Below are 230,686 nucleotides of genomic sequence, written 5' to 3'. Positions count from 1 at the left end.
ATCGGCGGGCCGGGCACCATTACTGTCGATGGTCAGTGCTACGAGATCGGCCACCGCGACGCGCTGTACGTCGGTAAAGGCGCAAAAGAAGTGGTCTTTGCCAGCGTCGACGCCAGCAAACCGGCGAAGTTCTACTACAACTGCGCCCCGGCACACACCCACTACCCAACCAAAAAAGTGACGCCTGCGGACGTTTCCCCGGTGACCCTTGGCGATAACCTCACCAGCAACCGTCGCACCATCAACAAATACTTCGTTCCGGACGTGCTGGAAACCTGCCAGTTGAGCATGGGGCTGACCGAGCTTGCGCCGGGCAACCTCTGGAACACCATGCCGTGCCATACCCATGAGCGCCGCATGGAAGTCTACTTCTATTTCAACATGGATGAAGATGCCTGCGTGTTCCACATGATGGGACAGCCGCAGGAGACGCGCCATATCGTTATGCATAACGAGCAGGCGGTCATTTCGCCGAGCTGGTCTATCCACTCTGGCGTGGGGACGAAAGCTTATACCTTCATCTGGGGTATGGTCGGTGAAAACCAGGTCTTCGATGATATGGACCACGTCGCTGTTAAGGATCTGCGCTAGCCGCAGGCAGTTAAGCATAAATCTGCCTGTTGGTGACAGGCGCTGAACGATTAAGGAACAAACATGATTCTGGATGCATTTTCTCTGCAAGGTAAAGTGGCTGTCGTTTCCGGTTGTGATACCGGGCTGGGGCAGGGTATGGCGTTAGGCCTGGCGGAAGCGGGCTGTGATATCGTTGGGATTAACATCGTTGAGCCAACGGAAACCATCGAGCGCGTCACCGCGCTGGGCCGTCGTTTCCTGAGCCTGACCGCTGACCTGCGCAAAATCGACGGGATCCCTGAGCTGCTGGATCGCGCGGTGGCGGAGTTTGGTCATATCGATATTCTGGTTAACAACGCGGGCCTGATCCGTCGTGAAGACGCGATTAACTTCAGCGAAACGGACTGGGACGACGTCATGAACCTGAACATCAAGAGCGTGTTCTTTATGTCCCAGGCGGCGGCGAAGCACTTCATCGCGCAGGGTAAAGGCGGCAAAATCATCAATATCGCGTCGATGCTCTCCTTCCAGGGCGGCATCCGCGTGCCGTCTTACACCGCATCGAAGAGCGCGGTGATGGGCGTGACCCGTCTGCTGGCAAACGAGTGGGCGCAGCACAACATCAACGTCAACGCGATTGCGCCGGGCTACATGGCCACCAACAATACCCAGCAGCTGCGTGCGGATGAAGAGCGCAGCGCGGCAATCCTGGAGCGTATTCCAGCGGGTCGCTGGGGTCTGCCGAGCGATCTGATGGGGCCGGTTGTATTCCTTGCGTCCCCGGCATCGGATTACATTAACGGCTACACCGTTGCCGTCGACGGCGGCTGGCTGGCACGTTAATTCATCCTGAATAAAGAACCTCTGCCCTCGGGCAGAGGTTTTTTTTGCGCCAAAATTGCCTTTATCCATATCCTTAAAGATGAAAAATCCATACTGAAAAGGAATGGATGACGGGTATCACACATTTATTGCTTAGATATTAACTAATTAATAAAAAATAAGGATAAATCGCCCTGATTTGAAATTGTAATGTCCATCACAGATCGGTATGTCGTAGCGAAAAAATCCATATCTTCACCAGTTCCGACCTGACACTTTCTTCCGGTATCTCGTAATTTCACTTAACGAATTTCGCTGTTGAGGCAGGAAACTATGACATCTATAAATGACTCTACCCTTATGCCCGCTGCGTTGCGCGATACCCGACGCATGAACCAGTTTGTTTCTGTTGCGGCTGCCGTAGCCGGTTTATTGTTTGGCCTGGATATTGGCGTTATCGCCGGCGCGCTGCCCTTTATTACCGATCACTTTACGTTGAGCAATCGCCTGCAAGAGTGGGTGGTGAGCAGCATGATGCTGGGCGCGGCCATCGGCGCGCTCTTTAACGGCTGGCTGTCATTCCGCCTCGGGCGCAAATACAGCCTGATGGTTGGGGCGATCCTGTTCGTTGCCGGCTCCATTGGCTCGGCGTTCGCCACCAACGTTGAAGTGCTGCTGCTGTCCCGCGTGCTGCTGGGCGTCGCGGTGGGTATTGCCTCCTACACCGCGCCGCTTTATCTCTCGGAAATGGCGAGCGAAAACGTGCGCGGGAAGATGATCAGCATGTATCAGCTGATGGTGACGCTCGGTATCGTGCTGGCGTTTCTGTCGGATACGTACTTCAGCTACAGCGGTAACTGGCGGGCAATGCTTGGCGTGCTGGCGCTGCCCGCGTTGCTGCTGATTGTGTTAGTCATTTTCCTGCCGAACAGCCCGCGCTGGCTGGCGCAAAAAGGACGCCACGTGGAGGCGGAAGAGGTGCTGCGCATGCTGCGCGACACGTCTGAAAAAGCCCGTGAAGAGCTAAACGAAATCCGCGAAAGCCTGAAGCTGAAGCAGGGCGGCTGGTCCCTGTTTAAGGCTAACCGCAACGTGCGCCGCGCGGTGTTCCTCGGCATGCTGTTACAGGCGATGCAGCAGTTTACGGGGATGAACATCATCATGTATTACGCCCCGCGCATCTTCAAAATGGCCGGTTTTACCACGACCGAACAGCAGATGATCGCCACGCTGGTAGTAGGGCTGACCTTTATGTTCGCGACCTTTATCGCGGTGTTCACCGTTGATAAAGCCGGACGCAAACCGGCGCTGAAAATTGGCTTTAGCGTGATGGCGCTCGGCACCCTGATCCTCGGCTACTGCCTGATGCAGTTTGATAACGGCACGGCATCAAGCGGCCTCTCCTGGCTCTCCGTGGGCATGACCATGATGTGCATCGCGGGTTACGCAATGAGCGCCGCGCCGGTGGTGTGGATCCTGTGCTCGGAAATTCAGCCGCTGAAATGCCGCGACTTTGGGATCACCTGTTCCACTACCACTAACTGGGTGTCGAACATGATCATTGGCGCGACCTTCCTGACGCTGCTGGATGCAATTGGCGTGGCAGGTACCTTCTGGCTTTATACGGTACTGAACGTGGCGTTTATCGGTGTGACCTTCTGGCTGATCCCGGAAACCAAAGGCGTGACCCTGGAACATATTGAACGCAAGCTGATGAAAGGGGAGAAATTACGTAATATCGGCGTGTAATGTAAATTGCCGGGTGGCGCTTCGCTTACCCGGCTTTATGTTTACCGCATCGCACGTCTCAAAATACGCTCCGCCTGACGCTGGAAGTCGGCGGCCGTCTCTTCCACGGTTTTCTGGCCGTAGTCGATATACTGCAAAGAGGTACCGAACTGCGCCACAATCTGCGGATCGTCAAAGTATGGCGAGACGGTCAGTTTCGCCGGCAGCGACTGCGCCAGACGCAGGCCCGCCACGGAAGGATCGTCCTCTTTTATGGTGCCGTCTTCGGTCAGATACTGTACCGCTACTTTGCTCAGCGGCACGCCGCGCTCCAGGCCCAGCGTATCGACCCCCTCCTTGCTGTTGAGCAGGAAGTTAATCAGCTTCGCCGCTGCTTCCGGGTTTTTGGTCGATTTACCGATCGACAGCATCTGGGCTGGCTTGAAGAACAGGCCCGCGTCGGTGGCGCCCGGCAGCATCGGATAGCTGCCCAGCTCCAGTTTTGCAGGCGGCTTCAGGTTGTCGGAATATTTGTTAATAGTGGAGTTCCACATGTAGGTGCCGCCCCATTCACCCTGGATCCACGGCTTCATCTCATACATGTTGCTCTTACCGAACGAGGCATAGTATTTGGTGTCCGGCATGACGTGGCTGTCGATCAGCTTTTTGTAGGTCTGGAAGAACTCCACCCACTGTTCTTTCGTGTAGCTGAACTTTTTGGTTTTCTCATCCACCGCAGGAACGTTGTACTTCTGGATCATGTACGAGTTCAGCAGCGCCAGCGTATCCTGGTGCTCCAGGATGACCGGATAATATTGCTTGCCGAGCTTGCTCTCGAAGGTTTTACCGGCCGCCATCAGCTCGTCCCAGGTTTTCGGGTAAGCAATACCCGCTTTTTTCCAGGTCTCGTCATTGAAGTAGAACACGCGCGCCGTCACCGAAATTGGAATGCCGTTCAGCTTGCCGTCCACGGTGGTGGTTTGCAGCTCTTTAGGATCGAACTGGGTTAAGTCGATCACGTCCTTCATCTTGTTCAGATCGTAGAAGCCGTCACCGGTTTTGGAGAAGATCGGCAGCCAGTTCCAGTTCGTCTGCATTACATCCGGCTCGGTGCCGCCCGCAATCTGGGTGGTCAGTCGGGAGAGGTGACCGTCCCAGCCGGTGTATTCCGCCTTCACGTTGATGTCCGGGTTCTGTTTATGGAACTCTTCCAGCGCTTTCAGGGTAACCTGGTGACGGCCATTGCCGCCCCACCAGGACATCCGTAAATCCACATTCTGCGCCATCGATGGCAAAGCGGTCAGGCCCAGGGTCGCGGAGATTGCTGCGCTTAAAAGCACTTTTTTCATTTTTATCACTCCATCAGAGAGAGAGGTTCTGTTCGGTTTTTGCGTCAAAAATATGACATTTGTTCATATCAAACGTGAAATACACCTTACGATGAAGCCCCTTATCAATCATTGGCTTGGCTTCATCGGACGGGATCCTGGCGGTCAGTTCGTAGTCCGCGACTTTCAGGTACACAAAGAATTCGTGGCCCATATTCTCAACGCGCACCATCTCCCCGCTACAGCCGCCGTTCGGGAATGGCGCATCTGAAAGCGAGACAAACTCCGGGCGCACGCCGTAAAAAATCTCCTGACCTGCATAAGTGGCGACTTTCTCCTGCTTCTCCGCGTTCAGCGGCATGGTTTCATTGCCGATGGCGATGTGCAGCTGGCCCGCTTTTTCGATCAGCACGCTCCTGCGAATATTCATCTCCGGCGCGCCGATAAAGCTCGCCACGAACATGTTCTTCGGCTTGTGGTAGAGGTTGTCCGGCGTATCCACCTGCATGATGTGACCGAGCTTCATCACGCAGATGCGGTCGCCCATGGTCATCGCTTCGGTCTGGTCGTGGGTCACGTAAACGGTGGTGGCCGGTTTTCCGGACTTCTTCAGCTGCTTGTGCAGGTCGGAAATACGAATGCGCATTGAGGCGCGCAGCTTGGCGTCGAGGTTTGAAAGCGGCTCATCGAACAGGAACACGTCCGGCTTTTTCACAATCGCACGGCCTACCGCTACGCGCTGCGCCTGGCCGCCGGAAAGCTGGCGCGGCAGACGGTCGAGCAGCTCTTCCAGCTCAAGAATTTTGGCGGCTTCATTCACCTGAGACTCAATCTGATCTTTCGGCAGCTTGCTCAGCTTGAGGCCAAAGGCCAGATTCTCGCGCACCGTCATGTGCGGATAGAGGGCGTAGTTCTGGAACACCATTGCAATACCGCGCTCCTTCGGCGCGAGGTTGTTCACGATCCGGTCGCCGATGCGCACCTCGCCGCCGCTGATGGTTTCCAGCCCCGCCAGCATGCGCAGAGTAGTGGATTTGGCGCAGCCGGATGGCCCGACGATCACCATGAATTCCCCTTCGGCGATTTTCAGATCGATAGCGTGTACCGCTTTAAAACCGTTGGAGTAGACCTTTTCTAGCTTGTTAAAAATGACTTCAGCCATGGTATTTCCCTCTTAACCTTTAATTCCGCTGCTGGTGACGCCCTGTACGAAGTAGCGCTGTGCCAGGAAGAAGACAATGATGGATGGCAGAATGGAGATGCTCGCCATTGCCAGAATTTCGTTCCACGGGGCGCCTTCGGTGACGTCGATGGACATTTTCAGCGCCAGTGCGATGGGGTATTTATCCACGCTGTAGACGTAAATCAGCGGCCCGATAAAGTCGTTCATGGACCACATAAACTGGAACAGGGCGACGGAGATAATGGCCGGCTTCAGGATCGGCACCACCACGTACCACAGCACCTGAATGGAGTTACAGCCGTCGATTTGCGCCGCCTCTTCCATGTCACGCGGGACGCCGCGCAGGAACTGGATCAGCATGAAAACAAAGAACCCCTGCGTGGCGAAGGCCAGCGGCAGGTACAGCGGCATGTAGCTGTTCAGCATGCCCATCTCACGGAACATCAGGTACTGCGGGATCAGCAGCACGGTGCTGGGCAGCAGCATGGTGGTGATGAGCGTGGCGAACCAGAACTTCTTCCACGGGATTTCGAAGCGGGCAAAGCCGTACGCCACGATGGTGGAGGAGATAATGGTCAGGATCACCTTCGGAATGACGTACTTAAAGGTGTTCAGCATGTAATGGCCGAAAGTGTACTCGGTGCCGGTTTTCCAGCCGTTGACGAAGCCATCCCAGGTGGCGTGGGCGGGCCACAGGCTCAGGGTGGTGAAGATCTCGTGGTTCGGTTTGAACGACGCCGAAAACATCCATACCAGCGGGTAAAGCATCAGCAGGCCGACAAACAGCAGGATCGCGTAGCGAACGGTAGCGTTGATTTTCTCTCTGCGCAGCGTGCGGGCCACTTCGCGCTCCGCAACGCTTCTTGCCGTGGAAAGTTGTTGAATATCAGCCATTTTTGCCCCCTTTATCGGCGGAGTAGAACACCCAGTATTTCGACGACTTAAAGGCGATGCCGGCGAAGACGGCCACCACCAGGAATAGCACCCACGCCAGCGCCGCCCCGTAGCCCATATCGAAGTACTTGAACGCGGTGTCGTAGATGTAGAGCGAGAACAGGTAGGTGGAGTAGGTCGGCCCGCCGCCGGTGATCACGTACGGCCCGGTAAATTCCTGGAACGCCTGCGTGGTCTGCATGATGAAGTTGAAGAAGATCACCGGCGTAATCAGCGGCACGGTCACTTTCATGAACATTTGCCATTTAGACGCGCCGTCGATCATCGCCGCTTCGTACTGGGACTGCGGTACGTTTTGCAGCGCGGCCAGGAAGATGACCATCGCGGAACCGAACTGCCAGACGCGCAGCAGGGTAACGGACATCAGCGCCAGCGACGGTTCTCCCAGCCAGTTCACCGGGTCAAAACCCAGTATGCCGATAAAGCTGTTCAGCAGGCCATCGATCGCAAATAAGGCGCGCCACAAGACGGCAATGGCGACGGAACTGCCGAGGATCGACGGAATATAGTAGGCTGTCCGGAAAAATCCGATGCCGCGTAATTTAAAGTTCAGGACAAAGGCAATCCCTAATGCAAAGGCGAGCTTCAACGGGATGGTCAGAAATACGTAGGCAAAGGTCACGCCCATGGATTTCCAGAAGAGCGTGTCTTCGGTAAACATATAGCGATAGTTTTCGATGCCGTTAAACACCGGCGGGCTCATCAAATCGTAATCCGTAAAGCTGAGGAAAAACGACGAGACGAAGGGGAATGCCGTAAAGAGTATCAACCCGATGATGTAGGGTGATATCCATGCGAGCCCCAGCAGCTTGTTTTCATTCATACATACCTACCTGGCAATCAATGGTTTAATACGGAATCAGCTTTGTTACATTTTCCCAGGCCCGCACTGCGCGGCATGAGAGAGGAAATTCAGGGTGCAATGTCTGGTGGTGGCAAAACAGTAGATTGTTTTTTAAAGTTTTTTCTTTTTCGTTATTGCCGGGAACGCTTTGGGTTTTAAAAGAGCTGAACCGGCGTTCTTGGATACTAAAACATCGTTTTATTTTATATTATTGCGATTTATTTCTGCGTCATGCGCTTAATGGTGGAAATGTGATCGGCGTCGAAACGCTGTTTCAATATAGTGAGGGAGGTGGCATTTTTGACTTTTCACGGACGATCGCCGCGGGCACTGACGAGGGGATAAGACGCAAAATCGGGAGCGGGAATAACAATAGTCACGCAGCGTGGCTAACTACCAGATCTGATAGCAGGTCTACAGATGTATCAATTCGGCATTCAGATAATTCTTACATTCTTGTATGATTTGTTACACCGGAACCAGTCAGGCAGAATTTCACTGCATCCCTAAAAGAAGAACAGTTATGTCAGCGATGGATTTCAAACAACATACGGATCTCAACTTTCCTCAATATGCTCCCCCGGCGGTCAGCGCTAAAGAAATAGATCTTCTGGGTCTGCTGGACGTCCTGCTGGCAGCAAAAAAACGCATCGTCACCATTGTGTTCGCATTTGCACTGGTCGGCCTGGCAATCGCCTTCCTGATACCGCAAAAGTGGACCAGTAAAGCGGTCATTACGCCAGCGGAACAGACGCAGTGGATCTCGCTGCGCCAGATGATGGTGGCGCTACAGGTACTTGATGTGGATGTGAAAGTCACCCGTGCGGATGTGTTTAATCTGTTTATCAAAAAGTTTCAGTCCCAGTCCCTGCTTGAAGAGTACATGAAGAGCTCGCCTTACGTGATGGCTCAGCTCGATGGCGCCGAGGTTGACCCGCTGGAGCTGCACCGCGCGGTGGTCAATATTGCCGAAAAGATGAAGGCCATTGATAACACCCAGGAAAAGAATGCCGATAAAGCACCGTACCTCTCCTGGACGTTAAGCTTCACGGCCCCAACGGCAGAGGACGCGCAGAAGGTGCTGAACGGGTATATTCAGTACATCTCCCGCATCGTCGAGCAGGAGACGATGCAAAACATCCGCGATCAGCTGATCCTGAGAACCAAAACGGTTCAACAGCAGCTGGAGCTGGATCGGGTCCGTCTGACCAATATCCACAATACCAACCTGCAACGCCTCAACTACTCGCTGGAAGTGGCGAACGCGGCAGGGATCAAAAAGCCGGTCTACAGCAATGGACAGGCAGTGAAAGACGATCCGGATTACTCCGTTGCGCTCGGCGCGGACGGGATTGCGCAGAAGTTGCAGATTGAAAAAAATCTGAAGGACGTTTCTGAGCTGAACGCCGATTTCCAGAACCGCGAATACTATCTGGCACAGCTGCAAAAACTCTCGTTCGAAGATGTGAGCCTGGAGCCATTCAAATACCAGCTTTCTCCTTCTATGCCGGTGAAAAAAGATGGTCCGGGCAAAGCCCTGATCGTGCTGCTGGCGTGTATTCTGGGCGGACTGTTTGCCTGTGGCAGCGTGCTGCTGCGCGAGGCGATGAACTCCCGCAACCCGCTGCCGGAACAGCTTCCTGAGCCGGTGACGGAGTAACATCAAAAAAGGCGCTCAAATGAGCGCCTTTTTTTATTTCAGGAAATCTTCGCGTACCGGCGTAAACGTATCCAGTAACGTACCGGGTTTCAGGCAGACGCAGCCGTGCATCACGTGCGGCGCTTTATAGAGAGTGTCGCCCGCCGTCACCACATGCTTCTCTTCCCCAATCGTAAATTCAAATTCGCCCGAGAGAACGTAGGTGAGCTGTTCATGCGGGTGGTTATGCATCGGGCCAATCGCCCCTTGCTCAAAATTCACTTCCACCGCCATCATCCTGCCGTCGTGCGCAAGAATACGGCGCGTCACGCCATTACCCAGATCGTCAAGCGTGGTCTCTTTATGGAAAATAAACATATTTTCGCCCTGTCATGTAATGAAACAATGTTTCATTTAACTTATCTCACCCACGCATAAAAGGAAACGATTAGCCAAATAACTGGAAAGGCGATCACAAGTTTGCTTCACTGGGTGAAACGCACAGGAGGAAAGATGAAAACGATCGGTCTGTTAGGGGGCATGAGCTGGGAATCAACGATCCCGTACTACCGCCTGATTAATGAAGGCGTCAAACAGCGTCTGGGCGGTCTGCATTCGGCCAGCCTGCTGCTGCACAGCGTGGATTTTCATGAAATCGAAGCCTGCCAGTCGAGCGGGGAGTGGGATAAAGCCGGGAAGATGCTGGCGGACGCCGCGCTTGGGCTGGAGCGTGCGGGAGCGCAGGGTATTCTGCTGTGTACCAATACCATGCATAAGGTGGCGTCGCATATTGAAGACCGCTGCTCGCTGCCGTTTTTACATATCGCGGATGCCACCGGGCGAGCCATACGTGCTGCCGGCATGACGCGCGTGGCGCTGCTGGGGACGCGATACACCATGGAGCAGGACTTTTACCGCGGGCGGCTGAGCAGTCAGTTCGGGATTGAAAGCCTGATCCCGGAGGAGGCTGACCGGGCACGCATTAATCAGATTATTTTTGATGAGCTCTGCCTCGGTACCTTCAGCGAATCTTCTCGCGCCTGGTACGTCAGCGTGATTGAGAAACTGGCCCAGCAGGGGGCGGAAGGGGTAATTTTCGGCTGTACCGAAATTGGCCTGCTGGTGCCGGCGGACCAAAGCCCGATACCGGTATTTGATACCGCCGCGCTTCACGCCGCCGATGCGGTGGAGTTTATGCTGTCATAAGGGTTTTTGCAGGTCAGGTAAGCGAAGCGCCACCTGACGCGCGTGCGCAATCAGGTGTTCACTGAAGGCATCCACCAGCGCTGAGGCGGGGCGGTGCAGGGGGCGGATCAGGCTCACGGTAAAGGGAACGGAAACGCTAAACCGGCGCAGGACCACTCCGCTGCTGGCGTAATCCATCGCCGTGAGCGGGTTCACCACCGAAATACCCACGCCCGCGCGCACCATCGCACAAATCGATGCCGCGCTGTGCGTTTCCACCACCAGCCGCCGCTTCACCTGATGTTCGGCAAACAGGCCGTCCAGAAGCTGCCGGTAGCTGTCGGTCTGCGACAGGCTGATATAGTTTTCGCCGTGGAAATCCGCTGGCGTCAGCACCGCTTTGTGGCTAAGCGGATGGCCGACGGGCAACACGCAGACCTCATCCAGCGAGAGCAGCTCCGTGCGCTCCGTGCCCGCGGGCGTCACGAGGGTTTCGGTCAGACCCAAATCGTGGCGCTGGGCCGAAAGCCACTCCTCCAGCAGCGGCGACTCCTGCGGCACGATGGTCAGGCTGACCTCCGGATAGCGGGCCAGAAACGGCTGTAACAGCACCGGCAGAAATGACTGGGAAAAGACCGGCAGGCAGACGATAGACAGCTCGCCCTGGCGAAACTCCCTCAGGCTCTCCGCCGCGCTCACGATCCTGTCCAGGCCGTACCAGGAGCGCTGAACCTCCTCAAACAGACGTAACCCCTGCACCGTCGGATGCAGCCTGCCGCGCGCGCGTTCAAACAGCTTCAGCCCCAGCACCTTCTCAAAGCGCGCCAGCTCGCGGCTGACCGTGGGCTGCGAGGTGTGCAGCATCTGCGCGGCTTCAGTGAGATTGCCGGTGGTCATCACCGCATGAAAAATCTCGATATGGCGTAGGTTAACGGCGGGCATAGGGCACCTGGTGTCTGAGCGTTATCCATATCATTTTTGCATAGACTCACCATAAAACGATATTTTTTATTCTCTTCAGGCTATGGCGTAATAATAAAAAACAGATTTCCGGAGACGACCATGCCACGCCCGCTCAACCAGACCGAAACCGATTTGAACGCCGATAACCTGCTGCGCCTGCCTGCCGAATTCGGCTGTCCGGTGTGGGTCTACGATGCGCAGATTGTCCGCGAGAAGATCGCCGCGCTGCATCAGTTTGACGTGGTGCGTTTCGCGCAGAAGGCCTGCTCCAATATTCACATCCTGCGCCTGATGCGCGAGCAGGGCGTAAAGGTTGACTCCGTATCGCTGGGTGAAATCGAACGTGCGCTGGCGGCGGGGTTTGATCCCAAAGCCGACAGCGACGCGATCGTCTTTACCGCCGACCTGATTGACGACGCCACGCTGGCGCGCGTGCACGAGCTGCAAATCCCGGTCAATGCCGGTTCGGTGGATATGCTGGAGCAGCTTGGGCAGGTCTCTCCTGGCCATCGCGTCTGGCTGCGCATCAACCCGGGCTTTGGTCACGGTCACAGCCAGAAAACCAACACCGGGGGCGAAAACAGCAAGCACGGGATCTGGTATGCCGATATGCCTGCGGCGCTGGAGGTGTTACAACGCTACGATCTTAAGCTGGTGGGTATTCACATGCACATCGGGTCCGGCGTGGATTACGGCCACCTTGAGCAGGTCTGTGGCGCCATGGTGCGTCAGGTGATCGATTTTGGTCAGGATCTGGAGGCGATCTCCGCCGGCGGCGGGTTGTCCATTCCCTATCGTGAAGGGGAAGAGGCGATCGACACGGATCACTACTACGGGCTGTGGAGCGCCGCGCGCGACAGCATCGCCGCCCATCTGGGCCACGCGGTGAAGCTGGAGATTGAGCCGGGTCGTTTCCTGGTCGCCGAAGCCGGCGTGCTGGTGGCGCAGGTGCGTAGCGTGAAGGAGATGGGAAGCCGTCATTTTGTGCTGATTGATGCTGGCTTTAACGACCTGATGCGTCCGTCCATGTACGGTAGCTATCACCACATCACGGCGCTGGCTGCCGATGGCCGCGATCTGGTCAACGCGCCGCGCATCGACACCGTGGTTGCCGGCCCGCTGTGCGAATCCGGCGACGTCTTTACTCAGCAGGAAGGCGGGAAAGTCGAAACCCGTTCGCTGCCAGAGGTAAAACCGGGAGATTATCTGGTGCTGCATGATACCGGTGCGTACGGGGCGTCGATGTCTTCAAACTACAACAGCCGCCCGCTGCTGCCGGAAGTACTGTTCGATAACGGCGTGGCGCGGCTGATTCGCCGTCGCCAGACCATTCAGGAGCTGCTGGCGTTAGAGCTGGTCTGATTAAACCAGGGTCCCGTTGTCACCGAATCGCGTAAAACCAGCGTGCCGGTGAACGGCGGGATCGCCTCAACCGGCTGGTTTTTTGCCAGCCGGATCGCCTGGTCGATCGCCGTGACGATCATGTTATCGATCGGCAGATACACCGACGACAGGGCAGGTTCCAGCCACTTTGCGCTGGGGGCATCATCAAAACCAAACAGCGAAATATCCTGCGGGATCTTCAGCCCAGCCTGGTGTAATGCTTTGGAGGCGCCCAGGGCCATATCATCGTTACAGGCAAACAGGGCGCTGAACGGCGTCTTTTCCGCAATCAGCTCTTTGCACAGCTCGTAACCCCGCGTCATACCCGCATCGCCATATTTAATCCGCCGCTCGTCGAGACGAATACCGTGCTTCTCCAGCGCCTTACGGTAGCCCATCAGCCGCGCTTTACCCGTTGGCGTGTGGATCGGGACGGTGATACAGGCGATCTCCCGATGGCCCTGGCTTATCAGGTAATCCACCGCTTTGAAGGCCGCGTCCTGCTGTTCAAAGAAAACGCAGCGATCCGCCGCCTGGCTCACTTCACGGTTAATGATCACCAGCGGCGTCTGCACGCTGTTGATCAGCTTCAGGATCGTCTTTTCGCTCATGTAACGCGTGTACAGCACGATGGCGTCGCACTTGCGGTCGGCGAGCATCTGCACCGCCTGTTCTTCCTGTTCGGGGGCATCGTGGCCGTCGGTGACAATCAATTGTTTACCGTGCGTTTCGGTCTGCCGCGACGCCTGCTGTAGCAAACGCCCGAAGTAAAAACCGTCGAAGGTCGAGACGACCAGACCAATGCTGTTGCTGGTCTGGTTAGCCAGCGAACGCGCGAGAAAGTTCGGACGATAGCCCAGCTCCTCCATCGCGCGAAATACCTGCTGACGCGTGCTCTCTTTAACCTGACCTGTGCCGTTCAGCACGCGCGAAACGGTGGCCTTCGACACGCCCGCACGCAGTGAGACATCCAGCATTGTTGCCATTCGAAATTCCTGTTTCCACGTAATGGTTTGCAGTTTAACACAGACCATCCGGCGCATAAGCGACGTGGGGAGGGCAAAACCCCATAACGATCACGCTTTTCGGTAACGATCTTCACCCGCGGAATAAATACCTGTCATTGGTATACCAAAATGGTGATAAATCGCTATCTGGAATACCTCTGGCGTCGTTGAGAGCTTAATCACAGAACAAAACGGCTGCTGACGCTATTTTTGGCATACCAATAGTATCCGGCTGTACACCTTATTCAATAAAAGCCCTTTTACTGAGGTATTACCCTATGGCATTTCAGGAAAAACTGATCGACGCTCTGGGCAGTTTTGCCACCACCTTCAACAGCTATCGCTATATCCAGGCGATCAAGTCTGCGTTTATTACCTTAATGCCGGTCATCATTGTGGGGGCGTTCTCGGTACTGATCTCCAATATGGTGCTGGATCCGAAAAACGGCCTGGCAAGCTTTCAGTCGCTGGCGTTTCTCGCGGCGTTAAAGCCGATCACCAGCGCGCTTAACTATGCCACGCTGAACTTCCTTAACATCGGCGCGGTGTTTTTAATCGGCATTGAGCTGGGGCGTATTAACGGCATTAAATCCCTGTTCCCCGGCCTGCTGGCGGTGATCTGCTTTATTTGCGTGACGCCGACGACGGTGGAAATGCTGGTGGACGGCGAGATGCACGTGGTGAAAGACGTGCTGCTGCGCCAGTTCTCCGATACCCGCAGCCTGTTCCTCGGCATGTTTATCGCCATCCTGTCGGTGGAGATCTACTGCTGGCTGGAAAACCGAAAGGGACTGAAAATCAGGATGCCGGACACGGTGCCGCCAAACGTCGCCGCGTCGTTCTCCGCGCTGATCCCGGCCATTATCACCACCACCGCCATTGCGACCTTTGGCTTCGTGTTCCATCAGGTTACCGGTATGTATCTCTACGACGCGGTTTACCAGGTGGTGCAACAGCCGCTGGAGCGGGTGGTGCAAAGCCTGCCGGGGATCCTGCTGCTGATGTTTGTCGCCCAGCTGTTCTGGGTGATTGGGATCCACGGCAACCAGATGATCAAGCCGATCCGCGAGCCGCTGCTGCTGGGGGCGATTACCGTCAACATGAGCGCGTTCGAGCAGGGCAAAGAGGTACCAAACATCATCACCATGCCGTTCTGGGATGTCTATATGAGCATCGGCGGTTCCGGCCTGACCATCGGCCTGCTGATCGCGGTGATGATTGCCACCAAACGTAAAGAGATGAAGGAGATCGCCAAGCTGTCCATCGGGCCTGGCATTTTTAACATCAACGAGCCGGTGATCTTCGGTATGCCAATCATGCTCAACCCGATCCTTGCCATCCCGTTCATCATCACGCCGCTGGTGACGGGCTCCATTGGCTACTTTGCCACCGTGACCGGGTTTGCCGGTAAAGCCGTGGTGATGGTGCCCTGGACCACGCCGCCGCTGATCAACGCCTGGCTGTCCACCGCAGGCTCCATGGGGGCGGTGATCACCCAGTTTATCTGCATCGTGACCGCGGTGATTATCTATCTGCCGTTTGTGAAAATTGCCTCGCGCCGCGCGGAGCAGGCCGCGCTGCAACACGCCACCGATAACGCATGAGGATATGATGAGCACAAAACAGATAGCCATACCGCAGGACTTTATTCTGGGCGCGGCGGCATCGGCCTGGCAGACCGAGGGCTGGAACGGCAAAAAGCCGGGGCAGGATTCGTGGATCGATCTCTGGTACAAGAACGATCGTCACGTCTGGCACAACGGCTATGGCCCGGCGGTGGCCACCGATTTTATCAATCGCTTCCGCGAAGACGTGGCGCTGATGAAGCAGGCGGGCCTGACGCACTATCGTACCTCCATCAACTGGTCACGCTTTTTAACCGACTATGAAAATGCGACGGTAGACGAGGAGTACGCCGCGTACTACGACGCGCTGTTCGATGAAATGCACCGTCAGGGCATTGAGCCGATGATTTGCCTGGAACACTACGAGCTGCCGGGCGTGCTGCTGGAGACCTACGGCGGCTGGGCGTCGAAGCACGTCGTCGAGCTGTTTGTGCGCTACGCGGAAAAGGTGTTTGACCGCTTTCACGGCAACGTTACCCGCTGGTTTACCTTCAACGAGCCGATTGTGGTCCAGACACGCGTCTACCTCGACGCGTTGCGCTGGCCCTATGAGCAGAACACCAGTACCTGGATGCAGTGGAACCACCATAAGATTCTGGCGACGGCAAAAGTGGTGAAGCTGTTCCGTGAGAAGGGTTATGACGGCACGGTGGGCTGTATTCTCAACCCGGAGGTGACCTACCCGCGCTCGCGCGCGCCGCATGACGTGCGGGCGGCGGAGATGTACGATCTGTTCTATAACCGCGTTTTTCTCGATCCGCTGGTGCACGGGCGCTATCCGCAGGCGCTCTTTACCCTGCTGTCGCAGCACCAGGTGCAGTGGGACTACACGGCTGACGAGCTGGCGCTGATTGCCGACAACACCGTTGACGAGCTGGGGATCAACCTCTATTACCCGCACCGGGTAAAAGCCCCGTCCCGCGCCTGGCACCCGGAGACGCCGTTCCACCCGGCGTACTACTACGAGCCGTTCGAACTGCCCGGGCGCAGAATGAACCCCTCCCGCGGCTGGGAAATTTATCCGCGCATCATCTACGACATGGCGATGCGGATCAAACAGGACTACCGCAATATCGACTGGTTCGTGGCGGAGAGCGGGATGGGCGTGGAGAACGAAGCGCAGTTCCGCAACCGCGACGGCATTATTGATGACGCGTACCGCATCGCGTTTATCAGCGAACATCTCTACTACACGCTGCTGGCGCGCGAGGAAGGCGCGAACTGCCACGGCTATATGCTGTGGGCCTTCACCGACAACGTCTCGCCGATGAACGCGTTTAAAAACCGCTACGGGCTCATTGAAATCGACCTTGAGAACCATCGCGCCCGGCGGGCAAAGGCATCGGCCTCCTGGTTCCGCCAGCTGCGCGAGACGCGCATGCTCACGCTGAGCGTTGACGATGAATGGAAGTAAGCCTTCTGGTAAAATAGTGCACAAACTGGCCGGAAGGACGTCCGGCCCGCGCATTAACTGAAAAACACAGGTGAAAACGTGGATAAGGCTGTCATCCTGCCGGAAAAAAAACAGTACCAGGAAATTGGCGAGGATTTACGCGCGCAAATTATCCAGGGGCATTATCCCGTGGGATCGCGTCTGCCGCCGGAGCGCAATATCGCCGAGACGTATGGCGTGAGCCGCACCATCGTGCGCGAGGCGCTGCTGATGCTTGAGCTTCAGGGAACGGTGGATATTCGCCAGGGGTCTGGCGTTTACGTGATGCGCATTCCGGAGGAGCATGAAAACGAGGAAGAGCGCTTTCTGAACAGTGACGTTGGCCCGTTTGAAATACTCCAGGCGCGTCAGCTGCTTGAAAGCAACATTGCTGCCTTTGCCGCAAAAATGGCAACCCGCGCGGACATCGACAACCTGCGCCGCATCATCGAGCAGGAGCAGCGGGCGATTGCCATCGACGATCGCAGCCAGGACAACAATAAAATGTTCCACCTGGTGCTGGCGGGAGCCACCCAAAACCAGATGCTGCTGGCGACGGTTGAGAGCGTCTGGCATCACATGGACAGCAGCCCGCTGTGGCAGCAGTTTAACGGCCACATCGCCAGCCGCGCCTGGCGCCTGAAGTGGCTCGGCGACAGGCAAACCATTCTCGCTGCGCTCCGCCGCCGCGACGTGATGGGGGCCTGGCAGGCCATGTTCCAGCATCTTGAGAACGTTAAAAAGAGCCTGCTTGAGCTGTCAGACGAAGACGCGCCAGATTTTGACGGCTATCTCTTCGAATCGGTTCCCCTTTTCCAGGGGAAGCTGGTGTGAAGATCCTGCCGCTTTACGCTGCGCCGCAGTTTACAGAGCAGGTAATCGACTGGATCTGGGCAGCGTTTGGTGAAGGAGTGCCGCGCGCCTTTTTCCAGAGCATCGTCGAGCACAGCCTGACGCCGGGCGCGTTACCGCTCACCTTTATTGCCGTTGAGAACGATCGGCTGCTGGGCACCGTTGGGTTGTGGCGCTGCGATTTGATTTCCCGGCAGGATCTTCATCCATGGCTGGCTGCGCTGTATGTCGATGAAGCGGCCCGGGGAAAAGGGCTGGCGGGAAAACTTCAGGAGCATGTGAAGGGCTATGCGCGACGCGCCGGGTATCACGAGCTGCATCTCTGGTCTGCCTGCCGCGACTTCTACGAACGTTACGGCTGGCACTACATCGGCGATGCGCTGGAATACCCGGATAAAACCGTCCATCTCTATCGCTGTTCGCTCGCGGCTTCAGCGGGCGATACCACCGAGTGACGGCGCACTAAGGTTGGGCTGAACAGGTGAGTAATTTCCGGCGGCGGGCGATGCTCGGCCAGCGCTAACGCCAGTTCTGCCGCCTGCGTGGCCATGGTTACAATCGGGTAACGCACGGTGGTCAGGCGAGGGCGCACGTAGCGCGACACCAGCACATCATCAAAGCCAATCAGCGAAATTTCTGCCGGCACGTCAATCCCGTTATCGTTTAACACGCCCATTGCGCCTGCGGCCATGGAATCGTTGTAGCTGGCCACGGCGGTGAAATTTCGCCCGCGTCCCAGCAGCTCGGTCATCGCCTGCTCGCCGCCGCTCTCATCCGGTTCACCGTACGCCACAAGGCGATCGTTGCAGGGCAGACCGGCTTCGCGCAGCGCGTCGTAATAGCCCTGAAGGCGATCTTCCGCATCGGAAATCGGGTGGTTGGAGCACAGATAACCGATACGGGTATGGCCCTGCTGGATCAGATGACGGGTTGCCAGCCATGCGCCGTAACGGTCGTCAAGCGCCACGCAGCGGGTTTCAAAACCGGGAATAATACGGTTGATCATCACCATCCCCGGCATTTGTTTCATCAGGTGAATCAGCTCGGCATCGGGGATCATTTTGGCGTGTACTACCAGCGCCGCACAGCGATGGCGAATCAGTTGCTCAATAGCCTGGCGCTCTTTTTGTTCATTGTGGTAGCCATTACCAATCAGCAGAAAATTACCGGTGTGATAAGAGACCTGTTCTACGGCTTTGACCATCGCGCCGAAAAACGGATCGGACACATCCCCGACCACCAGCCCGATGGTTTCTGTTGACTGCTGGGCAAGGGCACGCGCGTTGGCGTTAGGGTGATAATTCAGGTTTTCCATGGCGTCCTGCACGGCCTGGCGCGATGCATCACTGGCTTTAGGGGAGTTGTTGATCACGCGGGAGACGGTCGCGACGGAAACACCCGCCAGACGAGCCACATCCTTAATTGTCGCCATTCAATACCTTCTTATAGGGGTAAGCGTTTACACACTAACTAGTGTTGCGGAAAAGCGGCGCGCATTCAAGGGGACCAGGTGGGCGTCCTCTGCAAACGTGATGCAGAACATCCCTCGCGGTGTAATCGTTACACGGCCAGTCGTGTCTGAATAATGTCAATCTGAACCTTTAGTTACACTTTGCCTCAGGCTGTTGCGATTGTCCGTTAGCAACGATGCGCCGTGAATTGCTAGAGTCGAGATCCCAGAGGTATTGATAGGTGGAATCAGCTTCGGTTGATTAACACGATTTACACCAACCTGCGTTTTACGCAGGTTTTTTTTTGCCTGTAAGTTCAACCTGTAACAGCAACAGAGAATATTCACACCTGGTTGCACTTCGGCTCATTCCCTTGCGTTTTCCCACTGGCGAAGCGTACCGCCAGAGACCACAATCAAGATCCCAGAGGTATTGATTGGTGAGAATTCTTAGTACGTTTTCGTACTCTTCTCTTGCACCAACCTGCGCGGATGCGCAGGTTTTTTTTCGCCTCTGTATTTGCTATCGCTCCCTCACTACTTCTCGTGTAATCTGCCACCATTTATACCTTTCACACTGGCTGGCAAAGGGAGTTGAAATGCTTTTTGGGTTCTTCCGCACACTGTTCCGCGTCCTGTTTCGCATCCGCGTAACGGGCGATACGCAGGCGCTCTATGGCGAGCGTGTTCTCATCACTCCGAATCACGTCTCCTTTCTTGATGGCGTATTGCTGGCGCTGTTTTTGCCCGTCCGTCCCGTCTTCGCGGTGTACAGCTCCATCAGTGAAAAATGGTACATGCGCTGGCTCAGGCCGCTGATTGATTTTGTGCCGCTCGACCCAACCAAACCGATGATGATTAAACATCTGGTGCGTCTGGTTGAGCAGGGACGCCCGGTCGTCATCTTCCCGGAGGGGCGTATTTCCGTGACGGGCTCCCTGATGAAAATTTATGACGGGGCCGGTTTTGTCGCGGCGAAGTCACGCGCCACCGTCGTGCCGTTGCGCATTGAGGGGGCTGAACTGACCTTTTTCAGCCGCCTGAAAGGGCTGGTGAAGCAGCGCCTGTTCCCGAAAATCACGCTGCACATTTTACCGCCAACGTCTCTGCCGATGCCCGAGGCGCCGCGGGCGCGTGACCGCCGTAAAATCGCCGGGGAGATGCTGCACCAGATTATGATGGAAGCGCGCATGGCCGTTCGCCCGCGCGAAACGCTGTATGAATCGTTGCTGTCGGCGCAGTATCGTTACGGCGCGAAGAAAAACTGCATTGAAGACATCAACTTTACGCCGGATACCTACCGTAAGCTGTTGACCAAAACGCTGTTTGTCGGGCGCATCCTCGAGAAGTACAGCAAACGGGGCGAAAAGATCGGCCTGATGCTGCCGAATGCGGGTATCAGCGCGGCGGTGATCTTTGGTGCCGTCTCCCGGGGCCGCATTCCGGCAATGATGAACTACACGGCGGGCGTGAAGGGGCTCTCCAGCGCGATTACCGCGGCACAAATCAACACCGTCTTTACCTCCCGCCAGTTCCTGGATAAAGGCAAGCTATGGCACCTGCCGGAACAGCTGACCCAGGTGCGCTGGGTATTCCTGGAAGATCTGAAAGCAGACGTCACGACGGCCGATAAGCTGTGGATTTTTGCCCATCTGCTGATGCCGCACCTGGCGCAGGTCAAGCAGCAGCCGGAAGACGATGCCATCATCCTCTTTACCTCCGGCTCTGAAGGCAACCCGAAAGGCGTGGTTCACAGCCACAAAAGCATTCTGGCAAACGTCGAACAGATCAAAACTATCGCCGACTTTACCGCCAACGATCGCTTTATGTCGGCGCTGCCGCTGTTCCACTCCTTTGGCCTGACCGTGGGGCTCTTCACGCCGCTGCTGACCGGGGCCGAAGTGTTCCTCTACCCAAGCCCGCTGCACTACCGCATTGTGCCGGAACTGGTTTATGACCGTAACTGCACCGTGCTGTTCGGCACGTCCACTTTTCTCGGTAACTACGCGCGTTTCGCCAACCCGTATGATTTCTTCCGCGTGCGCTACGTGGTGGCGGGGGCGGAAAAACTCCAGGACAGCACGCGCCAGATTTGGCAGGACAAATTTGGCCTGCGCATTCTGGAAGGCTATGGCGTGACGGAGTGTGCGCCGGTGGTATCCATCAACGTACCGATGGCGGCAAAACCGGGAACGGTTGGCCGCATTCTGCCGGGGCTGGATGCGCGGCTGCTGGCGGTGCCGGGCATTGAAGACGGCGGACGCCTTCAGCTTAAAGGGCCGAACGTCATGAACGGCTATCTGCGCGTGGAAAATCCGGGCGTGCTCGAAGCGCCGACGGCTGAGAACGTCAATGGCGAGGTTGAAACGGGCTGGTACGACACGGGCGATATCGTGCGCTTCGACGATCAGGGCTTCGTGCAGATCCAGGGACGGGCAAAACGCTTCGCCAAAATCGCCGGTGAAATGGTCTCTCTTGAAATGGTGGAGACGCTGGCGACCGCGGTCTCTGCGGAGAAAATGCATGCGACCGTGGTGAAAAGTGATGCCAGTAAAGGCGAGGCGCTGGTGCTCTTTACCACTGACGCTGAACTGAAGCGTGACGCGCTGCTCAGGTATGCGCGCGAACACGGTATTCCCGAGCTGGCAGTGCCCCGCGATATTCGTTATCTCAAACAGTTACCGGTGCTGGGCAGCGGTAAACCCGATTTCGTGACCCTGAAGGGCATGGTTGAAGAGGCGGAACAGCAAAATGCGTGAGTCAGTACACACTAACACTTCAATCTGGTCGAAAGGCATGATGGCGGTTATCGCCGCTCAGTTTCTTTCCGCGTTCGGCGATAACGCGTTGCTGTTTGCCACGCTGGCATTGCTGAAAGCTGAGTTTTATCCCGACTGGAGCCAGCCGATCCTACAGATGGTGTTTGTGGGTGCTTACATTGTATTTGCGCCGTTTGTCGGCCAGGTGGCGGACAGCTTCCCGAAAGGTCGGGTCATGATGTTTGCCAACAGCCTTAAGCTTCTGGGCGCGGCAAGCATCTGCTTTGGTATCAACCCGTTTGTCGGCTACACGCTGGTGGGCATTGGCGCGGCCGCTTACTCTCCGGCGAAATACGGCATTCTGGGGGAGCTTACCACCGGTGATAAGCTGGTAAAGGCCAACGGCCTGATGGAGTCCTCCACCATTGCGGCGATTCTGCTGGGTTCGGTGGCGGGCGGCGTGCTGGCAGACTGGCACGTGCTCGCCGCGCTTGGCATCTGTGCCCTGATGTACGGCGGCGCGGTGATCGCCAACCTGTTTATCCCTAAACTGGCAGTGGCGCGTCCGGGACAATCCTGGCGCTTTGGGCCAATGACCGGCAGCTTCTTTAATGCCTGCCGCGTGCTGTGGCGCAACGGTGAAACGCGCTTCTCGCTGATGGGGACCAGCCTGTTCTGGGGGGCCGGCGTCACGCTGCGTTTCCTGCTGGTGCTGTGGGTACCGGTGGCGCTGGGGATAACAGATAACGCCACGCCGACCTACCTGAATGCCATGGTTGCCGTCGGGATTGTTGTCGGGGCCGGGGCGGCGGCCAAACTGGTAACGCTTGAAACCGTTGCGCGCTGCATGCCTGCGGGGATCCTGATCGGCGTCGGCGTTCTGTTCTTCTCCCTGCAACATGCCATATTGCCTGCCTATGCCCTGCTGTTACTTATCGGCGTATTAGGCGGTTTCTTTGTGGTGCCGCTCAACGCGCTTTTGCAGGAGCGCGGCAAGCAGACCGTCGGGGCTGGCAACGCCATTGCGGTGCAAAACCTTGGCGAAAACATGGCGATGTTGCTGATGCTGGGGATCTACTCGCTGGCGGTAAAAGCGGGCGCGCCGGTCGTGGCAATCGGAGTGGGGTTTGGCGCACTGTTTGCGCTGGCGATTACCGGGCTGTGGGTCTGGCAGCGTCGGCGGTGATATCTTTGCCGGGTGGCGGCGTTGCCTTACCGGGCCTACAAAATCTGCCAATATCACGAAACGTAGGCCGGGTCAGGCGGAGCCGCCACCCGGCAAAACGTCAACTTAAGGTGCCGGGTAAGTATAAACCTGATGCACCGCTTCAATCTCCGCTAACACCTCTTCGCTGAGGGTCAGGTGGAAACTCTCAATATTGGTTTTCAGCTGCGCCATTGTCGTCGCGCCCAGCAGGGTACTGGCGACGAACGGCTGACGACGCACGAAGGCCAGCGCCATCTGTGCCGGATCGAGCCCGTGACGCTTCGCGATATCCACATACGCCGCAACGGCTTTTTGCGTCTGCTCACCGCTATAGCGGGTGAAGCGGCTGAAAAGCGTGTTACGCGCGCCAGCCGGTTTCGCGCCGTTCAGGTATTTGCCCGTCAGGGTACCGAAGCCCAGGCAAGAGTAGGCGAGCAGCTCCACCTCTTCGTACTGCGTCACTTCCGCCAGACCCACTTCATAACTGCGGTTCAGCAAGCTGTACGGATTCTGGATGGTCACGATGCGCGGCAGGTCGTGTTTATCGGCCAGATGCAGATAGCGCATCACGCCAAACGCCGTCTCGTTGGAAACGCCGATGTAGCGGATCTTGCCCGCGCGCTGACATTCCGTAAGTGCTTCCAGCGTTTCCAGCAGGGTAACGGCCGGAGCACTCTCGTTCCAGGTGTAGCCGAGCTTGCCGAAGCAGTTTGTCGGACGCTGCGGCCAGTGCACCTGATAAAGATCGAGATAGTCGGTTTGCAGGCGCTTGAGGCTGGCATCCAGCGCGGCACGGATATTCTTGCGATCGAGGATCTGGTTAGGGCGGATCCCGGCATCGTTATTACGGGAAGGGCCGCTAACCTTAGAGGCGAGAACCAGCTTTTCGCGATTGCCACGTTTCGCCAGCCAGTTGCCGACGTACGTTTCGGTAAGGCCTTGTGTTTCCGGGCGTGGAGGAACAGGGTACATCTCCGCCACGTCAATCAGGTTAATGCCCTGGCTGACGGCGTAATCGAGTTGTGCATGGGCATCGGCTTCGCTGTTTTGTTCACCAAATGTCATGGTGCCCAACCCCAGTTGGCTGATCTCCAGAGCGCTGTGGGGGATACGGTGATAATGCATAGCCGGTTTCCTTTTTAGACATACAGACTGCGTCAGGAACCTCCCGACAAAGGAATATAAACATGGCAGAGGGAAGGCAAAAGGGGAAGGAAAAAATCAAAAAGGCCAGCAAGCTACTGACCTTTATCTGTTTAACGCTCGATGATCTGGGATACTTCGTCGCGATTAATTTGCATTTGGTTGCCTTCGCGATCGCGGTAACTCACCAGACCGGTATCGTCGTCGACTTCGGGTTTGCCATCGGTCAGGATCATGCGACCGTCTTTCGTTGACATGACATAGTCGCTGCTACAACCCGATACCGCAAACGCTAAACCGACTGCTGAGATAATTACTGCCCATTTTTTCATCGTTCTCATCCTCACCTGGCTCGTATCAAATCATAGTGTAGTAATAACCTGATATTACGACAGGTGAAAGGGGGGAAATCTTAAAAAGGAGGAGATTATGTTAGCCGGAGCGCAAAATTGGTAAAAAACTATGTTTTCAACAGGAAGTGGCGTGCCAGCAGCGCCCCGGTGAAATTCTTTTTAAGATAGAAACCGCGCGGCAGCGTCAGGATCGGTTCGCCCCGTGCGCCTACCGCTTCAGTGAGCGCTTTGCTGTTGGCGGCTTTTGGACGGAGTTGCAGCACTTCGCCATGCCGGGCGGTGATCCGCTCAACCTGTCCCAGCACAATCATATCCATCAGCTCTTCCCAGTCTTCGGAAAGCTGCCTCTCCTCTTCTTCATCCGGACTCCAGAGCAGCGGGGCGCCAACGCGACGTTCTGCCAGCGGGATCTGCCTGTCGCCCTCAACGGGTACCCACAACACCCGCTTCAGCTTATGCCTGACGTGGCTGGTTTCCCAGGTCACTCCGCTGTTCCCCGTCAGCGGCGCCACGCAGACAAAGGTCGTTTCCAGCGGCCGCCCCTGGCTATCGACAGGGATCGTTTTCAGCTCAACGCCCAGCGCCGCAAAATCTTGCTCCGGTTTACTGCCCGCGCTTGCGCCCAGCCAGCGTTCAAGCAACACGCCGATCCAGCCTTTATCGCGCTTCAAATCGTTAGGTATCGTTAATCCCGCCATCACGGCCAGCTCACCCAGCGAATAGCCTGCCAGACGCTGTGCCTGCTGGAGCAGCTGAGCTTCACTGACGGGAGGGGAGAGCAGTGGGGCGAGAGAATGCATGCTAACAACCTTTTGGTTAAAAAATGAGCTGATATTTTATCCCTTGTGGATAGAGTTTACCTTTTTCTGAGTACATATTCCATGTTGTTGGTTTTTATCAGGTTTTTTAGGATAAAAAGCAGCGTGGCATGGCTAAAAAACAGGTTGTGCAATTCTGGTCACTGACAATAAACAGGATCTTACACCATGTTATCCACAGAAAAATGGGATAACTGGGTATAACCACCACTACTGTTTCAATTTACAGCCTTGACGTGCGATGAAAATCGAATTTTCACACAAATTGTGCCTAACTTATTGGCACAATCTGTGGATAAAACCGACGCTGTTCGATCTTTCATCAGCAGGAGGATCTTTGATGTGACGATCGTCACGTTAATCGCCTTTAATGCCCTGCTTTTAACTATAACGATCTGAATTTAAATGCTTTATTGTGAAGGGCGTAAACGGGCGTTTCGTCGGTCTACAAGGTTGTTCATCGGTAATTCCGTACTTCTTCACAACTATATCCACAGAAAAGGTGAATAAAAATGGTCTCAGTCACCCTCATCTGTTTATAACTCCTCACAAATTTGTGAGTTATTCAAATGTTATTAGGTTGCAGGCCTGTAAGAGAGTGGTTTACCGCCTCCCTGTAGTGTGAAACAATCATTCATATATCAGATTTAGTTTGGGGTAGTCCGGTGATTGATGACGATGGCTACCGCCCAAACGTAGGAATAGTAATTTGTAATCGTCAGGGTCAGGTGATGTGGGCCCGGCGATATGGTCAGCACTCCTGGCAGTTCCCGCAAGGCGGGATCAATCCTGGAGAGTCCCCAGAACAAGCGATGTACCGGGAGCTGTTTGAAGAGGTTGGTTTAAGCCGCAAAGATGTTCGCATCCTGGCTTCGACCCGCAACTGGTTGCGTTACAAGTTACCGAAACGTTTGGTGCGTTGGGACACAAAGCCGGTTTGTATCGGCCAGAAACAGAAGTGGTTTCTTTTGCAGTTGGTGGGCAACGATTCAGATATCAATATGCAAACCAGCAGCACGCCGGAGTTTGATGGCTGGCGCTGGGTAAGCTACTGGTATCCGGTTCGTCAGGTCGTGTCTTTTAAGCGCGATGTTTACCGTAGGGTGATGAAAGAGTTCGCAAGTGCCGTTATGCAGCTTCAGGAGACGCCTCCGAAGCCACAGAGCGCACCTGCCTGGCGACGTAAAAGAGGTTAAGCTACGCAAATCATGCTCACCCGCTTGCGAGAAATAGTTGAAAAGGTTGCCAGTGCGCCTCGCCTCAACGAGGCGCTGAATATTCTGGTGACGGACATCTGTCTTGCGATGGAAACCGAAGTCTGTTCGGTCTATCTGGCCGACCATGACCGACGTTGTTACTACCTGATGGCAACCCGCGGTTTAAAAAAACCACGGGGACGCACCGTCACGCTCGCGTTTGATGAAGGTATTGTTGGCCTGGTCGGGCGACTGGCGGAGCCAATCAACCTTGCCGATGCGCAAAAACACCCCAGCTTTAAATATATCCCTTCCGTAAAAGAGGAGCGTTTCCGCGCTTTTCTTGGCGTGCCGATTATTCAGCGCCGTCAGCTGCTTGGCGTGCTTGTTGTTCAGCAGCGAGAGTTGCGCCAGTACGACGAAAGCGAGGAGTCCTTCCTCGTCACGCTGGCAACGCAGATGGCGGCGATCCTCTCCCAGTCCCAGCTGGCCGCCCTTTTTGGCCAGTATCGTCATACGCGTATCCGCGCGCTTCCGGCCTCGCCGGGTGTCGCTATCGCCGAAGGCTGGATGGATGCCACGCTACCGTTGATGGAGCAGGTCTACGAAGCCTCTACGCTGGATGAAGCGCTTGAGCGCGAGCGGCTTACCGCCGCGCTGGAAGAGGCAGCGAATGAGTTTCGACGCTACAGCAAACGCTTTGCCGCTGGTGCGCAAAAAGAGACGGCGGCCATTTTCGATCTTTACTCACACCTGCTTTCCGATGCGCGCTTGCGCCGTGAGCTGTTTGCCGAGGTCGATAAAGGTTCGGTGGCAGAGTGGGCGGTTAAAAAGGTCATCGAAAAATTTGCCGAACAGTTTGCGGTGCTGACTGACGGTTATCTGAAAGAGCGAGCCGGTGATTTACGCGCGCTTGGGCAACGTCTGCTTTTCCACCTCGATGATACCATTCAGGGGGCGAATGCCTGGCCAAGCCGGTTTGTGCTGGTGGCCGATGAACTCTCGGCGACGACGCTGGCGGAGTTACCGCAGGACAGGCTGGCGGGCGTGGTGGTGCGCGATGGCGCAGCTAACTCCCATGCCGCCATCATGGTGCGTGCGCTCGGTATCCCGACCGTTATGGGCGCGGATATTCAGCCCTCCGTGCTGCATCGCCGCACGCTGGTGGTGGACGGGTATCGCGGTGAGCTGCTGGTTGATCCTGAGCCGGTTCTCCTCCAGGAGTACCAGCGCCTTATCAGCGAAGAGAATGAATTAAGCAAGCTGGCGGAAGATGACGTCAACCTGCCCGCACAGCTCAAAAGCGGTGAGCGGGTAAAGGTGATGCTCAACGCTGGCTTAAGCCCCGAGCACGAAGAAAAGCTCGGCAGCCGTATCGACGGCATTGGCCTTTACCGCACCGAAATCCCGTTCATGCTGCAAAGCGGCTTCCCTTCAGAAGAGGAGCAGGTTGCGCAGTATCAGGGCATGTTGCAGATGTTTAACGACAAACCCGTAACGTTGCGCACCCTGGACGTCGGCGCGGATAAACAGCTGCCCTACATGCCCATCAGCGAGGAGAACCCCTGCCTCGGCTGGCGCGGGATCCGCATTACTCTCGATCAGCCGGAAATCTTCCTTATTCAGGTTCGTGCGATGCTGCGTGCCAACGCGGCTACGGGGAATCTCAGCATTTTGCTGCCGATGGTCACCAGTATTGACGAGATCGACGAAGCGCGGCGGTTGATAGAACGCGCCGGGCGCGAAGTGGAAGAGATGATCGGCTATGCGATCCCGAAACCGCGTATCGGCGTGATGCTCGAAGTGCCCTCAATGGTCTTTATGCTGCCGCAGCTGGCGACCCGCGTCGATTTTATCTCCGTCGGCACCAACGACTTAACGCAATACATTCTGGCGGTCGATCGCAACAACACCCGCGTTGCCAGCATCTACGACAGCCTGCATCCGGCGATGCTTCGTGCCCTGGCGATGATCGCCCGTGAGGCTGAACAGTACGGTATTGATCTACGCCTGTGCGGTGAAATGGCCGGAGACTCTATGTGCGTCGCGATCCTGATTGGTCTGGGGTATCGCCATCTGTCGATGAACGGCCGCGCGGTAGCGCGCGTGAAGTATTTGTTGCGTCATATTGACGTCAATGATGCCCGCGAGCTGGCTGAGCGCAGCCTTGACGCGCAGCTGGCAACTGAGGTTCGTCACCAGGTGGCGGCATTTATGGAACGACGCGGTATGGGTGGCCTGATCCGCGGTGGTCGCTAACGCCTTTCCCCTCTTCCTCAGGGCGGAGGGAACCCCACAAATGAATGCGAGCAGCTAACAATCCCCTCGCCCGTTTGGGGAAAGGGCCAGGGTGAAGGGACCTGCGCGCATCAAACCCTATACACATCTTTTACATCTCAGGCGCATCCTCCGCGCCTGCCTTATGCTATGATTCGCAACTTTGGAGCACCTGCCAACGGCGGGAATGCAATTCAGCCGCTGTCCACTTTCAGCGGAATAACAACATCTTGTGGTGACAGATGAACAGTGGTTATCTGCATTTTCCGGAATTTGATCCGGTAATTTTCTCAATAGGACCCGTAGCGCTTCACTGGTACGGTTTGATGTACCTGGTGGGCTTCGTATTTGCCATGTGGCTTGCTGGCCGTCGCGCCAGTCGTCCCGGCAGCGGCTGGACGAAGAACGAAGTGGAAAACCTGCTTTATGCTGGCTTCCTCGGCGTGTTCCTGGGCGGCCGTATCGGCTATGTCCTGTTCTACAACTTCCCGGTATTCCTGAACGATCCGCTCTATCTGTTCCGCGTCTGGGACGGCGGCATGTCCTTCCACGGCGGGCTGATTGGTGTGATCCTGGTCATGGTGATCTTCGCCAAACGCACCAAACGTAATTTCTTCCAGGTGGCTGATTTTATTGCGCCGCTAATCCCGTTTGGGCTGGGCGCAGGGCGTCTGGGCAACTTCATCAACGGTGAGCTGTGGGGGCGTGTCGATCCGAGCGTGCCGTTTACCATGCTCTTCCCGGGCTCGCGCGCAGAGGATATCGCGCTGCTGCCTTCGCACCCTGAGTGGCAGTCTGTTTTCGATACCTACGGCGTTCTGCCGCGCCATATGTCTCAGCTTTACGAGCTGGCGCTGGAAGGCGTGGTGCTGTTTATCATCCTGAATCTGTACATCCGCAAACCGCGCCCAATGGGGGCTGTCTCTGGTCTGTTCCTGATTGGCTATGGCGCATTCCGTATCATCGTCGAGTTCTTCCGCCAGCCGGATGCGCAGTTTACCGGCGAATGGGTACAGTACATCAGCATGGGGCAGATCCTCTCCATCCCAATGATTGTCGCGGGTGCCATTATGATGATTTGGGCGTATCGTCGTCGTCCACAGCAACAACTTTCCTGAGGAACCATGAAACAGTATCTTGAATTGATGAAAAAAGTGCTCGACGAGGGCACGCCGAAAAACGACCGCACCGGCACCGGTACGCTCTCCATTTTTGGCCACCAGATGCGCTTCAATCTGCAAGAAGGCTTTCCTCTGGTGACGACGAAGCGCTGTCATCTGCGCTCGATCATTCATGAACTGCTCTGGTTCCTGCAAGGCGATACCAACGTTGCTTATCTGCATGAAAACAATGTCTCCATCTGGGACGAGTGGGCAGACGAAAACGGCGACCTGGGGCCGGTCTACGGCAAGCAATGGCGCGCGTGGCCAACCCCGGACGGTCGCCATATCGACCAGATCACGACCGTCATGAACCAGCTGAAGAATGACCCGGACTCGCGTCGTATCATCGTTTCTGCCTGGAACGTGGGTGAGCTGGACAAAATGGCGCTGGCACCGTGCCATGCCTTCTTCCAGTTCTACGTGGCGGACGGCAAGCTCTCCTGCCAGCTCTATCAGCGCTCCTGCGACGTGTTCCTCGGCCTGCCGTTTAACATCGCCAGCTACGCGCTGTTAGTGCACATGATGGCGCAGCAGTGCGATCTTGAAGTGGGCGATTTTGTCTGGACGGGCGGTGATACCCATCTCTACAGCAATCATATGGAACAGACGCATCTCCAGCTGACGCGTGAACCGCGCGCGCTGCCGAAACTGGTGATCAAACGTAAGCCGGATTCGATTTTCGATTACCGTTTTGATGACTTCGAGATTGAAGGCTACGACCCACATCCCGGCATTAAAGCGCCTGTCGCCATCTGATACGGCGGATCCTGACACAACCGGTGCTCTTGAGCGCCGGTTTTTTTTCGCGCTCGTTTTGTTTTTCGAGCCTGTTTCCAGAGAGGATGTAATGCGTTGCAACACACGACATTCTCCTGAAAGCGGCTCGTAATGTTCTGGTTTGACGCTCGCGCCTTTTCTGCCTTTCCGCGACACTCCCGCCATGAAAAACGAACATGGCTTTACGCTTATCGAAACCCTTGTCGCCATCTCGCTGGTCGTGATCCTCAGCGCGACGGGACTTTATGGCTGGGACAGCTGGCAACAGCGGCAGCGGCTCTGGCAGACAGTCTGTCAGGTGCGGGATTACCTGGTGTTTTTGCGAAACGACGCAAATCGTCACAACAGCGTGCACAGGATCGCACTTCACGCTGACGGGAATCAGGCCTGCCTTGTCAGCGCTGTAGTCCCTGGCTGCAACAGCGGCGGCCCGTTCGTGATGAAACCGTTATGGCCGGAGGTCACGCTGAGCGACGTCACGCCTGCGCTGGGATTTTACGGCTTAAGGGATACCGCATGGGCCGGACATGTTCGCGTGCAGAGCCGCGCCGGTGCGTGGTGGGTTGTTGTCTCAAATGGTGGGCGTATCAGGCTGTGTAATGCCGCAGGAGAAAGTCTATGCCAGTAAAACAAAAAGGGTTCTCCCTTCTGGAGGTCCTGATTGCGATGACAATAAGCAGCATTCTGTTACTCAGCACGTCACGCTTTTTACCGGGGCTACAGCGGGGTGTTTTACTGCAATCCGGGCAACGAGAGCTGGAAGATGAGGTGTGGCAACGTCTGCTTGCGATGGGTAAACAGCTCCAGCGAGCAGGATATTGTGCAGGGCATTGTCAGGGGCAAGGGTTAATCATCGGCAGGCAAGGGCGATGTGCCATTGTGCAGTGGGATGCAAACAGCAACGGTCAGTGGGATACCTCCGCGTCAGAAAATGACAGCACGGGATTTCGGCTTGAAGCCGGTGCACTTGAAACGCTGCGGGGCGCGACGTCCTGTGAAGGTAAGGGGTGGGATAAACTCACCGACCCCGATCGGATCCTGATCGAGCAGTTCATGATCACCAAAACCGACCATGCTGGTTTTGCACCGGTAATCAATGTCGAGCTGCGCGCCCGGCGCAAAGGTGAACTGACCACACCCTTTTCAGCCCACCACACCGTAACGGGGTTTAATCTGTGAATCGTCAGCGGGGCATGTCATCGCTGGCGCTGGTCCTGCTGTTGCTGGTGCTCGGCACGCTGATCCTCACCGGATTAAACCAGCAGCTGAAAACTTTTAATGCTGTGGTGAGTAATGAGAGTCTGTCCGTTCGCCAGCAGGCTGCCGTGCAGTCTGCGCTGGAGTGGGGACGCGTTCAGCGCTGGGCTTTACGGCCAGAGGTTCAGTGCAAGCAGACGCAGCGTTGGCGGGTCTGTTTAAGGCTGCTCAGGGAGCGGGCTTTGCTTATTGCCGGAATTGACGATCTATTGCTTTGGCAGGGCGGGGAAATCACGGAAGGACAAATACGCTTTTCTGCCCACGGCTGGAGCGATTTCTGCCCCCTTAAGGAAAAAGCGCTATGTCAGTTACCCTGAGCAGACAAAAAGGATTTAGCATGGTTGAGGTTTTGCTGGCAATGATGTTGCTGGTTGTGGTTGTGACGGCGTTATCCGGATATCATCGCGCGCTGGCGGCCCGGTATGCGGCGCTTAGCCAGTATCGTCAGCTATGGCATCATGCGTGGAATCAGACGCAGATCTCAACGTCGACGCTCCCGCCGGGCTGGCAGGTCAGTCGGGGGCAGACAACACAGACCGGATGTGTCAGCATCACGGTCACACTTATTTCTCCTATGGGGCGGCAGGGCGCGTTGAGGCGTCTGCATTGCCCGGTTAGCCGGTAGTCGGGAGCGTTTATGCTAAGGGTTTACCACTCAAATCGTCTGGATGTGCTGGAAGCACTGATGGAGTATATCGTTGAGCAAGAGCGTCTCGACGATCCGTTTGAGCCAGAAATGGTGCTGGTGCAGAGCACCGGTATGGCGCAGTGGCTGCAAATGTCCCTTTCGCAGAAGTTTGGCATTGCGGCGAACATCGATTTTCCGCTGCCCGCGAGCTTTATCTGGGAGATGTTTGTTCGCGTCCTGCCGGATATTCCCGAGCAGAGCGCTTTCAACAAACAAAGCATGGCCTGGAAACTGATGACGCTGCTGCCGGACATGCTGGAGCATGAAGAGTTCGCCATGCTGCGTCACTACCTGAATGATGACACCGACAAGCGCAAACTGTTTCAACTGGCCTCACGCACCGCCGACCTCTACGACCAGTATCTGGTTTACCGTGCAGAATGGCTGATTCGCTGGGAAGCGGGAGAATTAGTCGATGGGTTGCCGGAAGCGCAAATCTGGCAGGCACCTCTCTGGAAAGCGCTGGTCGAACATACCGAGCAGCTCGGTCAGCCTAAATGGCACCGTGCTAACCTGTACGATCGCTTTATCTCAACACTCGAGAACACCACAGAACGGCCAGCCCGTTTGCCGTCACGCGTGTTCATTTGCGGTATCTCCGCGCTGCCGCCGGTCTACCTGAACGCGCTCAAAGCGCTCGGTAAGCACACTGATATCCATATCCTTTTTACCAACCCGTGTCGGCACTACTGGGGAGATATTCAGGATCCGCGCTGGCTTTCACGGCTGGTCACCCGCCAGCGAAAACGCCTCTTTGAGGAACGTGCCGTGCCGCTGTTTAAGGACACTGAAAACGCGGCGCAGCTTTTCGATGAAGAGGGGATTCAGAACCTGCCGAACCCGCTGCTTGCCTCGTGGGGCAAGCTGGGGCGCGACTATATTTATCTGCTTTCAGATATCACCTCCTCGGGAGAGGGGGACGTGGATGCGTTTGCGGATATTACGCCCGACAGCCTGCTGCACAATATTCAGCTCGATATTCTGGATTTAGAGAACCGTGCCGTTGCCGGGATCACCGCCGAGGAGTTTGCGCGAAGCGATAAGAAGCGAAAACTGGATCCTGACGATCGTAGTATCGCGATCCACGTTTGCCATAGTCCACAGCGTGAAGTTGAAGTTCTACATGACCGCCTGCTGGCCATGTTGCAGGACGATTCAACCCTGACACCGCGCGATATCGTGGTGATGGTGGCGGATATCGACAGCTATAGCCCGTTTATTCAGGCGGTATTTGGCAGCGCAACGGGTGACCGCTATCTGCCCTACGCGATCTCAGACCGCCGCGCTCGTCAGTCACACCCGGCGCTTCAGGCTTTTATCAGCCTGCTTTCGCTGCCCGATAGCCGGTTCATCTCTGAGGATGTGCTGGCATTGCTGGATGTGCCTGTTCTGGCCGCACGTTTCGACATTAACGAAGAGGGATTGCGCTACCTGCGTCAGTGGGTGAACGAATCCGGCGTCCGCTGGGGAATTGACGATGACAACGTTCAGGAGTTCGAGCTTCCACCAACCGGCCAGCACACCTGGCAGTTTGGCCTTACCCGCATGCTGCTGGGGTATGCGATGGAGAGCATCCATGGCGAATGGAATGACGTGCTGCCGTACGATGAGTCCAGCGGGTTAATCGCGGAACTGGTAGGTCACCTGGCCTCGCTGCTGATGCAGCTCAACCGCTGGCGCCGCGCGCTGATGCAGCCCCGCCCGCTTGAAGAGTGGCTGCCGGTTTGCCGCGACATGCTGAATGATTTCTTCCTGCCGGACAGCGAAACAGAGGCTGCCATGGCGCTTATCGAGAAGCAGTGGCAGGCCATCGTGGATGAGGGGGTAAATTCGCACTATCACGAGGCGGTTCCCCTTTCGCTTCTGCGCGATGAGCTGACGCAACGCCTTGACCAGGAGCGCATCAGCCAGCGCTTCCTTGCAGGGCCGGTGAATATCTGCACCCTGATGCCGATGCGTTCAATCCCGTTCAAAGTGGTTTGTCTGCTTGGCATGAACGACGGTATTTATCCACGCGCGCTGCCCCCTCTGGGCTTTGATCTCATGAGCGCACAGCCGAAGCGGGGCGACCGCAGCCGCCGCGATGATGACCGTTATCTTTTCCTTGAGGCGCTGATGTCCGCGCAAAGCAGGCTCTATATCAGCTATATCGGGCGTTCAATTCAGGATAACAGCGAGCGTTTCCCGTCGGTGCTGGTGCAGGAGCTGGTGGACTACATCGGACAGAGTCACTATCTGCCGGACGATGAAGCCTGTAACTGCGACGAAAGCGAACGTCGGGTGAAAGCGCATATCACCTGTCACCATAGCCGAATGCCGTTTGATCCTGTCAATTACGTTCCTGATGAGCTGCAAAGCTACGCCCGCGAGTGGCTTCCTGCCGCGAAGAACGAGGGAACACCGCAAACCGATTTTATTCAGGCGCTCGAACCGCTCGCCATAAACACCCTCACGTTTGAGCAGCTACAGCGCTTTTGGGCGCATCCGGTTCGGGCTTTTTTCCAGCAACGCTTGCAGGTGAACTTCCGCTCGGAAGAGAGCGAAATCCCCGATGCGGAACCGTTTATTCTTGATGGGCTGGAGCGGTTTAAGCTCAATTCCCAGCTTCTGAATGCGCTGGTTGACGAAGAAGATGCCAGCAAACTGTTCAGACGTTTCAGGGCGTCGGGATTACTTCCGTATGGCGCGTTCGGCGAAATCGTCTGGGATGCCCAGTGCGAAGAGATGCAAGCCCTTGCTGACCGGGTTATCGCGTGTCGGCAGCCGGCGAGCAGCATTGAAATCGATCTCGATTGTAACGGTATCCACCTCAGCGGCTGGCTCACGCACGTGCAGTCTGACGGGCTGCTGCGCTGGCGCCCCTCCATGCTCAGCGTTTCACATGGCCTGCAACTCTGGCTCGAACATCTTGTCTACTGTGCGAATGGTCACGAAGGCGAAAGCCGGTTGTTTGTACGTAAGGACGGCGAGTGGCGCTTCCCGCCCATGAAGCCTGATCAGGCGTTGACGTATCTGTCGCTTTATATTGAAGGCTACCGTCAGGGCATGAACAAACCACTGCTTTTACTGCCTGAAAGTGGGGGGGCGTGGATAAAAGCCTGTTACGACGCGCAGAATAATGCCATGTTAACGGATGAGGCTTCGCTCCAGAAAGCGCGCAGCAAGTTTTTGCAGGCCTACGAAGGGAACATGATGGTACGTGGCGAGGGCGACGATGTCTGGTATCAACGTTTATGGCGAACGCTGGAGCCAGAATACTTCGACATTATCACGGAAGAGGCGCAACGCTACCTGTTACCGTTGTACAAATTTAATCAGTCCTGAGCGCTGTATAAAAATTGCGCAGCATGAGGTGTTCATTTATGATGCACCTCTTATCACGGACTGATGTACCCAGAGAAAGAGATGCTGGCGTGTCCAGCACGCACGTTGTTAATGATGTAGCCGTGATAAAGAGGTCGTAATGCCAGGCAGCACCTTGTTAAAAGCGTTTGTTTTGTTTATCGCCCTTTGGGCTCCCGTCACTCAGGCCGATTCCGGTTGGCAACCCGTCCAGGAAACAATCCGTAAGAGCGAAAAGGACACCCGTCAGTATCAGGCTATTCGTCTTGATAACGGGATGACCGTGCTGCTGGTTTCCGACCCTCAGGCGGTGAAATCGCTCTCCGCGCTGGTTGTGCCGGTGGGTTCGCTGGAAGATCCTGAAGCCCATCCGGGACTGGCGCACTACCTTGAGCACATGACGCTGATGGGCTCTAAAAAATACCCGCAGCCGGACAGCCTGTCTGAATTTCTGAAAATGCATGGCGGCAGCCACAACGCCAGTACCGCGCCATATCGCACCGCGTTTTACCTGGAAGTGGAAAATGATGCGCTTGATGGCGCAGTCGACCGTCTGGCGGATGCCATCGCCGCACCGCTGCTGGATAAAAAATATGCCGACCGGGAACGCAACGCCGTGAACGCCGAACTGACCATGGCGCGCACGCGAGACGGTATGCGCATGGCGCAGGTCAGCGCAGAAACCATCAACCCGGCGCACCCGGGTTCGCGCTTCTCAGGCGGCAATCTTGAAACCCTGAGCGACAAACCGGGTAGCCCGGTACTCGATGCGCTGCATGCGTTTCGCGACAAATACTACTCCGCTAACCTGATGAAAGCGGTGATCTACAGTAATAAACCGTTGCCGGCGCTGGCAAATATGGCGGCGCAAACCTATGGCAGGGTGCCAAATAAAAATATCGAGCGGCCGCAGATTAACGTGCCGGTTGTCACGGACGCGCAAAAAGGCATCGTTATTCACTATGTCCCGGCCTTGCCCCGCAAGGTCTTACGCGTTGAATTCCGTATTGATAACAACACGGCGCAGTTCCGCAGCAAAACCGACGAGCTGGTGACTTATCTTATCGGCAACCGCAGCCCGGGCACGCTCTCTGACTGGCTGCAAAAGCAGGGGCTGGTGGAAGGTATTCGCGCTGACTCCGATCCCGTCGTAAACGGTAACAGCGGCGTGCTGGCAATCTCCGCGACGCTGACCGATAAAGGGCTGGCTCACCGTGACGATGTCCTTGCGGCCATTTTTAGCTATCTCTCTCTGCTGCGCGAGAAAGGCGTCGATAAACGCTACTTTGACGAGCTGGCGCACGTGCTGGATCTTGATTTCCGTTATCCCTCTATCACGCGTGACATGGACTACGTTGAGTGGCTGGCAGATACCATGATCCGCGTGCCCGTGGAATATACGCTGGATGCGGTAAATATTGCCGACCAGTATGACGCCGGGGCGCTCAAAGCGCGTCTGGCGATGATGACCCCACAGAATGCCCGTGTCTGGTATATCAGCCCGAACGAACCGCACAACAAAATGGCCTACTTCGTGGATGCTCCGTATCAGGTTGAAAAAATCAGCGAACAGACCTTCGCGGGCTGGCAGAAAAAGGCGGGTGAGATTGCGCTGAAGTTGCCGAAGCTTAACCCCTACATCCCGGATGATTTCACGCTGATCAAACCCGCTAAGGCGTATCCGCACCCGGAGCTGATTGTTGATGAGCCGACGCTGCGGGTGGTCTACACCCCAAGCCGCTATTTCGCCGACGAGCCAAAAGCGGATGTCAGCGTGGTGCTGCGTAACCCGAAAGCAATGGATAGCGCCCGAAACCAGGTGCTGTTTGCGCTGAACGATTATCTGGCCGGTATTGCCCTCGATCAGCTCAGCAACCAGGCAGCCGTTGGCGGCATCAGCTTCTCGACCAACGCCAATAACGGCCTGATGGTGAATGCCAACGGCTATACCCAGCGTTTGCCGCAGCTGTTCCAGGCGCTGCTGGAGGGCTATTTCAGCTACACGCCGACGGAAGAACAGCTTGAGCAGGCTAAGTCCTGGTATGCGCAGATGATGGATTCTGCGGAGAAGGGGAAAGCCTACGATCAGGCGATTATGCCGGCGCAGATGCTGTCGCAAATTCCTTATTTCCAGCGCGAAGATCGCCGCGCGTTACTGCCCTCTGTGACCTTAAAAGAGGTTCTGGCTTACCGTGATGCGCTGAAAACCAATACCCGTCCGGAGTTCCTGGTTGTGGGCAATATGAGCGAAGAGCAGGCTAAAACGCTGGCGCAAAACGTCCGTACGCAGCTGGGTTCAAAAGGCGATGAGTGGTGCCGTAACCAGGACGTGCTGGTAGAGAAAAAGCAAAACGCGATCTTCGAAAAAGCGGGGAGCAGCACCGATTCCGCGCTGGCCGCGGTGTTTGTACCTACCGGTTATGATGAATTTACCAGCTCTGCCCAGAGCGCCGTGCTTGGACAAATTATTCAGCCATGGTTCTACAACCAGTTGCGCACCGAGGAGCAACTGGGCTACGCGGTGTTCGCTTTCTCCATGAACGTGGGCCGCCAGTGGGGGCTGGGCTTCCTTCTGCAAAGTAGCGACAAGCAGCCCGCTTACCTGTGGCAGCGCTATCAGGCGTTCTTCCCGCAGGCGGAAGCAAAACTGCGGGCTATGAAGCCGGAGGAGTTTGCCCAGATCCAGCAGGCCGTTATCGCGCAGGTGATGCAGCCGCCGCAGACGCTGGGCGAAGAAGCCTCGCAGCTGAGCAAAGATTTCGATCGCGGTAATATGAAATTTGATTCGCGTGATAAAATAGTGGCCGAAATAAAACAGCTGACGCCACAAAAGGTTGCCGATTTCTTCCACCAGGCGGTGGTAAAACCGCAGGGTATGGCCATCCTGTCTCAGGTCTCTGGCAGCCAGAACGGGAAAACGGACTACGTAAAATCGAAAGAGTGGACCGTCTGGAAGAGCGTCAGCGCACTACAGCAGTCTATGCCCTGGAGTAAAAAAGAATGACCCATACCGCTGAGCCGCTTGATCCCCTAAGTTTACCTCTACAGGGCGAGCGATTGATTGAAGCCTCAGCGGGAACGGGAAAAACCTATACCATCGCCGCGCTCTATCTGCGTCTGCTGTTAGGGCTCGGCGGCAGCGCCGCTTTTTCACGCCCGTTAAGCGTGGAGGAGCTGCTGGTGGTCACCTTCACCGAAGCGGCCACTGCCGAGCTGCGTGGCCGTATTCGCAGTAACATTCATGAACTGCGTATCGCCTGTCTGCGCCAGACCACGGATAACCCCCTCTACGCGAGCCTGCTGGACGAGATCGCCGATAAGCAACAGGCTGCGCAATGGCTGCTGCTGGCCGAACGGCAAATGGACGAGGCGTCCGTCTTCACCATTCACGGTTTTTGTCAGCGCATGCTGAGCCTGAATGCGTTTGAATCCGGCATGCTCTTTGAGCAACAGCTTATTGAAGATGAATCCGAGCTTCGCTATCAGGCCTGCGCGGATTTCTGGCGTCGTCACTGCTATCCGTTGCAGCGCGACATTGCCGAAGCGGTTCACGCCCTGTGGAAAGGTCCGGAAGATCTTCTTCGCGCCATCGACCGTTACCTGCAAGGCGAAGCGCCGGTTATCAAATCCCCGCCGCCTGCCGATGAAACGCTGGCCTCGCGCCATGAAAAGATTGTCGCCAAAATTACCGCGCTTAAGCAGAAGTGGAATGAGTCGGTCGGTGAAATTGATGCGATCATCGAAAACTCAGGCATCGACAGACGCAAGTTCAACCGTGGGAACCAGGGGAAGTGGATCGAAAAGATCAGCGCCTGGGCCCAGGAGGAGACGCGGGGCTACCAGCTTCCGGACGCACTGGAAAAATTTTCGCAGCGCTTTTTGACCGAGCGGACTAAAGCCGACGGCATTGTGCCCGAGCATCCCCTGTTTGTGGCGATTGAAGCGCTGCTTGCTGAGCCATTAACGCTCAACGATCTGATGATCACCCGCGCCATGACGGAGATCCGCCAGGCCGTCGCGCGGGAAAAACGTCGCCGGGGCGAGCTGGGGTTCGATGACATGCTGAGCCGCCTGGACGAGGCGCTGTCCAGCGAGAATGGTGAAGCGCTCGCCAGCGCGATCCGTACCCGGTTCCCGGTGGCGATGATTGACGAATTTCAGGACACCGACCCCCAACAGTACCGCATTTTTCGCCGCATCTGGCGACAGCAGCCCGACACTGCCCTGCTGTTGATAGGCGATCCTAAACAGGCAATTTATGCCTTCCGCGGGGCCGATATCTTCACCTATATGAAAGCCCGCAGCGAGGTCGTCGCGCACTACACGTTAGACACGAACTGGCGCTCCGCGCCGGGGATGGTTGAGAGCGTCAATGCGCTGTTCAGCCGCATGGAGTCGGCGTTCATGTTCAATGAAATTCCTTTCCTGCCGGTGAAATCTGCCCCAAATAACGCGACCTTACGCTTTGACGTCAGCGGTGCGGTGCAACCCGCCATGACCTTCTGGCTGCTTGAGGGGGAAGGCTATGGTGTTGCCAACTATCAGGCGGCGATGGCCCAGCACTGCGCCGCGCAAATCCGTGACTGGCTGAGCGCAGGCGCGCGCGGCGAGGCGCTGCTGTGGAAAGGGGAACAGGCAAATCCTGTTAAAGCCTCTGATATCACCGTGCTGGTGCGCAGCCGTCAGGAAGCGGCGTTGATCCGCGATGCGCTTACGCTGCTTGATATTCCCTCCGTGTATCTTTCTAACCGCGACAGCGTGTTCGACACGCTGGAAGCCCAGGAAATGCTCTGGCTGCTTCAGGCGGTGCTGGCGCCGGAGCGCGAAAATACGCTTCGAAGCGCGCTGGCCAGTTCAATGCTGGGGTTGAACGCGCGGGATATCGACGTACTTAACCATGACGAAAACGCATGGGATACGGTAGTGGAAGAGTTTGTCCATTACCGTGAGCGCTGGCAAAAACGCGGCGTCATGGCGATGCTTCGCGAGCTGATGACGCGGCGTCAGATTGCCGAAAATATGCTGGCGACATCCGGCGGTGAAAGGCGTCTGACCGATATTTTACACATCAGCGAACTGTTGCAGGAAGCGGGTACCCAGCTTGAAAGTGAACATGCCCTTGTGCGCTGGCTGGCGCAGCAAATTGCGGATCCCAACAGTAACGCCTCAAGCCAGCAGATGCGTCTTGAGAGCGATAAGCATCTGGTGCAAATCGTCACCATTCACAAATCGAAAGGTCTTGAGTATCCGCTGGTCTGGCTGCCCTTCATCGCGAACTACCGCGTTCAGGATCAGGCCTTTTACCATGACCGCGAGACTTTCGATGCGGTGCTCGATCTCAGCAAAGCAGAAACCAGCGTTGAGCTGGCGGAAGCGGAGCGTCTGGCGGAGGATTTGCGCCTGCTATACGTGGCGCTGACCCGTTCTGTCTGGCATTGCAGCCTGGGCGTCGCGCCCGTATTTCGCCGTCGCGGAGAAAAAACGGGGGAGAGCGATTTCCATTTAAGCGCGTTAGGGCGGCTTATTCAGCGTGGCGAGCCGAAAGATGCGGCGGGGCTACGCCACTGCATTGCGTCGCTTTGCGGTGACGATATCGCGCTACATATCCCCACTCTGCCAGACAATAGCCGCTGGCAAATGGCGCAAGAGACCGCCACCGATCTTAACGCGCGCCAGATCACGCGGGTGCTTGCCGACGACTGGCGAGTCACCAGCTATTCTGGCCTGCAACAGCACGGGCAAAGTATTGCGCAGGATCTCATGCCGAAGCTGGACGTGGATGCCGCAGGGGTGGGAGAGGTGCCGGTTGAGCCAACGTTAACCCCGCATCAGTTCCCGCGCGGCGCGTCGCCGGGCACCTTTTTACACAGCCTCTTTGAGGAGCTGGATTTTACCCAGCCTGTCAGTGAGGAGTGGGTGCTGAGGATGCTACAGAGCGGAGGCTATGACGCGCACTGGCAGCCCGTTCTCACAGACTGGATCAACGCCGTTTTGCAGGCGCCGCTGACGGAGCAGGGCTTCTCGCTTCGCCAGTTAACGGCCAAAAATAAGCAGGTTGAGATGGAGTTTTATCTGCCTGTCGAAGGTCCGCTTAAGGCCGACGCGCTCGATGCGCTCATCCGTCAGTACGATCCGCTATCAGCCGGCTGCCCGCCGCTGAACTTCCGTCAGGTACAGGGCATGCTGAAAGGGTTTATCGACCTGGTCTTCCGTCACGAAGGGCGTTACTACCTGCTGGACTACAAATCCAACTGGCTGGGCGAGAGCAGCGAAGCCTATACCCAACAGGCGATGGCGGCAGCCATGCAAATGCATCGCTACGATCTGCAATATCAGCTCTATAGCCTGGCGCTGCACCGCTATTTGCGCCACCGTATTGCGGATTATCGCTACGACGACCATTTTGGTGGCGTCATCTACCTGTTCTTACGCGGGGTCGACGCTGCCGATCCGCATTCCGGGATCTTCAGTACTCGTCCGAACGCCGAACTGATTGATAAAATGGATAACCTGTTTGCAGCAAACGCGGAGGAGATGGCATGACGATGCAGGACTTATTGCTGGATGCGGTAGAGCAACGCGTTCTGCGTCAGCTGGACGTGCAGTTTGCCATGATGATTGCCGCTGACCAGCCCGCCGTGATGCTTGCCGCTGCCCTTTTGAGTAAAGACGCCGGAGAGGGGCATGTGTGTCTGCCGCTCTCGCGTCTGGTGATTGATGAAAAAATGCCGCCTGTCCTCCAGTCTTGCTTTGCGCTGTTGGGTGAGACGGTGGACTGGCCGAAAATTTTGTGCGAATCATCGGCCGTCGGGCCGGGAGAAAACCAGGCACCGCTGATCCTCTCGGGTGAGCGCTTGTACCTGAACCGCCTGTGGCGAAACGAGCTGACGGTAGCGCGTTTCTTTAGTGAGACCAACGCGCCGCTTCCCTGCGATGAAGCGCAGCTTCGCCAGACGCTGGACAGTCTGTTTGACTCTGGTGAAGCCACGGACTGGCAGAAAGTGGCGGCGGCTGTCGCCCTGACGCGACGGATTTCGGTGATTTCCGGCGGCCCGGGGACCGGGAAAACAACGACCGTAGCAAAACTGCTGGCCGCCCTGATCCAGCTTTCAGGCGAGCAGCGATGCCGTATTCGTCTGGCGGCGCCCACCGGAAAGGCCGCGGCGCGTCTGACCGAATCTCTGGGCGGCGCGATGCAACAGCTGCCGCTGACGCAGGAGCAGCTTGCGCTTTTCCCGGGTGAAGCAAGTACGCTGCACCGTCTGCTCGGCGCTCAGCCGGGTAGCCAGCGTCTGCGCTACCATGCGGGCAATCCGCTGCATCTTGACGTGCTGGTGGTGGATGAAGCCTCTATGATCGACCTGACCATGATGTCGCGCCTGATCGATGCTCTGCCGCCGCATGCGCGCGTGGTTTTCCTGGGCGATCGCGACCAGCTCGCCTCCGTTGAAGCCGGGGCGGTACTGGGAGATATCTGTACCTACGCCAGCTATGGTTATACCGCCGCGCGGGCGCAGGAGCTTGCCCGCCTGACCGGCTGCTCGCTTGAGCCCGATCGCTCACCCGTCGCGGGCGCGCTGCGCGACAGCCTGTGCCTGCTGCAAAAAAGCTACCGCTTTGGCAGCGACTCCGGCATCGGCCAGCTGGCGGCGGCGGTAAACCGTGGGGATCGGCATGCCACGCGTACGGTGTTTGACGGTTCCTTCACTGACATAGAAAAGAAATCGCTGCAAAGCGGGGAAGAGTATCAGGCAATGCTTGAGGAGGCTCTCCAGGGATATCAGCGTTTTCTGAGCTGCGTGCAGCAGCGCAGTCAGCCCGAGCAGGCCATCGCCGCATTTGGCGAATACCAGCTTCTGTGCGCACTGCGCGAAGGGCCGTTTGGCGTCGCGGGTCTGAACGACAGGCTGGAGCAGCTGCTTGTGCAGAAACGCAGAATTAACCGCCAGCTGCATTCGCGATGGTATGAGGGCAGGCCTGTGATGATCTCCCGCAACGACAGTGCGCTGGGGCTGTTCAACGGGGATATCGGCATTGCGCTCGATCGCGGCAACGGTCTGCGCGTGTGGTTCCAGCTGCCGGACGGCAGCGTGAAGTCCGTTCAGCCCAGCCGCCTGCCGGAGCATGAAACGGCATGGGCGATGACGGTACACAAATCTCAGGGATCCGAGTTCAACCATGCGGCGCTGATCCTGCCGACACAGCTTTCACCGGTCGTAACCCGTGAGCTGGTCTACACCGCCATTACCCGTGCGCGTCAGCGTCTGTCGCTGTATGCGGATGAACGCGTGCTGGGTCAGGCGATTGCCACCCGCACCGAGCGCAGAAGCGGATTAAGCGCGATATTTGAATCTGCCTGAATGAACGCCCTTTCCAACAGGAGAGGGCTACCAGTTAACCCAGGTCCGCCATTAATACCTTCGAGCGGCGCTGATAGTTGTACATCTCTTTCTTGCTTTCCGGCAGTGAATCAATATCCACCGGCGTGAAGCCGCGTTCCTGGAACCAGTGAATGCTGCGGGTGGTGAGCACGAACAGTTTGCTCAGACCCATCTGGCGCGCCTGTGCCGCCACGCGTTCAAGCAGCAGTTCGCCCCGGGAAGAGCTACGGTAATCCGGGTGCACCGCAACGCACGCCATTTCTCCAATCTGCTCTTCCGGGAACGGATAAAGCGCCGCACAGGCAATGGTCAGGTTATCGCGCTGGATGATGGTGAACTTGTCGATTTCCATCTCCAGCTGCTCGCGGGAGCGGCGAACCAGAATGCCCTGCTGCTCCAGCGGCCGGATCAGCTCCAGAATGCCGCCGATGTCGTTGATGGTGGCGCGGCGGATCTGCTCGGCGCTCTCCATCACAATCTGCGTACCAATACCGTCCCGGGAGAACAGCTCCTGCAACAGCGCGCCGTCTTCCTGATAGCTGATCAGGTGGCTGCGGCGCACGCCGCTGCGGCACGCTTTGACGGCACCGCGCAGAAAACGCACCGTACCGGAATAGTAATCGCCTTGTGCTTCCAGCGCTTCGACGCGTGCCTGAGCTTCATTCGGAAAAAGTTCTGGTACAATTACGCCCTCATCATTCACGACGCCCTGTGAAGAGCAAAACCCAATCATTTTCTCGGCTTTCAGCTTGATGGCCAGCTGGGTGGCAATCTCTTCCGAGGTCAGATTAAAACTTTCACCCGTTACGGAGACGGCAACAGGGCCCATCAGAACGATCGCGCCATTGTCTAACTGACGGTGAATGGCTTCTTCATCAATACGGCGGATGCGGCCGCTGTGGCAGTAGTCTACGCCATCGTCCACGCCGAGCGGCTGAGCAATGATAAAATTGCCGCTCACCACGTTGATATGCGCGCCCTGCAACGGCGTATTATTCAGGCTCATCGACAGGCGGGCGGTAATATCGAGCTGCAACAGGCCCGCCGCCTGTTTGACCAGTTCGAGGGTTTTCGCATCCGTCACGCGGGTATGTTTGTGATAAATCGGCTCATGGTGATGCGCGGCGAGGTTGGCTTCGATTTGCGGACGTGCGCCATACACCACCACCAGACGGATGCCGAGGCTGTGCAGCAGGCCAATATCATTGACGATGCTGGAAAAGTTTTCATGCTCAATGGCTTCGCCGCCAAGCATGATGACAAACGTTTTTCCCCGATGGGTGTTGATATAGGGAACAGAATGGCGGAATCCCTGGACCAGTTCGGTTCTGCGTTCCTTAACCATGACACAACCCTCAATGAATGTTTATTCGTAATTTCTGTATTTTTATTCGATTGTGGCCGTCCGTGCAAGCCTAAATTTTCTGCGACCCACAGAAAATGATAAGTAATCCGTGCGTTAGCGTATGATTGTTTACCCTTTTATAGATGACAGTTTATGCGTCATTCGTTAAAGTTTTCGGTCAATTCAGACGTTTTATTCATTAATCAGTTTTATTGCTCGGGAGAAGCATGTCGGGATCCAATTCAGCAATAAGCCGCCGCCGCCTGTTAAAAGGGGCCGGGGCGATGTGGTTGCTTAGCGTCAGCCAGGTGGGTCTTGCCGCCACAAGCCAGGTAGTCGCGGTGCGCGTCTGGCCGTCGTCGACCTATACGCGCGTGACGGTTGAGTCCAACCGCGTGCTGAAATATAAGCAATTCGCCCTCAGCAATCCTGAACGTGTGGTGGTTGATCTCGAAGGTGTGAACCTCAACTCCGTGCTGAAAGGCATGGCGGCTCAGATCCGCGGCGACGATCCGTTTATCAAATCGGCGCGCGTCGGACAGTTCGATCCGCAAACCGTGCGCATGGTGTTTGAGCTGAAGCAGAACGTGAAGCCGCAGCTCTTTGCCCTTGCGCCTGTTGCCGCCTTTAAGGAGCGTCTGGTAATGGATCTCTATCCGGCGAATGCCACGGATATTCAGGATCCGCTCCTGGCACTCCTTGAAGATTACAACAAAGGCGATCTCGACCGGCAGGTTCCACCAGCGCAAAGCGGGCCGAAGCCGGGCAGGGCGGGGCGCGACCGACCGATTGTGATCATGCTCGATCCTGGCCACGGCGGGGAAGATTCCGGCGCCGTCGGGAAATATCGCACCCGCGAAAAAGATGTGGTGCTGCAAATTGCCCGTCGTCTGAAGGCGTTAATCGACAAAGAGGGCAATATGCGCGCCTACATGACGCGCAACGAAGATGTCTTTATCCCGCTGAAGGTCCGCGTGGCGAAAGCGCAGAAGCAGCGCGCGGATCTGTTTGTCTCTATTCACGCGGATGCCTTCACCAGCCGCCAGCCGAGCGGCTCGTCGGTATTTGCCCTGTCAACAAAAGGGGCGACCAGTACCGCCGCGAGATACCTGGCGGATACGCAGAACGCTTCAGATTTAATCGGGGGGGTGAGCAAAAGCGGCGATCGTTACGTCGACCATACGATGTTCGATATGGTGCAGTCGCTGACCATTACCGACAGCCTGAAGTTTGGTAAAGCGGTGCTGGGCAAGCTGGGCCGGGTCAACAAGCTGCACAAAAACAGCGTCGAGCAGGCCGGATTTGCGGTCCTGAAAGCGCCGGATATTCCGTCCATTCTGGTCGAAACCGCGTTTATCAGTAACGTAGAAGAGGAACGCAAGCTCAAGACGGCTAAATTCCAGCAGGAAGTGGCGGAGTCGATTCTGGCGGGTATCCGGGCCTATTTCTCAGACGGAGAAACGCTGGCGCGGCGAGGGTAGGGCATCAGGCCGGGTATCTTGCCCGGCATTTTCACAAACGGCAGATACAAAAAAACACCCTTAAGGGTGTTTATTTTTTTAGAAGTGTTGGTTGCGGGGGCCGGATTTGAACCGACGACCTTCGGGTTATGAGCCCGACGAGCTACCAGGCTGCTCCACCCCGCGTCCGTGGAAGCGCACTATACTCGGATAGGTTTGTGATGCAACCCCTTTTTCGCATAATTCATTATTTTGTATGCAAAATGAACGGGAATAGCCACTTTGGACTATTTTTTGTCCAGAATTTGCCAAAGGGAAGGCGATTGCATTTCATTCATACGGTGGGTTTGTTATCTTCATCACGCGGAAATGGGCAACTAAAAGACGAGATATAATGAAAGGACGTTGGGCGAAGTATCTGATGACAGGCGCAATGGTAGCGATTCTTGCGGCCTGCTCTTCCAAACCGACCGATCGCGGTCAACAGTATAAAGACGGGAAGTTATCCCAGCCTTTCTCTTTAGTTAACCAGCCCGATGCCGTGGGTGCTCCAATCAATGCCGGGGATTTCTCCGAGCAGGTGTACCAGATCCGCAAAGCGTCGCCGCGCCTGTATGGCGCACAGAACAACGTTTATAGTGCCGTACAGGACTGGCTGAAGGCGGGCGGTGATACGCGCAATATGCGCCAGTTTGGTATTGATGCCTGGCAGATGGAAGGGGCCGATAACTACGGTAACGTCCAGTTTACCGGCTACTACACGCCGGTTGTCCAGGCGCGACACACGCGTCAGGGTGAATTCCAGTATCCGATTTACCGTATGCCGCCAAAACGCGGTCGTCTGCCGTCTCGCGCCGAGATCTACGCCGGCGCGCTTAGCGAAAATTACGTGCTGGCCTACAGCAACTCGCTGATGGATAACTTCATCATGGACGTGCAGGGCAGCGGTTATATTGATTTTGGCGACGGTTCGCCGCTGAACTTCTTTAGCTACGCCGGGAAAAACGGCCATGCCTACCGCAGCATCGGTAAGGTGCTTATCGACCGTGGTGAAGTAAAACGAGAAGACATGTCGATGCAGGCGATCCGCGAGTGGGGCGAAAAGCACAGCGAAGCGGAAGTGCGTGAACTGCTTGAGCAGAACCCATCGTTTGTTTTCTTCAAGCCGCAAAACTTTGCGCCGGTGAAAGGGGCGAGCGCCGTACCGCTGATTGGCCGCGCCTCGGTGGCCTCGGATCGTTCGATTATCCCGGCGGGCACCACGCTGCTGGCGGAAGTGCCTCTCCTCGACAACAACGGCAAGTTCAACGGCAAGTATGAGCTGCGCCTGATGGTGGCGCTGGACGTGGGCGGGGCGATCAAAGGCCAGCACTTCGATATTTACCAGGGCATCGGCCCGGATGCCGGGCACCGTGCAGGCTGGTATAACCACTACGGACGCGTATGGGTGCTGAAGACTGCGCCGGGTACCGGAAACGTATTCAGCGGCTGATTGTGGTATTCTGAGCGCAAGACGGATTACGGTTCAGGGTGAGGAATACCTCACCCTTTTTACATCTGAGGTTTTATGTCTGTGGTAATCAGCGATGCCTGGCGCCAGCGTTTCGGCGGCACGGCACGGTTATATGGTGAAAAAGCCCTGCAACTGTTCGCGGATGCGCATGTCTGCGTGGTGGGCATTGGTGGTGTGGGTTCGTGGGCGGCAGAAGCGCTGGCGAGAACCGGCATTGGCGCAATTACGTTGATTGATATGGATGACGTCTGCGTCACCAACACTAACCGTCAGATCCACGCCCTGCGTGATAATGTCGGTCTGGCGAAGTCTGAGGTGATGGCGGAGCGTATTCGTCTGATCAACCCGGAGTGCCGCGTAACGGTGATTGACGACTTTGTGACGGCAGATAACGTCGCGGAGTACATGAGCAAAGGCTACAGCTACGTCATTGACGCCATCGACAGCGTGCGCCCGAAAGCGGCGCTGATCGCTTACTGCCGTCGCTATAAGGTGCCGCTGGTGACCACCGGCGGGGCAGGCGGACAAATCGATCCGACTCAGATCCAGGTGGCGGATCTGGCGAAAACCATTCAGGATCCGCTGGCCGCTAAGCTGCGCGAGCGCCTAAAAAGCGACTTCAACGTGGTGAAGAACAGCAAAGGCAAGCTGGGCGTGGACTGCGTGTTCTCCACCGAAGCGCTGGTTTATCCGCAGGCGGATGGTTCGGTCTGTGCGATGAAAAGCACGGCGGAAGGGCCAAAGCGGATGGACTGCGCCTCTGGGTTCGGTGCGGCCACCATGGTGACCGCCTCCTTCGGCTTTGTGGCGGTCTCTCACGCCCTGAAGAAGATGATGGCGAAGGCGGAACGTCAGGCCTGAGCCTGACGTGCGGCATCCAGCACCGCGTCGTTGAGCGCGATCAACCCCTGACCGCGCGAGGCGCTAAGCTGCGCGCGAAGTCCCAGCTCATCAAACAGCGCCAGCGGAGAATGCGCCAGCAGATCTGCGGCGCGTTTCCCTTCGACGGCGGTCAGCAGCACCGCCAGCAGGCCGCGAACAATGCGTCCCTCGCTGTCGCCGAAGAAATGCAGCTTCTCACCGGATACGCTAAACCCAAGCCAGACGCGGTTCTCGCAGCCAGCGATCTCCTTCGCCTGTGACTTCAGATCGTCTGACAGGGTGGGCAGCTGTTTACCCAGCAGGATCAGCTGACGGTATTTATCCTCCCACTGCGTGAGCGGGGCGAAGGTCTGTTTCAACGTCTCTTCAGTGATAACGGTGCCGAACGGGTGCCCGGCTAAGGCTGAATGTGTCATTAATCCACCAGTAATTCCAGGGCGCGGTCGACGGCGGAAACCAGCGCGTCGACGTCGCTTTTTGTGTTGTACGGTGCAAACGAGGCGCGCAGGGTGCCGCTCACGCCCATGGCTGCCAGCAGCGGCTGGGCGCAGTGCTGTCCGGCACGCAGGGCAATACCGTACCCTGCAAGCAGCGTGACCATGTCGCTATGGTGTACGCCCGCGAAGTCAAAGGCGAGCAGGCTGGAGTCCTGTACGCGGAACGAGCGAAACCCCGGGCGTTTTTTAAGCTCTTCTTCCGCCAGCGTCGCCAGGCCCCGGCTCCAGCTTTCAGCCTGAACCACGTCCGTTTCTGTGAGCCATTCGAGCGCCGCGCTCAGGCCGATAACCCCGGCCACGTTCGGCGTACCGGCTTCCAGGCGGTAAGGTACATCCTGAGTTTTAAAGCCGTCGAAGGTCACTTCGGTAATCATCTTGCCGCCGCCGAGCCACGGCGTCATCCGGGCCAGCAGTTCAGGTTTACCGTACAGCGCGCCGATACCGGTTGGCCCGTACAGCTTGTGCCCGGAGAACGCATAGAAATCGATATCCAGCGCCTGTACATCAGCCGGGAAATGCACCACTCCCTGCGCGCCGTCGACCATCACCACCACGCCGCTGGCATGGGCAATTTTAATGGCGCGCGCCAGATCAGGGCAGCCGCCGGTGACGTTGGACATCTGCCCCAGCGCCAGAATACGGCTGCGCGGCGTCATCAGCTCCGGCAGACGCGCCACGTCCGGCAGAAGGTCTGCACCCAGCGGGAGCTTTACAACGCGTGCACCGGTTTGTTCAGCCACCATCAGCCACGGCACCAGGTTGGCGTGGTGCTCTGCCTCGCTGACAATGATTTCATCTCCGGCCTGCAACAACGGACGCGCGTAGCATTGCGCCACCATGTTAATGGCCTCGGTGGTGCCGCGCGTCCAGACGATGCTCTTACCACTGTCGGCATTGATCAGGCGCGCGACCTGATCCCGTGCGGCTTCGTATTGCGCCGTCAGGCGCTGCGCTTCGGCATACTGGCTGCGGTGCACGTTCCCGGCGCTCAGGCTGTAAAACTGGCGGGTTGCCTCAATCACCGCCTGCGGCTTAAGGGCCGTGGCGGCGCTATCAAGATAAATACCGGCATCGGCCAGCGCGGGAAACTGTGCGCGAAACTGCGCAGGACTGAAAGCGTTCATGGAATTCCTCATATCGATTCTTCGATCGTCGCGCAAATTTATCGACAGGGCAAGGAAGTTGATATCTATCAGATTTGTCTGCTTATCCTGGCGAGTCTGAAAAAGCAGGTTATGCTAAATAGTGTTAGGCGGATGTTTTAGCCTGTTATAAATCGAGGTTTGAATAGCATTAATTGCTAAAGGAGATAATCATGAAAAAGACAGCTGCAATCATTTCTGCCTGTGCGTTGACCTTTGCCCTGAGCGCCTGTTCTGGTAATAACTATGTCATGCATACCAACGATGGTCGATCTATCGTCTCTGAAGGGAAACCGACAACCGATAATGATACCGGGATGATTTCATACAAAGATGCTAACGGGAACAAACAGCAGATCAACCGCAGTGACGTGAAAGAGATGAAAGAAATCGAGCATTAATAGCGAGATAAGCGAAAAAAAAGCACCGCAAGTTGGCGGTGCTACATTAATCACTATGGACAGACAGGGTAAATGTACAGGAAGTGAAAAATTGGTAGCGTTGCTACCGTGGTCTGAATCGCAGACCAATTGCAAACACAACAACACAACATCACAACCGTAAGCCAAAAGCCCTTCAGAACACGCATTCCAAAAAAACTTTTCGTTCCGGCTCAGGAAGTGCCGCCACTATAGGTATTTGCTGGTAGTTCCTCAACGGACAAATTATAATGGCTCAGATAAAAAAAACTAATAGGTTAAACGTTGTTTCCTATATGTTAAATCTCGTTAACATCTAAGCCAGATAACCATGTCCAAGCGATTGCCACCCCTTAATGCATTACGTGTTTTTGATGCAGCAGCACGCCACCTCAGCTTCACCCGCGCAGCCGATGAGCTTTTTGTGACACAGGCCGCAGTAAGTCATCAAATCAAGTCTCTGGAGGATTTTCTGGGGCTTAAGCTGTTCCGTCGCCGCAACCGTTCCTTGCTGTTGACCGAAGAGGGGCAGAGCTATTTTCAGGATATTAAAGAGATTTTTTCCCAGCTGACGGAAGCCACCCGCAAGCTTCAGGCCCGGAGCGCAAAAGGTGCCCTGACGGTCAGTTTATTGCCCAGTTTTGCCATTCAATGGCTGGTGCCGCGACTATCAAGCTTTAACTCAACTTATCCGGGAATCGATGTCCGAATCCAGGCCGTTGACCGTCAGGAAGACAAGCTGGCAGATGATGTGGACGTGGCGATTTTTTACGGTCGCGGCAACTGGCCGGGCTTGCGTGTAGAGAAATTATACGCAGAATATCTGCTGCCGGTCTGTTCGCCGCTGCTGCTGACGGGGGACAAGGCGCTCAAAACGCCCGCCGATCTGGCGAAACATACGCTTTTGCACGATGCGTCGCGTCGCGACTGGCAAACTTATACCCGTCAGTTAGGTCTTAATCATATAAACGTGCAGCAGGGGCCTATTTTTAGCCACAGCGCGATGGTGCTACAGGCTGCCATTCACGGGCAGGGCGTGGCGTTGGCAAACAACGTGATGGCGCAGTCCGAAATTGAGGCAGGCCGTCTGGTTTGCCCGTTTAACGATGTTCTGGTCAGCAAGAATGCATTTTATCTGGTTTGTCATGACAGTCAGGCAGAACTGGGTAAAATAGCCGCTTTCCGGCAGTGGATACTGGCGAAAGCGGCAAGCGAGCAAGAAAAATTCCGCTTCAGGTATGAACAATAACGTTTGTGTGCCGGGCACGCATTAATTCAGGACTTAAACATGACCAGCCGATTCATGCTGATTTTCGCCGCAGTAAGTGGCTTTATTTTTGTAGCTCTGGGCGCGTTTGGCGCGCATGTGTTAAGCAAATCTCTGGGCGTTGTGGAGATGGGCTGGATCCAGACCGGCCTTGAATATCAGGCGTTCCACACGCTGGCAATATTTGGGCTGGCGGTGGCGATGCAACGCCGCATCAGCATCTGGTTCTACTGGAGCAGCGTCTTTCTGGCGCTGGGTACCGTACTGTTCAGCGGCAGCCTCTACTGCCTGGCGCTGTCGCATTTACGCCTGTGGGCGTTTGTTACACCTGTCGGCGGCGTCAGCTTCCTGGCGGGTTGGGTATTAATGTTTATCGGAGCTATCCGTCTGAAACGCAAGGGCGTTGTTCATGAATAAGGTTGTTTTATATTGTCGCCCGGGGTTTGAGAAAGAGTGCGCCGCGGAAATCACCGATAAAGCGGGGAAGCGTGAAGTCTTCGGATTTGCTCGCGTCAAAGAGAACGCGGGCTATGTGGTATTTGAATGCTATCAGCCTGATGACGCCGACAAGCTGGCGCGCGAGCTGCCGTTCAGCTCGCTGATTTTCGCCCGCCAGATGTTTGTCGCGGGCGAACTGCTGAAAGATCTCCCGCCGGACGATCGCATCACGCCGATTGTGGGCATGTTACAAGGCGTGGTGGAGAAGGGCGGCGATTTACGCGTGGAAGTGGCCGACACCAACGAAAGCAAAGAGCTGATGAAGTTCTGCCGCAAGTTCACCGTGCCGCTGCGCGCGGCGCTGCGCGATGCGGGCGTGCTGACAAACTACGAAACGCCAAAGCGTCCGGTCGTGCATATCTTCTTTATTGCGCCAGGGTGTTGCTACGCAGGCTACTCGTATACCACCAACAACTCGCCGTTCTTTATGGGGATCCCACGTCTGCGCTTCCCGGCGGACGCGCCGAGCCGTTCAACCCTGAAGCTGGAAGAGGCGTTCCACGTCTTTATCCCGGCCGACGAGTGGGACGAACGCTTGGCAAACGGCATGTATGCGGTCGATCTCGGGGCGTGCCCTGGCGGCTGGACCTATCAGCTGGTGAAACGCAACATGTGGGTTTCATCTGTGGATAACGGCCCAATGGCGCAAAGCCTGATGGATACCGGGCAGGTCACCTGGCTGCGCGAGGACGGTTTCCGCTATCGCCCGAACCGCAACAACATCTCCTGGATGGTGTGCGACATGGTAGAAAAACCGGCGAAAGTCGCGGCGCTGATGGCCTCCTGGCTGGTAAACGGCTGGTGTCGTGAGACGATTTTCAACCTCAAGCTGCCGATGAAAAAGCGCTACGAAGAGGTGTCGCAGAACCTGGCCTATATTCAGCAGCAGCTGGACGAACATGGCATTAACGCGGAAATCCAGGCACGACAGCTGTATCACGATCGTGAAGAAGTGACGGTGCACATTCGTCGCTGGTGGGCGGCCGTAGGCGGGCGTCGCGACGAGCGATAACGTCTGTAATGCCCGGTGGCGCTACGCTTACCGGGCCTACAATACCTTGAATCGTTTTAACGCTCTAACCGTAACTGCTGCAAATTTCCGTCCAGCTGTAAATCCGTCTGTAGCGTTGCCACCTCGCGGCAGATAAACGCCATCTCTTTGTGTGCCCCCAGCTTCTTGCGCCACTTTTCCGGTACCTCATCCAGCCGGGCGTAAATGCCTTCCAGGTTTTGAAACTCCGTCAGCAGCTGTGCGGCACTTTTTGGTCCAATGCCGGCGACGCCCGGTACTTTGGAGCTGCTAATCCCTGCCAGTCCCCAGTAGTCAGGCAGCTGTTCCGGCGAGACGCCAAACTCTCCGGCAATAAAGGGCGCGTCCAGCCAGCGTTTCTGGAAATAGTCGCGGATGCGGATCGTGGGAGAGAGCAGCTGGCAGTAGCCTTTGTCGGTTGAAACGATGGTCGCCTGATGCCCGGCGCTCGTGACTTTCACCGCCAGCGTTGCGGCCAGATCGTCAGCCTCGTTGCCGTGCGCGCCCCAGCAGGGAACGCCGCGCTGTTCAAAGGCGGCGCGAATAACGGGCATTTCGGCGTGCAGATCGTCCGGCATCGGCGCGCGTCCGGCCTTGTAGTCAGGGAGGCGCTGATGTCGCCAGCCGCTGTTGCGCGCTTCGTCGTCAAACACGGCCACGACGTGCGTCGGCTCGCTGTGGCGAATAAGCTGCTCCAGCGCGTGCAGGCAGGTGTCCTTGCAGGGCGTGCCCTGTACCGCATGGATTCGGCGAATCAGGTTGAGCGCGTCGACGATAAGTAAATGAACAGCCACAGATATTCTCCCTTAAAGCTAATGGATAAAGGGTATCACTGTCGGCAGGGGGAAACGAATAGCTTGAGGGAAAACAGGAAGAAGCCTCGCAAAACGAGGCTTCCTGACCGGCTTAATCGCAGGTGACGATCTTCATCGCCAGGCCACCGCGGGAGGTTTCGCGGTATTTGGCGTTCATGTCTTTACCGGTTTCGTACATTGTTTCGATAACCTTATCGAGACAGACGCGCGGTTCGCTGGTGCGGCGCAGCGCCATACGTGCCGCGTTCACCGCCTTCACGGAGGCAATGGCGTTACGCTCGATGCACGGTACCTGTACCTGTCCGCCGACCGGGTCGCAGGTCAGCCCCAGGTTGTGCTCCATGCCGATTTCCGCAGCAATACAGACCTGTGCAGGGCTTGCGCCCAGCAGTTCAGCCAGACCCGCCGCCGCCATAGAACAGGCTACGCCCACTTCACCCTGACAGCCCACTTCCGCACCGGAAATGGAGGCGTTCATCTTGTACAGAGAGCCAATCGCACTGGCAACCAGCATATAGCGCGCCAGTGAGTTTGCGTTCACTTCGCGGATAAACTTGTCGTAATACGCCAGTACCGCCGGAACAATCCCGCACGCGCCGTTGGTTGGCGCGGTCACAACGCGGCCACCCGCAGCGTTCTCTTCGTTCACCGCCAGCGCGAACATGTTGATCCAGTCGACGACGGCCATCGGGTCGGTGGTGGTTTTGTCGGTGCTGACCAGCATGCGCCGCAGCGCAGCCGCACGACGCGGAACGCGCAGTTTACCCGGCAGCACGCCTTCGGTGGTGATCCCGCGCTCAATACCGCTGCGCATCACCTCCCAGACGTTAGCGAAGTGCTGTTCCAGCTCCTCTTTGCTGTGCAGGGCCAGCTCGTTTTTCATCATCAGGCCGGAGAGAGAGAGCCCCGTCTCCTGGCAGTGACGCTGTAAATCGGCCGCGTTTTTGTACGGGTACGGCACCTCAACGGCGGAACCGTTGGTTTGACCAAAATGGTCTTCATCGACGATAAACCCGCCGCCGATGGAGTAATACGTCTGGCTGTAAACCGCTTTATCGCCGACCAGCGCGGTAATGCGCATGCCGTTTTCGTGCAGCGACAGGTTATCCGCATGGAAATTCATGCAGTGGTCAACCGGGAATTCAACCTCATGCTCGCCGTTGGCCAGCAGCAAACGACCGTGGGTGTTCACGTCCTGGATAAAGCCAGGAATGGAGTCAATATCAACGGTATCCGGCAGGTTACCCGCCAGGCCCATGATAATGGCAATATCGGTATGGTGGCCTTTACCGGTCAGGGAAAGGGAACCGTATACATCGACAACCACGCGGGTGATGTCGTGCAAAATGCCGCGTGCAATCAAGTCATCCGTGAATTGTTTACCGGCTTTCATTGGTCCGACGGTGTGAGAGCTGGAAGGACCAATACCGATTTTGAAGATATCGAATACGCTAATCATGATGCGTCCATTGCTTCAGTCAGAGGGGAGGAGTGCGCCGCCCGCAGACGGCGCAGGAGGTATTAGCTGAACAGCGAGTAGAAAATAGCGGAGATGGCAATCAGACCCATCACAACAACGAAGACGTTGCTGATATGGCCGCTGTATTTGCGCATCGCAGGCACTTTCTGAATCGCGTACATCGGCATCAGGAACAGGATCATCGCGATAATCGGGCCGCCCAGGGTTTCAATCATGCCCAGAATGCTTGGGTTCAGGGTGGCTACCGCCCAGGTGGTCACCAGCATGAACAGCGCGGTGATTTTGTTCAGACGGTTGATTTCAATGCTCTTGCCCTTACCGCGCAGAGATTTAATCACCATACCGTTGAAGCCTTCACGTGCGCCCAGGTAGTGGCCCAGGAAGGATTTGGTGATGGCGATAATCGCGATAATCGGTGCCATCCACGCAATCAGCGGTGCGTTAAAGTGGTTTGCCAGGTAAGACAGAATAGAGATGTTCTGCTCTTTCGCCGCCGCCAGATCCGCCGGGGAGAGGCTCAGCACGCAGCTGAACACGAAGAACATTACGGTCAGTACCATCATGATGTGCGCGCGAGCCAGGATGCTGGAGCACTTCTTCTCTGCGCCGTCGCCGTACTCTTCACGCTTCGCTACCGCGAAGGAGGAGATGATGGGTGAGTGGTTGAAGGAGAACACCATTACCGGGATTGCCAGCCACAGGGTCAGCAGCAGGCCGTTACCGGTCGCGGATGCGCTGCTCAGAGACAGGGTTTCCAGGGCAGCACCGTTCCACTGTGGGATCAGGTACAGAGCCAGCACCATCAGGGCCGCAACAAACGGGAATACCAGCACGCTCATCGCTTTCACAATCATCTGCTCGCCGAAGCGCACGATGGTCATCATACCGACGATCAGGATCAGGGAGAGGATCGCGCGCGGCGGCGGGGTCATCTGAAGCTGATGCATCATGAAGCTTTCAACGGTGTTGGTGATAGCGACGCTATAAACCAGCAGAATCGGGTAAATCGCAAAGAAGTAGAGCAGGGTAATCAGCTTACCTGCGCCGACGCCGAAGTGTTCTTCAACAACTTCAGTGATGTCTTCGCCCGGGTTTTTACCGGACAGCACGAAGCGGGTCAGGCCGCGGTGTGCAAAGAAGGTCATCGGGAAAGCGATGATTGCCATGATGATCAGCGGGATCAGACCGCCGACGCCCGCGTTGATAGGAAGGAACAGTACACCAGCGCCGATTGCCGTGCCGTAAAGGCCAAGCATCCACATGGTATCCGTTTTGCGCCAACCGCTTCGGGAATCAATCGAAGCAACGGTGCTGGTTTGAGTGGTTTCCATCTGTATCTCCTGGAGGAAGCAAATTGTCAGGTTTTTAGTCAAATCCGATGAAAAAGTGCCTGACGGTAATATGAAATTCGTTCAGTGACGGTTTTTTAATAATTTTTGCCCGTAACTATTGGCGGGCGGAAAGATACATTCTAGTTATGAATCTATCAGTGATCGCGATCCCAAATGCAATAATCCACTTATGATGTGGGCATCTTTAGACCAATTATCTGTTAAAAAAACATCAAAGAGAATTTACGGGCGCGAAGGCTACCATTAACAACATGTTTTAGAAAAGGCTGGCCCGCGAGATAGGTGTCTTTCGCTGTAAAGAAATGGGATTTTAGTATTTTCTGGCGGGTAATTTTGATTAAGGCTGATTATTTACGGTTTCAGAAACCAGGTAATCGTTTGCGTTGGCGTCAGATTTGCTAATAACATTTAAGAGCGCTATGAATTGCATCACTAATAAAAAAGCCGGATGACGATCCGGCTTGAGTGGAAGGAAATGACGCTTTACTTGATGATTTCGTAACACGGAATATAGGCGGAGCCTGGAAGCTTCATGCGGTGCTGGGCGACAAAGCCCTGCAACATGTCATCCATACGGCGCATCATCTCCGGGTCACCGTGGATCTTATACGGCCCGAACTCTTCAATCGCGCGGATCCCCACCTCTTTCACGTTCCCCGCCACAATGCCGGAGAAGGCGCGACGCAGGTCGGCAGCCAGCACTTCCACCGGCTGATCCGGATAGAGTTTCAGGTTCGCCATGTTCTCATGCGACGGCTCGAAGGGGATCTGGAGATCCGGTGCGATACGAATGGACCAGTTAAAGCTGTAGGCATCCCCGGTATCACGACGGTTCTCTTTCACCAGCGGCATCGCTTTTTTCATCTGACGGGCCACTTCTGCGGCATCGTCAATGATAATGCGGTAGTGACGGCGCGCGTCCTCACCCAGCGTATGCACGATAAACTCGTCCAGCACGCGGAAGTAGTCGGCGCTCTCTTTCGGGCCGGTCAGGATCAGCGGCAGAACCTGGTCTTTATTGGCCGGGTTCATCAGGATCCCCAGCAGATAAAGCAGCTCTTCCGCCGTGCCTACGCCGCCCGGGAAGATGATGATGCCGTGCGCGATACGGACAAACGCCTCAAGACGCTTTTCGATATCCGGCATAATAATCAGTTCGTTAACCAGCGGGTTAGGCGGCTCAGCGGCAATGATCGACGGCTCGGTCATGCCGATAAAGCGACCATCTTTATAGCGTTGCTGCGCGTGTCCTACTGCCGCGCCTTTCATCGGCGCTTCCATCGCGCCAGGACCGCAGCCGGTACAGATGTTCAACTCGCGCAGGCCGAGCTGAGTCCCCACGCGGCGGGCGTACAGATATTCGGTTTCGTTAATGGAGTGACCGCCCCAGCAGACGACCATGTTCGGCGCCTCGCCCACGTGCAGGGCACGGGCGTTACGCAGAATGGAAAAGACCAGGTTGGTGATATGAACGGAGCTTTCCAGATCAAGATGCTGGAAACGACCGGCGTTGCTGATCTGTCCGTTAACAAACAGAATATCGCGCAGCACGGCAAACAGGTTGGCCTGAAGTGAGCGAATAATACGCCCGTCGACAAAAGCGTCCTCCGGCGGGTTGATCACTTCCAGCTTCACGCCGCGCTCGCGGCGCAGCACGTTGATATCAAAACTTTCGAAGCGGGACAGCAGCTCTTTACTGTTGTCGGTCAGGCTTCCGGAGTTCAGTACGGCAAGTGAACAGTTACGAAACAGTTGATAAAGGTCGCTACTGGCGGTGCGTTTAAGCATGTCCACTTCCAGCTGCGACAACATATCCATAGAGCCAAGCGGGCTAATATGTGTAATCAAGTGAGCTCCTTATGGGACGATTATCGTCTTTCCCTGTTGATTACAATAGCCCTGGCTTATGACGTTTCACAACACTTCGGGCGGAATACCGCCCGCATATTGTGAAAATATTTATCTTACTGGCGCACCAGCCGTCCGGTGGCAGGCACAAAATCGGTATTGGTGCGCCACGGGTTGATATCCAGACCCCCACGACGGGTATAGCGGGCATAAACGCTCAGCTTTTCAGGCTGGCAGAAACGCTGGATGTCATTGAAGATGCGTTCCACACACTGCTCGTGGAATTCGTTGTGGTGGCGGAACGACACCAGGTAACGCAGCAGCTTTTCCCGGTCAATTTTCGGGCCGCGATACTGAATCTGAACGGAGCCCCAGTCCGGCTGGTGGGTAATGAGGCAGTTGGATTTGAGAAGGTGGCTGACCAGCGTCTCGTCCACACGCTTTCCGCTCGCCGCGTTTTCGAGGTAGTCGGCGCTAAATTCGTAGCTCTCTATCTCAATATCCTGGTCGTCGATGCAGGTGCCGTGGAAATGGGCAATGGGCTGTCCTTCCAGCTCGTGCAGACGGTATAACGAGACGGATACGTTCCCCTGCGCGCAGGCGGCTAAATCCCGCTCCAGCGTTTGCTGAACCTCGTCCCAGCTGTTGAATCGGGTCTGGTTGAAGCTGTTGAGATAGAGCTTAAAGCTTTTGGACTCGACCAGGTTCACGCTGGCGTAGTCCAGCTCAACGTGGCCCACGGCCACCTGCGGCAGCCCGCGCGCGTTCAGCCAGGAGAGTTCATACAGCGTCCAGATATCGCCGCCAACAAACGGCAGCACATCGGCGTGAAGGCCAAGCGGATCGCGGTTCAGGCTGCGCGGCACGCCCTGAAGCAGGCTTGCGTCGTAGGTGTCGCGGTAATCGGTCGATTTACCCAGCGTTAAGCCCGTTAACGCCTGATGATTTTCGTAAGACATGTTTCATAGCCACTTTACAGGTACACTTAGGGGCTGAGTTTATCCTGTCTTACAAGAAGAGAGAAATCGGTGGATATCGAAACTGCAAATGCCCTGACGAGCTTCACGACCCGCTATTGCGATGCCTGGCATGAAAAGCGGGGGACGTGGCCGCAAAGCACTGAATTATATGGCGTGCCGTCACCGTGCATTATCGCTTCGCAGGATGATTACGTACTCTGGCAACCGAAACCGTTCGCGGGCGAGCAGAACGTAAATGCGGTTGAACGCGCCATGGACATTGTGGTACAACCTGCGCTTCATGCGTTTTATACCACGCAGTTTGCCGGGGATATGACGGCATGCTTTGCACGACAGCCGCTGACGCTGCTGCAAACCTGGAGCGAAGACGATCTTCAGCGCGTTCAGGAAAACCTCATTGGTCACCTGGTCACGCAAAAACGCCTTAAGCTCTCTCCGACTCTCTTTATTGCGACGCTCGACAGTGAACTGGACGTCATTTCTGTCTGCAACCTCTCTGGCGAGGTGATTAAAGAGACGCTCGGCACCCGCAATCGCGACGTTCTCGCGCCTTCACTTGCGGATTTCCTCACCCGCCTTGAGCCGCTTCTGTAATCCATGATGCTACTGGACGTGTGAGAGATCTCTTACACGCTCTGTGAGACATCGCCGAAACAATTAGCATTGTCTTATGAATTTAAGATTAATATTAACTTTTCTTTCAACAGGTTAGCGATTTTCTTAATCGATAACGTCCGTTTCGCCTGGCTTACACTGCACACAAGGTGGGTTGTAAGACGACGCAGAATAGCGGATTCTATCTCTGTCGACAGGATGCCGACGCAAGAAACGAACATCAGGATGATGGCGTTTCTTATCAGGGACACGTCAGGACGACGCCGCAGGAAGGCTTCAGGATGAAGCAAAGTGGATCACGCAGGATGCGTAAGGGACACCTCCAGGAAGGAGAACGAGAGCCGGTCAGGATGGTCGGTGGGTCAGGATGGCCAGGACGTTTCAGGATGAAACCTACACATCAGGACGATGTGAGCAGGAAGCAAAAGGTAAAGGGATGACCAGGCCTTCGGGCATCAGGAAAAGTTGTCACGGATGAGCAGGGAGCACGTATTGTAGCTGGAATGCTGCGAAACGAACCGGGAGCACTGTTTTTACAGTGCTCCCTTTTTTTATTTCTGCCTTCCGCAATGCTATGCTTCGCGCCATTCCGTTTTTCAGTTGAGGTTACTATGACGCATCACGATAGCGTTCGTGCGCAATTGCACGCCATCGAAGCCCTTATGCGCCAGCATCAGCTGTGGCAGGAAAATGCGCCGCAGCCAGAAGCGTTCGCCAGCACCCAACCGTTTTGTCTGGATACGCTGTCCCCGTTCGAATGGCTCCAGTGGGTATTAATTCCGCGCATGCACGCGCTGCTGGAAGGGGGACACGCGTTGCCCCAGGCGTTTGCCGTCTCTCCCTATTACGAAATGGCGCTGGAGGCGACCCACCCGGCGCGCGACGTTATGCTGGTTGAGCTGGAAAAGCTGGATACGCTTTTCGCCGGTGACGATGCATGACGCTTGAGATCCTGTATCAGGATGAGTGGCTGGTGGCGGTGAATAAACCGTCCGGCTGGCTGGTACACAGAAGCTGGCTCGATCGCGATGAGAAAGTGGTGGTGATGCAAACCGTGCGCGATCAAATTGGTCAGCACGTCTTTACTGCCCATCGTCTGGATCGGCCAACCTCTGGCGTTCTGCTGATGGGACTTTCCAGCGAGGCCGGGCGCCTGCTGTCGCAGCAGTTTGAACAGCACCAGATCCAGAAGCGCTACCACGCCATTGTGCGCGGCTGGCTGACGGATTCCGCCACGCTGGATTATCCGCTGGTGGAGGAACTGGATAAAATCGCCGATAAATTTGCCCGCGAGGATAAAGGCCCGCAGCCTGCGGTGACGGAGTATCGCGGTATGGCGACCACAGAACTGCCGGTGGCGACCAGCAAATTTTCTACCACGCGCTACGGTCTGGTTGAGCTTTTGCCCAAAACCGGGCGCAAGCACCAGCTTCGCCGCCACCTTGCGCACCTGCGCCATCCGATTATCGGCGACAGCAAGCACGGCGATCTGCGCCAGAACCGCAGTGCGGCAGAGCATTTTGGCTGCAACCGGCTGATGCTGCACGCCAGCGAGCTGCGCCTGACGCATCCGTTTACCGGCGAACCGCTGACTATTCGTGCGGGGCTGGATGAGGTCTGGATGCAGGCGCTGTCACAGTTTGGCTGGCTGGGACAACTCCCCGAAAATGAAAGGGTTGAGTTTGCCGCAGGCAACGTTCAGGATGAACAGCAAGCGCAATAATGACGGGAGCAAAGCATGGCTGAAGTAGGTATTTTTGTCGGCACGATGTACGGCAACTCGCTGCTGGTGGCGGAGGAAGCGGAAGCAATCCTCGTCAATCAGGGTCATAAAGCCACGGTCTATGAAGATCCGGAGCTGGCAGACTGGGAAAAGTACGCCGATAAATACATTCTTATCGTGACCTCGACCACGGGGCAGGGCGATTTGCCGGACAGCATCATGCCGCTTTTCCAGGGGATTAAAGATCGGCTTGGCTACCAGCCGGACGTGCATTACGGCATCATCGCGCTGGGTGACAGCTCGTATGCAAACTTCTGCGGCGGCGGCAAGCAGTTCGATGCGCTGTTGCAGGAACAGAGCGCTCAGCGCGTCGGCGAGATGCTGCTGATCGACGCCGGCGAGCACCCTGAACCGGAAAGCGTGTCGAACCCGTGGGTTGAACACTGGGCAACGCTTCTTAAATAGTTTCGTAGGCCGGGTAAGGCGTAGCCGCCACCCGGCAACAAAGCCGCACCAAATCCTCAATTCCGTGAAGTATCTTCCATCACTTTGGGCTTATGCCCCAAACCACGTTCCCCACACTCTTCAATGTTGTGTTCCTGCACGGTGAGAGAACGCATCACTCCTTCATATACTTTTCTCGTCACTATAAAACGGCTTGATGCCGTACCAAAACCAAACACCAATCTCTCATTCTGATTACCCTACAGGTGCTGTACAGAATGAACCAGGCGAAAGCTATGTTTCAGGAGTGCAACAATGAGTACATTAAGCCACGCGGCGAGCAGCGCTGAGAAGCGCACCAACGCTCGCTACTGGATAGTGGTGATGCTGTTTATCGTCACATCTTTCAACTACGGCGACCGCGCCACGTTGTCCATTGCCGGCTCTGAGATGGCAAAAGACATCGGGCTCGATCCGGTTGGTATGGGTTATGTTTTCTCCGCATTTTCATGGGCCTACGTTATCGGTCAAATCCCTGGCGGCTGGCTGCTTGACCGCTTCGGCTCAAAACGGGTCTACTTCTGGTCCATCTTTATCTGGTCGATGTTCACCCTGTTGCAGGGCTTCGTGGATATCTTCAGCGGCTTCGGCATCATCATTGCGCTCTTTACCCTCCGCTTCCTGGTGGGCTTAGCGGAAGCGCCGTCTTTCCCCGGTAACAGCCGCATCGTGGCCGCCTGGTTCCCGGCGCAGGAGAGGGGAACGGCGGTAGCCATTTTTAACTCGGCGCAATACTTTGCAACGGTCATTTTCGCGCCCATCATGGGCTGGCTGACGCATGAAGTGGGCTGGTCACACGTCTTCTTCTTCATGGGCGGGCTGGGAATCGTCATCAGCTTCATCTGGCTGAAGGTGATCCACGAACCAAACCAGCACCCGGGCGTGAACAAGAAAGAGCTGGACTATATTGCGGAAGGCGGGGCGCTGATCAACATGGATCAGAAAACCCAAAAGGCTAAGGTCCCGTTCAGCCAGAAATGGGCGCAGATCAAGCAGCTCGTCGGCTCACGTATGATGATCGGCATCTATCTCGGCCAGTACTGCATTAACGCGTTAACCTACTTCTTCATCACCTGGTTCCCGGTTTACCTGGTGCAGGCGCGCGGCATGTCGATTCTGAAGGCGGGGTTTGTCGCCTCCGTACCGGCCATCTGTGGCTTTGTGGGCGGGGTCCTCGGCGGGGTTATTTCCGACTGGCTGATGCGTCGTACCGGTTCGCTGAACATTGCGCGTAAAACGCCCATCGTGCTCGGGATGCTGCTCTCCATGACCATGGTGTTCTGTAACTACGTCAGCGCGGAGTGGATGATCATCGGCTTTATGGCGATGGCCTTCTTCGGTAAGGGCATTGGCGCGCTGGGCTGGGCTGTGATGGCAGACACCGCGCCGAAAGAGATCAGCGGCCTGAGCGGCGGTCTGTTCAACATGTTTGGCAACATTTCCGGCATTGTCACTCCAATCGCTATCGGGTACATCGTCGGCACCACCGGCTCGTTCAACGGCGCGCTGATTTATGTTGGCGTCCATGCGCTGGTGGCGGTACTCAGTTACCTGGTGCTGGTGGGTGATATCAAACGTATCGAACTGAAACCTGTTGGGGAGCGCGGATGATGACAACGCAATCAAGCCCTATCGTAACGGAGATGAAGGTCATCCCGGTGGCGGGGCAGGACAGCATGCTGCTCAACATTGGCGGCGCGCATAACGCCTGGTTTACCCGCAACATCGTGGTGCTGACCGACAGTGCAGGAAATACCGGCGTCGGGGAAGCGCCCGGCGGAGAGGTGATTTACCAGACGCTGGTCGACGCCATCCCGCAGGTGGTTGGGCAGGAGGTCGCCCGCCTGAACAAGGTGGTCCAGCACGTGCATAAGGGCAACCAGTCGGCGGATTTTGATACCTTCGGTAAAGGCGCCTGGACCTTTGAACTGCGGGTTAACGCGGTGGCGGCGCTGGAGGCGGCTCTCCTTGATTTACTGGGCAAGGCGCTGAACGTGCCCGTCTGCGAGCTGCTGGGGCCTGGCAAACAGCGTGATGCGGTAACGGTGCTGGGCTATCTGTTCTACATTGGCGACCGGACTAAAACCGATCTGCCGTATCTGGATCGCTCCCCAGGCAGCCACGAGTGGTATCACCTGCGTCATCAGGAAGCGCTCAACGCCGAGGCGGTGGTACGCCTGGCAGAGGCGGCGCAGGATCGCTACGGCTTTAAAGACTTCAAGCTGAAAGGCGGCGTCCTGCCGGGCGAGCAGGAGATTGACAGCGTACGGGCGTTGAAAAAACGCTTCCCGGAGGCGCGCATCACCGTCGATCCGAACGGCGCATGGCTGCTCGATGAAGCTATCGCGCTGTGCAAAGGGCTGGGCGACGTGCTGACCTACGCGGAAGATCCGTGCGGCGCGGAGCAGGGCTTCTCTGGCCGCGAGGTGATGGCGGAGTTCCGCCGCGCCACCGGACTGCCGGTCGCAACCAACATGATCGCCACCAACTGGCGCGAAATGGGGCACGCGGTGATGCTGAATGCGGTGGACATTCCGCTGGCAGACCCGCACTTCTGGACCCTTTCCGGCGCGGTGCGCGTGGCGCAGCTGTGCGATGACTGGGGGCTTACCTGGGGCTGCCACTCCAATAACCATTTCGACATTTCGCTGGCGATGTTTACCCACGTTGGCGCGGCGGCGCCGGGCAACCCGACCGCCATCGACACCCACTGGATCTGGCAGGAGGGCGAAGCGCGCCTGACCAAAAATCCACTTGAAATCAAAAACGGCACCATTGCCGTACCGGATGCGCCGGGGCTGGGCGTGGAGCTTGACTGGGATCAGATCCACAAGGCGCATGAAGCGTATAAAAAATTGCCGGGCGGCGCGCGCAATGACGCGGGCCCGATGCAGTACCTTATCCCCGGCTGGACATTTGACCGTAAGCGCCCTGTTTTTGGACGTCACTGAAAAAAGGATCGAACGATGAGCACATTTTCTACCCCTGTAGTCACCTCCATGCAGATTATCCCCGTCGCGGGACATGACAGCATGCTGATGAACCTGAGCGGCGCTCACGCGCCGTTCTTCACCCGCAATATCGTGGTGATCAAGGACAACTCAGGACACACCGGTGTGGGTGAAATCCCGGGCGGGGAGAAGATCCGTAAAACGCTGGAGGACGCCATTCCGCTGGTGGTGGGTAAAGCGCTGGGCGAGTACAAAAATGTGCTGACCAGCGTGCGTAACACCTTTGCCGATCGCGATGCGGGTGGCCGTGGTCTGCAAACGTTTGATCTTCGCACCACTATCCATGTGGTCACAGGCATTGAAGCCGCGATGCTGGATCTGTTAGGCCAGCATCTGGGCGTCAACGTTGCCTCCCTGCTGGGGGACGGCCAGCAGCGCAGCGAAGTGGAAATGCTCGGTTACCTGTTCTTTATCGGCAACCGCAACCTCACCCCGCTGCCGTACCAGAGCCAGCCGGACGAAAAATGCGACTGGTATCGCGTGCGCCACGATGAAGCGATGACGCCGGACGCGGTGGTGCGCCTGGCGGAAGCGGCGTATGAAAAATATGGCTTCAACGACTTCAAGCTGAAGGGCGGCGTGCTGGCCGGTGAACAAGAGGCGGAGGCGATTACCGCGCTGGCGAAGCGTTTCCCGCAGGCGCGCGTCACGCTGGATCCGAACGGTGCCTGGTCGCTTGATGAAGCGATCGGCATTGGCAAGCAGCTCAAGGGCGTGCTGGCCTACGCGGAAGATCCGTGCGGCGCAGAGCAGGGTTTCTCCGGACGTGAAGTGATGGCGGAGTTCCGTCGCGCCACCGGACTGCCAACCGCCACGAACATGATCGCAACCGACTGGCGCCAGATGGGGCACACGCTCTCGCTGCAATCGGTGGATATTCCGCTGGCAGATCCGCACTTCTGGACGATGCAGGGCTCGGTTCGCGTGGCGCAGATGTGCCACGAGTTTGGCCTGACCTGGGGCTCGCACTCCAACAACCATTTCGACATTTCGCTGGCGATGTTCACCCACGTGGCGGCCGCTGCGCCGGGCAACATTACCGCCATCGACACCCACTGGATCTGGCAGGAGGGCAACCAGCGCCTGACCAAACGGCCGTTTGAGATCAAGGGAGGTATGGTGCAGGTTCCCGCCACGCCGGGTCTGGGCGTTGAGCTGGATATGGATCAGGTCATGAAAGCGCACGAGCTGTACCAGAAACACGGCCTGGGCGCACGTGATGATGCGCTGGCGATGCAGTACCTGATCCCTGAATGGTCATTCGACAATAAACGTCCGTGCATGGTACGATAAGCGCATTGGGACCGCTCCCATGAGTGGTCCCTTACGTGGTGTATGCTTAACGTAACTAACATGCGTAAGGATGGCTTATGAAAATTGTTATCGCTCCGGACTCGTATAAGGAAAGCTTGAGCGCGCTTGAGGTGGCGACAGCGATAGAGGTCGGTTTTCGCGAAATCTTCCCCTCAGCGGAATACGTCAAATTACCGGTTGCCGATGGTGGCGAAGGGACGGTGGAGGCCATGGTGGCCGCCACGCAGGGGCGCCTTGTCCATGTTCCCGTTACCGGGCCTTTGGGTGAACGCGTGGAAGGGTTTTTCGGCTTATCCGGAGACGGGCAAAGCGCGTTTATCGAAATGGCGGCCGCGAGCGGCCTGGAGCTTGTTGCTCCGGCAAAGCGTAACCCGTTAATCACCACCTCGTGGGGAACCGGGGAACTCATCCGTCATGCCCTGGACGCGGGCGTTAAGCATATCATTATCGGCATTGGGGGCAGCGCGACCAATGACGGTGGCGCAGGCATGGTGCAGGCACTGGGGGTAAAACTGCTGGATGCTAAAGCGCAGCACGTTGGGCCGGGCGGCGGTGAACTGGCTAGCCTTGCCCATATCGATCTCAGCGGGCTGGACAAGCGGCTGGCATCCTGCCGAATCGAAGTGGCCTGCGATGTGACCAACCCTCTGATCGGCGAGGCTGGCGCGTCTGCGGTATTCGGTCCTCAGAAAGGGGCGACGCCGGAAATGGTCAGGACGCTGGACGACGCGCTTGCGCATTTCGCAAAAATTATCGCCCGGGATCTGGATATTGACGTTTTAAACCTGGCGGGCGGCGGTGCGGCTGGTGGGATGGGGGCGGCGCTGTACGCTTTTTGCGGCGCGCAGCTTCGTCAGGGCATTGAGATTGTCACCGATGCGCTGCATCTTGATGAACAGGTCGCGAACGCCGATCTGGTGATCACGGGCGAAGGGCGTATCGACAGCCAGACGATCCACGGCAAAGTGCCCGTTGGCGTAGCGAGAGTCGCGAAACGCTACAACAAACCGGTTATCGGCATTGCCGGCAGCCTGACGGCGGACGTTGGCGTGGTGCACGAGCATGGGCTGGATGCCGTATTCAGCGTTATTTTCACCATCTGTTCCCTGGAGGACGCGCTGGAAAATGCGCAACAGAACGTGCAGATGGCCGCAAGGAATATTGCGGCGGTCATAAAGGTGGGGCAGGGGATTTCGCGTTAACGATCGTGCTCCTGTAGGCCCGGTAAGCGAAGCGCCACCGGGCTATTGTCTTAGTTCCCCAACACCTTCATCGCTTCCCGCGTCACGTTGTCCATCTCGTCCAGCAGCTCCAGAAATTCCGGTTCAAGATCTGTTTCCGGCGTACCCGCGCGGAGCTGCTGTTCAAGCAGCTGGCAGAGATTTTTCAGCCGCGGCACGCCGCTGTAGCCGCAGCTGCCGTGTAGCTTATGGATAGCCTCCAGCAGCCCTTCAGGATTTTCACCCACCAGCTGTTCTTCTACCTTATTTCGAATCTCAGGCAGGAAGTCCACCAGCATTTGCAGCATATCGCGCGCCAGATCGGCTTTGCCCGCCGCCTGCCGCAGCGCCAGTTGCCAGTCAAACGTGGCATTCTGGTTGACGCTGATTTCCGGCGATTCAGCTGAAATGGTGTATGTCCCGCCAATGTGACCCGGCTTGTAGCGCAGCAGCAGGCTGTGCAGCTTCTCTTCGTCGATCGGTTTCGCCAGATAATCGTTCATGCCCGCACCCAGCAGCTTCTCTTTTTGTCCCGCCATCGCGTGCGCCGTCACGGCAATCACCGGCGTCTGCTGCTGGTGCGGAAGCTGGCGAATCAGCTCGCAGGCGCGGATGCCATCCATGCCCGGCATCTGAATGTCCATCAGGATCAGGTCAAACTGCATCTGTTTGGCCTGCTCTACGGCTTCGGCGCCGCTGGTACACAGCTCAACGTGCTGAACCTGATCCTCAAGCAGCACGCCAATCAGCTTCAGGTTGGCCGGGTTATCGTCCACAGCCATCACCGTCATCGGGAGCTTACGTTCATCGTTCGCCAGCAGCAGGGGCTGATTCGTCAGACGGCAATATTCGGTCAACGCGGGTAACAGCCGTGTGGCGGTGAGGGGTTTCAGCAGACACGCCGCCGCCCCGTCGTTTTTCAGCTCTTCGGCATTAAGCTGGGCGTGACACGGCAGAGCCAGCAGCAGGTAGTCCGTCATTGAGGCCGCCTTCGCCAGGCGTTCCTGCTGCATGGTGAGCTCTCCGGTAAACGTCACCGGAATACCCATCAAAAGGATATCGTAATGATCGTTCGCCAGCGCGGAGAAGGTCGGGCTGTAAACCACCTCCAGCGGCGTAGTGCTTAACACATCCAGCGTACACTGCGCCGCGGCGGCGTTCGGTTCCACGTAGGCCAGACGCATCCCTTTCAGGCAGTCGGTGACCGGACCGTCGGTCTGCACGTTCGGATTAAGGTCGAGATTGATATGGAACCAGAAGGTCGAGCCCCGGTTAGGCTGGCTGTGGAAGGAGATATCGCCTCCCATCTCTTTCACCAGCTTTTGGGTGATCACCAGCCCCAGGCCCGTTCCGCCGTGACGACGGGAAATGCTCGCATCGGCCTGGCGGAACGCCTGGAACAGACGCGACTGATCGCGCTCCGGAATGCCGATGCCGGTATCCCGGATCTGCACCTCAATCTGGACCTTGTTATTACTGAGCGCCCGTTTTTCGACCAGAATGTCAATGTTGCCGCTCTCGGTGAATTTGATCGCGTTGCCCACCAGATTGGTGATGACCTGTTGCAGGCGGAGCGGGTCGCCAATGACGTTATCCGGCACGTCGTTTTTAATATTGAGCGTCAGCTCCAGCCCCTTATCATGCGAGGAGTGGGCAAGCAGAGTGACCACGTCATCCAGGGTGCTGCGCAGCGGGAACGGAATACTCTCCAGAATCAGCTTGCCCGCTTCCAGCTTCGAGAAGTCCAGCACGTCGTTAATGATGGTCAGCAGGTTGTTGGCCGATCGTTCTATGGTATGCAGGTGATCGCGCTGGGTTGGATTCAGCTCGCTTTTGAGCGTCAGGCGGGTGAAGCCGATCACCCCGTTCAGCGGCGTTCGCAGCTCGTGCGACATGTTCGCCAGGAATTCAGACTTAATACGAGCCGCCTCCTGCGCGCGTTTTTTCGCCAGATCCAGCTCCACGTTCTGGATCTCCATCTGCTCCAGCGTTTCGCGCAGGTCGGAGGTTGCCTGGTCAACGTTGTGCTGCATCTCTTCGTGATAGGCCGCCAGCGACATCGCCATCGAGTTGATGCCGTTTTTTAGCATATCCAGCTCGCCGAGCATAAAGCCTTCCACGCGGCTGTCGAGCTGACCCCGACGGATCCGGTCAACGGTATTCACCATGTTGCGAATAGGCCCCGTGACGTCGCGCATCAGTCGCCAGCCGAAGATTAGCGCAATGCCGATACAGAACAGCATCATCACGCCGGAAATGAATATTTCTTTGTACTGCTGGAGCCGCACCGACTTGAGATCCAGCTCCAGCGCCACGTATCCCAGCATATTATTGCTGGACTTCGCATCCGACTGGGCTGATTCATCGGGTGAATAGCTTTCCGAGATAATCGGCGTGCGCAGGATCATGATATCGCCGCGCCGCAGGACCGTGAGATGACGCGGGAAGGGCGTACCTTCCGGGATTTTCAGCGACGTGGGATCCAGATGAAAATTCGAGGTAACGAACAGGCGGTTATGTTCGTCGTAAACGGAAATGGCGCGCACGATCTCTGAATGTCGGCGGTGCAGCACGCTGATTAACTGACCAATGGATTCGCGGTTTTGCAGGTTCATGCCGTACTCGCTGGAGACGGCCAGCGGTTCGATAATGCTGGCCCCGGCATCTTCAAGCTGCCTCTGCAAATCGTTATAGCGATGCACCACAAAGAAAATGCTCAGCAGCAAACCGATGAGAACGGTAGGAGCGAGGATCAAAATCATCATGCGTGCGCGCAGGCTGTAGTTGGTCATGGAGTTCCGTTATGGGACAATCAGGCTAATTATGTTTATTTGAGAACAATCTCGGCGATGGCGCAATTCTACTCTGCAAAACGACGCGTGACGACGCGTCAGATCATAACTGTTGAAGCCACGGACCTCGATCCTTTCGGTCAGGGGGTGGCGCGTCATAACGGCAAGACGCTGTTTATCACCGGTTTGCTGCCGGGAGAGCGCGCAGACATTACGCTGACGGAAGACAAACGCCAGTATGCGCGCGGCCAGGTTAAGCGCCGTCTTAACGATAGCCCGGAACGCGTCACGCCTCGCTGCCCCCATTTTGGCGTCTGCGGTGGCTGTCAGCAACAGCATGCCAGCACAGAATTACAGCAAAAAAGTAAAAGCAGCGCACTGGCCCGCCTGCTAAAACATGACGTCAGTGACATTGTGGCTGACCAGCCGTGGGGCTACCGTCGCCGCGCTCGCCTGAGCCTCAGCTATCAGCCAAAAACCGAACGGCTGGAGATGGGTTTTCGCAAGGCTGGCTCCAGCGATATCGTCTCCATCATACAGTGCCCTGTTTTGGCGCCCCAACTTGAGGCGCTGCTCCCGGCTGTGCACCACTGTCTTGCATCGCTGGACGGGGTGCGTTCGCTGGGGCATGTCGAACTGGTGCTGGCTAACAGCGGCCCGCTGATGGTGCTGCGCCACACCGCGCCGCTCTCACCGGAAGATCGCGAAAAACTGGAACGCTTTTCGCATTCTCATGAGCTTGCGCTTTTCCTTGCGCCGCAAAGCGAGATACTTGAGCAGGTCAGCGGAGAAGCGCCCTGGTATGCGTCAGACGGACTACGCTTAACGTTCAGCCCACGGGATTTTATCCAGGTCAACGACGGCGTAAACCAGCAGATGGTGGCGAATGCGCTGGCATGGCTTGACGTCCAGCCCACCGATCGGGTGCTCGATCTGTTCTGCGGTATGGGGAACTTTACCCTGCCGCTGGCCCGCAAAGCAGCAAGCGTGGTTGGCGTGGAGGGCGTTGAGGCGCTGGTGGCGAAAGGCCAGGAGAACGCCAGGCAGAACGGCTTGCAAAATGTGACATTCTTTCATCAAAATCTTGAGGATGATGTCACGCGGCAACCGTGGGCTAAGCAGGGCTTTGATAAGATCCTGCTCGATCCGGCGCGCGCGGGTGCGCCGGGCGTGATGCAACATATAATTAAACTCGCGCCTGAACGCGTGGTCTATGTTTCCTGTAATCCGGCGACGCTCGCCCGTGACAGTGAAGCATTATTGAGCGGGGGTTACCAGATTCGGCGTCTGGCAATGCTGGACATGTTCCCGCACACTGGACATCTGGAATCGATGGTGTTGTTCGAGCACATCTAATGAGTTTGGCTTGTCGACTTCGACAGGCCCTTGTCCCTAAAGGAGAGGACGATGGTTGCGGTAAGAAGTGCACATTTAAATAAAGCTGGTGAGTTTGACCCTCAAAAATGGATCGCAAGTCTGGGGATTTCCAGCCAGCAGTCGTGTGAACGCTTAACCGAAACCTGGGCCTATTGTTTACGCACAACGCAGGGGCATCCGGACGCTGAACTGCTGTTGTGGCGCGGCGTGGAGATGGTCGAAATTCTGTCCATGCTGAACATGGATATCGAAACGCTACAGGCCGCACTGCTGTTCCCCCTGGCGGATGCGAACGTGGTGACGGAAGACGTGCTGCGTGAAAGCGTCGGCCAGTCCGTCGTGGCGCTCATCCACGGCGTGCGCGATATGGCCGCCATCCGTCAACTGAAGGCCGCGCAAACGGATTCTGTCTCTTCCGAGCAGGTGGATAACGTCCGCCGGATGCTGCTGGCGATGGTGGATGATTTCCGCTGCGTGGTGATCAAGCTGGCGGAACGGGTAGCCCATCTGCGCGAAGTGAAGGATGCGCCGGAAGACGAGCGCGTCCTCGCCGCCAAAGAGTGTACGAATATCTATGCGCCGCTGGCGAACCGTCTGGGGATCGGGCAACTGAAGTGGGAGCTGGAAGATTACTGCTTCCGCTACCTGCATCCGGCGGAATACAAACGCATTGCAAAACTGCTGCACGAACGCCGCATCGACCGCGAGCACTATATCGATGAATTTGTCAGCGGGCTGCGCCAGTCGATGAAAGAGGAGAATGTGCGCGCCGAGGTCTACGGGCGTCCGAAGCACATCTACAGCATCTGGCGCAAAATGCAGAAGAAACACCTCGCCTTTGACGAGCTGTTCGACGTGCGCGCCGTACGTATCGTGGCGGAACGTTTGCAGGACTGCTACGCCGCGCTGGGGATCGTGCACACCCATTTCCGTCATCTGCCGGACGAGTTCGACGACTATGTCGCGAACCCGAAACCGAATGGCTATCAGTCCATCCACACCGTGGTGCTCGGCCCTGGCGGCAAAACCGTGGAAATTCAGATCCGTACCAAACAGATGCACGAAGACGCCGAGCTGGGCGTGGCGGCGCACTGGAAATACAAAGAGGGCACCTCCGGCGGCGGTCGCTCCGGTCACGAGGATCGTATCGCCTGGCTACGTAAGCTGATTGCGTGGCAGGAAGAGATGGCCGACTCTGGCGAAATGCTCGATGAAGTGCGCAGCCAGGTCTTCGACGATCGCGTCTACGTCTTTACCCCGAAAGGGGATGTGGTGGATTTACCGGCAGGCTCCACGCCGCTCGATTTCGCCTACCACATTCACAGCGACGTGGGTCACCGTTGCATCGGGGCGAAGATCGGCGGGCGCATCGTACCGTTTACCTATCAGCTACAGATGGGTGATCAGATTGAAATCATCACCCAGAAGCAGCCAAACCCAAGCCGCGACTGGCTTAATCCGAACCTCGGTTACGTTACCACCAGCCGCGGGCGCTCTAAAATTCACGCCTGGTTCCGCAAGCAGGATCGGGACAAGAATATCCTTGCTGGTCGCCAGATCCTTGACGACGAGCTGGAGCATATCGGGATAAGCCTGAAAGAGGCGGAGAAATTCCTGCTGCCGCGCTACAACTTCAACGAGCTGGACGAGCTGCTGGCGGCCATTGGCGGAGGTGATATTCGCCTGAACCAGATGGTGAACTTCCTGCAAGCGCAGTTCAACAAGCCAAGCGCGGCAGAGCAGGATGCCGCAGCGCTGAAGCAGCTCCAGCAGAAAACCTACGCTCCGCAGCAGCGCAGCAAGGACAATGGCCGCGTGGTGGTCGAAGGGGTGGGTAACCTGATGCACCATATTGCCCGCTGCTGCCAGCCGATCCCGGGGGACGATATTGTCGGCTTCATCACGCAGGGGCGCGGGATCTCGATTCACCGCTCCGACTGTGACCAGCTTGCAGAGCTGCAATCGCATGCGCCGGAACGTATCGTGGAAGCCGTCTGGGGAGAAAGCTACTCGGCCGGCTACTCGCTGGTCGTGCGCGTTACCGCCAACGACCGCAGCGGCCTGCTGCGCGACATCACCACTATTCTCGCTAACGAGAAGGTCAACGTGCTGGGTGTTGCCAGCCGCAGCGATACCCGCGAGCAGCTTGCCACTATCGATATGACCATCGAAATCTACAACCTTCAGGTGCTGGGCCGCGTGCTCGGCAAACTGAACCAGGTGCCGGATGTGATTGACGCGCGTCGTCTGCACGGCGGCTAAACATCCTCTTTTGTAGGCCGGGCAAGGCTTCGCCGCCACCCGGCTTGTTTTTTAATGGATAAGATTATGACTCAAATCGACCGCCTGCTCGGCATCATGAAGCGTCTTCGCGACCCGGAAAACGGCTGCCCGTGGGACAAAGAGCAGACTTTCGCCACCATCGCGCCTTACACGCTGGAAGAGACTTACGAAGTGCTGGACGCGATTTCGCGCGAAGATTTCGACGACCTGCGCGGCGAGCTGGGCGACCTGCTGTTCCAGGTGGTGTTCTACGCCCAGATGGCGCAGGAAGAGGGGCGCTTTAACTTTGACGATATCTGCGCCGCTATCAGCGACAAGCTGGAGCGTCGCCATCCGCATATCTTTGGCGACGCCACCGCAGGCAACAGTGCGGAAGTGCTGGCGCGCTGGGAGCAGATTAAAAGCGCCGAACGCGCTGAAAAATCTCAGCACTCGGCGCTGGACGACATTCCCCTGAGCTTGCCTGCGCTGATGCGCGCCCACAAAATTCAAAAGCGCTGCTCGGCGGTAGGATTTGACTGGCACTCTCTTGGCCCGGTGCTGGAAAAAGTGCACGAAGAGATCGACGAAGTGATGCACGAAGCGCAGCAGGCCGTTGTGGATGAAGCAAAGCTGGAAGAGGAGATGGGCGATCTGCTGTTTGCGACCGTCAACCTTTCGCGCCACCTCGGCGTAAAAGCGGAAACGGCGCTGCAAAAAGCGAACATTAAATTCGAACGACGCTTTCGCGAAGTGGAGAGGATTGTGGCCTCGCGCGGCCTGGAAATGAGCGGCATTGACCTCGAGGCGATGGAAGAAGTCTGGCAGGAAGTAAAACGCCAGGAACATGATCTCTAACGAAATTTTGCGATCAAGCGCAATTTGTGTGATTTTTTAAATGACAAGCGCTTGATTTGCGTCAAAAACATTTACCCAAAAGGGGCTATTTTCTCACTCCTTATGTTTGTCATGGCCTGGGAAGGAGACGGAGAATGAAAGTTTGTGGCGCTCGTCGTGTTCGGGTATACTACTTTCCCGTCCTGGTTATTCCATCGTTTCACCCTAACTTCTCAGGTTCAGCATGACAACGAACTATATTTTTGTGACCGGCGGGGTCGTATCCTCTCTGGGTAAAGGCATTGCCGCAGCCTCCCTCGCAGCCATTCTTGAAGCCCGTGGCCTCAATGTGACCATGATGAAACTGGATCCGTACATCAACGTCGATCCTGGCACCATGAGCCCAACCCAACACGGGGAAGTGTTCGTTACTGAAGACGGCGCTGAAACCGATCTGGATCTTGGCCACTACGAGCGTTTCATCCGTACCAAAATGACCCGTCGTAACAACTTTACGACTGGCCGCATCTACTCCGACGTGCTGCGTAAAGAGCGCCGTGGCGACTACCTGGGCGCAACCGTGCAGGTTATCCCACACATCACTAACGCTATCAAAGAACGCGTCCTTGCCGGTGGCGAAGGGCATGACGTTGTGCTGGTTGAAATCGGCGGTACCGTAGGGGATATCGAATCCCTGCCGTTCCTCGAAGCGATTCGTCAGCTGGCGGTAGATATTGGACGCGAACACGCGCTGTTCATGCACCTGACGCTGGTGCCATACATGGCAGCCGCGGGTGAAGTGAAAACCAAACCGACTCAGCACTCCGTTAAAGAGCTGCTCTCTATCGGTATTCAGCCAGACATCCTGGTTTGCCGCTCCGATCGCGCGATTCCGGCGAACGAACGTGCGAAAATTGCATTGTTCTGTAACGTGCCTGAAAAAGCCGTTATTTCAATGAAAGACGTCGATTCCATTTATAAAATCCCGGGCCTGTTGAAATCTCAGGGTCTGGACGATTATATTTGTAAACGATTCAGCTTGAACTGTCCGGAAGCTAACCTGTCTGAATGGGAGCAGGTGATTTACGAAGAAGCCAATCCGGGCGGCGAAGTGACTATCGGTATGGTCGGTAAGTACATTGAACTGCCGGACGCCTATAAGTCAGTTATCGAAGCGCTGAAGCACGGTGGTCTGAAGAATCGCGTCTCCGTTAACATCAAGCTGATTGATTCGCAGGATGTTGAAACGCGCGGCGTCGAAATTCTGAAAGATCTGGACGCTATTCTCATCCCTGGCGGCTTCGGCTACCGCGGTGTTGAAGGCAAGATCGCCACTGCACGCTATGCGCGTGAAAACAATATTCCATACCTCGGCATCTGCCTGGGTATGCAGGTTGCGCTGATCGAATTTGCGCGCAACGTAGCGGGAATGGAAAACGCGAACTCTACGGAATTTGTGCCAGACTGTAAGTACCCTGTCGTGGCGCTGATTACGGAATGGCGCGACGAAGACGGTAACGTCGAAGTCCGTACCGAGAAGAGCGATCTGGGTGGCACCATGCGTCTTGGCGCACAGGCCTGCCAGCTGTCCGACGATAGCGTAGTTCGCCAGCTTTACGGCGAGCCGGTCATCACCGAGCGCCATCGTCACCGCTATGAAGTCAACAACATGTTGTTGAAACAAATTGAAGCTGCGGGCCTGCGTGTTGCGGGCCGCTCCGGGGACGATCAGTTAGTCGAGATCATCGAAGTGCCTAACCATCCGTGGTTCGTTGCTTGCCAGTTCCACCCGGAATTTACTTCAACGCCGCGTGACGGACATCCGCTGTTTGCCGGCTTCGTGAAAGCCGCCAGCGAGTACCAGAAGCGTCAGGCGAAGTAAAAAAAGTTAGAACGGCAACGCGTACCCCTGGTACGCGTTGTTTGTCTGGAGTTTTAGTTTAACTTGTACTGAGGAAAATCTAATGTCCAAAATCGTTAAAGTCATCGGTCGTGAAATCATCGACTCCCGTGGTAACCCGACCGTTGAAGCCGAAGTTCATCTGGAAGGTGGTTTCGTCGGTATGGCAGCAGCTCCATCAGGTGCTTCTACAGGTTCCCGCGAAGCGCTGGAACTGCGTGATGGCGACAAATCCCGTTTCATGGGCAAAGGCGTACTGAAAGCGGTTGGCGCTGTTAACGGTCCTATTGCTCAGGCTATCATTGGCAAAGATGCCAAAGATCAGGCTGGCATCGACAAGATCATGATCGATCTGGACGGTACTGAAAACAAATCTAACTTCGGTGCGAACGCAATCCTGGCGGTTTCCCTGGCGAACGCCAAAGCAGCCGCGGCTGCTAAAGGTATGCCACTGTTCGAGCACATCGCTGAACTGAACGGCACCCCAGGCAAATACTCCATGCCTGTACCAATGATGAACATCATCAACGGTGGTGAGCACGCAGACAACAACGTTGATATTCAGGAATTCATGATTCAGCCAGTTGGCGCGAAAACCCTGAAAGAAGCGGTTCGTATGGGTTCTGAAGTGTTCCACAACCTGGCTAAAGTTCTGAAAGCTAAAGGTATGAACACTGCTGTTGGTGACGAAGGTGGCTACGCGCCAAACCTGGGTTCTAACGCAGAAGCGCTGGCTGTTATCGCTGAAGCGGTTAAAGCAGCAGGCTACGAGCTGGGCAAAGACATCACCCTGGCGATGGACTGTGCAGCATCTGAATTCTACAAAGACGGTAAATACGTTCTGGCTGGCGAAGGCAACAAAGCGTTCACCTCCGAAGAGTTCACTCACTTCCTGGAAGACCTGACCAAACAGTACCCAATCGTGTCTATCGAAGACGGTCTGGACGAGTCTGACTGGGATGGTTTCGCATACCAGACCAAAGTACTGGGCGACAAAATCCAGCTGGTTGGTGACGATCTGTTCGTAACCAACACCAAGATCCTGAAAGAAGGCATCGAGAAAGGCATCGTTAACTCCATCCTGATCAAATTCAACCAGATCGGTTCTCTGACCGAAACGCTGGCTGCGATCAAAATGGCGAAAGACGCTGGCTACACCGCTGTTATCTCTCACCGTTCTGGCGAAACTGAAGACGCGACCATTGCCGACCTGGCTGTGGGTACCGCTGCTGGCCAGATCAAAACCGGTTCTATGAGCCGTTCTGACCGTGTTGCTAAATACAACCAGCTGATTCGTATCGAAGAAGCGCTGGGCGAAAAAGCACCATACAACGGCCGTAAAGAGATCAAAGGTCAGGCATAAGCCTGAGCTTTCATTTCAATAAAAAAACCCGCTTCGGCGGGTTTTTTGTTTTCTATAACAGAAGCGGTAGCGTTGCGCTGGCCGTTTGCTGACTCACCTCGCCGTAACGGCCATCAATGGCGATAAGGGTAGTGGTAAGCAGCTCGATAAGCAGCATGACGCCAACTTTGGCATTCAGCGCACCCGCGCTCAGCGGCCCCTCGGGCTTTGCCGCAACCAGCTGCATATCGCTGAGGGACGCCAGCGGGCTGCGTGGCGTATTGCTGAGCGCCAGCACCTGCACGCCGCGCTTGCGGGCTAGCTTCACGACGTGGAGTAAATCGCGGGTCGATCCCGAACTTGAGATAGCGACCACCAGCGTCTCGTCAGACAGCGTTGCCGCATTCATGGCCGCGCGATGCATATCGCTAAACAGCTGCACGGGTTTGCCCAGCCGCAGGAGCTTGTAATGCAGATATTCCCCGAGGATCGCGCTGGCGGCCACCCCGTAAATCTGCACCGACCGCGCCTGATGCAGCGCCTGCGCGGCCTTTTCCAGCAGCGCTCTGTCGAGGAGCCTGGCGGTATCCTGTAGGGCCTGCACGGATTCATCCACGACGTTATCGATTTCATCCCCGGCCTGACGTGCGGGCTGGCCCTGCTGAATATCCAGCGCCAGCGCCATTTTAAATTCGTTATATCCCTTACAGCCCAGCGTCCGGCACAGGCGCGTCACGCTGGCCTCGCTGGTGTGACTTTCGCGCGCCAGCTCGGTGATCGTCAGGTACAGCACCCGCGCAGGATCGTTGAGAACAAATTCCCCCAGCTTTTGTTGCGTCGGGCTGTACCCGGAAGCCTCCTGGCGTAACTTCAGCAGCAGGTTTTCATGGTCTGACATGCTAGATCCTTAATGCGTTTCTCTGTCGACTAGTGTGGCGGAAAGCGGGGGAGAGATGCCAGCGATTTCGAAAAAGTATGATCCGCCTCCTGGATTTGTGATGATAATTTTCACTTTTAATTTTTATTGTGATAAAAATTTTCATCATTACACCAGGGGATGAAAAAAATGATGCACATGTTCAGCGGCGCTTCTTCCGGCGGATGGTTTGAAAAAGCGCAGCGCTTCGGCAAATCGTTTATGCTGCCCATCGCCGTTTTGCCGGCGGCGGGGCTATTACTGGGGATCGGCGGTGCGCTGTCGAACCCCAATACCCTCACGGCCTACCCATTTTTAAACGTGGGCTGGCTACAGGCCATCTTCACCATCATGAGCAGTGCGGGTTCGATTGTGTTTGCGAACCTGTCCGTACTGTTCGCCGTTGGGGTTGCCGTTGGGTTAGCGAAAAACGATAAAGGCACGGCGGGGCTGGCGGCCCTGCTCGCGTTTCTGGTGATGAACGCCACCATCAACGCCCTGCTGATCCTGACCGGAAAGCTGGCCCTTGAAAATCCGGGTGCCGCAGGGCAGGGTATGACGCTGGGCATTCAGACGCTGGAAACCGGCGTTTTTGGCGGCGTGGTTATTGGTCTGGTAACTTGCGCGCTGCACCATCGGTTTAACAAAATCGCGCTTCCGCAGTTCCTGGGCTTCTTTGGCGGCTCGCGCTTTGTTCCGATTATCAGCTCGCTGGCGGCGATACTCGTCGGGGCGCTCATGACCGTTGTCTGGCCGCACTTCCAGAAGCTGATCTTTGGCCTCGGCGGTCTGGTGGACGCCACCGGCTATCTGGGCACCCTGCTGTACGGTTTTATCCTGCGCATGCTTGGCCCGTTTGGTCTGCACCACATCTTTTATCTGCCGTTCTGGACCACCGCGCTCGGCGGAAGTGAAATCGTTAACGGACACCTGGTTGAGGGTACGCAGCGGATTTTCTTCGCTCAGCTCGCCGACCCGAACACCCAGCATTTCTATGAGGGCACGTCGCGCTTCATGTCCGGGCGCTTTATCACGATGATGTTTGGCCTGCTCGGCGCCTGTCTGGCGATGTACCACACGGCTAAACCCGAGAACAAAAAGCGCGTAGCCGGGCTGCTGCTGTCAGCGGCGTTAACCTCTTTCCTGACGGGCATTACCGAGCCCATCGAGTTCTCATTCCTGTTTATTGCGCCGGTGCTGTACGTCATTCATGCGCTGTTTGACGGGCTGGCGTTTATGCTCGCGCACATGCTGCATATCACCATCGGGCAAACCTTCTCCGGCGGCTTTATTGACTTTGTGCTGTTTGGCATTTTGCAGGGGGAGGCGAAAACCAACTGGATGTTCGTCCCGCTGGTGGGTGTGCCGTGGTTCTTCCTCTACTACGTTACCTTCCGCTATCTGATTAACCGCTTTGATTTCGCCACGCCGGGCCGTGAAAGGGAAGCGGTGGCCGACGCCGAAGCCTTACCGCAAAGCGAGCGCGCCGCAGCGGTGATCGCCGGGCTGGGCGGGAAAGACAATCTTGAAGACGTTGACTGTTGCGCCACGCGCCTTCGCGTCACGGTAAAAGAGGGCAGCAGGGTGAATGAAGCGGCCCTGAAAGCGACCGGCGCGCGCGGCGTCATCGTACGAGGTAACGGCGTTCAGGTCATCTATGGCCCGCACGTCACCATCATCAGGAACGAAGTGGAAGAGATGTTATCGTAATGAAAACTGTACTGAATACCCTGAAGGGGAAGCTGGTTGTCTCCTGTCAGGCGCTGGAAAACGAACCCTTACACAGCCCGTTTATTATGTCGCGAATGGCGCTGGCGGCGGCGCAGGGCGGGGCCGCTGCGATCCGCGCCAACAGCGTGGTGGACATTGAGGCGATCAAAGGGCTGGTTTCGCTGCCGGTTATCGGCATCATCAAGCGGGACTATCCCGATAGCGAGGTGTTTATCACCGCGACGATGAAAGAGGTGGATGAGCTGATGGCGGTCGCGCCGGACATCATCGCGCTGGACGCGACCGCCCGTAAGCGTCCCGGCGGGGAGACTCTGGAGACGCTGATCGGGCAGATCCGCGCCCGTTATCCCTCGCTGCTGCTGATGGCTGATATTTCCACCGTGCAGGAGGCCGTGACCGCGCAGGCGCTTGGTTTTGATTGCATCGGAACCACGCTTTACGGCTACACGGCGGAAACGGCGGGCCATTCGCTTCCTGAGAATGACTGCGCGTTTCTGAAAGCGGTGCTGGCGGCCGTTACGGTTCCGGTGGTTGCGGAAGGCAACGTGGACACCCCCGAGCGTGCGGCAAAATGCCTGGCGCTGGGGGCGCATACGGTGGTTGTCGGGGGCGCAATCACCCGGCCACAGCAAATCACCGGGCGTTTTATGGCAGCGATAGGCGCGCAAAGCACCGATGGAGCATGATCATCCGGCGGGGATCTGCGATACTTATCGTTTATCCCCTTAACTGAGAAGATTATGCAGTACCCGATTAACGAGATGTTCCAGACCCTGCAAGGCGAGGGTTACTTTACCGGCGTTCCCGCTATTTTTATTCGTTTACAGGGATGCCCGGTTGGCTGCGCCTGGTGTGATACCAAACATACGTGGGATAAGCTCGCAGATCGGGAAGTGTCGCTGTTCAGCATTCTGGCGAAAACCAAAGAGAGCGATAAATGGGGGGCGGGCAGTGCGGAAGATCTGCTGGCCATTATTGGTCGTCAGGGCTGGACGGCGCGCCACGTGGTGATCACCGGCGGGGAACCCTGCATTCACGATCTGATGCCGCTCACCGAGCTGCTCGAAAAGAACGGCTATAGCTGCCAGATCGAAACCAGCGGCACCCATGAAGTGCGCTGCTCCCACTCAACGTGGGTAACGGTTTCACCGAAGGTGAATATGCGCGGCGGTTACGACGTGCTGTCGCAGGCGCTTGAGCGCGCGGATGAAATTAAGCACCCGGTAGGGCGCGTGCGCGACATTGAGGCGCTGGATGAACTGCTGGCAACGCTGACGGACGAAAAGCAGCGCGTGATTGCGCTTCAGCCCATCAGCCAGAAAGACGATGCGACCCGTCTGTGCATTGAAACCTGTATCGCCCGCAACTGGCGGCTGTCGATGCAGACGCACAAATATCTGAACATTGCCTGATACTTCCGTGGCCCCGCTTAACGCGGGGCTTTTGACGTTGGCAGTAATGCCCAGGTCACGACGGCCGACCCAAGGCAAATCGCACTGTTGAAAAGTAAGGCATACTGCGCGGCGCTGGCCGCTCCCATCGGCAGCCACAGGGCGTACAGCGAAGCGGTGACCGCAATACCCATAGCTCCGCCCAGAGAGCTGCCCATCTTATGGATCCCTGAAGCCACGCCCACCTTATTTTCAGGCGCATTCATCACCGCCGTGTCCGTTGAGGGCGTGGCGTAACATCCTAGCCCCAGCCCGAATAAAATGTTGCTCAGAAAAACGGTGACGATGTAGACCTCTTTGCTTAAAAAGGTGCATGAAATTAACGTAATACCCGTTGCGGTCAGCAGCGGGCCGGTCATCATCGGCAGCCTCGCGCCGTAGCGCTGAAGCAGTTTTTCACCCACCCGGATCATCGCCAGTACGGTAACCAGATACCCCAGCGTCATCATGCCGGTCTGTAGCGGTGACAGATGATGCCCTTGCTGTAACCAGATGCTGGCGATCATCATGGTGCCAATGCAGCCGTTGAGCAGGAAGTTTGAGCATACCGAGGCGCTGTAGGCCCGGTTTTTAAACAGGGCAAAGTCAATCAGCGCCGCATCGCCTTTCCGTCGCCCGGTAATGACAAAGCACATCAGTGCAATCACTGCGCCAGACAGCACCAGAAGCGATACACCGCTGCTCCAGCCCCAGCCGTGTCCTTTGCTGATAAACAGATTAAAGAGCACCAGCATAAGGACAAAACTCACCAGGCCGCTGATATCCAGCTTGTGTCGACACGCATCAGGGCTGCGGCTTTCCGGGGTGGCGCGGATAAGCAATAGCGCGGCCAGAGCCACCACCATGGAGAAAATAAAAATCCAGCGCCAGCCCAGCGTGGTGGCGATGGCACCCCCCACAAACGAGCTCAGGCCACTGCCGCCCCAGGAGCCGATAACCCAAAAGCTGATGGCGCGCTGGCGTGCTTTACCGTCATACCAGGTCTTAATCAGCGCCAGCGTGGCGGGCATGATGCAGGCCGCTGACAGCCCCTGTATCGCTCTTCCCAACAGAAACAGGACGGGCTCCCATGAAATGAACAGCAGACCGCTCCCGATAATGCTCAGGAACAGGCCCATCATGGTCAGGCGCACGCGCCCAAACTTATCGGCAAACCCACCGCAGGCAACGACGAAGCAGCCGCTGAACAACGCGCTCAGGCTGACGGCGAGCGTGAGGGTTTCGAGGGCAATATCGAGGCTATTCTGCATGGCCGGAACAACGTTGATAACCGACTGGGCAAAGAGCCAGAATGTCAGAACGCTCATGACGATACCGGCCAGCAGCCGATCGTTACCGGCGTAGGCGGAGGTGCCTGTCAGGGAAACGGTACTCATAATTTGCCCTCCCGGGAAGGTGCGAATCAGCGCAGATAGTGTTCGGTCAGTGCGGCCCACAGCGCCGCGCCGGTGAGGAGAATGTTGTCGTTAAAGTCGTAGCCCGGGTTATGCACCATGCAGCGATCAGGCTCATCCCCGGCGCCAAGCGTGAAATAGCACCCATTGGGATTTTTCTCGAGCATGAATGCAAAGTCCTCGCTGCCCATAAACGCATTCACCTCCGCGACGGAATCCTGACCGAACAGATCGGTGGCGACGCTACGCACCATCTCGTTGGCTTGCGGATTGTTTTTCAGCACCGGGCTGCCGTTAATGTGACGGATGGTGGCCGTAGCATTGAAGCTTTCTGCCTGCGCAACGGCAATATCGTGGATGCGCTGTAGCACGGTTTGCCGCACGCGTTCATCCAGCGTGCGCACGGTCAGTTTCATCAATACCTTGTCGTTGATAATGTTGGGCGCGTGCCCGGCCTGAATGCTGCCTACGGTAACGACGGCAGGCTTGAAGGGGGTGATGTTGCGCGAAACAATCGACTGCAAAGCGACAGTGATATGGCAGGCAACCAGAGTGGCATCAACGGTATGTTCTGGCACCGCGCCGTGACCACCCACGCCGTTAACCTCAATATGTAGGGTGTCGGAAGAGGCCATCATGGCGCCATCGCGCAGACCAATTTTTCCGACGGGCTGTGACGGCATATTGTGCAGGCCAAAAATATGGTCGCAGGGGAACAGGTCAAACAAGCCATCCTCCAGCATGACGCGTCCGCCATACAGAAGCTCTTCCGCCGGCTGAAAAATAAGGTGCAGCGTGCCGTTAAAATTGCGGGTGCGCGCCAGGTACTCCGCTGCATACAGGAGCGTAGTGGTGTGGCCGTCATGACCGCAGCCGTGGAACTTACCTTCAACGGTGCTGCTCCACGCCTTGCCGCTGTTTTCCTGCATTGGCAGTGCGTCCATATCGGCGCGCAGGCCCAGGCGTTTATGCCCGTTACCCACCTTCAGCGTGCCGACCACGCCGGTTTTGGCCAGACCGCGATGAACCTCATAACCCCATTCCTGGAGCAGCGCCGCCACGCGATCGCTGGTGTTGTGCTCTTCAAAACCAATTTCAGGATGCTGATGAAAATAGCGGCGTAGTTCAGTGAACTGAGCTTCATTGCCGCGTAGGGCTTCGATGATTGGATGTGTCATTTTTGTTATCCCTTTTATGCCAAACGGTGATAATTTCGAGTCTATGACGATCGTACCGCCTGAAAATGCCCTTTTTTGTTGTAAATCGACGGTTTTGTTTTGATTGTTTTTCATACAATTCAGTTATGACAAAAAAGAGCAGGTCATTATTTGTCTTTGGTGAGGAAAAGGATGGAGCAGCGGGGAGATGAATTCCGGGTAGAGATTCAGGACATTCGCCAGTGTGTGGAGGATGAAGGCGATACGCTGACGTTGCTTTGGGTGCTGGAAGGGCGGGCAGAGCTGAGCACCGATGTGGGGCGTGAGATCCTGGAGGCCAATAGCCTTGCCATCATCAACCGTCATCGGCGCTGGCAGTTCGCGAGTGAAACGGCCAACGTCACCCTGCGCGTAACCCTTTCCGGGCGCTGGGTCGTCCAGCTCTGCAAGGATTTTTTTGCCCATGATTATGCCGTACCGGCAGAAGCCGGAGGCGTCTGGCCGCAGTGCGATGCGCTTCGCGATCTGTTGCGCCAGCTCTTGGTGGTCACACTCATCAACGATCCGCACCGCTACCGGCTGGAGGCGTACCGCTGGCTGAGCGAGATATTGCTGTTGCTGACCAGCCGCTTTCAGCAGCCCGCCCGTATGCTGCACCGTGAACTTTCCTCTGCGCACAGTAAACGCATCGCTCGGGTGATAGAGCGAATCAATGCCAGTTATACCCGCCGCATTACGCTCGCGGAAATCGCCGCGAGTGAATATGTCTCTGAAGCCTGGCTTTCTCGTCTCTTTCGAAAGGAGGTGGGGAGCAGTTTCATGCAGTACATCACCGCCCTGCGGCTGGAAAAGGCGGCTGATGCTCTGCGCCTGACCAATCGGCCGCTGCACCAGATTGCGCTTGAGCAGGGGTTCGCCAGCACGCGCATGATGAGCGATCGGTTTCGGCATGCTTACAATATGTCCCCGGGTGAGTTTCGTAAGGCCCGACGCCAGCACCCGGAGGCCGCACGCGTTCGTACGGACAGGCGTGAGCAGCACTATCCGGTCCCCGTGGACAAGCTGTTCAGCCTGCTCAATGAACCGGAGGCGCGCGGCTGGGGATCCTCGCCGCTCATCGTTCACCCGCAGCAGGAGCAGAGTCTGGATCTGGAGCTGCTTAACCCTCTCTCCGCCTCGCCGCGCCGTATGCGGGTGGTTATTACCCTGCGCGAGCTCGACGATTTGCTGCGTGAGGACGTTCGTCATAATCTGGAGGCCATCGGTGAAACCCTGACCATTGAGGGCATTGATATCGCCGAGCCTTTTCTGAGCAGCCGTCTGTTTGCCGCCGGGTGGGATGACGCGCAGCGGGCGGGCTACGCCTGCTGGTATAATCTGCATCAGATCTTCACCTGGCTGGCAAAAAAACAGTGGACGGTACTGCTCCACACCGGCGTAACGACCCGTCGCGATCTTCTTACCCGCTTTTTACACCGGTCAGTTAATCATTTTTCGCCAGAGGTCACCGCGGGCTGGCACTTTGTGATGCACTGGTCAGCCCAGGCGAGTGAGGAGGCCCGGGAACAGGTCTGGCTGGCGCAGCAAAAGGTAATACGAACCTGGCTGCCACAGGCAAAGTTTGGTTTATGGCACCGATTTTCACCCGTCAACGCGGGCGTGGGCGACGATACCCTGTTCAGCTCAGCCATTCTGATGCAGGCCGATTTTCTTGCCTGTTCGGCCGATGCCAATGAACTTCTCGATCCGGCGCAGGGGGAGCCAACCGATCTCTCCTCCACGGAAAATTACCCGATACTGAAGATCCGCCAGATCCTCGCCGCCCTTCGCCTGCGCAAATGTTCGCTCCCGGTCTGGCTTCTCTCCTGGAATACCCTCACCGGCAGTACGCGGGCAACAAACGGCTGGTTTTTTCGGGGGGCGCTGCTGATGCAGAACCTGATCGGACTTTCGGAACAGGTCTGGCTGGCGGGATTCTGGCTAGATTCGGGTCTTCAGGGCGAAGCCCGCGCGAACGATACCATTGATACATCAAGCCTTGCGCTACAGTATAACCATGGTCTGCCGCGTCCTGTTTATTGGGTACTCTGGCTCTGGCAACGTCTGCGGGGCGAGGTGCTGGTAAACGACGGGCGTGTTCTGCTCACGCGCCATCACAATGGTTACCAGCTGCTGCTGCGCAATGTGGTGGTTTTTAATCCGCTCCTTTCCAGTGAAGAAGCCTTCATCCAGCGCTTTCGCCAGCAGTATCATTTACACCTGAAGGGAATGCGCGGGAAATGGCGAATCAAGTGCCATCTTTTTGATCGGCACAACGGCGCGCTCTATCCATTGCTTGAAGGTATCGGCAGCGAAAGCGGCCCTGACGAAGAGATGTGGCGCTGGATAGCCCATAAAGCGCGTCCAACGCTTTCTGTACGCGATGAACGCCTTTTTGACGGCTGGCAAATGACGGAATCACTGGAGAGTAATGCGCTGGTGCTCTACGAGTTTACGCCGCTCGTGCCTCTTGCGGGCGACACGGAGGAGATTCACTCCCCGCGATAGACGCAGCCTGCGGTACAGGTCTCTTTGATCATGACCGCGCTCAGCAGCGGCACCAGCGGCTTCATCTGATCCCAAATCCATTTCGCCAGCACTTCGCTGGTTGGGTTTTCAAGGCCCGGAATATCATTCAGATAGTAGTGATCAAGACGATCGTAGGTCGGCTTAAACGCGGCTTTCAGTTCGGCGAAGTCCATGATCCAGCCCGTATGGGGATCGACTTCACCGGTGATTTCAAGACGCACCATAAACGAATGTCCGTGCAGGCGGCCACATTTGTGCCCGGCAGGAACGTGTGGAAGGTGGTGTGCGGCTTCGAAGGTGAAATCTTTAAACAGTGTGGTGGACATCATAGCTCTCAGGAATGCGGAAAAAACCGCCGCATAGTACCGGAAAGCACAATTTTTATCATTAACTAAAACGGCTCTGAACGGTCACCGCCTTGTATTCCCGGCGTGTATCGGCTTTAGTTCTGTTATTTCAATTATTTATTTAATCGCTTTTATCGTTAAGAACGATAACTAAAACAGGTTAGTCCATTTGGTTATTTATTATTTCCATCCCTTCTTTAATTGTTATTATCCCCGCCGTTAACCTTATCTTCAGTTTGGATTTATTCGCTTAAAGTCCGCTTTGCTACTGGAACATAACGACGCATGACAACACAGGCCCCACCTTCAAATTTGCTTCCCCTCAACCCGGAGCAGCTGGCGCGCCTACAGGCCGCGACTTCCGATTTTTCACCCACCCAGCTCGCCTGGGTTTCCGGCTATTTCTGGGGAATGTTGAACCAGCAGCCGGGTGCCGTGGCTGGCGTACCGCCAACTGCCGTTGAAATTCCTGCCATCACGCTGATCTCTGCCTCGCAAACGGGCAATGCTCGTCGCGTGGCCGAAGCGCTGCGTGATGACCTGCTCGCCGCGAAGCTGAACGTAAACCTGGTGAACGCCGGGGATTATAAATTCAAACAAATCGCGTCAGAAAAGCTGCTGGTGGTTGTCGCCTCAACGCAGGGGGAAGGTGAGCCTGCGGAAGAAGCCGTCGCGCTGCATAAGTTCCTGTTCTCGAAAAAAGCGCCAAAGCTGGAGGGCACGGCCTTTGCCGTGTTCGGCCTCGGCGATACGTCCTATGAATTCTTCTGCCAGTCCGGTAAAGACTTCGACAGCAAGCTGGCGGAGCTGGGTGCCGAGCGCCTGCTGGATCGCGTAGACGCTGATGTGGAATACCAGGCCGCCGCCGCCGAATGGCGCGCGCGCATCGTTGAGGTGCTGAAAGCCCGCGTCCCGAAAGAGACGCCGGCGCAGGCTGCCGTTACCGCAGCGGGCACCGTCAACGAGATCCACACCAGCCCTTACACCAAAGAGAGTCCGCTGACGGCGAGCCTGTCGGTGAACCAGAAAATCACCGGCCGCGATTCGGAAAAAGACGTGCGCCATATTGAGATCGATCTTGGCGATGCCGGCGTGCGCTATCAGCCTGGCGACGCGCTGGGCGTCTGGTATCAGAACGATCCGGCGCTGGTGCAAGAGCTCGTCGAGCTGCTGTGGCTGAAAGGCACCGAGCCGGTCTCCGTTGAAGGCAAAACGCTGCCGCTTTCCGAGGCGCTCCAGTGGCATTTCGAACTGACGGTCAATACTGCCAACATCGTGGAAAACTACGCCACCTTAACGCGCAGCGAGTCCCTCCTGCCGCTGGTGGGGGATAAGGCGAAGTTACAGCATTACGCCGCGACAACCCCGATTGTCGATATGGTGCGTTTCTCCCCGGCACAGCTGGATGCCGACGCGCTGATTGGCCTGCTGCGTCCGCTGACGCCGCGCCTTTACTCCATCGCCTCCTCTCAGGCTGAAGTGGAAAGCGAAGTCCACATCACCGTCGGCGTGGTGCGTTACGATATCGAAGGCCGCGCGCGGGCGGGCGGGGCGTCGAGCTTCCTTGCCGACCGCGTGGAAGAAGAGGGCGAGGTGCGCGTCTTTATCGAGCACAACGACAACTTCCGCCTGCCGGCGAACCCGGAAACGCCGGTGATCATGATTGGTCCGGGCACCGGCATTGCGCCGTTCCGCGCCTTCATGCAGCAGCGTGCGGCAGACGGCGCGCCGGGTAAAAACTGGCTGTTCTTCGGCAACCCGCACTTTACCGAAGATTTCCTCTACCAGGTGGAGTGGCAGCGCTACGTCAAAGACGGCGTGCTGACCCGCATCGATCTGGCCTGGTCCCGCGATCAGAAAGAAAAAGTCTACGTACAAGACAAACTGCGCGAACAGGGCGCAGAGCTGTGGCGCTGGATCAATGACGGTGCCCACATTTATGTCTGCGGCGACGCCAATCGCATGGCGAAGGACGTTGAGCAGGCACTGCTGGAAGTGATTGCCGAATTCGGCGGTATGGATGCCGAAACGGCGGATGAATTTTTAAGTGAGCTGCGCGTAGAGCGCCGTTATCAGCGAGATGTCTACTAATGAGCGAAAAACATCCTGGCCCACTGGTGGTCGAAGGCAAACTGACTGATGCCGAGCGCATGAAGGTAGAGAGCAACTACCTGCGCGGTACCATTGCCGAAGATTTGAATGACGGCCTGACCGGCGGTTTTAAAGGTGACAACTTCCTGCTGATCCGTTTCCACGGAATGTACCAGCAGGACGACCGCGATATCCGCGCCGAGCGTGCCGAACAGAAGCTGGAGCCGCGTCACGCAATGCTGCTGCGCTGCCGTCTGCCGGGTGGGATCATCACCACGAAACAGTGGCAGGCGATCGACAAGTTTGCCCATGACAACACGATTTACGGCAGCATTCGTCTGACCAACCGTCAGACCTTCCAGTTCCACGGCATTCTGAAGAAGAACGTGAAGCCGGTTCACCAGATGCTGCACTCCGTGGGCCTGGACGCGCTGGCGACCGCCAACGACATGAACCGTAACGTGCTCTGCACCTCGAACCCGTACGAGTCCGAGCTGCACGCCGAAGCGTATGAGTGGGCGAAGAAAATTTCCGAGCACCTGCTGCCGCGCACCCGCGCCTATGCGGAGATCTGGCTCGATCAGGAAAAAGTCGCCACCACCGATGAAGAGCCGATCCTCGGCCAGACCTATCTGCCGCGTAAGTTCAAAACCACGGTGGTGATCCCGCCGCAGAACGACATCGATCTGCACGCCAACGACATGAACTTCGTGGCGATTGCGGAAAACGGCAAGCTGATCGGCTTTAACCTGCTGGTGGGCGGCGGTTTGTCCATCGAGCACGGTAACAAGAAAACCTACGCCCGCACCGCGACCGAGTTCGGTTTCCTGCCGCTGGAACACACGCTGGCCGTGGCGGAAGCGGTGGTCACTACCCAGCGCGACTGGGGCAACCGTACCGACCGTAAAAACGCGAAAACCAAATACACGCTCGAACGCGTCGGCGTGGAGACGTTCAAAGAAGAAGTGGAGCGTCGCGCGGGCATCAAATTTGAGCCGATCCGCCCTTATGAATTTACCGGCCGCGGCGATCGCATCGGCTGGGTCAAAGGTATCGACAATAACTGGCACCTGACGCTGTTCATTGAAAATGGCCGTATTCTGGATTATCCGGGCCGTCCGCTGAAAACCGGCCTGCTGGAAATCGCGAAGATCCACAAAGGCGAGTTCCGTATCACCGCTAACCAGAACCTGATCGTCGCCAGCGTGCCGGAAAGCGAAAAGGCGAGAATTGAAGAGCTGGCGCGCGAGCACGGGTTGATGAACGCGGTGAAGCCGCAGCGTGAAAACTCCATGGCCTGCGTATCGTTCCCGACCTGTCCGCTGGCGATGGCCGAAGCCGAGCGTTTCCTGCCGTCATTCACCGACAAAGTGGAAGCGATTCTGGAAAAACACGGCATTCCGGACGAGCATATTGTTATGCGCGTGACGGGCTGCCCGAACGGCTGTGGTCGCGCGATGCTGGCCGAACTGGGGCTGGTGGGTAAAGCGCCGGGTCGCTATAACCTGCACCTGGGCGGTAACCGTATCGGAACGCGCATCCCGCGTATGTTCCGCGAGAACATCACCGAGCCGGAAATTCTCGATTCCCTCGACGTGCTTGTCGGGCGCTGGGCAAAAGAGCGCGAAGCGGGTGAAGGCTTCGGAGACTTTACGGTACGCGCGGGTATCATTCGCCCGGTGCTCGATCCCGCACGGGATTTCTGGGAGTAATCCATCCTTTGCCCGGTGGCGCTTCGCTTACCGGGCCTACGGGTTTTGTAGGCCGGGCAAACGCAGTGCCGCCCGGCGAAACAGGCAAACGAGGTTCTTATGTCCGTACTCGATCTAAACGCCCTGAATGCGCTGCCAAAAGTCGAACGTATTCTGGCCCTGGCAGAAACCAACGCCCAGCTGGAAAAGCTCGACGCCGCAGGGCGCGTGGCCTGGGCGCTGGAAAATCTGCCGGGAGACTACGTGCTCTCGTCGAGCTTTGGCATTCAGGCGGCGGTCAGCCTGCATCTGGTGAATCAGATCCGTCCGGACATTCCGGTGATCCTCACCGATACTGGCTACCTGTTCCCGGAGACCTACCAGTTTATCGACGAGCTGACGGACAAGCTCAGGCTGAACCTGAAGGTTTATCGCGCAACGGAAAGCGCGGCATGGCAGGAGGCGCGTTACGGCAAGCTGTGGGAACAGGGCGTTGAAGGCATTGAGAAATACAATGAAATCAACAAAGTCGAGCCGATGAACCGGGCGCTGAAAGAGCTGAACGCCCAGACCTGGTTCGCCGGCCTGCGCCGGGAGCAGTCCGGGAGCCGCGCAACCTTACCGGTACTGGCTGTGCAGCGCGGCGTGTTCAAAGTGCTGCCGATCATCGACTGGGATAACCGCACGGTGTATCAGTACCTGCAAAAACACGGGCTGAAGTACCATCCGCTGTGGGATCAGGGCTACCTGTCAGTGGGGGATACCCACACCACGCGCAAATGGGAACCGGGAATGGCCGAAGAAGAGACGCGATTCTTTGGGCTGAAGCGCGAGTGCGGGCTGCACGAAGGGTAATGTTTTTTCGCCCGGTGGCGCTGCGCTTACCGGGCCTATAACGGCACGAAACGTAGGCCCGGTAAGGCGTAACCGCCACCGGGCTTAACGACATCAGGCTTTGCCCGCTTTCGCCAGCTCCTTCACCAGCGGCAGCATCACTTTCACGACATCCCGGCTGCGGTGCTCAATCCGCTGCGGCAGCGTTTTATCAATGTGCTGCTGATTATCCAGCCGCACGTCATGCCAGCTGGTCCCGTTCGGGAACGCCTTTGATTTGGCGCGCTGCTGATAGCCGTCCTTTTTGCCCAGCGTCCAGTTCGTCGCCTCGACGTACAGCACCGGGATGCCGGCCTTATCAAACACTTCACCGTCATTACAGCAGCCCGTGCCTTTTGGATAATCCGGGTTACCGCCCGGGTTTGTCGCGGCATAGACGCCATGCGAACGGGCAAGCGCCAGCGCGCGGTCGCGGGTGAGTTTACGTACGCTGCTTGGCGTGCTCTGTCCGCTATTAAAATAAAGCTTATCTCCCACGATCAGATTATCGAGGTTAATCACTAACAGCGTATTTTTCTTCTCCGCAGGGCTCATACGTTTGAGGAGATTCTCAGCGCCGAGTTTTCCTTCTTCTTCGCCGCTGGTCGCCACAAAGCGAATGCTGTATTCCGTTGGAATATTCTTCAGGCGTTCGGCCAGCTCAAGCATGACGCCCAGCCCTGCCGCATTGTCATCCAGCCCCTGAAGCGTCAACCCGCCGAGGTTATTGTCAATATCGGCGTCGCTCATCGGGGCGTAGGTATCAAGATGCGCCATGATGATAATCTGCTCAGCCGCTTTCCCCTCATGCGCCGCAATCACCGTGCTGCCGGTCACGTTATGCCAGTTTTGCGTTTTATTCCGTGAGGTAAAGATGTAGCGGCTGTGAAAAGCGCGAATGTTGCTTTCGTAGCCCATATCCGCAAACTGCTGACGAATATAGTCTGCCGAGAGCATTTCGGCTGGGGTGCCGGTCATGCGGCCCGGAAAGACAGTCGCAATATGCCGCGCCTGCATACTGGCTATTTCACCGTAAGATTGATTTTTTGCCTGAGCCGGAAGGATAAAGCAAACGCCGAGCGCCAGGGCAACGAATCGGTGGCGCATTGCGGAAAACATAGTGAGTCCTTAAAAACAGAGCAAAATTTTAACCCGCATAGTATGAAACTGTGATCGGGTAGACACAATTTGAATTGCTCTTAAATGCCCGAAATTTCGCGTGTTAAGCACTTTTTGATATTTGCTTTTCCACGGCGTTATTCCATTGAGTAACTACTCATTCCAATTCGTAATTTCATTCGATCTAAGCCGCCCCCTATAGTCCCCTTATTCCTTGTTGTTAGCGAGTTGTTGCCTGTGGACTATCTCCCCCTTTTTGCCGCCCTGAAAGACCGACCGGTACTGGTTGTCGGGACGGGTGAAATTGCCGATCGCAAAATCGCGTTTTTGCAGCGCGCAGGGGCGCAGGTGCAGGTCGTAGAAGAGGCGGATTTTGAAGCGTCACAGATCGACAGCGTGGTGCTGGTCATTGCGGCAACCGAAGATCGGGCGCTCAATCGGCGCATCTCCGACGCCGCCCAGGCCCGTCACCGTCTGGTTAACGTGGTAGACGACCAGCCGCTGTGTTCATTTATCTTCCCGTCGATTGTTGACCGCTCGCCGCTGCTGGTGGCGATCTCCTCCGGCGGTACCGCACCGGTGCTGGCGCGCGTGCTGCGGGAAAAAATCGAAGCGCTGCTGCCAACCAGCCTCGGACGCATGGCGGAGAAAGCCAGCTACTGGCGCAGCCACCTGAAAACGCGTCTCACCAGCGTGGCGGAACGCCGCCGCTTCTGGGAGCGCGTTTTTCGCGGACGCTTTGCCAGCCTGATGCATGCCGGCAACGAGACGGCGGCGCAGCAAGTCCTCGAGGATGAGCTGGATAACCCCGGCAGTACGGGCGGGGAGATCATTCTGGTGGGCGCCGGGCCGGGCGATGCCGGGCTGTTGACGCTGCGTGGCCTCCAGGTGCTTCAGGATGCGGACGTGGTGTTCTACGACCATCTGGTCACCGACGGCATCCGCGAGCTGATCCGCCGGGACGCGGAGCAAATTTGCGTCGGCAAACGCGCCGGCGAGCACTCCGTGCCGCAGCACGACACTAACCAGATGCTGATTGCCGCCGCGAAAGCGGGCAAGACCGTGGTGCGCCTGAAAGGGGGTGACCCGTTTATCTTCGGACGTGGTGGCGAAGAATTGCAGGCGGCAGCCGAAGCGGGCGTGCCGTTTCAGGTGGTTCCCGGCATTACGGCGGCATCTGCCGTCACCGCCTATGCCGGTATTCCGCTAACTCATCGCGATTACGCCCAGAGCGTAACCTTCGTGACCGGGCACTATAAAGCCGACAGCACGCCGTTTGACTGGTCGCATCTGGCCCAGAGTCGACAAACGCTGGCGATTTATATGGGCACGATGAAGGCGGCAGACATCAGCGAACAGCTTATTCAGCACGGTCGCGATGCGACGACGCCGGTAGCCGTGATTTCCCGCGGAACACGCGTCGATCAGCACGTCGCTATCGGCACATTACAAGACCTTGCAACCCTGGCGAAAGATGCCCCGATGCCCGCCCTGATCGTGGTGGGAGAAGTGGTGCAGCTGCACAGCACGCTCGCCTGGTTCCAGCACACAACCGACACAGAAGGCTTCGGGTCTTCTGTTATCAATTTGGCTTAAGGAACGGTTATGGACCAAAAACGACTGACTCACCTGCGGCAGCTTGAAGCGGAAAGTATCCATATTATCCGCGAAGTGGCCGCCGAGTTTTCTAACCCGGTGATGATGTATTCCATCGGTAAAGATTCCAGCGTCATGCTGCACCTGGCGCGTAAAGCGTTTTATCCGGGCACGCTGCCGTTCCCGCTGCTACACGTGGATACCGGCTGGAAATTCCGCGAGATGTACGAGTTCCGCGACCGTACCGCCAAAGCCTACGGCTGCGAGCTGCTGGTGCACAAAAACCCGGAAGGGGTGGCGATGGGCATTAACCCGTTCGTGCACGGCAGCGCCAAGCATACCGACATCATGAAAACCGAAGGGCTGAAGCAGGCGCTGAATAAATACGGTTTCGACGCGGCCTTCGGCGGCGCGCGCCGCGACGAGGAGAAATCCCGCGCCAAGGAGCGAATCTACTCCTTCCGCGACCGCTTCCACCGCTGGGACCCGAAAAACCAGCGCCCGGAGCTGTGGCACAACTACAACGGCCAGATCAACAAGGGCGAAAGCATTCGCGTCTTCCCGCTCTCCAACTGGACCGAGCTGGATATCTGGCAGTACATCTATCTGGAAAATATTGAAATCGTTCCGCTGTATCTGGCCGCCGAGCGTCCGGTGCTGGAGCGCGACGGCATGCTGATGATGATCGACGACGATCGTATTGATTTACAGCCGGGCGAAGTGATCAAGAAACAGATGGTCCGTTTCCGTACTCTCGGCTGCTGGCCGTTGACCGGCGCGGTGGAATCCAACGCGCAGACGCTGCCGGAGATCATCGAGGAGATGCTGGTGTCGACCACCAGTGAGCGACAGGGCCGCGTGATTGACCGCGACCAGGCAGGCTCCATGGAGCTGAAGAAACGTCAGGGTTATTTCTAAGGAGCCGCCATGAACACGACTATTGCCCAACAAATTGCCGATGAAGGCGGCGTGGAAGCTTATCTGCACGCCCAACAGTATAAAAGCCTGCTGCGTTTCCTGACCTGCGGCAGCGTTGATGACGGGAAAAGTACCCTGATTGGTCGTCTGCTGCACGACACGCGCCAGATTTACGAAGATCAGCTCTCTTCCCTGCACAATGACAGTAAACGTCACGGTACCCAGGGCGAAAAACTCGATCTGGCACTGCTGGTGGACGGCTTGCAGGCGGAGCGTGAGCAGGGCATCACCATTGATGTGGCCTATCGCTACTTCTCCACCGAGAAGCGTAAGTTTATTATCGCCGACACCCCGGGGCACGAACAGTACACCCGCAACATGGCAACCGGCGCCTCCACCTGCGACCTGGCGATCCTGCTGATCGACGCCCGCAAAGGCGTGCTGGATCAGACCCGTCGTCACAGCTTTATCTCTACGCTGCTGGGGATCAAACACCTGGTGGTGGCGGTCAATAAAATGGACCTGGTGGACTATAGCGAAGCGCGATTCGACGAGATCCGCCAGAGCTACCTGACCTTTGCAGAACAGCTGCCGGGCAACCTGGATATTCGCTTCGTGCCGCTCTCGGCGCTGGAAGGGGATAACGTCGCCTCTCAGAGCGCGAAGATGCCGTGGTACAGCGGCCCAACGCTGCTGGAAGTGCTGGAAACCGTTGAAATTCAGCGCGTGGTTGAGACCCAGCCGATGCGCTTCCCGGTGCAGTACGTTAACCGCCCGAACCTCGATTTCCGCGGCTTCTCGGGCACCATTGCGTCCGGCTCCGTCAACGTGGGCCAGCGCGTGAAGGTGCTGCCGTCTGGCGTGGAATCGGCCATTGCCCGTATTGTTACCTTTGATGGCGATCTGGACGAAGCCGGGGCAGGTGAAGCGGTGACGCTGGTACTGAAAGACGAGATTGATATCAGCCGTGGCGATCTGCTGGTTGACGCGCAGGAAACGCTGGCGGCGGTGCAGGGCGCGTCCGTGGACGTGGTGTGGATGGCGGAACAGCCGCTGACCGCAGGCCAGAGCTACGATATGAAAATTGCCGGGAAGAAAACCCGTGCCCGCGTGGACGGCATTCAGTTCCAGGTGGACATCAACAACCTGACCCAGCGTGACGTGAGCGAGCTGCCGCTGAACGGCATTGGCCTGGTGGATCTGACCTTCGACGAGCCGCTGGTGCTGGATCCGTATCAGCAGAACCCGGTGACGGGCGGGCTGATCTTTATCGACCGCCTGACGAACGTCACCGTCGGTGCCGGGATGGTGCGCGAGCCAAACGCGCAGGCTGCCGTGGCCTCTGAGTTTAGCGCGTTTGAGCTGGAGCTGAACGCGCTGGTGCGTAAGCACTTCCCGCACTGGGGCGCACGCGATCTGCTGGGAGGCAAGTAATGGCTGCCCATGATGAGAACGTCGTCTGGCATCCTCATCCGGTCACCGTCGCCCAGCGCGAACAGCTCCACGGTCACCGTGGGGTTGTGCTGTGGTTTACCGGGCTGTCTGGCTCCGGTAAATCCACGGTGGCAGGCGCGCTGGAAGAGGCGCTGCATCAGCAGGGAGTAAGCACCTATCTGCTGGACGGCGACAACGTGCGTCACGGCCTGTGCAGTGATTTGGGGTTCAGCGATGACGACCGTAAAGAGAACATTCGTCGGGTGGGAGAGGTCGCCAGCCTGATGGCGGATGCCGGGCTGGTGGTGCTGACGGCGTTTATCTCGCCGCACCGCGCTGAACGTCAGATGGTGCGTGAGCGCGTGGGGCAGAATCGCTTCATTGAGGTGTTTGTGGATACGCCGCTTGAGATCTGCGAAGCGCGCGATCCAAAAGGACTGTACAAAAAAGCCCGCGCGGGAGAGCTGCGAAACTTCACCGGGATTGACGCGGTTTACGAAGCGCCTGAATCCCCTGAGATTCATCTGGAAGGCCAACAATTGGTAACAAATTTAGTAAGCCAATTATTAGACCTGCTCAGACGGGACGATATTATCAGATCCTGAGACGGTATCGTTCGGGAGCTGTCTTCCCGAGCGATGAGTCACGGTCACAGGATTAGCTATGCGCAACAGTGAAAACTACATTATTACCACCGGGTCGGAACCGTTAACGACCGACGACGAGACGACCTGGTCCTTTCCTGGGGCGATTGTCGGCTTCGTGTCGTGGTTACTGGCGCTGGGTATCCCGTTTTTGATCTACGGTGGAAACACACTCTTCTTCTTTCTCTATACCTGGCCTTTCTTCCTCGCGCTGATGCCCGTTGCGGTGGTTGTCGGCGTTGCGCTGCACTCCCTTTTTAACGGCAAGCTCCTGTATAGTACGCTCATCACTATTGCCACCGTTGTGATCATCTTTGGTCTGCTGTTTTTATGGCTGATGGGCTAACTTACGGCATAATTAAAACCCCGCAGTAGAGTCCAGCGGAAAGTTATGGGATGATGATGCCGTTTTTTCAGGGGGCAGGATGGGTAAACTAACGCTGCTGTTGCTGGCTTTGCTGGTCTGGCTGCAATATTCGCTGTGGTTCGGCAAAAACGGACTGCACGACTACAGCCGGGTGAGCGATGACGTCGCGGCACAGCAGGCGACAAACGCCAAACTTAAAGCGCGTAACGATCAACTTTTTGCTGAAATTGATGACCTCAATGGCGGCCAGGAGGCGATTGAGGAGCGCGCACGCAATGAACTCAGTATGACTAAGCCGGGCGAAACGTTTTATCGTCTGGTTCCGGATGCGTCTAAACGCAATCAGGGCTCCGCACAAAACAATCGATAATCAGGCCCAGGATTACGACATGGCAGCAACTTTTTCGGACGTCTGTGCCGTGGTGCCGGCCGCAGGTTTTGGCCGGCGCATGCAGACAGAGTGTCCCAAGCAGTACCTCTCAATTGGTGATAAAACGATCCTCGAGCACGCCGTTGCAGCGCTGCTGGCGCATCCTCGGGTGACGCGCGTTGTGATTGCCATCAGCCCCGGCGATGCGCGTTTTGCGCAGCTTCCGCTGGCAAATCATCCTCAGATTACCGTTGTTGACGGCGGCGCCGAGCGGGCCGACTCCGTTCTGGCGGGCATTCAGGCTGCCGGACACGCGCAGTGGGTGCTGGTGCACGATGCCGCGCGTCCCTGCCTGCATCACGACGATCTGTCGCGTCTGCTGGCCCTGAGTGAAACCAGTAAAGTGGGCGGTATTCTGGCCGCGCCGGTGCGTGACACCATGAAGCGCGCCGAACCGGGTAAACCGGCGATTGCGCACACCGTTGAGCGCGTTGATTTATGGCACGCGCTGACGCCACAATTTTTCCCCCGCGAATTACTCCACGACTGCTTAACGCGTGCGCTTAAAGAAGGTGCGACCATTACGGACGAAGCCTCGGCGCTGGAGTATTGCGGTTTTCACCCCACGCTTGTTGAAGGGCGCGCTGATAATATAAAAGTGACGCGCCCGGAAGACTTACAGCTCGCGGAATTTTATCTTACCCGTACGACCTCTCAGGAGAAGGCATAATGCGTATTGGACACGGTTTTGATGTACACGCCTTTGGCGGCGTTGGCCCAATTATCATTGGCGGCGTGCGTATTCCTTACGAAAAAGGCCTGCTGGCGCACTCTGACGGCGACGTGGCGCTGCACGCGCTGACCGACGCGCTGCTGGGTGCCGCCGCGCTGGGCGACATCGGCAAACTGTTCCCGGACACCGATCCTGCTTTTAAGGGCGCGGACAGCCGCGAGCTGCTGCGCGAAGCGTGGCGCCGCATTCAGGCCAGGGGCTACACCCTCGGCAACGTTGACGTGACGATCATTGCTCAGGCGCCGAAGATGCTGCCGCATATCCCGCAGATGCGCGTGTTTATTGCTGAAGATCTGGGCTGCCATATGGACGACGTCAACGTCAAAGCCACCACCACGGAGAAGCTGGGCTTTACCGGCCGTGGCGAGGGCATTGCCTGTGAGGCCGTGGCGCTGCTGGTGAAGGCGGCCAAATGACCGATTTCGATAATCTGACGTATCTGCACGGTAAACCGCAGGGCAATGGGCTGCTGAAGGCCAACCCTGAAGATTTCGTGGTGGTGGAAGATCTCGGCTTTGAGCCGGACGGCGAAGGCGAGCACATTCTGGTGCGCATCCTGAAAAACGGCTGCAACACCCGCTTCGTGGCGGACGCGCTGGCAAAATTCCTCAACATTCACGCCCGCGAGGTCAGCTTCGCCGGGCAGAAAGATAAACACGCCGTGACCGAGCAGTGGCTTTGCGCCCGCGTGCCCGGCAATGCGATGCCTGATTTAAGCAAATTTGAGCTTGAAGGCTGTAAAGTGCTGGAGTACGCCCGCCACAAGCGCAAGCTGCGTCTGGGCGCACTGAAAGGCAATGCCTTTACCCTGGTACTGCGCGAAGTGACCGACCGCGAAGACGTTGAAAAACGCCTGAAGGCCATTAACGAACGCGGCGTGCCGAACTATTTCGGCGCGCAGCGCTTTGGGATCGGCGGCAGCAACCTGCTGGGCGCGCTGCGCTGGGCGCAAAGCGATGCACCGGTGCGCGATCGTAATAAACGCAGTTTTTGGTTGTCGGCGGCCCGCAGCGCGTTGTTTAATCAGATTGTGAGCGAACGGCTGAAAAAACCGGACGCGAATCAAGTTGTTGTCGGCGATGCGCTACAATTAGCGGGACGCGGAAGCTGGTTTGTGGCAACGGCCGAAGAGATGGCCGATGTCCAGTCGCGCGTGGACGCTAAAGCGCTGATGATCACCGCCGCCTTGCCGGGCTCAGGCGACTGGGGAACCCAGGGCGAGGCGCGGTTTTTTGAGGCGTCAGCGGTGGCGGATGCACCGGAATTACAATCATTGCTGGTGCGGGAAAAGGTCGAGGCGGCACGCCGTGCGATGCTCCTCTACCCGCAACAGCTGAGCTGGAACTGGTGGGATGACGTAACCGTCGAGTTACGCTTCTGGCTGCCGGCAGGTAGCTTTGCCACCAGTGTTGTCAGGGAACTTATCAACACGTCGGGTGATTATGCGAATATTGCTGAGTAACGATGACGGGATCCATGCGCCAGGTATTCAGACGCTGGCGAAACACCTCCGTGAATTTGCGGATGTGCAGGTCGTGGCTCCCGATCGTAACCGCAGCGGCGCGTCTAACTCATTGACGCTGGAGTCTTCACTACGCACCTTTACCTTTGAGAATGGCGATATTGCCGTTCAGATGGGGACGCCGACCGACTGCGTGTTTCTGGGCGTGAACGCGCTGATGCGCCCGCGACCGGACGTTGTGGTCTCCGGCATCAATGCCGGGCCAAATCTTGGCGATGATGTGATTTACTCCGGTACCGTGGCCGCGGCGATGGAAGGCCGTCACCTGGGGTTCCCGGCGCTGGCGGTCTCGTTAAACGGTCACACCCACTACGACACTGCCGCCGCGGTGACCTGCTCCCTTCTCCGTGCGCTTGGCCGCGAGCCGCTGCGTACCGGGCGTATCCTCAATATTAACGTGCCGGACCTCCCGCTGGACGAGATTAAAGGGATCCGCGTGACGCGCTGCGGCAGTCGCCATCCCGCCGATCAGGTTATTCCCCAGCAGGATCCGCGCGGCAATACCCTGTACTGGATCGGCCCGCCGGGAGATAAATGCGATGCGGGGCCAGACACCGACTTCGCTGCGGTGGATGAGGGATACGTTTCCGTTACGCCGTTGCACGTGGATTTAACCGCTTATAGCGCGCATGATGTGGTGTCGGACTGGTTAGATCGGGTCGGAGTGAACGCGCAATGGTAAGTAAACGTGTACAAACTCTTCTGGAACAATTACGCGCTCAGGGGATCGCCAGCGAGCAGGTGCTGGATGCGCTCGCTCAGGTTCCCCGTGAGAAGTTTGTAGATGAGGCGTTTGAACACAAAGCGTGGGAAAACGTGGCGCTGCCCATTGGGCAAGGCCAGACGATTTCGCAGCCCTACATGGTGGCGCGGATGACGGAGCTTCTGGAGTTAACGCCAGAATCCCGGGTGCTGGAAATTGGCACCGGTTCAGGATATCAAACCGCGATCCTGGCCCACCTTGTGCACCATGTCTGTTCGGTGGAACGGATTAAAGGGTTACAGTGGCAGGCGCGCCGTCGCCTGAAACAGCTTGATTTACATAATGTATCGACACGCCACGGTGATGGATGGCAGGGTTGGCAGGCTCGCGCCCCGTTTGACGCCATCATCGTCACGGCAGCGCCACCTGAAATCCCCGCTGCACTTCTTTCGCAGCTGGACGAGGGGGGCATTCTTGTTTTGCCCGTCGGAGATGAGCAGCAGCTTTTGAAGCGCGTTCGTCGACGCGGCAGCGAGTATATTATCGATACCGTGGAAGCCGTGCGCTTTGTGCCCCTGGTTAAGGGTGAGCTGGCCTGAGACTCGGATTTTTCCAGGGTTATTAAGGCAAATTCAGCGTATGGTGTGGCGCGATAGGTTCGTGCCATCACGGTTATTTTTAAGTCACTGGTAGTTAACACATTCCTGGGGGATAAATGAGCGCGGGAAGCCCAAAATTCACCATCAGCCGTGTTGCGGCATTATCACTGGTTTCGCTCTGGCTGGCAGGCTGTTCAAATTCGAATAACGCGCCTGCGCCCGTCAGTTCCGTGAATGGAACCAGCGGCTCGGGTAACACGTCCAGCGGAATGTTGATCACGCCTCCGCCTAAAATGGGCACCTCAACGGCGCAGCAAACTCCGCAGATCCAGCCGGTTCAGCGTCCAGTTACGCAGCCTACGCAGATTCAGCCAGTCGATCAGCCTGTTCAGACTGAAAATGGCCGCATAGTGTATAACCGCAAGTATGGGAACATTCCGAAAGGTAGCTATACCGGCGGCAGCACCTATACCGTGAAGCGCGGCGACACGCTGTTCTATATCGCCTGGATCACCGGGAACGATTTCCGCGATCTGGCACAGCGAAACAACGTCCAGGCCCCGTATGCTCTGGAAGTTGGGCAAACGCTTCAGGTTGGCAACGCGACGGGGACACCGCTTACGCCAGGCAACACCGTTTCGGCTGCCGACGTCACCGCGCAAAATAACAGCGTTACCCCTGCACAAAAAACCACCACGACGGTTGCTTCCCAACCTGTAATTACGTATTCTGAGGATTCAGGTGATCAGAGTGCTAACAAAATGTTGCCGAATAATAAAGGTACTGCGACTGTTGTCACAGCACCGACTACGGCACCTGTGGTTAGCTCTACTGTACCGACTGCAAGCAGTCAGAATGCCAGCTCGTCAATCAATACCTGGCGCTGGCCAACTGACGGCAAGATTATCGAGAACTTTGCAACCTCTGAGGGGGGGAACAAAGGGATCGATATCGCAGGCAGTAAAGGACAGGCAATCATCGCGACCGCAGACGGACGCGTTGTCTATGCCGGTAACGCACTGCGCGGTTACGGTAATCTTATTATCATCAAACATAATGATGATTACCTGAGTGCCTACGCCCATAACGACACGATGCTGGTCCGGGAACAACAAGAAGTTAAGGCGGGGCAAAAAATCGCTACCATGGGTAGCACCGGAACCAGTTCTACACGCTTGCATTTTGAAATTCGTTACAAGGGGAAATCCGTAAACCCGCTGCAATATTTACCGCAGCGATAAATTGACGGGGCATGCCAGCCAGGGTGTCTCGTCCAGGGATCACGGGTAGGAGCCACCTTTATGAGTCAGAATACGCTGAAAGTTCATGATTTAAATGAAGACGCGGAATTTGATGAGAACGGATCAGAGGCTTTTGACGAAAAAGCCTTAGTAGAAGAGGAACCCAGTGATAACGATTTGGCTGAAGAAGAGCTGTTATCGCAGGGTGCCACACAGCGTGTGCTGGACGCGACTCAGCTTTACCTTGGGGAGATTGGTTACTCCCCACTGCTAACGGCCGAAGAAGAAGTCTATTTCGCACGTCGTGCTTTGCGTGGTGATGTTGCCTCGCGTCGTCGCATGATCGAAAGTAACCTGCGACTGGTCGTGAAAATTGCCCGCCGTTACGGCAATCGTGGTCTGGCTCTGCTGGATCTGATTGAAGAGGGCAACTTAGGTCTCATCCGCGCAGTTGAGAAGTTTGACCCGGAACGCGGGTTCCGTTTCTCAACCTACGCGACCTGGTGGATTCGTCAGACCATCGAACGGGCTATTATGAACCAGACCCGTACGATTCGACTGCCGATTCACATCGTCAAAGAGTTGAATGTTTATCTGCGTACCGCGCGCGAGTTGTCCCATAAGCTGGACCACGAGCCAAGTGCGGAAGAGATTGCAGAGCAACTCGACAAACCGGTTGATGACGTAAGCCGTATGCTGCGTCTCAACGAGCGCATTACCTCGGTTGACACCCCGCTGGGTGGCGACTCCGAAAAAGCGCTGCTGGACATCCTGGCCGATGAAAAAGACAACGGCCCGGAAGACACCACGCAGGACGATGACATGAAACAGAGCATCGTTAAATGGCTGTTCGAACTGAACGCCAAACAGCGTGAAGTGCTGGCACGTCGTTTCGGTTTACTGGGGTATGAAGCTGCGACACTGGAAGACGTCGGCCGTGAGATTGGCCTGACCCGTGAACGTGTTCGTCAGATTCAGGTTGAAGGTCTGCGCCGCTTGCGTGAAATCCTGCAAGGGCAAGGTCTGAATATCGAAGCGCTGTTCCGCGAGTAAGCAACCATTCGTCAGAAAAAGGCCCGTCGTGAGACGGGCCTTTTTTATGCCTTACGATTGCGCCGTTTCGTGCAGCAAACGCCAGGTGATGGTATCGCCTTCCTGATTGAGCACAGCGGTTGACCTGCGCACGTTAACGGGCTGGCCTGGCCGGGTTTGCGTCTCCCGGTAATGAAGCACCGCGCCGTTGTCCCACGTCTGTAGCGTCCTTAACGCATCAATGCCGATCCTGAGCCCAGGCCGGGCTCCACGCTGCGCGTTTAAAAATCGAGCAAGGGCGTGATGGTCTAAAGGTGTGCCACCTGGCGTGACCATCAGAAAGTCCGGGTGGAAACGGGCGAGCAGGGCATCGGGATCGCCTTTGCCTTCACCTAACCAGTTTTCAAGTGCGACGTGGATGTCGAGGATCTCTTGTTCGAAATGCGTCATGGTTGCTCCTGTTGCAGATGCGTAAGCAGCTGCGCGTTGTTAAGACGACAGACGTACAGTATGGGCAGCAGGGTGATGGCTGCGGCAAAAATAAACATCCCGTGCCAGGCGGCCAGCGGCGCGATATTCGCCTGCATGGTGCTCAGCACCTGGGCCAGCAGCAGGGCGCCCATAAAAAAGCTCAGCTGACGATTCAGATTCCACAGCGCGCTGGCATCTGGCATATCTTCCCGACGCACCGTCAAAAACGCGCTGCTCTGAGCCGTGCTGCTACACAGGCTTCCCCCGGCTCCCATCAGCGCAAACGCAACGGCAGGTAATAGCATTGCCGAAGTGACGTTAATTAAAAGTAGAATGCCCGCCGCCTGCAAAAGGCAACCGATGACCACCAGCGGCCGGGGGCCGATACGGTTGAAATAGCGTCCTGTCGCGGTGATAGCTAAAAATGAGGCCACAGACCACGGCAGCATAAGCATCCCCGTTGCGGCGGGTGTCATATTGGCCTCGTTCTGGAGGTAATACATGCCCGTTACGTTTACGCCAATAAAGATGCCGGGTACGCACACGTAGATGAGCATGGATAAGCGCAAAAGCGGATCCGCCAGCAAAGACAGATTTACTCTCCTGGTGGTTTTTATCGGTGACACTTCTTTTTTAAGCCACGCGCAGGCCAATACAAAGGTAACGATGGCGACGGGCAGGGTGGCAAAAAATATCCAGCGCCAGCTTAACGTCTGAACCAGCATTCCGCCCACAGCCGGTGAGCAGGCGGGGGCAAGCAGTGCGACCAGCATCACCGCCGAGGAGAGTCTGGCCCGCTCGTGAGGCTTAAACTGTTGCCAGGTCAGCGCCTGGCCAACCGGGATCAGTAAACCGCCTCCGGCCCCCTGCGCTACTCGCCATGCAATCAGACTTTCCAGCGAAGAGGAGAGGCCCGCCGCAACGGAAGCCGCGCTAAAGAGGGCCAGCGAGAGCAGGATAACGCGCTTCGGCCCGACGCGGCGCGTCAGGATGCTGCTGAAAGGGATGACTAACGTCAGCCCGGCAATGTATCCGTTACTGACCCAGGCAAGCGCAGATGGCGTGGTATTAAACGCGTGGGCCATTGCCGGAAAGGCGACGCTGGCAATAAACATGTTTATCAAATCAAGGAAAAAGCCGAGCAGAAAGACAACGGCGGTTTTGCTGCGATACGTCATGGAAGTTCCTCCGGTGAGGTGGCGTATCGTATCGGCCCCGGCGTTACGGATAAACGCGACAAAGCACGATATACTGTCAACATTATTTTGACAGTAAGCCAGGCAAGCGATGCTTAATCTACAGCGAACGGCAATGTTTATCGCCGTAGCGGACACCGGCAGTTTCACCGCCGCGGCGGAGGCGATGGGGCTGACAAAAGCGGTGGTCAGTTTCCATATTCGTCAGCTTGAAGAGGAGCTGGGTGTAACTCTGCTGCTGCGATCCACCCGTCGCCTGACGCTGACCGAGGCAGGAAGGCTTTTTCATCAGCGAAGCGTGATGCTGTTAAGGGATGCCGAGCGATTGCAGGATGACGTTCGCGCCAACCATGCCGGGCTGACGGGAGAACTGCGGATCACTACCACGCCCGAGTATGGCTCGCACGTTGTGGTGCCTTTGCTGGCTGAATTTAGCCAGCAGCATCCAGACCTTCGCGTGCGGCATGTCTCGTCCTCGGTGTATGCCGATCTTATCGCGGAGCGCTTCGATGTCGCTATTCGGCTGGGTACGCTTGCCGATTCGCGCTATCACGCCGCATTGATTACCACCTTCACCATCCTGCCCGTGGCAACGCCAGGCTGGCTGGCAAACCATCCGGTTGAATCGCTGGAGCAGCTGGCAGATGCTGACTGGATTATTCACGAGCGTTTAACTTCGCCGCTGCGCTGGCAGGTGAAAGGCGTTGATAGACATCCGGTGTCCTTTGAGATTAAAAAAGCACCGCGCCTGTATGCAGACAGTGCCCAGGCGCTGATGGCTTTTGCCCTAGCCGGATGTGGGGTGGCACTGTTGCCGGCGTGGCTGGTGCGAAACGCACTGGAGGCGGGGGATCTGGTCTCGCTGTTACCGGCGTATACGTTTGCTCAGCAGGGCATTTATGCCGTCTATCCCGATGCCCAGCATGTGCCGGCAAAAGTGCGCACGTTTATTGATTTCATGCGCGTCAGGGCTGGTTAATCGTGCATCATCTTTATGATGAGCGCTACAAATTGCTCTCGTTCCGCGTCGTTAAGGCGCCCTAAAAACGCCTCATCCACCTTATTTCCAATCGGTTTACTGCTTCCCAGCAGGGCCTCACCTTCAGCCGTCAGGAAGACAAAGCGACGGCGCTTGTCCGCAGGATCGTGCTCGCGCCTGACCAGACCGCGTGATTCCATACGGCTCAGCATTTCCGCCAGCGTCGCTTTGGTGCTCACCGCGACGTCAGTCAATGCAACCTGCTCAATCCCAGGATTTTCAGCTATCGACCGCATCACCGCATATTGTGGCTTGGTCAGCTCGGGTAAAGCGTGCTGCCACTGGGCGGTATGCTGTTGAAAAAGCTGGCGTAGCAGGTGAAAAGCTTCTTGTCTTAACTCCATGAACACTCCGACGGAAAAATATTCCTTCTATGATAGCCGCTCTCGGCCTGAATTTTAACGCGAGAGTTTTTAGCGATAAGTGTGATCGTGTACGAACGATCTTGTCAGGCGCAGGATCCAGGAGTAGTTTACTTAATATGTTCGTATACGAACGAGTTTATTGAGGTGCTGAATGAGACTGATTGTAGGAATGACGGGCGCGACGGGTGCGCCATTAGGCGTGGCGCTGTTGCAGGCGCTGCGGGAAATGCCTGAGGTGGAAACGCATCTGGTGATGTCAAAGTGGGCAAAAACCACGATTGAGCTGGAAACCCCCTTCACCGCGCATGACGTTGCCGCACTGGCGGATGTCGTTCATAGCCCTGCCGATCAGGCTGCCACCATCTCCTCCGGCTCGTTTCGCACCGACGGCATGATCGTCATCCCGTGCAGCATGAAAACGCTGGCGGGTATCCGCGCGGGCTACGCCGAAGGGCTGGTGGGACGTGCGGCAGACGTGGTGCTGAAAGAGGGGCGCAAGCTGGTGCTCGTTCCTCGTGAAACGCCGCTCAGCACTATTCATCTTGAGAACATGCTTGCCCTTTCACGCATGGGCGTGGCGATGGTGCCGCCTATGCCTGCGTACTACAACCACCCGCAAACCGCCGATGACATCACCCAGCACATCGTGACACGGGTGCTCGACCAGTTTGGTCTGGAGCATAAAAAAGCCCGACGCTGGAAGGGTTTGCAGGCGGCGAAACATTTTTCACAGGAGAATAACGATGGCATTTGATGATTTGAGAAGCTTCTTGCAGGCGCTCGATGAGCAAGGGCAGCTGCTTAAAATTGAGGAAGAGGTTAACGCGGAGCCGGATCTGGCGGCGGCCGCCAACGCTACCGGGCGCATTGGCGATGGCGCGCCTGCGCTGTGGTTCGATAATATCCGCGGCTTCACCGATGCCCGCGTGGTGGTGAACACCATCGGCTCGTGGCAAAACCACGCCATTTCGATGGGGCTGCCGGCGAATACCCCGGTGAAAAAACAGATCGACGAGTTTATTCGTCGCTGGGACACATTCCCCGTCGCGCCAGAGCGTCGTGCAAACCCGGCCTGGGCGGAGAATACGGTTGACGGAGAAGACATCAACCTGTTCGACATTCTGCCGCTGTTCCGCCTGAACGACGGCGACGGGGGTTTTTATCTTGATAAAGCGTGCGTTGTCTCGCGCGATCCGCTCGACCCCGATCACTTCGGCAAGCAGAACGTCGGTATTTATCGGATGGAAGTGAAGGGCAAGCGTAAGCTCGGCCTGCAACCGGTGCCGATGCATGATATCGCGCTGCATCTGCATAAGGCCGAAGAGCGCGGCGAAGATCTGCCCATTGCGATTACGTTGGGTAACGATCCGATCATCACCCTGATGGGTGCCACGCCGCTGAAATACGATCAGTCCGAATATGAGATGGCCGGCGCGCTACGCGAAAGCCCGTATCCGATTGCGACGGCCCCGCTGACCGGTTTCGATGTGCCGTGGGGGTCAGAAGTGATCCTGGAAGGGGTGATTGAAGGCCGGAAACGCGAGATTGAAGGGCCATTCGGCGAGTTTACCGGGCACTATTCCGGTGGACGCAACATGACGGTCGTGCGCATCGATAAAGTGTCTTACCGTACCAAACCCATTTTCGAATCTCTCTACCTGGGGATGCCGTGGACCGAAATTGATTATCTGATGGGGCCCGCCACCTGCGTGCCGCTTTATCAGCAGCTGAAGGCAGAATTCCCGGAAGTGCAGGCGGTTAACGCCATGTACACACACGGCCTGCTGGCGATTATCTCCACCAAAAAACGGTACGGCGGTTTTGCTCGTGCGGTCGGGCTCCGCGCCATGACCACGCCGCACGGTCTGGGCTACGTGAAGATGGTGATTATGGTGGATGAGGACGTCGATCCGTTTAACCTGCCGCAGGTGATGTGGGCGCTGTCATCAAAAGTCAATCCGGCGGGCGATCTGGTACAGCTACCGAATATGTCTGTGCTGGAGCTTGACCCCGGCTCCAGCCCGGCGGGGATCACTGACAAGCTGATCATTGATGCCACCACGCCTGTCGCCCCGGACAACCGTGGCCACTACAGCCAGCCGGTACAGGATCTCCCTGAAACCAAAGCCTGGGCCGAAAAACTGACCGCGATGCTGGCGGCACGTCAATAAGGAGGAAAAAATGATTTGTCCACGTTGTGCCGATGAACATATTGAAGTAATGGCAACATCACCGGTGAAAGGTGTCTGGACGGTATACCAGTGTCAGCACTGTCTGTATACCTGGCGCAATACCGAACCGCTGCGCCGGACCAGCCGTGAACACTATCCTGAAGCATTCCGTATGACGCAGAAGGATATTGACGAGGCACCGCAGGTGCCGACGATCCCGCCTCTGCTGTAAAGAAAAAGCCCGGTGGCGCTGCGCTTACCGGGCCTACGGGTTTTGTAGGCCGGGTAAGGCGAAGCCGCCACCCGGCAAAACAGACCGCATAGAACTAAACCAGACTCTTCAGCCGATAAATCCACTCCAGCGCCTGACGCGGCGTCAGCGAGTCCGGATCCAGGTTTTCCAGCGCTTCCACGGCCGGAGACGTCTCTTCCGGGGCCGCCAGCAGCGACATCTGCGTGCCATCTATCTGCGTGGCTGCCGCATTCGGTGACAAACTTTCCAGCTCACGCAATTTCTGACGCGCGCGCTTAATCACCTCTTTCGGCACGCCCGCCAGCGCGGCGACGGCCAGGCCATAACTCTTGCTTGCCGCGCCGTCCTGCACCGTGTGCATAAAGGCGATGGTATCGCCGTGCTCAAGCGCATCAAGATGGACGTTAGCCACGCCTTCCATTTTCTCTGGCAGCTGTGTCAGTTCGAAATAGTGAGTCGCGAACAGCGTCAGCGCCTTGATTTTATTTGCCAGACTTTCCGCACACGCCCAGGCCAGAGACAGGCCGTCATAGGTGGACGTACCGCGTCCCACTTCATCCATCAACACCAGACTGTTCTCTGTAGCGTTATGCAGTATGTTGGCGGTTTCGGTCATCTCGACCATAAAGGTGGAGCGACCGCTCGCCAGATCGTCCGCCGCACCCACGCGTGTGAAGATTCGGTCGACAGGACCAATCTCAACCTTCTGCGCAGGAACGTAGCTGCCAATATAGGCGAGCAGCGCGATGAGGGCTGTCTGGCGCATATAGGTACTTTTACCGCCCATGTTGGGGCCGGTAATGATCAGCATTCTTCGCTGCGGTGACAGGTTCAACGGGTTGGCAATAAATGGCTCGTTCAGCACCTGCTCAACCACCGGGTGTCGGCCTTCGGTAATGCGAATGCCGGGTTTGTCAGTGAAGGCTGGGCAGGTGTAATTCAGCGTCTCGGCGCGCTCGGCCAGATTTACCAGCACATCCAGCTCGGCCAGCGCGGCGGCGCTCTGTTGCAGGTCAGCCAGGTGCGGCATCAGGATATCGAACAGCTCGTCATAAAGCTGTTTTTCCAGCGCCAGCGCTTTACCTTTCGACGTGAGAACTTTGTCCTCGTACTCTTTCAGCTCGGGAATAATATAGCGCTCGGCGTTTTTCAGCGTCTGGCGGCGAACGTAGTGAATCGGTGCCAGGTGGCTCTGGCCACGACTGATCTGGATATAGTAGCCGTGCACGGCGTTGTAGCCGACTTTAAGGGTATCGAGCCCCAGACGTTCACGCTCGCGGATTTCCAGCTTATCCAGATAATCCGTCGCGCCATCGGCCAGCGCGCGCCATTCGTCCAGCTCTTCGTTGTAACCCGGTGCAATGACGCCGCCATCGCGCACCAGAACAGGTGGCGCATCAATGATGGCGCGTTCCAGCAGCTCGCGAAGCTCGTTAAATTCGCCCATTGTTTCGCGAAGCTTTTGCACCGGCGCGCTGTCGACTTCTTCCAGCTGAGCGCGCAGTTCCGGCAACTGCTGGAAAGCGTGACGCATACGGGCGAGATCGCGTGGACGCGCGGTGCGCAATGCCAGACGTGCAAGGATTCGCTCAAGATCACCCACCTGACGCAGCACCGGCTGCAACTCGGTGTAACGATCCTGCAATGCGGCAATGGTTTGCTGGCGGCCGATGAGCGTTTCGGTATTGCGAATCGGCATATGCAGCCAGCGTTTAAGCATACGGCTGCCCATTGGGGTAACCGTGCTGTCGAGCACCGACGCCAGCGTGTTTTCAATGCCGCCAGCGAGGTTCTGTGTGATCTCCAGGTTGCGGCGCGTGGCGGCATCCATGATGATGCTGTCCTGCTGACGCTCCATGGTAATGGAACGGATATGGGGCAGGGCGGTACGCTGCGTATCCTTCACGTACTGCAACAGGCAGCCTGCTGCACACAGCCCGCGCGGTGCATTTTCCACGCCAAAGCCAATCAAATCGCGCGTGCCAAATTGCAGGTTCAGCTGCTGACGCGCGGTATCAATTTCGAACTCCCACAGTGGACGACGACGCAGGCCGCGGCGGCCTTCGATCAGCGCCATCTCGGCGAAATCCTCTGCGTAAAGCAGTTCTGCCGGATTGGTGCGCTGTAGCTCGGCCGCCATGGTTTCACGGTCAGCCGGTTCACTCAGGCGAAAACGACCGGAGCTGATGTCCAGCGTGGCGTAGCCAAACCCTTTACCGTCCTGCCAGATGGCCGCCAGCAGATTATCCTGGCGCTCCTGAAGCAGGGCTTCATCGCTGATGGTCCCCGGCGTGACGATGCGCACGACCTTGCGCTCAACGGGGCCTTTCGACGTTGCCGGGTCGCCAATTTGTTCGCAGATGGCGACAGACTCGCCCTGGTTCACCAGTTTCGCCAGATAGTTTTCAACCGCGTGATGCGGGATGCCCGCCATCGGGATCGGCTCACCTGCCGACGCGCCACGTTTCGTCAGGGAAATGTCGAGCAGCTGAGACGCACGTTTCGCATCGTCATAAAAAAGCTCGTAAAAATCGCCCATACGGTAAAACAGCAGAATTTCTGGATGCTGTGCTTTCAGCTTCAGATACTGCTGCATCATCGGCGTATGTGCGTCGAAATTGTCGATTGTGCTCATGGAGTTATGATATCCATTTCTTTGAAAATATTACGCTTTGAGCGGCTCAATGGCCGATTGTTCCTTCTATTGTCGCATGAAAAAAAGGTGCGGCGCAGAAAAAAGTCACGACTTTACGAGGCTTCTTCCGCCATCAATTCAATGACGATTTTCCCGTGCTCGACGCCCACCCGAACCTGAGAGTTGGTGGTAAACCCCGCCTTTTCAAGCCAGTCGCCCTTCAGGCTCAGCGCGGCGTGTACGCTGTAGCGTTTTGGGATTTTCGTTTTACGATCTTCATGACGTTTTCTGAAGTAACCCACTTTTAAGTGACGATAGGGTTTGGCGATCGCGATCTGCTGCATAGGCTCTCCGGTTAACAGGGCAAAGGTAGTACTTCATGCCTGTATAAAATACCAGTAAAAAGCAGCGGGGGGACGGGTAATTCTGGAAGGACGCTTCAGAAATTGGAATGCAATGACTGAAAATGCGCAGATAAAAAGGTATTATAAATACACTTTATTGGTGAGGACGACGTCATGTCCGGTAAACGTATTTCACGCGAAAAAAAGACGATCGCCAGAATGATCGCGCTGTATGAACGCCAGTGTCCTGAGGCTTCAAGGGAAGAAGGACATTATCAGGCGCTGAAGGCGTATGCCGATAAGCGGCTGGATAAATGCGTGTTCGGTGAGGAAAAGCCCGCCTGCAAACAGTGCCCTGTACACTGCTATCAGCCCGCCAGACGGGAAGAGATGAAGAAGGTGATGCGCTGGGCAGGGCCACGGATGTTATGGCGTCATCCGATTCTGACTATCCGTCATCTGATCGACGATCGCCGTCCGGTGCCGGAATTACCGGAAAAGTATCGGCCCAAAAAATAATTGACTCAGCGCTGCAATGGGCGACAAATCACGCTCAGGGCGACGGCGCTACACAGCGGAAATACCGCCAGCAGCAGCCAGGGGTAAATGGCTTGCGTTGAGGGCACCAGCGCCTTGTCCAGCAGACTGCCTAACCCTAAATTCCCCGCCAGCACCGCAACGCCGCCGGCGGTGGAGAGCGCGCCATAGTGCGCCCCAAGCGTCGACTCCTCGGCAAAATATGGGATCAAATCTTTTGCCGACGGCACCAGCAACATCTGTCCGAGCGTTAACAGCGTGACGAGGCTTGCGGAGGGCAGCAGGCGCAGCCAGCCTTCCGGTGGCTCAGTCGCCGCAAAGAGCGCCACGCTGGCAAACGAGGCGGAGAGCAGCAAAAAGCCCACAGGTAAAATCCTCACCGCACCCACTTTTCGGGCGAAGCGGGCGAGGGGCAATTGCAGCACAATAATCAGCACTGAGGCCAGCATAAACAGCGGTCCCAGGTCTTTCTCGTTGCCACCGGCGCGCTGGATCTCCACCGGCAGCGCCAGATAAAGCTGGTTATAGCTTAACAGCCATGAGCTGTAGGCAATGATAAAGGCGACGAAACGCGGCTGACGGAACGTCGTCCACCAGGGCAGAATTTTCAGCGGCTTCGTGCTGTGGGGCGCTGCAGGCAGGCAGAAAAAGAGCACCACCAGCGCAACGATAAATATCCCTGCGCCAGCGAGCGCAACCTGGCGAAAACCCAGCCCCGTCAGCAGGGCACCCATCACCGGGCCGAGTACGGCGCCGAGTTCACCGCACACCGCAAACAGCGCAAACCACTCCGCACGGCTGCGTTTACCCGTTGCCTCACTTTGCGTTCCCGCTTTTGCCAGCAGGGCTTCTATTGACGGTGAGAACAGCGCGCCGCCAATGCCCGTCAGACAGGCCCCCAGAATGATGGGCCACAGCGATTGCCCAAAGGCCAGCAGCAGATAACCCGCCACGCGGACAATGCAGCCGCTGAGGATCACGCTCTTCGCGCCAAACCGGTCTGAAAGCGCGCCGCCGACAATAAACATTCCTTGCTGGGAGAAGGTGCGCAGCCCCAGCACCAGCCCGATCAGCCCGCCGGAGAGCAGCATATCGTCACGTAAGAAGATCGCCAGGAAGGGAACGACCGCGTAAAAGCCGATATTAAACACAAACTGGCTGCCCAGCAGAACGGGCGGCCAGAGGGTGGTGGCAGGGCGAAGAGGCATCATTTTAACTTGTCCCTACACGATAAAATGAATGTGCTTTTTGCCGTGGTACGGCGAGATCTCGATTCTGGTTTTCACTCTGAATACGTCCCAGAGGAGTTCCTCGGATAAAATGGCCTGCGGGGTTCCGGTCGCTACAATCTGCCCTTGCTGCATCACGATCAGCGAATCGCAGAACATGGACGCGTGATTAAGATCGTGAATGGCGACGATGCTGGTCACCGGCAGCTCGCTGATGAGCTGCATGAGCTGCATCTGGTGATGAATGTCCAGGTGATTGGTCGGTTCATCCAGCAGGATCTCGGTAGGCGTTTGCGCCAGGGCGCGGGCGATATGTACCCGCTGACGCTCGCCGCCGGATAAGCTCAGCCAGCCCTGTTCGCTGCGATCCAGCATATCCACGCGTTGCAGGGCGGCGGTGACGGTTTCGTCATCCTGCGCGCTCCAGTTCGAGAAGGGGGAGTGGTGCGGAATACGCCCCAGTTTGACCACGTCACGCACGCGCATATTGGCGTCGGTCATTCCGTGCTGTTCAACAAACGCCACGCGGCGCGCCAGCTGCTTTTTGGCGATGCGGGCAATGTCCTGTCCGTCGAGCGTTACGCATCCGGCATCCGGGCGACGCAGGCCCGCCAGAATGCGCAACAGCGAGGATTTACCGCAGCCGTTAGGGCCAAGCAGACCCACCGTTTCGCCCTGGGAAACCTTCAGCGAAACATTATTCACGATAACCTTTTTACCTACCTTCCAGGTGATATTGTCGGCGCAGATGCTCATCATTTATTCCTTGAGCGGTAGATAATCACGGCGAAGAACGGTACGCCCACCAGCGCGGTAACGACGCCAACCGGCAGGCTTTGCGGGGCAATCAGCATCCGCGAGGCGATGTCGGCCAGCACCATCAGGATCGCCCCCGCCAGCGCGCTGGCAATCAGCAGCGTGCGGTGCAGCGGCCCGAACAGGAAACGCATAACGTGCGGCACGACCAGCCCCACAAAACCAATCGAGCCCGCCATACTGACGATGGTCGCGGTGATGAGGGCCGTGGTGGTGAACAAGGCCAGGCGCACCCAGGGCACGGCAATGCCCAGCGAGGCGGCGGCATCATCACCAAAGGTAAAGGCGTCCAGCGCGCGGGAGTAGTAAAGACAGACGGCAAGCCCCGCCAGCACGACCACCAGCGCCAGCTGAAACTCAGGCCAGCGTACGCCGCTAAAGCTGCCCAGCAGCCAGAACATCACGTCGCGCGCCTGCTGTGCGCTGGCAGAGGTGCTGATGGTATAGGCGGTAATGGCGTTAAACAGCTGAGAGGCCGCCACGCCCGCCAGAATGGTACGTTCATTGCCGCCGCGCGCGCCGTTCGTCAGAAAGGCGACAAACGCAAAGGCGGCGAACGCCCCGGCAAACGCACCCGCAGAAAGGGACACCGCGCCGGTGCCGAGACCCAACACGACGACCGAGACTGCGCCCGTTGACGCCCCCGCCGAGACGCCGAGCACGTAAGGTTCCGCCAGCGCATTCTTCAACAGGCTTTGCAGCACGGCGCCGCAAATGGCTAACCCGGCGCCGCAGCACGCTGCCACCAGCGCCCGGCTGAGGCGAAAGTCCCAGATCACGCTCTCATAGATGCGGTTGAGCGGAACGTCGGTCAGCCCCAGCTTATTGCTGATGGCGTAGAACACGTTGTTCAGCGGGATAGACAGCTCGCCGAGGCTCACGCCAAAGGCGATCGCCAGAAACAGCAGCACGAACGCGAGCAGGCACGACGCGGTCAGGAATACGCCCTGACGCATCTGAAGTACGGCGGTGGTCATCAGTTCAGTCCCAGTTTTCTGAGCTGTTCGCCGACCTGTTCAGCACCGTAAAGCGTGCGGATCGTCGGGTTCATGGCCTGACCATCCATTATCACGATATGACCTTTCTTCACCGCGTCGAGCTGGCTGACGGCAGGATCGCTTTTCAGGAATTTGATTTTTTCTTCGGCGTTATCCAGTGCCCAGCGGTTACGATCCAGGCTTGAAACCACAATCACGTCCGGATTGGCGGCAATAATGCTTTCCCAGCCCACGGTCGGCCATTCGGTCTCAGAAGTAATGGCGTTATGGCCGCCCAGCACGTTGGCAATAAAGCCGGAGGCACTGTTTTTACCGCCTACATAGGCGTCAGCCGAAGGCGAGGAGCTTGAGAACCAGAAAACAAAGGAGAGGTCTTTTTTGTTTTTGCCAAATTCCTGGCGCAGGTCTGCTTCACGTTTTTTGAAATCGGCGATAACGGCCTGGCCGCGCGCTTCGACGTTGAAAATTTTAGCGAAATCTTCGATCTCTTTATAAAGGTAGGTCATGTCCCACAGCTTCTGACGGCTGCCGTACATGTCGCCCGCTGCTTTTTTGGTGGCGCACATGCCCGGCGACAGGTAGCTGTTTACCCCCACGGTCGCCAGATCTTCTCGTTTGGCAACTTTGCTTTCCGGTCCGAGCAGCAGCGGCAGCTGAGCAGGTACGAAGTCGGGGTTTTGCGAAAGGATGGATTCAAGGGTCGGGATTTCTACCGTCAGGGTGTTGATTTTGGCATTCTGCTCCGCCAGCTGCGGCAAGACTTTGGTCGGCCAGAACGCGCTGGCTTTCACCTTATCTTCCAGACCCAGCAGCAACAAAATCTCAACGGTATTCTGACCCAGGGCAACGACGCGCTCGGGCGCTTTGGTGAATGTCTCTTTATACCCGCAGTTTTCTATCGTGAGCGGATACGTGGTAGCCAGAGCTGTACTCATTGATGCAACCGTCAGGCCTAACGCACAGAGAACCTTTTTCATTAAACGCTACCCTTCATTAAAATTATGTTGATGCAAATGAAACGCATTATTAAGGCGGAATTTTATACAGAGGAAAATATATTGTGTCAATGTGGAACAATTACGCAGAGTAATGAAAGGCGGCGCCATGAACGGCGCCGGAATGACGGGTTAAATCAGGCTCTCTTTATCAATTCCCAGACGCTTCATGCGCGAGAGCAGGGTGGTGCGCTTCAGCCCAAGCCGTTGCGCCGCGCCTTTCGGTCCGGCTACCACACCGTTGGTCTCTTTCAGTACGCGCAAAATCAGCTGATATTCATCTTCGCCTTCCTGCGCGACTTCTGCCGAAAGCGTGGGGGCTTCCTGATGGGTGACCTCAGGCAAAGAGAGCTGAAGGACGTTCCCGCGCGTCAGCAGTACCGCGCGCTCAATGACGTTTTCCAGCTCGCGCACGTTCCCCGGCCACTCCATCGCCGAAAGGGTACGTAGCGTTTCAGCAGGAATACTGTCGATATTCCGCCCCATCCGGCGGGCAATCTTCGCGGTAAAGGCCTTCACCAGCAGGGGGATATCTTCCGGGCGCTCGCGCAGCGGCGGCAGGCAAATCGGGAAGACGTTCAGGCGATAGTAAAGATCGCTGCGAAACTCGCGGTCGGCGACCATTTTTTTCAGATCGCGGTTGGTGGCGGCAATCAGACGCACGTCGGTCTGGATCAGCTTATTGCTGCCGAGACGCTCAAACTCCTGCTCCTGCAAAACGCGCAGCAGCTTGGGCTGAAGCTCCAGCGGCATATCGCCCACTTCGTCGAGGAACAAAGAGCTTTTATCCGCCAGTTCAAAACGGCCCAGCCGCTGGCTGCTGGCGCCGGTAAAGGCGCCGCGCTCGTGGCCGAACAGATCGCTTTCCAGCAAGCCAGCTGGCATCGCCGCGCAGTTCATCTTCACCATCCGGCGGCTGTTGCGGTTACTCAGGTTGTGGATCGCCCGGGCAATCAGCTCTTTCCCGGTGCCGGTTTCACCGAGGATCAGCACCGTGCTGTCGCTCTGCGCCACCATCTCCACCTGCTTAAGCACGCTGTACATGGCATCGCTACGCCCGATGATTTCGCCAAACTCGCTGTCCACGTTGTTGAGCTGCTCGGTCAGCGCCAGGTTTTCGTCCACCAGCCGCTCTTTCAGGCGGTGGATCTCCTGATAGGCGAGGGCGTTATCCAGCGCGATGGAGATACGCTCGGCGATCTGGCGCAGCAGCTTCAGGTTGGCGGTGGTGAATACGGCTTCATCGCACTGCGCCAGTTTGAGCACGCCGAGCATGGTGTTGCCGGACATCAGCGGCAGCAGGCACAGGGTCTGGATCTTGTTGCCCCAGGTGTTAAACAGCATCCGCTCGTAGGGTGCTACCGGATCCTGCTCGCTGAGGTTCAGCAGCAGGATCTCTTTGCTTTTAAATACCCGTTCAGACAAGGTTCCCGCTTCGTCCACCTCGCTCTGCTCGTGCGCCGGGTTAGCTTCATCAAGGTAGTGGGTGGAGTAGATGTTCAGCTTGCCTTTCCGGTTCCCGCGCAGCGCGATGCTGATGGCGTCGATCCTGAAATAGTGATGGATCTCTTTGGCGACTTCGCTCACCAGCTCGTCCATATCGAGACGCGAGAGTACGGCATTGGTGATGGCGACCAGAATACGGAAGTTATCGCGCTCGCGGCTCAGCAGGTCGTAATCCACGTTATTGGTGACGCGGCTTTGGATCTGCTCTGCCACGACGGACACAATCTGCGTGAAGGTATGCAACCGCTCGTACTCCGCCTCGGTCCAGGGCTGGTCGGTAGTGCGGATAAACTCGCAGCCGCCAAAAATTTGCCCCTCCACCGCCAGCGGCAGCATGCTGTAGTGGCCGAACGGATGATAAAGGTTGCTCTCTGCCAGCTTCGGCCAGGCCTGGCGAAACTGGTCAAAATTGCAGTGCAGGGCTTCCGGGCGGGAGAGAATACGCCGCACCGGGCCGTGGGCCAGAAACGTTTCATCTTCATATTCGAAGATTTTGCCGTTATCACGCGTTGAGAAATAGCTCGCGCGGTGGGTTGCGCTATGCCAGAGCACAATGGCGGCGCTGTCCGCCAGCGCTGACTGCCTGACCAGCCGGGTCAGGGCATCGCTCAATGCGCCAAGGTCGGGCTGTTGTAAAAGTATGCGCGTGATGTCAAACAGGCCCTGCTGTCCAAGATCGCTCATCGGTGTATACGGCATTATTGCTTTCCAATAGAAACTGGCAAAAAAAACGTCAGCGCTGACCGCTTTTGGCGCGGTCTAGCAAATTCGGGGTAACGGTTCAGCGTGCGGCAGATCCAGCGTGCGCTTCACGCCGTATAGCCCGGTCAGGCGCACCCCTTTGCGCTCAACCACTTCACCTATAATGGCGGCCTCTTTCCCTGAAGGATGGGCACGTAGCTGCTCCAGCACCGCCCCGGCAGACTGGCGTTCCACGCCAATCACCAGCTTGCCCTCGTTGGCAAAGTTAAGCGGGTCAAGTCCCAGCAGTTCGCACAGGCCGCGAACGGCAGGCCTGACGGGCAGGCTGCGCTCGTTAAGCTCAATACCACAGCCACTGCTGGCGGCAAACTCATGCACCACGGCATTGACACCGCCGCGGGTGGCGTCGCGCAGCGCTTTTACGCCGGGCACCGTTCGCAGCGTCTGGATCAGCGGCGTGAGGACTGCGCAGTCACTGCGCAGATCGCCGTCCAGGCCCAGGCCTTCGCGCAGGTTCAGGATGGTTGCCCCGTGGCAGCCCAGCGTTCCGCTGAAGATCAGCACGTCGCCCACGGAAAGCCGCTGCGCGCCCCAGTGAATGTCGGCAGGGATCGCCCCCATGCCGGCGGTGTTGATGAAGAGCTTATCGGCCGCGCCGCGCTGGACCACCTTGGTATCCCCGGTCACGATAGCGATCCCCGCCTCGCGGGCGGTGTGCGCCATGCTGTTGACCACTGCCGCAAGCGTCTCCATCGGTAATCCTTCTTCGAGGATAAACCCGCACGAGAGGTAGCGCGGAATGGCGCCGCTGACGGCCACGTCGTTGGCCGTACCGCAGACGGCGAGCTTGCCAATATCGCCGCCGGGGAAGAATAGCGGGTCAATCACGTAGCTGTCGGTGGAGAACGCCAGCCGGTCGCCGTGTGCGGTGAGGGTTGAGAGCGCGATGCGCGCCTGATCCTCCTGCTCGGCGAGCCAGGGGTTATTAAAGGCATCCATGAACAGCCGGTTAATCAGCTGCTGCATCGCCTGTCCACCGCTTCCGTGCGCCATTTCCACCGTGTTCATGCTTCACACTCCTGGTTGCGATAGTGATACCACGCGGCGCATGCCCCTTCGGAGGAGACCATCAGCGCGCCAAACGCGGTTTGCGGGTTACAGGTGTTGCCAAATAGCGGGCAGTGATGAGGTTTGCATTTGCCGGTAAGCACCTCGCCGCAGCGGGCCCGGGGATCGTCGCACACCTGCTGCGGCTGAGGGCGGAAGTGCGCTTCGGCATCAAATTCGCGATAGGCAGGTGTCAGGCGCACGCCGGATTCCGCAATCAGCCCCAGCCCGCGCCACTCGCTGTCGCCCTCAACGCTAAACACGTCGGCAATCGCCTGCTGCGCCCGTCCATTTCCCGCATCGGGCACCACGCGGCGGTACTGGTTTTCCACCGCGCTCAGGGACGCTATTTTCTGCTCAACCAGCATGGCTACGCCTTGCAGTAGATCAAGTGGCTCGAATCCAGCCACCACTAACGGACGATTGTACTGTTCAGCAATAAAACCGTAGGCGTCTGTGCCGATGACCATGCTGACGTGGCCCGGCGCCAGAAACGCGTCGATGCCGTTATCCGGCGCGTCAAGCAGGCTGCGCAGCGTGGGGATCAGCGTGATGTGCTGGCAGAATAAGAAAAAATTAGTGACGTTGCGGGCTTTTGCCTGCTGGAGGGTGATGGCGGTGGCGGGCATGGTGGTTTCAAAACCCAGCCCGAAAAAGACGACCTTGCGGTCAGGGTTAGCCTCTGCCAGCGTCAGGGCATCCATCGGGGAGTAGACAATCCGCACGTCCGCGCCCCGCGCCTTTGCCTGGAGCAGCGAGCCATTTTTCCCCGGCACGCGCATCGCGTCGCCAAAGGTGCAAAAAATCACGCCGGGCCGGCTGGCGATGTCGAGACAGCTGTCGATGCGCCCCATCGGCAGCACGCACACCGGACAGCCGGGGCCGTGGATAAACTCGATGTTCTCCGGCAGCAGCTGGTCGAGGCCAAATTTGAAGATGGCGTGGGTGTGGCCGCCGCAGACTTCCATGATCCGCAGCGGCCGGTCTGCCGTATAGTCCAGCAGCGACGCGCGGGATTTTAGGCGATCGATAAGCTGCAACACCCGCTCAGGTGCGCGATATTCATCAACGTAACGCATGTGTTATCGTTCCTCCCCATACAGCAGGGCGCCCACGTCCGGCTCAACGTCGAACATATTCTGTAGCGCGTCCAGCGTGTCGCGGGCTTCCTGCTCATTAATCACGCTCATCGCAAACCCCACGTGGACCAGCACCCACTGACCGAGACGCGATGCGCCGGTTTCGTCGTGGCTGCCCACCAGCGTCAGGTCGACATCGCGAAGGATGCCGCAGACTTCTACCCTGGCCTGATTGCCGTCAATGGAATGAATTTGTCCGGGAACGCCTATGCACATCGTTCGCTCTCCAGCCAGTTCAGCCAGGCGCCCATCCCGTCACCGCGCGTGGCGGAAACCAGCAGGATCTCAATGTCCGGGTTCACTTCCCGGGCGTAAGCCACGCACTTATCCACGTCGAAGTTGAGGTACGGCAGCAGGTCGACTTTGTTCAGCAGCATGAGGGAGGCGGCGGCAAACATATGCGGATACTTCAGCGGCTTGTCCTCTCCTTCCGTAACGGAGAGCACCGCCACTTTATGCCGTTCGCCAAGGTCGAAGCTTGCCGGACACACCAGGTTGCCGACGTTTTCGATAAACAGAATGCCGTGCGCTTCCAGCGGCAGGCGCGGGGCGGCGTCGGCAATCATCTGCGCATCCAGGTGACAGCCCTTGCCGGTGTTAACCTGAATGGCGGGCGTGCCGGTTTCGCGGATGCGCGCCGCGTCGTTAACGGTTTGCTGATCGCCTTCGATCACCGCGCAGGAGATGCGTTGGTTCAGCCGTTTGAGGGTTTCGGTCAGCAGGGTGGTTTTACCGGAGCCGGGGCTGGAGACCAGGTTGAGCACCAGCTGTTGACGGGCCGCAAAGCGGGCGCGGTTGCGGGCGGCGAGATGGTTATTTTTGTCCAGCACGTCGATCTCCACCTCCAGCATCTGGCGCTGGCTCATGCCCGGCGCGTGGGTACCCGCTTCGCCGTGGCCGTAATGCAGGTCGCCCGCGTCGGAACGCTGCGGCGCAAAGGTGATGCCGGTCAGTGCCGCCGCGGGACGCGGGGCAGGGGAAAAGGGCGCGGAGCGAAACGCGGAGTGAGGACGGTGTTCATCCCCTTCTATATACAGGTTGCCTTCGGCGCAACCGCAGGTACTACACATAACTTACTCCTTCTCGATTTCGAGGCGCTGGATCTGCATGCCGTCATCCGCCACGATGCGCAGCCCGCTGCTCTGGCACTGCGGACAACGCTGCACCTTCGATGAAAGCAGCGTGACGTACTGCTGACACTGCTCGCACCAGCACTCTGCCTGCTGCTCCTCGATATGCAGCGCGCAGCCTTCCGCCAGCGTGCCGCGGCACACCAGTTCAAAACAGAAGGTGAGGGCGCTGGTCTCGACGCAGGAAAAGGCGCCGACCTTCAGCCAGACGCCGGTCACGCGTTTTGCGTGGTTCTGCACAGCCTGCTGTTCGATAAGTTCCAGGGCCCGCTGGCAGAGGGTGATTTCGTGCATGACGCCTCCTTAATGAATTGCCCCTTCAATGCAATAACGGTGCCAACTTGGTTTTGGCTACGGCGTGACGATGTCAACGCTGTCGAAATGACACGTCGACACCGCGGCGGTGACAGTATGCTTTCCTGTAAAATTCATTTAAATCAATAAATTAAAAACTGGCACGAAATCTGCTTAACAGCCGCTAACTCCATTAACCGGATACCTTTTATGACTATTTGGGAAATTAGCGAAAAAGCGGATTACATCGCGCAACGTCATCAGCAGCTCCAGGAGCAATGGCACCTGTACTGCAATTCACTGATCCAGGGGATTACGCTGTCGAAGGCCCACCTGCATCACGCCATGAGCTGTGCAGCGCAGGGGGACATGCGCTTTGTGCTGTTCGGACACTTTACGATTTACGTCACCCTGGCGGAGACCTTCAACAGCCACACGATTGAGTACTACGTCGAGACGAAAGAGGGCGACAGGCACTGCATCGCCCGGGCGCAGCTGATGGCCGACGGCATGGTGGACGGTCACGTCAGCAACCGCGATCGCCAGCAGGTGCTGGAGCACTATCTGGAGAAAATCGCGCCGGTTTACAACGGCCTCTACGCCGCCGTTGAGCATGATCGGCCGATCAACCTGAAACAGCTGATCGACGGAAAATCCTCAGCGAACGTGGCCTGAAAAACGCGTGTCGAGAAGTGTCGATAAGACAGTTTTTTTCGTCAAAAATGACCATCACCAGAGGATTGCCCGGTGAACCGTTTTGTAATTGCTGACTCGACGGTCTGTATTGGCTGTCGGACCTGTGAGGCGGCGTGCTCGGAAACGCACCGCCTGCACGGGCTCCAGTCCATGCCGCGCCTGCGCGTCATGCGTAATGAGAAAGAGTCTGCCCCGCAGCTCTGTCACCACTGTGAAGATGCCCCGTGCGCGGGTGTCTGTCCCGTCAACGCCATCACCCGCGTCGATGGCGCAGTGCAGCTGAACGAAAGCCTGTGCGTGAGCTGCAAGCTGTGCGCCATCGCCTGTCCGTTCGGTGCCATTGAATTTTCCGGCAGCCGTCCGCTGCATATTCCGGCGAATGCCAACACCCCGAAAGCGCCGCCTGCGCCACCGGCTCCGGCACGCGTGAGCACGCTGCTGGACTGGGTGCCGGGCGTGCGCGCCGTCGCGGTGAAGTGCGACCTGTGCAGCTTTGATGAGCAGGGTCCGGCCTGCGTGCGGACCTGCCCGACCCGGGCGCTGGTCCTGGTTAACATTCGCGATATTGCCCGCACCAGCAAGCGTAAGCGCGAGCTGACCATTAATACCGACGTCGGCGATCTTTCGCTGCTGCGGGCGCTAAACGAGGGGGCGAAATGAACGCGATAGTAATGATGACCAGCGGCGTGGCCTGGTTTGCTGCCGCCGCGGTCCTGGCGCCGATCGTCTCCTTCCATAAAACGTTGAGCGGCTGGATTGCCGGCATCGGCGGGGCGGTCGGCAGCCTGTTGACGCTGGCGGCGGGCGGCGTTGTCCTGATCGACGGCCAACCCGTCGACACAACCCTTCCGCTGATTCACCACGCCGTTGAACTCACGCCGCTGAACGCCATCTGGCTGGTGACCTTTGGCCTGTGCGGGCTGTTTATCAGCCTGTTTAATATCGACTGGCACCGCCATCAGCAGACCAAAGCGAACGGCCTGCTGGTTAACCTGCTGATGGCCGCCGCAGTCTGCACGGTTATCGCCAGCAACCTTGGCGCGCTGGTGGTGATGGCCGAAATCATGGCGCTGTGCGGCGTGTTCCTGACCGGATGCAGCGCCTCCGGCAAGCTGTGGTTTGCACTCGGACGCCTCGGCACGCTGCTGCTGGCGCTGGCCTGCTGGCTGGTGTGGCAGCGTTTCGGCACCCTGGACTTTGCCGCGCTTAACGGCCAGACGCTGGGCAACGACGTCTGGCTGCTGGGCGTCGTCGGCTTTGGCCTGCTGGCCGGGATTATCCCGCTGCACGGCTGGGTTCCGCAGGCGCATGCGAACGCCTCTGCGCCTGCCGCCGCGCTGTTTTCGACGGTGGTAATGAAGGTCGGTCTGTTCGGCGTTCTTATGATAACCCTGACGGGCGGTCAGCCGCCGCTGTGGTGGGGCGTGGCGCTGCTGATTGCGGGGATGATCACCGCCTTTGTCGGCGGGCTGTACGCCCTGATGGAGCACAACATCCAGCGCCTGCTGGCGTACCACACCCTGGAAAACATCGGGATTATCCTGCTCGGCATGGGCGCGGGCGTCACCGGGCTGGCGCTCAACCAGCCGGCGCTGATTGCCGCCGGGTTTATCGGCGGTCTGTATCACCTCGTCAACCATAGCCTGTTTAAAAGCACCCTGTTCCTCGGCGCGGGCAGCGTCTGGTTCCGCACCGGGCACCGCGATATCGAAAAGCTCGGCGGCATAGGCAAAAAGATGCCCGTCATTTCGCTGGCGATGCTGGTGGGGCTGATGGCGATGGCCGCGCTGCCGCCGCTGAACGGCTTTGCCGGAGAGTGGGTGATTTACCAGTCCTTCTTCGCGCTCGGCCAGAGCGACGCGTTTATCGGGCGTTTACTCGGCCCGCTGCTGGCGGTGGGCCTGGCGATCACCGGCGCGCTGGCGGTGATGTGCATGGCGAAGGTCTACGGCGTCACCTTCCTCGGCGCGCCGCGCACCCGCGAAGCGGAAAACGCCTGCTGCGCCCCGGTACTGATGACCACCAGCGTGGTCGCGCTGGCGCTGTGCTGCATCGCGGGCGGGGTTGCCGCGCCGTGGCTGCTGCCGCTGCTGGGCCACGCCATTCCGCTGCCGCTGGCGACGGCGCATACCGTCGTTTCCCAGCCGATGATGGCGCTGCTGCTGATTGCCGCACCGCTGCTGCCGTTCGTGCTGATGCTGTTCTTCAGACGCGACCGTCTCGCCTCCCGCTCGCGCGGCGCGGCGTGGGCCTGCGGTTACGAACACGAGCCGTCGATGGTTATCACCGCCCACGGTTTTGCCATGCCGGTGAAGGAGAACTTTGCCGCCGTGCTGAAGCTGCGCCAGTGGCTTAATCCGCAGGGCTGGGTGCCGGGCTGGCAGAGCGCTGCCGTGCCCGTGCTGTTCCGCCGACTGGCGCTGATCGAACTGGCGGTGCTGGTGGTGATTGTGATTTCACGAGGAGCCTGACATGAGTCTGTTACTGGCAATTCTTCAGGCGCTGGTGCTGTTCGCCGCCGCGCCGCTGCTGTCGGGCATCACGCGCGTGGCGCGCGCCCGAATGCATAACCGTCGCGGGCCTGGCGTGCTCCAGGAGTACCGCGATCTTTTCAAGCTGCTCTCCCGCCAGAGCGTCGCGCCGGATGCCGCAGGCTGGGTGTTCCGCCTGACGCCGTTTGTGATGGTCGGCGTGATGCTGACCATCGCCACCGCGCTGCCGGTGATCACGGTAGGCTCGCCGCTGCCGGTGCTCGGCGATCTGATCACGCTCATCTACCTCTTCGCTATCGCGCGCTTCTTCTTTGCGATTGCGGGCCTGGATACCGGCAGCCCGTTTACCGGGATCGGCGCCAGCCGCGAGGCGATGCTCGGCGTGCTGGTGGAGCCGATCCTGCTGCTGGGGCTGTGGGTGGCCGCGCAGGTTGCAGGTTCGACCCACATTAGCTTAATCACCGACACCGTTTACCACTGGCCGGTGGCCCGCTCCATCCCGCTGGTGCTGGCACTCTGCGCCTGCGCGTTTGCCACGTTTATTGAGATGGGCAAGCTGCCATTCGATCTCGCGGAAGCGGAGCAGGAGCTACAGGAAGGGCCGCTTACCGAGTACAGCGGCTACGGCTTTGCGGTGCTGAAGTGGGGCATCAGCCTGAAGCAGCTCGTCGTGTTGCAGATGTTCGTGGGCGTTTTCTTCCCGTGGGGGCAGATGACGCACTTCTCTGCGGGCGGCCTGCTGCTGGCCGTGGTGGTGGCCGCGCTCAAGCTGATTATCGGCGTGCTGGTCATCGCCCTGTTTGAGAACAGCATGGCGCGTCTGCGTTTTGCGGCAACCTCGCGCATCACCTGGGCCGGTTTTGGTTTTGCATTTTTAGCGTTCGTCTCCTTGCTGGTGGCGTGATTAAAGAGAGTATTTATGTCTGAAGAAAAGAAAGGTCAGCAGTATCTCGCCGCGTTGCATCAGGCCTTCCCCGGCGTGGTGCTGGAGGAATCCTGGCAAACCAAAGACCAGGTAACCATTACCGTAAAGGTGAACTATCTGCCGGAAGTAGTGGAGTTTCTTTACTACCGGCAGGGCGGGTGGCTGTCGGTGCTGTTTGGCAACGACGAGCGCCAGCTCTGCGGCAACTATGCGGTGTATTACGTGATGTCGATGGAGCAGGGCGAGAAGTGCTGGCTCACCGTGCGCGTCGAGGTCGACCCGAATAAGCCGGAATACCCGTCCGTGACGCCGCGCGTTCCTGCCGCCGTCTGGGGCGAGCGCGAGGTGCGCGACATGTACGGCCTGGTGCCGGTCGGCCTGCCGGACGAGCGTCGTCTGGTGCTGCCGGATGACTGGCCGGATGAACTCTATCCGCTGCGCAAGGACAGCATGGACTACCGCCAGCGTCCGGCCCCGACCACCGACAGCGAAACCTACGAGTTCATCAACGAGCTGGGCAGCAAGAAGAACAACGTGGTGCCGATCGGCCCGCTGCACGTCACCTCTGACGAACCGGGCCACTTCCGCCTGTTCGTCGACGGCGAAAACATCATCGACGCCGACTACCGCCTGTTCTACGTTCACCGCGGCATGGAGAAGCTGGCGGAAACCCGCATGGGCTACAACGAGGTCACGTTCCTCTCAGACCGCGTGTGCGGCATCTGCGGCTTCGCCCACAGCACCGCCTACACCACCTCGGTGGAAAACGGCATGGGGATCGTGGTGCCGGAGCGCGCGCAGATGATCCGCGCTATTTTGCTGGAGGTGGAGCGCCTGCACTCGCACCTGCTGAACCTCGGCCTGGCCTGCCACTTCGTCGGTTTTGACTCCGGGTTTATGCAGTTCTTTCGCGTGCGCGAAGCGTCGATGAAAATGGCGGAAATTCTCACCGGGGCGCGTAAAACCTACGGCCTGAACCTGATCGGCGGGATCCGCCGCGACCTGCTGAAAGACGACATGATCAAGACCCGCCAGCTGGCGCAGCAGATGCGTCGCGACGTGCAGGAACTGGTGGACATGCTGCTCAGCACGCCAAACATCGAGCAGCGCACCGTCGGGATTGGTCGTCTTGATCCTGAAATTGCCCGCGACTTCAGCAACGTCGGCCCGATGGTGCGCGCCAGCGGCCACGCCCGCGACACCCGCGCCGATCACCCGTTCGTCGGCTACGGCCTGCTGCCGATGACCGTGCACAGCGAACAGGGCTGCGACGTGATTTCTCGCCTCAAGGTGCGGATCAACGAGGTCTACACCGCCCTGAACATGATCGACTTCGGCCTGGACAACCTGCCGGGCGGTCCGTTGATGGTGGAAGGTTTCACCTATATTCCAAACCGCTTTGCCCTCGGCTTTGCCGAAGCGCCGCGCGGGGATGATATCCACTGGAGCATGACCGGCGACAATCAGAAGCTCTACCGCTGGCGCTGTCGTGCGGCGACCTACGCCAACTGGCCTACCCTGCGCTATATGCTGCGCGGCAACACGGTCTCTGACGCGCCGCTGATCATCGGCAGCCTCGATCCGTGCTACTCCTGCACCGACCGCATGACGGTGGTGGACGTGCGTAAGAAGAAAAGCCAGGTGGTGCCGTACAAAGAGCTTGAGCGTTACAGCATTGAGCGCAAGAACTCGCCGCTGAAATAAGGACTCGCCATGTTTACCTTTATCAAAAAAGCGATCAAAACCGGCGCGCAGACCAGCAGCTATCCGCTGGAGCCGATCCCGGTGGATAAAAACTTTCGCGGCAAGCCGGAGCATAACCCGCAGCAGTGCATCGGCTGTGCGGCCTGCGTCAACGCCTGCCCGTCAAACGCCTTAACGGTGGAAACGGACCTCAAAACCGGCGAGCTGGCCTGGCAGTTTAACCTCGGGCGCTGCATCTTCTGCGGGCGCTGCGAGGAGGTTTGCCCGACGGTCGCCATCCGACTTTCTCAGGAGTACGAGCTGGCGGTGTGGAAAAAAGAGGATTTTCTCCAGCAGTCGCGCTTCGCGCTGTGCACCTGCCGCGTCTGCAAGCGTCCGTTCGCCGTGCAAAAAGAGATCGACTACGCTATCGCGCTGCTGAAGCACAACGGCGACGTCCGCGCGGAGCAGCATCGTGAAAGCTTTGAAACCTGCCCGGAGTGTAAGCGTCAGAAGTGCCTGCTGCCGTCTGACCGCATCGATTTAACCCGCCATATGAGAGAGGCCAGCTGATGGAAAACTTACTCGGCCCGCGCGACGATAACGGCATTCCGGTGCCGCTGACGGTGGAGGAGTCCATCGCCAGCATGAAGGCGTCGCTGCTGAAAAAAATCAAACGCTCGGCCTACGTTTACCGCGTGGACTGCGGCGGCTGCAACGGCTGTGAGATCGAGATCTTCGCCACCCTGTCGCCGCTATTTGACGCCGAGCGCTTCGGCATCAAAGTGGTGCCATCCCCGCGCCATGCGGACATTCTGCTGTTTACCGGGGCGGTGACCCGCGCCATGCGATCGCCCGCGCTGCGCGCCTGGCAGTCTGCGCCGGATCCAAAAATCTGCATCTCCTACGGCGCCTGCGGTAACAGCGGCGGCATCTTCCACGATCTTTACTGCGTCTGGGGCGGCACCGACAAAATCGTGCCGGTGGATGTCTATATTCCGGGCTGCCCGCCGACGCCCGCCGCCACGCTGTACGGCTTTGCGATGGCGCTCGGCCTGCTGGAGCAGAAGATCCACGCCCGCGCCCCTGGCGAGATCGACAACCAGCCCGCGGCCATTCTGCATCCGGACATGGTGCAGCCGCTGCGCGTGAAGGTGGACCGCACGGCGCGCAGGCTGGCAGGCTACCGTTACGGGCGTCAGATTGCCGACGATTACCTGCGCCTGCTGAGCCAGGGCGACCATCAGGTGGCGCGCTGGCTGGAGGCGGAAAACGATCCGCGTCTCAATGAGATCGTAGCGAACCTGAACAGCATTGTGGATGAGGCGCGTATCCGATGAGTGAAACGGTGGTGTTCAGCCAGCTGAGCCGTAAGTTTATTGATGAGAACGACGCCACGCCGGATGCGGCGCAGCAGGTGGTCTATTACAGCCTGGCGATTGGGCACCACCTCGGGGTGATCGACTGTCTTGAAGCGGCGCTCAGCTGCCCGTGGCCGGAATATCTGGCGTGGATCGCCACGCTGGAGGAGGGCAGCCCGGCGCGGCGCAAGATGGAGGGCGTACCGAAGTACGGCGAGATCGTTATTGACGCCAACCATATCACGATGCTCGCCAACGCCTTTGACGCGGCGCTCGGCAGGCAAACCCCGGCGCAGCAGGCGTGGAGCAAAACGCTGCTCGGCATGCTGCACGATATTCATCAGGAGAGCGCCATCTACCTGATGGTGAGGAGATTACGTGACTGACGTTTTACTGTGTGTCGGCAACAGCATGATGGGCGACGACGGCGCGGGCCCGCTGCTGGCGGAGATGTGTGGCGCAAAACCGCAGGGCGACTGGGTGGTAATCGACGGCGGCAGCGCGCCGGAAAACGACGTGGTGGCCATTCGCGAGCTGCGCCCGGAAAGGCTGTTGATTGTGGATGCCACCGATATGGGGCTGAACCCGGGCGAAATCCGCCTGATTGACCCGGACGACATCGCCGAGATGTTTATGATGACTACCCACAATATGCCGCTGAACTATCTTGTCGATCAGATTAAAGACGACGTGGGCGAGGTGCTGTTTTTGGGTATCCAGCCGGACATTGTCGGGTTTTATTACCCGATGACGCCGCCGGTGAAGGCGGCGGTGGAGGAGGTGTATTCGCGGCTGGCGGGGTGGGTTGGGGACGGCGGGTTTTCTCCGCTCTGAGCAGTGCCGGGTGGCGGCTACGCCTTACCCGGCCTACAAAACCGTAGGCCCGGTAAGCGTAGCGCCACCGGGCAACAGGCTACGCCAGATCCGCCCCGTTACTCGCAATCACCTTCTTATACCACCAGAACGATTTCTTACGCTTTCTCTCCAGCGTCCCGTTGCCGGCGTCGTCGCGGTCAACGTACACAAACCCGTAGCGCTTGCTCATCTCCCCCGTTGAGGCAGACACCAGGTCAATGCAGCCCCAGGTGGTGTAGCCCATCAGCGGCACGCCGTCCGCAATTGCATCGCCCATCGCGCGGATATGCTCGCGCAGGTAGCTGATGCGGTAGTCGTCGTTAATCTCGCCATTTTCATCAATGACGTCCTTCGCGCCGAGGCCGTTTTCCACCAGGAATAGCGGCTTCTGGTAGCGGTCGTACATCATGTTCATGGTGATGCGCAGGCCGAGAGGATCAATACCCCAGCCCCACTCGCTTACCTGAACGTGCGGGTTACGTAGGGACTTCACGATGTTCGCCGCGCTGGTGTTGCCCGCGTTCATGTCCGCCGACGCGCAGCGCGAGGCGTAATAGCTGAACGAGACAAAATCGACGGTGTTTTTCAGCAGTTCGTCGTCGCCGGGATCTTTCACAATCACGACGCCTTTTTCGCGGAACACGCGGGCAGAGTAGGCCGGATAGCTGCCGCGCGCCTGCACGTCGATGAAGAACAGGTTCTCGCGATCTTTCTCCAGCGCCGTCCACACGTCTTCCGGCTTGCAGGAGTACGGGTAAAAATTGCCGCCCGCCAGCATGCAGCCGACCTGGTTTTCCGGGTTGACCTCGTGGGCGATTTTGGTCGCCAGCGCGCTCGCCACCAGCTCGTGGTGCGCGGCCTGGTATTTCACCTGATCCTCGTTTTCACCTTCCTCAAACACCAGCCCCGCGCCGGAGAACGGGCTGTGCAGCATGATGTTGATTTCGTTGAAGGTCAGCCAGTATTTCACCAGCCCGTTAAACGCCTCGAAGCAGGTGCGGGCGTAGCGGGCGAAGAAATCCACCATTTTGCGGTTGCGCCAGGAGCCGTACTCCGTCACCAGGTGCATCGGCACGTCGAAATGGCACAGGGTCACCAGCGGCTCGATGTTGTACTTTTTGCACTCCTCAAACACCGCGCGGTAGAAGGCGATGCCCTCTTTATTTGGCAGCGGCTCGTCGCCGTTCGGATAGAGGCGGCTCCAGGCAATCGAGGTGCGGAACACCGTAAAGCCCATCTCCGCCATCAGGGCGATGTCTTCTTTGTAGCGATGGTAAAAATCAATCGCCTCGTGGCTCGGGTAAAATTCGTCGTCACGCAACGAAAACCGTTTTTCCTTACCGACCTTTACCGCCAGACGGTGTGCGCCATGGGGGATCATATCGACCGTCGTCAGTCCTTTGCCGCCTTCACGGTAAGCACCTTCACTCTGGTTGGCGGCAAGCGCGCCGCCCCATAAAAATCCTTGTGGAAAAACAGACATTCTTACCTCGCTTTCAGTTTATGCTTCTGCTGCTTTGTTCTGGACCGGTGCGGTTTGCAGGGCGCGTGCTTTTTCGGCTTCGTCTTCAACCGGAATATCCTCGAACCCTAACAGCAGGGTCAGAACAAACGACAGCACGACCGCCAGCCCCATCACGCCAAACACCCAGACGATGGTCATCGGGTTGGCCGGATCGAAGAACTGCACGCTGGTGAACAGCCCCGGCGCCGCCATTGAGTGGCTGGCAAGGCCTGCCATGCCTGCGACCGCGCCGCAGATAAAGCCGCTGATCAGGCTCGCAATCAGCGGGCGCTTCAGACGTACCGCCACGCCGTACAGGGCCGGTTCAGAGATCCCCGCCATGATGGCGGAGGCCGCTGCCGCCAGCGCCGTCTGGCGCAGCTCCGGGTTTTTTGTTTTCCACGCCACCGCCAGCGACGAGCCACCGAGCGACAGGTTAGCGCCGATTTCCGACGGCATCACCATCCCTTCTTTGCCCGTTTCGGCAATGGTCTGGATGATGGTTGGCGTAAAGACGCGGTGCATCCCGGTCATCACCAGCAGTGGCCACAGCGCGCCCATGATGGCAACGGACAGCCAGCCCAGATAGCCGTGGATGGTGTAGACCAGCGCCGAGATGGCGCTACCGATCCAGATCCCCAGCGGGCCAATCAGCACGATGGCGAGCGGGGCGGCAATCAGCACGATCAGCATCGGCTTCAGGAAGTTTTTCGTCACTGCCGGGGTGATGCGATCCACCCAGCGTTCGATATACGACAGGCACCAGGTCATGACCAGGGCCGGGATCACCGTGTAGGTGTATTTCACCGCCGTCACCGGGATCAGCGCGAACTCAACGTGCTCGCCCTGCGCGGCTTTCGCCATCAGCTCGATAAAGCTCGGGTGAACCAGCACGCCCGCAATGGCAATCGCCAGCGACATGTTGGTTTTGAACTTCACCGCTGCGGAAGCCGCCACCATCAGCGGCAGGAAGAAGAAGGCTCCGTCGCCGATGACCGTCAGAATGGTGAGCGTCGGCGCGCCTTTTTCCAGCACGCCGGTCATTTCGAGGATCATCGCCAGCAGCTTGACCATTGAGCCACCGATGATCGCCGGGATCAGCGGCGACATGGTGCCGATCAGCGCGTCGAGGATCCCCGCGCCAATCCGGCGCAGCGTGAGTTTCTGTGGACCTTCCGGTACGGCAGGTTGCAGGTTGGCTGGCAGCAGGTTCACCACTTCACGGTACGCCTGGGACACGGTATTGCCAATAATCACCTGGCACTGGTTGTCGTTGCGCACCACGCCGAGCACGCCGCTGATGCTTTTCAGGCGCGCGGCGTCGGTAAGGCTTTCGTCTTTCAGAACGAAGCGCAGGCGCGTCATGCAGTGGGTGACGGCGACGATGTTGTCTTTGCCGCCCAGCGCGCTGACAACGTCGTTTGCCAGCGCGGCGTAGTTTTTGGCCATCGGAAATGTTCCTGTTATCGTTGTGTGAAATGTAGGAAACCGGTTTCACATAATCATCATGAGTTTCTTTTTAACGCACAAGATCGCTTTTTATGCATTTTTTCGTTTCGTGATGACGATCACTCGTGGCCGTAAAAAGCGTGACAACGCTGCTGCGACAATTTTTCTGCGGTGAAGTACACTGCGGCTCATCGGTTTTGAAGGGAATAACACTATGACCACGATGCTGGAAGTGGCGAAGCGGGCGGGCGTGTCGAAAGCGACGGTTTCCCGGGTGCTGACGGGAAACGGATACGTTAGCCAGGAGACCAAAGATCGGGTATTTCAGGCCATCGAAGAGAGCGGGTATCGCCCCAATTTGCTGGCGCGTAACCTGGCGACCAAACGCACCCAGACGCTTGGGCTGGTGGTGACGAACACCCTTTACCACGGCGTCTACTTTAGCGAGCTGCTCTTTAACGCCGCGCGGATGACGGAAGAGAAGGGCCGTCAGCTGATCCTGGCGGATGGTAAACACAGCGCCGAAGAAGAGCGCGAGGCGATCCAGTACCTGCTGGATATGCGCTGCGATGCGGTGATCATCTACCCGCGTTTTCTGAGCGTGGAAGAGCTGGACGAGATTATCGACAAATGCGAGCAGCCGATCGTGGTGCTCAACCGCCGTTTGCGGAAAAACAGTAGCCACAGCGTCTGGTCCGATCATAAAGCGTCGTGTCAGGACGCGGTTTCGCAGCTGATCGCGAAAGGCCACCGGGACATTGCGTTTATCACCGGCTCGCTGGATTCACCGACAGGCGTGGAGCGTCTCTCCGGCTACCGGGACGCCCTGGCGCAGCACGGCATTGCCCTGCGCGACGCGCTGATCGCCGAAGGGAAGTGGAGCCCGGCCAGCGGCGCGGCGGCGGTCACACAGCTGCTCAGCCGTGGCGAAGCGTTTACCGCGCTGGTGGCGAGCAATGACGATATGGCGATCGGTGCCATCAAGCAGCTGCACGAGAGCGGCGTCGCCATGCCGGACGCGGTGTCCGTCATCGGCTTTGACGACGTGGCGATTGCGCCCTACATCGTGCCGTCTCTCTCCAGCGTGCGCATTCCGGTGACGGCAATGATCCAGGAGACCATCAGCCGCCTGATTTTCATGCTCGACGGCGGTGAGTTTAAATACCAGCAAACCTTCTCCGGCGAGCTTGTCCTGCGCGACTCCGTTACTGACGGCCCGCATCGCTGACGTCGACATCTGTCATCGTCACTAATGACGATGACAGCGATCAACGTTATTTATCTTATTTTAAATCAATAAATTAAAAACTGGCACGGTTTATGAATAGCTTCGCGCATAACAGTGATGCCGGAGAAGCAGATGAACCGTTTTATTATGGCCGATGCCAGTAAATGCATTGGTTGCCGTACCTGTGAGGTCGCGTGCGTGGTGTCCCATCAGGCAGAGCAGGATTGCGCCGCTCTGACTCCCGACACTTTCCTGCCGCGCATTCACGTCATTAAAGGCGTGAATATTTCCACCGCCGCTATCTGTCGCCAGTGTGAAGATGCGCCGTGCGCCAACGTCTGTCCGAACGGCGCGATCAAGCGCGAGAAAGGTTTTGTGCACGTGATGCAGGAGCGCTGCATCGGGTGCAAAACCTGCGTGGTGGCGTGTCCGTATGGCGCGATGGAGGTGGTGGTTCGCCCGGTGGTGCGCAACAGCGGTATCGGGCTGAGCGTGCGCGCGGAGAAAGCCGAAGCCAATAAATGTGACCTCTGCTACCACCGTGACGCCGGTCCGGCGTGTATGGAAGCCTGTCCGACGCATGCGCTGGTCTGCGTCGATCGCGACAAGCTCGAACAGATGAGTGCCGAAAAACGCCGCCGCGCGGCGTTCGACACCTCGTCATCGCTGCTGTTTTAAGCTGCAATGCGCGTGAACGGCGTACAGCTTCGGGTGCGTGGCAAAGTACAGGGCGTAGGGTTTCGGCCCTTCGTCTGGCAGCTGGCGCATCGGCTCAAGCTGACAGGCGACGTGTGCAACGACGGAGAGGGGGTCCTGGTGCGTCTCGCGGGCAGTGGGGGTGACTTTACCGCGAGACTGCGCCAGGATTGCCCACCGCTGGCGCGTATCGATCACGTTGAAACGCAGCCGTTCAGCTGGACGACGCTGCCGGACGCGTTTGTCATCCGCCACAGCGAGAGCGGGGCGATGGACACGCAAATCGTCCCGGATGCCGCCACCTGCCCCGCTTGCCTGGCGGAAATGCGCGATCCCCGCGAACGTCGCTATCGCTACCCGTTTATTAACTGCACCCACTGCGGCCCGCGTTTCACCATCATCCGCGCCATGCCGTATGACCGACCGGCCACGTCGATGGCCCCATTTCCCCTCTGTCCGCCGTGCGAAACGGAATACCGCAATCCTGCCGATCGCCGTTTTCACGCCCAGCCGGTGGCCTGCCCGGACTGTGGACCGCAGCTGGAGTGGCGAGCCGGAGACACTGTTGCCACTCGCGAATCGGCCTTAAACGCGGCGGTGGAGAGGCTGAAAAACGGCGGGATCGTGGCGGTTAAAGGGCTGGGGGGATTTCATCTGGTTTGCGACGCGCTTAACCCCCGGGCGGTACAGACGTTGCGGGCACGCAAGCAGCGCCCGACGAAGCCGCTGGCGGTGATGATCCCCCATGCGGATGATCTGCCGCAGGCCATTCAGACGCGGTTACGCTCTTCCGCTGCGCCGATTGTGCTGGCGCCAAAAGCCTCTCTTCCCGCGTTTCCTGAGGAGATTGCCCCGGGGCTGAATACGGTCGGCGTGATGCTGCCCGCGAACCCGATCCAGCATTTGTTAGTGATGGCGTGCCGGCGCCCGCTGGTGATGACCTCCGGTAACCTGAGCGGTCGGCCGCCCGCCATCACCAACCCGCAGGCGCTGGAAGCGCTCCGCGACGTGGCTGACGGTTTCCTGCTGCACAACCGCGACATTCTGCAACGGATGGATGATTCGGTGATGGATCAGGAGGGCGCAATGCTGCGTCGCGCGCGGGGTTTTGTGCCGGATGCCATCACATTACCCGCCGGATTTCGCGATATCCCTCCCATGCTGTGCACCGGCGCGGACATGAAAAATACCTTCTGCCTGGTGCGCGGCGGCCAGGCGGTGCTGAGCCAGCATTTTGGCAACCTTCGCGACGAGGGCGTTGACGCCCAGTGGCGCGCGGCGCTGGCGCTGATGCAGCAGATTTACGCTTTTCAGCCGGAACGCGTGGTGTGCGATGCCCATCCCGGATATCACGCCCAACGGTGGGCGCAGGCGCAGGGGCTGCCCGTTGCAACCGTGCTGCATCATCACGCGCATGCGGCAGCGTGTCTGGCGGAGAACGGCTGGCCGCTGGACGGCGGGGATGCTATTGCCCTGACGCTGGACGGGATCGGCATGGGCGAGAATGGCGCGCTGTGGGGCGGCGAGTGTCTGCGGGTGAACTATCTCCACTGCGAACGGCTGGGCGGTCTGCCTGCCGTGGCGCTGCCCGGGGGCGATCTGGCAGCGAAACAGCCGTGGCGCAATTTGCTCGCCCACTGTCTGGCGTTCGTACCCGACTGGCAGCAGTACCCGGAAACAGAGGCGGTGCAGCGTCAAAACTGGCCGCTGCTGGCAACGGCGGTGTCACGCGGTGTCAATGCGCCGCTGGCCTCTTCCTGTGGTCGTCTGTTCGACGCCGTGGCCTGTGCGCTGGGCATTGAAACGCAGCGCTATGAGGGCGAAGCCGCGTGCCGGCTGGAGGCGCTGGCCGAACGGTGCGCGGGAGTCGAGCATCCGGTGACGCTACAGGCGGATAACCTCACGCTGTTCTGGCAGCAGTGGCTGGCCTGGCGGGCGGAACCCGGCGAGCGCGCCTGGGCATTTCACGATGCGCTGGCGAAGGGGCTGAGTGAACTGGCGGCAACGCATGCGCGCCGACTGTCGCTCTCTACGGTGTGCTTCAGCGGAGGTGTCCTTCACAACCGCCTGCTGCGCGCGCGCCTTCGTCATTACCTTTCCGATTTCACGCTTCTGTTTCCTTCGCGCCTGCCCGCAGGTGACGGAGCGATCTCCTTCGGGCAGGCGGTGGTTGCTGCCGCCCGGTCATGTTCACAAAGGATTTAAAATGTTACGACTTTTACGCAATGAACCTCGTGCAGCGTGCCTGCTGCTGGCTCTGGTGATGGCTAATCTGCTGGCCTGGGGGCTGGCGTGGCAAACCTTTAGCGGCAGTACGGCGCTGATGGCGGCCAGCCTGCTGGCCTGGTGTTACGGGCTGCGCCACGCGGTGGATGCCGACCATATCGCGGCGATTGATACCGTCACGCGTAAGATGATGCAGCAGGGCAAACGCCCGTCCGGCGTGGGCGCATGGTTTTCCCTCGGACACTCCACCATCGTGGTGCTGGCGTCCATCGCCATTGCAGCGACCGCTACGGCGTTTCAAAAAAATATGGCGTGGTTCCACGAGACCGGCAGCCTGATTGGCACCGCCGTCTCCGCCACCTTCCTGCTGGCGATGGCGCTGGTGAATATGGTGATCCTGCGCGGCGTCTGGCGCAGTTTCCAGTCGCTGAAAAACGGCAGGCCTGTGCAGGGTGACATTACGCTGCCTGCGCAGGGTGGCGTCATGAACTGGCTGTTCGGCAAAACCTTCCGCCTCGTCAATAAAAGCTGGCAGATGTATCTGGTGGGTTTCCTGTTTGGCCTCGGCTTCGACACGGCCACCGAAATTGGCGTGCTGGGGATCTCCGCCGCCAGCGCCTCCAGCGGGATGTCGGTGTGGTCGATCATGATCTTCCCGGCGCTCTTCGCCAGCGGCATGGCGCTGGTGGATACGCTCGATAACCTGCTGATGGTGGGCGCCTACGGCTGGGCGTTCAACAAGCCGCAGCGCAAGCTGTACTACAACATGACCATCACCGGCACCTCGGTGGTGGTGGCGCTGTTCATCGGCGGGCTGGAAGCGCTGGGTCTGCTGATGGACAAGTTCGCCCTCAGCGGCGGCGTGTGGGATCTGATTGGCGCGGTGAACGACAACCTGGGTGACGCCGGGTTTGTGGTGGTCGGGCTGTTTGTCGCCTGCTGGCTGATTTCGATGGTGAACTACCGCTGGCGTGGCTATGATGCGCTGGTGGTGCGGTCCTGAATCACTTAGCCCTGTTTTTGCCCGGCGGCGCTGCGCTTGCGCGGGCCTACAAGGTTTGCCGTTTTGGTGTTAAGTAGGCCGGGTAAGCGGAGCGCCACCCGGCATTACGAGGGTTAAGCAGGAAGCGATTTCAGCAGCGCGAAGGCCTCTTTCATTCTGTCTTCGCTGACAACAAAGGCGCGCATCTGACCCTCAGCATCCGTACCGCGCGCCACCATGCCCTGAGGCTCTATGGCTATTTGCCAGTTCAGATCCTGACGCTGCGTTTCACCGGCGAGATGCAGCGGTAATTCCGGCGTTTTTACTTTCACCAGCATGGCGGGTAATTTCACCGGAGCGCTGCCGCCGAGCAGGTTTTTCGCCAGGAACATGGCGCTTAACTGAATTGGTTGCAGGAACGGCAGCACCTTTCCGTTAATTTCCGCGCAGTCGCCCAGGGCATAAATGTCCGGCTGGGTGGTTTGCAGGTAGCTGTCTACCTTCACGCCGCGGTTTATTTCGGCCCCTGCGCGGTGCGCCAGCGCGGTTTCCGGGCGCAAACCCGTCGCCGCGATAACCACATCCACTTCCACGCTGCGGTGGCGGTCGAGCGTTGCAAGAACGCCGGTTTCGGTTTTGCTCAGGCTCTGCAACTGCGATTTCAGCAGCAGATGCACGCCCATGTCGGTCAGACGATGCTGTAAGCGACTGCTTACTTCTGCCGGCATCAGCGCCGACAGAATGCTGGCCGCGTGGTCAACCAGGGTGACGGATTTACCCGCCCGACAGAAGTCCATCGCCAGCTCGGTGCCAATCAGCCCGCCGCCGACAATCATCACCCTGGCGGCATCGCGTAGCCGGGTTTCGCTGGCCTGATACTCCTGCTGGCTGTTGAGCGTGACCATCAGCTCGCGGCCCTCAACCGGCGGCACAAACGCAGAGGCGCCCGTCGCCAGCACCAGCTTGTCGTACTGCCAGGTATGATCTTTCGCTTTCACCACATGGGCGTCGGCGTCAATATCCGTGACCCAGGTGTACGGAAACAGACGCAGGTTAAACTGCTCTGCGAACTCCCCCGCCGTCTGGCGGGTGAGATCTTCGGCGCGCTGATTCTGGCTAATGACGTGGCTTAAATCAGGCTTGTTGTATTCGTCCATGCTGTCGGCGGCGATCACCGTCAACGGCACGTGAGCATCCTGTTTGCGGATATTTTTCACCAGCTGGCGGGCGGCAAAGCCCGAGCCGATAATGACGATGCCGTGGCTCATTTTGCCTCCGTTGCCAGTTCATCAAAGACGTCTTTGCCGAGGGAACATTCAGGGCAAAGGAAGTTGTCCGGCACCTCGCTCCACGGCGTACCCGGCGCGACATCCTGCAACGGCTCGCCCAGTTCAGGATCGTAAATCCACTGGCAGACGCTGCACTGCATGCAAGGGCCGAGGTCGGCAGCGGCAGGGGCGGCTTCTGCTACGGCTTCCGGCGCAACCGCCGCGGCGGGGGCGGTTTGCGGCAGCGGCGCAAGCGCCCACTGGCGTGCAATGTCGCGGCCGTGCTGGCGACAGACTTCCAGCGCGTCGAGGTCCGGACGCCATTTCGCCTTCAGGCTCATGGACATCTCAAAGCCGGCATCCTGTAAACGGGTGGAGAGACGGTCTACCGCGCCGCCGCTCCAGCCGTGAGAGCCAAAGGCGCTGGCGCGTTTGTTACGAAAGCGCAGGCCGGTCATCTCTTCCACCAGTCCGGCAATCTTCGGCATCATCACGTTGTTCATGGTGGAGGTACCCACCAGCACGCCCTTGGAGCGGAAGACGTTGGTCAGGATTTCGTTTTTATCGCTACGCGCCACGTTGAAGATTTTCACCGCCACGTTCGGGTCAACTTCGTTGATGCCCTGGGCAATCGCGTCCGCCATCATGCGGGTGTTGTTGGACATGGTGTCGTAGAAGATGGTGATGCGGTCTTCCTGGTAATCCGCCGCCCATTTCAGGTACAGCTCGACAATCTGGGTGGGGTTTTCACGCCATACCACGCCGTGGGAGGTCGCAATCATATCCACCGGCAGGTTGAAGCCGAGGATCTCGGTGATTTTTGGCGTGACCAGACGGCTGAACGGGGTCAGGATATTGGCGTAGTAGCGCTGGCACTGTTCGAACAGCTCGGTCTGATCCACTTCATCATTAAACAGACGTTCGTCGCAGTAGTGCTGGCCGAAGGCGTCGTTACTGAACAGCACCGCGTCACCGGTCATGTAGGTCATCATGCTGTCCGGCCAGTGCAGCATCGGAGTTTCCACGAAGATCAGCTGCTTGCCGTTGCCGATATCCAGCGAATCGCCGGTTTTTACGGTGTGGAAGTTCCACTCCGGATGGTGGTGGTGACCATTGATGGAGTCAATGGCGTTGGTGGTGCAGTAGATCGGAGTATCCGGAATATAAGACATCAGCTCGGTCAGGGCCCCGGCGTGATCCTCTTCCGCATGGTTGATGATGATGTAGTCGATGTCGTTCAGGTCGATTTCACCGCGCAGGTTCTGCACGAACTCACGGCTGAATTTGTGATCGACGGTATCGATCAGGACGTTTTTACCTTCACGGATGAGATAGCTGTTATAGCTGCTGCCGCGCAGCGTTTTGTATTCCGTGCCGTGAAAATCACGTACTTCCCAGTCACGTTGACCCACCCAATGAATGTTATTTTTAACCAGAATAGACATAGCAACCTCAACTTAATACAGCGTTTTCAAATAAGATGGTTTGCTTATATCAAGTTGCGTGCCAACTTTTTATATTATTGAATTTGAAGTATTTGTTGTTTTATGGCCCATAACAGATAGTCATTATGACTATCTTAAAAATTGTCAATATGACATTATGTATTGTCAAAATGACAGTGAGGCAGACATGGGCTTTTCCGTAGACGTCCTGGCGAAAATCGCCATAGAACTGCAAACCGGTATTGGTCATCAGGACCGCTTTCAACGGCTGATCTCCACGTTGCGCCACGTGCTGGATTGCGATGCGTCGGCGCTGCTGCGTTACGAAGGGCGGCAGTTTATTCCGCTGGCTATCGACGGCCTGGCGAAGGACGTACTCGGGCGGCGCTTTACGCTGGAGGGCCACCCGCGTCTGGAAACCATTGCCCGCGCGGGCGATGTGGTGCGTTTCCCGGCAGACAGCGATCTGCCCGATCCGTACGACGGCCTGATTCCGGGGCAGGAGAGCCTGAAGGTGCACGCCTGTATTGGCCTGCCGCTGTTCGCCGGGCAGAATCTGATTGGCGCATTAACCCTCGACGGCATGTCGCCGGATCAGTTCGATACCTTCAGCGACGAAGAGCTACGGCTGATTGCCGCGCTGGCCGCCGGGGCGCTGAACAATGCGCTGCTGATAGAACAGCTGGAGAGCCAGAATATTCTTCCCGGTAGCCCGACGGTGTTTGAGCAGGTGGCGCACACCGAGATGATCGGCCTTTCGCCGGGCATGGAGCAGCTCAAAAAAGAGATTGAGATTGTCGCCGCATCTGATTTGAACGTGCTGATCTTCGGGGAAACCGGCACCGGTAAAGAGCTGGTGGCGAAAGCGATCCACGAAGCCTCGCCGCGCGCGGTGAACCCGCTGGTGTACCTCAACTGCGCGGCGCTGCCGGAAAGCGTGGCGGAAAGCGAGCTGTTCGGTCACGTCAAAGGGGCGTTTACCGGGGCGATCAGCAACCGCAGCGGCAAGTTCGAAATGGCCGACAACGGCACGCTGTTCCTGGATGAAATTGGCGAGCTCTCCCTTTCGCTCCAGGCCAAGCTGCTGCGCGTGTTGCAGTATGGCGATATTCAACGCGTGGGTGACGATCGCAGCTTACGCGTGGATGTGCGCGTGCTGGCGGCGACGAACCGCGATCTGCGCGAAGAAGTGTTGGCGGGGAATTTCCGCGCCGATCTGTTCCACCGCCTGAGCGTATTTCCGCTCACGGTGCCGCCGCTGCGCGAGCGGGGCGACGACGTGGTGCTGCTGGCGGGCTTTTTCTGCGAACAGTGTCGGCTCAAAATGGGGCTCTCCCGCGTGGTGCTAAGCCCCGGTGCGAGGACGCACCTTCTGAGCTACGGCTGGCCGGGTAACGTGCGTGAGCTGGAACATGCGATCCACCGTGCGGTGGTGCTGGCGCGGGCAACGCGTTCGGGGGATGAAGTGGTTATTCATGCGCGCCATTTTGCGCTGCATGAGGAAACGACGCCGTCCGTTAAGCCAGTTATACCGGAGAGCGTGAACGAAAACCTGCGCGAGGCGACGGACGCGTTCCAGCGCCAGATGATTACCCGCGCGCTGAAGCAGAATAACCGCAGCTGGGCGGCGTGCGCGCGGGCGCTGGAGATGGACGTCGCCAACCTCCACAGGCTGGCGAAACGTCTGGGGCTTAAGGGTTAAAGTATTCCCGCCTGGTAGAAGTCTTGCAGGTTGATTGCGCCGCAAAGCCTGCCGTGCTCGTCCACCACCGGTGCGGCGGTGATTTTACGCTTCATCAGCACCTCTTTGGCTTCAATGGCGCGGCTCTCGGCATTCAGCGTCAGCCCCCCCTGGGTCATTGCTTCGGATACCCGCGCCTCCAGTTTGCCGCCGCCCACCAGCCAACGGCGCAGGTCGCCGTCGGTGAAGACGCCCTTCACCTGGCGGTCGTTGTCGCACACCGCAACCAGCCCCAGCCCGGTGCGGCTCAGCTCCAGCATGGCGTCCATCACGCTGGTGTCGAGCTTGACCTGCGGAATGGCATCGTCCGTGCGCATCAGGTGGTGAACCTTGTTGAGCAGACGTGCGCCGAGCGCGCCCGCAGGGTGAGAGCGGGCAAAATCTTCTTCACTAAAACCGCGCGCCTGCATCACCGCCATGGCCAGCGCGTCGCCCATCATCAGCGTGTTGACGGTGCTGGAGGTGGGGGCCAGGTGCATCGGGCAGGCTTCGCGCTCAACGGAAATATCCAGCGTTGCTTTCGCGGCCAGCGCCAGCGGCGAGCGGGGTTTTCCGGTCATCGCTAACAGGGCTACCGATTTTTCTTGCAGGCGAGGGATGATGAGATCCAGCTCTTTGGCTGAACCGGAGTAGGAGATAAACAGCATCACGTCGCGGCTTTCGATCATCCCCAGATCGCCGTGCAGCGCTTCGGCAGGGTGAACGAAAAACGCCGGAGTGCCGGTGCTGGCAAGCGTCGCGGCAATCTTCTTGCCGATATGGCCGGATTTACCGATACCCGCCACGATGACCTTGCCTTCGCAGTGGATAATAGCGTTGGCTGCACGAACAAAATCCTCACCCAGACGCTCCGGCAGGCGGCTGGCTTCCTGGAGTTCCAGCAGCAGGGTCTGACGGCCTGCGTTTAACAGAAAATCACTCATTTTTCTCTCCGGTTACGATCGTTCCCATCCCCCCTCTGACAGAAGGGGCGCTTATCATAATGCATTCTCCCTGCGCAGACCGTGGTCAATGATAAAGATTTTGCTTACGGTCATATAACCGCTTCCTTGAGGAGTTGGGGATGCTTTACCATACTGGGTTCTTACCGAACTCGTTAAATGGATGCCACATGTTCAAGCGTCGTTATGCAGCGCTGTTACCTGCGCTTATTCTTCTGTCCGCCTGTAGTAGCAAACCCAAAACTGAAGCCGTTCAGCCAACGGCTGGCGCGCCTTCCGGCGGGTTCCTGCTGGAACCACAGCATAATATGATGCAGATGGGCGGCGACTTCGCGAATAACCCTGCGGCCGAACAGTTCATCGATAAAATGGTGAGCAAGCACGGTTTTGACCGCCAGCAGCTGCATGCCATTTTGTCTCAGGCGAAGCGTCTGGACTACGTGCTGCGCCTGATGGACAGGCAGGCACCGTCGGCCCAGGTGCCGACCGGGCCAAACGGCGCGTGGCTGCGCTACCGCAAACAGTTTATTACTCCGGACAACGTGCAGAACGGCGTGGCGTTCTGGAATCAGTATGAAGACGCCCTGAACCGCGCCTGGCAGGTCTACGGCGTGCCGCCGGAAATTATCGTCGGGATTATTGGGGTAGAGACCCGCTGGGGCCGCATTATGGGCAAAACCCGCATCCTCGACGCGCTGGCGACGCTCTCCTTCAACTACCCGCGCCGCGCGGAGTATTTCTCCTCCGAGCTGGAAACCTTCCTGCTGATGGCGCGAGACGAACAGGACGATCCGTTGGATCTGAAAGGGTCGTTTGCCGGAGCCATGGGCTACGGCCAGTTTATGCCGTCTTCCTATAAGCAGTACGCGGTAGATTTCAACGGGGACGGTCACATCAACCTGTGGGATCCCGAAGACGCCATCGGCAGCGTGGCCAACTACTTTAAAGCGCACGGCTGGACGCCGGGCGGCCAGGTGGCGGTGCAGGCGAACGGCGAGGCGTTCGGCCTGGAAAACGGATTTAAGACAAAATACAGCGTTGCACAGCTGGCAACGGCAGGCTTAACGCCGTCGCAGCCGCTGGGTAACGTTGACCAGGTGAGCCTGCTGCGCCTGGATGTCGGAACGGGCTACCAGTACTGGTTCGGACTGCCGAACTTCTACACCATTACCCGCTACAACCACAGCACGCACTATGCGATGGCGGTGTGGCAGCTGGGCCTGGCGGTGTCCCAGGCGCGTGTGCCGGCGGCGTCACCGTTCAGCCAGTAATTGCCTTCTCCACAGCCGGTGCGCCCGCACCGGCTATTTTCTGAAGCCCCCTCGTAAAACCCGACGCGCATCCCCATATCTTTCGAGAAAGTGCTATCTTGTGCTGCATGTTTTTCTAAGGCCTGGAGCGAGAATGACTGACCATGAATTGATGCAGCTTAGCGAAGTGGTAGGGCTGGCGCTGAAGCAGCGCGGCGCGACTATCACGACCGCAGAATCCTGCACCGGCGGCTGGGTGGCAAAAGTGATTACCGATATTGCCGGCAGTTCCGCCTGGTTTGAACGCGGCTTTGTGACCTACAGTAACGAGGCTAAAGCGCAGATGATTGGCGTGCGTGAAGCCACGCTCGAACAGCATGGCGCGGTCAGCGAGCCGGTGGTGATCGAGATGGCGATTGGCGCGCTGAAAGAGGCGCGCGCAGATTACGCTATCTCAATCAGCGGCATCGCGGGGCCGGACGGCGGCAGCGACGTGAAGCCTGTCGGCACCGTCTGGTTTGGCTTTGCCACCTCAAAAGGTGAAGGGATCACCCGCCGGGAATGCTTCAGCGGCGATCGCGAAAGCGTGCGTCGTCAGGCAACGGAATACGCGTTAAAAACGCTCTGGCAACAATTTCTACAAAATACTTGATACTGTATGACTATACAGTATAATTGCCTCAACAGAACAGAAGTCCATGGTGAAGCGCAGTTGCTTCTCCCGGCATGACAGGAGTAATAATGGCTATCGACGAAAACAAACAGAAAGCGTTGGCGGCAGCACTGGGCCAGATCGAAAAGCAATTCGGTAAAGGCTCCATCATGCGCCTGGGTGAAGACCGTTCCATGGACGTGGAAACTATCTCCACCGGTTCGCTTTCTCTTGATATCGCACTGGGCGCTGGCGGTTTGCCAATGGGCCGTATCGTAGAAATCTACGGTCCGGAATCCTCGGGTAAAACCACCCTGACGTTGCAGGTTGTTGCGGCGGCACAGCGCGAAGGTAAAACCTGTGCGTTTATCGATGCCGAGCACGCGCTGGACCCAGTCTATGCCCGTAAGCTGGGCGTTGATATCGACAACCTGCTGTGCTCCCAGCCGGATACCGGCGAGCAGGCACTGGAAATTTGTGACGCGCTGGCGCGCTCAGGTGCGGTTGACGTGATCATCGTCGACTCCGTTGCGGCGCTGACGCCAAAAGCGGAAATTGAAGGTGAAATCGGTGACTCTCACATGGGCCTCGCGGCACGTATGATGAGCCAGGCGATGCGTAAGCTGGCGGGTAACCTGAAGCAGTCCAACACGCTGCTGATCTTCATCAACCAGATCCGTATGAAAATTGGTGTGATGTTCGGTAACCCGGAAACCACCACCGGTGGTAACGCACTGAAATTCTACGCTTCTGTCCGTCTGGATATCCGCCGTATCGGCGCGGTGAAAGAGGGGGATAACGTAGTCGGTAGCGAAACCCGCGTGAAGGTTGTGAAGAACAAAATCGCGGCACCGTTCAAACAGGCTGAGTTCCAGATCCTCTACGGCGAAGGTATCAACTTCCTCGGCGAGCTGGTTGACCTGGGCGTGAAAGAGAAGCTGATTGAAAAAGCGGGCGCATGGTACAGCTACAACGGTGACAAGATTGGTCAGGGTAAAGCGAATGCGATCTCCTGGCTGAAGGAGAACCCGGCGGCGGCGAAAGAGATTGAGAAGAAGGTGCGTGAACTCCTGCTGAGCAACCAGGACTCCAAACCTGATTTCGTGGTCGATGGCGCGGATGCTGAAGAAACCAACGAAGACTTTTAATCCTCTCGGATAAAAATGAAGGGCTGCTGATGCGGCCCTTTTTGCATTTCTGAATCGACAGGTTTTTTTATGAATGAACCGACATCACGCCGACCAGCTTACGCGCGCTTGCTGGATCGGGCCGTGCGAATTCTCGCCGTGCGTGACCATAGCGAACAGGAGCTACGGCGGAAACTGTCAGCGCCCGTCATGAGCAAAAATGGGCCAGAAGACATTGATGCCACCGCGGAGGATTATGACCGCGTGGTTGCCTGGTGCTATGAGCATCACTATCTGGATGACGGCCGTTTTGCCGCTCGCTTTCTCGCCAGCCGCGGCCGCAAAGGTTACGGCCCCGCGCGTATCCGCCAGGAGCTGAACCAGAAAGGCGTAGCCCGTGAATCGATTGAAAAAGCCATGCGTGAAAGTGAAATCGACTGGTGCGAACTGGCGCGCGAACAGGCAGTACGTAAGTACGGAGAGCCGCTGCCGCGTGAATTTTCAGAAAAAGTTAAAATCCAGCGCTTTTTGCTCTACCGCGGCTTCCTGATGGAAGATATTCAGGATATCTGGCGTAATTTTACCGATTGAACGCATGCGGGATTTTACTTCCCACTAAAGAAAACTTATCTTATTCCCACTTTTTCCAGTAGCTGGTCCGTCCAACTGTTTACAGATACAGATCTGCTGCGACATTTCGTTAGCTTGATTTCAGGATAATTATGAGCAAGAGCACCGCTGAGATCCGTCAGGCGTTTCTCGATTTTTTCCATAGTAAGGGACACCAGGTTGTTGCCAGCAGCTCCCTGGTACCGAACAACGACCCGACTCTGCTGTTTACCAACGCCGGGATGAACCAGTTCAAGGATGTATTCCTTGGTCTCGACAAGCGTAATTATTCCCGCGCCACAACCTCACAGCGTTGCGTGCGTGCGGGCGGTAAACACAACGATCTGGAAAACGTCGGTTACACCGCGCGCCACCATACCTTCTTCGAAATGCTGGGTAACTTCAGCTTCGGTGACTACTTCAAACACGACGCCATTCAATACGCGTGGGAACTGCTGACCGGTGAAAACTGGTTCAATCTGCCGAAAGAGCGTCTGTGGGTGACCGTGTACGAGACCGATGACGAAGCGTTCGACATCTGGGAAAAAGAAGTGGGTATCCCTCGCGAACGTATCATTCGTATCGGTGACAACAAAGGCGCGCCTTACGCGTCCGACAACTTCTGGCAGATGGGCGACACCGGCCCTTGCGGTCCGTGCACTGAGATTTTCTACGATCACGGCGACCATATCTGGGGCGGCCCTCCGGGCAGCGCGGAAGAAGATGGCGATCGCTACATTGAGATCTGGAACATCGTCTTCATGCAGTTTAACCGTCAGGCCGACGGCACCATGGAGCCGCTGCCAAAACCATCCGTCGATACCGGTATGGGTCTGGAGCGTATCGCGGCCGTTCTGCAACACGTCAACTCTAACTATGAGATTGACCTGTTCAGCACCCTGATCAAAGCCGTTGCCGACGTGACGGGTGCAACCGATCTGAACAACAAGTCTCTGCGCGTTATCGCAGACCATATTCGTTCCTGTGCGTTCCTGATTGCCGACGGCGTTATCCCGTCGAATGAAAACCGTGGCTATGTGCTGCGTCGTATCATTCGTCGTGCGATCCGTCATGGCAACATGCTGGGCGCGAAGGACACCTTCTTCTATAAGCTCGTTGGGCCACTGATTGGCGTGATGGGCTCTGCCGGCGAAGAGCTGAAACGCCAGCAGGCGCAGGTCGAGCAGGTTCTGAAAACTGAAGAAGAGCAGTTTGCCCGTACGCTGGAGCGCGGACTTGCGCTGCTGGACGACGAGCTGGCGAAACTCCAGGGCGACACGCTGGATGGCGAAACGGCTTTCCGCCTGTACGACACCTATGGCTTCCCGGTTGACCTGACGGCTGACGTTTGCCGCGAGCGCAACATCAAAGTTGACGAAGCCGGCTTCGAAGCCGCAATGGAAGAGCAGCGTCGTCGTGCGCGTGAATCCAGCGGTTTTGGCGCAGACTACAATGCAATGATCCGCGTTGATAGCGCGTCTGAATTTAAAGGCTACGAAGAGCTGGCCCTGACCAGCAACGTGACCGCGCTGTTTGTTGACGGGAAAGCCGTAGACAGCATTAGCGCGGGCCAGGAAGCGGTTGTCATCCTGGATAAAACGCCATTCTATGCGGAATCCGGCGGCCAGGTTGGCGATAAAGGCGAACTGAAGGGCAATGGCTTTAGCTTCAGCGTAAGCGACACCCAGAAATACGGTCAGGCAATTGGTCACCAGGGCAAACTGGTTTCCGGCTCTCTGAAAGTGGGCGAGGGCGTTCAGGCCAACGTTGATGAAGCTCGCCGCGCGCGCATTCGTCTGAACCACTCGGCAACCCACCTGATGCACGCTGCCCTGCGCGACGTGCTGGGTACTCACGTTGCACAGAAAGGTTCACTGGTTAACGACAAAATGCTGCGTTTCGACTTCTCGCATTTTGAAGCGATGAAGCCGTCTGAAATCCGTGCGGTGGAAGATCTGGTGAATGCGCAGATCCGTCGTAACCTGCCAATCGAAACCCACGTTATGGATCTCGAGGACGCGAAGAAGAAGGGTGCGATGGCGCTGTTTGGCGAGAAATATGACGACCGCGTTCGCGTGCTGAGCATGGGCGACTTCTCTACCGAACTGTGCGGTGGTACTCACGCATCGCGCACCGGTGATATCGGTCTGTTCCGTATCGTTTCTGAATCAGGCACCGCGGCGGGCGTTCGTCGTATCGAAGCGGTGACCGGGGAAGGCGCCATCGCCAGCCTGCACGCGCAGAGCGACCAGCTGCATGAGATCGCGCAGCTGCTGAAAGGCGATAGCCAGAACCTGGGCGAGAAAGTGCGTGTCGCGCTGGATCGTACCCGCCAGCTGGAAAAAGAGCTCCAGCAGCTGAAAGAACAGGCTGCGGCGCAGGAGAGCGCAAACCTCTCCAGCAAAGCGGTAGACATTAAGGGCGTCAAACTGCTGGTCAGCGATCTGGCGGGCGTTGAGCCTAAGATGCTGCGTACGATGGTCGACGATCTGAAGAACCAGCTTGGTTCAACGGTTATCGTGCTGGCAACGGTCGCAGAGGGTAAGGTTTCTCTGATTGCGGGTGTCTCTAAGGATGTGACGGACCGTGTTAAAGCAGGGGAATTGATTGGCATGGTCGCCCAGCAGGTGGGTGGCAAAGGTGGCGGTCGTCCGGACATGGCGCAAGCCGGTGGTACGGATGCGGCGGCACTTCCCGCGGCATTGGCCAGCGTTGAAAGCTGGGTAAGCGCGAAACTGTAATAACTAAAAAGCACAAGCAGACGCCATAACGGTAACGTTATGGCGTCTTGCTCACTGCGCTATCGATAACGATAAAGTCAGGTTGAGTTTGTGTATATCGGCTAAACTTACGTTTAACAGAATGTGATGCCGTGACTGCTTACACTTTACGTGTTTGTCATCGCTTACTTTTTGGCGTTATATGATGGATAATGCCGGGATACAAGAGACCCGACTCTTTTAATCTTTCAAGGAGCAAAGAATGCTGATTCTGACTCGTCGAGTTGGTGAGACCCTCATGATTGGGGATGAGGTCACCGTGACAGTTTTAGGGGTAAAGGGTAACCAGGTACGTATTGGTGTTAACGCTCCTAAAGAAGTATCTGTCCACCGTGAAGAGATCTACCAGCGTATCCAGGCTGAAAAATCCCAGCAGTCCAGTTACTGATATTGTCGCGTCTCGCTGTCGGGCGAGACGCCACCCTCCTGCTATTTTTCCTGCATAAAGTTACCGTTCTATTTCAAACGCTTCGTTTTTGACCACTCTCATAATCTTATCTTGTCGAAATGACCCGCTTCTCTCAACAGATTTCTGTGAAGATGCCAGCAAAATCTGCTTATAAAACACTCTCTTTGCGGCTTTTACATGCGAATTGCGTGCGAATTGTGCAAACGAAAAAAGCATGTGGAAAATTGTTTGACTTATAAGTCCCAGAAAGTAATATATGCGCCACGCAGCGACGAGAAGCTCTTAACGAGTTACTCGAAGCACTCGAAAGAGGCGTTGTGTGGTGAGGTGGCCGAGAGGCTGAAGGCGCTCCCCTGCTAAGGGAGTATGCGGTCAAAAGCTGCATCCGGGGTTCGAATCCCCGCCTCACCGCCATTTTGCATCCGTAGCTCAGCTGGATAGAGTACTCGGCTACGAACCGAGCGGTCGGAGGTTCGAATCCTCCCGGATGCACCATCTATTACTTCATATTGCTTTCGAAGTGATATGAATATCGAGCAGTACAGTAGTAAATCCCGATGCATCCGTAGCTCAGCTGGATAGAGTACTCGGCTACGAACCGAGCGGTCGGAGGTTCGAATCCTCCCGGATGCACCATATTCTCCGAGATAACAGCGATGCTGTTGTTTCAAGGTCTGCGAGTTAATCGCAAGCACCAGGGAGGATAACGTTGCTTTAGCAACGGCCCGCAGGGCGAGGCGCAGCCGAGTAATCCTCCCGGATGCACCATTTACTGTTTCTAAAAGCATTTCCCGATGCATCCGTAGCTCAGCTGGATAGAGTACTCGGCTACGAACCGAGCGGTCGGAGGTTCGAATCCTCCCGGATGCACCATCTCTTCTTGTCGTCCCCTTCAATGTTTAGTTCTTAATCACTCTCGTTGTTATCACTTCGCAATCAGCGACAAAAATCCCCTTTTACGATAAAGTAATGCTTTGTTAATCGGTTAGCGAGAGCACGATGTACGCACAGTATGACGGTTTGATCTTCGACATGGACGGCACCCTCCTGGATACCGAACCCACGCATCGCCAGGCCTGGACCGACGTTCTTGCCCGTTACGGTATGCGTTTCGATCTACAGGCGATGATTGCCCTCAACGGATCGCCCACCTGGCGTATCGCACAGGCCGTGATTGAGCTGAATCAGGCCGATCTCGACCCGCACCTGCTCGCGCGTGAAAAAACCGACGCGGTAAAAGCCATACTGCTGGATACCGTGCAGCCATTACCGCTCATTGACGTCGTCAAAGCGTGGCACGGGCGTCGTCCTATGTCTGTCGGCACAGGCAGCGAGAGCGCGATTGCTGAAGCGCTACTCAACCATCTTGGCCTGCGCCACTATTTTTCTGCGGTCGTGGCCGCCGATCACGTTAAAAATCACAAACCCGCTCCGGACACCTTCCTGCTCTGCGCAGAATTAATGGGTGTCCCGGCTGCAAAATGCGTTGTGTTTGAAGATGCCGACTTTGGTATTCAGGCCGCGCGTGATGCCGGAATGGCGGCGGTGGACGTTCGCTTACTGTGAGTGACGCGCTGTCACTTGCTTCATTATTCGCCAGCAGTTTTTTAAGCTCCACCCTCTTGCCGGGGAATTCGGAAGTGGTACTGGTGGCGATGCTGTTGTCCGGCGTGAGTCAGCCCTGGTTGCTGGTCTTAATAGCAACAATGGGTAATAGCCTTGGAGGGCTGACTAACGTTATTCTTGGACGTTTCTTTCCGCTACGCGAAAAATCTCGCTGGCAGGAAAAGGCAGTGGGCTGGCTAAAACGCTATGGCGCTGCCACGCTGTTATTAAGCTGGATGCCTGTAATAGGCGATTTACTGTGTCTGCTGGCGGGATGGATGCGCATCTCCTGGGGACCGGTGCTCTTTTTTTTGTGCCTTGGCAAGGCGTTACGCTATGTTTTATTGGCATGGGTAACACTACAGGGTATGACGTGGTGGCACTAATTGGTGGAATGAATTCGCGACCTTCAATCGTCAACCATTACAATTATGCTGAGTGACAATTTTTTGACAGGCGGGAGGTCAAATTGATCCCGGACGTATCACAGGCGCTGGCCTGGCTGGAAAACCACCCTCAGGCACTGAAGGGGATTCAGCGTGGGCTTGAGCGCGAAACGCTGCGCGTAAATGCGGATGGTAGCTTAGCGACAACGGGACACCCGAAGGCGTTAGGCTCGGCGCTGACACATAAATGGATCACAACCGATTTCGCCGAAGCGCTGCTGGAGTTCATCACGCCAGTAGACGGTGATATTGATCATATGCTGACGATCATGCGCGATGTGCATCGCTTTACCGCCCGTAACCTCGGCGACGAGCGTATGTGGCCGCTCAGCATGCCGTGCTATATCGAGCAGGGGCAGGATATCGAGCTGGCGCAGTACGGCACCTCTAACGTGGGGCGGATGAAAACGCTGTACCGTGAAGGCCTGAAAAACCGCTACGGCGCACTGATGCAGACGATCTCTGGCGTGCACTACAATTTCTCTCTGCCGATGGCGTTCTGGCAGGCGAAATGCGGTGAAACGGATAAAGACGCGATCTCTGCGGGCTACTTCCGCCTGATCCGCAACTATTACCGTTTCGGCTGGGTTATTCCGTATCTGTTTGGCGCGTCGCCGGCCATCTGTTCATCGTTCCTGCAAGGGAAACCGACCACGCTCCCGTTCGAGAAGACCGAGTGTGGCATGTATTACCTGCCGTACGCGACCTCTCTTCGCCTGAGCGACCTTGGCTATACCAATAAATCGCAAAGCAATCTCGGAATTACGTTTAACGATCTGCACGACTATGTGGCAGGCTTGAAGCGGGCGATTAAAACTCCGTCGGAAGAGTACGAAAAAATCGGCCTCGAAAAAGACGGCAAGCGCCTGCAAATCAACAGCAACGTATTGCAGATTGAGAACGAACTGTATGCGCCGATTCGTCCGAAGCGCGTTACGCGCAGCGGTGAAACGCCGTCGGATGCGCTACAGCGCGGCGGGATTGAATACATTGAAGTGCGCTCGCTGGATATCAACCCGTTCTCGCCGATTGGCGTTGACGAGCAGCAGGTTCGCTTCCTCGATCTGTTTATGGTCTGGTGCGTCCTGGCGGATGCGCCGGAAATGAGTTCAGACGAGCTGCTGTGTACCCGTACCAACTGGAATCGCGTGATTCTGGAAGGGCGTAAGCCGGGCCTGACGTTAGGGATTGGCTGTGAAACGGCGCAGTTCCCGCTCTCTAAGGTGGGGAAAGATCTGTTCAGGGACCTGAAGCGCGTTGCCCAGACGCTGGATAGCGTGTACGGCGGCGAAGCATACCAGAAGGTCTGCGACGAACTGGTTGAAAGCTTTGATAACCCGGAACTGACGTTCTCGGCACGCATTCTGCGTTCTATGATTGAGCAGGGAATTGGCGGCACAGGACGTTCACTGTCAGCGGAGTACCGTGAGATGCTGATGCAGGAGCCGTTAGAGGTTCTGAGCGAAGCGGATTTTGTGGCAGAGCGCGACGCGTCCGTTGTGCGTCAGAAAGCGATCGAAGCGGCGGATACGGAGTCGTTTGAGGCGTTTCTGGCGAAGCAGGCTTGAACCAAAAGAAAAAGGCCACATCGCTGTGGCCAAAATATACATCTCTGAATTCAGGGATGATGATAACAAATGCGCGTCTTTCATATACTCAGACGCGCATTCTGTAGAAGAGTTCAGTTTATTTTAAAAAAATCACTATCGGAGGTGACGTATGCCGTTATTAGATAGCTTTACTGTCGACCATACCCGTATGGAAGCACCAGCAGTCCGCGTGGCGAAGACCATGAACACGCCGCACGGCGACACGATCACCGTTTTCGACCTGCGCTTCTGCGTGCCGAATAAAGAAGTGATGCCGGAGAAAGGCATTCACACGCTGGAACACCTGTTCGCCGGCTTCATGCGCGACCACCTGAACGGCAACGGCGTGGAGATCATCGATATCTCTCCGATGGGCTGCCGCACCGGTTTTTACATGAGCCTGATTGGTCAGCCGGAAGAGAAACGCGTTGCGGATGCGTGGAAAGCGGCGATGGAAGACGTGCTGAAGGTGAAAGAGCAGAACCAGATCCCTGAGCTGAACGTTTACCAGTGCGGCACTTACCAGATGCACTCTCTGGAAGAAGCCCAGGACATTGCCCGTCATATCATCGAACGTGATGTTCGTGTAAACAGCAACGACGAGCTGGCCCTGCCAAAAGAAAAACTTCAGGAACTGCACATTTAGTATTGTGCCCGTGGATGCCCGGTGGCGCTTCGCTGACCGGGCCTACAATCCTTTATCGGTACTGATAATTGTGAATAACCGGGCCGGACAGAGGCCCGGTTATCGTAGGCCGGGTAAGGCGTAGCCGCCACCCGGCAACCCGTATACAGGGTTAGTGCGCACCGCCGCCGCCGCTACCGGCACCAAACGGTGGTTTGGCAAACCACACCAGCCCCAGCAGGACGATAAAGATCCCCGCCGATATCCAGAATATCTCGTTTGCCGAGATAATCAGCCCCTGGTTGGTGATCTGCTGGGCAAGCCAGCCGGACGCCTGCTGCTCCGTCATGCCCATCCCCTCAAGCTGGCTATACATCTGCTGAGCGTTAGGGTTGAACGGGTTCACCGCTTCGGTCAGCTGGGCGTGGTGCATCGATTCCCGGTTGGTCCACAGCGTGGTGGTAATCGAGGTCCCGATGGAGCCCGCCAGCGTACGGGTAAAGTTCGACAGGCTCGATGCCGCCGCCATCCGCTCTGGCGGCAAGCCGGAAAGCGTAATGGTGGTCAGCGGCATAAAGAAGCACGCCACGGCAAAGCCCTGAATAAACTGCGGCCACGCGGAAGCGCCAAAGTCCATTCCCGGTTCGAACGTATACGCGCGCCAGTAGAAGCACACGGCGTACATGATGAAGCTGAACGTCACCAGCCTGCGCATATCGAGCTTATGGGCGAAACGGCCAATAATCGGCGACAGCAGAACCGGAATTAACCCCACCGGCGCGGAGGCCAGCCCCGCCCAGGTTGCGGTATAGCCGTATACCTCCTGCAACAGCTGCGGCAGCAGAACGATCGCGCCGAAGTAGAGCATATAGGCGAGGCTGATACAGAGGCACCCGATGGTGAAGTTTCGCGATTTAAACAGCGAGAGATCGACTATCGGGTTATCGTCCGTCAGCTCCCAGACAATCAGGAAGCTAATGGCGACCACGGCGACCACCGTCAGCACGATGATTTCCGTAGAGGCGAACCAGTCCAGCTCTTTACCCCGGTCGAGCATGATTTGCAGGCTGCCGATGCCGACCACCAGCAGCGCCAGACCGATACCGTCGATCCGCCGCTGTTCGGTTCGCGTTTCGCGACCGCGCAGAGACTGTAGCGTCATCAGCACCACCAGCGCACCGATGGGCACGTTGATGAAGAAGATCCAGCCCCAGTGATAGTTATCGCTGATGTAACCGCCGAGGATAGGCCCGCAAATCGGGGCGACAATCACCGTCATCGACCACAGCGCGAGCGCGATGGAGCGTTTGGCGGGCGGATAGTTGTTCAGCAGCAAACTCTGCGACAACGGGATCAACGGCCCGGCGACAATCCCCTGGATGACGCGGAAGAATATCAGCATCGTCAGGCTGCTGGACATCCCGCAGGCCCAGGAGGCCAGCACGAACAGGATCGTCGACCAGAGGAACAGCTTCACTTCACCGACGCGCTTCGCCAGCCAGCCGGTAATGGGGATGGAGATGGCGTTCGCCACCCCGAACGAGGTAATGACCCAGGTCCCCTGGCTCAGCGATGAGCCAAGGTTCCCGGCGATGGTTGGGATCGCCACGTTTGCGATGGTGGAGTCCAGCACCTGCATGAATGTCGCCAGCGACAGCGCAATGGTCATAATGACCAGCTGCGCCCCCTCCAGCGGTTTTTGCGGCTTTTGCTGTTGCATAACGCTCACCTTCGGATTAACCGGCGTTTGCCTTCACGATGTCATCGATCAGCTTATTAACCGGATCGAGGCTAATTTCACGGGCGTTACTTTCATAAGCTGGCGTGCTGCGCACCTGATTTGCGAGGATCTGACCGTCGCGGTTGGCGGTATCAACCGTCACCAGCGTGGAAAGGCCAATTCGCAGCGGATGGTCCGCCAGCTGTTTGGCGTCCAGTTCAATACGCACGGGCAGGCGCTGTACCACTTTGATCCAGTTGCCGGTGGCGTTCTGCGCAGGCAGCAGGCTGAACGCGCTGCCGGTCCCCATGTCCAGACCGACCACTTTACCGGTGTACTTCACGTCATCGCCGTAGATATCGCTGACCACGGTTGCGGTCTGGCCGATACGCATATGCGCCAGCTGGGTCTCTTTGAAGTTCGCATCCACCCACAGATTGTTCGCCGGAACGACCGCCATCAGCGGCGTGGTGGTGCCAATCTGCGCGCCGGGCTGTACGGAACGACGGGAAACGTAGCCGGTCATCGGGCTGACGATTTTGGTACGTTGCAGGGCAAGCCATGCGTTGCGCACTTCGGTCGCCGCCTGTTTCACCGCCGGCTGGTTTTCCAGAGAGGTGCCCAGCACCATCGCCTGGTTAGCGTTGTACTGCTGAATAGCCACGTCCAGCTGCGCCTGTGCGCTGGCCACCGCATCGCGGGCGTGCTGCAACTCTTCACGGCCAATCAGGTTGGCGGTGCCGAGAGGAACACGACGCTTGAGGTCGCTCTGCGCCTGGGCCAGGGCCGTTTTCTGCACGTCGATACTGGCCTGAAGCTGTTTGCTGTTGATCATTAGCTGGCGGGTCTGGCGAACGCTGGAGGCCAGCGCCGTCTGTGCTTTTTCAAACGCCTGTTGGGCGTCGGTCGGGTCGAGCGTGACCAGCACATCCCCTTTTTTCACAAAGTCGGTGTTGTCAGCCCAGACTTTCGTCACGCTGCCCGACACCTGTGCCATGATTTGAACCTGATTCCCTGCCACGTATGCATCGTCTGTCTCTTCAACATGACGCAATACTAAAAACCAATAAATCCCATATGCCACGGCAATAATAATAAAGAGCAAGGTCAGCAGAATAAGGGCGCTCTTACGTTTGCCCTTCTTGTTAACCGGTTGCTGCGGGGGAGTGTTCTCCGCATTTGCGCTCATTGTTGTTCTCCACGATCTTTTTATTTTCACATCGGCTGAGCCGACCTGTTGTCAGAAAGGCCAGCAGTTTCACGTGCTGGCCTGTCAGTTTTTCTTTTGAAATCTGGATGGTTGAGCGGATCGTCGCTTTAGCGCAGCGCCTCAAGAATGACGCCATCTTCATCCATCTGGTCCAGACGGGTGAGCAGCTTGCGAGTAATGTGCTCAAGCTGGTCGCGCTCGGCGGTGCTGAGGGCGGACCAGAGCTGGTGCAGGCAGTTATGCTGCGGGGGCAGCACTTCGCGCAGGAATTCGTGACCTTTCTCGGTCAGTTGCAGATGCAGGCAGCGGCGATCGTTATCGCTTTCACGGCGTTCGATCCAGCCGCGCTTCTCCAGCTCATCAGCAATACGGGTGGCATTGGTACGGGATGAACCCAGCGCGCAGCTCAGTTCAGACGGCTGAATGCTGTGGTTTTCCTGAGACTCAAGCGTAATCAACGCCATAAATAACGTCTCGTTAATCCCTTGCGCTTTCAGCATCTTATTACGATTTTCCAGCAGCTTACCCTGCATGTGCATGCACAGGCGGGTCAGCAGGATCTCCTGATACGGGAAGTCCTCATGACGACTGGCGCGGAACTTAAGCATTTGTTCAATGGGCGTAAACGAACTATCCATTTTGGGCATAACCTCATTAATTACAGCCGATATAGTAACGATAGTGACAAATAATGTAAATGAATTATTTGTGCGGTTATATCCGCCAAGCGAATGTCACCATCAGAAAGCGCCGGGTAAATCCGTGACCCGGTGAGCACAGAAAGCGTGGGGTGTATACCCGCGAAAGAGGGGATGTGAGGACAGGGGTCTGAACTATTCATGCCGGTAGTAAATATGTCACCCACAGTAAAATTTCTGGGATAAATGATTACCGTTACATTAACAGATGCAGGCCCCCTTTACACCCCGGGGGGCCCAAAGCAATGTAAAACTTAGTGAATTGCTTCCTGGCGGTGGTAGCCGCGCCACCACACCAGCAGATTTATCGCCGCGACGAAGGCGCCGATGGCGCACACGCCCGTCCAGCCCGCATGCTGCCAGGCGGAGGCTGAGATCAACGAGCCCGCCGCGCCGCCGATAAAGTAGCTGGTCATATATCCGGCCGTCAGGCGGTTACGTGCGTCCGGCTTCACGCGGTAAATAACGGTCTGGTTGGTGATGTGTACGCCCTGCACGGTGAGGTCGAGCACCAGAATACCGACAATCAGCGCCAGCACTGAGACGTGTCCGTACCAGATGGCCGCCCAGGAGAGCAGGAGCAACACCAGCCCGGCGGAGGTGGTCATATGAGATTTGCCTTTGTCGGCCAGCCCACCGGCCGGGCGTGCGCCCAGCGCGCCAGCCGCGCCTGCCAGCCCGAACAGGCCAATCACCCCTTCTGAGTAGTTAAACGGCGGTGCGGCGAGCAGAAATGCCATCGACGTCCATAAGATGCTGAAGTTGGCGAAGGTAAGACACCCCAGAATGGCGCGCGTGCGCAGGAGTTTATCCTGCGTAAAGAGGCTGAAAACGGAGGCGAGAAGCTGGGGATAGTTCAGGTGATTCTCCTGCTTCACTTTCGGCAGGCCGCGCCACAGCGCCAGCGCCATGATAACCATCAGCACGCTCGCCACCCAGTAGACGGTGCGCCAGCCGCCGAGGCTCGCCAGCAGCCCGGCAACGGTTCGCGCCAGCAGGATGCCCAGCAGCAGGCCGCTCATGATAGTGCCGACCACTTTGCCGCGTTTTTCCGGGGACGCCAGCGTAGCGGCGAGGGGAACCAGAATTTGTGCCACCACCGAGAACAGGCCGGTCAGCGCGGTGCCAATAATCATCATCGTTAACGACTGGCTGCTGGCAGTGATCAGCATCCCGCCTGCCGCCAGAAGCGTCATAGAGACGATAAGCATCCGGCGCTCAAACATATCGCCCAATGGCACCAGGAACAGCAGCCCTGCCGCATAGCCGAGTTGCGCAGCGGTGACGATAAAGCCGGCGGAGCTGGCGGAAAGATCGAAGGCGCGCGCGATAGTATCAAGCAGAGGCTGCGCGTAATAGTTGCTGGCGACTGCCAGACCCGTTGCCACGGACATTAAAAGGATGAGCGCGGGGCTAAGCCCCTGAGATGTTTTTGTCATTAGTTTCAGGAATCGTGAGTAAAGTGATTATTTTTCCGGAAACATAATAACCAATGATTGAGAATGTTGGGGGATTGTTATGTGTGTGTTTGTGCGGTTAATCCCCTCACCCTCTCTCCTTTGGGGAGAGGGTGAGGGGTAAGGTTATGTTGTATTTTTACTTCTGCGCCGCAAGCGCCTCTTTCACCCAACCATCAAACTGCTGCTGGTGAGCTTTGATCCAGCCATCCACGTGGCCTTTGATATCGGCTTCGGATGATTTACCCGCGTGCATCATCGCGTTCTGGGCATTGATGTCCGCCAGCGGCAGCTTCATCACCGAGAACAATTTCGCCGCAGCCGGGTTTTTCTCTGCCCAGGCTTTGTTCGCCACGATATGCATGGTGTTCACCGGGAAGCCATAGTTCATGCCGTTCGGCAGTTTGGTGTCGATATCTTTCTGCTCGCCCGGCAGGGAGGAGAAGGGCACCTGCAACCACACCACGTCTTTGCCCGGCTTCAGCACGTCGCTCACCCAGTACGGCGTCCAGGTGTAGTAGATCACCGGCTTGCCCTCTTTAAAGCGGGCGATGGTGTCGGCCATCATCGCGGAGTAATTGCCGTGACTCACGTCGACGGTTTTCGCCAGATCGAACGCTTTGTTCTGGTGGTTGATCACCGCTTCACAGCCCCAGCCCGGTGAACAGCCCATCATGTCCGCTTTGCCGTCGCCGTTGGTGTCGAACAGTCTGGCGATCTTCGGATCTTTCAGCTGTTCAATATTGGTGATGTGGTACTGGTCGGCAGTTTTCTTGTCGATCAGATAGCCCTGTGCCGCGCCGGTCACGAAGGTGCCTTCGCGGTAGAATTTCTTGTCACCGCCTGCGGCAGCAAACATATCGTCGTGCAATGGCTGCCAGTTCACGGCGGTAAAGGTGGCATCACCGGAGGCAATCGAGGTATAGCCCACGTTGTAATCCACTTCGCTGGCGGTATTCACGGTATAGCCCAGCTTCTCCAGCGCGCGGCTGACGAGCTGCGTCTGGAAGGACTCTTCCGAAATGGTGCTTTGCACCGGCTGCACGGTAATGCCTTTGCCCGGCAGGTCAGCGGCAAACGCGCTGGTGGAGACAAGGGTTGCAAACGCTGTGGCAAAAAGTACGTTATGTCGCATCGTTGTTCCTTATTTTGTAAAGGGGCGGGTGAGTAACCCGACAGGGCCGGTGGTGTACCAGCGACGGTTGCCGCGACTGCGTGAATCACGACCGACAGCCTGGGTCAGGCGGTCAAGAATGATGGCGAGGATCACAATCCCGACGCCGCCGACGGTCGCCAGCCCCATATCAAGACGGCCAATACCGCGCAGTACCATCTGGCCTAAACCGCCAACGGCAATCATCGAGGCGATTACCACCATGGACAGCGCCAGCATCAGGGTCTGGTTCACGCCTGCCATAATGGTCGGCATCGCCAGCGGAAGCTGAACCTTAAACAGCATCTGACGAGGGCTGGCGCCGAACGAGCGCGAGGCCTCAATCAGATCCGCAGGTACCTGGTTAATGCCCAGGATCGTCAGGCGAATAATTGGCGGCAGGGCGAAGATTATGGTCACCACTACCCCCGGCACGTTACCGATACCGAACAGCATGACGATAGGCACCAGGTAAACGAACGCCGGCGTGGTCTGCATCGCATCCAGCAGCGGGCGAATAATTTTCGCGGCCCGCGGGCTGCGCGCCAGCCAGATCCCCATCGGTAGTCCGATGACAATGCAGAAGAGCAGGGCGGTCAGCACCAGCGCCAGGGTAATCATCGCCTGAGACCACGCACCAATCGCGCCGATGGCGATCAGAGAGATCAGCGTGGCGACGCCCATCCCCGCACTACCGAACTGCCACGCGATCAGCGAGAACAGGATAATCGCCACGGGTGCAGGCATGCCCAGCATCAGCTGCTGGAAGCCGTTCAGGATGTAATCCACCGGGATGCGGATCCCCTGGAACACCGGGCGGAAGTGGGTAACGACCCAGTCGATCCCCCCCGTCACCCAGCTGTCCAGCGGGATCAGCGTCTTGTGGAACGGATCCATAATATTGAAATGCTCTGGCGCAGGCGCAGGCGCGCTGTTGAGCCAGTCCGCCGCGCCGCCGCCGTCGGCAGGTGCGGGCGTGGAACCCCACGCATCGGTAGATTGCGCCGCGCTGTCCGCAGCGTCAGTGGTACCCCATGGGTTTGATTGATCAGCCATTGTTTGCCCCCTCGCGATCTAAAGCCTGTAGCAACATCCGTTTTGAAATGATGCCAACGTACTGTTGTTCTTCACCGACAACCGGCACGGCGCAAGGCGCCTGACCCACGTGAGAGAGCAACTCGCTGAGCGGCGTTTCGGCGTCCACGGCAAGCGGAGCGTCAATCAACGCCGCATCGATTCCCTGGTTTTCGCTCAGGGCGGTTTTCAGAGAGTCGATGGAGACAACGCCGACAAATTTATTGCCGCGTTCAACCAGATAACCGTATTCACGATCTTCATCCTGCAACAGCTTCAGCGCGGAGCGCGGGCCAAAACCTGGCGTTTTTCGAATAATGCCGTTTGGCGTTCGGCGGGCAATATCTTTCGCACTAAATACGTGGCTAATATCCACGCCGCGGAAGAAGGTGCGCACATAATCATTTGCCGGATTATTGAGAATTTCATCCGGCGTACCGACCTGCACCACCTCGCCATTTTGCATAATGGCAATTCGGTCGCCAATACGCATGGCTTCATCCAGATCGTGAGAAATAAACACGATGGTGCGCTGATGTTTGGCCTGTAATTTTACCAGCTCATCCTGCATCTCGGTGCGAATTAAGGGATCGAGCGCCGAGAAAGCTTCGTCCATTAATAAAATATCTGGATTAATGGCTAATGCACGGGCTAATCCCACGCGCTGACGCATGCCGCCCGACAGCTCATCCGGGTAGGCATGAGCGTAATTTTCCAGCCCAACCTGACGCAGCGCATCAAGGGCTTTTTCCTGACGTTCCTGAGCGGGCGTGCCGGCTAACTCCATGCCGAAGGCGGTATTATCGAGCACCGTCATGTGCGGCATCAGCGCAAATGACTGAAACACCATCGCAATTTTCTTTCTGCGCACCTCGCGGAGTTCTGCGTCTGAGATTCTGGCGATATCCACGCCGTCAATCAGCACCTGTCCGCGGGTGGGTTCAATCAGGCGATTGAGAAGGCGAACCATAGTGGATTTACCCGAACCGGATAATCCCATGATGACAAAAATCTCGCCTTCTTCAATGGCCAGACTGGCGTCTTTAACGCCAAGCGATAGCCCGGTTTTTTCCAGAATTTGCTCTTTCGAAAGGCCTTTCTCAATATATTTGAAAGCACGCTGCGGATGCTCGCCAAATACTTTATAAAGATTTTTCACTTCTAATTTAATTGCCATGCAATAGAGAGTGTCCTGTTATTTGTTTATGTCGATATGATTACCATGGTAAATAGTTAACTGGCATTACCCTAACATACTCAGAATCTGAGACAACCCTGAGTGGGCATGAGGTTGGAATTTTGCCACAAGCGAAACGGCTGAATTTCCCATGAATAAAGGGCTGAGGGCGGTTTGAATTTTTCTCAATTTTTTGCTGCTGCATGGGGAAATTCCGCCTGAATCGGTGTGATTCAGGCGAATATGACGTGGAAATTACAGTGTAGTACCTGGTGAAATATTTGGCCGGGAATAATGAAATTTATATTTAATTAACGAACGTTAATTCACTCATTAAAAATCCCAGTCCTCATCTTCCGTCTCCACCGCTTTACCCATCACGTACGATGAGCCGGACCCGGAAAAGAAGTCGTGGTTTTCATCCGCGTTGGGCGATAGCGCCGCGAGGATCGCCGGGTTCACCTCCGCCATCTCCGGCGGGAAAAGCGCCTCGTAGCCCAGGTTCATCAGCGCCTTATTGGCGTTATAGCAGAGGAACGCTTTTACGTCCTCTTCCCAGCCCGTTCCGGCGTACAGTTCTTCGGTATAGCTCAGCTCGTTGTCGTACAGATCCATCAGCAAATCGAGCGCAAATCCCTTCAGCTCTTCCTGCTTCGCTGCGCTGACTTTTTCCAGCCCTTTCTGGTACTTATAGCCGATGTAATACCCGTGTACCGCTTCATCCCTGATGATGAGGCGAATCAAATCGGCGGTATTGGTGAGCTTGCCCCGGCTCGACCAGTACATGGGCAGCCAGAAGCCGGAATAGAAGAGAAAAGATTCCAGGAACACGCTGGCGATCTTCTTCTTCAGCGGCTCGTCGGCGCGGTAATACTCCAGCACCAGCTCCGCCTTACGCTGCAATGACGCGCTCTCTTCGCTCCAGGCGTAGGCCGCGTCAACGTCTCTGGTCTGGCAGAGCGTCGAGAAAATCGAGCTGTAGGAGCGGGCATGGACCGCCTCCATAAAGCTGATATTCGACATCACCGCCTCTTCGTGCGGCGTCAGCGCATCGCTCATCAGCGCGGGCGCACCCACGGTATTCTGAATCGTGTCCAGCAGCGTCAGGCCGGTAAAGACGCGGATTGTCAGCTGCTGCTCGGCGTGGCTGAGCGTTTGCCAGGCCGGAATATCGTTGGAGAGCGGCATCTTTTCCGGCAGCCAGAAGTTGCTGGTCAGGCGGTTCCATACCTCCAGGTCTTTATCGTCCTGAATCTTGTTCCAGTTAACGGCACTCACGCGTGACAGTTTCATCCTTTCTCCTTACAGCGCGCAGGACACGCAGCCTTCGATTTCGGTGCCTTCCAGCGCGAGCTGGCGCAGGCGAATGTAGTACAGCGTTTTGATGCCTTTCTTCCAGGCGTAAATCTGCGCTTTATTGATATCCCGCGTGGTGGCGGTATCCGGGAAGAAGAGCGTCAGCGACAGCCCCTGGTCCACGTGCTTTGTCGCCTCGGCGTAGGTATCAATGATTTTCTCCGGCCCGATCTCATAGGCGTCCTGATAGAGCGCCAGATTGTCGTTGGTCATAAACGGGGCAGGGTAGTAGACGCGCCCGGTTTTGCCTTCCTTGCGGATTTCAATCTTCGACACGATCGGGTGAATGCTCGACGTGGCGTGATTGATGTAAGAAATGGAGCCGGTCGGCGGCACCGCCTGAAGGTTCTGGTTATAGATGCCGTAGCGCATCACGTCGTCACGCAGCTGCTGCCACATCTCGCGCGTCGGCAGGGTAATGCCGGCGCGGTCAAACAGCGCGCGCACTTTTTCGGTTTTCGGCTGCCAGTCGCCTTCCAGATACTGGCTGAAATATTCCCCACTGGCGTAGCGCGACTGCTCAAAGCCTGCGAACCGCTGGCTGCGCTCGCGCGCCAGCATCATTGAGGTGTGCAGCGCATGCCAGGTGATGGTGTAGAAATAGAGATTCGTGAAATCCAGCCCTTCCGGGCTGCCGTAGGCGATGCCTTCCCGCGCCAGGTAGCCGTGCAGGTTCATCTGTCCCAGGCCGATGGCGTGCGACGCGGCGTTGCCCGCCTCAATGGACGGCACGCTGCGGATGTGGCTCATGTCCGATACCGCCGTCAGCCCGCGAACGGCGGTCTCCACCGTGCGGCCAAAATCTGGCGAATCCATGGTGTGGGCAATATTCAGCGACCCGAGGTTGCAGGAGATATCTTTGCCGATGTCCGCGTAGTCGAGGTTTTCGTCATAGGTGGAGGCGCTGTTGACCTGCAAAATCTCCGAGCACAGGTTGCTCATGTTGATGCGCCCGGCAATCGGGCTGGCGCGGTTAACCGTATCCTCGTACATGATGTACGGGTAGCCGGACTCAAACTGAATTTCCGCAAGCGTCTGGAAGAAATCGCGGGCGTTGATGTACTTCTTGCGGATGCGATCGTCTGCAACCAGCTCGTCATAAAGCTCGCTTATCGCCACGTCGCCAAACGCTTTGCCGTAGATCCGTTCAACGTCATACGGCGAGAACAGCGCCATGTCGGCATTCTCTTTGGCCAGCTTAAAGGTGATATCCGGGATAACCACACCGAGCGACAGGGTTTTGATGCGGATTTTTTCGTCGGCGTTTTCACGTTTGGTATCGAGAAAACGCAGGATGTCCGGATGGTGCGCGTGCAGGTAAACCGCCCCCGCGCCCTGACGCGCGCCAAGCTGGTTGGCGTAGGAGAAGGCATCTTCCAGCATCTTCATCACCGGGATGACGCCGGAAGACTGGTTTTCGATGCGTTTGATTGGCGCGCCCGCTTCCCGCAGGTTTGAGAGCAGAAACGCCACGCCGCCGCCGCGTTTCGACAGCTGTAGCGCCGAATTCACCGCACGGCCAATCGACTCCATATTGTCTTCAATACGCAGCAGGAAGCAGGAGACCAGCTCGCCGCGCTGGGCTTTGCCGCAGTTAAGGAAGGTTGGCGTGGCAGGCTGGAAGCGGCCTGAGAGGATCTCCTCCGTCAGCCTTTCGGCCAGAGCTTCATCGCCCTGCGCCAGCGTCAGGGCCACCATGACGACCCGATCTTCAAAGCTTTCTAAATAGCGTTTGCCGTCGAAGGTTTTCAGGGTGTAGCTGGTGTAATACTTCCATGCGCCAAGAAACGTCTGGAAGCGAAAACCGCTGGCGTGCGCACGTGCAAACAATGCCTCCACGAAGGCGCGATCGTAGCGGGTCAGGACGCGCTCTTCGTAATATCCCTCTTTTACCAGATAGTCGAGACGTTCCCGCTGGCTGCCAAAGGCAACGCTGTTCGGGCGTACGTGGGCGGCAAAAAAGGCGTCCACCGCCTCATGATCTTTAACGAGCTGAATGCGCCCCTCGCGGTCGTAGAGGTTAAGCATTGCGTTTAATGCGTGGTAATCCGGCGTCGCCTGAATCACGCGTTCTGCGGTTGTCGTTGCCAAAATTCGTTCACTCCTTTACGCACGTTCTCTACGTCCTGCTGTGTCCCCATCAGTTCAAAACGATAGAGATACGGCACGCCGCATTTTTGAGAGATGACATCCCCGGCGCGGGCAAAGGCCTCGCCGAAATTGCGATTGCCCGCCGCAATCACGCCGCGAATCAGCTGTCGGTTATGGGGATCGTTCAGAAAGCGGATCACCTGACGGGGAACAGCCCCCGCGGTGCCGCCGCCGCCATAGCTCGGCACCACCAGTATGTAAGGTTCGTCTACCTGAATACGCTCCCGCTCGTTCAGCGGGATGCGTATCGCAGGCAGCCCGAGGCGCTCCATAAACCGAAGCGTGTTTTCCGAGCTGCTGGAAAAGTAGACCAGCCTGCTCATGCACTGACGGCCTGAGCGGCAAGACGGTTGATCATGTCCGGGCGAAAGCCAGACCAGCTGGTATCACCGGCAACCACCACCGGAAGCTGACGAAAACCCTGCGCCCGCAGGATGTCAGCCGCGTCGGGCACCTGATCAATATTGACCATCTCAAATGCCACGCCGCGGCTCTCCATCGCCCGTTTCGTGGCGTGGCACTGAACACAATCGTTACGAGTGTAAATAATAATGCTCATGATTCGTATTTCCATTTAGAATGAGAGAACGGCGCGAGTAAACGCGTCATGTTGTGTGTATCTGTCTAAAGGGAATACTAGATGTAGTTGCGATAAGTTTCAACCACACAAGATATGGGAAATTTAGATTGATAAGGCCCTAATGATGAGCCCGGCGGGGCAGGCCGTGCTGTGCATGTTTTTCAGGCTTTCCGGCAAAGAAAAGCCCCGGCGCCAGGGGCAACCGGGGCTAAGAACTCGCGCTTACTTACGCAGGCTAAGCAGGGCGCCGACAAAAATACCGACCGCCGCCACCGTTCCCAGCGTACACAGCGGTTTTTCACGTACGAAGGTGGTGGCGCAGCTGGCTATGTCGCAGGCCGCCTGGGTGGTACGTGAGCGGCCATTCATCCTTGCGCGCGTTTCACGCAGCAGAGACTGAGCCTTACGTTTCGCGGCATCTGTTTCATCCTTCGCATCAGAGCCCCAGGATTTCAGCACCGCTTCCAGCGTATCCGCTAATTGGCTGACATCATTACGAATATCCTGGGTGTCGTCGTTAATATCGTTTCGGTTCGGTCTGTTAAACATACGATCCTCCATAATTTGTGTTCCCGTTTAGTTTAGTTCAGAAATTTAATATCTGAAGCCAGTCACGGCTTATCGGGCAGTTTATGGAATATTCTGAAAGCCCTGCTAATGCTGAATACTGTAAGGTTGCCCGGCAGGTATGATAATGAGGAAGAGATATGTATTTACGACCCGATGAGGTGGCGCGCGTTCTTGAAAAAGAAGGGTTCACCATGGATGAGGTAACATCAAAAGCGTACGGATATCGCCGTGGCGAGAATTATGTTTACGTTAACCGTGAAGCAAGAATGGGGCGTACTGCTCTCATTATTCACCCGACACTGAAAGACAGAAGTCTGTCATTTGCTGAGCCCGCCTCGGATATTAAAACCTGCGATCATTATCAGCAATTTCCGCTCTATTTAGGCGGCGAGACGCATGAACATTATGGTATTCCGCACGGTTTCAGCTCGCGTATGGCGCTGGAGCGGTTCCTGAAAGGGCTGTTTGGCGACGTACAATAACTCTGCGACTGGCATGTGCCAGTCGCCTCACCTTACGCTTTGGCCTGGCTATAGGGGCTGACTTTAAACAGGCGACGGCAGTAGTCCAGAAAGTAACCGTACACCGCACCCATCAGCATTGATACCACGATATTCGAACTTACCGCGGCGGCGATTTGATGCCAGTCTGCGCCCACCGTCAGCAAAATAACCACATATACCGGGGACTGGAACGTTACATAAGCCAGCACGTCAGCAAGGTTTTTTACCCAACCTGCCGGGCTAATACGCCGGGCATAACGCATCACCGCATCACGATACAGTCCGTACGGCCAGGCGATCATAATATTCACCGGAATGGCCACCAGGCGCGACGAGAGGGACTGCTCAAAGGACATTCCCGACAGAAATATTTCAATCAGCATGTTCACGACGGAACAGTAAACGACCATCGCGAAAGTATCCGCTACCGCATGGCGCAGGCGAGACTGCGGTGAGAACATGTCTGAACTCCTCGAACAGGACAAAAAAGTGGCGTTTTACCTGCGGCGTTTAGTGCTTTAGGTTGGTTTGTTTTGAGTGTATAGCGTATCTCTCTGGCTTTTAACTAACAAGTAGTGATTAATCTTTATTTATTGGCGCTTTGTCCATAAAATTCTCTAAAGTCGTCTGTTTTTTGCGCGCTTCGTTATTTTCTTTCCCATCAACGTTTTTGTTAAAAGAAATCAAACGATTAGCTTATCTGAGCATGCGTGAAACGTTTGTTGTACGAGCGTTTAAGGACGGTTTTTTGAACGGTTTTAAACAGGCGTTTTTGACCAGGTGCAGGACGGTATATTACGCATTATAACTGACGGATAATTCCGGGTTATATTAACGGGATATTCTAAAACATTTACAATAATGTCAAAACGACAGGATGGGTAGATATCAGAACAAAAATCAATTATTCTGTTGCCTGATTTATGTTATACACACGAAGAAAGGTTTCTCATTATTATGGCTTTAACGTTACAGAATCTTAATAATATCCGTACGCTCCGGGCGCTGGCGCGTGAATTATCCATGGATGTTCTGGAAGAAATGCTGGAAAAAGTCCGGATGGTCACGGAAGAAAAACGCAGCGAGCAGGCTGAATTAGAGCGTCAACGCGCTGAGCAGCAGGAAAAAATTAATGCTCTGCTGGAACTGATGAAGGCTGACGGTATTTCCCCGAGCGATCTGTTAGGCGGTGAACTGGCTCATGCGGGCCAGCCGGCTAAAAAACGTAAAGCGCGTGCGGCGAAATATCGTTTCATCGATGCGAACGGTGAAGAGAAAACGTGGACCGGTCAGGGACGTACGCCAAAGCCCATTGCGAACGCGCTGGCAAACGGTAAATCTCTGGACGATTTCCTGATCTGATGATAATTCGGGCGGTGTATTCCGCCCGGTTATTGACTCAGCAGACGCCAAAGTCACCTTCTTCGGAGTACAGAACCACGTCCGCCGCTTTCAGGTTATATTTCTCGCCCTGCTCATTGCTGGCCTGTACGGCCACAATATTTTCACCATTCACTTCGAGTACTTTCAGTTTCGGACCGCCCTGACGCGGTTGAACATAATCGCCGACAGAAAACATAGCACCTCCTAACGTTGTTATGATCTTCACCATAGCCCACGTCCGGGGGCGGGGTACAGTCTAATCTTGCAAATACCCCTTATCAGGTACGCCGGTTCCACGGCATCACTTTCAGCAGTCGCGCCATGCCGCAAAAACCCGTCACACCGGCAAACAGCAGCCCGGCGCCCACAAAACCGCTCAGCAGGAAAAAGGCGCTGGAGACGCTGTAGCCCAGCACCACACCGCAGAGGATCAGCAGCCCGGCGGCGATCTGCACCTGACGCATCAGCGGAAGGGGTTGCGATCTGTCTTCAACGGTCAGCAGCCCGGCCTGCTTCCAGCCCTGAATACCCCCCTCAACCACAAAGGCGTTTGCAGGGGACGCAGCCCGGGCAAGACGAGCGGCATTGTTTGAGGTTCGCGCGCCGGACTGACAGTGGAAAATCACCGTTTCTCCCGGCGCTGGGTTTAGCCCGCCGGGTAACGAATCCAGCGGGATGGAGTGCGCCGCCGGAATATGCTCGCGGGCAAATTCGTCGGCGTCGCGAATATCGATGAGTTTAGCGCCCTCTGCAATCATCGTGCTTGCCTGCCGGGGCGTAATAAGGGGAAGGGACATTGTGTTTCCTTACGGTCATTTTCAGAACAGTAGAGCATTTAAGGCAAGGTTTAAGCCAGTGTAAAGAGGGTAAAGGCAGGTAAAAGCGCGAGTGCCGAATGGCAGTTACCCGTAAACTGGCTACGCTTAGAGTTGTGTCTTTTATACTTTTCAATTGGTTAGCTTGCACGGAGTTTTTATGGGTTTTTGGCGTGTTGTTTTTACGATTATTCTCCCGCCGCTGGGCGTGCTGCTTGGCAAGGGACTGGGCTGGGCGTTTATCCTGAATATTCTTCTGACCATCCTGGGTTACTTCCCGGGCCTTATCCACGCGTTTTGGGTTCAGACGAAAAGCTAAATACGCCACAGTAAGTCACTGTAGATCCGGGTCAGCGCGCCCTCGGGGCCAAACTGCTGTTTGATCCAGCGCGTGACCTGACCGGTCGCCGCATGCTGCGTGGCGAGCAGCATGCGCGAGTCCTGGCGCGGATTATTGATCCGCCGCGTCACCAGCAGCCCGTCCTCTACCGCCTCCCGCGTCATATACTCCGGTAAAAATCCAATACCTTCACCCAGGATCTGACACTGACATTTGGTGTTGAAGTCCGGTACCAGAATCGCCTCCTGGCCATGAAGCAGCCAGCCGACCTTCTTGTTGATGGTGTGCGCAGTGTCCTCGACCATGATATTGGGATACAGACGCAGCTGACTTTCAGAAATGGGCTCAGGGGCGAACGCCAGCGGATGCGTCGGGGCGATGGCAAATACCCAGCGGATTGCGCCTATTTCGGTGTAATCGATCCCGCCGCCGTCCAGCAGCGTATCCGGCGCGCCAATGGCAATGTTGGCCTGATTATTAATGATGGAATCCCAGACGCCGTTGTACACCTCGGTCGTCACCGTGATCTGGCAGGTGGGAAACTGTTTTTTCAACACCTGGAGCAAACGCGCGGTATGGCGTGGCGTATACAAAAGCTGATTAATGCAGATGCGCACCCGCGTCTCAATGCCCTGCGAAATGGTATCAATCCCGCGCTTGATGGCGTGAAAGTCATTCAGCAGGTCGGTCGCTTTACGATAAAAGTAAAAGCCGGATTCGGTCAGCTCAATGCTGCGCGTGTTGCGTACAAACAGCACCACGTCCAGCCCGGTCTCCATGCGTTTAATGGTGTAGCTGATGGCGGAGGTGGTCACGCCCAGCTCGGCAGCAGCTTTGCTAAAACTGCCAAAACGCGCCGCGGTGGTGAAGGCCAGCAAATTCTCTTCGGTAAAGATGGAATTCATATCACAGCATCCTCAGCCATCAGTTTTGAACATATTTTAACAACGACGTTACATCAAATTTGATGCCGGTCACAGTTCTGGCTTTTCACGCAGATCCGCGTCATGTAAGGCTTTTTCAGCCATAAGGATAATGCAGCCTGAGGTGCCTGAACGCGGTAAAACATAAGAAAAAGGTTGCACAGACGCACGTTTTTGCCTGACCGTTGAATTTAACTCAACAATGAATTGCGTGTCGATGAATCATTTTTAAGCGGATTCTTTTATGAACAGCCTGTTGCTATTCTCAGGTCATCAGAAGTGACACATAGGGAGTCTTAATATGTCTGCAACTGCACTGGTTACAGAATTTCTGCTGGCGGCAGAAGAGGGCAATATCGATGCGCTAAAAGCCTGCCTGAAGAAAGGCGTGGATATTAACGCGACCAACCGCCAGAAAAGAACCGCCATTATTATTGCCAGCCTCAAAAAGCATTACGCCTGCGTGGAATTTTTAATTGCCGCTGGGGCGGATATTGATAAACAGGACCAGACCTGCTTTAACCCCTTCCTGATTAGCTGCCTGACCAATGATTTAACCCTGTTGCGCATTGTTCTTCCAGCGGATCCGGATCTCGACCGTCTGACGCGTTTTGGCGGCGTGGGTATAACCCCTGCCAGTGAAAAAGGGCACGTTGAAATCGTGCGCGAGCTGCTGGAAAAAACCGATATTAACGTCAACCACACCAACTTTGTCGGCTGGACGCCGCTGCTGGAAGCCATCGTGCTGAATGACGGCGGCGCGAAGCAGCAGGAAATTGTGAAGCTGCTGCTGGACCACGGCGCGAATCCGCACATGACCGATAAATACGGCAAAACCCCGCACGAACTGGCGCGGGAAAAAGGCTTCAACGCGATAGCAGACCTGCTGTTGGCGGCAGGTGCATAGCGCAATTGGCCAGCCTTTTCCGGCTGGCCATTAATCAAAAACGCATAGTTACCGACGTGCTTTTAGCACGACGGCGGCCCCCTTTTATCTTAAACAGGTGAAAATAATGCCAACCAAAATCGTCATAAAAAAGAACACGTATTTCGATTCGGTTTCCTTAATGTCGGTTTCCACCAAAGCCAATAAACTGCCGGGCGTCGAACAGGCATTTGTGGCGATGGGGACGGAAATGAATAAAGGCGTTCTGAAAAATCTCGGGCTGCTCACGCCGGAATTAGCAGAAGCCAAAAATGGCGACCTGATGATCGTGATTAAAGGCGACGCGGCGAACGATGAAACGCTGGCGGAAATAAAGGCCTTATTTACCCGCAAAGCGAGCAGCGGCGGCCACGAAGCACGCTACGCGACGATTGCCAGTGCCAAAACCCATCGCCCGGACAGCAACCTGGCGGTGATTTCCGTCAACGGCACCTTTGCCGCCCGCGAAGCGCGTCAGGCGCTGGAAAACGATCTTAACGTCATGCTCTTTTCCGATAACGTGTCGCTGGACGACGAGCTGGCGCTGAAGCAGCTGGCGCATGAGAAAGGGCTGCTGATGATGGGGCCGGACTGCGGGACCGCCATCATCAACGGTGCGGGGCTGTGCTTCGCCAACGCGGTGCGTCGCGGGCCGATTGGGATTGTGGGCGCCTCCGGCACCGGCAGCCAGGAGCTGAGTGTACGCATTCACGAGTTCGGCGGCGGCGTGTCGCAGCTGATCGGCACCGGCGGGCGCGATCTCAGCGAGAAAATCGGCGGCCTGATGATGCTCGACGCCATCGACATGCTTGAGGCGGATGAGGGCACCCAGGTGATTGCGCTCATCTCCAAGCCGCCTGCACCCGCGGTGGCCGGGAAAGTGTTGGCCCGCGCGCGCGCCTGCCGCAAGCCCGTGGTCGTCTGTTTCCTTGGCCGCAACGACCCGCCCGCCGATGAAGACGGCTTGCAGTTTGCCCGTGGCACCAAAGAGGCGGCGCTGAAAGCGGTGCTGCTCACCGGCGTTAAAAAAGAGTCGCTGGATTTACATCCGCTCAACTGGCCGCTGATTGAAGATGTGCGCGCCCGCCTGACGCCGCAGCAGAAGTACATTCGCGGCCTGTTCTGCGGCGGCACCCTGTGCGATGAGGCGATGTTCGCGGCGCTTGCGAAATTCGACGATGTCTGGAGCAATATCCAGCCCGATCCGGCTAAGCGCCTGAAGGACATCAGCGTCAGCCAGGCCCACACCTTCCTTGACTTCGGTGACGACGACTTCACCAACGGCAAACCGCACCCAATGATTGACCCGACCAACCGCATCAGCCGCCTGCTACAGGAGGCGCGCGATCCGCAGGTGGGCGTCATCGTCATGGACTTCGTGCTCGGCTTTGGCGCACACGAGGATCCGGTGGGGGTGATGATCGAGGCGATCAAAGAGGCACAGGCCATTGCGAAAGCCGATAACCGTCCGCTGGAGATCCTCGGCTACGTGCTCGGCACCGACCAGGATCCGCAGTCGCTGGCGCAGCAGTGCCAGCGGCTGACCGACGCAGGCGTCATCTGGGCCAGCAGCAGCACCAACACCGGATTACTGGCACGCGAATTTGTCTGCAAAGGGGAGAAAGCATAATGACCACTTTATTCAACCAGCCGCTTAACGTCATTAACGTCGGCATTGCGATGTTCAGCGACGACCTCAAAAAGCAGCACGTTCCCGTGACCCAGCTCGACTGGACGCCGCCGGGGCAGGGCAATATGCAGGTGGTGGAGGCGCTCGACCAGCTGGCAGAGAAACCGCTGGCGGAGAAGATCGCCGCCGCGAACAAAATCGCCCTTGAGCGCATTATTCAGTCCCATCCGGTGCTGGTGGGCTATGACCAGGCGATTAACGTGGTGCCGGGCATGACCCGCACCACCATTCTGCACGCCGGTCCGCCGGTTTCCTGGGCAAACATGTGCGGGGCGATGAAGGGCGCGGTTACCGGTGCGCTGGTGTATGAAGGGCTGGCGACGGATCTGGAGGACGCCGCAAGGCTGGCGGCTTCAGGCGACATCACCTTCTCGCCGTGCCACGAGCACGACTGCGTGGGCTCCATGGCGGGCGTCACCTCCGCCTCGATGTTTATGCACATCGTTGAGAACAAAACCTACGGCAACCGGGCGTTCACCAACCTCAGCGAGCAGATGGCGAAGATCCTGCGCATGGGGGCTAACGACCAGAGCGTGATCGACCGCCTGAACTGGATGCGCGACGTGCTCGGCCCGATGCTGCGCGACGCGATGAATATCATCGGCGAAATCGACCTGCGCCTGATGCTGGCCCAGGCGCTGCACATGGGCGACGAGTGCCACAACCGCAACAACGCGGGCACCACGCTGCTGATCCAGACCCTGACGCCGGGGCTGATCCAGGCGGGCTATCCGGTGGAGCAGCAGCGTGAGGTGTTCGAATTTGTCGCCAGCAGCGACTACTTCTCCGGCCCGACGTGGATGGCGATGTGTAAGGCCGCGCTGGATGCCGCCCACGGCATTGAGTACAGCACCGTCGTGACTACCATGGCGCGCAACGGCTACGAGTTCGGCCTGCGCGTTTCCGGCCTGCCGGGGCAGTGGTTTACCGGTCCGGCGCAGCAGGTGATTGGCCCGATGTTCGCAGGCTATAAGCCGGAAGACTCCGGACTGGACATTGGCGACAGCGCCATCACCGAAACCTACGGCATCGGCGGCTTTGCGATGGCGACGGCACCGGCCATCGTTGCGCTGGTGGGCGGCACGGTGGAGGAAGCCATCGACTTCTCGCGCCAGATGCGCGAAATCACCCTCGGCGAGAACCCGAACGTCACCATTCCGCTGCTGTCGTTTATGGGCATTCCAACCGCCATCGACATCACCAGAGTGGCGGGCAGCGGCATTCTGCCGGTGATCAATACCGCCATAGCCCACAAGGACGCGGGCATCGGCATGATTGGGGCGGGCATCGTTCACCCGCCGTTTAGCTGTTTTGAAAAGGCGCTGTTGACCTTCCGCGATCGCTACGTTCTATAAGGTATGCATCCATGAAAAACATGAAACTGGAGTGGAAAAGAGGTGACTGGGCGGCCTATTTCGGGTTGATGACCAACAACCTGACTAATTTGCTGACCATGATGGGGTTGCTCATTTTTGTCGTCGGCATCCCGAAGGAGATTGTTTATGGACGCATCGCGCCGGCCTTCGGGCTGGCGGTGCTGGTAGCGAGCTTATGCTACACATGGTTTGGCCTGCAAATGGCGCGCGCCACCGGACGTACGGACGTCACCGCGCTGCCGTCCGGCCCGAGCGCACCCTCGATTTTTACCGTGACCTTCCTGGTGCTGATGCCCGTCTACCAGCAAACCGGGGATGCGGATTTCGCGATTCAGATTGGCCTGGTGTGGTGCTTTGTGGAAGCGATGATCCTCGCGGGCGGCTCGTTCCTGGGTGAGACCATTCGCAAGATGATCCCGCGTACCGTGCTGCTGTCGTGCCTGTCCGGTCTTGGCCTGCTGCTGCTGGCGATGAACCCAATGTTGCAGGCGTTCGAAGCGCCCACCGTGTCGTTCATCGTCCTGCTGCTGATCTTCATTAACTGGTTCGGTAAAAAGCCGATTTTCGCCAAAATCCCGACCGGCCTGCTGCTGCTGATTGCCGGAACGGCATTAGCGTGGATTTCCGGACTGCAAAGCCCGGATGCCATCAAGGCGTCTATGTCCTCCTTCGGCTTTAACCCGCCTGAGGTTCACGTGGACAGCTTTATGCAGGGCCTGCCGCACGCGCTGCCGTATCTGGCGTCCGCTGTGCCGCTGGGGCTGGCGAACTACATCTTTGACCTGGAGAACATCGAAAGCGCCCACGCGGCGGGGGATGAGTACCCGACCCGCAAGGTAATGCTGGCAAACGGCCTGGCTTCCATGCTTGGCTGCCTGATGGGCAACCCGTTCCCGGTCACGGTCTACGTGGGCCATCCCGGCTGGAAGGCGATGGGGGCGAGCATCGGCTACACGCTGGCGTCCGGCGTGACCATGTTTATCGTGCCGCTGTTCGGGCTGGGGGCGTTTATGCTCGCCATCATACCGATGACCGCTATCGTGCCGATTCTGGTGTTTATCGGCGTCGTCACCGCCAACCAGGTGGTGCGGGAAACGCCGAAAGTGGAGGTGCCCGTCATCTTTATCTGCCTGTTCCCGTGGATCGCTAACTGGGCGCTGACCATGATGAACAGCGTGATGAGCGCGGCGGGAACCAGCGCGGCGAAAATTGGCACCGACGTGCTGCACAGCAAAGGGATCTACTACGAGGGGCTAATGCACCTCGGCAACGGCGCGCCGCTCGCCAGCATGCTCTGGGGCTGTATCGCTATCTTCGCCATCATTAACAAGCCGCTGCGCGGGGCCGCCGCCGCCGCAGGTGGGGCGCTGCTGGCGCTGTTTGGCGTGATCCACGCGCCGGTGGTGGGCTTTGCCGAGGGCAGTTCCCTGATGTTCGTCACGGCCTACCTGATGATGGGCGGGATGTTTGTGGTGAAACATTTCCTCGACAGCCGCGAAGTTGCGAGCGCTGAAGTTACTGTTGCGAAGGAAAACGTATGAAAGAGCTTATGGTTGTCGCCATCGGCGGCAACAGCATCATCAAAGACAACGCCAGCCAGTCGATTGAACATCAGGCGCAGGCGGTCAAAGCGGTGGCCGAGTCGGTGCTCGAAATGCTGGCCTCCGACTATGACATCGTCCTCACCCACGGCAACGGTCCGCAGGTGGGGCTGGATCTGCGCCGCGCCGAGATCGCCCACGAGCGGGAAGGGCTGCCGCTGACCCCGCTGGCAAACTGCGTGGCGGATACCCAGGGCGGTATCGGCTACCTGATCCAGCAGGCGCTCAACAACCGCCTGGCGGCGCGCGGCGAGCAGAAGGCGGTCACGGTCGTTACCCAGGTGGAGGTGGATAAAAACGATCCCGGCTTTACGCACCCGACAAAACCGATCGGCGCGTTCTTCAGCGAGGCGCAGCGCGACGAGCTACAGCTCGCGTACTCGGACTGGCATTTTGTCGAGGATTCAGGCCGGGGCTATCGCCGCGTGGTGGCCTCACCCCAGCCGCTGCGCATCGTCGAGGCGGATGCGATTAAGGCGCTAACGCAGAAGGGTTTTGTAGTCATCGGCGCGGGCGGCGGAGGCATTCCCGTGGTGCGCAGCGAGCAGGGGGACTATCAGAGCGTCGATGCGGTTATCGATAAAGATCTCTCCACCGCGCTGCTGGCCCGTGAGATTTGCGCCGACGTGCTGGTGATAACCACCGCCGTGGAGAAAGTCTGCGTTAACTTCGGCAAGCCAGACCAGCAGGCGCTGGACACCGTCAGCGTGGCGCAGATGACGCGCTACATGAACGAAGGCCACTTCCCGGCGGGCAGCATGCTGCCCAAAATCGTCGCCTCGCTGGCGTTTTTACGCCACGGCGGCAGGCGTGTGATCATCACCTCGCCGGACTGCCTGCCCGCGGCGCTGCGCGGTGAAACGGGTACCCACATTGTTAATGAAGGAAGATAAGATGAGTGAAAACAAAAGCCGCCGCGAGTTTATCAGCCAGAGCGGCAAAATGGTCACCGCCTGCGCGCTGTTTGGCGCAACCGGCTCCGTCGCGTATGCTGCCGACTCTGCAAAGGCAACCTGCGAGACGGGGAAACCGATGAACATCACCGCAAAACATTACTATCTGGACAACGTGCTGCTGGAGGCCGGGTTCAACGTCGACGGCAGCGTGGCGACAAGCACTCGCACCGAGCTGAAAACGCTGGAGATCAAAGACGGTAAAATCGTCGCCCTTCGCGATAACAACAGCCACGCCGACGCCGCGCTGCCGCACTACGACGCGGGTAAGAAACTGATGCTTCCGGCGATGCGCGACATGCACATTCATCTGGATAAAACCTTTTACGGCGGCCCGTGGCGGTCGCTCAACCGCCCGGCGGGAACCACTATTCAGGATATGATCCGCCTGGAACAGAAGCTGCTGCCGGAGTTACAGCCTTACACTCAGGCGCGCGCGGAAAAGCTGATCGACCTGATCCAGTCGAAAGGATCCACGATTGCCCGCAGCCACTGCAATATTGAGCCGGTTTCCGGCCTGAAAAACCTGGAGAATTTGCAGGCGGTGCTGGCGCGCCGCAGCGCAGGTTTCGACTGCGAAATCGTTGCCTTCCCGCAGCACGGTCTGCTGCTTTCCAACTCTGAAAAGCTGATGCGCGAGGCGATGCAGGCCGGGGCGCACTACGTGGGCGGGCTGGACCCAACCAGCGTTGACGGCGCGATGGAAAAATCGCTCGATACCATGTTCCAGATTGCGCTGGACTACGACAAAGGGGTGGATATTCACCTGCATGAAACCAGCCCGGCGGGCGTGGCGGCGGTGAATTACATGGTGGAAACCGTGGAGAAAACGCCGGAGCTGAAGGGGAAGCTGACCATCAGCCACGCCTTCGCGCTGGCGACGCTCAACGAGCAGCAGGTGGATGAGATAGCCACCCGCATGGCGGCGCAGCAGGTGACCATCGCCTCCACCGTGCCGATTGGCACCCTGCACATGCCGCTGAAGCAGCTGCGGGAGAAGGGCGTGTTCGTGATGACGGGCACCGACAGCGTGATCGACCACTGGTCGCCGTACGGTCTGGGAGACATGCTGGAGAAAGCTAATCTGTATGCCCAGCTCTATATTCGCCCGAACGAGCAGACGCTCTCCCGCGCGCTCGGCATCGCCACCGGCGACGTGCTGCCGCTGAACGATAAAGGTGAACGCGTATGGCCGAAAGCGCAGGATGACGCCAGCTTTGTGCTGGTGGACGCCTCCTGCTCCGCCGAGGCGGTGGCGCGCATTTCTCCGCGCACCGCGACGTTCCACAAGGGGAACCTTGTCTGGGGCGTTGTTGGCTAAAAGCGAGCCGGGTGGCGGCTTCGCTTACCCGGCCTACGGTTCGGAGATTTTGTAGGTCGGGTAAGGCGAAGCCGCCACCCGACAATGCAGTATACTGCCAGGCACATTCTTAAAGAGGGATCTGCCATGGCACAAAACATCTACGACAATCCGGCATTTTTCGAAGGCTACGCTCAGCTTCCGCGCTCGGTGCAGGGGCTGGACGGCGCACCGGAGTGGCCTGCGCTTAAGGCGATGCTGCCGGATTTAACCGGAAAATCGGTTATCGATCTCGGCTGTGGCTACGGCTGGTTCTGCCGCGTGGCGCGCGAGCTGGGCGCTTGCGACGTTACGGGCGTCGATATCTCAGAAAAAATGCTGGCCCGCGCGGCTGAACTGACGGATGACGCGCAGATTCACTATCAGCGTCGCGATCTCGACTCTCTTCAGCTTCGCGAAAACCGTCTCGATCTGGTCTACAGCTCGCTGGCGCTGCACTACCTGCCGCAACTGGACATATTATTCGCCAACGTCCAGCGCGCGCTCAAACCCGGCGGCAGCCTGGTCTTCTCGATGGAGCACCCGATTTACACCTGCGCCACCCGTCAGGGCTGGCTCACCGACGACAACGGTGAGCGGTTCTGGGGCGTTAACCATTATCAGGACGAAGGCAAGCGCGTCAGCAACTGGCTGGCAGAGGGGGTCATCAAATATCACCGCACGCTGGGTACGGTCCTCAACGCGCTGGTCAAGGCGGGATTAACGATAAGTGAAGTCAATGAGTGGGGGCCAACGCAGGCGCAGGTTGACGCCTGGCCCGCGCTGGCTGAAGAGGCGGAGCGCCCGATGCTGGTGCTCATCGCCGCCCGTAAGGCTTAATAACCGACTTTATATACCCGACCGCTCTGCACCCCTTCCACGCTGCGGCGGTAGGCCTGCGCCACGCTCGCGGCGGGAACGCTTTCAAAGCCGGGGAAGAAGCCCTCATACGCTTCGGCGGATTCCGTCAGCACCGTCGGGCTGATCAGGTTAATGCGAATACCGCGCGGCAGTTCGCAGGCAGCGGCGCGGACAAACCCTTCCAGCGCCGCGTTTACCGTGGTGGCGTTGACGCCCTGTGCAATCGGCTCGTGCGCCACAATCCCGCTTATCAACGTAATCGAACCGCCTTCGTTCAGGTAGTGCTGGCCGGTCAGCGCCAGACGAACCTGCCCCAGTAGCTTATCCTGCAAGCCCTGGTTGAACTCGCCGTCGGTCATAGTTGCGAGCGGGCCGAAGTGCACCCCTCCGGTTGCGGAGACGATCGCATCCACCGGGCCGATTTTTTTGAACAGCGCCTGTACGCTCGCCTGAGAGGTGATATCCACCTGACGATCGCCCTGCGTGCGACCCACGCGGATCGTCTCGTGGCGTTGGCTTAACTCTTCTGCGACTGCACGACCGACCGTACCGCTGGCACCAATAATGACGATTTTCATATCCGACTCCTCATGTTGTAAGCCCTCATTCTTTAATAAATAAAAAGTCAGATAAACTGGGCTAAAGTTAGATGATTACTAACCAAAGGTTTGGAATATGGATAAGCTTCGCGGAATGGAGACGTTTATCGCGGTGGTAGAGAGCGGCAGCTTTACCGGCGCGGCGTCGCGGCTGGAGATGTCGGCGGTGATGGTCGGGAAGTATATTGCACAGCTGGAATCGCAGCTCGGCACGCGGCTGCTGGAGCGCAACACCCGCCGCCAGAGCCTGACGGATGCCGGACGCGTTTATTACGAAGAGACAAGGCGCGTGCTGGAGCAGGTCTCGATTGCCGAAAACGCGGTTGAACGTCTGCGTGCCGCACCTGCCGGCACCCTGCGCGTGACGGCCCCCACATCGTTTGGCGGCTGCGTTATCGCGCCCCTGACCGCCTCGTTTTTACAGCGCTACCCGGAAGTGCGCATCGAGCTGGATCTCACCAATCGAATGGTCGATCTGGTAGAAGAAGGGGTCGATCTGGCCATTCGCATCGGTGAGATACGTCATGACGATCTGGTGGCGAAATACCTGTGTCCCTACAACATGACGATCTGCGCCGCGCCGGATTATCTGGCGCGCCACGGTACGCCGCAAACGCCAGCCGATCTGGTGGATCATCTGTGCCTGTCGCACACGGTATGGACGGCGCGCAACGAGTGGCGGCTGCCGGGGGTTGAAGGCGAAGTGCGCTGGAAGCGGGATGCCGTCTTAAGGTGCAATGACGGTTACGGGTTACGCATGGCGGCGCGAGCCGGGGCTGGACTGTTGCTGCAACCGGAAGTGCTGGTGGCGGAAGAGCTGGCGAGCGGCAGGCTGGTACGGGTGCTGGAGGCATTCACACCCGCGCCGAGGCCGGTGCATTTACTGTGGCGTCAGGATTTGCGTCCGCTGCCTAAGCTAACGGAATTTATTGCGCATATTCTGCTAAGATTGGGCACACTATAAAAAAAGAAGGTAAGCAAAGAATGTCTGCAAACAAACTCGCCAGCAGCGCGCAGGGCCTGCAATCCTCTGCCATTCGTGAACTATTAAAACATAGCAAAATGGCAGGCGTGATTTCGCTGGGTGGCGGTATTCCCAACCCGGACCTGTTCGATCACGAAGGTTTAAAAATCGCTGCTGATGCCGTGCTGTCTCAGCATTTTGGCGAAGCGTTCCAGTACGGCCTGACGGAAGGCGTCCCGGGGCTGCGCGAAGAGATCCAGCGTATCTGCGAAGGACGCGGCATCGCCTGTAAAGCCGATGACGTGGTCATCACCTCGGGCTCGCAACAGTCTCTGGACGTGCTGGCGCGTGCGTTAATTAACCCAGGCGATACGGTCGTCGTTGAGCGTCCTACCTACCTCGCCGCGTTGCAGGTCTTTGGCCTGGCACAGGCGAATTTTGAATCCGTCGGCACCGACGGCGACGGCATGAAAATGGATGAGCTGGAAGCGCTGGTGGCGAAGAAAACCATCAAGGCGGTCTATATCGTGCCAACCTTCGGTAACCCCGGCGGCGTGACGCTCTCCGAAGCGCGCCGTAAACAGCTGGTGGAATTATCGAAGCGCTACGACTTCGTGATTATCGAAGACGACCCGTACAGCGAGATCAATTACACCGACGAAGCGTTCCGCCCGCTGATTGCCCATGCGAAAGATATCGGCAATGAGGATAACGTGGTGTACACCTCTACCTTCTCCAAAATCCTCGCACCGGGCACCCGCGTGGGCTGGGTGCTGGTGCCGGAATGGCTGAAGCGCGCGGTGGTGAACCTCAAGCAAACCACCGATCTGCATACCAGCACGCTGTCGCAGCTGATGACCTACGAGTATCTGAAAACCGGGCGTCTGGCGAACCAGATTAAAATGATCCGCGAGGCCTATCGCCAGAAATACCAGACGTTTGCAACGGAACTGGAAGCCGAGCTGGGCGACGTGATGTCGTTCCACAAGCCGAAGGGCGGGATGTTCCTGTGGGCAAAAATGAACAACGGCATGAATACGACGAAATGGCTGGAAAAAACGTTGAGCAACGGCGTGGTGTTTGTGCCGGGTGAGTTCTTCTACTGCAACGAACCGGACCAGACAACGCTGCGCATGTCATTCGTCACCCCAACGGATGAGCAGCTGAAAGAAGCGGTTCGACGCCTGAAAATCTCCCTGTAAATACGCGTGAAACCCGGTGCGGTCAATATCGTACCGGGGTAAACGACCGATCAGGCCACATCCGGCTGGCCTGATTTCCTTTTTGCCATAATTTCCGCGACCGTCTTTATACGGCTCAACTCCTCCTGAGTCCGGGAATTGGTTTGCGCTTCCCAGACGTCGACGTTTAGCTGTAGGTTCAACCAGAATTCAATGGTGGTATCGAATGCCTTGGCCAGTCTGAATGCCATATCGGCCGTCAGTTTACGATTATTATTAACGAGAGCACTGATGGTGTTACGGTGCACGTTAAGCATTTCCGCAAGATCGCTAATTTTCAGATTGAGCGGCTCAAGATATTCATACTGCAACACGTCGCCCGGCGTGGTGGGTTTGCGTAGTGCCTGTTGAAGAGTCATAGGTAATGCCTCATTTGTATGGCGTGTACTTGTGCGGAGAGAGGTAGAGATCGTCTGCTTTGCCCTCTGACCACCAACCTGTATTGCCTGTTCACGCGAATCGCCGAGTACCCTGCAAGCGGGGGATTCAGCGATTCATACATATTGCCTGGCGGGGATCTCAGATCCCGGTGCGAGGTGGCAGCGTTGATCATATCCAGCTTCCTCGCTAAGGCTGATTCAAGGCTAGAAGGGATCACATTGCTGGATTTCCCATACAGAAAAAAATCCTTAAACCATTGATCACGAAAATGATTAATCATAGTGCTTATGAGCTCCAGTCCATGAAGCTATGTGGATAGTAATGCACTCCTGCACTGTGCGCAAGTGCGTTTTGTTTGCGAGTAATATTACCCTGGTCATGGCTGAAGGGAAGTGTGATGCATGACTAAAGGTTAATTCTTCGAGGCGGATTCCACGTCTTGCGTGCGGATTAATGCCCGGCGGCGCTGCGCTTGCGCGGGCCTACGAGAATGTAGGCCGGGTAAGGCGTAGCCGCCACCCGGCGTTTAATTACCGCTCCCTCAGCGCCTCTTTCGCCCGGTTAAACGGCTTAATCATATAATCCAGCACCGTTTTCTCTCCGGTCTTAATATCCACCGTCGCAATCATCCCCGGCACAATCGAAAAATGCCTGCCCGCCTTGTTCACCAGATAATCCTGGCTGGTGCGAATGAATACGCGGTAATAGAACACCTCCGGCTTCGCTTCGTCCTGAATGGTGTCCGGCGAAATGGTTTCCACCACCCCGTGCAGCCCGCCGTAAATCGCGTAATCGTAGGCGGTGATTTTCACCAGCGCCTCCTGATTAGGGTGGATAAAGGCGATGTCGCGCGGCGAGAGGCGGGTTTCAATCAGCAGGTGATCGTCCACCGGCACAATTTCCATCAGCTCGCCGTTGGGCGGTATAACGCCGCCGATGGTGGTCACCTTGATGTTTTTCACGATCCCGCGCACCGGCGATTTCACCGTCAGGCGGGTAACGGAATCCTCCCGACCTTTCAGGATCGCCGACACCATGTCCACCTCGGCGTTGGCCTTCGACAGCGCTTCACGGGCCTGCACGTAATACTGAGAACGCACGTCGGTGAGCTTCAGCTCCAGGTCGCTTTTCTGCCGTTGCAGGCGCAGCACCTCCACGTGGCTTGCGGCCCCGGTTTTTACCAGCCGCTGGGTGATCGCCAGCTCTTTATTGGCCAGCGCTAGCGCGGAGCGGAGTTCACGCTGCGTATCCTCCAGCTGGGCGCGACGCGAATTGTAGAGCCGCGTTTCGGCGGCGGTCAGGTCGGTCCATTTCGCCAGCGAAGGGGGGAATTTCAGCGGGAGGTCGTTGACCTCGGCGTACAGGCGCGCGCTGGAGGCCAGCGACGCGCGGTAGCGCGCCGCGCTTTCGCCAACGTTAGATTCCGAGCGGGTAGGATCCAGCCGCGCCAGCACCTGTCCGGCCTGCACCTGATCGCCTTCGTGCACGTTCAGCTCGGTGAGGATCCCCCCATCCAGCGACTGCAATACCTGCTCGCGCGAGCTGGGGATCACTTTTCCGGTGCCGGTTGAGACTTCGTCCAGCACCCCGAACCACGCCCAGATGCCGAGCACCACAAACATCACCAGGGAGAAGAAAACGATGCGCCGGGCGCCGGTATAACCGCTTTCGGAATCGAGCGCGTTATCCAGATCTTCTACTGCGGCGACGTCACGCTGACTGATTTTCATTTTTCCACTCCCGTCCGGTTGCCTGCTGCTGTTGCTGCATACGGCTGTTGTTCAGCGCCTGCGCTTTTGGCGCGTCCATCACCAGCATGCCGTCTTTAAGCACCACCACGCGCTCCACCAGCTCCAGCACCGGCACGCGGTGGGTAGCAACCACCAGCGTACGGTTGCCAAGCCACGCCCCGAGACGCTGAATAAATTCCCGCTCGGTGTGTTCATCCAGGGAGGCGGTCGGTTCGTCCATCAGCACGATATTCGGGTCGCGCAGCAGCATCCGCGCCAGCAGAATGGACTGCCGCTGCCCGCCGGACAGCCCGACGCCGTTCTCCATAATCGGGTAATCCAGCCCCTTTGGCAGCTTCTGCACAAAGCTGGCCGCGCCGCACATCTCCAGCACCTCGAAGATCTCTTCGTCGGTGGCGCGGGGCATGCCGAGCGTGATGTTTTCGCGCAGGGTGCCGTAAAACAGCCGCGCGTTCTGGGTCATAAAGCCGACGTTTCGCCGCACGTCCGCCACGTCCAGATGCGGCAGGCTGAGGTTGTCGAGCCGCAGCTCGCCGCCCGCCAGATCCATTCCACCCGCCATCGCCTGTAGCAGGGTTGATTTCCCCGCGCCGTTGCGCCCGAGGATCGCCACTTTTTCGCCCGCTTTGATCTCCAGGCGGTTAATGCGCAGCGCCATGCGCGGATCTTCCGGGTGATAGCGGAACTGCGCCTGCTCGAAAAGATAGTGACCGCGCAGCACGTCCTGGCGGATCGGTGTCTCTTCGCGCTGGTTCTCGGTCGGCAGCTGCATAATGCTGTCCAGCCCCTCTTTGGCCGCCTTAACCTGCTGCCAGCGGGCCAGCACGCCGCACAGCGTCGCCATCGGGGCGATCATCCGCGAGGCCAGCATCGAGGCGGCCACCACCGAACCGGTGGTTAAGGTGCCGTCGATCACCATCGGCGCGCCCACCACGATCACCCCGGCATAGACCAGGCTCTGGATGGTCATCCCCCAACTGATCAGGTTCTGGGTCAGCTCGCGGGTGCGCAGACCGGATTCGGCGGTGATCTGGATATAGCTGTTCCACTGCTGCAAAAAGCGGTTCTCCGCCTGCATCAGCTTGATGTCCTCCAGCCCCTGCACGCTCTCCACCAGCACCGCGTTGCGCAGGGTGGATTCATGCGCCGACTGCTTCGCCAGCTCCGCCAGCTTCTTTTGCAGCAGCAGGCCGGGCAGGACCATGATCAGCGCCGCGACCGGGGCGATCCACGCCAGCTGCGGGGCGATGATCGCCAGTACGATCACGAACAGGATAAAGAACGGCAGATCGACGATGGTGGAAATGGTGGAGGAGGTGACCATCTCGCGGATCTGCTCCAGCTCGCGCAGCTGGGAGATAAAGCTTCCCGTCGATCGCGGAATGGCGCTGTGGCGCAGCCGCAGCGCGTGGCCAAACACGCGATCCGACACGCGCAGATCCGAGCGCTTGCCCAGCAGATCCATAATGTGCCCGCGCGCCACGCGCAACACAAAGCCAAACAGCGTGGCGATCAGTACCCCAATGGTCAGCACGTAGAGCGTCGGGTAGGACTGGGCGGGGATCACCCGGTCATACACCTGCATGGAAAACACAATGCCGGAAAGGGAGAGCACGTTGATAAAGAGCGCCGCCAGCATTACCCAGCTGTAAGGGCGCAGGTCGCGCATCACCAGCCGGTAGAGCCAGTCCGGGCGGTATTTTGAGATATAGGCATCCACGCGGCTGTCCTTCAGCGCCGCCAGCGGACGCAGGGCAATAACGTGGCGGATGGCGGGCAGCATCGCGCTCATCGACAGGCGGTTGGTGTGCGTGTTGTCGTCGAAAAAGCTGACCTCCAGCGTATCCTCGCCGTCGAAATTGTCGATCACGCCGATTTTGCCGTCGTTCAGCTCCACCACCACCGGCAGACGCCAGCTGTTGATGGACTGCTGATCGGCCGTCAGCAGCTGGAAGGTCAGCCCGGCTTCACGGGCGAGCTGAGTCAGCGCGGGCACCATCGGTTTGCCTTTCAGCCACGGCGCGCCCGCGACGAGCGAGCCTGGCGAGCAGGCAACGCGATAGCGCGTCGCCACATAGCCAAACGCCTGCGCCCACTGCTCCAGCGCCTCATCCGTCATGTTTTCACCCTGTGGGATATCGCGTTGCTTCATGGCTGGATCTCCACGGTCTGGATGGTGCGGTTTTCAAGATCGAACGCGTGACGCAGGCGTCCGGTTTGGTAGAGGCAGTTCAGCTGAAGCTGATGCAGCTGTCCGGCGGTTTGCTGCTGGGTAAAGCGCGCCTGGTAAACCTCCTGCTCGGCGTTGAGCACGTCGAGCAGCGGGCGGGAACCGAGATCGAGATACTGCTGCTGATACAGCTCGCGAGTGCGGGCGCTGAGCGCTTCCTGACGGCCCTGGATCTGAAGCGTGCTCATCAGGCTCATCACCTGGCTGCGCGCCTCCAGCAGCTTTTGCCGCACCTCAAGACGGGTGCGCTGAATGGTGGACTGGGCGGATTCCACCGCGTGTCCGGCGGCGTTACGCCGGGCGGTGAGGCCGCCGCCCTGATAGAGCGGCATCTGCACCTTTACCCACGCGGAGTACTGGGTGCGGTCGCGGGTTTCGTTGCCGGAGTAACGGTCGTTAAGATAGTGGCGAACCTCCGGCTCCAGCGAGACGGTAGGGGTCATCTGCGCGTTGGCGTAGTCAAGGTTAGCCTGCGCGACGTTGGCCTGCGCCCAGGCGGCTAACACCGAGGGCACCAGACGATCGTCCGGCTCGGCGATGTCGCAGCTGCGGGCCAGGCTCTGCGGAAACTCATTGCTGACCGCGTTCAGGCTGTCCCAGCCCAGCATGCTCATCAGCGTGGCGCGCGAGCTGTCGAGGCTGGCCTGATACTGCATCAGCTGCGCGCGCGCGCCTTCGATACGGGCGTCAGTCTGCACCACGTCAGAGAGCGACGTGGCGCCTTCGTCATTACGCAGCTTCGTCAGCGAGCCGATGGAGGTCAGGGCGTCCAGCTGTTCTTTGGCCGTCTCGACCATCTGCTGCCAGGTTTGCACCTGCACCATGGCGATGGCGGTATCGTGGGCGATGGTGTCGATGCTTACCAGCACGTTAGCCTGCTGCTGGGCGACGCCCGCGTTTTCAGCGCGCACCTGGCTGGCGACTTTGCCAAAGTCATAGAGCATCTGCGAAAGGGAAAGCACCAGCGAGGGGGTAAAGCCGTTATCGTCGCCGTCGTGGGTATAGCCGTTATCCATGCCAGCGTTGATTTGTGGGTAATATTTCGATTTGGCGACGTCCACATTTTCGCTCTGCTGATAGAGCTTGCCGACGGCTTCACTGATGGCCGGATGCCAGGTCACGGCGCGGTTAACGGCTTCGTCCAGCTGAAGCGTGCCGGGGGCGGCCTTGCCGGCAACGGGCGCCACGCGACCGTTTAACGAGGGGAGTTCCTGCGTTTCGCGTAATTGTCCGGTATTAATCATCGCCGCAGGGTTTGCCGCGATAGCGGGCACAGATATCAGGCAGCACGAGAGCCACCAGTAAGGCATCTTCTTTCCCATGTCTTGTCCCTAATAAAAGAGTACTGCTTTATTGTTTATGCCCGGGCGCTGCGCGCCCGGGTCATTTATTGCACGTGCTATCAGGTAATGATGTGTTGCTGGTTCACAAGCTCGTCGTAGGTGGTCTGAACGTTATCAAGCGTAACGAGCGTAGATTTAGTGTAGGCGGCTCCCGTGCCGTCACGGTCGATGGAGATCACAGTATTGCCACCGCTTTGTGAAACAGAGACATAGTTCCCAAGCGTCGACGCGCTACCGTTCCAGCCCACCAGCAGATCGCCAATGTCGATCTTGTCTCCCTGCGCCAGGGAGAAGTTCGTCCAGTGGTCACCGCCAGCGCTGGTGATGTTGCCCCCCGTTGCGTTACCCGCCGTATTGTTCAACACCTGATAAATCAGCGTGTCGCCATAGGCCGTGCCGCTGATGAGATCGTTATGCTCCGAACTGACAAATTTCGGCGCCATGTTGATGGTCAGCGACGCAGTATCCTTACTACCGTTGGCATCGGTCAGGGTGTAGTTAAAGACCTCCTTGCTGGTAATGGTAGAGAACGATATCCCCGGGTTGAGCGTGTAGGTGTAGCTGCCGTCTGCGGCAATCGCCAGCGTGCCGTAGTGGCCCGTAATGTTCACCTGCGTGCTGCCGGTGTACGGATCCAGCGTGGTGGTCACGCCGTCGTAGCCGGTAATGCTGAGGCGGGTATCCACCGAGTGCAGCTGGTCCATCGCGCCCGCGGAGCCGGTGCCGTCGAAGATATTGCCGTCAACGGTGTGGGTGCCCGTGGCGTCGAACTGCGACAGCGAGTAGTTGGTGCCGGTAACGCTTGGGGTAACGGTGATATTCCCCACCCCCAGCGGCCCCATTTTGCCGGTATAGTTCAGCGTGTAGGTTCCCGCCTCCAGATCGAGTCCCGTCAGGTTGATGGTCGCCCTGCCGCCCAGCAGCAGCCCGCCGTTGAACGAGCCGGATCGGATGGTGGTGGTGCCGTTGGTCAGCGTCCAGTCCACCGTTAACCCGGTAAGCGTCAGCAGCGAGGCGACGTTAAACGACAGCACCACGTTATGCAGCGCGGTATTAGGATCCACCACGAAGGTACCGGTGCCGGTACCCTGCGTTGAGGTAAGCAGCGCGGCGTTCCAGCTCGCCGAGCCGACGGTGGTATCCGAGTAGGCGGCGGTGCGGTGTACCGAGTTCACGTCCATCGCCGTGCTGACATCGTTTACCGCGTCCATTGGCCGCGCGGTTGGGGTGATGTTCAGCGATGCCGTGTCTTTCGAGCCGTTCGGCGCGGTGATGGTATAAACGAAGGTATCCGGCGTGCTGATGCTGTCAGCACCGACCCCGCTCTTCAGGGTGTAGGTGTACTCCCCGGCCGCGTTGATCCGCAGCGTACCGTACTCGCCGGTAATCTCCGTCAGACCATTGCCGTTCACCGTCACGCCGTTAACGTCGGAGACCACGGTACCCGCCGGTGCGATATCGTCGGACAGCACATCTCCGGTGGTGGACTCGCTCACGCTTGCCACGCTGTAGACATGATCCTGCAAGACGTTCAGCGTGTAGGCCGTCAGCGCGGTGATCCCCGCCGCCGTATTCAGCAGGAACAGGTACTCGCCGGCGGGCAGGTTCAGCGTCAGCTGCGGCGAGGTGCCGCCCAGCAGCGGCGCGCGCAGCCAGCCCGGTTCAACGCGCATCTGCTCGAAGGTCTGCGTCGCATTGTTGAACTTATAGATGTAGAGGTCGAACACCGAGGCCAGCGCCACGCCGCCCACGGAGGCCTGAACCGTCATGGTGCGGGTGGTGCCTTCTTCCACGTTATAGATGATCGGGTTGGCCAGATCGTCCAGTAGGTTCAGCCCCAGCGTATTGCCAAGGTTAATGCCCACCAGGGTAAAGCCGCCCTGCGACGACGGACCGTTGTTAATGGCCTCAACGGTCGTGTCGAAGGTCAGCGAGGCGGTATCGTCCACGGCCACGATCCCGCTGCTGGTGGCGCCTTCGCCCAGCGACAGAACCAGATTTGCCGAGGCGCTGGTGCCGTTGTGGGTGATGGTGTAGGTAAAGCTCTCCGTGCGGCCAATGACCGAGGCGCTGGTATTGGTCAGGTTATAGGTATAGCTGCCGTCCAGGTTGATGGTCAGCGTGCCGTACTGTCCCTGAATCACCGTGCCGTCAGCCGTAACGCTGGTGGTGGTGCCCTGGGCGTTGGTGACCGCGGTGACGGTGGTGCCCGCCGGGGCGTTGTCGCTGCCTGCGGTCGGGTCAACGTCGGTGATCACGTTACCCGCAAGGCTGGTGTCGCCGGACACGGTACCCGCGCTGGTCTCTTTCACCGCCACGTCGAGGCTGGTGTAGGAGCCGGTTGCCAGCAGGTTGGTGTTGTAGCTCAGGACGCGATACTGGCCATTCGCCAGGCCGGTCAGGTTGAGCGACACTCCCGCCGCGCCGAGGGTCAACAGGTCAGCGAACTGCGGCTGTCCGGTATCCACCACGGTGGTCCAGGTATTGTTGACGGCGTCAAAGCGCTGCACCACCAGCTCAAGGGTGTTGAGCAGGGAGAGCACGGCACCCGTGGCGTTGGCGTTCACGGCAATATCCGCCGTGCCGCCGCTGCCGACGGTGAAACCTACCTGCGCGGTGTCGTTGCCGAGCAGCGTCAGCACGTTACCCACGGCGCCCACCAGCAGGAAACCGTAGTCGCTGTACTGCGAGTTGGTCACCGTGGCGGTGGTCGTCAGCGCAAGCTCCTCAGCGTTGGTGCTGGCCGACAGCGGCACCACCGGCGCAAGGGCTGAGCCAGGCAGCGAGACGTTGCCTGCCGCATCGGTAGCGGTGATTTGCAGCGTCTGGCCTTCCGTCTGTTTATTGAGGAAGGTGTAGCTCCAGCTGCCGTTGCTGTCCGCCGTGGCGGTGACCGTTGAATTATCCGCCAGGCGGATGGTGACGGTGCTGCCCGCTTCGGCGCTGCCGGTCAGTACGCTGCCGTCTGCGTTGAAGGTCCCTGTTGGGGCCGTTGGCGCAGTGAGATCGACAATCACGGTCGTCGGCGTGGAAATCGGGCTGGTGCCCGAGCCGTTGCTCGCCGTGGCGGTGAAGGCATGCGGGCCTTCACTCAGTACCGGCGTGGTGAAGCTCCAGTTGCCGCTGGCATTCGCGGTGACCGTGCCCATCAGCACCCCGTTGTTATACAGGGTGATGGTCGCGTTCGGCTGCGCCGTACCGCTCAGGGTTGGCGTGGTGTCATCGGTGGTTTTTCCGTTGGTCAGGTTGCCCGTCACCGTCCCGACGTTATCGTCGATGGTGGCGATAACCGGCGCGTTCGGGATCGCCGTGACTGGAGCAATCACGGAGGTGGTGATACCCGCGTTACCGGCCTTATCGGTAGCAAAGACGATCAGGGATTCCCCGGCGGTCTGCGCAGGGGTGATGGTGGCGCTAAAGTTCCCGCTACCGTCAGCGACGGCCGTTCCAAGAACGGTTCCGGTGCTGCTGGTGATGGTGACGGTGCTTCCCGCTTCCGCCGTACCGGTCACCTGCGTACCGTTGGTGATCACCGCCAGGCCCGCCGGGGCTGGTGGCGGCGTCAGGTCAACGTTAATCGTGATAATCGGTGATGCCACGCTGGTATTGCCCGCGGCGTCGGTGGCGATGGCGGTGAAGTTATGCGCGCCTTCCGTCAGCGTGGTGCTGGTTTGCGGCAGCGTCCAGTTGCCGTTGGCATCCGCGGTGACCGTACCCACCAGCGTCGTGCCGTCGAAAATACGTACGGTGGAATTGGCTTCCGCCGTGCCGCTTAACGTTGGGCGAGTATCGTTGGTTGGGTTGGTGCCGGTGACAGGGCCGGTGACGGTTCCCACATCATCCACAATCGAGGTGATGGCCGGCGCGACAGGGGCGGTGGCATCCACATTGATGGTGTAGCCGCCGGTCTGCGCGCTGGCGTTGCCCACGGCGTCGGTGGCGGAGAAGGTCAGATTGTGCGGCCCGTCAGCCAGCGGGGTAGACGGCGTAAAGCTCCACGCGCCGCCGGTGGCGACAGCGGTGCCAATCTGTACCCCATTATCAAAGATGGTGATCGTCGCGCCGGCTTCTGCCGTACCGGTGAGCGTTGGTCGGGCATCATTGGTTAACCCGCCGTTGGCGACAGGCGTCGCAGCGTTACCGACGTCATCGGTGATGCTGGTCAGCACCGGCAGCGCTGGCGGCGTGGTATCAATGGTCAGGCTGAAGTCGCCGGATGGCGCGCTGGTGTTGCCCGCCTGATCCGTGGCTTCTGCCGTAAAGGTATGCGGCCCGTTGTCCAGCGGCACAGTGATATCGATGGTCCAGTTGCCGTTGGCATCGGCAGTACCGGTGCCCACCAGCGTGTTGCCCTCATAGATATTCACGGTTGCCAGCGGCTCGCTGGTCCCCACCAGACGCGGGAGAGGATCGTTGGTGGTCTGGCCGGAACCGATCGCCCCGGTGATGGTGCCAACATCGTCAATCGCCTGCGTGATAACGGGCGCGACAGGCACGGTCGTATCCACAACCAGCGTGAAGCCCGGTGAGGCAGGGCTGACGTTGCCCGCGGCGTCGGTTGCCGTGGCGGTCCAGGTGTGGCTGCCGTTTGCCAGCGTGCCGGGGGTGAAGCTCCATACGCCGTTGGCATCCGCCACGGCGGTGCCCACCTGCTGACCATTCTCATAAATGGTGATGGTCGCGTTGGCCGCCGCGGTGCCGTTCAGCGTTGGCGTGGTATCGTCTGTGCTTTGCCCCGAAGCGATCGGGCCCAGTACGGTGCCAACGTTATCGGTGGCTGGCGTAAAGACCGGTGCAACGGGTACCGACGTATCCACCGTCAGGTTGAACGGCGGCGAGGTGTCGCCGGTATTGCCTGCGGCGTCGGTGGCGTTGAAGGTAATGGTGTGTGGCCCTTCACTCAGCGCGGTGGTCGGCGTGAAGCTCCAGGTACCCTGGGCGTTGACGACCGCCGTGCCAATTTCCACGTCATCAACAATAACGTGTACCGTTGCGCCCACTTCCCCCGTACCGTTGAAGGTTGGACGGGTGTCGTTGGTGGCCCCGTTGCTGGCGAGGGTTCCCGTTCCCGGGCCCACGTCGTCTATCACCGTCGTGACGACCGGAGCCGCAGGGCCAGCGGTATCCACCGTAAAGGCGAACACTGGGGAGTTGGCGGAGACGTTTCCGACGTCATCGCTGGCGTTAACGCGCAGATTATACGTCCCGTCCGTCAGGACCGGATCTGGCGTAAAGGTCCAGTTGCCGCTGCTGTCGACCGTGGTGGTACCAATCTCCACGCCGTTATTCAGCACGTGAATGGTGGTGCCCGCCTGGCCGGTGCCGCTAAGGGTTGGCGTGGTGTCATTGGTGACCTGCCCGGCGGTAAGCGGGCCGGTTACGCCACCCGGGGCGTTATCGCTGACCGAATCGATCGTCGGCACCTGTGGCGCCGTCAGATCGATATTGACGCTCCAGACGCCGGACGGCTGGCTAACGTTGCCCTGCGGATCCGTCGCTCTGACGGTAAAGTCATGCGTCCCTTCGCCGAGGGCGGTTTCCGGGGTAAAGGTCCAGGCGCCGGTACTGTCTGCTGCTACGGTACCAATCTGCGTGGTGCCATCAAATATGGCGACGACGCTGTTCGGCTCTGCGGTGCCGGTCAGGGTTGGCGTGGTGTCGTTGGTCGGATCGCCGCTTGGTACAGGCGTTGCGGCATTGCCTGCGTTATCCGTCACGCTGGTTATCACCGGCGTGGTGGAGACGGTATCGACAACGATGGTGATCCCTGCCGATGGGGTGCTTTCATTCCCTGCCGGGTCGGTGGCGGTGACGGTCAGGGTGTGACTGCCGTCATCCAGCGCAGGCGGCGTATAGCTCCAGGTGCCGGTTGGCCCGACGAGAACGGTGCCCAGCGGGTCGCCGTTATTGTAAATCGTAATGGTGTCCCCAGCCGTGCCTGTCCCGGTGAGGGTAGGACGATTGTCGTTGGTGCTCTGCCCGTCGGCGATAGGGCCAGTAACCGGACCCACATCATCGGTCACCGCACCGATGGCTGGCGCTGTCGGGGCGGTGAGGTCGACGGTGACGGTCGCGATTGGCGACTGCCCGCTGGTCTCGCCGGTGGTGGTATTCGTGGCGGTCACGGCAAAGGTATGTGGCCCTTCCGTCAGCGGCAGGAGCGGCGTGTAGCTCCAGTTGCCGTTGGTATCCGCAACGACAGTGGTCACCGGAAGCAGCGATCCATCCTGATAAATGGCGATCACGCTGCCCGGATCGGCGGTGCCGGTAAGGGTAGGCGTGGTGTCATTGGTGGTTTTATCTTTCACGTCGCCCGTGACGGGATCGACGTCATCGTTGATTGCCGTAATCACCGGTACCGCAGGCAGATCGAGCGTGGACTCCGGCACGTCAAAGGTGGTTGACGGGCTGGCGTTTCCTGCTGCGTCTGTGGCGATCAGCGTCAGCGTGGTGGCATCCAGCTGGGCCGGCGAGAGGGCGATGGTGAAGGTACCTCCCGTCGCAACGCCGGTTCCGATGATATTGCCGTTGGCGTCACGTACCGTCACGGTGGTGCCATCTTCCGCCGTACCGGTTAGCGGCGTACCCTGCTCGGCGATGTCGATATTCGTTGGCGTTGCAGGCGGCAGCGTATCCACCGTCACGCTGAGATCGCCGGAGCTGACGGAGGTATTCCCCGCGGCATCACTCGCGGCGACCGAGAAGGTGTGCGGCCCTTCCGCAAGCGCAGGGTCGGCGGTCCAGGTCCATGTCCCGTTCGGCTGAACCACCACCACGACCGGAGAGGCGACGCCGTCAACGGTGACCGTTACGTTCGAACCCGGCTCGCCGATCCCGGTAAGGGTTGGGGTGCCGTCACGGGTGTAAAGCACGCTGTTCGCCAGCTGGCTGTCAGAGACGGCGTCAATTTGCGGCACGGTTGGCGTCTGGGTATCGACCGTCACGCTAAAGACCGGGCTGACCGGGCTGAGATTACCCGCATCGTCCACCGCGGCAACGGTGATGTTCAGCGGGCCATCGGTTTGCGTCGGCAGGGTGTAGGACCATTGACCGTTGACGACATCAACGCGATCCACTTCCACGCCGTTGTTGTAGATGATCACCGTTTCGCCGGTGGTGCCGGTGCCGCTCAGGGTTGGCGTAGTGTCGTTAGTAGACCCGCCGTTCTGCGCGCCAGCGATGTCGCTGATGACCGGGGTAATCGGGTCAAGGGTATCTACCGTTATCGTGATACCGGCTGATGGCAAAGATTCATTGCCGGATTCATCGGTGGCGGTCGCCGTGTATTCGTGCGTTCCTTCGCCGATGTTGCTCTCCGGACGCCAGGTCCAGTTGCCGTTACCGTCTACCGTAACGCTGCCTACGGCCTGCGGCGCGCCTGTACCCACCTGGTCATAGATGGTAATGACGTCGTTTGGCGTACCGGTGCCGCTCAGTACCGGACGCGGATCGTTGGTGGATCCGCCATCGGCCACCGGACCGGTGATCTGGCTCACGCTGTCCGTCACCACCGGAACACCCGGCGCGGCAGGGGCGTCGCTGTCAATGGTAATGGTCACCGGCGTGGACGGCGCGCTTTCGTTCCCGGCGCTGTCCTGGTTGGTCACCGTCAGGGAGAGATCGTAGGTGCCGTCAGGCAGCGGGGTAGTTGGTGTCCAGGTCCAGTTGCCGTCGCCGTCGATCTCGGCTTCACCAATTTTGGTGGCGCCATCGTAAATGTTCACGGTATCCCCCGGCGTGCCCGAGCCGCTCAGGGTTGGCGTGGTATCGCGGGTAGTCTCCCCCGGATTCAGGGCAGTACCCGGCGTGCCGCCGTCCGGGTTGACGGTAATGTCAGGAATATCCGGCGTTGCAGGCGCGGTCGTGTCGATCGCCAGCTCAAACGGTGGCGAGATGGTGGTGTTACCCGCCTCATCCGTGGCGTGGACCGTCAGCGAATGTGGACCCTCCGTCAGCGGCGTGGTTGGCGTAAAGCTCCAGCCGCCGCTGCCGTCGAGCACGGCCGTGCCGAGCAGGGTGGTGCCGTCATAGATAGTGATGGTGGTGCCTGCCGGTGCGGTACCCTGCAACTGCGGCAGCGTATCGTCGGTAGTATCCCCGCTGTTAAGCGGAACCTGTACTGGACCAATATTATCGGAGACGGTGTCAATGGTGGCCGCCAGTGGCGGAGTCGTATCGACGGTAAAGGTAAAGCCGCCAGAAGGCGCGCTGGTATTACCTGCCGCATCGCTCGCAACGACGGTGAAGGTATGCTGGCCGTTCACTAATGGCGTGGCAGGCGTAAAGGTCCACGCGCCGGCGCTGTTAACGAGGGCAGTACCAATATCCTGCCCATCCAGACGGATCGTTACGGTGGTTCCCGGCTCGCCGGTACCGTTCACGGTAGGGAGCGTGTCGTTAGTGATGCCATCGCTGTCCAGCGCCCCCGTAGTGCCCGGTACGTCATCAACGACCTGCGTAATGGCCGGGGCGCCCGGAACGGCGGTATCCACCGTGATGCTCCAGGTGTTCGATGTCCCGCTGAGGTTGTTGTCGGCATCAACCGCGGTCGCCGTCAGCACGTGCCCGCCGTCCGGCAGCGCGGTAGCCAGCGTGATGGACCACTGGCCGTCAGGCCCAACCGTACCGGTGCCAATGACGGTAGTGCCGCTGTAAAGGGTGATGGTGGTGCCTGGCTCGCCCGTTCCGTTGATGGTTGGCGTGCTGTCGTTGGTGAGACCGTTCTGGCTGACGGGGCCGGTATCGCCTGGCGCATCGTCCACCACGCCGGTGATGACCGGGGTTTGCGCTGCGGTGATGTCCGGCGCGTCAAACGGCGCGGTCGGGCCGGTGTTGCCGGCGGTATCGGTGGCATCGGCGGTCAGGGCTTCGCCGTTGGCTTTCGGCGGGATCAGATCAACGCTGAAATTACCCTGATCGTCGGCAACCGCTTCCCCGACCTTCACGCCATTTTCACGAATGGTCACGGTGCTGCCCGGCTCGGCTGTACCGGTCACCGTGGTGCCGTCGGCAGAGATAACCACATTTTCCGGCGCCTGCGGCGGCGTGCTGTCTGGCGCGTCGGCAAAGCCGGACGGACTGGTGTTGCCGCTGCCGTCGGTAGCCGTCACTTCAAGGGCCTCGCCGTTGGTCTGGGCTGGCGAAATCGGGATAGTGAAGGTGCCATCCGGGCCGGCGGTGGCCTGGCCGATGGTCGTACCGTCTGGCGCTTTAATGATAATCGTGCTGTTTGGCTCGGCGGTTCCGCTGACGCTTGCCCCGTCTTCTGCCACCACAAGGTTACCCGGTGCGGCAGGCGGGGTGATATCCGCGGCGTTAACCAGCGCCGGTGAACTCTGGTTGCCTGCGGCATCGGAGGCGACCACGGAGATGATCTCGCCGTTCACTTGTGCAGGGTTCAGGTTGGCGACGTAGTTGCCGTTGCTGTCGGCAGTGGCGGTCCCGATTTGCACCCCGGCGTTGTTGGTAATGACAATTTTACTGCCCGGCTCGGCGGTACCGGTGATTTGCGTGCCTGTGGAGTTGAGCGTCGCCTCCGGCATGTCTGGCGGCGTAAGATCGACGGTGAAGTTGATCGGCTCAGACAGGCCGCTTTGGTTGCCTGCCGCATCGGTTTCGCGCAGGGTAATTGAGTGTGCACCCTCTGCCAGCGGCGTTGTCGGCGTGATGCTCCAGGTACCGTTCGGCAGAACGGTGGTGCTGCCAATCGCAACGCCGTTATCGTAAACCGTAATCGTGCTGCCCGGCTCTCCTCGGCCCGTCAGCCGCGGCTGCGACTCGTCGGTAACCTGTCCGGCGGTAATCGCGCCTTTCAGTCCTCCGGTATCGTCGTTAACGATAAATCCTGTTGGTGTAGGCGGGGTGGTGACATCCACCGTTACGGTAAAGGCCGGCGAGGCCGGACCGGTGTTACCGGCGACGTCGGTGGCGCGTACGGTAAGCTGGTGGCTGCCTTCGCTCAGGTTTACCGACGGCGTAAAGCTCCAGCTTCCGTTGCTGCCCACAACCGCAGTGCCAATGGCAATGCCGTTGTCATAGATGGTGACCGTAGAGCCCGCTTCCGCCGTGCCGGTGAGCTGCGGGCGCGGATCGTTCGTGGTGCTTCCGCTTCCGAGCGTGCCGGTATTGGGCGCAACGTCATCGGTTATGCTGACGATCGCCGGGGCACCCGGCGCGACCGTATCCACCACGAAAGTCACCGCCGTGGACGCCGGGCTGGTATTGCCTGCGGCATCGGTCGCGGTGGTGGTAATAGCGTGGTTTCCTTCAGACAGGTTGGTCGACGGGGTAAAGCTCCATTTACCGCTGGCATCGGCCGTGGCGGTACCGATCGGCTTGCCGTTGTCATAGAAGGTAATGACGGTGCCAGCTTCGCTGATGCCGCTGAACGTCGGGCGTGCATCGTCCGTGCGCTGTCCGTTGCTCATCGGGCCCGCGTCGGTGCCCACGTTATCACTGACGGTGACAATCTGCGGCGCATCCGGCGCGGTGAGATCCGGTGCCGTGACCTGACCGCCCTGGCTGGTATTGCCGGACGGATCGGTGGCGGTGGCGGTGATCTGCTCCCCGTTGGTGAGCGGCGTACCGAGATCGATAATGAAATTACCGTCGCTGCCCGCCTTGCCCGTGCCGATGGTGTTGCCATTGGCATCTTTCAGGGACACGGTGCTGCCCGGCTCAGCCGTACCGGTCACGGTTTTGCCGTCAGGTGAAACTTCCAGATTAGCAGGAGCATCCGGCGCGGTGAGATCCGGCGCCGTGACCTGACCGCCCTGGCTGGTGTTGCCGGACGGATCGGTGGCGGTGGCGGTGATCTGCTCCCCATTGGTGAGCGGTGTACCCAGATCGATAGTGAATTTACCGTCGCTGCCGGCCTTGCCCGTGCCGATGGTGTTGCCGTAGGCATCTTTCAGGGTCACGGTGCTGCCCGGCTCAGCCGTACCGGTCACGGTTTTGCCGTCAGGTGAAACTTCCAGATTAGCAGGTGCATCCGGCGCGGTGAGATCCGGCGCCGTGACCTGGCCGCCCTGGCTGGTGTTGCCGGACGGATCGGTGGCGGTGGCGGTGATCTGCTCCCCATTGGTGAGCGGTGTACCCAGATCGATAGTGAATTTACCGTCGCTGCCGACCTTGCCCGTTCCGATGGTGTTGCCATTGGCATCTTTCAGGGTAATCGTGCTGCCCGGCTCAGCCGTACCGGTTACGGTTTTTCCGTCAGGTGAGACCTGAAGATTGGTGGGGGCATTCGGAGGCGTAGTATCAGGTTCGGAAGGATTTCCCGGATTGCCAGGATTCGGGTTGTTGTTATCGTCATCTCCGCCCCCTCCACCGCCGGTTCCCGCCGCGATGGCAATCCCACCTGCGACGGCCAGGCCACCCAGCACCCAGGGCCACGCTGCGGCGCCGCCGGCATCGCTCCCTGACGCCGCCAGTAATGCATCGGTGGAGGCGATGGATTCATAGGTCGCGGCACCGGTTGGATCTTCAATCCACCACAGCGCGCCGTCACTCTCCTCAAGTACCAGCTGGCTTACGCCCTGCGCATCAGTGACGTAGAAATTCTTCAGGGTAATCACTTCGCCCGAGTTGAGGGTGATCACCAGATCGTTTCCGCTGCGGGAGTAACCTGCGATGTCGGCACGATCCACGTTAAGCTTAACGACAGATGAGTGATCGAGTGTTATCTGTGTCCCTTCCGTGGTCGTTTCCACGCCAGTTAATTTAGATATAACAGATATTTGGCTCATACAGTTATTACTCCAGCAGAGTTATTGGTTACGGCGTGTCAAACAAGGCCATCGTTTCTGAAGGGATGAGCGCGCTCCCGGTGAAAATACTGTTTAAAAAACAGAATTTACCGTCACTTTCTTTAGCGCGACCGATGCCCGCCAGGATTAAAAGTGGCAACCTCAGGGCAAAGCTAATTATTTAGTCAGGAAACTGTTGTTTATTTATATATTTGCGATTTATAAGCCTTATTATTTGTGCAGGTATTGATTTATTTCGTTATGAAAATGATATAGCTATAAATGTCTGAATATGCAAATTAAGCGTTCGTAAACCCAGCGCGGTTATTGCAGGGGAAATTAATTGATAGCATGAATATATTTCGTTCGCTACAAGGGCGCGTGGAGAAAGGGTTTTGGCGTAAAAGGTGCAACCCTTAAAACGGGGCTGGCAGGGCGATAATAATAATTAAAATGTGCGATATATATATAATTTTGGTTAGGTTTAATTACTGCTTAATTGCGGTTTAAGTTAGGGTAAATTATCTGGTGTATGATATATTTAAAATTATCTCATTTATAAAATATATTTTTATAGGGCCTTTAATTTCTGCTACTCAAAAAATAAAGTGATTTCTTCTCATGTTTAATAAATAAATGGCCACAAATGTGGCCTTTCAGAAGTAACCGGGTTTAGCCGAAAGAAATTAGGCCGATTTCCACGAGGGCGGCTAATGTCAAAAGAATAAAGAGGATAACGACCATTGGTCTGTGCATTTTTACGGTTCCATCCTTGTGTAAAGTCCTGCCCATCGTGTCCTTTGTCATTTTCCATGGTAACGCTGTGCTGTCGTTGATGCTCATCAAAAGGACGCGGTAGATTGAGGAAAATCTGCATCCAGAGCTGGAACCGTTTATCGCTGAGCAGGTTGCGTGGCGGGGAGCTGGCGCCACTGGCGGATGTGCTCGATCAGGGCTCTGAGTTTGGGGGCCATATTGTGGCGTTGGGGAAAATAGAGATAGAAGCCAGGAAAAGACGGAAGAAACGCATCCAGTAAAGAAACCAGCTGTCCTGATTCAATGTAAGGCGCGAAGGTATCCTCCGTGGCAAAGGTAATTCCACCGCCGGCCAGTGCGAGACTGAGCATAAGACGCAGATCGTTAGTAGTGATTTGTGGATCAATGGCCACATCGAAAGGGACGCCTGCTTCCTCAAATTCCCAGCGATAGGGGGCAACGTCCGGGGAAGGGCGCCAGCCGATACACCGATGAGCGACCAGCTCTCGGGGATGCGCCGGTGCGCTGTGCGTCGCCAGATAGGAAGGTGAAGCCACCACCCGTTCACGCTGCTGGCCCGTAAGGGGAACGGCGATCATGTCTTTTTCGATAACTTCGCCCAGCCTCACCCCTGCGTCATAGCCCGCCGCCACGATATCGAATTCCTCATCTGACACGAAGACATCAAGCGATACCGCAGGATGCGCTGCCGCAAACGAGGCGAGCAGGGGGCCAGAAAGAAACGCTTCCGCAATTGAGGTGACCGCGATCCTGAGCTGTCCGCGCGGTGTGCTGTCTGACGTGACATCGTCAAAGGCCGCTTCAATGTTGGCGATGGGCCCCTGCAACGATTTATGCAACCGTTCACCCGCTTCGGTAAGGCTTACCGAGCGCGTGGTGCGCATCACCAGCAGGGTCTGAAACCCATCTTCGAGACGTCTTATCCCCTGGCTGACAGCGGAACGGGTGATGCCCAGCCGCCCGGCGGCCGCGCTAAAGCTGCGCTCCTCGGCGACCGCCAGAAAAAGCGGTAACAAATTAAGATCAATTTTCATTGTTTAACATCGCTAACCAGTGAGTCCAGTAAAGGTAGGATACAAGAAACAATGTTGAGACTCTATGATTGCTTTGAACTCAACTGAAGGAGTAAAACATGAACAAAGTGATCTTAATTACCGGTGCCTCCAGCGGTATTGGAGAAGGTATTGCCAGAGAGCTGGGCAAGGCAGGCGCAAAAGTATTCCTCGGGGCACGCAGGCTGGATCGCATCCACGCGCTGGCTGAAGAAATCCGCAGCGCAGGAGGGGAGGCAGAGGCGCAGGAATTAGACGTAACCCGCCGCCAGTCGATGGCTGCCTTCGTTCAGGCTGCACGGGAAAAGTGGGGCCGCATTGACGTACTGATTAACAACGCGGGCATTATGCCCCTCTCTCCGCTTTCCGCAGGCAAGCAGGATGAGTGGGAACGCACCATTGACGTGAATATTAAAGGCGTACTGTGGGGAATTGGCGCGGTTCTGCCGATCATGGAAGCCCAGAACTCGGGGCAGATCATTAATATTGGCTCGATCGGTGCCTTGTCCGTTGTGCCCACGGCCGCCGTTTATTGTGCGACCAAATTTGCGGTCCGGGCCATTTCCGATGGTTTGCGTCAGGAAAGTGCGAACATCCGCGTGACCTGCGTCAACCCTGGGGTAGTGGAAAGCGAACTGGCCTCGACCATTACGCACGAAGAAACCATGGCGGTGATGGATGCGTACCGGGCTATTGCCCTCAAACCGGCTGATATCGCCCGCGCCGTGCGCCACATCATCGAGGCGCCTGAGAGTGTCGATACCACCGAAATCACCATCAGACCTACGGCATCCGCAAACTAACGTAGCGGGTCAGGCATCAGCCTGACCCGCTTCACCCTCTTACCACGGCTGTTCGGTCGGCATAATAAACAGCTCTGCCACGTCCACATGTTCCGGTGCCTGCAACACGTAAAGAATCGAGTCGGCGATATCATCGGCTTTCAGGAACGTCATCTTCTCCTTCAGCTGTTCCATCTGTGCGCGATAATTTTCGTCACTGATATGCTCGAATAATTCACTTTCAACGGCACCCGGCTGAAGCGAGGTGACGCGAATGTTGAACTGCGGCGCCAGCTCCATACGTAAAATATCCGAGAAGGCGGCAACGGCATGCTTCGTCGCGCAGTACACGCCAAGCCCGGGGAAGGTTTTACGCCCGGCGATCGACGAGGTATTGATGATATGCCCGGACCGCTGCGACTGCATAATCGGCAGCACGGCCGCCACGGTGTTAAACAGGCCTTTTACGTTGACGTCTACCATACGGTGCCACTCGTCAACCCGGAGGCTGGCGATATCCGAAATCGGCATCAGCCCGGCGTTATTGAAGGCGATATCAATATGCCCATAGCGTTTGTGCAGTGCCGCCACCCCTTCATTCACCGAGGCCGGGTCAGTGACATCCATCGCCAGCGCTATGGCTTCACCGCCAGCAGCCTCAATGTCAGACACCAGCGCCTGAAGACGATCCAGACGGCGGGCGGCGAGACCCACCCTGACGCCCTGTTGCGCTAATTTTTTGGCCGTGGCGGCGCCAATTCCGCTTGAAGCACCGGTGATGAGCGCGACTTTACCTTTGAGTTCCATAGTTGATCCTCTTGAGAGTTAATTTCAACGCTTCAGAAAGAACGTCTGAAGTACGGTTCAATAATGGATTTTTCAGGCGCTGGCTTCGCGCGGGCTTTTGCTCAAACTGTCGGGCTTTTGCTACGCACCATCGCCTTGCGATAGTGCGAGGGCGTCACGCCGTTATGCCTGAGGAAGACGGCTGCAAAGTGGCTGGGGCTGGTGTAACCCACGTTCAGGGCAATATTGATAACGGAATCAGTGGATTCCGACAGCATGCGCCGTGCTTCCTCCATGCGTAGCCGGATAAAATAGTGGGAAGGCGAAAGCCCGGTAGACTGTTTAAAGGCGCGGCTAAAATGGTATTCGCTCAGATCGGACAGCTTAGCCAGCCGTGCCAGGTCAAACGGCTGGGCTAACCCGTCACGCATTGCCGTGAAGACCCGGTGCAGTTTAAACGCCTGCAAGCCCCCGCGGTGTCGTTTCGCACGGGTGCCGTAGGTGCGAATAAGGTGTACCGCCAGCGCCTGTGCAATCCCCTGGATAAACGGGCCGCTTGGTGGATTTTGCAAATACAGCTCGCGGCGTATCTGCTCCAGCAGGACGGACAGCGTTTCGTCGCGCGCGCCGGAAACCTCCCGCAATTCACACTCCTGCATCATCGCCACGCCGATGTAAACATGCATGACGACGAACGGTGTCTCTGGCTCGGCGCGCCAGCGCATTTCGCTTGGGTAGTCCGCCGTCGTGAGAAAAAAATCACCTGCGGCAACGCGGTTTGATAACCACGCTTCCCCGGGAGAGCGCTCCTCAACGACGGCATTACCTGAGAGGATCCAGACGATAAAAGGCTCTGGTACCGCCGGAATAATGACGTTTTCCTGAACGTGCCTTCGCGCCAGAATTTGCACAAAGACATCCCGGGAGGATTGCGCCCGATGCTCCCTGAGCAGTTCGCCGGGAAGGTACTCTTCAAACGTCTCTGCGGAAGTACGCTGCGTCATGTTTATCGTGCCTTTCGTTATGCCAGTTGCACCAGGTTTACCGCCGGAAGAGGCCCGCCGGGGAATTGCTGAAGCGTACCGCCGACCTCCAGGCTGCCTAAATCGATAGGTGCGAAACCGAGCTGCGCTGCCAGCGCGCTGACGTCCGCCTTCGCGTCTGGATGGTCTCCGGAGAGAAAGACGACACGACGCCCCCCCGCCTGCGCCGGATCCTGAGCCAGTACCCCTGCAAGCAGGGTATTAAAGGCTTTCACGACGCGTGCACCCGGCGCCCACTGGGTCACAACCTGGCTTGAGTTTTTCCCGCCCAGTTCAGCCAGCGTAAAGCCTGGCAGTATGACCGGGTTGGTCGCGTCAATCAGGATACGCCCATCCCAGTGAATACCCTTTAACGCGGCTTCGGTTTTGTCCCAGTTCGTGCTGACAAAGACGATATCGGCGTCAGCGGCCTGTTGTACGGTGCCGGCGCGCGCCCCGTTTCCCAGTCTATCGACCACCGCAGCCAGGCTTTCCGGCCCGCGGCTGTTACTCAGAATAGCGTTTATGCCCGCTTTAACCAGCTGTCCTGCAAAGGCTTGCCCGATTGCGCCAGCGCCGATAATGCCTACCGTTGTTGTTTTCATGCTGAATATCCTTCAATGATGCGTAGTGAACATGCACAGAGAGTAGTAATCTTTAACCTATCTGAATAGCCTATATAATTAGATGGAATCCATCTGCTGGAGCGATACATGCTGGACGGTATGTCTGTTGATCAACTGCGCACCTTTATTGCCGCCGTTGATGAGGGCAGTTTTTCCGCCGCCGGGCGCAGGCTGCGGCGCGCGCAGTCGGTTGTCAGCGCGACGCTGGCCAATCTTGAGGTGCAGGTCGGGTTTCCATTATTCGATCGTTCCGGGCGTTATCCGAAACTGACGGAGGCGGGCGTCGCCATGCTGGAAGCGGCACGTCTTGCCGCTGCCGGGATGGATGCCTTTAAGGCTAAGGCGCGCACCTTAGCGGAAGGACTTGAGCCTGAGCTGGTGGTGTCCGTCGACGTGATGTTTCCCGTTGCGCAGCTCACCGCTGCGGTGCAGGCGTTTCATCAGGCATTTCCTGACACGCCGCTGCGTTTGTATGTGGAGGCGCTGGGGGCGGTGCTCCAGCCTTTGCTGGACGGTCACTGCCGGGTGGCGATAACCGGATCGCTGCCGCATCTTCCGGCGGGATGTACCTCAGAATTCCTTCTCAGCGTGCCTGCGGTGGCCGTTGTCTCCCCTGAGCATCCGCTGGCGACCGCGTCTGGCCCGATCCTTCGTTCACTCTTACAGGAACACGTCCAGCTGGTGCTGACCGATCGCTCCGCTCTCACCGTGGGCCGAAGCTTTGGCGTCATGTCGTCGAAGACCTGGCATTTGGCGGATATGGGCGCGAAGCACGCCTTCCTGCGTGCCGGGCTGGGGTGGGGCTATATGCCGCTGCCAATGGTCGAGGAAGATCTCGCAGCGGGAAAACTGGTTACGCTGAACGTGCAGATGCAGCCCGACGTCGGGGCCGGTTTTTCCATGCAGGCGGTGCACCTGGAAGAACATCCGCCCGGCCCGGCCGGGCGCTGGTTCGTTAACACGCTGAAAATGCAGGCTGGCATGCCGGGTAGCAATAGCAGCGCCGGGTAGCCAGCATTTATGGCTCAGGAGGGCTTTCCACCCTCTCATTGCGCTGGTTGGAACCCACGGTTTTACCGGCGCGATCCGAAATCTCATACTCAATGGTAACGTTATGCCTGGTGGTCGGTGCGACGGTGATGTCCTTGATCCTGCTGCCCGAATCGGGGGGAAGCGTAAGGGTTGTATTGCCTTTAGCCAGCACCCGACCATGTTGCTTCACCTGCCACTTAAGGCGACACGCCTCACAGGCGGACCAGGTGTCATTGATCGCCCACAGGCGAACCGTTGCTTCGCTCCCCTGACGCCACACCGCCGTCACGGGTTCAATCGACGGCAGAATGGGCTGATAAGCTTTTTGCAGCGCGTAGTAGCCCGCTTTCGGCTTACGCAGATAATCCACGACGCCCCAGTTGATGGAGGGCCAGGTTTCTACAAACATAAAGTGGAAGAGGGCGGTAACCGGCTGATAGCGCTGCCGGCGATAGCTCTCTGCCGCCATTGCCACCAGCTCCGCCTGGTAACGCTGGGTGTTGGCAATCATCTCCTGAATGGTATTACCCCGCGGAATATTGGCAAATTTAAAAGTCTGGAAGGGCTGGAAGTTATGGTATTTCCAGTGCGTCCAGCCGGGATCGTCGGCGGCGGTGCTTTTCGGCCACATCAGGCGGGCGGGAATGATGGTTTTCAGGGTTGAGAGTCGCGGTAGCGCCTGAGCGCCAAACTCCGTGATGATTGCGGTTTTGGCGGGGCCGAGCAAATCGCGCATGGTGCCGAAGTACCAGCCGGCCCAGTAGTGTTCTTCCACCGCGGAAAAACGATGCACAATGCGCGAGGTGTCTCGCGCAAGCGCGTCTCCCACACGTTTCGTCAGGTTCTGGTTCAGGGTTTTATTCCAGTCGGGGAAGCGTTTTTCCATCCACGGTGAATTCCACGGCGGCTCGTTATGACCGCCCCAGACGATAATGGCCGGGGAATTGCCAAATTGTTCAACCATCTCGCGGGTCTGCCGCGCGGCATTGTCCGCAAAGGCGTCGCTGTTGTTGTAACCCCATTGCAGGGGGACATCCTGCCAGATCATCAGCCCCATCTCGTCAGCCACATCGTAAAGCGCCCGGCCTGCCACATGCGCGTGAACGCGTATCGCATTGGCGTTCATCGCCTGCACCAGCCTGAAGTCGCGGCGATATTTCTTGCGCGTCATGGTGCTAAGCCAGGGGGAACCGATGTAGTTGCTCCCCTTGATAAACAGGCGCCTGTCATTGATCAGCCAGCCCCTGTTGTCCGGCTGCTCCTCCATCTTGCGCAGCCCGGTTCGGGTCACCGCGGTATCCATCACCCCCTGTTCGTCCGCCAGGGTCGCACGCACCCGGTAGAGATTTGGCCTGCCATAGCCCACTGGCCACCAGAGCTTCGCGTCTTTTACGGGCAGCGTGACGCTGAGCGACCGCGGCTTACCGTCCGTTTTCGCAATCTGAACCGAAAACGCCTGCTCTGTGCGCTCGCCGATGAAATTATCAGGGGTTGCTGACAGGCGCAGCGTGACGTCACCGGCAGACAACGCCCGATAGCGGATCTCGGCGTGCAGCGCTGGTTTTTTCAGCCCTTCACGCCAGTCCGGACGCAGGATCACCTCGTCGATAGTCACGGCGCGACTCAGGTGTAGCTTCACCGGTGCCCAAATCCCACCTGAGTTGGCGTCCTGGCCATTCTCTGCCCACGCCCCGCCAGGGCGGGTATCGTGCTGATTAAGTACGCCTTTAACCATCGTTTTGTGCAGCGGCCAGATTGTTTTCGGATCTTCCCAGGGGCTGTCCACCCGCACGGCGAGCTTATTGTGTCGCTGCAAAGCATCGCTTATGTCTACGGAGAAGCGCTGGAAATACCCCTCGTGACGGACAAGATGCCTGCCGTTGAGCGTGACGTCGGCAAAATAGTCCACGCCATCAAAGACCAGGGTGGCCATGGTATCGGGCGCGTGCCGGGGCAGGGTAAATTCGTGCCGATACCAGAGGGCACCCTGATGATCGTATCCGGCGCTGTACCAGTTGGCCGGAACCGCAATCGATCGCCAGTCGCGGTCAGGCGCGCTGGCGCCATCAAAGGTGCTGAGGTTGGCGTCATGCACGCGCCACATTCCGGCCAGTGACCAGGTGACGGGTTGACTGGCCTGGGCCAGCAGAGGGCTAATTGCCAGCAGCAGAAGAAGCCTGATCATCTTTAACCTCCTGAGCTCTGCGGCGCAGCCAGGCCGCAGCGCGTCTGGCCTCCTCGATAAGCTCGCCATGTAAAACGCTCAGCCCCGTCTGGTTCAGCGAGACCGTCTGACTCTCCATTTGCTGAAGCACTTCTGAAAGACGAGTGAAACCGAGGGTGACGGCTTCGCCGCGAAGCTTATGAGCGGCCCGCCGCAGGGCCTCGCGGTCATCATGCGCAATATTCAGCGCTATGGCTGCCACCGCCTCGTCAAGACCGTTGCCGAACAGCGCCAGCAGTTCATTAACCAGTTCAGGATCGTCCGCGCACTGTTTTAACAGCTGTGCCTCATCCGGCAGACCCTTTTCTTCTCCGGCGACAACACGGGCTATCTCCTCCCTGAGCGCCTCCTGACTAACCGGCTTGGCAATATAGCCGTCGAAGCCCATTGCCAGACAGCGCGCCTTGTCGCCCTGCATGGCATGGGCGGTCATCGCGACGGTGGGCTGATGGTTACGCCCCCTCGCGAGCGTTTCTTCACGAAGCAGGCGAATGGCCGTTTCACCGTCCATTTCTGGCATTTGCAGGTCAACCAGCATCAAATCCCACGGCTGTTCACGCCAGCGTTCGAGGGCCTCCCGGCCATTGGATACCACTTCGCAACGGTGCCCGAGCTGCTCCAGCAGGCGTCTGGCCACTTTCTGATTCACCAGGTTGTCCTCAGCCAGCAGGATACGCAGACTGGCCTGCGCCGTAACGGGCGCAGAAGCGGGCACAGCCGCGGGGGAGGCAAGGGGGGCGGGCGCAAGGACGCTGGCTATGGTTTGATAGAGTTCACGTTGGGCAACCGGCTTATGCAGATAATGGGCGATCCCGATGCGCTTCAGCATGTTGGCGTCGAAATGACGGCTCATGGAACTGAGCATAATGATGTGGCTTTGCCCGGCCTGCGGCATAACGGAGAGCTCAAGGGCCAGCGATACGCCGTCCATATCCGGCATCTGCGCATCCAGCAGGATCAGCGGCCAGCATCCCCCTTTTGCGATCAGGCTTAACGCTTCCCCTGCGTTGTTAACACAGGTCGGCGTCAGACCCATCTGGCGAAGCATCGTGTCCAGCAGTCGCAGGTTGGTGCTGTTGTCGTCGACCACCAGGACCGATTCGCCGTTAAAGCGGGCTACAGGAGCACCGGGAGTGGAAGCAGCCAGCTGGCTCTCCAGCGGCAGAGTAAACGCAAATTCGCTGCCTGCCCCCGGCTCGCTCTGAACCGTCAGCTCTCCGCCCATCAGGCTCACCAGACGGGCTGAAATGGTCAGCCCGAGGCCAGTACCGCCGTAGCGGCGGGTGGTTGAGCTATCGGCCTGGCTAAACGCCTCGAAAATGGCTTTTTGTTTCTCCACCGGGATGCCAATGCCGCTGTCGCGAAGGCGAAAACGCCACTGACCTTCACGTTGTGCAGGCTCTATTGCCAGCATAACCTCACCCTGATGGGTGAACTTCAGCGCGTTGCCCAAAAGGTTAGTCAGAATTTGACGTAGCCGGGGACCATCAACGATGAGCACGTCCGGCACTTCAGGTGCGATATCCACCAGCAGTTCGATGCCCTTTACGCTGGCGGCGGGCATGTGCGGGCGGATCAGCGACTGCACAAAGGGACGGATCTCCAGCGGCTCTGTATCGACGGTCATCTTACCTGACTCAATGCGGGAGAAATCGAGAATGTCATTGATGATATGCATCAGTGACTGCGCTGAACTCATCACCAGAGACAGGTATTCCCGCTGTTCGGGGTTGAGATGCGTATCGAGGCAGAGCTGTGTCATGCCCAGAATGCCGTTCATCGGGGTGCGAATTTCGTGGCTCATGTTCGCCAGAAATGCACTTTTCGCCTCGTTGGCCTCCCGGGCGACTTTCGCCGCTTCAATCGCCAGCAGCTCGGCCTCCTTGCGGCGGGTAATGTCCTGTAGGGTGCCGATCACCCGTTCGGCCTGCTGCTGCATGCTGAGGGTGACCACCTGCCCCGAGATCAGCATCCAGCGCCAGCCCTGGGACGCGTGATGTACGCGAATCTCACATTCAAAAACCGGCATATGCTCCTGTCTGGAGGCGATCATCGCGTTGCGCAGCACGGCGCGATCCTCTTCATGGACCAGGTTAAGTAAAAAGCGCAGCGGGTAATGCAGGTGCGTACGCGACTGACCCACCATCGCCAGCAGGGTATCGTTTACCTCCAGGCTGTCTTGAGAGACCTGCCAGTTCCAGATGCCGATCTGAATGGACTCTGCGGTCAGTAAAAAATCATCGTGCAGCTGGTGGCGCGAACGCTGGGCGTCGTCAAGCTCCGTAATATCGGTATGCAGGCTGAGAATGCCGCCATCCGCAAGACGCTGATGCTGCACGTAGAGCCGCCGGTTTCCCGACTGCCGCACCTCACGATGGCTTGACTGGCGGCAGTTGCGAACGATCGCTTCCCGCAGGGTCCGGCGGCGGGTGGGGTCGATGTTATAGCCTGCATCAATGAATTTCTCCGCCAGGCTTTCAAGCGAAGCGCCGGCGCTCAGCCAGGGGGCGATGACCGGGTAAAAGCGCGTTATCTGGTCATTCCAGGCCAGCAGACGCTCGGCGGGATCGTAAATCATTACCCCTACAGGCAGCGCGTTGAGATCGAACCGGGATGTGGATCGCATGGTTACTCGCCTCCGGCCTGATAGTGCAGCTCCGCCTGGCGCCGCAGATACTCCAGCCCGGGCGCAATCGCCATCGCCCAGGCCGTAAGGATCTCTTCGTCGCAAAGGGGATCGCAGGCGCGCACCGTCCTGAGCATGGCCTCCCGCCAGAGTCCGAAAAAGCGCGGCGGCAGGCGTAACCCTTCATCAGTCTGCTCCCGCGCCAGGCGTTCCAGAAAATCCGGCACGAAAAGCGCACCGTCAACGGCTAGCATGGCGAAAAAGCACTTGAAGATCGTCTGCTGGCCATCCCGCCCCTGGCCCCGGGCAAAATGCTGCTCCGTTTCGGGGGACATATGGATAAACGTCTCCCAGAAAGCCTGCAAAAAGCGCCGTTTATCATTCTCCGGCAGAACGCGGTTCAGGCTGGCGTCAAAGAGATCGCGATAAAATTTCATGGTGCGGCCCTCGCGGCGCGTTCGCCCGGCAGGCAGAGGCCGGGCGGGTTGAAGGGATCCGACGTGCGGCGGGCAAAATAGCCATCGTTTTCCACCAGGCCATTTTCAAACAGCGGCCCGGCGTTGTGTTTGTACAGCAGCGCTTCCAGCACCATGGCGTTCGTCGAGAGGGTGAGCGTGGAGTTGACATCGCCGGTTGCCTCAACGCGGCCCTCAAACCAGCCCTGTTTCGGGTTATTCAGGTGCCGGGTAACGGCCATCAACGCGTCAGTGTAATCGCTCTCCCACAGCGCCCAGAGCACAAAGACGGCCTTCGTGCTTACCTGTGCCAGGCGGGGATAGCTTTTTCCGTCGTCGCCCAGGGTGTTCCAGGCATAGCCATTTCCCCAGACGGTGTCTTCTACGTGCCAGGGGGCCTGAGAGAGGTAAAAATCGGCGCGTGCGGTGAGCGCGCGCTCACGCTCCCAGCGCGTTTTCTGGCTAAGCCATACGGCTTCGGCCCGCGCGCGCAGCGTTTTGTGAATATCGGACGCCACGCCGGGCGGTTGCCAGCCAAACTCCAGCCCCGGCAGCATGGCGGGGAGGGTGGAGAGCAGCGACGGTTGCCAGGTAGTTCTGGGATCGCGCGCGTCAACGGCGAGGCTACGCTGGTACAGAATGATGTTCTGAGAAGGCGGAGAGAATGCCTTATCCGATGAAAATCCCCACAGCCGAAACGCGCTGGCGGCATATTCGCTTTCACCCAGCCGCAGCTCGTCGCGCACCACCGGCTGCCCGTTCTGCACGGACGCAGACCACAGCTCCCCGTCCTTATCCAACACCGGACAGAAATTCCAGCGCAGGATGATTTTATCCAGATATTCACGGTACTCAGGTGCACGCTCGGCTGCGAGCCGCAGCGCCAGCATCAGACGGGCCATATCTTTTGCCGACCAGCCGCGCGGGGCCGGTTTTCCTGTGAAATCGATGGGCGACGCCGTTCGGCTGGAATAGAGCCTGCCGGGGGTGCGGGTTTCGGTCAGCGTCAGGCGATTGAGGGTTCCGAGCAGACGCGTCAGCCGGGCGTCGAATTCGTCCGCCTGGATAAGATCAAGCTCGCGGGCAGCCAGCAGGGCGATAAGCGTATCGCCCATTTGCCACAGCGTAACGCGCGGCTGTTTATCGCTGCCGTTGACCAGCCCTGTCTGAGGCTGGGTGTTATTGTCGAAATAGCGCCAGGCGATACGCGCCCACTCCCGCTCCTGAGGCGTCAGGCTACTGATGCGCGCGGTGGTGTGCCAGCCACCTTTGGTCAGCCAGCGCCACCCTGCGCCCTCCTGGCGGAACAGGACGAAGGCGATAATAAGAATGAGGGCAGCGGCAGCCAGCCCGCGGGCTAAGGTCTTAAGCATTGTGCGGTCACCGGCGGCAGTTTTACAGGCTCGTCCGTATTACAGGTGGCACACTGACAGGCCTGGCAAGCGGGTTTGGTGCGCAGGGTGGTTCCGGTCTGTTCACACCATGTCTTCACCGCTGGCGTACTGTTCAGGAACGGGCGGTTGCGCGAGGCATTATTGGGTTCAAAGAGGTCCACCAGCTTTTTCTCCCACAGGGAAGGGGCGAAGTGGCGATCTTTGGGATTATCGCTGTTGAACTGCAACAGCTTGCCCTCTTTCTTGAACAACAGGGCTTCAAGCATGATCCCGTTGTTATTGGCGGTGAACTCTTTGATGGGGCCGTCGCCGTTTTCGTACAGCCCTTCGTAGTATCCTTTGTCCGCCTCGTTGGCGTTTTCAATGGCGTCCAGCAGGCGGTCGGTATAAGGCGAATTCCAGAGAACCCACATCCCGAGCGCCGCTTTCAGCGAGACGGCGGCCGTGTTGGGAACGTACACGCCTTTATCGGTAATGGTGTTCCAGTTGAAGCCGTCACTAAAAACGGTGTCGTAGACAAAGTAGGGGGACTTATCGAGTTGATGCTCAGAGCGAGCGGATAAAATACCGGTGATGGCGTAGCGATTCTCCTGAGCCTGGTAAACCCTGTCGGCAAAGTTTTTCATCCACGGATGAGAGTAATCGCGTGGGCTGTTCTCCTTGTCCGTCGGCTTGTCGAAACCAAATTCCAGGCCGTAAAGCACATAGGATTCGGTGACGACGTAGTTATGCTGGCTGGTGAGGCGCGGATCGCGCGAGTCATAGGGCACCATAACGCAGTAGATCTCAGCCAGCTCGTAGGGCTGGGGCTGGCTCGACTGACAGGTGCCAAAGCCCCACAGCGCAAAGCCCGCAGCACCGTACTCTTCATAGCCCAGCCGCCCTTCCTGCACGTACTTTGGCTGGCCATTTTCCAGGTAGGCGCCGTACATCATCCCGCAGGGGTTGATGACGTTGGTGAAGTTCCATCCCAGCATCACGTTATCAATGCTGTTGCTGTATTCCGGATAGCGCTCCTTAATGACCTTCAGCCAGATCAGCATCCTGCCGATGTCCAGCGCCGAGAAGCCAATCTCGCCAGGTTTGTTCTGGTAGTTAACCTTCTGGGCGGTGATGGTGTTATAGGCTTTGTTGGGCAGTTCGTTGCGGAACAAATCCAGTTTGTTCAGGGTGGCGAGTAATTTCAGCATTCTGCGATCGAATTCGGCTTTATCAATAATCCCCAGCTCCCTTGCGGCCGTCATCGCGGCCATATAGGAGGCGCTGTCCCACATGGTGGTTGAGGGAAATTTATTGACGGCATTCACCAGCCCGGTAGTGGGCTGGTAGTTCACAACGAAATATTGCCAGGCGTTTTTGGCAATGGTCATCTCCCGAGGCGTGAGTTCCCCGCTGCGCGGCGGGTAATCTGAGGCGGGAAGGCTGGTCGCTGCCTGGGCCGCAGAGAGTGAGAGCCAGCCTGCTACAAGCCCGGCCAGAAGAGGAAAAAAGAGTATTGATTTCAGCTTCATGGCTTCGCTCCTGCTGAAGATGTGGGGGGAGTGGCGGGGCCAGGGCAGGCCAGACAAAGCATCTGACCGTGAGCAATGTACGCCAGGCTCTCAAGGACGACCGCATTGGTATCGGCGTCAACGATCTCGTTCACGCTGCTGTTAAGGTTAAGCCCGCGCTGCCAGCCCTTACCCGGCACCTGTAGCTTCTGCACCTGCTGGCGCAGCGCTTCGCTCCAGCCGTTGCGGAACAGGGCGTACCAGGCAAAGGCGGTGCGGGTCGAGGTTATCGCCGTTTGCTCCGGCGTGGCGTCAAGCAGAGCGCTATTTTGCAGCGGCTGGCGATCGGGCAGATCGTTGACGTAATCCGGCGCGGGCTCGGCGTAATCGGTGCTGATCGGCGGCTTGCGGACCCGCAGGCCGTGACGTCGCTGCTGGATTTGCATTATGCGCCAGGCAATTTCGGCGCTCTGCGCGTCGAAACCCAGCTCAAGGCCCGTTAATAAATAGGGAAGGCTGATAAGCGAAGGCTGCCGACCCCACGGGGTGCGTAGCCCTTCATCAGGCACCATTATTCCGTCGATGTCGATCATCTGCTGCCCTTCCGGCGGGTTCGTCACCGCCAGCCCCGCCGCGCTGTCGATCAGCCGAAGCGTATGGCTGGCATACAGGCGATAGCCGAAGCTGTTTCGCGGCTCGTCCGTCGCCAGCGCCCAGTGGTGGAGCGGGACCGCGGCCTGGCTGCTGGTGTTGTGGGCAATCAGGGCGCCCAACTTCCAGCGATCTAAAAGATTGCGCACGTCGGCGGCATGCTGGGGGTAGCGCCACAGCAACGTTTGCAGGGCGTTAAGCAGGCGGCCCAAGCCGATAGCCGAGGCGTCCGGTTTACCCAGGGCTTCCAGCGTGTCGGCATGGTAATAGGCGGCGGGCAGCCCCTGCGGGTTGAGCGGAAGACGGGCGAGAGCAGCCAGTGCGGCCGCGATGCGTTCATCAAATTCGTCGGGAGTAAGAATGTTGAGCTGCCTGGCGGCTACAGCGGCAAACAGATAGCTGCCGGTGCTCCACAGGCTGAGCCAGGGTTCGCCGTCGTGCGCGTTGGCCAGACCATTCGGCTGCGTATTGTTCACATAATACTGCCAGGCTACCCGCCCCCAGATGGCCTCTTCGAATGTCAGCTCACGCGGCGCGGGCAGGGGCGGGAAATCGTTACTCAGCGACATCCCCGCGCTGCCCTCAACGCGTGTTGGCATCTGTTTTTCAACCCAGACGACGATGGCGAATCCCAGCAGAAAGCCGAGCAGGATCGTGAGGTAGCTGCGGGCTGACAAAAGCGCGTCGCGTTTTCTCATTTGCTCACCTCTTCTTCAGCCGGGGTCCACATGGCGGCGAAGATCAGCGGCAGCATGGCGGCAATGTTGACTGCGCCCCAGAAAATGTTGATGACGTAGCCGGAGGGATCGTCAACCTGCCCGCGAGCGACCTGTATACCGCCCCAAATCAGCCCGGCCAGGGTGAGCACGACGATGGCGATTTGCGGTTTCACCAGATAGAGAAACCTGCCCGTCTGCCGCTCTTTCGGCGTGACGTGGAATTTGATCTGCTCACCGCGCAGTACCGTATCGAGCGCACGCAGGTTCATTGAGAAAAAGGAGAGATATGACGCTCTGCCGTCCCAGGCTGAAATCCCCCAGGTGCCGAACATAAAGGCCAGCTCCGACATGATGAAAAAGGGTAAAAAATGAAGATAAAAGGGCTCTGACCAGGCTGAAACAGGCGGAATGCCGGTAAACAGGTAAACAATGGGCGATATCAGGAAAATGGTGTTCCACACGCAGGCCAGATAGGACCAGAAGGTGGTGGCATACATCAGGGTCTGCGGCAGAGAAAGCTTAAAACGGCGGCGGCTGAAAATATTGTCGTGGAACAAAATATCCAGTGAACCCGCGGCGTATTTGAAGCGTTGGATCATCCACGTCAGCATGTCCTGCGGAGAGAGCATTTTCGATTCGATCCGCGGGTGCATCACCGAGCGCCAGCGGCGGGCGGCATCGCCGTGGAGCAGGATGGAGGTATAAATATCTTCCGAAACGTGAAACTTATAGGGCGTGAGCTCTGTGTCGAAAGCCACGTGAGGGCGCATGGCATCCTGAAGGGTTTCACGCATGACGGGATCGCGTATATCCCGCGTGTGGCGCTCAACCTCTTCTTCCACCGTCCAGACATAGCTGCGCAGTGCGGCCTGCATTACCGCTTCGCGCCTGTGTACAGAGGCCGCACCGCAGCAGAAAGCGGCGTTGGCCCAGTTTCGCCGGCGCAAAATCACGTCATAAAACATGCGCGGATCGTTAAAAAAGGGGTCACGGCCAATGGTTACCGGCCCGATGAACTTCTGCGCAAGCCATCCCAGCCCGTATCCCGGTTTGCCCGCTTTTCGCCCAAGCCAGCGCGCCAGGTTTTCCCCTTCCGGCAGGTCGAAAAACCACTGCGGCGTCTGGACCCAGGCGACGTCAGGATCGCGAAAGTAGCCCAGCGTGTGGCTGAGCAGGGTGGGGAAGACCCGGGTATCGGCATCGCAAATGATCAGGAAATCTCCGTCAGTTTGCTCAAGACCGTTTCGCAAATTACCGGCCTTGAAGCCAATATTGGTCTGGCGGGAGATGTAGTTGGCGCCTTCCTGATCGCAGACGGCTTTCATTTCTGGCCGTCGACCGTCGTCAAGCACGTGCACTTTATAGTCCAGCGGAACCGGGTAGACCATTTTCATGGCGTCCCGAATAGAAAGCCTGACCAGCTCCACGTCTTCTGAATAGGTTGCGATAAAGAGATCGACCTTCAGGGGTCTGGATGCTTCCGCGTCTTCGGGGCGCAGGCAGTCATTGATCTCAACCGGGGGCGAGTTTTGCGGCGGATCGTCCTCTTTCCACAGGTTAATGGTGAACAGCACGGTGCCGATCCAGGCCAGCGTTTCCGCCAATACCAGAGGAATGGCATACCACAGCGCGTCGGTATTTAAGGAGGCTGTCCAGCGCCAGTAAAGATAATTAGCGCCTAAAATCAGCGCGGCAACCGCTAATACCTGCCATGTTAGCATTACCCAGCGCGGTGTCTTAAGCGGTTCAGGCGGCTGGCGATGTTCAAAACGGGAAAAATAAAAATCCATAGAGAAGGATATCCTGATTCCACGATGGCTATTAATAACTGACCCGTTACCGACAGGGAGCGCAAAACAGAAAATAACGTCCGCTAAAACAAAAAGTAAAGTAAGTGTAGATGGTGGGTAAAATAATTCCAGAGGCGTAAAAAACCGATCTTTCAGGCATGCTTAAATAATCGTTAACTACGCTTAATAATATCGGAAGCGTTGTCAAAAATTGCCAGATGCTTTTCTTTACGCTATCTAAATAAAATACAAGAAACTTTTTAGCATGGAGAACGCGACGCCCCATGAGCCAGATTGCGCCTGTGCTTATAAGAAAAGATACTGAAAAACCAACAGCATGGCGTTACGTCCTGTCGGATAAACGTGATTTACGTATAGATTTTATGCGCGGTATCGCGTTAGTAATGATGGTGGTGGCGCACACGGAAGTGATGTCGATATTTAATATATTCACCTGGGAAAGGTTTGGTCTGGTCACCGGTGCTGAAGGATTTGTGATCCTTTCCGGATTTATGCTGGGAATGTTAAACCGTGCCAGATTGCAAAAAGCGGTATTGTTGACGATATCCTGGGGGTTATATCTGCGCGCATGGAAAATATATCGCGTAAATATCATCATTATTCTTTCATTTTTGCTGTTAGGGTATCTTCCGTTTATTAACGTTTTTGAGGTTACCCATTTTACCGATCGTTACTCAGGTACAACCTGGGCATTGTATCCGGTGACACCACAAATTAAAGAAACCTGGTTTAACATTGTCCTCTACCTGCAAATTGGTCCTCATCAAACGCAAATTCTTGGGCTTTATATTTTTCTTCTGCTGTTAAGTCCCCTGTTTTTGGGAATGCTCCAGAGAGGATACGTCTACTGGCTGCTGGGGTTATCGTTGCTCGTTTACGGTTGCTGGCAGATATGGCCGGTGCGCGTGACGCCGTCTCAGTTTGAATTCGCGTTTCCGCTGCTGGCCTGGCAGTTCATTTTTGTGCTGGGAATGTGCAGCGGCTGGTACAAAGAAGATTTAATCTCTTTTGCCCGCACCCCCGCCGGTAAGGTGGTGCTCGTGGCGCTGGTGATGATTGCGCTGGTGCTTGGCTTTATCGCCCAGAATCATACCAACCCGTTTATGCCCCCCGCGCTGCTCATGCACAGCCTTTCACCCGAAAACTTTAACGCGTTTTATCATACCTGGGCGGCAAAAAATGGCCTTGGACCCGTCAGAGTCGTGAACGATATCAGCCTGATGGTGACGGTCTATCTGCTGCTGACCTGGTGCTGGCAGCCGCTGTATCGCCTGGCGGGCTGGTTTCTCATCCCGCTTGGTCAGCATTCGCTTTACACCTTTATTTTGCACGTCTACGTCGTATTCCTGGTAAGCCAGTTCGTCACGTTCGATCTGTGGCGCCAGGACTGGGTTGTGAATACCTTCATCCACGCGGTGACGCTGGGCGTGCTGTGGCTGATGGCGAAATATAACGTCGCCGCGCGCTGGATACCTAACTAAGGAAGGGCAGATGCGGGATAAATTGTTGCTGACCTGTGCGCTGTTGTGCGTTGCCACCGGCACAGAGGCTGCGCCGAAGGACGATGCGGAATCGCTACGTGACAAGAACGGCGAGCCGGTGCAGGCTGGCGTGTTCACCAGCCGCTGGGGTCGCCTGTTCTCGGGGAATGAAGACGTCTTCTCTGGCGCGCTGAGCTTTAGTTCCGGACTGAAAGAGCAGTGGATGACCATCCCGAACAGCTCGGACAGCGCGGAGCAGAAACGTAAATACAACCAGACGCTCAATCTCAGCCTGCAATACTCACCCTACAGTTACTGGTTTGCCAACGTGACATCGCGGTTGCCGGTGACGGACACCAGCCGCTATACGGCTGATTTTCGTTACAGTTTTGGCTATGACGACTGGCATGCCAACACGGTCAGCCTGGTGTACAGCAATTACGGAGATAACCGCTTCTGGACGTCAGGAACCCGTCGTCACACCTATTTTGAGCAGGGAGCCGTGACGCTGGCGTATAAATTTTCACTGCCGAAGCCCGTGGAGAATACGCTCCTGATCAACAAAGGCGACTCCATCATTTGCCAGATGGGCTACAGCTGGGTTCCGCGCTATTACGATCTGGACAGCAACGATATCCGCAAAAACAAAAACGTGGTATTGGGCGGGTGTGGTTATACCTTTAAGCAGCATTTCTTCGTGCGCGCCACGGCGTTCTGGTTCCCGGACAGCAGCCAGCAACAGCCCTGGAACGGCGACTATAGCTATAGCTTTGGCTACGCGGGCTATACGCCGGGTTCATTCTCCGTTCAGTACGCTAACTATTCCGGCACCCGTTACCCCGGCCACCAGAGCGGCAGCGGCAAATTCCGGGAAGGCACCGTCAGCGTCATCTGGTTCTTACCGCTTTAGGAGGGCGTAGGGTGTCACAGCACGTCCTGATTGTTGAAGATTCACGGGTTTATCGTCGCCTGCTCAGCCGAATGCTGACGCAGTGGGGGTACATCGTCTACGAGGCGGAGAACGGCGTCGCCGCGCTTGAGATCCTTGAAAACCAGCCCGTCAGTCTGATGATTAGCGACTGGGATATGCCGGAAATGGATGGCCTGACATTGTGCCGGGAGGTTCGCAGCCGTCAGTTTGGACATTATGTTTATTTAATTTTGCTTACCGCGCGCGAAGAGCCGGGCGATCTGACGGTGGGGTTTGACGCCGGGGCGGATGATTTTCTCAATAAGCCGGTCGAGCAGAGTGAGCTGCGGGCGCGACTGCACGCGGGGGCACGGGTTTTGTCTCTTGAAGCCACGCTTGCTGCGCGTAATGCGCGCCTCAGCGAGGCGCTAAGGCAGATAGAGCAAGACCTTGAGGTGGCGGCACGTATCCAGCAGTCGGTGCTGCCCGCGCATCAGCTGCGCTACCGGGATTATTTTGCCGACTGGATTTTCCTGCCGTCAGCCTGGGTGTCTGGCGATATTTTCAATGTCTTCCCGCTGGACAATCACCTGGGATTCTACTGCGTGGATGTATCCGGGCACGGCGTCGGCGCGGCGATGATGTCGCTTGCCGTGGCCCGTCAGTTTCTGCATGGCAGGGTGGTGGAGCGTTTTCTGTTTGCGGACGATAGCGATGTTGCCTCTCCTGCGGACGTCGTTCGGATCCTGAACGGGCGATTTTGCAGCGAAGAGGTGGAGATAATGAGCTATTTCACCATGATTTACGGTGTTATCGACCTGTCTACAGGTGAAGGCAAGCTTTGCCAGGCCGGGCATCCCACTCCCTTTATTGTAAACCCTGGCGGCGAGATCAGGACGGTCGGTGAAGGCGGCGCGCCGGTAGGATTGATGCCGGATCTGAGCTGGACAGACGTGAACTTCTCGCTGGCACCGGGCGAACGACTTTGCCTGTTCAGTGATGGTATTACCGAGTGTGAGAACCCTGATAACGAACAGTTTGGTCAGGCGCGTTTGCAGCGTCGGCTTCAGCGTGATGCCACGCTAGCGCTGGAACAGCTCTTACCGCAGTTTGCGCAGCATCTTGTTCACTGGCGCAGTGGGGAACGCCGGGAACCCCTGGCAATGGCCGACGATGTGTCCCTGTTAATTATTGAGCGTACTGGAGAAAGACAATGAATATTGATACAGAAAGGCATCCCGGCGTGAATATCATGACGCCCTCGGTGCGAAGACTTGACGCCTCGGTGGCGGCGGCCTTTAAAGATGCCGTCACCCGGGAGCTCGGTGAGGATCGTAAAGCCCTGATTGTCGACTTCAGCAAAATCGATTTCATCGACAGTAGCGGTTTGGGCGCGCTTGTATCGCTGCTTAAAATGATGAACGGTAAAGGTGACATGGTGCTGTGCGCGCTGAACCCCGGTATACGCAACATGTTCACCCTGACCCGTATGGATCGCATATTTCGCATCTGCCCGGATCGCGCTACGGCACTTGCGCTGCTTAATCAGTGAGTTGACCGTGGCTAACGACATCACTCTTCCCGCCTCGTTAAGCTCAGTCTCGCCGCTCGCGGCGTGGCTTGAACGTCAGATGGCTTCGCTGTCCGTCAGCGATGACTGGCGCTTTGCGCTCGATCTCGCCGCCTGTGAAACGGCAACCAATATTATTCGCCATGCGCTACATGAGGACCCGGAACGTTGCTTCACCGTGGAGTTCATCGCTACCCGCTCGGGCGCGACGCTGCGTTTTACGGACGATGGCGATGCCTTTCCTGCTGAACGTCTCGCGGCGGGGCGTGAAGACGTGACGTTCGACGGCTGTCTTTTGGCTGAAAGCGGCAGAGGACTGAAACTCATTTTGCTGTATGCCGATAATTTCACGGTGGAAAACGTTGCAGGGAAAAATATTACCGTTCTGGAGAAGGCGATGGTCGGATAATGTTTGACCGTGGAGAAGGTCTGGTGAGGGACGGAATGGGCGCAGTTAACCATCTGCGCCAGTATCGGACCGGCCGACGGGCTGTGGCGGGCAGGATGTCGGCATCGGTCACGTAGCCATAGAGGCGCTTACGGCGATCGCCCCTGATCGCGATACCTTATCGTGATTTCATTTTTCAGTATCGTCAGCGGCGGCGTCATTACGCCGCGCGCTACCGACTGATACTCAAAGCGAAAGGGGCCCGCGGCCGGAAAACCTGCCGGCAACGGGATTTCACCCGCCAGTTCCCTGAGCATCAGGCAGCGCAGGCTGCTACAGACGCGAATGCGAAAGTCCGGCGGCGTGGGGCCGTCCGGTGTAATCTTCCACAGCAGATGCGTCGGCGTCACCCCTTTCGGAAGGGGGGCGGCGGGCTGAACCGGGCGACTTTTCAGTACCTGCTTGCCGCGCGACAGCGTGCCGCCGAAACTATGGCTGCTCCATGAACCGTCAGCGGCAATCGCCGGTGGCGCAAGCAGCAGAGCAAGCAGGGCGGCTCTTATCACGACTTACCTCCAATGAGATACGTCATCCGCACGTTGCGCTGAGTATTTATCTCCTGGCTGGAAAGCACTGCAAGCTGAGGGAAGATGCGGCGTAAATAGCGGGACAGCATCAAACGCAGAGCCGGGTTTACCAGCAGAACCGGCGGTGCACCCAGCGCTTCCTGATGCTGCAACGCCTGCTCGGTCTGTTTCATTAGATTCTCGGCAATTCCCGGCTCGATGGCGCTTCCGCTCTGGGTTGCCTGTACCAGCAGCTGTTCAAGTGACATATCAAGGCCGATTATCTGGATATCATCGTCGCCCGGGAACCACTGCTGCGTAATCGCCCGGGAGAGGCGAGAGCGCACGCGGGCCGTCAGCTCGTCAGCGTCAGACTGAGGGGTGGCATACTCGGCCAGCGTGTCGATAATGGTCCGCATATCGCGAATGGGCACGCGCTCGGAGAGCAAATTTTGCAGCACTTTGTGCAGCGTTGTCAGGCTGATTACCGCCGGGATCAAATCCTCTACCAGCTTCGGCGACTGTTTGGTGAGCTGGTCGAGCAGCTGCTGCGCCTCCTGGCGACCGAAAAGTTCGTCCGTGTGGGTGCTGATAAGGTGGTTCAGGTGCGTAGCGACGACGGAACACGGATCCACCACGGTATAGCCCAGCGTCTGCGCCAGCTCGCGGTGAACTTCATCGATCCAGAGGGCTGGAAGACCGAAGGTCGGTTCCTTACAGGGCGTGCCGGGCACTTCGCCCTCTGCACAGCCAGGATCGATCGCCATCCAGCGATCGGGCTGGACCTCGCCTTTACCAATCGTCACCCCTTTTAGCAAAATACGATAATGGGTTGGCGGCAGGTCAAGATTATCGCGAATATGAACCGCTGGCGGCAGAAAGCCCATCTGCTGCGCGAACTTCTTGCGAATACCCCGTACGCGGGTTAACAGCTGGCCCTGCTGCTCGTGATCGACCATAGGGATCAGTCGATAGCCAACCTCCAGTCCCAGTACATCTTCCATCTGCACGTCAGACCATGTCGCTTCATTAACCTGCGCCACGTCGGCTTCAGCTCGGGTAGGAGCTGAGGGCGCTGCGCCCGTTTTTTTCGCCTTCCCTTCCTGGCCCCGAAGCCACCAGGCAATGCCTAAAAGTGAGGACGTAAACAGTAAAAAGACCAGGTTGGGCATGCCCGGGATAAGCCCCAGCAGACCAATTACCGCCGCAGAGAGGGCCAGCACGCGGGGAGAGGTAAACAGCTGGCCGACCATCTGCTCGCCGACGTCCTGCTCGTTGACCACGCGCGTTACAACGACGCCTGCCGCGGTGGAGATCACCAGTCCCGGGATCTGCGCAACCAGGCCATCACCGATAGTCAGCAGGGTGTAGGCTTCTCCCGCTGCGCTGAGGGTCATATCATGCTGCATTACGCCAATAATCAGGCCGCCGATAATGTTTATTGCCATGATCAGCAGGCCTGCGATGGCATCGCCACGCACAAATTTGCTCGCACCGTCCATGGAGCCGTAGAAATCGGCCTCCTGAGTCACCTCTTTTCGACGGCGTTTGGCCTCCTCCTCGCCGATCAGGCCGGCGTTCAGGTCGGCATCGATGGCCATTTGTTTACCGGGCATACCGTCAAGGGTAAAGCGAGCGCCCACTTCTGCAATACGCCCGGCCCCTTTGGTGATAACCATAAAGTTAATAATTATCAGTATGATAAATACGACAATGCCGATGGCAAAGTTGCCGCCTACCAGGAAGTGACCGAACGCTTCGATGACCTGGCCCGCGGCGTCCGCACCGTTATGGCCGTGCATCAGGATGACGCGCGTTGAGGCCACGTTGAGCGCCAGGCGAAGCAGCGTTGAGAAAAGCAGTACCGTCGGGAAGGCGGAAAACTCCAGCGTATTCTGGGTAAACATGGCGACCAGAAGGATCATAATCGCCAGTACGATATTGAAGGTGAACAGCAAATCCAACACGAAGGTTGGCAGCGGCAGGATCATCATCGCAAGAATGGTCATGATCAGGACTGGACCAGCCAGTACCTGCCACTGGGTCTCCTTCATGCCGGGCAAACGTAATTTGGTGGCGATATTAGCCATTACTCTTTACTCTCTTGTGCAAAATCGAGCGCCGGAGGAACCGGCAAATCTTTAGGTTCTGTTGGGCGCAAGCCAACGCCTTTACGCCATCGGCGCAGGCTATATACCCAGGCCAGGACTTCGGCAACAGCGTTATATAATTCACCGGGCACCGGCTGACCCGGCTCGCAGTGCCGGTAAAGCGCGCGCGCCAGCGGTGGCGCTTCCAGCATCGGAACCCGATTTTCTTCAGCCAACTCGCGGATGCGCAGGGCAATAAGGCCACTGCCGCTTGCGACGACGACCGGCGCGCCCATGGTGCCTTCCTGATACTTCAGCGCTACGGAATAGTGGGTCGGGTTGTTGACGACCACATCGGCGGCGGGCACCTCGGCCATCATGCGGCTTTGTGCCATCTGGCGCTGAATCTGCCTGACGCGACCCTTAATGTGCGGGTCACCCTCCTGGTTTTTGAATTCATCCTTTATTTCCTGGCGGCTCATTCTCAGCTTCTTAAAGTTGCTCCAGAGCTGATAAATCACGTCGAAGGCCACCATGGGGATCAGTGACAAAATCACGTACAGCATGCAGCCAATCAGCAGTTTGCTGATATCGGTTAGCGCGCCGCCCAGCGGTTCATACATTAAATTGATGAACCTGCTCTTATTGAGCATTAAAAACAGACCTCCCCCGATGGCGGCCAACAGCACCTTGAGTATGCTTTTGATCATCTCTGATACCATTTGGGCAGAGAAAAGGCGCTTAATGCCGGTAACGGGATTCAGTTTTTTGAGGTTAACCTTTAGCGCCTTACTGCTTGCGTTCAGGCCGCCGATAATCGACGGTGCCGTTATTGCGGTCACGTACAGCCCACCGGCGAAGGGCAGAATAGCGAGAAAGGCCATGCTCAACAGCGAGGCGGCACGATGTAACATATTCTGCGGGTCGCGGATCATCAGCCGATCAAAGGTCAGCCCGTTGTGCAGAATAGTTTCAAGCTGCGTCGCCAGATGACTACCTGCGCCGACGATAAGCCCCCAGCCCACCAGAAGCATGGCAAGGGTGGTCAGCTCGCGCGAACGCGGAACCTGGCCTTCCTCCCGTGCTTTCTGTTTTCGGTGGGGTGTGGGGTCTTCTGTTTTGTCGCTTTCGCTCTCTTCAGACATAGTGTTGGCCTGGGGTCATCAAAAGCCCAGCGACTCCAGCAGGTCATCCACCTGTTCCTGCGAGGCGACAATCCCGGCGACGCTGGTATCAATCTGCGGGCCGTTCTTGAGATGGGCGTCACCGCTCTGTTCGATACCCGCGTCACGCTCGCGCATGTTTTCAACCAGCACGCTGATGAGCTCGGTCTCGACGGTCTGGATCACCTGCATCAGGCTTTGCAGCACCTGACCGGTGAGATCCTGGAAGTCTTGCGCCATCATTATTTCGGTGAGCTGTTGGTTGGTTTGCTGCGCGGTGGCCGGCACGTCCAGCAGAAAGGTACGTGTCTCTTTTACCAGTTCGCGCGCCTCGTCAAGCGGCTGTGGCGCTTCAAACCAGGCGTCCCACCGTTCAGTAAGCTTACCGGCATTTTCACCTAATTTTTCCTGTAGCGGTCGTGCCACCTCGACGGCCGTCAGCGCGCGATCGGCGGCCTGAGACGTTTTGCCCACAACGTAGTTAAGACGGTCGCGCGTATTTGGAAACGCGTCCGCGACTTCTTTAATGGCCTGCTCCAGGCCAAGATTTGCCATACTGTCGCGCAGCAGCCGGGTTAATTGACCGATACGCAAAAAGAGATCCTTCGGCGGTTCCGCGATCTCGCCAGGCTGAGTGGTCATAGTATTCACCCGAGTTTTTCAAAAATTTTGCCAAGCTTTTCTTCAAGCGTGGCGGCAGTAAACGGTTTAACGATGTAACCGTTGGCACCCGCCTGCGCGGCGGCGATAATGTTTTCCCGCTTTGCTTCCGCTGTGACCATCAGTACCGGCAGCTTTGCCATCGCCGGATCGAGGCGAATGGTTTTCAGCAGCTCAAGGCCATCAAGGTTAGGCATATTCCAGTCGCTCACAACGAAATCAAACTCACCGGCGCGCAGCTTGTTCAGCGCGTCCTGACCATCTTCCGCTTCTTCAATATTTGAATAGCCCAGATCCTGAAGCAGGTTACGTACGATACGTCTCATGGTGGCAAAATCGTCCACCACCAAAAAACGCAGGTTTTTATCCGACATGTGTGTTCTCTCCTGAACGTCGTGGTTTATGGCTGAAACTCTCCAGCAGTCGCTGGCTAATTTTATTGAGATCGACAATCTCCCGGGCGGCACCAAGGGCTATC

At 57.6% G+C, this 230,686-nt stretch carries 196 protein-coding genes, 5 tRNA genes and 1 pseudogene (2 of these 202 running past the window's edge); 116 read left to right on the top strand and 86 right to left on the bottom strand.

All coding sequences use genetic code 11. The features are described from left to right. The 3 genes from kduI to IM300_RS01660 all read left to right on the top strand — a co-directional run. Nucleotides 1–591, top strand: partial view of a 5-dehydro-4-deoxy-D-glucuronate isomerase gene (gene kduI / locus IM300_RS01670; RefSeq protein WP_063451957.1) — the 3' portion only. 246 nt of this gene lie to the left of the window's left edge; only the last 591 of its 837 coding nucleotides appear in the window; the start codon falls outside the window, past its left edge; the stop codon is at nucleotides 589–591. Nucleotides 592–654: 63 nt separating this feature from the next. Next, nucleotides 655–1,416 (top strand): 2-dehydro-3-deoxy-D-gluconate 5-dehydrogenase KduD, encoded by a 762-nt coding sequence (gene kduD, locus IM300_RS01665; RefSeq protein WP_063451956.1) that lies wholly within the window; start codon nucleotides 655–657, stop codon nucleotides 1,414–1,416. A 312-nt stretch (nucleotides 1,417–1,728) separates the two neighbouring features. After that, complete coding sequence (locus IM300_RS01660) at nucleotides 1,729–3,144, top strand: sugar porter family MFS transporter (protein ID WP_193034989.1); 1,416 nt, start codon at nucleotides 1,729–1,731, stop codon at nucleotides 3,142–3,144. A 41-nt stretch (nucleotides 3,145–3,185) separates the two neighbouring features. On the opposite strand, the gene IM300_RS01655 is transcribed toward IM300_RS01660, so the two are convergent. Genes IM300_RS01655 through IM300_RS01640 form a run of 4 tightly spaced genes read right to left on the bottom strand, consistent with a single transcriptional unit; the run spans nucleotide 3,186 to nucleotide 7,411 of the window. After that, complete coding sequence (locus IM300_RS01655; RefSeq protein WP_063869240.1) at nucleotides 3,186–4,472, bottom strand: ABC transporter substrate-binding protein; 1,287 nt, start codon at nucleotides 4,470–4,472, stop codon at nucleotides 3,186–3,188. 13 nt (nucleotides 4,473–4,485) lie between these two features. Continuing rightward, entirely contained in the window at nucleotides 4,486–5,613 is a 1,128-nt protein-coding gene (locus tag IM300_RS01650; protein ID WP_193034987.1) for an ABC transporter ATP-binding protein, read from the bottom strand. Between the two features lie 12 nt (nucleotides 5,614–5,625). Continuing rightward, nucleotides 5,626–6,528, bottom strand: a complete 903-nt coding sequence (locus IM300_RS01645) for a carbohydrate ABC transporter permease (protein WP_063869246.1) — start codon at nucleotides 6,526–6,528, stop codon at nucleotides 5,626–5,628. Beyond that, a complete protein-coding gene (locus IM300_RS01640) occupies nucleotides 6,521–7,411 on the bottom strand; it encodes a carbohydrate ABC transporter permease (protein WP_193034985.1) in 891 nt (296 codons plus the stop codon). The genes IM300_RS01645 and IM300_RS01640 overlap by 8 nt, the downstream gene beginning before the upstream one ends. Before the next feature lie 544 nt (nucleotides 7,412–7,955). Here IM300_RS01640 and wzz(fepE) point away from each other — a divergent pair. Then, entirely contained in the window at nucleotides 7,956–9,092 is a 1,137-nt protein-coding gene (gene wzz(fepE), locus IM300_RS01635; RefSeq protein WP_193034983.1) for an LPS O-antigen length regulator Wzz(fepE), read from the top strand. A gap of 33 nt (nucleotides 9,093–9,125) precedes the next feature. Here the strand turns inward: wzz(fepE) and IM300_RS01630 are convergent, their stop codons facing one another. After that, nucleotides 9,126–9,449: a cupin domain-containing protein gene (locus tag IM300_RS01630; RefSeq protein WP_063451949.1), complete on the bottom strand. Its 324-nt coding sequence runs from the start codon at nucleotides 9,447–9,449 to the stop codon at nucleotides 9,126–9,128. A 135-nt stretch (nucleotides 9,450–9,584) separates the two neighbouring features. Here IM300_RS01630 and IM300_RS01625 point away from each other — a divergent pair, with 135 nt between their 5' ends. Beyond that, entirely contained in the window at nucleotides 9,585–10,277 is a 693-nt protein-coding gene (locus IM300_RS01625) for an aspartate/glutamate racemase (protein WP_193034981.1), read from the top strand. Here the strand turns inward: IM300_RS01625 and IM300_RS01620 are convergent. After that, a complete protein-coding gene (locus tag IM300_RS01620; protein WP_063869254.1) occupies nucleotides 10,272–11,198 on the bottom strand; it encodes a LysR family transcriptional regulator in 927 nt (308 codons plus the stop codon). The genes IM300_RS01625 and IM300_RS01620 overlap by 6 nt on opposite strands. 120 nt (nucleotides 11,199–11,318) lie before the next feature. Between IM300_RS01620 and lysA the strand changes: the two genes are divergently transcribed. After that, nucleotides 11,319–12,581, top strand: a complete 1,263-nt coding sequence (gene lysA / locus IM300_RS01615; RefSeq protein ID WP_063451946.1) for a diaminopimelate decarboxylase — start codon at nucleotides 11,319–11,321, stop codon at nucleotides 12,579–12,581. On the opposite strand, the gene IM300_RS01610 is transcribed toward lysA, so the two are convergent. After that, nucleotides 12,551–13,588, bottom strand: a complete 1,038-nt coding sequence (locus IM300_RS01610; protein ID WP_107533660.1) for a LacI family DNA-binding transcriptional regulator — start codon at nucleotides 13,586–13,588, stop codon at nucleotides 12,551–12,553. The two genes, lysA and IM300_RS01610, sit on opposite strands and share 31 nt — an antisense overlap. A 299-nt stretch (nucleotides 13,589–13,887) precedes the next feature. Here IM300_RS01610 and IM300_RS01605 point away from each other — a divergent pair, with 299 nt between their 5' ends. From IM300_RS01605 to IM300_RS01590, 4 genes are all read left to right on the top strand, one after another. Further along, a complete protein-coding gene (locus IM300_RS01605) occupies nucleotides 13,888–15,213 on the top strand; it encodes a PTS sugar transporter subunit IIC (RefSeq protein WP_193034979.1) in 1,326 nt (441 codons plus the stop codon). A 7-nt stretch (nucleotides 15,214–15,220) separates the two neighbouring features. Beyond that, the gene (locus tag IM300_RS01600; protein WP_193035101.1) at nucleotides 15,221–16,648 is read left to right on the top strand and encodes a glycoside hydrolase family 1 protein; all 1,428 of its coding nucleotides are present in this window, start codon (nucleotides 15,221–15,223) and stop codon (nucleotides 16,646–16,648) included. Between the two features lie 78 nt (nucleotides 16,649–16,726). Then, nucleotides 16,727–17,500 (top strand): GntR family transcriptional regulator, encoded by a 774-nt coding sequence (locus tag IM300_RS01595; RefSeq protein ID WP_063451943.1) that lies wholly within the window; start codon nucleotides 16,727–16,729, stop codon nucleotides 17,498–17,500. Next, the gene (locus IM300_RS01590; RefSeq protein WP_193033182.1) at nucleotides 17,497–17,973 is read left to right on the top strand and encodes a GNAT family N-acetyltransferase; all 477 of its coding nucleotides are present in this window, start codon (nucleotides 17,497–17,499) and stop codon (nucleotides 17,971–17,973) included. The genes IM300_RS01595 and IM300_RS01590 overlap by 4 nt, the downstream gene beginning before the upstream one ends. Here IM300_RS01590 and galR read toward each other — a convergent pair. Beyond that, nucleotides 17,928–18,950: an HTH-type transcriptional regulator GalR gene (gene galR / locus IM300_RS01585; RefSeq protein ID WP_063869266.1), complete on the bottom strand. Its 1,023-nt coding sequence runs from the start codon at nucleotides 18,948–18,950 to the stop codon at nucleotides 17,928–17,930. The genes IM300_RS01590 and galR overlap by 46 nt on opposite strands. Before the next feature lie 617 nt (nucleotides 18,951–19,567). Here galR and aas point away from each other — a divergent pair. Next, complete coding sequence (gene aas, locus IM300_RS01580) at nucleotides 19,568–21,727, top strand: bifunctional acyl-ACP--phospholipid O-acyltransferase/long-chain-fatty-acid--ACP ligase (RefSeq protein ID WP_112791680.1); 2,160 nt, start codon at nucleotides 19,568–19,570, stop codon at nucleotides 21,725–21,727. After that, on the top strand, nucleotides 21,720–22,913 hold the full coding sequence (gene lplT, locus IM300_RS01575) for a lysophospholipid transporter LplT (RefSeq protein ID WP_112791681.1): 1,194 nt from the start codon (nucleotides 21,720–21,722) through the stop codon (nucleotides 22,911–22,913). Before aas ends, lplT begins: the two co-directional genes overlap by 8 nt. A 105-nt stretch (nucleotides 22,914–23,018) precedes the next feature. Here lplT and IM300_RS01570 read toward each other — a convergent pair whose 3' ends face one another. From IM300_RS01570 to mutH, 3 genes are all read right to left on the bottom strand, one after another. Next, nucleotides 23,019–24,059 (bottom strand): NADP(H)-dependent aldo-keto reductase, encoded by a 1,041-nt coding sequence (locus IM300_RS01570; protein ID WP_063451938.1) that lies wholly within the window; start codon nucleotides 24,057–24,059, stop codon nucleotides 23,019–23,021. 131 nt (nucleotides 24,060–24,190) lie between these two features. Continuing rightward, on the bottom strand, nucleotides 24,191–24,409 hold the full coding sequence (locus IM300_RS01565; RefSeq protein ID WP_003862794.1) for a YgdI/YgdR family lipoprotein: 219 nt from the start codon (nucleotides 24,407–24,409) through the stop codon (nucleotides 24,191–24,193). A gap of 128 nt (nucleotides 24,410–24,537) precedes the next feature. Continuing rightward, a complete protein-coding gene (gene mutH, locus IM300_RS01560) occupies nucleotides 24,538–25,230 on the bottom strand; it encodes a DNA mismatch repair endonuclease MutH (protein WP_063451937.1) in 693 nt (230 codons plus the stop codon). Between the two features lie 683 nt (nucleotides 25,231–25,913). Here mutH and rppH point away from each other — a divergent pair. The 12 genes from rppH to recD all read left to right on the top strand — a co-directional run bounded on the left by rppH (nucleotide 25,914) and on the right by recD (nucleotide 44,308). Continuing rightward, entirely contained in the window at nucleotides 25,914–26,444 is a 531-nt protein-coding gene (gene rppH / locus IM300_RS01555) for an RNA pyrophosphohydrolase (protein ID WP_063451936.1), read from the top strand. A 12-nt stretch (nucleotides 26,445–26,456) separates the two neighbouring features. After that, nucleotides 26,457–28,703 carry a phosphoenolpyruvate--protein phosphotransferase gene (ptsP, locus tag IM300_RS01550; protein WP_112791683.1) on the top strand — a complete coding sequence of 749 codons (2,247 nt, stop codon included), beginning with the start codon at nucleotides 26,457–26,459 and terminating at the stop codon, nucleotides 28,701–28,703. 260 nt (nucleotides 28,704–28,963) lie between these two features. Continuing rightward, on the top strand, nucleotides 28,964–29,839 hold the full coding sequence (gene lgt, locus IM300_RS01545; RefSeq protein WP_063869279.1) for a prolipoprotein diacylglyceryl transferase: 876 nt from the start codon (nucleotides 28,964–28,966) through the stop codon (nucleotides 29,837–29,839). Nucleotides 29,840–29,845: 6 nt separating this feature from the next. Further along, nucleotides 29,846–30,640 carry a thymidylate synthase gene (gene thyA / locus IM300_RS01540; RefSeq protein ID WP_006811817.1) on the top strand — a complete coding sequence of 265 codons (795 nt, stop codon included), beginning with the start codon at nucleotides 29,846–29,848 and terminating at the stop codon, nucleotides 30,638–30,640. A gap of 184 nt (nucleotides 30,641–30,824) precedes the next feature. After that, nucleotides 30,825–31,289 carry a prepilin peptidase-dependent protein gene (locus IM300_RS01535; protein WP_193034977.1) on the top strand — a complete coding sequence of 155 codons (465 nt, stop codon included), beginning with the start codon at nucleotides 30,825–30,827 and terminating at the stop codon, nucleotides 31,287–31,289. Next, on the top strand, nucleotides 31,280–31,840 hold the full coding sequence (locus IM300_RS01530; protein ID WP_064909861.1) for a prepilin peptidase-dependent protein: 561 nt from the start codon (nucleotides 31,280–31,282) through the stop codon (nucleotides 31,838–31,840). The genes IM300_RS01535 and IM300_RS01530 overlap by 10 nt, the downstream gene beginning before the upstream one ends. After that, nucleotides 31,837–32,235 carry a DUF2509 family protein gene (locus IM300_RS01525; RefSeq protein WP_193034975.1) on the top strand — a complete coding sequence of 133 codons (399 nt, stop codon included), beginning with the start codon at nucleotides 31,837–31,839 and terminating at the stop codon, nucleotides 32,233–32,235. Before IM300_RS01530 ends, IM300_RS01525 begins: the two co-directional genes overlap by 4 nt. Then, nucleotides 32,220–32,543 carry a prepilin-type N-terminal cleavage/methylation domain-containing protein gene (locus tag IM300_RS01520; protein WP_193034973.1) on the top strand — a complete coding sequence of 108 codons (324 nt, stop codon included), beginning with the start codon at nucleotides 32,220–32,222 and terminating at the stop codon, nucleotides 32,541–32,543. The genes IM300_RS01525 and IM300_RS01520 overlap by 16 nt, the downstream gene beginning before the upstream one ends. Before the next feature lie 12 nt (nucleotides 32,544–32,555). Further along, nucleotides 32,556–35,930, top strand: coding sequence for an exodeoxyribonuclease V subunit gamma (gene recC, locus IM300_RS01515; protein WP_193034971.1), 3,375 nt, complete (start codon nucleotides 32,556–32,558; stop codon nucleotides 35,928–35,930). A gap of 139 nt (nucleotides 35,931–36,069) precedes the next feature. Next, nucleotides 36,070–38,952 (top strand): pitrilysin, encoded by a 2,883-nt coding sequence (gene ptrA / locus IM300_RS01510; RefSeq protein ID WP_193034969.1) that lies wholly within the window; start codon nucleotides 36,070–36,072, stop codon nucleotides 38,950–38,952. Next, nucleotides 38,949–42,491, top strand: a complete 3,543-nt coding sequence (gene recB, locus IM300_RS01505) for an exodeoxyribonuclease V subunit beta (protein ID WP_193034967.1) — start codon at nucleotides 38,949–38,951, stop codon at nucleotides 42,489–42,491. The genes ptrA and recB overlap by 4 nt, the downstream gene beginning before the upstream one ends. Next, complete coding sequence (gene recD / locus IM300_RS01500; protein ID WP_102751069.1) at nucleotides 42,488–44,308, top strand: exodeoxyribonuclease V subunit alpha; 1,821 nt, start codon at nucleotides 42,488–42,490, stop codon at nucleotides 44,306–44,308. The genes recB and recD overlap by 4 nt, the downstream gene beginning before the upstream one ends. 34 nt (nucleotides 44,309–44,342) lie before the next feature. Here recD and argA read toward each other — a convergent pair whose 3' ends face one another. Then, nucleotides 44,343–45,674: an amino-acid N-acetyltransferase gene (gene argA, locus IM300_RS01495; RefSeq protein ID WP_006811807.1), complete on the bottom strand. Its 1,332-nt coding sequence runs from the start codon at nucleotides 45,672–45,674 to the stop codon at nucleotides 44,343–44,345. Between the two features lie 227 nt (nucleotides 45,675–45,901). Here argA and amiC point away from each other — a divergent pair, with 227 nt between their 5' ends. Then, nucleotides 45,902–47,155, top strand: a complete 1,254-nt coding sequence (gene amiC / locus IM300_RS01490; RefSeq protein WP_064909848.1) for an N-acetylmuramoyl-L-alanine amidase AmiC — start codon at nucleotides 45,902–45,904, stop codon at nucleotides 47,153–47,155. A gap of 88 nt (nucleotides 47,156–47,243) precedes the next feature. Here the strand turns inward: amiC and IM300_RS01485 are convergent. After that, nucleotides 47,244–47,320 (bottom strand) — tRNA-Met (locus IM300_RS01485). A gap of 208 nt (nucleotides 47,321–47,528) precedes the next feature. Between IM300_RS01485 and mltA the strand changes: the two genes are divergently transcribed. Both mltA and tcdA read left to right on the top strand, forming a co-directional pair. Beyond that, nucleotides 47,529–48,626, top strand: coding sequence for a murein transglycosylase A (mltA, locus tag IM300_RS01480; protein WP_063451923.1), 1,098 nt, complete (start codon nucleotides 47,529–47,531; stop codon nucleotides 48,624–48,626). Between the two features lie 75 nt (nucleotides 48,627–48,701). Further along, a complete protein-coding gene (gene tcdA, locus IM300_RS01475) occupies nucleotides 48,702–49,508 on the top strand; it encodes a tRNA cyclic N6-threonylcarbamoyladenosine(37) synthase TcdA (protein WP_006811804.1) in 807 nt (268 codons plus the stop codon). On the opposite strand, the gene csdE is transcribed toward tcdA, so the two are convergent. Further along, complete coding sequence (csdE, locus tag IM300_RS01470; RefSeq protein WP_063451922.1) at nucleotides 49,499–49,945, bottom strand: cysteine desulfurase sulfur acceptor subunit CsdE; 447 nt, start codon at nucleotides 49,943–49,945, stop codon at nucleotides 49,499–49,501. The two genes, tcdA and csdE, sit on opposite strands and share 10 nt — an antisense overlap. Continuing rightward, the gene (gene csdA / locus IM300_RS01465; protein WP_193034965.1) at nucleotides 49,945–51,150 is read right to left on the bottom strand and encodes a cysteine desulfurase CsdA; all 1,206 of its coding nucleotides are present in this window, start codon (nucleotides 51,148–51,150) and stop codon (nucleotides 49,945–49,947) included. The genes csdE and csdA overlap by 1 nt, the downstream gene beginning before the upstream one ends. A gap of 191 nt (nucleotides 51,151–51,341) precedes the next feature. On the opposite strand from csdA, the gene IM300_RS01460 reads away from it, so the two are divergent. The 4 genes from IM300_RS01460 to rlmM all read left to right on the top strand — a co-directional run bounded on the left by IM300_RS01460 (nucleotide 51,342) and on the right by rlmM (nucleotide 54,364). Beyond that, nucleotides 51,342–51,569: a YgdI/YgdR family lipoprotein gene (locus tag IM300_RS01460; RefSeq protein ID WP_015571738.1), complete on the top strand. Its 228-nt coding sequence runs from the start codon at nucleotides 51,342–51,344 to the stop codon at nucleotides 51,567–51,569. Between the two features lie 349 nt (nucleotides 51,570–51,918). Further along, on the top strand, nucleotides 51,919–52,836 hold the full coding sequence (gene gcvA / locus IM300_RS01455) for a glycine cleavage system transcriptional regulator GcvA (protein WP_063869307.1): 918 nt from the start codon (nucleotides 51,919–51,921) through the stop codon (nucleotides 52,834–52,836). A 39-nt stretch (nucleotides 52,837–52,875) separates the two neighbouring features. Beyond that, nucleotides 52,876–53,271 carry a DUF423 domain-containing protein gene (locus tag IM300_RS01450; protein WP_003862756.1) on the top strand — a complete coding sequence of 132 codons (396 nt, stop codon included), beginning with the start codon at nucleotides 52,876–52,878 and terminating at the stop codon, nucleotides 53,269–53,271. Continuing rightward, nucleotides 53,264–54,364, top strand: coding sequence for a 23S rRNA (cytidine(2498)-2'-O)-methyltransferase RlmM (rlmM, locus tag IM300_RS01445; RefSeq protein WP_063451919.1), 1,101 nt, complete (start codon nucleotides 53,264–53,266; stop codon nucleotides 54,362–54,364). Before IM300_RS01450 ends, rlmM begins: the two co-directional genes overlap by 8 nt. A gap of 56 nt (nucleotides 54,365–54,420) precedes the next feature. Here the strand turns inward: rlmM and xni are convergent, their stop codons facing one another. The 5 genes from xni to queF all read right to left on the bottom strand — a co-directional run bounded on the left by xni (nucleotide 54,421) and on the right by queF (nucleotide 60,836). Further along, complete coding sequence (xni, locus tag IM300_RS01440; protein ID WP_193034963.1) at nucleotides 54,421–55,176, bottom strand: flap endonuclease Xni; 756 nt, start codon at nucleotides 55,174–55,176, stop codon at nucleotides 54,421–54,423. Between the two features lie 112 nt (nucleotides 55,177–55,288). Further along, on the bottom strand, nucleotides 55,289–56,656 hold the full coding sequence (locus tag IM300_RS01435) for an L-serine ammonia-lyase (RefSeq protein ID WP_022649219.1): 1,368 nt from the start codon (nucleotides 56,654–56,656) through the stop codon (nucleotides 55,289–55,291). A gap of 62 nt (nucleotides 56,657–56,718) precedes the next feature. Next, nucleotides 56,719–58,008 (bottom strand): HAAAP family serine/threonine permease SdaC, encoded by a 1,290-nt coding sequence (gene sdaC / locus IM300_RS01430; protein WP_063869315.1) that lies wholly within the window; start codon nucleotides 58,006–58,008, stop codon nucleotides 56,719–56,721. 504 nt (nucleotides 58,009–58,512) lie between these two features. Continuing rightward, complete coding sequence (gene ppnN / locus IM300_RS01425) at nucleotides 58,513–59,877, bottom strand: nucleotide 5'-monophosphate nucleosidase PpnN (protein WP_063451916.1); 1,365 nt, start codon at nucleotides 59,875–59,877, stop codon at nucleotides 58,513–58,515. A 116-nt stretch (nucleotides 59,878–59,993) separates the two neighbouring features. Then, entirely contained in the window at nucleotides 59,994–60,836 is an 843-nt protein-coding gene (gene queF, locus IM300_RS01420; protein WP_193034961.1) for an NADPH-dependent 7-cyano-7-deazaguanine reductase QueF, read from the bottom strand. Between the two features lie 69 nt (nucleotides 60,837–60,905). On the opposite strand from queF, the gene syd reads away from it, so the two are divergent. The 8 genes from syd (at nucleotide 60,906) to IM300_RS01380 (ending at nucleotide 69,226) form a co-directional block, all read left to right on the top strand. Further along, the gene (gene syd / locus IM300_RS01415; protein WP_193034958.1) at nucleotides 60,906–61,451 is read left to right on the top strand and encodes a SecY-interacting protein; all 546 of its coding nucleotides are present in this window, start codon (nucleotides 60,906–60,908) and stop codon (nucleotides 61,449–61,451) included. A gap of 632 nt (nucleotides 61,452–62,083) precedes the next feature. Further along, nucleotides 62,084–62,413 carry a YqcC family protein gene (locus tag IM300_RS01410; RefSeq protein ID WP_063451913.1) on the top strand — a complete coding sequence of 110 codons (330 nt, stop codon included), beginning with the start codon at nucleotides 62,084–62,086 and terminating at the stop codon, nucleotides 62,411–62,413. Continuing rightward, complete coding sequence (truC, locus tag IM300_RS01405) at nucleotides 62,410–63,195, top strand: tRNA pseudouridine(65) synthase TruC (RefSeq protein ID WP_193034956.1); 786 nt, start codon at nucleotides 62,410–62,412, stop codon at nucleotides 63,193–63,195. Before IM300_RS01410 ends, truC begins: the two co-directional genes overlap by 4 nt. A gap of 15 nt (nucleotides 63,196–63,210) precedes the next feature. After that, nucleotides 63,211–63,660: a flavodoxin gene (locus IM300_RS01400; protein WP_063869327.1), complete on the top strand. Its 450-nt coding sequence runs from the start codon at nucleotides 63,211–63,213 to the stop codon at nucleotides 63,658–63,660. A 294-nt stretch (nucleotides 63,661–63,954) separates the two neighbouring features. After that, nucleotides 63,955–65,310 (top strand): galactarate/glucarate/glycerate transporter GudP, encoded by a 1,356-nt coding sequence (gudP, locus tag IM300_RS01395; protein WP_063451910.1) that lies wholly within the window; start codon nucleotides 63,955–63,957, stop codon nucleotides 65,308–65,310. After that, the gene (locus IM300_RS01390) at nucleotides 65,310–66,650 is read left to right on the top strand and encodes an enolase C-terminal domain-like protein (protein WP_193035099.1); all 1,341 of its coding nucleotides are present in this window, start codon (nucleotides 65,310–65,312) and stop codon (nucleotides 66,648–66,650) included. Before gudP ends, IM300_RS01390 begins: the two co-directional genes overlap by 1 nt. A 15-nt stretch (nucleotides 66,651–66,665) precedes the next feature. Next, nucleotides 66,666–68,003, top strand: a complete 1,338-nt coding sequence (gene gudD, locus IM300_RS01385) for a glucarate dehydratase (protein ID WP_063869329.1) — start codon at nucleotides 66,666–66,668, stop codon at nucleotides 68,001–68,003. 77 nt (nucleotides 68,004–68,080) lie between these two features. Further along, complete coding sequence (locus tag IM300_RS01380; RefSeq protein WP_193034954.1) at nucleotides 68,081–69,226, top strand: glycerate kinase; 1,146 nt, start codon at nucleotides 68,081–68,083, stop codon at nucleotides 69,224–69,226. 50 nt (nucleotides 69,227–69,276) lie between these two features. Here IM300_RS01380 and barA read toward each other — a convergent pair whose 3' ends face one another. Continuing rightward, entirely contained in the window at nucleotides 69,277–72,036 is a 2,760-nt protein-coding gene (gene barA, locus IM300_RS01375; RefSeq protein ID WP_063869333.1) for a two-component sensor histidine kinase BarA, read from the bottom strand. Nucleotides 72,037–72,093: 57 nt separating this feature from the next. Between barA and rlmD the strand changes: the two genes are divergently transcribed. The 5 genes from rlmD to eno all read left to right on the top strand — a co-directional run bounded on the left by rlmD (nucleotide 72,094) and on the right by eno (nucleotide 79,775). Then, nucleotides 72,094–73,392, top strand: coding sequence for a 23S rRNA (uracil(1939)-C(5))-methyltransferase RlmD (gene rlmD, locus IM300_RS01370; protein ID WP_193034952.1), 1,299 nt, complete (start codon nucleotides 72,094–72,096; stop codon nucleotides 73,390–73,392). 51 nt (nucleotides 73,393–73,443) lie between these two features. Further along, entirely contained in the window at nucleotides 73,444–75,675 is a 2,232-nt protein-coding gene (gene relA / locus IM300_RS01365) for a GTP diphosphokinase (protein WP_063451905.1), read from the top strand. 66 nt (nucleotides 75,676–75,741) lie between these two features. Next, nucleotides 75,742–76,533, top strand: coding sequence for a nucleoside triphosphate pyrophosphohydrolase (mazG, locus tag IM300_RS01360; RefSeq protein ID WP_063869337.1), 792 nt, complete (start codon nucleotides 75,742–75,744; stop codon nucleotides 76,531–76,533). A 223-nt stretch (nucleotides 76,534–76,756) separates the two neighbouring features. Next, the gene (pyrG, locus tag IM300_RS01355; RefSeq protein WP_063451903.1) at nucleotides 76,757–78,394 is read left to right on the top strand and encodes a glutamine hydrolyzing CTP synthase; all 1,638 of its coding nucleotides are present in this window, start codon (nucleotides 76,757–76,759) and stop codon (nucleotides 78,392–78,394) included. A gap of 82 nt (nucleotides 78,395–78,476) precedes the next feature. Further along, entirely contained in the window at nucleotides 78,477–79,775 is a 1,299-nt protein-coding gene (eno, locus tag IM300_RS01350; protein WP_013098515.1) for a phosphopyruvate hydratase, read from the top strand. A gap of 52 nt (nucleotides 79,776–79,827) precedes the next feature. On the opposite strand, the gene IM300_RS01345 is transcribed toward eno, so the two are convergent. Beyond that, nucleotides 79,828–80,652: a MurR/RpiR family transcriptional regulator gene (locus IM300_RS01345; RefSeq protein WP_193034950.1), complete on the bottom strand. Its 825-nt coding sequence runs from the start codon at nucleotides 80,650–80,652 to the stop codon at nucleotides 79,828–79,830. A 168-nt stretch (nucleotides 80,653–80,820) separates the two neighbouring features. Here IM300_RS01345 and IM300_RS01340 point away from each other — a divergent pair, with 168 nt between their 5' ends. Genes IM300_RS01340 through queE form a run of 3 tightly spaced genes read left to right on the top strand, consistent with a single transcriptional unit; the run spans nucleotide 80,821 to nucleotide 83,813 of the window. After that, the gene (locus tag IM300_RS01340) at nucleotides 80,821–82,380 is read left to right on the top strand and encodes a PTS transporter subunit EIIC (RefSeq protein ID WP_063451901.1); all 1,560 of its coding nucleotides are present in this window, start codon (nucleotides 80,821–80,823) and stop codon (nucleotides 82,378–82,380) included. Further along, nucleotides 82,380–83,087, top strand: coding sequence for an N-acetylmannosamine-6-phosphate 2-epimerase (locus IM300_RS01335; RefSeq protein WP_193034948.1), 708 nt, complete (start codon nucleotides 82,380–82,382; stop codon nucleotides 83,085–83,087). The genes IM300_RS01340 and IM300_RS01335 overlap by 1 nt, the downstream gene beginning before the upstream one ends. 54 nt (nucleotides 83,088–83,141) lie before the next feature. Next, nucleotides 83,142–83,813: a 7-carboxy-7-deazaguanine synthase QueE gene (queE, locus tag IM300_RS01330; RefSeq protein WP_006811780.1), complete on the top strand. Its 672-nt coding sequence runs from the start codon at nucleotides 83,142–83,144 to the stop codon at nucleotides 83,811–83,813. 17 nt (nucleotides 83,814–83,830) lie between these two features. Here queE and IM300_RS01325 read toward each other — a convergent pair whose 3' ends face one another. Both IM300_RS01325 and IM300_RS01320 read right to left on the bottom strand, forming a co-directional pair. Beyond that, nucleotides 83,831–85,228, bottom strand: coding sequence for an MFS transporter (locus IM300_RS01325; protein ID WP_193034946.1), 1,398 nt, complete (start codon nucleotides 85,226–85,228; stop codon nucleotides 83,831–83,833). Nucleotides 85,229–85,254: 26 nt separating this feature from the next. After that, the gene (locus tag IM300_RS01320) at nucleotides 85,255–86,424 is read right to left on the bottom strand and encodes a M20 aminoacylase family protein (protein WP_193034944.1); all 1,170 of its coding nucleotides are present in this window, start codon (nucleotides 86,422–86,424) and stop codon (nucleotides 85,255–85,257) included. Between the two features lie 171 nt (nucleotides 86,425–86,595). Here IM300_RS01320 and IM300_RS01315 point away from each other — a divergent pair, with 171 nt between their 5' ends. After that, the gene (locus IM300_RS01315) at nucleotides 86,596–88,950 is read left to right on the top strand and encodes a helix-turn-helix domain-containing protein (protein WP_193034942.1); all 2,355 of its coding nucleotides are present in this window, start codon (nucleotides 86,596–86,598) and stop codon (nucleotides 88,948–88,950) included. On the opposite strand, the gene queD is transcribed toward IM300_RS01315, so the two are convergent. Then, nucleotides 88,935–89,300, bottom strand: a complete 366-nt coding sequence (gene queD / locus IM300_RS01310; RefSeq protein ID WP_006811776.1) for a 6-carboxytetrahydropterin synthase QueD — start codon at nucleotides 89,298–89,300, stop codon at nucleotides 88,935–88,937. The genes IM300_RS01315 and queD overlap by 16 nt on opposite strands. A 303-nt stretch (nucleotides 89,301–89,603) precedes the next feature. On the opposite strand from queD, the gene cysJ reads away from it, so the two are divergent. The 3 genes from cysJ (at nucleotide 89,604) to cysH (ending at nucleotide 93,955) form a co-directional block, all read left to right on the top strand. Further along, nucleotides 89,604–91,409, top strand: a complete 1,806-nt coding sequence (gene cysJ / locus IM300_RS01305) for an NADPH-dependent assimilatory sulfite reductase flavoprotein subunit (protein WP_107533617.1) — start codon at nucleotides 89,604–89,606, stop codon at nucleotides 91,407–91,409. Further along, the gene (cysI, locus tag IM300_RS01300) at nucleotides 91,409–93,121 is read left to right on the top strand and encodes an assimilatory sulfite reductase (NADPH) hemoprotein subunit (protein WP_131636309.1); all 1,713 of its coding nucleotides are present in this window, start codon (nucleotides 91,409–91,411) and stop codon (nucleotides 93,119–93,121) included. The genes cysJ and cysI overlap by 1 nt, the downstream gene beginning before the upstream one ends. Nucleotides 93,122–93,220: 99 nt before the next feature. Next, the gene (cysH, locus tag IM300_RS01295; protein ID WP_193034940.1) at nucleotides 93,221–93,955 is read left to right on the top strand and encodes a phosphoadenosine phosphosulfate reductase; all 735 of its coding nucleotides are present in this window, start codon (nucleotides 93,221–93,223) and stop codon (nucleotides 93,953–93,955) included. Nucleotides 93,956–94,048: 93 nt separating this feature from the next. Here the strand turns inward: cysH and IM300_RS01290 are convergent, their stop codons facing one another. Next, entirely contained in the window at nucleotides 94,049–95,092 is a 1,044-nt protein-coding gene (locus tag IM300_RS01290; RefSeq protein ID WP_107533615.1) for an aminopeptidase, read from the bottom strand. A gap of 237 nt (nucleotides 95,093–95,329) precedes the next feature. On the opposite strand from IM300_RS01290, the gene cysG reads away from it, so the two are divergent. From cysG to rpoS, 13 genes are all read left to right on the top strand, one after another. Further along, nucleotides 95,330–96,688: a siroheme synthase CysG gene (gene cysG, locus IM300_RS01285; protein WP_063451892.1), complete on the top strand. Its 1,359-nt coding sequence runs from the start codon at nucleotides 95,330–95,332 to the stop codon at nucleotides 96,686–96,688. A 9-nt stretch (nucleotides 96,689–96,697) separates the two neighbouring features. Then, nucleotides 96,698–97,606 (top strand): sulfate adenylyltransferase subunit CysD, encoded by a 909-nt coding sequence (cysD, locus tag IM300_RS01280; protein WP_008499613.1) that lies wholly within the window; start codon nucleotides 96,698–96,700, stop codon nucleotides 97,604–97,606. A 9-nt stretch (nucleotides 97,607–97,615) separates the two neighbouring features. Then, nucleotides 97,616–99,040: a sulfate adenylyltransferase subunit CysN gene (gene cysN, locus IM300_RS01275; protein WP_193034938.1), complete on the top strand. Its 1,425-nt coding sequence runs from the start codon at nucleotides 97,616–97,618 to the stop codon at nucleotides 99,038–99,040. Then, nucleotides 99,040–99,645 (top strand): adenylyl-sulfate kinase, encoded by a 606-nt coding sequence (cysC, locus tag IM300_RS01270; protein WP_063451890.1) that lies wholly within the window; start codon nucleotides 99,040–99,042, stop codon nucleotides 99,643–99,645. The genes cysN and cysC overlap by 1 nt, the downstream gene beginning before the upstream one ends. Nucleotides 99,646–99,703: 58 nt before the next feature. Next, entirely contained in the window at nucleotides 99,704–100,030 is a 327-nt protein-coding gene (locus IM300_RS01265; protein WP_193034936.1) for a DUF3561 family protein, read from the top strand. Between the two features lie 79 nt (nucleotides 100,031–100,109). Further along, nucleotides 100,110–100,421, top strand: a complete 312-nt coding sequence (gene ftsB / locus IM300_RS01260) for a cell division protein FtsB (RefSeq protein WP_003862095.1) — start codon at nucleotides 100,110–100,112, stop codon at nucleotides 100,419–100,421. A 19-nt stretch (nucleotides 100,422–100,440) separates the two neighbouring features. Next, nucleotides 100,441–101,151: a 2-C-methyl-D-erythritol 4-phosphate cytidylyltransferase gene (ispD, locus tag IM300_RS01255; protein ID WP_064909830.1), complete on the top strand. Its 711-nt coding sequence runs from the start codon at nucleotides 100,441–100,443 to the stop codon at nucleotides 101,149–101,151. After that, complete coding sequence (gene ispF, locus IM300_RS01250; RefSeq protein ID WP_063451887.1) at nucleotides 101,151–101,630, top strand: 2-C-methyl-D-erythritol 2,4-cyclodiphosphate synthase; 480 nt, start codon at nucleotides 101,151–101,153, stop codon at nucleotides 101,628–101,630. The genes ispD and ispF overlap by 1 nt, the downstream gene beginning before the upstream one ends. Then, nucleotides 101,627–102,676 carry a tRNA pseudouridine(13) synthase TruD gene (truD, locus tag IM300_RS01245; protein WP_193034934.1) on the top strand — a complete coding sequence of 350 codons (1,050 nt, stop codon included), beginning with the start codon at nucleotides 101,627–101,629 and terminating at the stop codon, nucleotides 102,674–102,676. The genes ispF and truD overlap by 4 nt, the downstream gene beginning before the upstream one ends. Next, nucleotides 102,657–103,418 (top strand): 5'/3'-nucleotidase SurE, encoded by a 762-nt coding sequence (gene surE / locus IM300_RS01240; RefSeq protein WP_006811764.1) that lies wholly within the window; start codon nucleotides 102,657–102,659, stop codon nucleotides 103,416–103,418. The genes truD and surE overlap by 20 nt, the downstream gene beginning before the upstream one ends. Further along, entirely contained in the window at nucleotides 103,412–104,038 is a 627-nt protein-coding gene (locus tag IM300_RS01235; RefSeq protein WP_193034932.1) for a protein-L-isoaspartate(D-aspartate) O-methyltransferase, read from the top strand. Before surE ends, IM300_RS01235 begins: the two co-directional genes overlap by 7 nt. A gap of 116 nt (nucleotides 104,039–104,154) precedes the next feature. Further along, the gene (gene nlpD, locus IM300_RS01230) at nucleotides 104,155–105,279 is read left to right on the top strand and encodes a murein hydrolase activator NlpD (RefSeq protein ID WP_063869369.1); all 1,125 of its coding nucleotides are present in this window, start codon (nucleotides 104,155–104,157) and stop codon (nucleotides 105,277–105,279) included. A gap of 60 nt (nucleotides 105,280–105,339) precedes the next feature. Further along, a complete protein-coding gene (rpoS, locus tag IM300_RS01225) occupies nucleotides 105,340–106,332 on the top strand; it encodes an RNA polymerase sigma factor RpoS (RefSeq protein ID WP_022649182.1) in 993 nt (330 codons plus the stop codon). A 51-nt stretch (nucleotides 106,333–106,383) separates the two neighbouring features. On the opposite strand, the gene IM300_RS01220 is transcribed toward rpoS, so the two are convergent. Together IM300_RS01220 and IM300_RS01215 are read right to left on the bottom strand one after the other, a co-directional pair. Further along, nucleotides 106,384–106,761: a DUF4440 domain-containing protein gene (locus IM300_RS01220; RefSeq protein WP_193034930.1), complete on the bottom strand. Its 378-nt coding sequence runs from the start codon at nucleotides 106,759–106,761 to the stop codon at nucleotides 106,384–106,386. Then, nucleotides 106,758–107,960, bottom strand: a complete 1,203-nt coding sequence (locus IM300_RS01215) for an MFS transporter (protein ID WP_193034928.1) — start codon at nucleotides 107,958–107,960, stop codon at nucleotides 106,758–106,760. The genes IM300_RS01220 and IM300_RS01215 overlap by 4 nt, the downstream gene beginning before the upstream one ends. Nucleotides 107,961–108,069: 109 nt before the next feature. Here IM300_RS01215 and IM300_RS01210 point away from each other — a divergent pair, with 109 nt between their 5' ends. Beyond that, entirely contained in the window at nucleotides 108,070–108,957 is an 888-nt protein-coding gene (locus IM300_RS01210; protein WP_193034926.1) for a LysR family transcriptional regulator, read from the top strand. Here the strand turns inward: IM300_RS01210 and IM300_RS01205 are convergent. Further along, nucleotides 108,954–109,361 carry a MarR family winged helix-turn-helix transcriptional regulator gene (locus IM300_RS01205; RefSeq protein ID WP_063451879.1) on the bottom strand — a complete coding sequence of 136 codons (408 nt, stop codon included), beginning with the start codon at nucleotides 109,359–109,361 and terminating at the stop codon, nucleotides 108,954–108,956. The two genes, IM300_RS01210 and IM300_RS01205, sit on opposite strands and share 4 nt — an antisense overlap. Nucleotides 109,362–109,533: 172 nt before the next feature. Here IM300_RS01205 and IM300_RS01200 point away from each other — a divergent pair, with 172 nt between their 5' ends. The 3 genes from IM300_RS01200 to IM300_RS01190 are packed head-to-tail and all read left to right on the top strand — an operon-like array spanning nucleotide 109,534 to nucleotide 111,785. After that, nucleotides 109,534–110,136, top strand: coding sequence for a non-oxidative hydroxyarylic acid decarboxylases subunit B (locus IM300_RS01200; RefSeq protein WP_063451878.1), 603 nt, complete (start codon nucleotides 109,534–109,536; stop codon nucleotides 110,134–110,136). Continuing rightward, nucleotides 110,126–111,553 (top strand): non-oxidative hydroxyarylic acid decarboxylases subunit C, encoded by a 1,428-nt coding sequence (locus IM300_RS01195; protein ID WP_193034924.1) that lies wholly within the window; start codon nucleotides 110,126–110,128, stop codon nucleotides 111,551–111,553. The genes IM300_RS01200 and IM300_RS01195 overlap by 11 nt, the downstream gene beginning before the upstream one ends. Nucleotides 111,554–111,563: 10 nt before the next feature. Further along, nucleotides 111,564–111,785 (top strand): non-oxidative hydroxyarylic acid decarboxylases subunit D, encoded by a 222-nt coding sequence (locus tag IM300_RS01190; RefSeq protein ID WP_033146398.1) that lies wholly within the window; start codon nucleotides 111,564–111,566, stop codon nucleotides 111,783–111,785. A gap of 94 nt (nucleotides 111,786–111,879) precedes the next feature. On the opposite strand, the gene mutS is transcribed toward IM300_RS01190, so the two are convergent. Beyond that, on the bottom strand, nucleotides 111,880–114,441 hold the full coding sequence (gene mutS, locus IM300_RS01185; protein ID WP_107533607.1) for a DNA mismatch repair protein MutS: 2,562 nt from the start codon (nucleotides 114,439–114,441) through the stop codon (nucleotides 111,880–111,882). A 113-nt stretch (nucleotides 114,442–114,554) separates the two neighbouring features. Continuing rightward, nucleotides 114,555–114,785, bottom strand: coding sequence for a SymE family type I addiction module toxin (locus IM300_RS01180; protein ID WP_063869382.1), 231 nt, complete (start codon nucleotides 114,783–114,785; stop codon nucleotides 114,555–114,557). A 174-nt stretch (nucleotides 114,786–114,959) separates the two neighbouring features. On the opposite strand from IM300_RS01180, the gene IM300_RS01175 reads away from it, so the two are divergent. Continuing rightward, complete coding sequence (locus IM300_RS01175) at nucleotides 114,960–115,304, top strand: nitrous oxide-stimulated promoter family protein (protein WP_193034922.1); 345 nt, start codon at nucleotides 114,960–114,962, stop codon at nucleotides 115,302–115,304. Between the two features lie 5 nt (nucleotides 115,305–115,309). Here the strand turns inward: IM300_RS01175 and IM300_RS01170 are convergent, their stop codons facing one another. The 10 genes from IM300_RS01170 to hypA form a co-directional block, all read right to left on the bottom strand. Beyond that, entirely contained in the window at nucleotides 115,310–116,530 is a 1,221-nt protein-coding gene (locus tag IM300_RS01170; protein WP_193035097.1) for an MFS transporter, read from the bottom strand. Nucleotides 116,531–116,545: 15 nt separating this feature from the next. After that, nucleotides 116,546–117,307 carry an ABC transporter ATP-binding protein gene (locus tag IM300_RS01165; protein WP_102750418.1) on the bottom strand — a complete coding sequence of 254 codons (762 nt, stop codon included), beginning with the start codon at nucleotides 117,305–117,307 and terminating at the stop codon, nucleotides 116,546–116,548. Next, nucleotides 117,307–118,344 (bottom strand): iron ABC transporter permease, encoded by a 1,038-nt coding sequence (locus tag IM300_RS01160; protein WP_063869386.1) that lies wholly within the window; start codon nucleotides 118,342–118,344, stop codon nucleotides 117,307–117,309. The genes IM300_RS01165 and IM300_RS01160 overlap by 1 nt, the downstream gene beginning before the upstream one ends. Beyond that, nucleotides 118,344–119,342, bottom strand: a complete 999-nt coding sequence (locus IM300_RS01155; RefSeq protein ID WP_131636297.1) for an ABC transporter substrate-binding protein — start codon at nucleotides 119,340–119,342, stop codon at nucleotides 118,344–118,346. The genes IM300_RS01160 and IM300_RS01155 overlap by 1 nt, the downstream gene beginning before the upstream one ends. Before the next feature lie 150 nt (nucleotides 119,343–119,492). Next, a complete protein-coding gene (gene flhA / locus IM300_RS01150; protein ID WP_063451870.1) occupies nucleotides 119,493–121,565 on the bottom strand; it encodes a formate hydrogenlyase transcriptional activator FlhA in 2,073 nt (690 codons plus the stop codon). A gap of 60 nt (nucleotides 121,566–121,625) precedes the next feature. Next, on the bottom strand, nucleotides 121,626–122,636 hold the full coding sequence (gene hypE / locus IM300_RS01145) for a hydrogenase expression/formation protein HypE (RefSeq protein ID WP_193034920.1): 1,011 nt from the start codon (nucleotides 122,634–122,636) through the stop codon (nucleotides 121,626–121,628). Then, on the bottom strand, nucleotides 122,633–123,754 hold the full coding sequence (hypD, locus tag IM300_RS01140) for a hydrogenase formation protein HypD (protein ID WP_193034918.1): 1,122 nt from the start codon (nucleotides 123,752–123,754) through the stop codon (nucleotides 122,633–122,635). The genes hypE and hypD overlap by 4 nt, the downstream gene beginning before the upstream one ends. A 3-nt stretch (nucleotides 123,755–123,757) precedes the next feature. Beyond that, complete coding sequence (locus IM300_RS01135) at nucleotides 123,758–124,030, bottom strand: HypC/HybG/HupF family hydrogenase formation chaperone (RefSeq protein WP_193034916.1); 273 nt, start codon at nucleotides 124,028–124,030, stop codon at nucleotides 123,758–123,760. Beyond that, complete coding sequence (gene hypB, locus IM300_RS01130) at nucleotides 124,021–124,884, bottom strand: hydrogenase nickel incorporation protein HypB (RefSeq protein WP_193034914.1); 864 nt, start codon at nucleotides 124,882–124,884, stop codon at nucleotides 124,021–124,023. The genes IM300_RS01135 and hypB overlap by 10 nt, the downstream gene beginning before the upstream one ends. Nucleotides 124,885–124,887: 3 nt before the next feature. Then, nucleotides 124,888–125,238, bottom strand: coding sequence for a hydrogenase maturation nickel metallochaperone HypA (hypA, locus tag IM300_RS01125; protein WP_022649168.1), 351 nt, complete (start codon nucleotides 125,236–125,238; stop codon nucleotides 124,888–124,890). Nucleotides 125,239–125,448: 210 nt separating this feature from the next. Between hypA and hycA the strand changes: the two genes are divergently transcribed. From hycA to hycI, 9 genes are all read left to right on the top strand, one after another. Further along, complete coding sequence (gene hycA, locus IM300_RS01120; RefSeq protein ID WP_063451864.1) at nucleotides 125,449–125,913, top strand: formate hydrogenlyase regulator HycA; 465 nt, start codon at nucleotides 125,449–125,451, stop codon at nucleotides 125,911–125,913. 72 nt (nucleotides 125,914–125,985) lie between these two features. Continuing rightward, complete coding sequence (locus IM300_RS01115; RefSeq protein WP_063451863.1) at nucleotides 125,986–126,594, top strand: 4Fe-4S dicluster domain-containing protein; 609 nt, start codon at nucleotides 125,986–125,988, stop codon at nucleotides 126,592–126,594. Continuing rightward, entirely contained in the window at nucleotides 126,591–128,405 is a 1,815-nt protein-coding gene (hycC, locus tag IM300_RS01110; protein WP_193034912.1) for a formate hydrogenlyase subunit 3, read from the top strand. Before IM300_RS01115 ends, hycC begins: the two co-directional genes overlap by 4 nt. Before the next feature lies 1 nt (nucleotide 128,406). Further along, nucleotides 128,407–129,330 (top strand): respiratory chain complex I subunit 1 family protein, encoded by a 924-nt coding sequence (locus IM300_RS01105; protein WP_112792751.1) that lies wholly within the window; start codon nucleotides 128,407–128,409, stop codon nucleotides 129,328–129,330. Nucleotides 129,331–129,345: 15 nt separating this feature from the next. After that, on the top strand, nucleotides 129,346–131,055 hold the full coding sequence (hycE, locus tag IM300_RS01100; RefSeq protein WP_112792752.1) for a formate hydrogenlyase subunit HycE: 1,710 nt from the start codon (nucleotides 129,346–129,348) through the stop codon (nucleotides 131,053–131,055). A 9-nt stretch (nucleotides 131,056–131,064) separates the two neighbouring features. Next, complete coding sequence (locus tag IM300_RS01095) at nucleotides 131,065–131,607, top strand: formate hydrogenlyase complex iron-sulfur subunit (protein WP_193034910.1); 543 nt, start codon at nucleotides 131,065–131,067, stop codon at nucleotides 131,605–131,607. Further along, nucleotides 131,607–132,374 (top strand): NADH-quinone oxidoreductase subunit B family protein, encoded by a 768-nt coding sequence (locus IM300_RS01090; RefSeq protein WP_028014210.1) that lies wholly within the window; start codon nucleotides 131,607–131,609, stop codon nucleotides 132,372–132,374. The genes IM300_RS01095 and IM300_RS01090 overlap by 1 nt, the downstream gene beginning before the upstream one ends. Then, nucleotides 132,371–132,781 (top strand): formate hydrogenlyase maturation HycH family protein, encoded by a 411-nt coding sequence (locus tag IM300_RS01085; protein ID WP_063869405.1) that lies wholly within the window; start codon nucleotides 132,371–132,373, stop codon nucleotides 132,779–132,781. Before IM300_RS01090 ends, IM300_RS01085 begins: the two co-directional genes overlap by 4 nt. Next, nucleotides 132,774–133,229 carry a hydrogenase maturation peptidase HycI gene (gene hycI / locus IM300_RS01080; protein ID WP_112792753.1) on the top strand — a complete coding sequence of 152 codons (456 nt, stop codon included), beginning with the start codon at nucleotides 132,774–132,776 and terminating at the stop codon, nucleotides 133,227–133,229. The genes IM300_RS01085 and hycI overlap by 8 nt, the downstream gene beginning before the upstream one ends. Before the next feature lie 79 nt (nucleotides 133,230–133,308). Here hycI and IM300_RS01075 read toward each other — a convergent pair whose 3' ends face one another. Together IM300_RS01075 and ascF are read right to left on the bottom strand one after the other, a co-directional pair. Further along, complete coding sequence (locus IM300_RS01075; RefSeq protein ID WP_193034908.1) at nucleotides 133,309–134,733, bottom strand: 6-phospho-beta-glucosidase; 1,425 nt, start codon at nucleotides 134,731–134,733, stop codon at nucleotides 133,309–133,311. An 18-nt stretch (nucleotides 134,734–134,751) separates the two neighbouring features. Further along, a complete protein-coding gene (ascF, locus tag IM300_RS01070) occupies nucleotides 134,752–136,203 on the bottom strand; it encodes a PTS cellobiose/arbutin/salicin transporter subunit IIBC (protein WP_063451854.1) in 1,452 nt (483 codons plus the stop codon). Between the two features lie 214 nt (nucleotides 136,204–136,417). On the opposite strand from ascF, the gene IM300_RS01065 reads away from it, so the two are divergent. The 4 genes from IM300_RS01065 (at nucleotide 136,418) to IM300_RS01050 (ending at nucleotide 141,356) form a co-directional block, all read left to right on the top strand. After that, nucleotides 136,418–137,431 (top strand): LacI family DNA-binding transcriptional regulator, encoded by a 1,014-nt coding sequence (locus IM300_RS01065; protein ID WP_193034906.1) that lies wholly within the window; start codon nucleotides 136,418–136,420, stop codon nucleotides 137,429–137,431. Between the two features lie 132 nt (nucleotides 137,432–137,563). Next, nucleotides 137,564–138,109: an electron transport protein HydN gene (gene hydN / locus IM300_RS01060; RefSeq protein ID WP_063869411.1), complete on the top strand. Its 546-nt coding sequence runs from the start codon at nucleotides 137,564–137,566 to the stop codon at nucleotides 138,107–138,109. Between the two features lie 6 nt (nucleotides 138,110–138,115). Continuing rightward, on the top strand, nucleotides 138,116–140,332 hold the full coding sequence (hypF, locus tag IM300_RS01055; RefSeq protein ID WP_193034904.1) for a carbamoyltransferase HypF: 2,217 nt from the start codon (nucleotides 138,116–138,118) through the stop codon (nucleotides 140,330–140,332). Nucleotide 140,333: 1 nt separating this feature from the next. Beyond that, nucleotides 140,334–141,356: a HoxN/HupN/NixA family nickel/cobalt transporter gene (locus IM300_RS01050; RefSeq protein WP_107533593.1), complete on the top strand. Its 1,023-nt coding sequence runs from the start codon at nucleotides 140,334–140,336 to the stop codon at nucleotides 141,354–141,356. A gap of 113 nt (nucleotides 141,357–141,469) precedes the next feature. Here the strand turns inward: IM300_RS01050 and norW are convergent, their stop codons facing one another. Beyond that, complete coding sequence (norW, locus tag IM300_RS01045) at nucleotides 141,470–142,603, bottom strand: NADH:flavorubredoxin reductase NorW (RefSeq protein ID WP_193034902.1); 1,134 nt, start codon at nucleotides 142,601–142,603, stop codon at nucleotides 141,470–141,472. Then, nucleotides 142,600–144,048, bottom strand: a complete 1,449-nt coding sequence (norV, locus tag IM300_RS01040) for an anaerobic nitric oxide reductase flavorubredoxin (protein WP_107533591.1) — start codon at nucleotides 144,046–144,048, stop codon at nucleotides 142,600–142,602. The genes norW and norV overlap by 4 nt, the downstream gene beginning before the upstream one ends. 187 nt (nucleotides 144,049–144,235) lie before the next feature. Between norV and norR the strand changes: the two genes are divergently transcribed. Continuing rightward, on the top strand, nucleotides 144,236–145,750 hold the full coding sequence (norR, locus tag IM300_RS01035) for a nitric oxide reductase transcriptional regulator NorR (protein ID WP_193034900.1): 1,515 nt from the start codon (nucleotides 144,236–144,238) through the stop codon (nucleotides 145,748–145,750). Here norR and gutQ read toward each other — a convergent pair. Beyond that, on the bottom strand, nucleotides 145,747–146,712 hold the full coding sequence (gene gutQ / locus IM300_RS01030) for an arabinose-5-phosphate isomerase GutQ (RefSeq protein ID WP_063869422.1): 966 nt from the start codon (nucleotides 146,710–146,712) through the stop codon (nucleotides 145,747–145,749). The genes norR and gutQ overlap by 4 nt on opposite strands. A 188-nt stretch (nucleotides 146,713–146,900) precedes the next feature. Here gutQ and mltB point away from each other — a divergent pair, with 188 nt between their 5' ends. The 14 genes from mltB to luxS all read left to right on the top strand — a co-directional run bounded on the left by mltB (nucleotide 146,901) and on the right by luxS (nucleotide 157,843). After that, a complete protein-coding gene (gene mltB / locus IM300_RS01025) occupies nucleotides 146,901–148,001 on the top strand; it encodes a lytic murein transglycosylase B (protein WP_193034898.1) in 1,101 nt (366 codons plus the stop codon). 133 nt (nucleotides 148,002–148,134) lie between these two features. After that, nucleotides 148,135–148,632 (top strand): nicotinamide-nucleotide amidase, encoded by a 498-nt coding sequence (gene pncC / locus IM300_RS01020; protein ID WP_063869426.1) that lies wholly within the window; start codon nucleotides 148,135–148,137, stop codon nucleotides 148,630–148,632. 89 nt (nucleotides 148,633–148,721) lie between these two features. Continuing rightward, nucleotides 148,722–149,780: a recombinase RecA gene (gene recA / locus IM300_RS01015; RefSeq protein WP_022649140.1), complete on the top strand. Its 1,059-nt coding sequence runs from the start codon at nucleotides 148,722–148,724 to the stop codon at nucleotides 149,778–149,780. Between the two features lie 69 nt (nucleotides 149,781–149,849). Then, the gene (recX, locus tag IM300_RS01010; protein ID WP_193034896.1) at nucleotides 149,850–150,350 is read left to right on the top strand and encodes a recombination regulator RecX; all 501 of its coding nucleotides are present in this window, start codon (nucleotides 149,850–149,852) and stop codon (nucleotides 150,348–150,350) included. A 131-nt stretch (nucleotides 150,351–150,481) separates the two neighbouring features. Then, a complete protein-coding gene (gene alaS, locus IM300_RS01005; protein ID WP_193034894.1) occupies nucleotides 150,482–153,109 on the top strand; it encodes an alanine--tRNA ligase in 2,628 nt (875 codons plus the stop codon). A gap of 241 nt (nucleotides 153,110–153,350) precedes the next feature. Next, nucleotides 153,351–153,536, top strand: coding sequence for a carbon storage regulator CsrA (gene csrA / locus IM300_RS01000; RefSeq protein WP_000906486.1), 186 nt, complete (start codon nucleotides 153,351–153,353; stop codon nucleotides 153,534–153,536). A gap of 342 nt (nucleotides 153,537–153,878) precedes the next feature. Then, nucleotides 153,879–153,971 (top strand) — tRNA-Ser (locus IM300_RS00995). Nucleotides 153,972–153,975: 4 nt separating this feature from the next. Then, nucleotides 153,976–154,052, top strand: a tRNA-Arg gene (locus IM300_RS00990). Nucleotides 154,053–154,116: 64 nt separating this feature from the next. Continuing rightward, nucleotides 154,117–154,193: transfer RNA gene (locus IM300_RS00985), tRNA-Arg, on the top strand. Between the two features lie 160 nt (nucleotides 154,194–154,353). Continuing rightward, nucleotides 154,354–154,430: transfer RNA gene (locus IM300_RS00980), tRNA-Arg, on the top strand. 126 nt (nucleotides 154,431–154,556) lie between these two features. Further along, nucleotides 154,557–155,123: a fructose-1-phosphate/6-phosphogluconate phosphatase gene (gene yqaB, locus IM300_RS00975; RefSeq protein ID WP_063869432.1), complete on the top strand. Its 567-nt coding sequence runs from the start codon at nucleotides 154,557–154,559 to the stop codon at nucleotides 155,121–155,123. Then, complete coding sequence (locus tag IM300_RS00970; RefSeq protein ID WP_017692791.1) at nucleotides 155,120–155,548, top strand: YqaA family protein; 429 nt, start codon at nucleotides 155,120–155,122, stop codon at nucleotides 155,546–155,548. The genes yqaB and IM300_RS00970 overlap by 4 nt, the downstream gene beginning before the upstream one ends. Nucleotides 155,549–155,631: 83 nt before the next feature. After that, nucleotides 155,632–157,176: a glutamate--cysteine ligase gene (gshA, locus tag IM300_RS00965; protein ID WP_107533587.1), complete on the top strand. Its 1,545-nt coding sequence runs from the start codon at nucleotides 155,632–155,634 to the stop codon at nucleotides 157,174–157,176. Nucleotides 157,177–157,327: 151 nt separating this feature from the next. Then, nucleotides 157,328–157,843 carry an S-ribosylhomocysteine lyase gene (gene luxS / locus IM300_RS00960; protein ID WP_063451839.1) on the top strand — a complete coding sequence of 172 codons (516 nt, stop codon included), beginning with the start codon at nucleotides 157,328–157,330 and terminating at the stop codon, nucleotides 157,841–157,843. Between the two features lie 151 nt (nucleotides 157,844–157,994). Here luxS and emrB read toward each other — a convergent pair whose 3' ends face one another. From emrB to IM300_RS00900, 12 genes are all read right to left on the bottom strand, one after another. Further along, nucleotides 157,995–159,542, bottom strand: a complete 1,548-nt coding sequence (emrB, locus tag IM300_RS00955; RefSeq protein WP_006811709.1) for a multidrug efflux MFS transporter permease subunit EmrB — start codon at nucleotides 159,540–159,542, stop codon at nucleotides 157,995–157,997. A gap of 16 nt (nucleotides 159,543–159,558) precedes the next feature. Continuing rightward, nucleotides 159,559–160,731: a multidrug efflux MFS transporter periplasmic adaptor subunit EmrA gene (emrA, locus tag IM300_RS00950; RefSeq protein ID WP_064909826.1), complete on the bottom strand. Its 1,173-nt coding sequence runs from the start codon at nucleotides 160,729–160,731 to the stop codon at nucleotides 159,559–159,561. 128 nt (nucleotides 160,732–160,859) lie between these two features. After that, entirely contained in the window at nucleotides 160,860–161,390 is a 531-nt protein-coding gene (gene emrR, locus IM300_RS00945; protein WP_017694792.1) for a multidrug efflux transporter EmrAB transcriptional repressor EmrR, read from the bottom strand. A 314-nt stretch (nucleotides 161,391–161,704) separates the two neighbouring features. Next, nucleotides 161,705–162,889: an MFS transporter gene (locus IM300_RS00940; protein ID WP_193034892.1), complete on the bottom strand. Its 1,185-nt coding sequence runs from the start codon at nucleotides 162,887–162,889 to the stop codon at nucleotides 161,705–161,707. A 157-nt stretch (nucleotides 162,890–163,046) separates the two neighbouring features. Then, nucleotides 163,047–164,042 carry a glycine betaine/L-proline ABC transporter substrate-binding protein ProX gene (gene proX, locus IM300_RS00935; protein WP_063869439.1) on the bottom strand — a complete coding sequence of 332 codons (996 nt, stop codon included), beginning with the start codon at nucleotides 164,040–164,042 and terminating at the stop codon, nucleotides 163,047–163,049. A gap of 9 nt (nucleotides 164,043–164,051) precedes the next feature. Next, a complete protein-coding gene (gene proW / locus IM300_RS00930; RefSeq protein WP_193034890.1) occupies nucleotides 164,052–165,116 on the bottom strand; it encodes a glycine betaine/L-proline ABC transporter permease ProW in 1,065 nt (354 codons plus the stop codon). Further along, nucleotides 165,109–166,311 carry a glycine betaine/L-proline ABC transporter ATP-binding protein ProV gene (gene proV / locus IM300_RS00925; protein ID WP_063869443.1) on the bottom strand — a complete coding sequence of 401 codons (1,203 nt, stop codon included), beginning with the start codon at nucleotides 166,309–166,311 and terminating at the stop codon, nucleotides 165,109–165,111. Before proV ends, proW begins: the two co-directional genes overlap by 8 nt. A gap of 333 nt (nucleotides 166,312–166,644) precedes the next feature. After that, entirely contained in the window at nucleotides 166,645–167,604 is a 960-nt protein-coding gene (gene nrdF, locus IM300_RS00920; protein ID WP_193034888.1) for a class 1b ribonucleoside-diphosphate reductase subunit beta, read from the bottom strand. A gap of 9 nt (nucleotides 167,605–167,613) precedes the next feature. Next, nucleotides 167,614–169,758: a class 1b ribonucleoside-diphosphate reductase subunit alpha gene (gene nrdE, locus IM300_RS00915; RefSeq protein ID WP_193034886.1), complete on the bottom strand. Its 2,145-nt coding sequence runs from the start codon at nucleotides 169,756–169,758 to the stop codon at nucleotides 167,614–167,616. Then, nucleotides 169,731–170,141: a class Ib ribonucleoside-diphosphate reductase assembly flavoprotein NrdI gene (gene nrdI / locus IM300_RS00910; RefSeq protein WP_063869450.1), complete on the bottom strand. Its 411-nt coding sequence runs from the start codon at nucleotides 170,139–170,141 to the stop codon at nucleotides 169,731–169,733. Before nrdI ends, nrdE begins: the two co-directional genes overlap by 28 nt. Next, entirely contained in the window at nucleotides 170,138–170,377 is a 240-nt protein-coding gene (gene nrdH, locus IM300_RS00905) for a glutaredoxin-like protein NrdH (protein ID WP_193034884.1), read from the bottom strand. The genes nrdI and nrdH overlap by 4 nt, the downstream gene beginning before the upstream one ends. 243 nt (nucleotides 170,378–170,620) lie before the next feature. After that, the gene (locus IM300_RS00900; RefSeq protein WP_193034882.1) at nucleotides 170,621–170,947 is read right to left on the bottom strand and encodes a DUF883 domain-containing protein; all 327 of its coding nucleotides are present in this window, start codon (nucleotides 170,945–170,947) and stop codon (nucleotides 170,621–170,623) included. 158 nt (nucleotides 170,948–171,105) lie between these two features. Between IM300_RS00900 and IM300_RS00895 the strand changes: the two genes are divergently transcribed. Next, nucleotides 171,106–171,450 carry a DUF2002 family protein gene (locus tag IM300_RS00895; RefSeq protein ID WP_006811693.1) on the top strand — a complete coding sequence of 115 codons (345 nt, stop codon included), beginning with the start codon at nucleotides 171,106–171,108 and terminating at the stop codon, nucleotides 171,448–171,450. Nucleotides 171,451–171,482: 32 nt separating this feature from the next. Here IM300_RS00895 and alaE read toward each other — a convergent pair whose 3' ends face one another. Beyond that, a complete protein-coding gene (gene alaE, locus IM300_RS00890) occupies nucleotides 171,483–171,932 on the bottom strand; it encodes an L-alanine exporter AlaE (RefSeq protein WP_063869455.1) in 450 nt (149 codons plus the stop codon). A 496-nt stretch (nucleotides 171,933–172,428) separates the two neighbouring features. Here alaE and stpA point away from each other — a divergent pair, with 496 nt between their 5' ends. Then, entirely contained in the window at nucleotides 172,429–172,833 is a 405-nt protein-coding gene (gene stpA, locus IM300_RS00885; protein ID WP_063869457.1) for a DNA-binding protein StpA, read from the top strand. Nucleotides 172,834–172,870: 37 nt separating this feature from the next. Here the strand turns inward: stpA and IM300_RS00880 are convergent, their stop codons facing one another. Both IM300_RS00880 and IM300_RS00875 read right to left on the bottom strand, forming a co-directional pair. Then, a complete protein-coding gene (locus tag IM300_RS00880; protein ID WP_063451827.1) occupies nucleotides 172,871–173,050 on the bottom strand; it encodes a hypothetical protein in 180 nt (59 codons plus the stop codon). Nucleotides 173,051–173,132: 82 nt separating this feature from the next. Next, complete coding sequence (locus IM300_RS00875; protein ID WP_193034880.1) at nucleotides 173,133–173,651, bottom strand: rhodanese family protein; 519 nt, start codon at nucleotides 173,649–173,651, stop codon at nucleotides 173,133–173,135. 178 nt (nucleotides 173,652–173,829) lie between these two features. Between IM300_RS00875 and IM300_RS00870 the strand changes: the two genes are divergently transcribed. Next, a complete protein-coding gene (locus tag IM300_RS00870; protein ID WP_003862203.1) occupies nucleotides 173,830–173,988 on the top strand; it encodes a YqaE/Pmp3 family membrane protein in 159 nt (52 codons plus the stop codon). Here the strand turns inward: IM300_RS00870 and IM300_RS00865 are convergent. Continuing rightward, nucleotides 173,985–174,914 carry a LysR substrate-binding domain-containing protein gene (locus IM300_RS00865; protein ID WP_063869462.1) on the bottom strand — a complete coding sequence of 310 codons (930 nt, stop codon included), beginning with the start codon at nucleotides 174,912–174,914 and terminating at the stop codon, nucleotides 173,985–173,987. The genes IM300_RS00870 and IM300_RS00865 overlap by 4 nt on opposite strands. Nucleotides 174,915–175,233: 319 nt before the next feature. On the opposite strand from IM300_RS00865, the gene IM300_RS00860 reads away from it, so the two are divergent. The 7 genes from IM300_RS00860 to IM300_RS00830 all read left to right on the top strand — a co-directional run bounded on the left by IM300_RS00860 (nucleotide 175,234) and on the right by IM300_RS00830 (nucleotide 183,656). Then, entirely contained in the window at nucleotides 175,234–175,839 is a 606-nt protein-coding gene (locus IM300_RS00860) for an ankyrin repeat domain-containing protein (RefSeq protein WP_193034878.1), read from the top strand. 106 nt (nucleotides 175,840–175,945) lie between these two features. Further along, entirely contained in the window at nucleotides 175,946–177,487 is a 1,542-nt protein-coding gene (gene fdrA / locus IM300_RS00855; RefSeq protein ID WP_193034876.1) for an acyl-CoA synthetase FdrA, read from the top strand. Then, nucleotides 177,487–178,902, top strand: coding sequence for a DUF1116 domain-containing protein (locus IM300_RS00850; RefSeq protein WP_193034874.1), 1,416 nt, complete (start codon nucleotides 177,487–177,489; stop codon nucleotides 178,900–178,902). Before fdrA ends, IM300_RS00850 begins: the two co-directional genes overlap by 1 nt. Nucleotides 178,903–178,913: 11 nt before the next feature. Then, nucleotides 178,914–180,464 (top strand): xanthine permease, encoded by a 1,551-nt coding sequence (locus IM300_RS00845; protein ID WP_088204888.1) that lies wholly within the window; start codon nucleotides 178,914–178,916, stop codon nucleotides 180,462–180,464. Further along, nucleotides 180,461–181,417, top strand: coding sequence for a carbamate kinase family protein (locus tag IM300_RS00840; protein ID WP_193034872.1), 957 nt, complete (start codon nucleotides 180,461–180,463; stop codon nucleotides 181,415–181,417). Before IM300_RS00845 ends, IM300_RS00840 begins: the two co-directional genes overlap by 4 nt. A gap of 1 nt (nucleotide 181,418) precedes the next feature. Then, nucleotides 181,419–182,798, top strand: a complete 1,380-nt coding sequence (locus IM300_RS00835; RefSeq protein WP_193034870.1) for an amidohydrolase family protein — start codon at nucleotides 181,419–181,421, stop codon at nucleotides 182,796–182,798. A 126-nt stretch (nucleotides 182,799–182,924) separates the two neighbouring features. Beyond that, nucleotides 182,925–183,656 carry a bifunctional 2-polyprenyl-6-hydroxyphenol methylase/3-demethylubiquinol 3-O-methyltransferase UbiG gene (locus IM300_RS00830; RefSeq protein WP_193034868.1) on the top strand — a complete coding sequence of 244 codons (732 nt, stop codon included), beginning with the start codon at nucleotides 182,925–182,927 and terminating at the stop codon, nucleotides 183,654–183,656. Here IM300_RS00830 and IM300_RS00825 read toward each other — a convergent pair. Next, nucleotides 183,653–184,255, bottom strand: a complete 603-nt coding sequence (locus IM300_RS00825; protein WP_193034866.1) for a short chain dehydrogenase — start codon at nucleotides 184,253–184,255, stop codon at nucleotides 183,653–183,655. The two genes, IM300_RS00830 and IM300_RS00825, sit on opposite strands and share 4 nt — an antisense overlap. 97 nt (nucleotides 184,256–184,352) lie before the next feature. On the opposite strand from IM300_RS00825, the gene IM300_RS00820 reads away from it, so the two are divergent. Beyond that, nucleotides 184,353–185,240: a LysR family transcriptional regulator gene (locus tag IM300_RS00820; protein WP_193034864.1), complete on the top strand. Its 888-nt coding sequence runs from the start codon at nucleotides 184,353–184,355 to the stop codon at nucleotides 185,238–185,240. A gap of 20 nt (nucleotides 185,241–185,260) precedes the next feature. Next, nucleotides 185,261–186,442 (top strand): PLP-dependent aminotransferase family protein, encoded by a 1,182-nt coding sequence (locus IM300_RS00815; RefSeq protein WP_193034862.1) that lies wholly within the window; start codon nucleotides 185,261–185,263, stop codon nucleotides 186,440–186,442. A gap of 50 nt (nucleotides 186,443–186,492) precedes the next feature. Here the strand turns inward: IM300_RS00815 and IM300_RS00810 are convergent, their stop codons facing one another. The 7 genes and pseudogenes from IM300_RS00810 to IM300_RS00780 all read right to left on the bottom strand — a co-directional run bounded on the left by IM300_RS00810 (nucleotide 186,493) and on the right by IM300_RS00780 (nucleotide 205,744). Continuing rightward, nucleotides 186,493–186,840 (bottom strand): HigA family addiction module antitoxin, encoded by a 348-nt coding sequence (locus tag IM300_RS00810; RefSeq protein ID WP_107533573.1) that lies wholly within the window; start codon nucleotides 186,838–186,840, stop codon nucleotides 186,493–186,495. A 10-nt stretch (nucleotides 186,841–186,850) separates the two neighbouring features. Further along, nucleotides 186,851–187,142, bottom strand: a pseudogene (locus tag IM300_RS00805) (type II toxin-antitoxin system RelE/ParE family toxin). A gap of 250 nt (nucleotides 187,143–187,392) precedes the next feature. Continuing rightward, on the bottom strand, nucleotides 187,393–188,592 hold the full coding sequence (locus IM300_RS00800) for an HlyD family efflux transporter periplasmic adaptor subunit (protein WP_063451808.1): 1,200 nt from the start codon (nucleotides 188,590–188,592) through the stop codon (nucleotides 187,393–187,395). Next, nucleotides 188,573–190,765, bottom strand: a complete 2,193-nt coding sequence (locus IM300_RS00795; protein WP_131636265.1) for a type I secretion system permease/ATPase — start codon at nucleotides 190,763–190,765, stop codon at nucleotides 188,573–188,575. The genes IM300_RS00800 and IM300_RS00795 overlap by 20 nt, the downstream gene beginning before the upstream one ends. Continuing rightward, a complete protein-coding gene (locus tag IM300_RS00790) occupies nucleotides 190,762–192,165 on the bottom strand; it encodes a TolC family outer membrane protein (protein WP_063865314.1) in 1,404 nt (467 codons plus the stop codon). Before IM300_RS00790 ends, IM300_RS00795 begins: the two co-directional genes overlap by 4 nt. An 80-nt stretch (nucleotides 192,166–192,245) precedes the next feature. Beyond that, nucleotides 192,246–203,933, bottom strand: coding sequence for a BapA/Bap/LapF family large adhesin (locus tag IM300_RS00785; RefSeq protein WP_193034860.1), 11,688 nt, complete (start codon nucleotides 203,931–203,933; stop codon nucleotides 192,246–192,248). Between the two features lie 893 nt (nucleotides 203,934–204,826). Continuing rightward, nucleotides 204,827–205,744: a LysR family transcriptional regulator gene (locus tag IM300_RS00780; protein ID WP_193034858.1), complete on the bottom strand. Its 918-nt coding sequence runs from the start codon at nucleotides 205,742–205,744 to the stop codon at nucleotides 204,827–204,829. Nucleotides 205,745–205,842: 98 nt separating this feature from the next. Here IM300_RS00780 and IM300_RS00775 point away from each other — a divergent pair, with 98 nt between their 5' ends. Then, nucleotides 205,843–206,565: an SDR family oxidoreductase gene (locus tag IM300_RS00775; protein WP_193034856.1), complete on the top strand. Its 723-nt coding sequence runs from the start codon at nucleotides 205,843–205,845 to the stop codon at nucleotides 206,563–206,565. Nucleotides 206,566–206,604: 39 nt separating this feature from the next. Here the strand turns inward: IM300_RS00775 and IM300_RS00770 are convergent, their stop codons facing one another. The 3 genes from IM300_RS00770 to IM300_RS00760 all read right to left on the bottom strand — a co-directional run bounded on the left by IM300_RS00770 (nucleotide 206,605) and on the right by IM300_RS00760 (nucleotide 208,957). Further along, nucleotides 206,605–207,351 (bottom strand): SDR family oxidoreductase, encoded by a 747-nt coding sequence (locus IM300_RS00770; protein ID WP_063865311.1) that lies wholly within the window; start codon nucleotides 207,349–207,351, stop codon nucleotides 206,605–206,607. Between the two features lie 101 nt (nucleotides 207,352–207,452). Continuing rightward, on the bottom strand, nucleotides 207,453–208,334 hold the full coding sequence (locus tag IM300_RS00765) for a helix-turn-helix domain-containing protein (protein ID WP_112792904.1): 882 nt from the start codon (nucleotides 208,332–208,334) through the stop codon (nucleotides 207,453–207,455). A gap of 17 nt (nucleotides 208,335–208,351) precedes the next feature. Then, nucleotides 208,352–208,957, bottom strand: a complete 606-nt coding sequence (locus IM300_RS00760) for an NADPH-dependent F420 reductase (protein WP_193034854.1) — start codon at nucleotides 208,955–208,957, stop codon at nucleotides 208,352–208,354. Between the two features lie 120 nt (nucleotides 208,958–209,077). Here IM300_RS00760 and IM300_RS00755 point away from each other — a divergent pair, with 120 nt between their 5' ends. Next, a complete protein-coding gene (locus IM300_RS00755) occupies nucleotides 209,078–209,989 on the top strand; it encodes a LysR family transcriptional regulator (RefSeq protein WP_226841934.1) in 912 nt (303 codons plus the stop codon). A 7-nt stretch (nucleotides 209,990–209,996) separates the two neighbouring features. Here IM300_RS00755 and IM300_RS00750 read toward each other — a convergent pair whose 3' ends face one another. The 7 genes from IM300_RS00750 to IM300_RS00720 are packed head-to-tail and all read right to left on the bottom strand — an operon-like array spanning nucleotide 209,997 to nucleotide 221,359. Beyond that, nucleotides 209,997–212,195 carry a sugar-binding domain-containing protein gene (locus IM300_RS00750; protein ID WP_193034850.1) on the bottom strand — a complete coding sequence of 733 codons (2,199 nt, stop codon included), beginning with the start codon at nucleotides 212,193–212,195 and terminating at the stop codon, nucleotides 209,997–209,999. Next, nucleotides 212,164–214,860 carry a response regulator gene (locus IM300_RS00745; protein WP_193034848.1) on the bottom strand — a complete coding sequence of 899 codons (2,697 nt, stop codon included), beginning with the start codon at nucleotides 214,858–214,860 and terminating at the stop codon, nucleotides 212,164–212,166. Before IM300_RS00745 ends, IM300_RS00750 begins: the two co-directional genes overlap by 32 nt. 2 nt (nucleotides 214,861–214,862) lie before the next feature. Continuing rightward, nucleotides 214,863–215,297, bottom strand: a complete 435-nt coding sequence (locus tag IM300_RS00740) for a globin (RefSeq protein ID WP_107533564.1) — start codon at nucleotides 215,295–215,297, stop codon at nucleotides 214,863–214,865. After that, nucleotides 215,294–216,688, bottom strand: coding sequence for a DUF3131 domain-containing protein (locus tag IM300_RS00735; protein ID WP_193034846.1), 1,395 nt, complete (start codon nucleotides 216,686–216,688; stop codon nucleotides 215,294–215,296). The genes IM300_RS00740 and IM300_RS00735 overlap by 4 nt, the downstream gene beginning before the upstream one ends. Further along, nucleotides 216,673–218,220: a DUF3131 domain-containing protein gene (locus IM300_RS00730; RefSeq protein ID WP_193034844.1), complete on the bottom strand. Its 1,548-nt coding sequence runs from the start codon at nucleotides 218,218–218,220 to the stop codon at nucleotides 216,673–216,675. Before IM300_RS00730 ends, IM300_RS00735 begins: the two co-directional genes overlap by 16 nt. After that, a complete protein-coding gene (locus IM300_RS00725) occupies nucleotides 218,217–219,548 on the bottom strand; it encodes a DUF3131 domain-containing protein (RefSeq protein ID WP_193034842.1) in 1,332 nt (443 codons plus the stop codon). The genes IM300_RS00730 and IM300_RS00725 overlap by 4 nt, the downstream gene beginning before the upstream one ends. Beyond that, on the bottom strand, nucleotides 219,545–221,359 hold the full coding sequence (locus IM300_RS00720; protein ID WP_193034147.1) for a glycosyltransferase: 1,815 nt from the start codon (nucleotides 221,357–221,359) through the stop codon (nucleotides 219,545–219,547). Before IM300_RS00720 ends, IM300_RS00725 begins: the two co-directional genes overlap by 4 nt. A gap of 284 nt (nucleotides 221,360–221,643) precedes the next feature. Between IM300_RS00720 and opgC the strand changes: the two genes are divergently transcribed. The 5 genes from opgC to IM300_RS00695 all read left to right on the top strand — a co-directional run bounded on the left by opgC (nucleotide 221,644) and on the right by IM300_RS00695 (nucleotide 225,750). Beyond that, the gene (opgC, locus tag IM300_RS00715; protein WP_193034839.1) at nucleotides 221,644–222,861 is read left to right on the top strand and encodes an OpgC domain-containing protein; all 1,218 of its coding nucleotides are present in this window, start codon (nucleotides 221,644–221,646) and stop codon (nucleotides 222,859–222,861) included. 10 nt (nucleotides 222,862–222,871) lie between these two features. Beyond that, nucleotides 222,872–223,771 (top strand): hypothetical protein, encoded by a 900-nt coding sequence (locus IM300_RS00710; RefSeq protein ID WP_112792912.1) that lies wholly within the window; start codon nucleotides 222,872–222,874, stop codon nucleotides 223,769–223,771. Nucleotides 223,772–223,842: 71 nt separating this feature from the next. Next, the gene (locus IM300_RS00705; RefSeq protein WP_370552232.1) at nucleotides 223,843–224,988 is read left to right on the top strand and encodes a PP2C family protein-serine/threonine phosphatase; all 1,146 of its coding nucleotides are present in this window, start codon (nucleotides 223,843–223,845) and stop codon (nucleotides 224,986–224,988) included. Further along, nucleotides 224,985–225,323 (top strand): STAS domain-containing protein, encoded by a 339-nt coding sequence (locus IM300_RS00700; RefSeq protein ID WP_112792914.1) that lies wholly within the window; start codon nucleotides 224,985–224,987, stop codon nucleotides 225,321–225,323. Before IM300_RS00705 ends, IM300_RS00700 begins: the two co-directional genes overlap by 4 nt. Nucleotides 225,324–225,330: 7 nt before the next feature. Next, the gene (locus IM300_RS00695) at nucleotides 225,331–225,750 is read left to right on the top strand and encodes an ATP-binding protein (protein WP_082830919.1); all 420 of its coding nucleotides are present in this window, start codon (nucleotides 225,331–225,333) and stop codon (nucleotides 225,748–225,750) included. Between the two features lie 128 nt (nucleotides 225,751–225,878). On the opposite strand, the gene IM300_RS00690 is transcribed toward IM300_RS00695, so the two are convergent. The 6 genes in view from IM300_RS00690 to IM300_RS00665 are tightly spaced (at most 18 nt apart) and all read right to left on the bottom strand, a layout consistent with a single transcriptional unit that may run on beyond the window. Next, nucleotides 225,879–226,295 (bottom strand): flagellar protein FlhE, encoded by a 417-nt coding sequence (locus IM300_RS00690; protein WP_370552229.1) that lies wholly within the window; start codon nucleotides 226,293–226,295, stop codon nucleotides 225,879–225,881. Next, on the bottom strand, nucleotides 226,292–228,385 hold the full coding sequence (gene flhA, locus IM300_RS00685) for a flagellar biosynthesis protein FlhA (RefSeq protein ID WP_193034835.1): 2,094 nt from the start codon (nucleotides 228,383–228,385) through the stop codon (nucleotides 226,292–226,294). Before flhA (IM300_RS00685) ends, IM300_RS00690 begins: the two co-directional genes overlap by 4 nt. After that, nucleotides 228,385–229,530 carry a flagellar biosynthesis protein FlhB gene (flhB, locus tag IM300_RS00680; RefSeq protein WP_193034833.1) on the bottom strand — a complete coding sequence of 382 codons (1,146 nt, stop codon included), beginning with the start codon at nucleotides 229,528–229,530 and terminating at the stop codon, nucleotides 228,385–228,387. The genes flhA (IM300_RS00685) and flhB overlap by 1 nt, the downstream gene beginning before the upstream one ends. Nucleotides 229,531–229,548: 18 nt before the next feature. Continuing rightward, nucleotides 229,549–230,190, bottom strand: coding sequence for a protein phosphatase CheZ (gene cheZ / locus IM300_RS00675; RefSeq protein ID WP_063865305.1), 642 nt, complete (start codon nucleotides 230,188–230,190; stop codon nucleotides 229,549–229,551). Nucleotides 230,191–230,195: 5 nt separating this feature from the next. Next, nucleotides 230,196–230,582, bottom strand: a complete 387-nt coding sequence (gene cheY / locus IM300_RS00670) for a chemotaxis response regulator CheY (RefSeq protein WP_063865304.1) — start codon at nucleotides 230,580–230,582, stop codon at nucleotides 230,196–230,198. Next, on the bottom strand, nucleotides 230,572–230,686 hold the final stretch of the coding sequence (locus IM300_RS00665) for a chemotaxis response regulator protein-glutamate methylesterase (protein ID WP_063865303.1). 947 nt of this gene lie beyond the right edge of the window; the window shows 115 of its 1,062 coding nt (coding positions 948–1,062); the start codon falls outside the window, past its right edge; it ends in the stop codon at nucleotides 230,572–230,574. The genes cheY and IM300_RS00665 overlap by 11 nt, the downstream gene beginning before the upstream one ends.

The sequence above is a fragment of the Enterobacter cloacae complex sp. I2 genome, from assembly GCF_014896205.1.
Taxonomy (GTDB): domain Bacteria; phylum Pseudomonadota; class Gammaproteobacteria; order Enterobacterales; family Enterobacteriaceae; genus Enterobacter; species Enterobacter quasihormaechei.
The sequence above is the reverse complement of the archived record's forward strand: the minus strand, read 5'-3'. Positions and strand labels throughout refer to the sequence as shown.

Excerpts from the sequence above, each read along its gene's own strand:
- IM300_RS01640 (WP_193034985.1), bottom strand. The coding sequence starts at position 7,411 with ATGAATGAAAACAAGCTGCTGGGGCTCGCATGGATATCACCCTACATC.
- stpA (WP_063869457.1), top strand. The coding sequence starts at position 172,429 with ATGGCTTTAACGTTACAGAATCTTAATAATATCCGTACGCTCCGGGCG.
- IM300_RS01620 (WP_063869254.1), bottom strand. The coding sequence starts at position 11,198 with ATGCCCGCCGTTAACCTACGCCATATCGAGATTTTTCATGCGGTGATG.
- IM300_RS01530 (WP_064909861.1), top strand. The coding sequence starts at position 31,280 with ATGCCAGTAAAACAAAAAGGGTTCTCCCTTCTGGAGGTCCTGATTGCG.
- IM300_RS01565 (WP_003862794.1), bottom strand. The coding sequence starts at position 24,409 with ATGAAAAAATGGGCAGTAATTATCTCAGCAGTCGGTTTAGCGTTTGCG.
- alaE (WP_063869455.1), bottom strand. The coding sequence starts at position 171,932 with ATGTTCTCACCGCAGTCTCGCCTGCGCCATGCGGTAGCGGATACTTTC.
- gudP (WP_063451910.1), top strand. The coding sequence starts at position 63,955 with ATGAGTACATTAAGCCACGCGGCGAGCAGCGCTGAGAAGCGCACCAAC.
- proX (WP_063869439.1), bottom strand. The coding sequence starts at position 164,042 with ATGCGACATAACGTACTTTTTGCCACAGCGTTTGCAACCCTTGTCTCC.
- IM300_RS00735 (WP_193034846.1), bottom strand. The coding sequence starts at position 216,688 with ATGCTTAAGACCTTAGCCCGCGGGCTGGCTGCCGCTGCCCTCATTCTT.
- IM300_RS01160 (WP_063869386.1), bottom strand. The coding sequence starts at position 118,344 with ATGACCACCGCCGTACTTCAGATGCGTCAGGGCGTATTCCTGACCGCG.
- norR (WP_193034900.1), top strand. The coding sequence starts at position 144,236 with ATGGGCTTTTCCGTAGACGTCCTGGCGAAAATCGCCATAGAACTGCAA.
- galR (WP_063869266.1), bottom strand. The coding sequence starts at position 18,950 with ATGGCGACAATTAAGGATGTGGCTCGTCTGGCGGGTGTTTCCGTCGCG.
- IM300_RS00755 (WP_226841934.1), top strand. The coding sequence starts at position 209,078 with ATGTCTGTTGATCAACTGCGCACCTTTATTGCCGCCGTTGATGAGGGC.
- IM300_RS01400 (WP_063869327.1), top strand. The coding sequence starts at position 63,211 with ATGGCTGAAGTAGGTATTTTTGTCGGCACGATGTACGGCAACTCGCTG.
- rpoS (WP_022649182.1), top strand. The coding sequence starts at position 105,340 with ATGAGTCAGAATACGCTGAAAGTTCATGATTTAAATGAAGACGCGGAA.
- recC (WP_193034971.1), top strand. The coding sequence starts at position 32,556 with ATGCTAAGGGTTTACCACTCAAATCGTCTGGATGTGCTGGAAGCACTG.
- nlpD (WP_063869369.1), top strand. The coding sequence starts at position 104,155 with ATGAGCGCGGGAAGCCCAAAATTCACCATCAGCCGTGTTGCGGCATTA.
- IM300_RS00875 (WP_193034880.1), bottom strand. The coding sequence starts at position 173,651 with ATGTCCCTTCCCCTTATTACGCCCCGGCAGGCAAGCACGATGATTGCA.
- IM300_RS01075 (WP_193034908.1), bottom strand. The coding sequence starts at position 134,733 with ATGTCTGTTTTTCCACAAGGATTTTTATGGGGCGGCGCGCTTGCCGCC.
- truC (WP_193034956.1), top strand. The coding sequence starts at position 62,410 with ATGACGCTTGAGATCCTGTATCAGGATGAGTGGCTGGTGGCGGTGAAT.
- IM300_RS00785 (WP_193034860.1), bottom strand. The coding sequence starts at position 203,933 with ATGAGCCAAATATCTGTTATATCTAAATTAACTGGCGTGGAAACGACC.
- IM300_RS01235 (WP_193034932.1), top strand. The coding sequence starts at position 103,412 with ATGGTAAGTAAACGTGTACAAACTCTTCTGGAACAATTACGCGCTCAG.
- mazG (WP_063869337.1), top strand. The coding sequence starts at position 75,742 with ATGACTCAAATCGACCGCCTGCTCGGCATCATGAAGCGTCTTCGCGAC.
- kduD (WP_063451956.1), top strand. The coding sequence starts at position 655 with ATGATTCTGGATGCATTTTCTCTGCAAGGTAAAGTGGCTGTCGTTTCC.
- IM300_RS00830 (WP_193034868.1), top strand. The coding sequence starts at position 182,925 with ATGGCACAAAACATCTACGACAATCCGGCATTTTTCGAAGGCTACGCT.
- lplT (WP_112791681.1), top strand. The coding sequence starts at position 21,720 with ATGCGTGAGTCAGTACACACTAACACTTCAATCTGGTCGAAAGGCATG.
- IM300_RS00770 (WP_063865311.1), bottom strand. The coding sequence starts at position 207,351 with ATGGAACTCAAAGGTAAAGTCGCGCTCATCACCGGTGCTTCAAGCGGA.
- nrdH (WP_193034884.1), bottom strand. The coding sequence starts at position 170,377 with ATGAGCATTATTATTTACACTCGTAACGATTGTGTTCAGTGCCACGCC.
- IM300_RS01165 (WP_102750418.1), bottom strand. The coding sequence starts at position 117,307 with ATGAGCATCTGCGCCGACAATATCACCTGGAAGGTAGGTAAAAAGGTT.
- IM300_RS00745 (WP_193034848.1), bottom strand. The coding sequence starts at position 214,860 with ATGCGATCCACATCCCGGTTCGATCTCAACGCGCTGCCTGTAGGGGTA.
- IM300_RS01655 (WP_063869240.1), bottom strand. The coding sequence starts at position 4,472 with ATGAAAAAAGTGCTTTTAAGCGCAGCAATCTCCGCGACCCTGGGCCTG.
- IM300_RS01600 (WP_193035101.1), top strand. The coding sequence starts at position 15,221 with ATGAGCACAAAACAGATAGCCATACCGCAGGACTTTATTCTGGGCGCG.
- IM300_RS01155 (WP_131636297.1), bottom strand. The coding sequence starts at position 119,342 with ATGAAAAAGGTTCTCTGTGCGTTAGGCCTGACGGTTGCATCAATGAGT.
- mltB (WP_193034898.1), top strand. The coding sequence starts at position 146,901 with ATGTTCAAGCGTCGTTATGCAGCGCTGTTACCTGCGCTTATTCTTCTG.
- gutQ (WP_063869422.1), bottom strand. The coding sequence starts at position 146,712 with ATGAGTGATTTTCTGTTAAACGCAGGCCGTCAGACCCTGCTGCTGGAA.
- IM300_RS00825 (WP_193034866.1), bottom strand. The coding sequence starts at position 184,255 with ATGAAAATCGTCATTATTGGTGCCAGCGGTACGGTCGGTCGTGCAGTC.
- IM300_RS00860 (WP_193034878.1), top strand. The coding sequence starts at position 175,234 with ATGTCTGCAACTGCACTGGTTACAGAATTTCTGCTGGCGGCAGAAGAG.
- cysD (WP_008499613.1), top strand. The coding sequence starts at position 96,698 with ATGGACCAAAAACGACTGACTCACCTGCGGCAGCTTGAAGCGGAAAGT.
- proW (WP_193034890.1), bottom strand. The coding sequence starts at position 165,116 with ATGGCTGATCAATCAAACCCATGGGGTACCACTGACGCTGCGGACAGC.
- recX (WP_193034896.1), top strand. The coding sequence starts at position 149,850 with ATGAATGAACCGACATCACGCCGACCAGCTTACGCGCGCTTGCTGGAT.
- IM300_RS01105 (WP_112792751.1), top strand. The coding sequence starts at position 128,407 with ATGAGTCTGTTACTGGCAATTCTTCAGGCGCTGGTGCTGTTCGCCGCC.
- IM300_RS00800 (WP_063451808.1), bottom strand. The coding sequence starts at position 188,592 with ATGAAAATCAGTCAGCGTGACGTCGCCGCAGTAGAAGATCTGGATAAC.
- yqaB (WP_063869432.1), top strand. The coding sequence starts at position 154,557 with ATGTACGCACAGTATGACGGTTTGATCTTCGACATGGACGGCACCCTC.
- cysJ (WP_107533617.1), top strand. The coding sequence starts at position 89,604 with ATGACAACACAGGCCCCACCTTCAAATTTGCTTCCCCTCAACCCGGAG.
- cheY (WP_063865304.1), bottom strand. The coding sequence starts at position 230,582 with ATGTCGGATAAAAACCTGCGTTTTTTGGTGGTGGACGATTTTGCCACC.
- IM300_RS01610 (WP_107533660.1), bottom strand. The coding sequence starts at position 13,588 with ATGGCAACAATGCTGGATGTCTCACTGCGTGCGGGCGTGTCGAAGGCC.
- IM300_RS01410 (WP_063451913.1), top strand. The coding sequence starts at position 62,084 with ATGACGCATCACGATAGCGTTCGTGCGCAATTGCACGCCATCGAAGCC.
- pyrG (WP_063451903.1), top strand. The coding sequence starts at position 76,757 with ATGACAACGAACTATATTTTTGTGACCGGCGGGGTCGTATCCTCTCTG.
- IM300_RS00750 (WP_193034850.1), bottom strand. The coding sequence starts at position 212,195 with ATGATCAGGCTTCTTCTGCTGCTGGCAATTAGCCCTCTGCTGGCCCAG.
- IM300_RS01090 (WP_028014210.1), top strand. The coding sequence starts at position 131,607 with ATGGAAAACTTACTCGGCCCGCGCGACGATAACGGCATTCCGGTGCCG.
- emrR (WP_017694792.1), bottom strand. The coding sequence starts at position 161,390 with ATGGATAGTTCGTTTACGCCCATTGAACAAATGCTTAAGTTCCGCGCC.
- IM300_RS00710 (WP_112792912.1), top strand. The coding sequence starts at position 222,872 with ATGCGGGATAAATTGTTGCTGACCTGTGCGCTGTTGTGCGTTGCCACC.
- IM300_RS00810 (WP_107533573.1), bottom strand. The coding sequence starts at position 186,840 with ATGACTCTTCAACAGGCACTACGCAAACCCACCACGCCGGGCGACGTG.
- IM300_RS00775 (WP_193034856.1), top strand. The coding sequence starts at position 205,843 with ATGAACAAAGTGATCTTAATTACCGGTGCCTCCAGCGGTATTGGAGAA.
- IM300_RS01180 (WP_063869382.1), bottom strand. The coding sequence starts at position 114,785 with ATGCAGCAGATCGCGATCGCCAAACCCTATCGTCACTTAAAAGTGGGT.
- mutS (WP_107533607.1), bottom strand. The coding sequence starts at position 114,441 with ATGAGCACAATCGACAATTTCGACGCACATACGCCGATGATGCAGCAG.
- IM300_RS01645 (WP_063869246.1), bottom strand. The coding sequence starts at position 6,528 with ATGGCTGATATTCAACAACTTTCCACGGCAAGAAGCGTTGCGGAGCGC.
- queF (WP_193034961.1), bottom strand. The coding sequence starts at position 60,836 with ATGTCTTACGAAAATCATCAGGCGTTAACGGGCTTAACGCTGGGTAAA.
- IM300_RS01290 (WP_107533615.1), bottom strand. The coding sequence starts at position 95,092 with ATGTTTTCCGCAATGCGCCACCGATTCGTTGCCCTGGCGCTCGGCGTT.
- IM300_RS01535 (WP_193034977.1), top strand. The coding sequence starts at position 30,825 with ATGAAAAACGAACATGGCTTTACGCTTATCGAAACCCTTGTCGCCATC.
- IM300_RS01175 (WP_193034922.1), top strand. The coding sequence starts at position 114,960 with ATGTCCGGTAAACGTATTTCACGCGAAAAAAAGACGATCGCCAGAATG.
- ascF (WP_063451854.1), bottom strand. The coding sequence starts at position 136,203 with ATGGCCAAAAACTACGCCGCGCTGGCAAACGACGTTGTCAGCGCGCTG.
- IM300_RS00845 (WP_088204888.1), top strand. The coding sequence starts at position 178,914 with ATGAAAAACATGAAACTGGAGTGGAAAAGAGGTGACTGGGCGGCCTAT.
- IM300_RS01660 (WP_193034989.1), top strand. The coding sequence starts at position 1,729 with ATGACATCTATAAATGACTCTACCCTTATGCCCGCTGCGTTGCGCGAT.
- IM300_RS01065 (WP_193034906.1), top strand. The coding sequence starts at position 136,418 with ATGACCACGATGCTGGAAGTGGCGAAGCGGGCGGGCGTGTCGAAAGCG.
- cysI (WP_131636309.1), top strand. The coding sequence starts at position 91,409 with ATGAGCGAAAAACATCCTGGCCCACTGGTGGTCGAAGGCAAACTGACT.
- IM300_RS01200 (WP_063451878.1), top strand. The coding sequence starts at position 109,534 with ATGAGACTGATTGTAGGAATGACGGGCGCGACGGGTGCGCCATTAGGC.
- IM300_RS01190 (WP_033146398.1), top strand. The coding sequence starts at position 111,564 with ATGATTTGTCCACGTTGTGCCGATGAACATATTGAAGTAATGGCAACA.
- hycE (WP_112792752.1), top strand. The coding sequence starts at position 129,346 with ATGTCTGAAGAAAAGAAAGGTCAGCAGTATCTCGCCGCGTTGCATCAG.
- ispF (WP_063451887.1), top strand. The coding sequence starts at position 101,151 with ATGCGTATTGGACACGGTTTTGATGTACACGCCTTTGGCGGCGTTGGC.
- csrA (WP_000906486.1), top strand. The coding sequence starts at position 153,351 with ATGCTGATTCTGACTCGTCGAGTTGGTGAGACCCTCATGATTGGGGAT.
- IM300_RS01335 (WP_193034948.1), top strand. The coding sequence starts at position 82,380 with ATGAAAACTGTACTGAATACCCTGAAGGGGAAGCTGGTTGTCTCCTGT.
- recD (WP_102751069.1), top strand. The coding sequence starts at position 42,488 with ATGACGATGCAGGACTTATTGCTGGATGCGGTAGAGCAACGCGTTCTG.
- gudD (WP_063869329.1), top strand. The coding sequence starts at position 66,666 with ATGAGCACATTTTCTACCCCTGTAGTCACCTCCATGCAGATTATCCCC.
- hydN (WP_063869411.1), top strand. The coding sequence starts at position 137,564 with ATGAACCGTTTTATTATGGCCGATGCCAGTAAATGCATTGGTTGCCGT.
- emrA (WP_064909826.1), bottom strand. The coding sequence starts at position 160,731 with ATGAGCGCAAATGCGGAGAACACTCCCCCGCAGCAACCGGTTAACAAG.
- IM300_RS00820 (WP_193034864.1), top strand. The coding sequence starts at position 184,353 with ATGGATAAGCTTCGCGGAATGGAGACGTTTATCGCGGTGGTAGAGAGC.
- barA (WP_063869333.1), bottom strand. The coding sequence starts at position 72,036 with ATGACCAACTACAGCCTGCGCGCACGCATGATGATTTTGATCCTCGCT.
- hypD (WP_193034918.1), bottom strand. The coding sequence starts at position 123,754 with ATGCGTTACGTTGATGAATATCGCGCACCTGAGCGGGTGTTGCAGCTT.
- IM300_RS00835 (WP_193034870.1), top strand. The coding sequence starts at position 181,419 with ATGAGTGAAAACAAAAGCCGCCGCGAGTTTATCAGCCAGAGCGGCAAA.
- IM300_RS00900 (WP_193034882.1), bottom strand. The coding sequence starts at position 170,947 with ATGTTTAACAGACCGAACCGAAACGATATTAACGACGACACCCAGGAT.
- IM300_RS01390 (WP_193035099.1), top strand. The coding sequence starts at position 65,310 with ATGACAACGCAATCAAGCCCTATCGTAACGGAGATGAAGGTCATCCCG.
- IM300_RS00765 (WP_112792904.1), bottom strand. The coding sequence starts at position 208,334 with ATGACGCAGCGTACTTCCGCAGAGACGTTTGAAGAGTACCTTCCCGGC.
- ptrA (WP_193034969.1), top strand. The coding sequence starts at position 36,070 with ATGCCAGGCAGCACCTTGTTAAAAGCGTTTGTTTTGTTTATCGCCCTT.
- hycC (WP_193034912.1), top strand. The coding sequence starts at position 126,591 with ATGAACGCGATAGTAATGATGACCAGCGGCGTGGCCTGGTTTGCTGCC.
- IM300_RS01085 (WP_063869405.1), top strand. The coding sequence starts at position 132,371 with ATGAGTGAAACGGTGGTGTTCAGCCAGCTGAGCCGTAAGTTTATTGAT.
- IM300_RS00790 (WP_063865314.1), bottom strand. The coding sequence starts at position 192,165 with ATGGGAAAGAAGATGCCTTACTGGTGGCTCTCGTGCTGCCTGATATCT.
- IM300_RS01205 (WP_063451879.1), bottom strand. The coding sequence starts at position 109,361 with ATGGAGTTAAGACAAGAAGCTTTTCACCTGCTACGCCAGCTTTTTCAA.
- aas (WP_112791680.1), top strand. The coding sequence starts at position 19,568 with ATGCTTTTTGGGTTCTTCCGCACACTGTTCCGCGTCCTGTTTCGCATC.
- csdE (WP_063451922.1), bottom strand. The coding sequence starts at position 49,945 with ATGACACATTCAGCCTTAGCCGGGCACCCGTTCGGCACCGTTATCACT.
- flhA (WP_063451870.1), bottom strand. The coding sequence starts at position 121,565 with ATGCCGTATACACCGATGAGCGATCTTGGACAGCAGGGCCTGTTTGAC.
- IM300_RS01135 (WP_193034916.1), bottom strand. The coding sequence starts at position 124,030 with ATGTGCATAGGCGTTCCCGGACAAATTCATTCCATTGACGGCAATCAG.
- IM300_RS01450 (WP_003862756.1), top strand. The coding sequence starts at position 52,876 with ATGACCAGCCGATTCATGCTGATTTTCGCCGCAGTAAGTGGCTTTATT.
- surE (WP_006811764.1), top strand. The coding sequence starts at position 102,657 with ATGCGAATATTGCTGAGTAACGATGACGGGATCCATGCGCCAGGTATT.
- IM300_RS01520 (WP_193034973.1), top strand. The coding sequence starts at position 32,220 with ATGTCAGTTACCCTGAGCAGACAAAAAGGATTTAGCATGGTTGAGGTT.
- IM300_RS00795 (WP_131636265.1), bottom strand. The coding sequence starts at position 190,765 with ATGAAGCAACGCGATATCCCACAGGGTGAAAACATGACGGATGAGGCG.
- IM300_RS01050 (WP_107533593.1), top strand. The coding sequence starts at position 140,334 with ATGTTACGACTTTTACGCAATGAACCTCGTGCAGCGTGCCTGCTGCTG.
- IM300_RS00700 (WP_112792914.1), top strand. The coding sequence starts at position 224,985 with ATGAATATTGATACAGAAAGGCATCCCGGCGTGAATATCATGACGCCC.
- thyA (WP_006811817.1), top strand. The coding sequence starts at position 29,846 with ATGAAACAGTATCTTGAATTGATGAAAAAAGTGCTCGACGAGGGCACG.
- norW (WP_193034902.1), bottom strand. The coding sequence starts at position 142,603 with ATGAGCCACGGCATCGTCATTATCGGCTCGGGCTTTGCCGCCCGCCAG.
- IM300_RS01195 (WP_193034924.1), top strand. The coding sequence starts at position 110,126 with ATGGCATTTGATGATTTGAGAAGCTTCTTGCAGGCGCTCGATGAGCAA.
- ftsB (WP_003862095.1), top strand. The coding sequence starts at position 100,110 with ATGGGTAAACTAACGCTGCTGTTGCTGGCTTTGCTGGTCTGGCTGCAA.
- IM300_RS00740 (WP_107533564.1), bottom strand. The coding sequence starts at position 215,297 with ATGAAATTTTATCGCGATCTCTTTGACGCCAGCCTGAACCGCGTTCTG.
- pncC (WP_063869426.1), top strand. The coding sequence starts at position 148,135 with ATGACTGACCATGAATTGATGCAGCTTAGCGAAGTGGTAGGGCTGGCG.
- IM300_RS00840 (WP_193034872.1), top strand. The coding sequence starts at position 180,461 with ATGAAAGAGCTTATGGTTGTCGCCATCGGCGGCAACAGCATCATCAAA.
- IM300_RS01315 (WP_193034942.1), top strand. The coding sequence starts at position 86,596 with ATGGAGCAGCGGGGAGATGAATTCCGGGTAGAGATTCAGGACATTCGC.
- IM300_RS00870 (WP_003862203.1), top strand. The coding sequence starts at position 173,830 with ATGGGTTTTTGGCGTGTTGTTTTTACGATTATTCTCCCGCCGCTGGGC.
- IM300_RS01345 (WP_193034950.1), bottom strand. The coding sequence starts at position 80,652 with ATGTCAGACCATGAAAACCTGCTGCTGAAGTTACGCCAGGAGGCTTCC.
- IM300_RS01340 (WP_063451901.1), top strand. The coding sequence starts at position 80,821 with ATGATGCACATGTTCAGCGGCGCTTCTTCCGGCGGATGGTTTGAAAAA.
- ptsP (WP_112791683.1), top strand. The coding sequence starts at position 26,457 with ATGCTCACCCGCTTGCGAGAAATAGTTGAAAAGGTTGCCAGTGCGCCT.
- rlmD (WP_193034952.1), top strand. The coding sequence starts at position 72,094 with ATGGCGCAATTCTACTCTGCAAAACGACGCGTGACGACGCGTCAGATC.
- cysC (WP_063451890.1), top strand. The coding sequence starts at position 99,040 with ATGGCTGCCCATGATGAGAACGTCGTCTGGCATCCTCATCCGGTCACC.
- proV (WP_063869443.1), bottom strand. The coding sequence starts at position 166,311 with ATGGCAATTAAATTAGAAGTGAAAAATCTTTATAAAGTATTTGGCGAG.
- IM300_RS00865 (WP_063869462.1), bottom strand. The coding sequence starts at position 174,914 with ATGAATTCCATCTTTACCGAAGAGAATTTGCTGGCCTTCACCACCGCG.
- IM300_RS01170 (WP_193035097.1), bottom strand. The coding sequence starts at position 116,530 with ATGCCTCTTCGCCCTGCCACCACCCTCTGGCCGCCCGTTCTGCTGGGC.
- nrdI (WP_063869450.1), bottom strand. The coding sequence starts at position 170,141 with ATGAGCAGGCTGGTCTACTTTTCCAGCAGCTCGGAAAACACGCTTCGG.
- hypB (WP_193034914.1), bottom strand. The coding sequence starts at position 124,884 with ATGTGTAGTACCTGCGGTTGCGCCGAAGGCAACCTGTATATAGAAGGG.
- lgt (WP_063869279.1), top strand. The coding sequence starts at position 28,964 with ATGAACAGTGGTTATCTGCATTTTCCGGAATTTGATCCGGTAATTTTC.
- IM300_RS00850 (WP_193034874.1), top strand. The coding sequence starts at position 177,487 with ATGACCACTTTATTCAACCAGCCGCTTAACGTCATTAACGTCGGCATT.
- IM300_RS00725 (WP_193034842.1), bottom strand. The coding sequence starts at position 219,548 with ATGAGAAAACGCGACGCGCTTTTGTCAGCCCGCAGCTACCTCACGATC.
- ispD (WP_064909830.1), top strand. The coding sequence starts at position 100,441 with ATGGCAGCAACTTTTTCGGACGTCTGTGCCGTGGTGCCGGCCGCAGGT.
- lysA (WP_063451946.1), top strand. The coding sequence starts at position 11,319 with ATGCCACGCCCGCTCAACCAGACCGAAACCGATTTGAACGCCGATAAC.
- IM300_RS01650 (WP_193034987.1), bottom strand. The coding sequence starts at position 5,613 with ATGGCTGAAGTCATTTTTAACAAGCTAGAAAAGGTCTACTCCAACGGT.
- IM300_RS00880 (WP_063451827.1), bottom strand. The coding sequence starts at position 173,050 with ATGTTTTCTGTCGGCGATTATGTTCAACCGCGTCAGGGCGGTCCGAAA.
- recB (WP_193034967.1), top strand. The coding sequence starts at position 38,949 with ATGACCCATACCGCTGAGCCGCTTGATCCCCTAAGTTTACCTCTACAG.
- norV (WP_107533591.1), bottom strand. The coding sequence starts at position 144,048 with ATGTCTATTCTGGTTAAAAATAACATTCATTGGGTGGGTCAACGTGAC.
- tcdA (WP_006811804.1), top strand. The coding sequence starts at position 48,702 with ATGTCTGTGGTAATCAGCGATGCCTGGCGCCAGCGTTTCGGCGGCACG.
- flhA (WP_193034835.1), bottom strand. The coding sequence starts at position 228,385 with ATGGCTAATATCGCCACCAAATTACGTTTGCCCGGCATGAAGGAGACC.
- hycA (WP_063451864.1), top strand. The coding sequence starts at position 125,449 with ATGACTATTTGGGAAATTAGCGAAAAAGCGGATTACATCGCGCAACGT.
- nrdF (WP_193034888.1), bottom strand. The coding sequence starts at position 167,604 with ATGAAACTGTCACGCGTGAGTGCCGTTAACTGGAACAAGATTCAGGAC.
- IM300_RS01320 (WP_193034944.1), bottom strand. The coding sequence starts at position 86,424 with ATGACACATCCAATCATCGAAGCCCTACGCGGCAATGAAGCTCAGTTC.
- hypE (WP_193034920.1), bottom strand. The coding sequence starts at position 122,636 with ATGAACACGGTGGAAATGGCGCACGGAAGCGGTGGACAGGCGATGCAG.
- opgC (WP_193034839.1), top strand. The coding sequence starts at position 221,644 with ATGAGCCAGATTGCGCCTGTGCTTATAAGAAAAGATACTGAAAAACCA.
- fdrA (WP_193034876.1), top strand. The coding sequence starts at position 175,946 with ATGCCAACCAAAATCGTCATAAAAAAGAACACGTATTTCGATTCGGTT.
- luxS (WP_063451839.1), top strand. The coding sequence starts at position 157,328 with ATGCCGTTATTAGATAGCTTTACTGTCGACCATACCCGTATGGAAGCA.
- rlmM (WP_063451919.1), top strand. The coding sequence starts at position 53,264 with ATGAATAAGGTTGTTTTATATTGTCGCCCGGGGTTTGAGAAAGAGTGC.
- IM300_RS00760 (WP_193034854.1), bottom strand. The coding sequence starts at position 208,957 with ATGAAAACAACAACGGTAGGCATTATCGGCGCTGGCGCAATCGGGCAA.
- truD (WP_193034934.1), top strand. The coding sequence starts at position 101,627 with ATGACCGATTTCGATAATCTGACGTATCTGCACGGTAAACCGCAGGGC.
- IM300_RS01220 (WP_193034930.1), bottom strand. The coding sequence starts at position 106,761 with ATGACGCATTTCGAACAAGAGATCCTCGACATCCACGTCGCACTTGAA.
- cheZ (WP_063865305.1), bottom strand. The coding sequence starts at position 230,190 with ATGACCACTCAGCCTGGCGAGATCGCGGAACCGCCGAAGGATCTCTTT.
- IM300_RS01380 (WP_193034954.1), top strand. The coding sequence starts at position 68,081 with ATGAAAATTGTTATCGCTCCGGACTCGTATAAGGAAAGCTTGAGCGCG.
- IM300_RS01625 (WP_193034981.1), top strand. The coding sequence starts at position 9,585 with ATGAAAACGATCGGTCTGTTAGGGGGCATGAGCTGGGAATCAACGATC.
- queE (WP_006811780.1), top strand. The coding sequence starts at position 83,142 with ATGCAGTACCCGATTAACGAGATGTTCCAGACCCTGCAAGGCGAGGGT.
- mltA (WP_063451923.1), top strand. The coding sequence starts at position 47,529 with ATGAAAGGACGTTGGGCGAAGTATCTGATGACAGGCGCAATGGTAGCG.
- IM300_RS00730 (WP_193034844.1), bottom strand. The coding sequence starts at position 218,220 with ATGAAGCTGAAATCAATACTCTTTTTTCCTCTTCTGGCCGGGCTTGTA.
- IM300_RS01570 (WP_063451938.1), bottom strand. The coding sequence starts at position 24,059 with ATGCATTATCACCGTATCCCCCACAGCGCTCTGGAGATCAGCCAACTG.
- IM300_RS01265 (WP_193034936.1), top strand. The coding sequence starts at position 99,704 with ATGCGCAACAGTGAAAACTACATTATTACCACCGGGTCGGAACCGTTA.
- recA (WP_022649140.1), top strand. The coding sequence starts at position 148,722 with ATGGCTATCGACGAAAACAAACAGAAAGCGTTGGCGGCAGCACTGGGC.
- IM300_RS00815 (WP_193034862.1), top strand. The coding sequence starts at position 185,261 with ATGTCTGCAAACAAACTCGCCAGCAGCGCGCAGGGCCTGCAATCCTCT.
- IM300_RS01630 (WP_063451949.1), bottom strand. The coding sequence starts at position 9,449 with ATGTTTATTTTCCATAAAGAGACCACGCTTGACGATCTGGGTAATGGC.
- flhB (WP_193034833.1), bottom strand. The coding sequence starts at position 229,530 with ATGTCTGAAGAGAGCGAAAGCGACAAAACAGAAGACCCCACACCCCAC.
- gcvA (WP_063869307.1), top strand. The coding sequence starts at position 51,919 with ATGTCCAAGCGATTGCCACCCCTTAATGCATTACGTGTTTTTGATGCA.
- cysH (WP_193034940.1), top strand. The coding sequence starts at position 93,221 with ATGTCCGTACTCGATCTAAACGCCCTGAATGCGCTGCCAAAAGTCGAA.
- IM300_RS01215 (WP_193034928.1), bottom strand. The coding sequence starts at position 107,960 with ATGACGTATCGCAGCAAAACCGCCGTTGTCTTTCTGCTCGGCTTTTTC.
- queD (WP_006811776.1), bottom strand. The coding sequence starts at position 89,300 with ATGATGTCCACCACACTGTTTAAAGATTTCACCTTCGAAGCCGCACAC.
- IM300_RS00940 (WP_193034892.1), bottom strand. The coding sequence starts at position 162,889 with ATGACAAAAACATCTCAGGGGCTTAGCCCCGCGCTCATCCTTTTAATG.
- IM300_RS01460 (WP_015571738.1), top strand. The coding sequence starts at position 51,342 with ATGAAAAAGACAGCTGCAATCATTTCTGCCTGTGCGTTGACCTTTGCC.
- IM300_RS01210 (WP_193034926.1), top strand. The coding sequence starts at position 108,070 with ATGCTTAATCTACAGCGAACGGCAATGTTTATCGCCGTAGCGGACACC.
- emrB (WP_006811709.1), bottom strand. The coding sequence starts at position 159,542 with ATGCAACAGCAAAAGCCGCAAAAACCGCTGGAGGGGGCGCAGCTGGTC.
- IM300_RS00720 (WP_193034147.1), bottom strand. The coding sequence starts at position 221,359 with ATGGATTTTTATTTTTCCCGTTTTGAACATCGCCAGCCGCCTGAACCG.
- csdA (WP_193034965.1), bottom strand. The coding sequence starts at position 51,150 with ATGAACGCTTTCAGTCCTGCGCAGTTTCGCGCACAGTTTCCCGCGCTG.
- IM300_RS01435 (WP_022649219.1), bottom strand. The coding sequence starts at position 56,656 with ATGATTAGCGTATTCGATATCTTCAAAATCGGTATTGGTCCTTCCAGC.
- relA (WP_063451905.1), top strand. The coding sequence starts at position 73,444 with ATGGTTGCGGTAAGAAGTGCACATTTAAATAAAGCTGGTGAGTTTGAC.
- eno (WP_013098515.1), top strand. The coding sequence starts at position 78,477 with ATGTCCAAAATCGTTAAAGTCATCGGTCGTGAAATCATCGACTCCCGT.
- IM300_RS00780 (WP_193034858.1), bottom strand. The coding sequence starts at position 205,744 with ATGAAAATTGATCTTAATTTGTTACCGCTTTTTCTGGCGGTCGCCGAG.
- hypA (WP_022649168.1), bottom strand. The coding sequence starts at position 125,238 with ATGCACGAAATCACCCTCTGCCAGCGGGCCCTGGAACTTATCGAACAG.
- mutH (WP_063451937.1), bottom strand. The coding sequence starts at position 25,230 with ATGCATTCTCTCGCCCCACTGCTCTCCCCTCCCGTCAGTGAAGCTCAG.
- amiC (WP_064909848.1), top strand. The coding sequence starts at position 45,902 with ATGTCGGGATCCAATTCAGCAATAAGCCGCCGCCGCCTGTTAAAAGGG.
- hypF (WP_193034904.1), top strand. The coding sequence starts at position 138,116 with ATGCGCGTGAACGGCGTACAGCTTCGGGTGCGTGGCAAAGTACAGGGC.
- sdaC (WP_063869315.1), bottom strand. The coding sequence starts at position 58,008 with ATGGAAACCACTCAAACCAGCACCGTTGCTTCGATTGATTCCCGAAGC.
- IM300_RS00705 (WP_370552232.1), top strand. The coding sequence starts at position 223,843 with ATGCTGACGCAGTGGGGGTACATCGTCTACGAGGCGGAGAACGGCGTC.
- alaS (WP_193034894.1), top strand. The coding sequence starts at position 150,482 with ATGAGCAAGAGCACCGCTGAGATCCGTCAGGCGTTTCTCGATTTTTTC.
- IM300_RS00895 (WP_006811693.1), top strand. The coding sequence starts at position 171,106 with ATGTATTTACGACCCGATGAGGTGGCGCGCGTTCTTGAAAAAGAAGGG.
- IM300_RS01325 (WP_193034946.1), bottom strand. The coding sequence starts at position 85,228 with ATGAGTACCGTTTCCCTGACAGGCACCTCCGCCTACGCCGGTAACGAT.
- argA (WP_006811807.1), bottom strand. The coding sequence starts at position 45,674 with ATGGTTAAGGAACGCAGAACCGAACTGGTCCAGGGATTCCGCCATTCT.
- cysN (WP_193034938.1), top strand. The coding sequence starts at position 97,616 with ATGAACACGACTATTGCCCAACAAATTGCCGATGAAGGCGGCGTGGAA.
- IM300_RS01095 (WP_193034910.1), top strand. The coding sequence starts at position 131,065 with ATGTTTACCTTTATCAAAAAAGCGATCAAAACCGGCGCGCAGACCAGC.
- IM300_RS01605 (WP_193034979.1), top strand. The coding sequence starts at position 13,888 with ATGGCATTTCAGGAAAAACTGATCGACGCTCTGGGCAGTTTTGCCACC.